Raw genomic sequence first — 228,747 nt, forward strand, 5'->3', positions numbered from 1 at the left:
GCTGCGTCCCTACGCCCGACTGATCGCCTCGACCGGTGACAGCGTCACCACCTACGGCGCCCCCTGGAACATGAACTAGTTCCATTGGCGAACACACAGAGCAGCCCCCGGAGAAATCCGGGGGCTGTTCTGCTTTCGGTCGTCTACGTCCGGTCCGCGCTCGTGGTTTCGGCGGTGTCCGGGCTGGGCCCCGTTCCCGGACCCTTCGTCTGCGGTTCCTCGCTGTTCGCCTGTGCCAACAGGTTGCGGATCTCGGTGAGCAGCGACAGCTCGGTGTCCTGCGCCTGCTCGACCTGCCCGCGCTCGCGCAGCTTCTTGTAGGGCAGCACGATGAGGAAGTACACGACGGCGGCGACCAGGACGAAGTTGATGATCGCCGAGATCAGGATGTTCAGGTCGATCGCCTGTCCACCGCCGATACTGATGCGCAGGATGCCGTAATTCGATTCCCCGCCGGCCCCGATGCGGTTGATCAGCGGCTCGATGATGCTCTGGGTGAACTTGGTGACCAGGCCGGTGAACGCGGTGCCGATGACTACAGCGACCGACAGATCGACGATGTTGCCACGGGCGAGAAAGTCTTTGAAGCCTTTCAACATGTACATACTCCTTCCATTGCGCGGTGTGGCTGATGGGGCGCAACGTTAGTCCCCTGGTCGACGGCCCGACGGCAGCTCAGCGAAACGTCAGCGTGACTGCTCGGGTAAGGGCGGCGCCGGCCACCTCGTTGGCGGCGCGTGCGGGCAACGCGACCAGGACGACCCGGTCGCCGGCAGCCGCCGGACCGGACGCTTCGGGGGAGACCAGGACGACAACGGCCTCGGTGGCGATCACCTGGGGTCGGGCCGCCTCGCCGTCGTCACCGGCGCCGCCCGCGAGCACGTCGACGACGTCCCCGGACCGGATCAGATCCAGGAGCGCGGTGTCGGACAGGTGCAGCGGAACGAGCCGGGCGTCCGGACCTGCCGTGGCCTCCGCCGCCCGTGGCCCGAGCAGCCGGACGTCGGTGAGCACCTCGCCACGGCGGGCGGGCCCGGCCAGGCTCGCGCCGAGAACGTCGGCCGTATCGACGCGCGCCCCCTCGGGCGCCAGTTCGGCCGGCAGCTGCGCCGTGTCGACGTCGTCCGCGGTCAGCGCCGTGCCGGGGGAGAGGTCGCGGGCCGCTACGACGACCTCGACGCGGTCACCCCGCGGATCGGAGCGCACGGCTGCCGCAGCGGCGAGGGCGACCAGCGCCGCGGCGACGATGCGGCGCGCCAACACGGTTCTGGTCCAGTCGGGCCGCAATTCGGCCAGTCGAGCGGCCGCGGACGGCGCCAGAGATTCCCCCACCCGCCCACGTTAGGCAGACCGAGGGCGCGTTCGCGCGCGGCCGGGGACGCGGCCTGTGGATAACTGCGCGCCGTCAGCTCGAGGCTGCGGCGGGTGCGGTGCTCTTGGTGCTGGAACCGGAAGAGTCGCCAGACGAGCCGGAGGACGAGGCGGACGACGATTTCTCGGACGAACTCGACGAATCGGAGCCGCCCGAGCTCTCGGAGCTCTTCGACGTGCCGTTGTTCGAGCTCTTCCCCGATTCGCGGCTGTCGGTGCGGTAGAAGCCACTGCCCTTGAACACCACGCCGACCTTGCCGAAGAGCTTGCGCAAGCGGCCGTTGCACTGCGGGCATTCGGTCAGCGCATCATCGCTGAACGCCTGCTGGGCATCGAAGCGGTTGTCGCATTCGGTGCACGCATAAGAATAGGTAGGCACGAGAACCTCCGAGGTCGTCAAACTAATTAGCACTCTACCGAGTCAAGTGCCAAAACCGCCAAGTCGGGACAGTCATTCCCCCAACCGGACCAAGCCACGCCCCGGGGTCAACGCGTGCGTCATGGCGACATCGTGCGGCTCCGCGGGCAGGTGCTCGACCAGTTCATCATCGCGCACCACCCCGACCAACAGTGCATCCGGTGCCGCGAGCGGCAGTGACCGGTCGTAGTAGCCGGCGCCGCGCCCGAGCCGTCGCCCCATGCGGTCCACCGCCAGCGCGGGCACCAGAACAGTCGCTGCCTCGGCGATCGCCTCCGCCGCCAGCCACGGAGCGGGTGGTTCGAGCAGTTCATAGCGGGCCTCGACCAGCGAGCCGGGCACGTATTCGCCCCACTGCAGGGCCGTCGGTACGCCAGAGGCGTCGTGACCGGCGACCGGAAGCAGGACCCGCGCGCCGATCTCGCGCAGCGTGTCGAGTACCGCCGGGGATCCGGGCTCCGAGCCGACCGGAACGTACGCGCACACCGTATGGCCGGCGGCGACGACGCCCGGGAGGTGCCCGCACAGCGCCACGGCGTCGCGTTCGCGCTGGGAATGCGACAACTTGCGGCGGGCGGACAGCACCGCAGCCCGCACGTCGGCTTTCCTCGAGTTACCCACGACGTCCACCATGTCACCCGCTCCTTCGCCGGTCTTGGCTCTATCGGAGGTTGAACCAGCGCGAACCGGTTAATCTCTGAGGCGATGACACCGCCCGAAGTTCCCATCCCGCGCACCGCGATCGTTCCCGCCGCAGGGCTGGGCACGCGATTCCTGCCCGCCACGAAGACGGTGCCGAAAGAGTTGCTGCCGGTCGTCGACACACCAGGTATCGAGCTCGTCGCCGCCGAGGCGGCCGAGGCCGGTGCCGAACGGTTGATCATCATCACCTCCGAGGGCAAGGACGGTGTGGTCGCACACTTCGTCGAAGACCTCCTCCTCGAGGGCACGCTGGAGGCCCGCGGCAAGCAGACAATGCTGGAGAAGGTGCGTCGAGCGCCGGCCCTGATCAAGGTGGAGTCGGTCGTGCAGAGCGAACCGCTCGGCCTCGGCCACGCCGTCAGCTGTGTGGAACCGGCGCTGTCCGACGACGAGGACGCCGTCGCGGTGCTGCTGCCCGACGATCTGGTGCTGCCCACCGGTGTGCTCGAGACGATGTCGAAGGTGCGGGCCAAGCGCGGGGGTTCGGTGCTGTGCGCGATCGAGGTCGCTCCCGAGAAGATCAGCGCCTACGGCGTGTTCGACGTGGAGACCGTGCCCGACGCGGCCAATCCGAACGTCCTGCGGGTGCGCGGGATGGTGGAGAAGCCGAAGGCCGAGGACGCGCCGTCACCGTACGCGGCCGCCGGTCGGTACGTGCTGGACCGGGCGATCTTCGACGCGCTGCGCCGGGTGCAGCGGGGCGCGGGCAACGAGATCCAGCTGACCGACGCGATCGCCCTGCTGATCGACGAGGGGCATCCGGTCCACGTCGTCGTCCACCGGGGCACCCGACACGACCTGGGAAATCCGGGCGGCTACCTCAAGGCTGCGGTTGACTTTGCGTTGGAACGCGACGACTACGGGCCCGAACTGCGGGAGTGGTTGGTCGAGCGATTGGGCCTGACAGAGGAATAGTGCTGCGCGACAGGCCCAGAAGACAGAGAGGCGTGTTGTGCGGTCGGTTGAGGAGCAGCAGGCCCGGGTAGCCGCCGCCGCGGTGGCACCGCGGCCGGTGCGCGTCGCCATCGCCGAGGCGCAGGGATTGATGTGCGCCGAGGAAGTGGTCACGGAACGGCCCATGCCCGGTTTCGACCAGGCGGCCATCGACGGCTATGCGGTCCGCAGTGTCGACGTGCTGGGGGTCGGCAGCCGCGACGGCGAGGACCAGGACGGTCGGGACATCAGTCTGCCGGTCATGGCGACCATCGAGGCGGGCGCGCGGACCCCGAGCCGGTTGCAGCCCCGCCAGGCGGCGCGCGTGCACACCGGTGCCCCGATGCCCACGCTGGCCGACGCTGTGCTGCCGCTGCGGTGGACCGACGGCGGCGCGGGCCGGGTCCGGGTGCTGCGCGGCGTCCGCTCCGGCGCATACGTGCGGCGCACCGGTGACGACGTCCAGCCCGGTGACGTCGCTGTGCGGGCCGGCACGATCATCGGTCCCGCGCAGGTGGGACTACTGGCGGCGGTCGGCCGCGAACGGGTGCTCGTCCATCCGCGGCCGCGGCTGTCGGTGCTGTCGGTCGGCGGGGAGCTGGTCGACATCTCACGGACGCCCGGCAACGGCCAGGTCTACGACGTCAACTCCTATGCGCTGGCCGCCGCCGCCCGCGACGCCGGTGCCGAGGTGAACCGGGTGGGCATCGTCGACGCCGATCCCGAGAAGCTCCGCGAGGTGGTCGAGGGGCAGCTGAACCGCGCCGAGATCGTCGTGATCGCCGGCGCCGTGGGCGGTGTCGCGGCCGAATCGGTGCGCAAGGTCCTGGCCGGGCTGGGGGAGATGGAGGTGGCGCGGATCGCCATGCACCCCGGGTCGGTCCAGGGTTTCGGTCAGCTCGGCCGCGACGGCGTCCCCGTCTTCCTGCTGCCGGCCAACCCGGTGAGCGCACTGGTGGTGTTCGAGGTGATGGTCCGGCCGTTGATCCGGCTCTCGCTCGGCAAGCGTGCCCCGATGCGCCGGATGGTGCCCGCCCGGGCGTTGTCGCCCATCACGTCGGTGGTGGGCCGCAAGGGTTATCTGCGCGGTCAGCTCATGCGCGATCAGGACACCGGGGAGTACCTCGTGCAGGCGCTGGGCGGCGCCCCGGGTGGGTCGTCTCACCTGCTGGCCACCCTCGCCGAGGCCAACTGTCTGGTGATCGTGCCGAGCGAGGTCGAGGAGGTCCGCACCGGCGAAACCGTCGACGTCGCATTCCTCGCGCAGCGCGGCTGATTCTCGAACCGAGGTGATGGTGCTGCGATCCAATCCTGCCCACCCCGGATGGCCTACCCCGGCCGGACCGGTGCGCGTCGCAGGCGGCGTGGTCCGGTTGCGCCCGGTGCGGCTGCGGGACGCCGCCGCGTGGAGCCGGATCCGGCTGGCCGACCGCGCCCACCTCGAGCCGTGGGAACCGGTCACAGGCCTGGATTGGCAACTGCGGCACGCGATGTCGTCATGGCCGGCGGTGTGTTCGGGTCTGCGGTCGGAGGCCCGCAAAGGGCGGATGCTGCCCTACGTGATCGAACTCGACGGCGAGTTCGCCGGCCAGCTCACGATCGGGAACGTCACGCACGGCGCGCTGCGGTCGGCGTGGATCGGCTACTGGGTGGCCAGCGATCTGATCGGTGGGGGCGTCGCGACCGCGGCGCTCGCCCTCGGCGTCGACCACTGCTTCGGCGCAGTGAGCCTGCACCGCGTCGAGGCCACCGTACGACCCGAGAACGCCGCCAGTCGTCGGGTTCTGGAGAAGGTCGGTTTCCGTGAAGAGGGTCTGCTCAAGCGCTACCTCGAGGTGGACGGTGCGTGGCGCGATCACCTGCTGGTGGCCGTGACTGTCGAGGAGATGGGGACGTCCGCGGTCGCGGCGCTGGTGCGCGCGGGTCGCGCGGCATGGGTCTAGCCGGCCCGGAACCGCGACGCCGGAATGTGACACGTGTGACGGATGTTACTGGCGGTGCTTGTATGCAGTTAATTACAGGTGTGTAATTGTCCCCGGCGCGTCGTCCCCAGATGCGCTGGTCACCGGACCTAGCCTGAAGGGGAAAGGAGCAGGCTCCATGCCAAGCATCCCCCAATCTCTCCTCTGGATCTCGCTCGTAGTGCTGTGGCTCTTCGTGCTGGTCCCGATGCTGATCAGCAAGCGGGACGCCGTTCGCCGCACGAGCGACGTCGCGCTGTCGACCCGAGTGCTGAACTCCGGCTCGGGCGCGCGCCTGCTCCGTCGCACGCGGCCGGCCGCCGGCCACCATTCGGACCCCGATTGGCAGCCCTCCGTCGACGAGCACGAGGACGAAGGCGAGCCGGAGTTCGAGTCTGAGACCGAGCGCGAGGCCGCCCCTCGGCGCACCGTGGTGCTCGCGGCGGCCGCGCCGGAGCACGCCGAGCCCGACTATCTTGACGTCGATGTCGTCGAGGAGGACTCCGGCGCCCTGCCGATCGGTATCTCCGCCGCCGCTGAGCCCCCCGTGGAGCCGGTCGCCGCGGCACCGGAACCCGAGGACCTCGAAGCCGTCGAGGACGTCGAGGACGTCGAGGACGTCGAGGACGAACCCGTCGACGCGGACGAACCCGTCGCCGAATCCGACGGCACCGAAGACGAGTACGAGTACGTGCCGGATTCGTCGGGTCTCGAATCCTCCACCGACGACAGCGATTCCAGCATCGCCGACTCGGTCAGTGCGGCCCGCCGGCGTCGGAACGAGTCGAAGACGGCTGCCGCGGTGAGCGCCCGCAAATACCAGTTCCGCAAGCGGATGGTGACCTCCATGGCGGTCGCCCTTCTGGTCACCGGCGTGGCCGCCTACCTGGTCGCTCCGTGGGCGTGGTGGCTGTGCGCGACGGTCGGTGTGGTCACTGCCCTCTACCTCGGCTATCTGCGCCGCCAGACGCGCATCGAGGAGCAGGTGCGGCGTCGTCGTGCCCAGCGGGTGCGGCGGTCACGGCTGGGCGTGGAAAACACCGCGGACTCCGACCTCGACGTCGTCCCGGCCCGACTGCGTCGCCCGGGCGCCGCGGTGCTCGAGATCGACGACGAGGATCCGGCGTTCGAGCACCTCGACGAGGTCGCGTTCGCCCGCCGTTACGACCTGCCCAGAGCCGCCGGGCAGTAGCCGGTTTCGACCGGTGCGATGAGGCTGGTAGCCTTTCGTACCGGTATCAGGGGCTATAGCGCAGTTGGTAGCGCGTCTCGTTCGCATCGAGAAGGTCAGGGGTTCGATTCCCCTTAGCTCCACTCTGATTCAGCAGGTCGTAGGCCTCAACCCGCGTCACTCGGCGCGTTTGAGCACTGCCAGCACCGTCATCAACAGGATCTTGATGTCCAGGGCCAGCGACCAGTTCTCGATGTAGTAGTTGTCCCACTCCGCGCGGTCGGCGATCGAGGTCTGGCCGCGCAGACCGTTGACCTGAGCCCAGCCGGTGACACCGGCCTTGACGCGATGGCGCTCGCCGTAGCGGCGGATCTGGATCTCGAACAGCTCGACGAACTCCGGCCGCTCCGGCCGCGGCCCGACCAGGCTCATATCGCCCTTCACGACGTTGATGAACTGTGGCAGCTCGTCCATCGACGTCGCACGCATGATCTTGCCGATCTTCGTTCGGCGGTCGACACCCTCCACGCCGCCGGGCGCGGATCCGGAGCCCAACTGGAACGCCGCGTCCGAGGCGCGCGGCTCCCGCATCGTGCGGAATTTCAGGCAGTCGAACACCTGCCCGTCCCGGCCCACCCGCTCCTGCTTGAAGAAGATCGGCCCCGGCGAGCTCAGCCGGACCAGCAGCATCAGCGTCAGGAACAGCGGTGAGATCACGACCAGGCCGATGGTGGCCAGCATCCGGTCCAGGATGTGCTTGACGGCGAACTGCCATCCGCGCGGGTTGGCGGTGGGCAGCGCCAGCAGCGGCAGCCCACCGATGTGTTCGACCCGCACCTTCTCGCCGACGGCGTCGAACATCCGCGGCACCACCCAGACCCGCAGACCGTGCTGATGCGCGACGCGGATGACGCGGGTGAGCAGCTGATCCTGCGTACGGGAGAAGGCGATGATCAGTGCCTCGGCACCGGTGGCCGCGATCGCGGACTCGACGTCTTCGGGCGTGCCGACCAGGGGGAGGGCCTTGACGTCGTCGCCACCGGTCCACGGCTCCTCCAACGACACCAATCCGACCGGCGCCAGCCCGTACTGGGGGGACGTCCTGAGCCGCTCCGCGACCTGATGCGCGACGCGGCCGTTGCCGACGATCAGGGTGGGTGAGACGAGTTCGCTGTTGGCGGTGACGCGCAGCCGGCGCTGGATGTAGGCGTGGATCAGCCGGCCGACCGGCATGAGCAGCGCGGCGCAGATCCAGATCTTCGACATCAGCGCGCCGGGCTTACCGGTCACGTCGTTGAAGACCAGCACCGCGAGGACGGTCATCGACGCGAGCGCCACGGTCGTCTCCACCGGACCGATCTCGTCCATGACGCTGCGGTCGAGCGTGCGGCGGTAGGCGGAGCGCAGCGCGAGCATGGCGAGGGCCAGCGGGACGAACAGCGCCACCATCCAGAACGGGGCGAGCACCTCTTGCGTCCTGTGCGCCCACCACAAGCCGAGTGCCAGGCCGAGCGACGCGCTGATCGCGTCGACCGCCACGGTGATGATTGTGTTGAGCGGGTTGGTGCGCACGAGCGCGGCGAACGATTTCGGCTTCCGGGGGGCCTGCGGGTCCCTGGGACGTGGAGGCTTCACCTCGGCCGAGATTGCCTCTGTCGACGCCATCGACCGCTCAACCTTTCCCTCGCCTCGCTCGGACAATACGTGTCCGTGGTCGCCCCCACCGCTGGAACGACGGACCTGGTCGACCGGATGAGCAAAGAATTTCAAGATCATTTCGCATTCTGGCCGGGTGCGGGTCGTCTACCGCGTCGCCCCGAAGACCTTCGCCCGCGCCAGCGCGGCGAAATCCTCGAGTAGTTGGATCTGTGGCCCGGTCCACGGACGCGGGTGGTCGTCCCAGATGCAGAGCGTGCCAACGATATTTCCATCGTCGTCAGTTAAGAGCACGCCGGCGTAGGCCAGCACCTCACCGGAGGTGACCACCGGATGCTTCGCGAGCAGGGGGTGGGCCGTCGTGTCTTCCACAATGAGCGGTCGACCGGCGACTACGGCGAACTTGCACACCGACAACTGGATGGGCCGCGAGCGGACGAAGTCCGCGTCGGTGACGCTGCATCCGGCGAGAAGCTGAGTGTCCTTGTCCACGAGGGAGATCGCTGCGTAGCGGGTGCCGAGCGCCTCGGCGGTCAGTTTGGCGACGCGGTCGAGTGCCTGCCCTTGCTCGCCGGTCATCAAGCCGGTTCCGTGCAGGGCCTCCAGGCGCGTGGCATCGCTCAGCCACAGGTCCATCAGGGAGTCGAGGAGTTCCTGATTCTCCGAGAGCTGGCTCGCCAGTCGGCGCACCGTCGGGTCGTCGATACCCGGTCCGGCGGCCGTCTCGATCAGCGCGCGGTTGATCTGTGCGACGGTCGATTCGGCAGTCTCGTCGACCCCGCCCCCGTCCCCGCCCGGACCGTCCCCGGGCTGCGACATCGAGTCACTCACGCCGTCAGGTTAGTGGTTCGATCCGGCCGCGGGCGGCTAACCGGGATCAGCCCTCGAGAAACCACCTTCTAGCAGGTGCGGGGTGGGATTCGTGCTGTTACTCTTCGACCGGGTTTGAACGTCAACTGTCCGGGATATTCCGTCCCGCACGCTATAGAGATAGGGGAAGGCCGATGGCCGATCACGCCGAAGCCCTCGTCCGCAGGGCAACGAAGTTGGGCTTCGCGGGACTGGGCGCGCTCGCAGTCGCCGGCGCCGCTGTGGCCTTCGGGTCGGGGATCGCCGGTGCCGACGTCTCGGACGTCGAAGCCGACCCCTTCGCCCCGTTCGCCGGCCCGGTGGCCGAAGAGGGCATTCGCGTCGCGGATCCCGGGGTCGTCAACGCCGGACCGTCGGAGGTTCGCGCGGCCAACATCAACGCGCCGCTGGCGCCCGCCGGTGGCGAGTCGAAGGACTCGATCCGCGCGGTGCCCGGCATCACGGGCGGCATCGGTACGTACCTGGACTTCGGTCCGTTCGGTGGCCCCGGTTCCCCGATCTGGGACTGGTAACCACCTGAACCGCTGACACACGGATCGCGTCCGGTTCCCACCGCAACTCAGCAGCGGTCGGAACCGGGCGCTTTTCGTATGTCCCTGCCGGCGTGTGGGAACACGCCGGCGAAAACGATGTAGCCTCGGGTCGTGGCCGGTTCGACCGCCGTCCGCGCAGCCGAACTCGCGGGCCTGGATTTCTTCGCCGGCTGCCCCATCGAATCGTTGGGGCCGTTGGCGTCTCACCTGCGGCCGCTGACCGCCGCGCCGGGTGAGGTCCTGATGCGCCAGGGCGAGGCGGCGGTGTCGTTCCTGCTGATCGGGTCCGGGAGCGCGACGGTCACCCATCTCGCCCCCGACGGCACTCCCACCGTGGTGGAGGTGCACGAGGGGATGATCGTCGGCGAGATCGCATTGATGCGCGACACCCCACGCACCGCGACCGTCGTCGCCATGGGGGCGCTGACCGGATGGGTCGGGGCGCACGAGGCGTTCGCGACGATGCTCGACGTGCCGGAGATGATGGCGCGGCTCGTACGGTTGGCGCGGCAGCGACTGGCGGCGTTCCTCACCCCCATCCCGGTGCGGGTCGCCGACGGGACCGAACTGTTTCTGCGGCCGGTGCTGCCCGGTGACAACGAACGGACGATCAACGGTCCGGTCGAGTTCTCGAGCGAAACGCTCTACCGCCGTTTCCAGTCCGCCCGTCGGCCGACGCCGCGGCTGATGGCGTATCTGTTCGAGGTCGATTACGCGGACCACTTCGTGTGGGTGATGACCGACGGCATCGACGGTCCGGTGGTCGCCGACGCCCGCTTCGTGCGCGACGAGCACGATCCGACGACCGCCGAGGTGGCGTTCATGGTTGGCGACGACTATCAGGGCCGCGGACTCGGCACCTTCCTGCTCAACGCGCTCATCGTCGCCGCGAGAGATGACGGAGTGCGACGGTTCACCGCTCGCGTGCTCACCGACAACGTCGCCATGCGCAGGATCCTCGACAAACTGGGCGCCCACTGGGTGTTCGACGACCTGGGCGTCGTCACCACCGTCGTGGACGTGCCGGCCGAAGCACCGCTGCCGCGCGGTCTGACCGCGCAGATCCGCGATACGGCCCGCCAGGTCATCCGGGCCGTCGGCTGATGGGACGACCTCCGCTCAGCAAGGACACCCGGCTGTGTATCTCGCTGGCCGGGCGGCCCAGCAACATCGGCACCCGCTTCCACAACCATCTCTACGAGTCGCTGGGACTCGACTTCATCTACAAGGCGTTCACCACCACCGACATCGCGGCGGCGATCGGTGGCGTACGGGCGCTGGGGATCCGGGGCTGTTCGGTGTCGATGCCGTTCAAGCAGGACGTCATCCAGCTCGTCGACGAGGTGGAGCCCTCGGCTCGGGCCATTGACGCGGTGAACACGATCGTCAACGACGACGGACGCCTGATCGCCTCCAACACCGACTATCTCGCGGTGCAGCGGCTGATCGACGAACACCGACTCGACACGTCGCGTCCGGTGATCATCCGGGGTAGTGGCGGAATGGCGGCAGCGGTCGGAGCGGCGTTCCGAGACCACGGATTCAGCGACGGGACGATCGTGGCCCGTAACCGCGACACCGGTGTGCGGTTGGCCGGCCGACTCGATTACACGTATACCTCCGACGTCCGGCCGCGCGAGGGTGCCGTCCTCGTCAACGTCACGCCGATCGGCATGGCGGGCGGGCCGGGGGAGGACGACCGTGCGTTCGACGAGGCCGCAATCTCGTGTGCGCACACGGTCTTCGACGTCGTGGCCATGCCCGCCGAGACGCCTGTCGTCGTCGCGGCCCGCGCCGCCGGTGTTCCGGTCATCACCGGCGCAGAGGTCATCGCGCTGCAAGCCGCCGAACAATTCGAGCGCTACACCGGCGTGCGGCCCACGCCCGACCAGATCGCCGAGGCCTCGCGGATCTCTAGGGCGTGATGACGGTCTGCTCGTCGATGGTCGACGTCGCGTCGAGCAGCGGACCGATCTGGTCCTCGGTACCGTCGGCCGTCAACTGCAGCAGGTACCCCCCGCCCTCGGCCGGGATGAAGACCGTCTTCTGCGCGATCATCCGTTTGACGCCGTCGCGGGTGTACGCGCCGCCGAACTGGTAGGCGTCGAATCCGCTGAGCTCGCTTTCCCTCCCATCGCCCAGGTACTCGAAGCCGGGCAGGGTGGTCAGCTCGGCGGGTGCCGCCGCGAAGATTCCGGCTGGGTCGACGTTGCCGGTGAGCTTGAACATGAACGTGCTGATCATGGGCGGATCCTGCGCCATCGACGGATCAGCGAAAAGCACGGCGCTGTAGGCCCCTTCGGGCGCCTTCGGGCCGGCGTCCTCCCAGCCGGGCAGCTGCGGCAGATCGACCTTCGGCGAGCCGGGTGCACCGGGTGCAACAGGGGTCTGCTCGACGTTGTTCTCGCGGAGGTACTCGGCGATCGTCTGCTGCGGCGCCGCCGCGGGTGAGGTCTCCGTCGGGCCCGCGGGCGAGGAGGGTGCACTGCTCGACGTCGCTTCGCTCGAGGTCGTCTCCTGCTCGGCCACCGCATCGCCCGACGTGTCCGAGCTGCATCCGGCGAGTGCGATGCCCATCGCGGCGGCGAGGGCGACGGTGCCCGTCCGCAGGGGGGTGGTCATGGATCTGCCGTTGATCATGCCCGGACGATACCGGCGTTGTGTCATCATCGGCAGGTGCGCCACATCGCGGCTGTCGGAGTCGCCGCGACAGTCCTCGCGGCGTGCGGGGCGCCTTCGGACGAATCGGCGCCCGAGACCCCGTCGTCGGCCGCTGCGCCGACAGGTGACATCGACCCCACCCGCATCGATCGCGCCCGCTACGCACTGCCGCCCGGGTACGAGGTCACCGGCGTGAGTGGACGCGTCACGCCCGTGGCGCAGTGGGGTTTCGGACCCGAGTGGCGGGCGGAGCCGGACCGCTGCGCCGCGCTGTCGGATCCGGCGGTGGATCCCGCGACGCTGCGCGGCTGGTCGGCCTCCGGTGCGGGCGGAATCGTCTATGCGGTCGCGGCCACCGGCGCCTCCGGTATCGATCCGGCGAGGGTCGGTGAGTGCGCGACGTGGCAGATCTCGGCGGGCCCGAGCACCGGTACGGCTCGTCTCGTGGCGGCCCCGGCCGTCGCAGGCGCGCAGACCGTCGCGATGGCGGCCGAATCGCTGACCGTCGTCGAGGGCGGCACCGAAACCCGTTCGGAGGCAACGACGGCGATGGCGGCGCAGGACGGCCGTCTGGTGTACGTCACCGTCGTCACCGATCCGGGGTCGCCCAACCCCGTACTCGACGGCCGGTTCGCCGCCGAACTGCTCGCCGAAACGGTCACCGCGCTACGGAAGTGAGCGCCCGACGGCGGGTACATTGGCCGCGATGGACGCCCCGAAGTCCCTGACGGCCGTGGCCTGCGTGGCTCTCCTGTCCACCGCGTGCGGCTCCGACAGCCAGACACCCACCGCCGAAACGGCTCCCGACATCGCGAGGATCGCCGAGGTCAGAGCGCAGTTCGGTCCGCAATTCCAATACCGCGACATCGCGCCGACGGGCATCGACCCGAAGCTGCTTGCGCCGCAACCGATGCCGGAGGGCGTGAACTTCACGCCGCCGGAATGCGCGCAAGCCGCCCGCGGACTGCTGCCCGAGGCCGGTCTCAAAGGCAACATGGCCGCCGCGTCCGCCGAGGGTGAGGGCAACCGGTTCATCGCGATCGCCGTGGAGACCTCCGAACCACTCGCCCTCGACGAGGTCGATCCGGCGTGCAAGAAGATCGAGTTCGCCGGGCCGCAGGTGCGTGGGCTGGTCGAAACCGTCGAGGCCCCGGCGATCGACGGCGCGCGGACGTCGGCGACCCACCGCGTGGTGCAGACGGTGGTCGGTGGCGTCCCCCGCACAGGTGAGCTCTACAACTACGTGGCCAGCTTCGACAACTACCTGGTGATCGTGACGGCCAATCCGCTCGTGATCCCCGGGCAGCGCGTCGTTCCGGTGAACACGCAGCGCGCCCGCGATCTGCTCAGCGAAGCGGTTACCGACGTCCGGGGCTGATCCCGCTTCAGCGCACCCCGTGCGGCCGGAACTGGATGCTGATCCGCGCACCCGTCGGCCTGGCCGTCTTCGGAATCGCGTGCTCCCATGTGCGTTGGCACGATCCGCCCATCACGAGCAGATCCCCGTGGTGGTGCTGGATACGCAGCGACGGCCCACCGCCGCGGGGCCGCAGCGCGAAGACCCGGGTGGCGCCGAGCCCGACGATCGCGACCATCGTGTCCTCGGTGCTGCTGCGGCCGATGTTGTCCCCGTGCCAGGCCACGCTGTCGTTGCCGTCGCGGTAGAGGCACAGCCCCGCCGTGGTGAACGGTTCGCCGAGTTCTCCGCCGTACGCGTCGTTGAGCCGTCGGCGCATCTGTTTCAGGCGCGGATGAGGTGCGGCGTCCTCGACGAGGTTGTGGAAGCTCAGCAGCCGGGGCACGTCGAGCACCCGCTCGTACATCTGGCGCCGTTCGGCGCGCCACGGGATGCAGGCCCGCAGTTCGTCGAAGAGGCTGTCGGCGTCGGTCAGCCAGCCCGAGCGGACGTCGAGCCATGCGCCGTTACCGAGATGGCGGCGCTCTGCATGCTCGAAAAGCGAGCCCTGAAGAGCCTGCTCCATGCCGCCGAGTGTATCGCACACCCGTTCGATCGGTTCAGAGGCGGACGGCCCCGGGGCCCTGTCCGGCGAGTACGTCGTCCGGGTTCGTCAGGACGCAGGTCTTGAGGCTCAGGCAGCCGCAACCGATGCAGCCGGCGAGGTTGTCGCGCAGGCGTTGCAGGTGCAGGATCCGCTCGTCGAGGTCGGCGCGCCAGCCTGCCGACAGTTTCGCCCAGTCCTTACTCGTCGGCACCCGGTCCGACGGCAGGGTGGCGAGCGCGTCCCTGATCCGGGCCAGAGGGATGCCGAGCCGTTGCGACATGCGGATGAACGCGACGCGGCGCAACGTCTCCCGGGCGTAGCGGCGCTGGTTGCCCGATGTGCGGCGGCTGCTGATCAGGCCTTCACGTTCGTAGAAGTGCAGTGCCGACACCGCGACGCCACTGCGTACCGCCATTTCGCTCGGGGTCAGCTCACGGCCCTCCATGACCTCAACGATACTTCAGGTATCTGTCGGAGCTCTCCGGCGCGCCGCGATGGCGTTACGGTGATCGGATGGCCGACATCGTGCTGGGCTCGAACTCCGAGGTGGGCACCCTGCGTGTCGTCATCCTGCACCGGCCCGGCGCCGAACTGCAGCGACTGACGCCGCGCAACAACGATGCGTTGCTGTTCGACGGACTGCCCTGGGTGGCGAAGGCACAGGAGGAACACGACCTGTTCGCCGACGTGCTGCGATCGCGTGGTGTCGAGGTTCTGCTGCTGGCCGATCTGCTGCGGGAGGCGCTGGCCAGTGGCGCGGCGAGGATGCAGGGCATCGCGGCGGCCGTCGATCCGCGTCGGCTCGGATTGCCTCTGGCGCAGGAACTCTCGGCGTATCTGCGCACGCTCGACCCGCACCAGCTGGCGCACGTGCTGATGGCCGGTATGACGTTCAACGAGTTGCCGTTCGGTGAGCGTGAACTGTCGCTGGTCCGTCGGATGCATCACGGCGGTGACTTCGTCATCGACCCGCTGCCCAATCTGCTGTTCACCAGGGACTCGTCGTTCTGGATCGGGCCGCGGGTGGCGATCACCTCGCTGGCGTTGCCGGCAAGGGTGCGCGAGACGTCGCTGACCGATCTGATCTACGCGCACCATCCCCGGTTCCTCGGGGTGCGGCGCGCCTACGAGTCGCGCTCCGCGCCGGTCGAAGGCGGTGACGTGCTGCTGCTCGCACCCGGTGTGGTGGCTGTCGGGGTAGGGGAGCGCACCACGCCCGCGGGTGCGGAAGCCTTGGCGCGCAGCCTGTTCGACGACGACCTCGCGCATACGGTGCTCGCGGTGCCGATCGCGCAGGAGCGGGCGCAGATGCACCTGGACACGGTATGCACGATGGTCGACACCGACGCGGTCGTGATGTATCCGAACATCGTCGACTCGCTGTCGGCGTTCACCATTCACCGCACCGCCGGCGGGGTGAAGATCGACCGGGCCGCACCGTTCGTCGACGCCGCCGCGGACGCGATGGGTATCGGCAAGCTGCGCGTGATCGACACGGGCCTCGATCCGGTCACCGCCGAACGGGAGCAGTGGGACGACGGCAACAACACCCTCGCCGTCGCCCCCGGTGTCGTCGTCGCCTACGAACGCAATGTCGAAACCAATGCGCGACTAGGTGATTCGGGCATCGAGGTGCTCCCGATCCCGGCCTCGGAGCTCGGCACGGGGCGGGGCGGACCGCGCTGCATGTCGTGCCCGGCGGCGCGGGATCCGCTCTGAGCGTGCGCGAAACAGCATTCCCGGCTATCAAGCCGGGTGCTTGACCGCCCTCTGTGCTGTCTCGCGTAGGGCCCACGCTTCGCGGACCCGCCGCAGGATGTCGTGCGGTCGGTCCTCATTGATGACGCGGACATGCAGCCAGTCCCGCCGTCTCAGCAGCGTCAGCCGTCGGTGATCCCACACGTATCGCCCGCGATCGTCCTGATGCTGCTTGCCGTCGTATTCGACGGCGATCTTCACGTCCTCCCAGCCCATGTCCAGGAAGGCGAAGGGATCGCCGTAATCGTCCGCTACAGGGATCTGGGTTGCCGGCCGCGGAAAACCCGCGTCGATGAGCAACAGGCGCAACCACGTCTCTTTCGGAGACTGGGCGCCCGCGTCCATCAGATCGAGCGCCTCCCTGCAGCGGCGGGCACCACGGGCGCCACTGTAGCGGCCGGCGACGACAGCCACATGTGCGGCCGCCAGGCCCGTCGCCCGTGCGAGCGCATCGAGGTGGGCGACGGCTTCCCCCCGCGGGAGAAACCGCCCGAGGTCGTAGGCGGTGCGCTGGATCGATGCGACCGGCAGGCCGTTGATCTCGACGACCTCGTCATAGGCGAAGCGGTCGTTGCGCGCGATGATCCCCTGCGGTGGGCGGTTGTTGCGCCATATCAACTCGACGGGTGAATTCGCATCCACCCACTCGGCACCGTGCAGCGCCGCGGCCGCTCTGCCGGTGATCACACCACGACGCTTCGACCACAACCACGCGCCGACGGTGTTCGCGTACAGCGACGGCTCTGCGATCGCCGGTTGGTACACGTTCGGAAACAGCGCCCGGTACGCCGTCAGCAGGCGTGCCCGCGTGATCGTGCCGCGAGCCAGTTCTTCGCTACCCACAAATACGGTGCCCATGGGCTGATGATGGTCACGGCGTCCGACAGCACCGCGAGACAGTAAGCAGGGTTGCCAACAGGCGGGCTTGGTGACCGGGAATGCTGTTTCGCGAAAAGCGCTACCGCCAACTCGGCAGCCAGATCTGAAGATTCCAGGTCGACTGCGAGATCGGGATGCCGGTCAGGATCGGGAACAGCCAGGCGAAATTCGTGATCACCAGCGCCACATAGCCCGCCACGACCATCAAGCCCAGGGTTCGCCGTTCGGCGTTCTGCCGGGGCGCGTGCAGGATGTCGCCGAGGATGAGCGCGATGGTCAGCACCAGGAACGGCGCCATGACGACGGCGTAGAAGAAGTACATCTGGCGGTCGATGTCGACGAACCACGGCAGGAAGCCCGCGCAGTATCCGGTCAGCACCACCGCGTAGCGCCAGTCGCGCTTCACGAACGTCCGCCACATCGCCCAGCCGAGGACGGGCACGGCGAGGAACCACATCGCCGGCGTCCCCACCAGCATCACGGCCTTGACGCACGACTGCGCACCGCAGCCCGGCACGTCCTGGTTGTCGATCGCGTAGAGCACCGGCCGCAGCGACATCGGCCAGGCCCACGGCTTGGACTCCCACGGGTGGTGATTGCCTGCCGCGTTGGTCAGCCCGGAATGGAAGCGGAACGCGGCGTAGGTGTAGTGCCACAGCGAGCGCAGCGCATCGGGTACCGGCCAGGCGCTGTCCTCGCCGATCGAACGGCCGACCTCGTGGCGGTCCACCCCGGTCTCGGAGGCGAACCACGGCGCGTACGACGCCAGGTACACCGCGACCGGGATGAGCCCCAGCGCGTAGACCGCCGGCCCCAGATCGCGACGCAGCACGCCCCGCCACGGGCGCGGCACCCGGTACTGGCGGCGCGCGGCGACGTCGAGGGCCAGGGTCATCGCGCCGAAGAACACGACGAAGTAGAGGCCCGACCACTTGGTCGCGCAGGCCAGCCCCAGCAGGACGCCCGCGCCGAAGCGCCACCACCGCACGCCGAGGCGCGGACCCCAGGGCGTCTCGGCGATCCGGCCCTCCAGAAGGGCGACGTGCATGCGGGCGCGGACGTCGTCGCGGTCGACCATCAGAGCGCCGAACGCGGCCACCACGAAGACGGCCAGGAAGCCGTCGAGCAGCGCGGTCCGCGAGGACACGAATGCGACGCCGTCGGCGATCAGGAGCAGCCCGGCGATCGCGCCCACCGCCGTCGACCTGGTGATCCGGCGGGCGATCCGCGCGACGAGCACGACCAGCACCACCCCGCACACCGCGCCGGAGAACCGCCAGCCCAGACCGTTGTAACCGAACAGCGCCTCGCCGATCGCGATCATCTGCTTGCCGACGGGCGGATGCACCACCAGGCCGTATCCGGGGTTGTCCTCGACGCCGCTGTTGTGCAGCAGCTGCCAGGCCTGCGGCGCGTAGTGCTTCTCGTCGAACACCGGTGTCCCGGCATCGGTGGGCGAGCCCAGATTGATGAACCGGGTGATCGCCGCCAGCGCCGCGATCACCGCGGTCATCGCCCAACCCTGCAACCGGTCGAGTGGACCGAAGTCGGCGACGGGCACCAGCGGGGCCGGGCTGATGACGGGGACCGCGCGCGGAGCTTCGGTGGCGGGGGCGGTCACGCCAACAGATCGTAGGCTGTGTCCATGTCCTTCCCCCGGTCGCTCCGCTCCTGCCCGCCGAATTGACTGTCGGTCGACTGCTGCTCGGCGCCACCCCGCTGGGTTTGCCCACGGACGCGTCGGCGCGGCTGATCGCCGCCCTCGGCCGCGCCGACATCGTCGCCGCCGAGGACACCCGGCGGGTGCGCCAGCTGGCGCAGTCGCTCGATGTGCGCCCGACCGGCAAGGTGATGAGCCTGTTCGACCAGAACGAGGCGACGCGGGTGCCTGCGCTGGTCGACGCCGTCCGGTCCGGGGCGACGGTGCTGGTGGTCAGCGATGCCGGGATGCCGCTGATCAACGACCCCGGCTACCGCCTGGTGTCGGCGTGCATCGAGGCCGGTCTGCCCGTCAGCTGCCTGCCCGGTCCGTCGGCGGTGACGACGGCGCTGGCGGTGTCGGGTCTGCCGTCGGACCGGTTCTGCTTCGAGGGCTTCCCGCCGCGCAAGCCGGGCGCGCGGACGGCGTGGCTGCAGATGCTCGCCGCCGAGCAGCGCACGTGCGTGTTCTTCGAATCCCCGCGACGGCTGCCCGAGACCCTGCGCGCCGCGGTGACCGTCCTGGGGCCCGATCGGCGTGCGGCGGTGTGCCGCGAACTGACCAAGACCCACGAGGAGATCCGGCGCGGGTCGCTGGCCGAGCTCGCGGACTGGGCGGCCGACGGGGTGCTCGGCGAGATCACCGTGGTGCTGGCGGGTGCTGTGCCGGTCGCCGACGTGGACACCCTCGTCGAGGAGGTCAACGCCCGCGTCGCCGCGGGGGTGCGCGTCAAGGACGCCTGCGCCGAGGTGATCGCCGCCCATCCTGGCGCCCCGTCGCGGCGGGAGCTCTATGACGCCGTGCTGCGTTCACGGGAGTGAACGGCGCCGACGATCGCGGCCGCCTTGTGCAGGCATTCGTCCCATTCGCGATCGGGATCCGAGTCGGCGGTGATGCCACCGCCGACGCCGAGGATCGCCGAGCCGTCGGCACCGAACTCCACCGTGCGGATCGCGACGTTCAGTTCGCACCCCGCCGACGGTGATGCCAGTCCTACTGTGCCGCAATAGATTCCGCGTCGTGACTGTTCCCATTCGGGCAGTAGCGTCCTGGCTCGCGACTTGGGGGTACCGGTGACCGACGCGGGTGGGAAGGTCGCGTCGAGCACCTCGGCCATCGGGAGATCGGTGCGGACGCGGGCGGCGACCGTCGACACCAGATGCCACACCCCGGGGGCGGGACATACCGCGAGGAGTTCGGGCACCGTCACCGACCCGGTGGCCGCGATCCGGCCCAGATCGTTGCGGACCAGGTCGACGATCATGATGTTCTCGGCGACGTCCTTGACGGAGGCGAGGAGGTCGGACGGGTCGGCGCAGCGGGGGAGTGTGCCTTTGATCGGGCTGGAGGTCACGGCCGTACCGCGGCGGCGCAGGAAGAGCTCCGGCGACAGCGACGCCACCGCACCCCACCCACCGGCCAGATAGGCGGCGCGGGCCGGCCGTCCCCGCGACACGGTGTCGGCGAAGAAGTCCAGGCTGTGCCCGCGGAGCCGGCCCGTGAACCGTGTGCACACGCACGCCTGGTACACCTCGCCGGCGGCGATCGCGGCCAGGCAGTCGATCACGCCGCGGCGGTGGGCGTCGCGATCGGGTGGGGTCCAGTCGATGCTCCAGTCGGCGCTCGGAGGTCTCGTGACGGGATCGCGCAGCGCGGCGGCGACCCAGTCGGGCAGCGGATCGCCGGTCAGGCTCTCGTACCACCAGCAGCCGTCGAGATCGCAGCGCAGCACGCTGTCCGACCAGCCGCCCGCGGCCACCGGGATGCGCGGGCCGGCCCCGTCGGCGCCTGCGTCGGGATAGGACAGGTAGCCGAACCAGCCGCCTCCGACGCATTCGTGGCCGGCGTCTCCGGTGCCGGGCGGGACGGTGAAGACGCGGCCCGGGTCGGTGGGCACGACCTCGACCGACGGTGCGATGACGGCCAGAGAGCCGAACCAGTCGCCGAGCAGTGCGGCGGGCGGGGCGAGCGAGCGGCGCGCCGCCGCGTCCCCGACAGCGGTCAGTACGGCGGGGCCGTCGCCCAGGTCGCCGAGCCGATCGATGCGCACCGGCTCATTATCGGCTGATCCGGCTCATCGGCTGATCCGGCGGGGCACCATCACGCCCGTGAGCTTCTCCGGATTGCGCATCGCGTAGAAGTTGGTGATCTTCCCGTCGACCACCTCGAAGGTCACCACACCCTCGAGGCTGTCGCCCAGGTAGAGCACCAGGGCGGGCGCGCTGTTGTAGATCGCCGCCTCGACCCGGCCCTCGCCACCGGCCAGTCGGACGAAGCCCATGACCAGCCTGGCCACCCGATCCGCGCCGGCCACCGGTCGGCGGGCCGCACTGACCTTGCCGTCGCTGTCGGCGGTCCACACCACATCGGGTGCGAGCATCGCCATCAGCCCGTCGAGGTCACCGGTCGCGGCCGCGGTGAAGAACTGCGTGGTGATCTCCGTGGAGACCTTCGGATCGACGGGGTCGAACCGCTTGCGCCGGGACTGCACGTGCTCGCGCGCCCGGTGCGCCATCTGGCGCACCGCGGCGGCCGATCTGCCCAGTGCCGCGGCGATCTCGTCGTGTCCGAAGCCGAACACCTCGCGCAGCACGAACACCGCGCGTTCGTCGGGGCTCAGCGTCTCCAGCACCACCAGCATCGCCATCGACACCGATTCGGCGAGGACCACGTCGGCCGACGGATCCGCCTCTGTCAGAAGCGGTTCCGGTAGCCACGGGCCGACGTAGTCCTCGCGCCGCCGCGACTGCGCCCGCAGCGAGTTGAGCGCCTGGCGGGTGACGAGCTGGGCGAGGTAGGCCTTGGTGTCCTGCACCGTCGTCAAGTCGACCTCCGCCCAGCGGAGGTAGCTCTCCTGCAGCACGTCGTCGGATTCGGTTGCGCTACCGAGGATCTCGTAGGCGATCGTGAACAGCAACGGCCGCAACAGCGTGAACCGTTCGGCGTGCTCGGTCCTCACGTCGTCGGTCACGATACCGCCATCGGGATCTTCTCCTGACGCTTACCGCCCTTGAGCCAGAAGTAGGTTCCGGGTTTGCGGGCCTCCTTGCGCAGGAATGCCAGTGTGCCCTTGCAGACCTGCTCCTTGATCGTGGCCGCGACCCGTCCGCCGATGTAGAGCGGTAGGACGGAATCGTCGAACCGCGCCAACTGAATGGTGCCCGCATCGCGGCCGAGGCTGATGCACTGCCCGGTGAACGCCTGGTTGATCCGGGCCGGCTCGGCGCCCTCGATGCGGCGCAGCACGGTCTCGGCGGCCTGGGCGCCCAGCGGCAGCGCCGCCTGGCAGCTCATCCGCAGCGGCAACCCGGACGGTGCCGCGGCGTCGCCGGCGGCCACGATGCGCGGGTCGTCGACGCTGGTGAGGGTTTCGTCGGTGAGCAGCCGGCCGAGGGCGTCGGTGGTGAGTCCGCTGGCCGCGGCCAGCCCGGGGACGCGGAACCCGGCGGTCCACACCGTCACCGCGCTGGGCAGGTGCGTGCCGTCCGCGAGCTCCACTCCGTCGGCGGTGACGCGGGCGACCGCGGCCCCCTCGACGATGTCGACGGCCAGTCTGGCCATGACCTTGCACACCGACCGCCGTCCGCCCGCGCTGAGCGTCGCGCCCAGCACGTCGGTCACCAGCGTGACGCGCCGGCCGGCCTCGGCGAATTCGGTCGCGGCCTCGATCCCGGTCAGGCCGCCGCCGACGACGACGATCGGCGCCGACAGCGCCACATCAGCGAGGCGGGAGCGCAGGCGGTGGGCCTGTTCGAGTTCGCTGAGGGGGTAGGCGTATTCAGCCGCACCGGGGACGCCGGTGGGAACGGCGCCGGTGCTGCCGACGGCGTAGACCAGGTAGTCGTAGTCGATCGTCGCGCCGGAGGTCAGCTCGACGCGGCGGGCTGCGGCGTCGATCCGCTCGGCGCCGTCGACCACGAGCCGGACGCCCTCGCCCAGCAGGGCATCGAAGCTCTCGACGGCGTCGTCGTTGTCCGCGGCGAGCTGATGCAGCCGGATGCGCTCGACGAACTGCGGGCGGGGATTGACGAGGGCGACGTCGATGTCGGCGCGCTGCAGCCGGTTGGCGGCCAGCACGCCGGCGTAGCCGCCGCCGAGCACGACGATGCGGGTGCGGTCGTTCATGGGTACCTCCTGTGGTCAGCCGGCTCTCCGTTGAGCCGGTCTGACCTCAAGACACCGCCGAGGCCCGGCGTGTGACATGTCGCCACATAGTGTGGCGCGGATCACTACACCACGCCAAGTGCGCGCATCGCGTCCGCCACCCGGATGAAACCGGCGATGTTGGCGCCCGCGACGTAATTCCCCGGCTGGCCGTACTCGTCCGCGGTGACCAGACAGCGATTGTGGATGCGTCGCATGATCTGCTCGAGCCGCATCTCGGTGTCGGCGAACGTCCAGGAATCGCGGGAGGCGTTCTGCTGCATCTCCAGCGCGCTGGTCGCCACCCCGCCGGCGTTGGCCGCCTTACCGGGCGCGAACGTCACGCCGGCGTCGAAGAACTGCTTGATCGCATTCGGCGAGCACGGCATGTTCGCGCCCTCGGCGACGACGCGGCAGCCGTTCTTGATCAGTGCGGCGGCCTCGTCACCGTTGATCTCGTTCTGGGTGGCGCACGGGATCGCGATGTCGCACGGCACCTCCCAGACGTTGCGGCCCTCGACGGCCGACGCCCCGCCGCCGCGCAGCTCGGCGTAGTCCGACATCCGGCCGCGGCGCACCTCCTTGACCTCCTTGAGCAGGCTCAGGTCGATGCCCTTCTCGTCGACCACGTAGCCGCTGGAATCCGAACAGGCCACGACGTTTCCGCCGAGCTCGTGGATCTTCTCGATGGCGTAGATCGCGACGTTGCCCGATCCGGAGACCACCACGTCCTTGCCCTCGAACGTGTCGCCGGACGCCTTGAGGATCTCGTTGATGAAGAACACCGTGCCGTAACCGGTGGCCTCGGTACGCACCTGCGAGCCGCCCCAGGTCATCCCCTTGCCGGTGAACACCCCGGATTCGTAGCGGTTGGTGATGCGCTTGTACTGGCCGAACATGTAACCGATCTCGCGCATGCCGACGCCGGTGTCACCGGCGGGCACATCGGTGTACTCGCCGAGATGACGGTAGAGCTCGGTCATGAACGACTGGCAGAACCGCATCACCTCGTCGTCGCTGCGGCCCTTGGGGTCGAAGTCGGAACCACCCTTGCCGCCGCCGATCGGCATACCGGTCAGCGAGTTCTTGAAGATCTGCTCGAAGCCGAGGAACTTCACGATGCCGAGGTAGACCGACGGGTGGAAACGCAAGCCGCCCTTGAAGGGTCCGAGCGCGGAGTTGAACTCGACCCGGAAGCCGCGGTTGAGCTGGACCACGCCGCTGTCGTCGATCCACGGCACGCGGAAGATGATCTGGCGTTCCGGCTCGCAGAGCCGTCGGATCACTGCGGAGTCGACGTAATCGGGGTGCTTCTCGACGACCGGGCCGAGGCTGTTGAGCACCTCGAAGACGGCCTGGTGGAATTCCGCCTCACCCGGATTGCGGTGTGCGACTTCGTCGTAGATGTCCTGGAGTTTGCCGTGGAGGTCAGTCATTCGAATCCATCTGATAGCGAGGAAAGACACCCGACGGGGCGGGCAGCGCGGTGCCCGGCGCCAACCGTGTCGTGATGGTGTCGAAGGAGCGCTGGTCCTCGGGTCGGCCCAGCAGATCGAGCAGTTTCGCGGTGGAGGTCGGCATCACCGGCTGACTCAGGAGCGCCGCGATGCGCACCACCTCCAACGTCGTGTAGAGCACCGTGGCGAAACGGTCGGGATCGGTCTTGCGCAGCACCCACGGTTCCTGCGCGGAGAAGTACCGGTTCGTCGCGCCGAGCACCGACCAGATGGCCTCCAGCGCCAGATGCATCGCCTGCTGGTCGAAATGCCCACGCACCCGGTCCATCAGCGCGTCGGCGGCGTCGAGCAGTGCGGTGTCCTCGGCGGTGAACGCACCGGGCGCCGGAACGGCGCCGCCGAGGTTCTTGGCCACCATCGACAGCGACCGCTGCGCCAGATTGCCCAGCTCGTTGGCGAGGTCGGCGTTGATGCGCCCGATGATCGCCTCTTCGCTGTAGCTGCCGTCCTGGCCGAATGGCACCTCACGCAGCAGGAAGTAGCGCACGGCGTCGACACCGAAGGTGTCGACCAGGTTCACCGGGTCGATGACGTTGCCCACCGACTTGCTCATCTTCTCGCCCTTGACGTTGATGAATCCGTGCGCGAAAACCCTCCGGGGCAGCTCGATTCCGGCCGACATCAGGAACGCGGGCCAGTACACCGTGTGGAATCGGATGATGTCCTTGCCGATGACGTGCAGATCGGCGGGCCAGAACTTCTGGAAGTCCACCGACGAGACGTCGGGGAAGCCGACGCCGGTCAGGTAGTTGGTCAGCGCGTCCACCCAGACGTACATGACGTGGTCGGGGTGACCGGGCACCGGCACGCCCCAGTCGAACGTGGTGCGCGAGATCGACAGGTCCCGCAGTCCGCCGGAGACGAAGCTCACCACCTCGTTGCGGCGGACGTCGGGCCCGATGAACTCCGGGTGCGCCTCGTAGTGCGCCAGCAAGCGGTCGGTGTAGGCCGAGAGCCGGAAGAAGTAGGTCTGCTCCTCGGTCCACGTCAGCGGGGTGCCCGTCTCGATGGAGTACTTGTCGCCGTCGTCGCGGGTCTCGATCTCGTCATCGCTGTAGAAGCGTTCGTCGCGCACCGAGTACCAGCCCGAGTACGAGTCGAGGTAGATGTCGCCCGCGGCGTCCATCCGCTTCCAGATCTCGGCCGACGCCTCGAAGTGGTCGGCGTCCGAGGTGCGGATGAAGCGGTCGAAGGAGCTGTCGAGCTTGCGCTGCATCGCCTCGAACGTGTCGGAGTTGCGCAGGGCCAGGTCCGCGGTCGGGATGCCCTCGCGCTCCGCGGTCTGCGCCATCTTCAGCCCGTGCACGTCGGTGCCGGTGAGAAAGCGGACGTCGAACCCGTCGAGCCGCTTGAAGCGGGCGATCGCGTCGGTGGCCACCTTCTCGTAGGCGTGCCCGATGTGGGGTGCGCCATTGGGGTAGTCGATGGCGGTGGTGATGTAGTACGTCGGACTACTGCCTGGCTTGCTCATTTCGGACCCAACTCTATGGTGTGCTGGTGAGTCGCTCGAACCGCCCGGCCCCGCCCCCGCCCGAGCCGCTGACCCCACTGATCGACGCCCACACCCACCTCGACGCGTGCGGCGCGAGCACCGCCGAGGACGTCCGCGCCATCGTCGACCGGGCCGCGGCCGTCGGTGTGGGTGCCGTCGTGACCATCGCCGACGACCTCGACTCCGCCCGCTGGGCCACCGCGGCGGCCGACTGGGATCCGCGGGTCTACGCCGCGGTGGCGCTGCATCCGACGCGGGCGAACGCCCTGACCGACGACGCGAAAGCCGAGGTGGAACGCCTCGCCGCCCACCCCCGGGTGGTCGCGATCGGGGAGACCGGGATGGATCTGTACTGGCCCGGCCGGCTCGACGGCTGCGCCGACCCGGCCGAACAGCGCGAGGCCTTCGCCTGGCACATCGACCTGGCCAAGCGCACCGGGAAACCGCTCATGATCCACAACCGCGACGCCGATGCCGCGGTCCTCGACGTGCTCGGCGCGGAGGGTGCGCCGGAGACCGTGATCTTCCACTGTTTCTCCTCCGACGCGCAGATGGCCCGCACCTGTGTGGACGCCGGCTGGGTCCTGAGCCTGTCCGGAACGGTGAGCTTCAAGAACGCCCACGCGCTGCGCGAGGCGGCCGCCCTGATCCCGGCCGGTCAGCTCCTTGTGGAGACCGACGCGCCCTTTCTCACACCGCATCCATTTCGCGGCGCGCCGAACGAGCCGTACTGTCTGCCGTACACGGTGCGCGCGCTGGCCGAGATCGTCGGGCGGCCCGCACCGGAGCTCGCCGCCCAGACGGCGGACACCGCCCAGCGCGTCTACGGATTGGCCTGATTGGCGCCGTAAGCCGACTTTCGTTACCGTCTTGTGATCGAATACGGCTTCCGACGCGTGTTGGCCGACAAGTGACATATGCACCGATAGCCGAGAGACCTACCGCATCTTGACTGCTCTGAACCGACTGCACGAAGACCGATCGCCCGCCCTCCGCCTCCTGGTGGGCGCCCTGCTGCTCTCACTGGTGGTCGCCGGCGGTTTCGCCGTGGCCACCCACAAGACCGTGACGCTCGAGGTCGACGGCGCCCCCATGACCGTGAGCACGATGAAGTCCACGGTGATCGACGTCGTCCAGGAGAACGGTTTCGAGGTCGGCGAACGCGACGACCTGTTCCCCGCCGGTGACACCCCGGTGCATCAGGCCGACACCATCACGCTGCGGCGCAGCCGTCCGCTGGAGATCTCGACCGACGGCGCGCGCACCGAGCAGGTCTGGACCACGGCCTCCACCGTCGACGAGGCGCTGGCCCAGCTGCAGATGACCGACAAGGCGCCGGCCGCGGCGTCGCGCGGCACCCGGGTCCCGCTGGGCGGGATGGCGCTTCCGGTCGTCAGCCCCAAGACCGTGCAGATCGACGACGCCGGCGTGATCCGCACGGTGCGGCTGGCCGCCCCGAACGTCGCGGGTCTGCTCGAGGCCGCAGGTGCGCCGCTGCAGCAGCGCGACCGGGTCGTGCCCGACGCGTCGTCGCCGGTGGTGGACGGGATGCAGATCCAGGTGACGCGGATCCGGATCGACAAGCGCACCGAGCAGATGCCCCTGCTGCCGGCCAACCGCCGCATCGAGGACGTCACGATGAACATGAGCCGCCAGATCGTCGAGGATGCCGGTGCGCCCGGCGTCCAGGACGTCACCTTTGCCGTCGCCGTCGTCAACGGTGTGGAGACCGGCCGGCTGCCGATTGCCAACGCGATCATCACGCCGTCGCGGGACGGTGTCGTCCGGGTGGGTGCGAAACCGGGCACCGAGGTGCCCCCGGTGGTCAACGGCGCCACGTGGGATGCCCTGGCGCAGTGCGAGGCCGGTGGCAACTGGACCATCAACACCGGTAACGGTTACTTCGGTGGCGTCCAATTTGACCAAAACACCTGGGAGCGCCAGGGCGGTCTGAGGTATGCTGCGAGGGCGGATCTGGCTACACGAGAAGAGCAGATCGCGATTGCTGAAGTCACGCGGGCACGGCAAGGTTGGGGAGCCTGGCCCACGTGCAGTGGAAGAGTGGGGGCGTCCTGACGATTCGGCTACTCGGGCGGACCGAGATACGGCGTCTGGCGAAAGACATCGACTTTCGCCCGCGCAAGGCCTTCGGGCAGAACTTCGTGCACGATGCGAACACCGTGCGCCGGATCGTTTCGGCGTCGGGTGTCAATCGGCACGACCATGTGCTCGAGGTGGGACCCGGCCTCGGATCCTTGACGCTGGCGTTGCTCGACCGCGGCGCCCACGTCACCGCCGTGGAGATCGACCCGGTGCTGGCCCAGCAGCTGCCCACCACGGTCGCTGATCACTCGCACAGCGAGATCAACCGGCTGACGGTGCTCAACCAGGACATTCTGACGCTGATGCCGTCAGATCTGGACGCGCAGCCGACCGCGATGGTCGCCAACCTGCCGTACAACGTCGCGGTGCCCGCGCTGCTGCATCTGCTCGCCGAGTTCCCGACGATCCGCTCGGTGATGGTCATGGTGCAGGCCGAGGTCGCCGAGCGCCTGGCCGCCGAACCGGGTGGCAAGGACTACGGCGTACCGAGCGCGAAGGTGCGGTTCTACGGCAACGTGCGCCGCTACGGCATGGTCTCGCCGACGGTGTTCTGGCCGATCCCGCGCGTGTACTCGGGGCTGGTCCGGCTGGATCGCTACGAGACGACGCCGTGGCCCACCGACACGGACTTCCGCGCCAAGGTCTTCGACCTCATCGACATCGCGTTCGCGCAGCGCCGCAAGACCTCGCGCAACGCGTTCGCCGAGTGGGCGGGGTCCGGCAACGAGTCCGCACGCCGGCTGCTGGCCGCGAGCATCGACCCGGCCCGCCGGGGTGAGACGCTGAGCATCGCCGACTTCGTCCGGCTGCTCCAGCGCTCCGACGACGCCGAAGAACACATCCGGGTTCGCTGACCCTGACGGACGTCCACCGAGTTTGCGGTCGGCCGGTCCGGGACTAGCCTCGTGGGCGTGCGCGACGGCAACACCGCCTCCGAGTGGGTTCCCACCGGCTCGGTCACGGTACGGGTGCCGGGCAAGGTCAATCTCTTTCTCGGCGTCGGCGACCTGCGCGACGACGGCTACCACGATCTGACGACCGTCTTCCACGCCGTGTCTCTGCTCGACGAGATCACGGTCTCCACCGCCGACGTGCTGTCCCTCGAGCTGACCGGCGAAGGTGTCGAGGACCTTCCGGTCGACCATCGCAATCTCGCCTGGCAGGCCGCGGAGTTGCTGGCCGAGCACGTCGGCCGCGCCCCGGATGTCGCGATCTCGATCGAGAAGTCGATCCCGGTCGCCGGCGGGATGGCCGGCGGCAGCGCCGACGCAGCGGGTGTGCTCGTGGCGATGAACCACCTGTGGGAACTCGGGGTGCCCCGACGCGATCTGCACGCGATGGCCGCCGAACTGGGCAGCGACGTCCCGTTCGCGCTGCACGGCGGTACCGCCCTCGGTACCGGCCGGGGTGAGGAGCTGGCGACGGTGCTGGCCCGCAGCACCTTCCACTGGGTGCTGGCGTTCGCGTCCGAAGGGCTGTCGACGCCGAAGGTGTTCGCCGAGCTCGACCGGCTGCGCGCCACCGCCGACGGCGCCAGGGGCGCACCGCCGCGCACCGGCGCTCCGGATCCGATGCTGGCAGCGCTGGCCTCCGGCGATCCGCGGCAGCTGGCACCACTGCTGGCCAACGATCTGCAGGCCGCCGCGCTGAGCCTCTACCCGGAGCTGCGCCGGACGCTGCGGGCCGGTCTGGACGCCGGCGCGCTGGCCGCCGTGGTCTCCGGGTCCGGGCCGACGTGTGCGTTCCTGTGCTCGTCGTCGCCTGCCGCGATCGACATCGGCGCCCAGCTGGCGGGTGCCGGGGTCTGCCGTACGGTGCGCGTGGCGAGCGGTCCGGTGCAGGGGGCGCGGGTGGTCCCGGCGCCGTCCCCTTCAGCCTGAATCTGCCCCGCGGCCGGTATGTGACACAGGACTCAATTGCTGCCAAAGTTTGTCAGCTACTTAAGAGTTTTCTTAAGATGGTCGACGGTGAATGTCAGCGGTCAGTCATGCGAGCCACGGCGGGACCTTCGTCGTCTCTGCGCGGGTGCCCTCGGGTCACCCTCACCGATTCGAAACCGAACTGCTCCCCAATCGTGTACGCGCGCCTACTCGGCAGCGTCGGCTTTGCAGCGGAGCATGAGAAACCGGGCAGTGGTGCCGGTATTCAGGAGGTCCTCGTGAGCAGGTTCACCGAGAAGATGTACCGCAATGCGCGCACGGTGAACACCGGGATGGTGACCGGTGAACCGTTCGAACCCGTCCGGCACACGTGGGGCGAGGTGCACGAGCGCGCCCGCCGGATCGCCGGCGGGCTCCAAGCCGCGGGCATCGGCCTCGGCGACGCGGTCGGCGTGCTCGAGGGTCTGCCCGTCGAGATCGCCCCGACCGCCCAGGGTCTGTGGATGCGCGGCGCGAGCCTGACGATGTTGCACCAGCCCACCCCGCGCACCGACCTGATGACGTGGGCCGAGGACACCCTCAACGTCATCGGCATGATCGAGGCCAAGGCCGTCGTCGTCGGTGAACCGTTCACCGCGGCGATCCCGGTGCTGGAGGACAAGGGCATCACGGTGCTCACCGTGACCGATCTGCTGACCGCCGAGCCGATCGACCCGATCGAGGTCGGCGAGGACGATCTGGCGCTGATGCAGTTGACGTCGGGCTCCACGGGATCGCCCAAGGCCGTGCAGATCACCCACCGCAACATCTACTCCAACGCCGAGGCGATGTTCATCGGCGCCGAGTACAACGTCGACAAAGACGTCATGGTCAGCTGGCTGCCCTGCTTCCACGACATGGGCATGGTCGGCTTCCTCACCATTCCGATGTACTTCGGCGCCGAGCTGGTCAAGGTCACGCCGATGGACTTCCTGCGCGACACCCTGCTGTGGGCCAAGCTGATCGACAAGTACAAGGGCACCATGACCGCGGCGCCCAACTTCGCCTACGCGCTGCTGGCCAAGCGGCTGCGCCGCAACGCCACCCCGGGTGACTTCGATCTGTCCACCCTGCGGTTCGCGCTGTCGGGCGCCGAACCGGTCGAGCCCGCCGACGTCGAGGACCTGCTCGATGCCGGTAGGCCGTTCGGTCTGGATCCGCACGCCATCCTGCCGGCCTACGGTATGGCCGAGACGACGCTGGCAGTGTCGTTCTCGCCCTGCGGCGCCGGGTTGGAGGTCGACGAGGTCGACGCCGACCTGCTGGCCGCCTTGCGCCGGGCCGTGCCCGCCACCAAGGGCCACACCAAGCGCCTGGCCACTCTGGGCCCGCTGCTGACCGATCTCGAGGCCCGCATCATCGACGACCAGGGCAGCGTGATGCCGCCCCGCGGCGTCGGCGTGATCGAGCTGCGCGGCGAATGCGTGACGCCGGGGTACATGACGATGGGCGGCTTCGTACCGGCGCAGGACGAGCACGGCTGGTACGACACCGGCGACCTCGGCTACATCACCGAGGAGGGCCACGTCGTGGTCTGCGGCCGCGTCAAGGACGTCATCATCATGGCCGGCCGCAACATCTACCCGACCGATATCGAGCGCGCCGCGGGCCGCGTCGAAGGTGTCCGGCCGGGCTGCGCGGTGGCCGTGCGCCTGGACGCCGGACACTCCCGCGAGACGTTCGCCGTCGCGGTCGAGTCCAACAACTGGGAGGACCCGGCCGAGGTACGCCGTATCGAGCATCAGGTCGCCCACGAGGTGGTCGCCGAGGTCGACGTGCGTCCCCGCAACGTCGTCGTGCTCGGCCCCGGCAGCATCCCGAAGACCTCGTCGGGCAAGCTGCGCCGCGCCAACTCGGTCTCGCTGGTCACCTAGGCCGCCTGTCACCGGCGGCCGATACCTTGGTCGGCATGACACCGGCCATCGAAGCGATCGACCTGGTGAAGTGTTTCGGCGGCCAGACGGCTGTCGACCACGTCAGCTTCACCGTCGCCCCGGGCACCGTGCTGGGCCTCCTGGGCCCCAACGGCGCCGGGAAGACCACGACGGTCCGGATGATGACGACACTCACCGCACCCACCAGCGGCACGGCCTGCGTCGCCGGCTATGACGTGCGCACCCAACCCGACGACGTGCGCCGCAACATGGGCCTCACCGGCCAGGTCGCCACCGTCGACGAACTCCTGACCGGCCGGGAGAACATCCGCATGATCGGCGGCCTGTACGGGATCCGCCGTAAGGAACTCGCCCGGGTGGGCGACGAACTCTTGGATCGCTTCTCGATCGCCGATGCCGCCGACCGGGTGGTCAAGACCTACTCCGGCGGTATGCGGCGCCGGCTCGATCTGGCCGTCAGCCTGCTGGCCGCGCCACCGGTGCTGTTCCTCGACGAGCCCACCACCGGCCTGGACCCGCGCAGCCGCAGCGATCTGTGGGACGTGCTGCGCGGACTGGTCGAGCAGGGCACCACGTTGCTGCTGACCACGCAGTACCTCGAGGAGGCCGATCAGCTGGCCGACAACATCGTCGTCATCGACCGGGGCCGGATCATCGCCGAGGGCTCACCGCTGGAGCTCAAGCGGCAGGCGGGCAACGCCAGCCTGGTCGTCACCGTCGCGCACGGCGAGGACCTGCCCGCAGCGCGGGATCTGCTGGCCCGCGACGGGGCGGAGGTGTTCGTCGACGCCGGGGCCCGTCAGATCACTGCGGCGGCCGAGGGGCTCGACGACATGATCCGCGTCGCCGGGCGGTTACGCGACAGCGGTATCGACGTCGACGACATCGGCCTGTCGCGACCGAGCCTCGACGACGTGTTCCTGTCGCTGACCGGACACCGCACCGAGGACGAGGTCAGCGCGTGACGGCGGCCGGGCGCACCAACCTCGCGCAGCAGTCGTGGATCATGGTCAAGCGCAACATGATCCACACCAAGCGCATGCCGGAGATGCTCAGCGACGTCACCGCGCAACCCATCATGTTCGTGCTGCTGTTCGCGTTCGTGTTCGGCGCCTCGATCACCAACACCGGCGGCGCGTCCTACCGCGAGTTCCTGCTGCCGGGCATCCAGGCGCAGACCATCGTGTTCTCGGCCTTCGTGGTGGCCGCCGGCATCACCGCCGACGTGGAGAAGGGCATCATCGACCGGTTCCGCTCGCTGCCGATCTCACGGTCGTCGGTACTGATCGGGCGCAGCATCGCCAGCCTGATCCATTCGTCGCTCGGGGTGGTGGTGATGGCACTGACCGGCCTGGCCATCGGATGGCGTATCCGGGGCGGCGTCGCCGAGGCGGTGCTGGCCTTCGCGCTGATCCTGGTGTTCGGGTTCGGGATGATCTGGTTCGGCATCCTGGTCGGCTCGCTGATGCGTACCGTCGAGGCGGTCAACGGCACGATGTTCACCGTGCTGTTCCCGGTGACGTTCCTGGCCAACACCTTCGTCCCGACCGAACCGATGCCGCACTGGCTGCGCGTCATCGCCGAGTGGAACCCGGTGTCCTCACTCGCCCAGGCGATGCGCGAACTGTGGGGCAACGGCGGGCCCGCCCCACTGGACGCCCAACTGCCGCTGCATCATCCGGTGCTCGCCACCATCCTGTGGTCGGTGGTGTTGACGGCGCTCTTCGCGCCGTTCGCGCTTCGCGCCTACGCGCGCCGCACCGGCGGCTGACCGGCGTCGGGCCGGCGTCAGCCGAATTCGAGCATCGTGTACGCACCGCTGAACTTCTCGGCCGACCGCAGCCGCCAGAAGGCCGGGAACACCGTGCGGAAGAACCAGCCGCGACCCTCCGGCATCGGGAGGTCGTGGACTGCCTTCACACCCGGCACGATGTCGACCAGGCTGGCCAGCTGCGACTTCGTCAGCGCGAACGGCATCGGTGGGACGCGGTAGTGCCGCCCGGACCGCAAACCCTTCGGCGCGACCTTCTTGACGATCACCGGTGGTAGGTCGAAGAGCATGCGGCCGCCGGGAAAACTTCTGGCGCACTGCCTGATCAGCCCCATGGCGTCGTCGGGTTGCAGATACATCAGCAGCCCCTCGGCGGTGATGAGCACGCCCCCGCTGGTGTCCACCTGGTCGATCCAGCTGTAGTCCAGGGCGGACTGCGCAAGCGTGGTGATGCGGGGCGACGACGGCAGCAGTCGCTGCCGCAAAGCGATGATCGGCGCGAAATCGACGGTCAGCCAACGGAACCGGGCGCCGGGCAGCGCGTCGTCCAGGCGCCAGAAGCTGGTCTGTAGACCCTCGGCCAGGGCGACGACGGTGGCGTCGGGATGTTCGGTCAGGTAGGCGATCGAGGCCCGGTCGAACGCCAGCGAGCGCAACGCCATCTCCTGGCCCTTGCGGCGTCCGAACTTGCTGTAGTCGAAGTCGATCGCGTCGGCGAGTTGGATCGCCATCGGATCGTCGAGGATGGCGTCGGGGTGCCGGGCCTGCGCGGCTCTGCCGTTCAGCGTCAGCAGCGCCGTCTCGGAGATCTCGCTGAGGTCGCTCGCATCGGGCCGGCCCGCGGCGGTGTCGTCCATTGACGCCACGGTACCCGTGCCCTAAACCCAGGCGTGCACGGTGTTCTGGGCGGGTTCCAGGCCCTGACCGATCAGCAGTTCGGTGGCGTCGGCGGCCTGCTCGCAGATCGTCGGCACCTCGGTGCGCTCTCTGCTGCTGAACGGTTCGAGCACGAACGTCGCCGCATCCTTTCGGCCGGGTGGACGGCCCACGCCGATACGCACCCGCTGAAAATCCTTGGTGCCCAACGCCGCGGCCACCGACTTCAGCCCGTTGTGCCCGGCCACGCCGCCACCGAACTTCAGCCGGATGCGGCCGAAGTCGATGTCCAGCTCGTCATGCAGGACGACCACGTCGGCCGGCGCCACCGAGTAGAACTTCGCCAGCGGCCCGACGTGGCGGCCCGATTCGTTCATGTACGTCCGCGGTTTGGCCAGGACGACGGCCCGCCCGGCCAGCCGGCCGGTCGCGACATCGGCACCGGACTTCTTGTGCAGCTTGAAGCCCGATCCGAGGCGACCGGCCAACAGGTCGGCGACGACGAAGCCGATGTTGTGCCGGGTCTTGGCGTAGACGGGCCCGGGATTTCCCAGCCCCACCACCAGCAGCGGCTCCGCCACGGGGGTTACTCGGCCGATTCGTCGGCAGCCTCGGCGGCCTCCGCCTCGGCGGCCTCCGCAGCCTGCTCCTCGACCGAGGCGCCGCCGCCGTCGGACTCGAGCTCCTCGGAGCTCGGCGCGGCGACAACGTTGACCACCAGCAGCTCGGGATCGGAGACCAGCGTGACACCGTCGGGCAGCTCGACCTTGTCGGCGGTGATCTGGGTGCCCTCCTCGGCGCCCTCGACCGACACGACCAGCTGCTCGGGGATCGACTGCACGTCGGCCTCGATCTCGATGCTGTTGGTCTCCTGGGTGACCAGGGCGCCCGGGGTGGCGTCACCCTCGACGATGACGTTGACCTCGACGGTGACCTTCTCGCCGCGGCGCACGACCAGCAGGTCGGCGTGCTGGATGGTGCGGCGGATCGGATGGATCTCCAGCGACTTGGTCAGCGCGAGCTGCTCGTTGCCGTCGATGTCGAGCGTCAGCACGGCGTTCGTGCCGGCGTGGCGCAGCACCGCGGCGAAGGCGCGGGCGTTGAGCTCCAGGTGCTGGGGATCGGTGCCGTGGCCGTAGAGCACTGAGGGCACCTTGCCCTCGCGGCGGGCGCGGCGCGACGCGCCCTTACCGGTCTCGGTGCGGACCGCGGCGGTCAGCTTGTTCGGCGCGTTCTTGGCCATGATGTGTTGCTCCTGTATGCCGGGGATGGACACGGCAGGGGAGGACAACAGCGTGAACAGTGTTCCCGTCGATAACGGTGGCCTGGCCACCCTCGCCGTGATGCGTGGTCGAGGGTACCGCAGTCACCCGGTCCAGCGGAAATCTAGAGCGGCCACCGGGTGCCGGTGAGCTGCTCGGACAGCTCCCACAGCGCCGCGGCGGTCGTCATGTCCCGGGCCAGCGGGGTACGCCAGGCCGGGCCGGTGGACCCGCGCATCACGTACCGCGGGCCGACGAACGTGTCGCCCGGCAGATCCTCGGCCACCGCGTACAGCGTCTGTCGGGCCCCGAAGTCGGCGTCGGTGGCGAAGTACCTGCCGCCGACGGCCATCAGGGCATCTCCGAATCGCCGGCCGGACTGCCCCTGCAGGTTGGTGTGCGAATACCCCGGGTGGGCGGCCAGGGCGCGCACCGGTGACCCGGCGCCGCTGAGCCGTCGCTGCAGTTCGCTGGTGAACAGCAGGTTGGCCAGCTTCGATTGCCCGTAGGCGGGCCACGCCGAATACGGCCGGGCCTTCCAGTTCAGGTCGGAGAGGTTGATGCGCCCGAACACGTGCATGAACGACGACACCGTCACCACCCGGTCGGTGATCTTGGGCAGCAGCAGGTTGGTCAGCGCGAAGTGGCCGAGGTGGTTGGTGCCGATCTGGCTCTCGAAGCCGTCGACGGTCCGCGCGTAGGGCGTCGCCATGATGCCGGCGTTGTTCACCAGGATGTCCACTTTTTCTGTGGCCGAGGCGAATTCGCGCACCGAGGTGAGGTCCTGGAGGTCGAGCCTGCGCACCGCGACGCTGCCGCTCATGGTCGCGGCCGCCTCGTCGCCCTTGCCGGTGTTGCGCACCGCGAGCACGACGTCGGCGCCGACACGGGCGAGTTCGCGGGCGGTGACCAGGCCCAGACCGCTGTTGGCGCCGGTGATGATCACGGTGCGGCCGGAGAAGGACGGAAGGGCGGCGGCAGTCCATTCGGTCATGGCGCCACTGTAGTGCGGGCCGTGCCGGCTCCGGTCAGCCCTTGGGGGCGACGGTGAACCCGGAGATGATGGCCTCGATGTCCGCGCCGTTCTTCTCCGCCTCGTCGGCGAAGTCGGTGACGGTGAACTGGACGAGGTAGCGCTGGTTGGTCGGAGGCGCCCCGGTGGCGATCACCATCCGGCTGTAGGTCTGCATCCGTGCGCCGTTGAGGTCGTAGCTGCCCTCGATCATCGACGACGGGAATCCGCGCCAGTTCTCGTCGGAGGCGTTGAGCTCCTTGAAGTTCTGCGACAACCGGGCGTCGTCGTCTCCGTGGCTCACCGCCGCGGCCACGTCGAAATCGCCCGTCAGCTCGAACACGATGAGCATCGCGATCGGATAGGTGTCGCCCTTGGCGATCACCCGGGTTCCGGGTTCGAAGTTGGCGTTGAAATAGGGCTGCCAGCCCGGCGGCGTCGGCATCGTCACCGTGAGGTCGGTCAGCTTCTCCGGCGCCATCGGACGTCCGATGACACCCGCCTCTTCGAAGAACTGAGCGACCGGCACCGGCGCTTCGGTGCTGGTGGCCGGCGGCGGCGGCGCCGAGGTCGGAATGCTCCACACCGACTGGTAGTCGGGCGTCTTCGGTCCGCAGCCGGTCAGGCCGAGGACCGAGAGGGCGACCAGGAACGCGATCGGGGCCGCGGCGCGGCGCGCTGTCACAGGATCTCGCGCACCGCGTCGATCGGTCGGGCCAGCCGGGTGCCCTTCGGCGTGACCACGAACGGCCGCTCGATGAGGATCGGGTGTTCGGCCATCGCGTCGAGCAGTTGGTCGTCGGTCGCGTCGGCGAGATTGAGCTCCGCGTAGAGGGATTCCCGCTTGCGCACCGCGGTCCGCACGTCGATACCGGCGTCGCGGATCATCGCCTCCAGCTCCGCGCGCGAGGGCGGCGTCTTGAGGTACTGCACCACGTCGGGCTCGATGCCGTTCTCGCGCAACAGGTCCAGCGTCTTGCGCGACGTCGAGCACCGCGGGTTGTGGTAAATGGTGGACGACATCTAGGCGGATCCGTCGAAAAGGCTTGTCACCGAACCGTTGTCGAACACCGCCCGGATGGTGTTGGCCAGCAGCGGTGCGATCGACAGCACGGTCAGCTGGGGGAACTGCTTGTCCTCGCCGATCGGCAGGGTGTTGGTGACGATCACCTCGCACGCACCGGAGTCGGCGAGCCGTTCCCGCGCCGGATCCGACAGCACGCCGTGGGTCGCGGCGATGATCACGTCGCCGGCCCCGTCCTGCTTGAGCAGTTTGACCGCACCGGCGATGGTGCCGCCGGTGTCGATCATGTCGTCGGTCAGCACACAGGTCTTGCCCCGCACGTCGCCGACGACGCGGTTGGAGACCACCTCGTTGGGCTTCGACGGATCGCGGGTCTTGTGGATGAACGCCAGCGGCGTGCCGCCCAGCGCGTCCGCCCACTTCTCGGCCACGCGGACGCGGCCCGAGTCGGGGGAGACCACGACCATGTTCTCGCACGGGTAGTTCTCGGCGATGTAGCCGGTGAGGAGCTTCTGGGCGCGCATGTGGTCCACAGGCCCGTCGAAGAACCCCTGGATCTGATCGGTGTGCAGATCGACGGTGAGGATGCGGTTGGCGCCCGCGGTCTTGAGCAGATCGGCGACCAGGCGGGCTGAGATCGGCTCGCGACCGCGGTGCTTCTTGTCCTGGCGGGCGTACGGATAGAACGGCAGGATCGCCGTGATCCGCTTGGCACTGCCGCGCTTGAGCGCGTCGATCATGATGAGCTGTTCCATCAGATGCTGGTTCAGCGGCGCCGGATGCGACTGCAGCACGAACGCATCGCAGCCACGCACCGACTCGTCGAACCGCACGAAGATCTCGCCGTTGGCGAAGTCGCGCGCGGTTTGCGCGGTCACCGGAGTGTCGAGCTCCTTGGCGACCTGTTCAGCCAATTCCGGGTGCGCGCGGCCCGAGAAGAGCATCAGATTTTTGCGGTTGTCGGTCCACTCGGTGCCCACTGTGCGCCCTTGCCGGTCGGGGATCGCTGTCCGCCTAATGGTACGTAGCGATTCTGATGCTTTACCCGCGGGTAGCGCTACGGTCGCTCTGCGTCCTGCTCGGCGTAACCCGAGTTACCCAGCGCCTCCCGGGCCGCGGCCGCCGACGCCGAATCCGGCCGCTTCCGCAGCACCCAGCCCTCGATGTTGCGCTGCGGACCTGCCGACACGGCCAGCGCCCCCGGCGGCACGTCGTCGCGCACCACGGTGCCCGCACCGGTGTAGGCGCCGTCCCCGATCGTCACCGGCGCCACGAACATGGTGTCCGAACCGGTCCTGACGTGCGAGCCGATGGTGGTGCGGCTCTTGTTCTCGCCGTCGTAGTTGACGAAGACGCTCGACGCGCCGATGTTGCTGTGCTCACCGATGTCGGCGTCGCCCACGTAGGTCAGATGCGGCACCTTGGTGCCTGCGCCCACCGTCGCGTTCTTGGTCTCGACGAAGGCGCCGAGCTTGCCGTCGGTGCCGAGCCGGGTGCCCGGCCGCAGATAGGTGAAGGGTCCGACGGTGGCGCCGTCGCCGATCTCCGACGACGAACCGTGGGTGCGCACGACCGTCGCGCCGGCGCCGACGGTCACGTCGGTCAAGGTGGTGTCGGGGCCGATCTCGCTGCGCCCGCCGATGCGGGAGCGGCCCAACAGCTGCGTACCGGGCCGGATCACGGTGTCCTGGCCGATGGTCACGTCGACGTCGATCCAGGTGGTCTGCGGGTCGACGACCGTCACCCCGGCCCGCTGGTGGCGCTCGACGATCCGCCTGTTCAGCTCGGCGGCCAGCGCGGACAGCTGGACGCGGTCGTTGACGCCTGCGACCAACGCGCTGTCCGCGAGGTGGTGGGCCCCCACCGTGCGCCCGTCGGCGGTGAGGATCGCGACCGCGTCGGTGAGGTAGAGCTCGCCCTGGGCGTTGTCCGTGTCGAGCCGGGCGAGCGCCGAGCGCAGGGCCGCCGCGTCGAACGCGTACACCCCGGCGTTGACCTCGTTGATCGCCAGCTGCTCGGGGCTGCCGTCGCGCTGCTCGACGATCGCGGTGACCCGCTCCCCGTCGCGCACGATGCGGCCGTATCCGGTGGGGTCGGGCACCGTGGTGGTGAGCACCGTCGCGGCCGCATCGCCGTGTGCGGCGACGAAGTCACGCAGCGTCGCGGCGTCGAACAGCGGGACGTCGGCGACGGTGACGATCACCGTCCCGGCGAAATCGTCGGACAGGGCGTCGAGTCCGCACTGAGCGGCATGCCCCGTGCCCAGCTGCTGGTCCTGTATCGCGACGTCGACCGTTCTGCCGAGGCTGCCGGCCAACTCGTCGACCGCCGCGGTCACCCGCTCGCGTTCGGTGCCGACGATGACGACCAGCCGGTCCGGCGCGAGCTCGGCGGCGGCATGCACCGCGTGCGCCAACATGCTGCGGCCGGCCAGGGTGTGCAGCACCTTCGGTGTCTCGGAGCGCATCCGGGTGCCTGCCCCCGCGGCCAGGATGAGCACCGCCGTCTGGTCAGTTCCGGTCATCGCTGTCGTCCTCATCTAGCGCGAGCGTGCGTGTCTGCACAGGGACACGCCGCTCAGACTGTCATTTCACGCACGCTCGCGGCGGGGGAGGGGCTCCGTCGCCAGGACTCGAACCTGAACTATCTGAACCAAAATCAGAGGTGCTGCCGATTACACCACGACGGATCGATCACCCCGAGATCGTAGTCGAAGCCGATAGGCTCGCCTGATGGCAGCGCCGGAGAAGGAAGCGCGCGCACCCCGCGCGAGGATGACCGGCAGCGAGCGGCGTCAGCAACTCATCGAGATCGCCAAGTCGCTGTTCGCGCAGCGCGGCTATGAAGGCACATCCATCGAGGAGATCGCCCAGCGAGCGAACGTCTCCAAACCCGTGGTCTACGAGCACTTCGGCGGTAAGGAGGGGCTCTACGCCGTCGTCGTGGACCGCGAGATGTCGGCGCTGCTCGACGGCATCACCTCGTCGCTGACCAACAACCGCTCCCGCGTGCGGGTCGAGCGGGTGGCGCTGGCCCTGCTGACCTACGTCGAGGAGCGCACCGACGGCTTCCGGATCCTCATCCGTGACTCCCCGGCCGCGATCACCTCGGGCACGTATTCGACGCTGCTCAACGACGCCGTCAACCAGGTGTCCTCGATCCTCGCCGGCGATTTCGCGCGCCGCGGGCTCGATCCCGAACTGGCGCCGCTCTACGCGCAGGCTCTCGTCGGGTCGGTGTCGATGACCGCCCAGTGGTGGCTCGACACCCGGGAGCCGAAGAAGGAGGTGGTCGCGGCGCATCTGGTGAACCTGATGTGGAACGGGCTGACCCACCTCGAGGCCGACCCCAGGCTGCAGGACGAGGACTGACCCGGGGCGCGCCTAGACTGGACGCCATCATGACCGCATCGGGGCCCAACCATGTCCAAAACCCGATCGCGGGGCTCGTCGAACTGGCGCTACGCGATCCCTGCCTGACCGATCTCGCCGAGCGCGCCGCGCAACGGCCCGACCAGCTGACCATGGTCGGCCCGGCCAGCGCCCGGCTCCTGGTGGCCGCCGCGCTGGCGTCGACCGGACCGCTGCTGGTGGTGGCCGCCACCGGCCGCGAGGCCGACGACCTCACCGCCGAACTGCGCGGGGTGATGGGCGACGCGGTCGCCCTGTTCCCGTCGTGGGAGACGCTGCCGCACGAGCGGCTGTCCCCCGGGGTGGACACCGTCGGCGCCCGGATGATGCTGCTGCGTCGGCTGGCGCACCCCGACGACTCCCGCCTCGGTCCGCCGCTGCGCGTGGTGGTGACCACCACCCGCTCGGTGGTGCAGCCGATGGCGCCGGGGCTGGCCGCCGTGGAACCGGTGACGCTGACGGTCGGCGAGGACGCGGATTTCGACGACACCATCGCCCGGCTGGTCGAGTTGGCCTACACGCGCGTCGACATGGTGGCCAAACGCGGCGAATTCGCCGTCCGCGGCGGCATTCTCGACGTCTTCTGCCCGACCGCCGAACACCCCGTCCGCGTCGAGTTCTGGGGCGACGAGGTCTCCGAGATCCGCATGTTCGCCGTCGCCGACCAGCGGTCGATCCCGGAGATCGAGGTCAGCACGATGATCGCGGTGCCGTGCCGCGAGCTGCTGATGACCGAGGACGTCCGCGAACGCGCCGCCGCCCTCGCCGCCGACCACCCCACCAGCGAGAACACCGTGCCCGGCGCGATCCCGGACATGTTGGCCAAGCTGGCCGAGGGCATCCCGGTGGAGGGGATGGAGGCGCTGCTGCCGCTGCTCAAGCCGGTCGAGGGTCCCGGGCGACTGTCCATGCTCACCGACCACCTGCCCGACGGCGCGCCGGTGCTGGTGTGCGATCCGGAGAAGGTCCGTACGCGGGCCGGCGATCTGATCAAGACGGGCCGGGAATTCCTGGAGGCATCGTGGTCCACGGCTGCGGTCGGCGGGGACGCACCGATCGACCTGGAGCAGCTCGGCGCCTCCGGCTTCCTCGAACTGTCCGACGTCCGCGCCGGTGCGCAGGCGGGCGGACATCCGTGGTGGACGCTGAGCCAGCTCGGTAGCGACGCCGGCGACGCGGTCACCCTCGACATCCGCTCGGCGCCGTCGGCGCGCGGCCAGAGCTCGGTCGAAGAGATCTTCGCGATGCTGCGCGCGCACGTCGCCACCGGCGGTTACGGAGCCGTCGTCACCCCGGGTCAGGGCACCGCGCAGCGCGTCGTCGAACAGCTCGCCGAAGCCGACACTCCCGCAACGCTTCTCGAGCCGGGAACCGAACCGAAAGCCGGTGTGGTCGGGGTGCTGAAGGGCCCGCTGCACGACGGTCTCGTCCTACCGAGCGCTGCCCTCGTCATAATCACCGAAGCCGATCTGACCGGCAGCCGCGTCGCCGCCACCGAGGGCAAACGCCTTGCGGCCAAACGCCGCAACGTCGTCGATCCATTGGCCCTGACCGCCGGTGATCTGGTGGTGCACGATCAACACGGCATCGGCCGGTTCGTCGAGATGACCGAACGGGTCGTCGGCGGCGCCCGTCGCGAATACCTGGTGCTGGAGTACGCATCGTCGAAGCGTGGCGGCGGGTCCGACCGGCTCTACGTGCCGATGGATTCGCTCGACCAGCTGTCCCGCTATGTCGGCGGCGAGTCACCGTCGCTGTCCAAACTCGGCGGCAGCGACTGGGCGAACACGAAAACCAAAGCGCGCCGGGCGGTTCGGGAGATCGCGAGCGAACTGGTCTCGCTCTACGCCAAACGGCAGGCTGCCCCCGGACATGCGTTCGGCCCGGACACCCCGTGGCAGGCCGAGATGGAGGACGCGTTCGGCTTCACCGAGACCGTCGACCAGATGACTGCGATCACCGAGGTCAAATCCGATATGGAGAAACCGGTTCCGATGGACCGGGTGATCTGCGGTGACGTGGGCTACGGCAAGACCGAGATCGCGGTGCGGGCGGCGTTCAAGGCGGTCCAGGACGGTAAGCAGGTCGCGGTGCTGGTGCCGACGACGCTGCTGGCCGACCAGCATCTGCAGACGTTCACCGCCCGGATGGCCGGTTTCCCGGTGACGGTGAAGGGGTTGTCCCGCTTCACCGATCCCGCTGAATCCCGCGCGACGCTCGAGGGGATGAAGGAGGGTTCGGTCGACATCGTCATCGGCACCCACCGGCTGCTGCAGACCGGCGTGACGTGGAAGGACCTCGGGCTCATCGTCGTCGATGAGGAACAGCGGTTCGGCGTCGAGCACAAAGAGCACATCAAGTCGCTGCGCACGCACGTCGACGTGCTGACCATGTCCGCCACACCGATTCCCCGCACGCTCGAGATGAGCCTGGCGGGCATCCGCGAGATGTCGACGATCCTGACCCCACCCGAAGAGCGCTATCCGGTGCTGACCTACGTGGGCCCGCACGACGACAAGCAGGTCGCCGCCGCGCTGCGCCGCGAACTGCTGCGCGACGGACAGGTGTTCTACATCCACAACCGGGTGCGCACCATCGACCAGGCGGCGTCGCGGATCTCGGCCCTGGTTCCCGAGGCGCGGGTGGTGGTGGCCCACGGCCAGATGCCGGAGGAACTGCTCGAGAAGACCGTCGAGGGGTTCTGGAACCGCGAGTACGACATCCTGGTCTGTACGACGATCGTCGAGACGGGCCTGGACATCTCGAACGCCAACACGCTGATCGTCGAGCGGGCCGACACGTTCGGCCTGTCCCAGTTGCACCAGCTGCGCGGCCGCGTCGGGCGGTCTCGGGAGCGCGGCTACGCCTACTTCCTGTATCCGCCGGAGGCGCCGTTGACGGAGACGGCCTACGACCGGCTCGCCACCATCGCGCAGAACAACGAGCTCGGCGCCGGTATGGCGGTGGCGATGAAGGACCTCGAGATCCGCGGCGCAGGCAACGTGCTGGGCGCCGAGCAGTCCGGCCACGTCGCCGGCGTCGGCTTCGACCTGTACGTCCGGCTGGTCGGCGAGGCGGTGGAAGCATATCGAGCGGCCGCCGACGGGAAGACCGTCGAGACCGCGGAGGAGCCGAAGGATGTGCGGATCGACCTGCCGGTCGACGCGCATCTGCCGCCGGACTACATCGGCAGCGACCGGTTGCGGTTGGAGGCCTACCGGCGGCTTGCCGCGGCGTCAGATGATGCGGGCGTCGACGCTGTGATCGACGAGCTCGTCGACCGCTACGGTCCACTGCCGGAGCCGGCCAACCGGCTGGTCGCCGTCGCGCGGCTGCGGCTGCTGTGCCGGAAATACGGCGTCACCGAACTCGCCGCGACGTCGACGTCGACCCTGCGGGTGTCCCCGCTGGAGCTGCCGGATTCGGCCCAGATGAGGTTGAAGCGGCTCTATCCGGGGGCGAACTACCGGGCGACGACGTCGACGGTGCAGGTCCCGGTACCGCGGGCCGGATCCGGGGTCGGCGCGCCGCGCATCAGAGATCTGGAGTTGGTGCAGATGGCGGCCAATCTGCTGCTGAATCTGCACGGCGAGACGCCAGGCAGCGTGGACGTCACCGCGAAATTGACTTCAACTTCCTGAAGGCACAGGTCAGCGCGCGTTTCGGGCGGTTTCAGGGGGCGGAATCCGCAAACCGCTGATAACGCCTCGGCGCCGCGGTCCGACATACGTAGCGGGGGGTCAAACAAGGTGTTGCATCGCCGACCCGTTGCGGGTGGCGAGATCGTCGTACAGAGAGCGGTCATGCAATCCCAAACCGAACATCACACACGCCGAGATTCGGTGTCGTCGTGACGCAAGGCGAAGGAGTGACATGAAATTCAAGAAGATCGCAGCGACCACGACCATGGCCGGCGCACTCGGCCTGGGCGCGCTGGGGCTGGGCGCAGGCCTGGCGCAGGCCGATCCGGCGGCTCCGCAGCCGCCGCGGATCCCGGTGCCCGCGGTGCCGGACGTGAACATCCCCGCGGTCAACATCCCCGACGTGAACGTGCCCAGCGTCAACGTCCCTGATGTGAACGTGCCGGGGGTCAATCTGCCGGACATCGCGTTCCCCGAACTGGGTGGATACTTCAACCTGCCGGGTCAGGCCATCCCGCCCGGGCAGCTGAAGAACGCCGAGTTCATCAACGGTGTCCCGAACCCGTTCTTCGGCATCCCGCCCGGTCAGCTGAAGAAGCTGCCGACGGTGAACGGCGTCGTCAACCCGTTCTTCGAGCAGGCGCCGGGCCACTGGCAGATCCCGGACGTCGTGTACGTGCCGGTGCCCTGACCTCACCGCTGTGGTCGATGGCCGCTCTGCCTTCGGGTGGGGCGGCCATCGCCACGCCGGGCCCGCCGCGACGGTGTATTGATATAACCGAGGTCAGCGTTCGCGTCGACATCCGTGAGGGGGCAGCAAGGTGACCGTCGTTCTGGTCGACCCCCGCCGCCCCTCCCTGGTTCCCGTTGACGCGATCGACCTGCTGACCGGGGACGTGCAGTACACCGAGGAAATGCCGATCAAGGTGCCGTGGTCGCTGCCCGCGGCCCGGCCGTGTTTCACCGATGAATCCGACGACGACCGGGCGGCGGTGCTGCTGTCGTCGGATCCGGCCCACCCCGCCGTCAGGGCGCGGATCGCCGCGGGCGACCGGGTGATCTCGGCCCCGGAACCGCAGGCGGGGGAGCGGCTGGTCGACGCCGTGGCGATGATGGACAAACTGCGGACCGCCGGGCCGTGGGAGAGCGAGCAGACCCACGAGACGCTCCGGCGGTATCTGCTCGAGGAGACCTACGAGCTGTTCGATGCGGTGCGCAGCGGTGACGCCGACCTGATGCGCGAAGAACTCGGAGATGTGTTGCTGCAGGTGCTGTTTCACGCACGCATCGCCGAGGATGCGCCGCAGCACTCGTTCGGCATCGACGATGTTGCCGACTCGCTGGTGCGCAAGCTCGGCAACCGGGTGCCCGCCGTGCTCGCCGGGGAGGAGATCTCCCTGGAGGCGCAGCTCGCGCAGTGGGAGGAGCGCAAGGCGCTGGAGAAGGCCCGCCGCGGGGTGGTGTCGTCGATGGACGACGTGCCGACCGGTCAGCCCGCGCTGGCGCTCGCGCAGAAGGTGCTCGCCCGCGCCGCCCAGGCCGGACTGCCCGCCGACCTGGTACCCGCCGACCTGACCACCGTCACCGTCTCGGCCGATCGGGACGCCGAGAATGCCTTGCGTGCAACGGTTCTCGAGTTCATGGACACGGTGCGCGCGGTCGAGCTGTCGATTGCGGCCGACCGTCGCGGCACCGATGTGCCCGAGGAACTCGACGGTGCGGCGCTCAGCGAGATCACCGAAGAAGAGTGGCGCGCGCACTGGCCCGTGACGGTCGACGAGCTCGACCCCGAAGACGCCCAAATGAACAAACGGGCGGAAAACACCGAGTAGCTTCCGCCATTTCGTCGATCTCGGTCGACGCGTATGCACCGCGGGTAACCCGCCCGCAGCGTGCGCCGAGATCGACGAAATGCCGAGATCTTCTCGCACTTCTGCGCCCAAACGTTCATTTGGGCGCAAGAGGGAGGGGTCAGGAGAACAGCGTCGAACCCCAGTACGCCGACGTGTCACCCTCGCGCAGGCCCGGCGGGCACGCGAACATCGCGGTGCCCGTGTGGGTGATGTACTCGTTCATCGCATCCTTGCGCGACATCTCGGCCTGCATCGGGATGAACTGCTTGACCGGATCGCGCACGAAAGCGATGAAGAACAGCCCGGCGTCGAGATGACCGAGACCGTCGGTGCCGTCGGTGAAGTTGTAACCGCGCCGCAGGATCTCGATACCGCCGAGGTTCTGCGGTGACACCAGCCGCACATGCGCGTCCTTGTCGATCAACGGTTCGCCGCGACCGTTGACCAGGTCGAGGTTGAGCTCCTCGAACTCGTCCACCAGGCCGTTGGGGGCGCCGCTGCCCTTCTGCCGTCCGATCACCCGCTCCTGTTCCAGCAGCGTCGTGCGGTCCCAGTTCTCTATCCGCATCCGGATCCGCCGCGTCACCAGATAGCTTCCGCCGGTGAGCCATTCGGGTCCATCGCCGTCGGCCACCCAGACGAACTCGTCGATCAGGCCGGTCTCCTCGGCCTTGATGTTGGCCGTACCGTCCTTGAATCCGAACAGGTTTCGCGGCGTCGCCTGCTCGGCAGTGGTCGAACTGGTGCGCCCGAACCCGAGTTGGGTGTAGCGCACCGCCACGGTGCCGAAGCCGACCCGCGCCAGATTTCGGACCGCATGGAACGCGACCTGCGGATCGTTCGCGCAGGCCTGCACGACGATGTCCCCGCCGCAGCGGTTGGGGTCCATCGTCTCGTTCGGAAATTTCGGCAGATCGGCCAGCTGCTCGGGTTTGCGGTCGGCGACGCCGAAGCGGTCCTTACCGTCCTTGACGAAGAACGACGGCCCGAACCCGATGGTCAGCGTCAGCTGTGACGCGGGCAGTCCGAGCGCCTCGCCGGTGTCGCCCGGCGGGGCGTACGGGTTGCCGTCGATCGCGCCCTGGTCGACGGCCTCCTCGCCTCTGGTCATCCGTTCGGCCATCTCGGTCCACTGCTTGAGCAGGGCGATGACGTCGTCGCGGCGGTCGGTGGTGACGTCGAAGACGCAGAACGTCATCCGGTCCTGCTGTGCGGTGACGATCCCGGCCTGGTGTTCGCCGCGGAACTCCACCGGCGACTGCAGGCTCGCGGGCGCTGCGGTGGCCGCGGTCGCCCGGCCGGCCAGCGCACCCGCACCGGCTGCGCCGACCACCGCGGCCGTCACCCCCGCCGCGCCGAACAGCCGGCGCCGGGAGATGCCTTCGGGAGGATTACTGAGGGGCGACGACACCTTGCACCTGGCTGACTTCCTTGCTCAGCGCGTCGATCGCGCGGGACAGTTCCTGCCGCTCGGGCTCGGTGACCTTGTCGTACGACACGAAACCGTCACCCTCGCGGTACTTCTCGAGCAACGCCTCGACCTCTTCGAACCGCTGATCCACCCGCTTGCCCAGCTCGGCGTCGCGCTCGTCGAGGATCGGCCGCACCGACGCCACCGCAGTCTGCGAACCCTGCAGGTTCGCACTGAAGTCCCACAGGTCGGTGTGGCTGAAGATGTCCTCTTCGCCGGTGATCTTGCTGATCGCGATCTCGTCGAGCAGACCCTGGGCGCCGCCGGCGATCTGCGTCGAGTCGATCGTGTAGTCGGGCGCCTTGACGCCGTCGTTGAGTTCCTTGACGTCGGCGACCAGCTGATCGGCGATCGCGTTGGTGTCAGGCTGCAGCCCGCTCACCCACAGGTCCTTCTCGAGGCGGTGGAAGCCGGTCCACTTCTGGCCGGGTTCGAGGTCAGCCTCGCGCAGGTCGATGCGCGGATCCAGATCGTTCGGGAACGACTCGGCGACGGGCTCGATCCGCTCGAAGTAGGTCCGCGTCGGGCCGAACTGCGCCTTGGCGGACTCGATGTCACCGGCCTTGATCGCGGCGGTGAACGCCTCGACGGCCGGTACCAGCGCGTCGGTCTGGCTGGTCACGTAGCGCTTGTAGCTGTCGGCGGCCTCTTTGAACTTGCCCTCGGTGTCGACCTGCTTGGCCTCACCGGTGACGACGAAGTCGCCGCGGATGCCGTCACCGACCATGCCGGGCCGGCACGACGTCTCGTAGGTGCCCGGCTGGGAGAGCTGGACGACGAGCTTGCGCTGCAGTCCGGGGGAGATGTTCTCCACCTCACCCATCACCCGGTCGCCCTCGCTGTAGACGTAGAACTCGGTGACCTTGCTGCCGTTGTTGGTGACGACGAAGGTGCTCGGACCGGAGGTGGCCTCGGTGCCCGACAGCGCGCAGGCGTCGTCGGAGGCGTCGACGGTGATCTCGCCCGGTCCGCTGGCGCCGCTGTCGCCGGACTGCTCTTTGGCCTGGCAGCCGACCAGCGAAAAACCGGCGAGCAACGCGGCGGCGGCGACGCCGGCCTTGGCTCCTGGGGTGACGTTCACGTGGTGGACCTTTCAGACGGTGGGGTGGGGGTCGGATCGGGTGCGGCGGCCCGGCGGGTCGGCCGCAGATAGGCGAACAGCACCACGGCCAGATAGGCCAGCCAGCCGGCGAGCTGCAGGACGGTCGGCGTCGGCGTGATGTTGAAGATCCCCTGGATCACCTCGCCGTACCACGACGACCAGTGGAACCAGCCGGAGATGTCGAACGCGCGCGTCGTCAGACCGGGCAGCCAGCCCACGGTCTGGAGCGCGCCGATGCCGTAGGAGAGGATCCCCGCGGCCACGACGATGAGGAATACGCCCGTGTATTTGAAGAACTTGGCGAGGTCGATGCGGATGGCGCCGGCGTACATCCCGTAGGCGATGGCCGCGGCGATCAACACACCGAGGATGAGGCCGAACAACGGCCACGCGGTCTCGGCCTCGGCGTAGCCGACCATGAACAGCGCGGTCTCGACGCCTTCACGGCCGACGGCCAGGAACGCCAGCGCCGTCACCGCGTACGGTCCGGTCTCCAGCGCGCGATCCATGTTGCTGCGCAGCTCACCGGACAGTCCGGCGGCCGCGGACTTCATCCACAGCACCATCGTCGTGACGATGGCGACGGCGATCAGCGAGGCGACCCCCGCGATGGCCTCCGCACCCAGCCCGGTGATGGTGTACGCGCTGAACTGGATCGTCAGGAATACGACGACGGTCATCGCCACCGCTGCGCCGACACCGAGCCACACCCATTTCAGGGCGTCGCGCCGGTCGGATTTGACGAGGAACGCCACCAGGATCGTCACCACGATCGCGGCTTCGAGCCCTTCGCGCAGGCCGATCAGGCCGCTGCCGAAGAGTTGCGAGGTGATGTTGGGTGCGGCGACGGACATGATCGCGTCGCTCAGGACCACCGACATCGTCGACCTCGCTACCAGGGACTTTTCACTCTATGCCTCGACCGGGCAAAGCAAGGCTTGCCTACTTTAACAGCGCGGCTGACCCAACGTAACCGTTCGCCGACGGCGTGACTGACCCCGGTTCGGTGCGAACGCATGGAACTATGGGGACACGGAAGGGGTAGAGGAGTCCGGTGTCGCCGATTCGTTGGGTGCAGGGCGCCGTGGTGACGGGAGCCGCGGCCCTGCTGTTGGCCTCGAGTTGCTCATGGCAGCTGGGCATTCCCATTCCCGAAGGGGTCCCGCCCCCGGCGGGCGATCCCGTGCCGGCTGTGGACACCTACGCCTCCGGCCGCCCCGCCGACCAGTTGCACGAATGGGCACAGGAACGCGCACCCCGACTCGGTATCCCCGTCACCGCGCTGGAGGCCTACGCCTACGCCGCGCGCGTGGCCGAGGTGGAGAACCCGGAGTGCAACCTGAAATGGACCACGCTGGCCGGGATCGGCATGATCGAGAGCCATCACGGCAGGTACCGCGGCGCGATGGTCGCCTCGAACGGCGAGGTCACCCCGCCTATCCGCGGGATGCGGCTGGACGGATCGAGCGGCAACATGCGGATCGCGGACACCGACGCGGGACTGCTCGACGGCGACACCGATCTCGACCGGGCCATGGGTCCGATGCAGTTCATCCCGGAGACGTGGCGGCTGTACGGGGTGGACGCCAACGGTGACGGCAAGGTCGATCCCGACAACATCGACGACGCGGCGCTGTCCTCGGCCGGCTACCTCTGCTACACGGGCAAGAACCTGTCGACGCCCCGAGGCTGGATGAACGCGCTGCGGGCCTACAACTACTCCGAGCAGTACGCCCGCTCGGTGCGCGACTGGGCGACCGCCTACGCCGAGGGCCGCGCGCTGTGACCCGGCCTACCAACATCTAGGCTGGTGAGCCGAAAGGCCAGCCCCGCGCCGCACCCCAGGAGGAGACGCCAGTGCCCATCATCGAGCAGGTCGGAGCCCGCGAGATCCTCGACTCCCGCGGAAACCCGACGGTCGAGGTCGAGGTGGCCCTCACCGACGGCACCTTCGCGCGGGCCGCAGTGCCCTCGGGCGCGTCGACCGGTGAACACGAAGCCGTGGAGCTGCGCGACGGGGGCTCCCGCTACGGCGGCAAGGGCGTCGACAAAGCGGTGCAGGCCGTCCTCGACGAGATCGCCCCTGCGGTCATCGGGATGAGCGCCGACGACCAGCGGCTCATCGACCAGGCCCTGCTGGATCTCGACGGCACCCCCGACAAGTCGCGGTTGGGCGCCAACGCGATCCTCGGGGTGTCGCTGGCGGTGGCCAAGGGCGCCGCCGAGTCGGCCGGGCTGCCGCTGTTCCGGTACCTGGGCGGCCCCAACGCGCACATCCTGCCCGTGCCGATGATGAACATCCTCAACGGTGGCGCGCACGCCGACACCGGCGTCGACGTCCAGGAGTTCATGGTGGCGCCGATCGGTGCGCCGTCGTTCAAGGAAGCGCTGCGCTGGGGCGCCGAGGTGTACCACTCGCTGAAGTCGGTGCTCAAGAGGCAGGGCCTGTCCACCGGACTCGGCGACGAGGGCGGCTTCGCCCCCGACGTGGCGGGCACCAAGGCCGCGCTGGACCTGATCTCCACGGCCATCGAGGGTGCCGGCTTCTCGCTGGGCACCGACGTGACGCTGGCGCTGGACGTGGCCGCGACCGAATTCTTCACCGACGGCACCGGTTACAGCTTCGAGAAGGAGACCCGCACGGCCGAGCAGATGGCCGACTTCTACGCGAGCCTGCTCGACGCCTACCCGCTGGTGTCGATCGAGGATCCGCTGGACGAGGACGACTGGGACGGCTGGGTGGCGTTGACCAACCAGATCGGTGACCGGGTTCAGCTCGTCGGCGACGACCTGTTCGTCACCAACCCGGAGCGGTTGGAGGAGGGCATCGACCGGGGCGCCGCGAACGCGCTGCTGGTCAAGGTCAACCAGATCGGCACGCTGACCGAGACCCTGGACGCCGTCGCGCTCGCGCACAACAGCGGCTACCGCACGATGATGAGCCATCGCAGCGGCGAGACCGAGGACACCACGATCGCCGACCTGGCCGTCGCGGTGGGCAGTGGCCAGATCAAGACCGGTGCCCCGGCCCGCAGCGAGCGCGTCGCCAAGTACAACCAGCTGCTGCGCATCGAGGAGACCCTCGGCGACGCCGCCCGCTACGCCGGCGACCTGGCCTTCCCGCGGTTTGCCCTGGAGACCAAATAGCTCGTGCCCGAGTCGAAGCGGCCCGATCCCAAGCGTCGGTCCCCGGCCTCATCCAGACCGGGGAAGCCGGGTGCTCCCGGTGGCGCGGGGCGGGGTCGCCCGAAGACTTCGGCAAAAGCGGCGCGTGAGCCGCGGGCCATCGAGGCACGTTCGGCCAGAGACACCGAAGGCGCCGCCGCGGACGGCGAGTCCGCCGACGGCGCGGAGGCGGTATCGGTCGGGCGGTCGATCATGCTGCGGGCCGAGGAGCTCGCCGCCCGCCAGTCCGAGCAGCGGTTCGGGTCGGCTGCGCGGCGGGCGGCCATCCTGGCCGCGGTGGTGTGCGTGTTGACGCTGACGATCGCCGGGCCGGTCCGCACCTACTTCGCGCAGCGCACCGAGATGAGACAACTCAAGGAGACCGAGGAACTGCTGCGGTCACAGATCGCCGACCTCGAGGAGCAGAAGATCAAGTTGGCGGATCCGGTGTTCATCGCCGCGCAGGCCAGGGAGCGCCTGGGCTTCGTGATGCCCGGGGACATCCCGTTCGAGGTGCAATTGCCCCCGGGCGCGATCACCCCCGACGGCCCCGACGCCGCGCCGAACACCGTCCCGTCCGGAGAGCCGTGGTACACGTCGCTGTGGAAGACCATCGCCGATGACCCGCATGGTCTTTCGCCCGTCGCCCCGTTGCCGGGTCCGCCTCCGCCGCCCGCTCCGCCGCCACCAGCGTTCCCGGCGCCCGGTGGTTGAGCCCGCCGATCTCGACGCCGTCGCCCGCCAGTTGGGGCGGGAGCCCCGCGGTGTCCTCGAGATCGCCTACCGATGCCCGAACGGCGAACCCGGCGTCGTCAAGACCGCACCGCGGCTGCCCGACGGCACACCGTTCCCCACGCTGTACTACCTCACCCATCCGGCGCTGACCGCGGCGGCGAGCCGGCTGGAATCGTCGGGCCTGATGCGGGACATGACCGAGCGCCTCGCCCACGACGAAGATCTCGCGGCGGCCTACCGGCGCGCGCACGAGTCCTACCTCGCCGAGCGCGACGCGATCGAGTCGCTGGGCACCACCTTCTCCGGGGGCGGGATGCCCGACCGGGTGAAGTGCCTCCACGTCGTGATCGCCCATGCACTGGCAAAGGGGCCGGGGGTCAACCCGTTCGGTGACGAGGCTTTGGCGATACTGGCCGCCGAACCGGGGATGGCGGGGATCTTGGACCGGAAGGTGTGGACGTGAGCCGAGTCGCGGCAGTGGACTGCGGAACCAATTCGATCCGGCTGTTGATCGCGGATCTGGCCGACGGGGGACTGACCGACGTGCACCGGGAGATGCGTATCGTGCGCCTCGGGCAGGGGGTGGATGCGACGGGTGAATTCGCCCCGGACGCGTTGGCACGCACGCGTTCCGCGCTCGTCGACTATGCCCAGCTGATGCGCGACCACGGGGTGACGCAGGTGCGGATGGTGGCGACGTCGGCGGCGCGGGACGTGGCCAACCGCGACGAGTTCTTCGCGATGACCGCCGAGGTGCTCGGCGCGGTGGTGGACGGATCGGTCGCCGAGGTGATCACCGGGACCGAGGAGGCGGAGCTGTCGTTCCGCGGCGCGGTCGCCGACTTCGACTCCGGTGCAGGGCCTTTCGTGGTGGTGGATCTCGGCGGCGGATCGACCGAGGTGGTACTCGGTGGCGGCGGCACCGACGACGGTGTGGACGCCGGTTTCTCGGCCGACATCGGCTGTGTGCGGCTGACCGAACGGTGTCTGCACTCCGACCCCCCGACCGCCGACGAGGTGGACGCCGCGCGTGCGGTCATCCGCGAGGCGCTCGACGAGGCGTTGCGGGCCGTACCCGTGGCCGGCGCGAAGACGTGGGTCGGCGTGGCGGGCACCATGACGACCCTGTCGGCGCTGGCGCACAAGATGACGACCTACGACTCCGAGGCGATCCACCTCTCGCGCGTGGGATTCGATGCGGTGCTGGAGGTCTGTGACGAGCTGATCGCGATGACCCGTACGCAGCGCGCCGCCCTGGGACCCATGCACGAGGGCCGTGTCGACGTCATCGGCGGCGGTGCGCTGATCGTCACCGAACTCGCGCGCGAACTGCGGGAGCGGGCCGGGATCACCGAACTCGTGGTCAGCGAGCACGACATCCTGGACGGAATCGCGCTGTCGCTGGCCTAGAGCGTCTGATGGACGCCGGTGGTCCGGAATCGGCTGCGGTACATACTCGGTGAGACGCCCAGCGCGCGGCGGAAGGTGCGGCGCATAGTGTCGGCAGAGCCGAATCCCGCTCGGCGCGCGACGGTTCCCTGACCGAGGTCTCCGGTGGCGAGCAGCATCTTCGCGGCTTCCAGCCTGGCCTGCTCGACGAATCGGGCCGGGGTCATCCCGACCTGGTCGTGGAACATGCGCACCAGGTGGCGCTCGCTGACCGCCGCGCGGTCTGCCATCATTGCGATCGAATGGTCGGCGGCCGGATCGGCGACCACGGCGTCCAGGATCTCGCGCAGCCCCCGACTCACCGGCAGCGCCGCCTCGGTCCACACACTGAACTGCGCCTGACCGCCCGGGCGTTGCAGGAACACCACCATCCAGCGCGCCACGCGCCGGGCCACGTCCGGGCCGTAGTCGCTCTCCACCAGCGCGAGGCCCAGATCGATCCCCGCGCTGATGCCTGCGCCGGTGATGAACCGGCCGTCCTGGACGAAGAGCGAATCGGGATCGACCGTGACGCCGGGGTAGGCCCGCGCCAGATCGGCGCAATGCGCCCAGTGCGTGGTCGCGCGACGGCCGTCGAGCAGGCCGAGTGCGGCCAGCACGAACGCGCCGGTGCACACCGAGGCGACCCGGCGTGGGCGAATGGGAGTACTACGACCACTGGGTGGCGACCCTCGAGAAACTCGTCGACCGGCACGACTTGCTGACCGCGCCGGTGCTGACGGACGCGGGAAACCACGCCGTTGCGCACGACCATCCCCATGACCACTAGACCCGACCCCCAGAGGAGTCTCCGATGAGCAATCTCCCGATGAGCGGCGCCCACCCCGGTCTGGCCGTGCCGCGGCCGGACATCCGGTCGACCGCCGAAAACCTCGCCGCACCAGCCCGATTGGCCACGATCACCCTACTCGCGCTGATCGCCTACTACTTCGTGGGTTTCGACCAGGGCGCAGTGTCGGTGTTCGGCGAGGACACCCACATCCACGAGTTCCTGCACGACGCCCGTCACCTGCTGGGGTTCCCGTGCCGCTGACGACCGAGATGCCCGCCGCGGTGCGGTATCTGGTTCCCGGCGCGGTGGCCGGGCTGGTGTGCTTCGCGTTCAGCCGGGTGAAGATCGAGCCGTTGATCGGCACCGCGGTGGCATACGAGGGTGAGCGCGAACATGTCGAATCCCAGCTCGCCGGCGGTGACCACCACGCGCACGGCCACGAGTTGTTCACCCGGGCGGTCCAGGAGAACGCGGGCGCCGGGGTCGGTATCGTGGCCTTCGGCGTCATCATGAGCGTGCTGTTCGCGGTGGCCTATACCGTGATCCGTGGCGGTCGCCGTGCTACCGGGTCTGAAGTATCCGGCCAATCCGCCCACCGTCGGACTGGACGAGACTGTGCCCGAACGTAGTTCGGCGTTCCTCACGATGACGGGGCTGTCGGTGCTGGGCGCCGTGGTGGCGCTGGCGGCTGCGGTGGCATGGTCACGCCGGTGGGGCGGTCGGCGCGCCAGTGTCCTCGCGGTCGGCGGCTACGCCACGCTGATGCTCTGCGCGATGGTGGCGCTGCCCGGATTCCATGAGGTGCCCGGCCCGCTGACCGGACCCGAGGGCATGGTGCTCGACGGCTTCCCCGCGGAGGTGCTGGCCGACTTTCGCGTCTACACGCTGGTGAACCAGGCGCTGCTGTGGGCGGTGATCGGCGTCGTCTCGGCAGCGGTCACCCGTGGCGTACGGCGACCACCGGTAGCGCCGTTCTCGCCGATGCCGACAGCCGCTGTCGGCTGAGGGCGGGCCAGGCCTGTACGGCGCAGAACGGCGCGCACTGATCCTGGTCCGAGCGGGTGCCGACGTGGACGCAGCACTGGATGAGGCGCTCCTCGATCATCGTCGACATGTCCATGAACGGTTTCACCGTGATCCGTACGACCCGCTCGCCCAGGAGCCGCCGCAGCTTCCGCCGCCGACCGGGCAGCGCCGAGGACGCCAGTGTCAGCAGCGTCGACATCCCGAGATCGCAACTCTGACAGATGATCTTCCAGATGTCGCCGATCTGCGGATGAGACAGCGACGACTGTTCGGAAAGCAGGCCGAGCAGGGATTCCTGCACCGCCACCCGCAGTTGCCGGGGTAGTTCGGAATCGGCGATGCGGTTGGAGACTAGACCGAGTCGTGCCTTGAGGGTGTCGGTGCCGATCAGCGACACCAGTGAGCGCCACTGGTCGTTGTCGTCCCGGATGAGATAGCCGACCGAACAGCAGTGCGGATGTGAACACGGCAGCGCGGTCAGGTCCCGCCACGTGACGGCGCCGTCGGTCTGCGGCCCCAGGCGGGCGAGCACACCGGTGTGGGTGAGGCGGTCGAGCGGATCGATCAGCCCGCTGCGGCCCGAACCGAACTGCGGCTGGATCGTGATGCCCCCGACGAACGGGGTGTCCAGCGCGAGTTGCACCATCTGCCCGATCTCGTCGTCGTTGACCCCCAGCGCCGTGGCCATCACCAGGGTTGTGAAGATCTCCCGGGACGACAACCGGTGCAACACCTCGGCTTTCATCCGGCGCAGATCGCCGCCGCGATGATGACGGTGCGCCGCCTCGGAGATGCCGTCGTACTGCAAATACACCTCGACACGTTCGCGGTGGGTGGTCAGCAGGTCCAGCAGCCCGTCGTCGGTGGCCAGCCGGAGACCGTTGGTGTTGACCAGGATCCGGGTGATCGGCCGGGCGGTCAGCTCGGCGAGCAGTTCCGGCAGCTCGGGATGCAGAGTCGGTTCGCCGCCGCTGAGCATCACCACGTCGAGGCGGCCGTTCTCCCGGGCCAGCCGCTGGTCGACACTGGCCAGAACGTCGGCGACGGCCACCACGTTGCGCAGATCGGGCGATGAGTCGGTGAAGCACGTCGGGCAGCGCAGGTTGCACGTCTCGGCGATGTCCTGCAACAGGATGCAGGTGTGCTGCGTCTGCATCTCCGGCAGCCCGCGCAGATACGCCATCGGAACGGGATCGAAGTTGCCCGCGACGTCGGGGGTGTGGGTCTTGGTGGGTGCGGTCCACTCTTCGAGGTAGGTCAGGATCTCGGGGTCTTCGTCGTAGAGCGTGCGCACCAGACCGTGCGTGCGGCAGCCACGTTCCAGCCACACTCGGCCCTCGCGCTCGATGAGCATGCCGCTCAACCGTTCGACGTCTGCCAGGGGGCGTTCCGGCGCCTCGTCGTGGCAGCGCGGACAGAACGCGGTCACGTACCGGTGCAACCGGTCCCCGCGCAACCCCATACCGGCCGTCATGCGTTGTATATGGCGGGGTTGACGCCGGTGCAGAAGCCGACGGTGACGACCGACATCAACGCCCAGCCGATCATCAGACCGAGGCCGATTCCCTTGGCGTGCGGATTTTTCGTCGCCAGCAGTGCGCCGCCGCCGACGAAGGCGATGAGCGCCAGCATGACTGCCGCCGCGCCGAGGATCGGGTTGGCCGAACCGGTCTGCGAACCGGCCGCGATGAACGCCCCGAAACCGAGTACCGCGTTGAACACGACGTAGATCGGGGCGCCGACGAAGATCATGCCGAGGGAGATCTTGCGGGGCGGCGGCGGTGGGGGATACGGCGGTGGGTACGGCGGATACGGGGGGTACGGAGGACCGGGTCCGGTGGTCATGCGCGTGCTCCCTGGTAGCCGGTTGGTGAGCGATAGTAACCACGCCGCCGGCCGTACCACAGCCGAATGCCGAGAAGCAGCAGCGTGGGCAGCAGAACCCACTGCGGCCGCGTGAGATTCAGCCACACGGTGTCGTTGGCGCGGACGAACTCGACGATGAAGCGGAACGCGGCGTACGCGGTGATGTAGAGGACGAACAGTTCGCCGGGCCGGTGGACACGGTCCCGCAACCACAGCAGGACGACGAACGCGGTGAGCTGGAAGGCGATCTCGTAGAGGAACGACGGATGCATCGCCGCGCCGGTCAGGCAGCCCGGACACTCCGGCGTGGTGGCCGGAGCGTGCACACCCCAGGGCAGGCTGGTGGGCCGCCCCGGCGCCTCGGTGAGGTGGCAGCCGATGCGTCCGACCGCGATCCCCAGTGCGACCGCCGGTGCGAACAGATCGCCGGTCTTGCCCCGGTACCCGCCGATGCGCTTGGCGACCAGCACCCCCACATAGGCGCCCAGCAGACCGCCGATGATGCTGCGCGAACCGAACTGCCACGCCTCGGCGAGGCTCGGGTTCGCGCCGGGATCGAGATGGCGTGCCCACCCGGACAGCCGCATACCGATCGCCCCGCCGACGAGGGCACCGGCAACGGCCACGACCGACTGTTCGTTCATGGCACCGCGCCTGCGCGCCTCGAGCACGAACACGACGACCGCGGCGCACACCCCGAGACCCACGAACACCCCGTGCACCGGCACCTCGACGGGGCCGATCTGCCACGTGGGGACCATCCGCGGATCCTATCCGGCCAGGGACAGTCCCGCGGCGAGTGCGAAACCGAGGACTGCGGCCAGACCTGCTGGCTCACGAGCCTTTTCGGTGGCCTCCGGGATCATCGACCCGACGAGCATCACCAGTAGCGCACCGGCGGCGAATCCGTCGATGCCGCCCTGCAGCGCGTTGCCGGCCACCTCCTGCAAAGCGAATCCACCGACGGTGGCGGCCGCGCAGAGGGCGGCGATCACGGCCCATCCGGCGAGGATGCGTCGCCGGGGATGGCCGGCGGCGCGCATGTCGCTGGCCGATCCGACGGCCTCCGGGAGGTTCGAGACGAAGATCGCCAGGAGGAGTGCGGGGCTCACGGCGCCGCCGGTGGCGATACCGATGCCCAGGACCGCCTGCTCGGGGATTCCGTCCAAGAGCGCCCCGATGAGCAGCGGCTTACCCGATGACGCGTTCGGATCTGCGCCGCCGAACCGGTCGACGGTCCGGTCGGCGACGTAGAACGTCACCGCGCCCAGGGCCAGGCCCAGCGCGACCGGTACCGCGCCGCTGACCTTGAAGCCCTCCTCGGCGAGTTCGAAGGAGATCGACGACACCAGTGCACCCGCGCCGAAGCCGAGGACGAGACCGATCAGCCGCTGATTCCAGGCTCGCGCCGCCCCGGCGAGCGCGCCGATCACCAGGGACGACGCGGCGACGGCGCCCCACAGCAGCGCGGTGGTCACCGCTCAGGCGTGGGACGCGGTGCGGCGCTTGCGGCGCCGGGGTTTCGTCGGGTCGCGCTGCGCGGCCAGGGTGAGCGCGAGGATCACCATGATCACGCCGAGCACGAAGTGCAGCCAGCTGTCCGCGCGGTTGAGCGGGAACAGTTCGGCGATGGCGCTGTGTGCCGTCGCCATGCGGAAGATCCACACGCCGAGCAGCACGACGCCGCCGATCAGCAGGTATGCCCGCGACGCGGCATACGTTCTCGCCGAGAGCATTCCGGCCGCTCCGTAGACGAGGTGCACGACGTTGTGCAGCCCCGAGACCGCGAAGACGCCGAACAACTCGGCATCGGCATCCGAGGGGTGACCCAGCCACCGCAGCGCGTCCTGGTTGACGGTCAGCCCCGGCACGAAACCGAAGGCGCCGAGCAGGAGGAAACCCGCGCCCACGAGCAGTGCGGCGCCCTGGACGGCCATCAGCGTGGGCTTTCTCGCCATCGCCTCGCCTCCATCCGGTCGACGCTCGTCGGACCTGCGCTGACGAAATACCCGGCCGGGCCCGTCGTCAACCCGTGCGAGGGTAACCGGTCAGCCGCGCAGCACCGGGTGTAGCGCCTCGATCACCGACGGGTCCTCGATGGTCGACGGCAGCGGCTCGTCTCGGCCCTCGGCGATGCCGCGCATCGTCTTGCGCAGGATCTTGCCCGACCGGGTCTTCGGCAGCGCGGGGACGACGTCGACGGTGCGGAAGCACGCCACCGCGCCGATGTTGTCGCGAACCGCGGCGACGAGTTCCTGTTGCAGTCCGTCTTCGGACGCCCCGGATTTGAGCACCACGAACCCGCGCGGCACCTGCCCCTTGAGGTCATCCGCGACGCCGATCACCGCGCATTCGGCCACCGCCGGATGGGTGGCCAGCACCGCTTCGATGGAGCCGGCGGACATCCGGTGTCCGGCGACGTTGATGACGTCGTCGGTGCGGCCCATGACGAACAGGTAGCCGTCGCCGTCGAGATAGCCGCCGTCTCCGGTGAGGTAGTACCCGGGGAACGCGGACAGATAGGACTTGACGTAGCGGTCGTCGTCACCCCAGAGGGTGGGCAGGGTGCCGGGCGGGAGCGGCAGCTTCACGCAGATCGCGCCCTCCTCGTCCAGTCCGCACTCCGATCCGTCGGCGTTGAGGATGTGGACGTCGTAGCCGGGCATCGGCACCGTCGCCGAACCGGGTTTGACCGGTAGCGCTTCGACCCCCATCGGGTCGCCGGCGATGGCCCAGCCCGTCTCGGTCTGCCACCAGTGGTCGATCACCGGGATGCCGAGTCTTTCGGCGGCCCACTCGTAGGTGGCGGGGTCGAGTCGCTCGCCGGCCTGGAACAGGTAGCGCAGTTTCGACAGGTCGTAGTCGGCGAGCAGGCGACCCTCCGGATCCACCTTCTTGATCGCCCGGATCGCGGTCGGTGCGGTGAACAGCGCCTTCACGCCGTATTCGGCGGCCACCCGCCAGAACGCGCCGGCGTCGGGGGTGCCGACGGGTTTGCCCTCGTAGACCACGGTCGTGGCGCCGAGCAGCAGCGGCGCGTAGACGATGTAGGAATGCCCGACCACCCAGCCGACATCTGAAGCGGCCCAGTACACATCGCCCGGCGCGATGTCGTAGAGGTGGCGCATGCTCCACAGCAGGGCGACGGCGTGGCCGCCGTTGTCGCGGACGATGCCCTTGGGCTTGCCGGTGGTGCCTGAGGTGTAGAGCACGTAGAGCGGATCGGTGGCGGCCACGGGCACCGGGTCGACGGGCTCGGCCTTCGCGAGCAGTTCGGCCCAGTCGTGATCGCGGCCCGCGGTCAGCTCGCAGGGATGGTGTTCGCGCTGCAGGATCACACACGCCGCCGGGGTGTGTTCGGCCATGTCGAGCGCGGCGTCGAGCATCGGCTTGTACTCGACGGTGCGCGTGGGTTCGACACCGCAGGACGCCGAGACCACGACCGTGGGGCGGGCGTCGTCGATGCGGGCGGCCAGCTCGTGCCCGGCGAAGCCGCCGAACACCACCGAGTGCACCGCGCCGAGGCGGGCGCACGCCAACATCGCGATCAGTGCCTCGGGCACCATCGGCAGGTAGATGACGACGCGGTCGCCTTTGGCCACGCCGAGGCCGCGCAGCACGCCGGCGAAGCGCGCGGTCTGGTCGAGCAGCTCGCGGTAGGTGTATGTGCGTTTGACGCCGGTGACGGGAGAGTCGTAGATCAGGGCCGTCTGCTGGCCGCGACCGTCGTCGACGTGCCGGTCCAGCGCGTTGGCGCAGGTGTTCAGTTCACCGTCCGGGAACCAGCGGTAGAACGGCGGATTGGAGTCGTCGAGGATCGTGCTCGGCTCCCGCGTCCAGGTGACGGCTTTGGCGGCCTCGGCCCAGAAGGCGGAGGGGTCAGCGACGCTCGCATCGAAGAGGTCTCGGTAGGCACCCATGCCTGGAACGGTATACCCGTGCTGTCGGCCTCACGGCTGGAACCGGTATCCCATCCCCGCCTCGGTCAGTAGATGCACCGGATGCGACGGATCGTCTTCGAGCTTGCGGCGCAACTGCGCGAGATACACACGCAGATAATGGGTTTCCTTCGCGTAGGCGGGTCCCCACACCTCGCGCAAGAGCTCCTCGCGGCCGACGAGTTTGCCTCGGTGGCGCACCAACATCTCGAGCATGCCCCACTCGGTGGGGGTGAGGTGGACCTCCGCGCCGTTCTTGGTCACCCGCTTGGCGGCGAGGTCGACGGTGAACGACTCGGTCTCGACAACGGGTTCGTCGTCACCGGCCGCGGTGGCGCGGCGCACCGCGGCGCGCAACCGGGCCAGGAACTCGTCCATGCCGAACGGTTTCGTGACGTAGTCGTCGGCACCCGCGTCGAGTGCTTCGACCTTGTCGGCGGAGTCGGTGCGCGCCGAGAGGACGATCACCGGCGCCGTCAACCAGCCGCGCAGACCGGCCAGCACGTCGATGCCGGACATGTCGGGTAACCCGAGGTCCAGGACCACCACGTCGGGCCGGTGGTCGGCGGCCGAGCGCAGCGCGTCGGCGCCCGTCGCGGCCGTGGTGACGTCGTATCCGCGCACCGAGAGGTTGATGCGCAGGGCCCGCAGGAGCTGGGGTTCGTCGTCGATGACGAGCACACGCGTCGTCATGCGCCGTCGCCGGTCTGGGCGGCCAGCTCGATCTCGACGGTCAGCCCACCGCCGGGGGTGTCGGTGGCGGTCACCGTGCCGCCCATCGCCTCGACGAATCCGCGGGCCACCGACAGCCCGAGTCCGACGCCGCCGGCACTGTGCTGGTCGCCCAACCGCTGGAACGCGCCGAACACCCGCTCCTCGGCGCCGCGCGGAATGCCGGGCCCCTCGTCGACGATTGCGATGAGCACGCGGTCGCCGACCCGTCCCGCGGTCACCCGGATCGGTCCGTCCGGGGCGTACCGCAGCGCGTTGTCGACGAGGTTGGCGAGCACCCGCTCCAGCAGGCCCGCGTCCGCCGCGACCACGCAGTCACCGACGTCGACCTGCACCCTGTCGAGCTGCCCCGACCCGGCGACGCCCCTGCTAATTCCGAGCAGCGCCCGCTGCACCGTCTCCTCGAGGTAGACCCGGCGGAGCTCGGGCCGCACCGCACCGGCCGCCAGCCGCGAGGAGTCGAGCAGGTTGTCCACCAGCGCGGTCAGCTGGTCGACCGATTCCTCGACGGTCGCCAGCAGTTCGGCGGTGTCCTCGGCGGAGAAGTCGACGTCGTCGCTGCGCAGGCTGGAGACTGCCGCCTTGGCCCCGGCCAGTGGGGTGCGCAGATCGTGGCTGACGGCGGACAGCAGCGCGCGGCGTAGTTCGTCGGCACGGGAGATGGCCTCGGCCTGGCTGGCCTCCGCGGTGAGTTCCCGCTGCCGCACCAGACCGGCGGCCTGTCCGGCGACGGCGGCCAGCACCCGCCGGTCGTGCGCGGCCAGGGTGCGCCCCGCCAGCAGCAACCAGAACTCGTCGTCACCGACCTCGATGGCGGTGTCGGCGCTCTCGACCTCGGCGCACGGTTTCTCGCCCACCCCCGCAACGATGCCGGTGCCGGCCCGCACCAGGCTGACGGCGCGCTGTGAGTACGTCTCGCGGACGCGTTCCAACAGCATGGTGAGGTCGGCGCCGCGCAGCACCGAGCCGGCGAAGAGGGCGAGCAGTTCGGCCTCGCGGGAGGCGCGGCGGGCTTCGCGGGTCCGTTTGGTCGCGCTGTCGACGAGTGCGGCGACCGCGACGGCGACGGCCAGCAACACCACGATCGTCAGCGCGCTGTCGGGTTCGGCGATCGTGAACGTATGCCGGGGCGTGATGAGGAAGTAGTTGAGCAGCAGACCGGACAGCACCGCCGACAGCGCGGCGGGGGCCACGCCGCCCAGCAGTGCCACCAGCAGGACGCCCACGACGAACACCGCACTCTCGCCTGCAACGCCCAGTACGGGATCGAGCAACAGGACCGTCAGCGCGCAGATCGCGGCAGGGACCACGAGGGCGGCACCCCACGACAGCGCGTGTCGGTGGCGCGGGGAGCCCGCCCGGCGCCGCCTCCGGCCGGCTTCGTCGTGGGTGACCATGTGGACGTCGATGGAGCCGGACTGCTGGACGACCGTCGCGCCGATGCCCTCGTCGACCATGCGGCCCCAGCGGGAACGTCGCGACGTCCCGATGACCAGCTGGGTGGCGTTGCGTTCGCGGGCGAAGTCGAGCAAAGCGGTGGGGACGTCATCGCCGACCACGGTGTGCAGCGTCGCGCCCAGGCTGGCGGCGAGTTCGCGGACCCGGCCCATCTGCGGTGCCGCCAATCCGCTCAGGCCGTCGCCGCGCACCACGTGCACGACCAGCAGCTCGGCGCTCGACCGGGAGGCGATGCGCGATGCGCGGCGTACCAGGGTCTCCGATTCCGCGCCGCCCGTGACGGCGACGACGACGCGTTCACGCGCCTCCCAGGTGTCGGTGATCCGGTTGTCGGAGCGGTAGCGCGCCAGCGCGGCGTCGACCTGGTCGGCCAGCCAGAGCAGCGCGAGTTCCCTCAGGGCGGTGAGGTTTCCGCGCCGGAAGTAATTGCTCAGTGCGGCGTCGATACGCTCGGCGGCGTACACGTTGCCGTGAGACAGTCTGCGGCGCAACGCCTCCGGGGTGATGTCGACCAGCTCGATCTGGTCGGCGGCGCGGACGACATCGTCGGGTACCTTCTCGAGTTGTTCGATGCCGGTGATGCGGGTGACGACGTCGTTGAGGCTTTCCAGGTGTTGAACGTTGACCGTCGAGATCACGGTGATGCCCGCGGCGAGCAGCTCTTCGACGTCCTGCCAGCGTTTGGGGTGGCGGCTGCCCGGCGTGTTGGTGTGGGCGAGTTCGTCGACGAGCACCACCTCCGGGCGGCGCGCCAGCACGGCGTCGACGTCGAGTTCGGGGAAGCGGGCGCCGCGGTAGGTGACGTAGTGCGGTGGGATCACCTCGATACCGTCGAGGAGTTCGGCGGTCTTCCGGCGGCCGTGGGTCTCGACCACCGCGGCCACCAGGTCGGTGCCGCGTTCCAGCCGCCGGTGCGCTTCGCCCAGCATGGCGTAGGTCTTCCCGACGCCGGGAGCCGCGCCGAGGTAGATGCGCAGCTCCCCGCGTTTCGGCGTGCTCACCTGTTCATCATCCCTTGGTTCTGTTTTGCACCGAGATCGACACCAGGGTCGTGAAACGACGTGCGTCACCGCCCTGGTGTCGATTTCGTCATCTGCTACCGACCGTCGAGCGCCAGGTTGAGCTCGAGCACGTTGACCCGCGGCTCGCCCAGGAAGCCCAGGGTGCGGCCGTCGGTGTGTGCGGCGACGAGTGCGCGGACCTGATCGGGGTTCATCCCGCGGGCGGTGGCGACGCGGTTGACCTGGATCTCGGCGTAGGCGGGGGAGATGTGCGGGTCCAGACCGCTGCCGCTGGCCGTGACGGCATCGGTGGGCACCTGCGGATCGGTGACCACACCGCGGATCGGGACGAGGCGGCCCATGCTGTAGTCCTCGCCGGGTTCGGCGCACTGGACCCGCACGCCGTTGTAGGTGTCGAGGAACGGGCGCGGTGTGGTGGCGCAGGGCTCGTTGACGCTGACCACCCGGGTCGTGGTGGGGGTGCCGATGACCGACAGCACGGCGCCCACTCCGCCTCCGGTGCAGAACGGCCGGCGGCCGTCGGCACCGTCGAATTCGGCGACGGCACGGCTCCGTTCGCACACCGTGGTGAGCAGGCTGGTCCGTTCGGGGGTGTCGACGAGGTCTTCCGGGCCCAGGTTGGAGGCGCCGCTGGCCATGGGGTCGTAACCGTCGCCCGCCGCGGACGGTCGGCCCTGGAAGTACTGCGGCAGCGGATTGCCGTCGGGGTCGGTGTAGAGCTGGCCGATCAGGCTGCTGCCCAGAGGTTTTCCATCTGCTTCGAGGATCGAACCACCGGCTTTGTCCTGTAGACCGGGCAGTTGGGCGATCACCCAGATGAGGGCGGGGTAGGCCAGGCCGAGGACGACGGTCAGGGCCAGGAGCGCACGCAGGGCGGCGGCGTGTTGCCGGATGGCGCTGGAGATTGCAGACATTGGAGTTCTCACATTCCCGGGAGAAGGGCGACGACGAGGTCGATCAGTTTGATGCCGATGAACGGTGCGATGAGGCCGCCGAGACCGTAGACCGACAGGTTGCGGCTCAACAGCTTTGCGGCGTTGCCGGGGGTGTAGCGCACTCCGCGCAGCGCCAGCGGGATCAGCGCCACGATGACGAGCGCGTTGAAGACGACCGCGGACAGGATGGCCGACTGCGGGCTGTGCAACCGCATGACGTTGAGCAGCTCGAGGCCGGGGAACAGGCCGACGAACAACGCGGGGATGATCGCGAAGTACTTCGCGACGTCGTTGGCGATGGAGAACGTCGTCAGCGCACCGCGGGTGATCAGCAACTGCTTGCCGATCTCGACGATCTCGATGAGCTTGGTCGGATCGGAGTCGAGGTCGACCATGTTGCCGGCCTCTTTGGCCGCCGACGTGCCGCTGTTCATGGCGACGCCGACGTCGGCCTGCGCGAGGGCCGGGGCGTCGTTGGTGCCGTCGCCGGTCATCGCGATGAGCTTGCCGCCGGCCTGCTCGCGTTTGATGAGCGCCATCTTGTCCTCGGGCGTCGCCTCGGCGAGGAAGTCGTCGACACCGGCCTCGTCGGCGATCGCTTTGGCCGTCAACGGGTTGTCGCCGGTGATCATCACGGTGCGGATCCCCATGCGGCGCATCTGGTCGAAGCGTTCGCGCATCCCCGCCTTGACGACGTCCTTGAGATGGATGACGCCGAGCATCGCGGCGGCGGCGCCGTCGCGGACTTCACCGACGGCCAGCGGAGTGCCCCCGGCGGCGGAGATGGTGTGGACGAGGTCGTGGAGATCGGCGGGTACGTCGCCGCCATGGTTTCGCACCCACTCGGCCACCGACGTCGCCGCCCCTTTGCGCAGTTGCAGCCCGGGTAGGTCGACTCCGGACATGCGGGTGGTGGCGCTGAACTCGACCCACTGGGCGTCGGCGAGTTCGCCGGGCGTGCGGGCACGTGACTGCGCTCTGGCGTACACCACGATCGAGCGGCCCTCGGGGGTCTCGTCAGCCAGGCTGGACAACTGCGCGGCGTCGGCGAAGCGGTCCTGTGAGATGCCCTGCAGCGCAACAAACTCCGATGCCTGTCGATTGCCCTGGGTGATGGTGCCGGTCTTGTCCAGCAACAGGGTGTTCACGTCACCTGCGGCCTCGACCGCGCGGCCCGACATGGCCAGGACGTTGCGCTGCACCAGGCGGTCCATGCCGGCAATACCGATGGCCGACAGCAGTGCGCCGATGGTGGTCGGGATCAGGCACACCAGCAGCGAGACCATGACGATGCCGGTGATGCCGTCGCCGTCCAGTGCGAGCGTGTCGGGTACGCCGGGGTTGTTCGCCTTGGAGTAGATGGCCAGCGGTTGCAGGGTGGCCACGGCGAACACGAAGATCAGCGTGAGCGCGGCGAGCAGAATGTTGAGCGCGATCTCGTTGGGGGTCTTCTGCCGGTCGGCGCCCTCGACGAGGTCGATCATCCGGTCGATGAAGCTCTCGCCCGGCTTCTGCGTGATGCGCACGACGATGCGGTCGGAGAGCACGGTGGTGCCGCCGGTGACGGCGCAACGGTCGCCGCCGGACTCACGGATGACGGGTGCGGATTCACCGGTGATGGCCGATTCATCGACCGAGGCAATGCCTTCCACCACATCACCGTCCCCAGGGATCACCTCACCGGCTTCGACGACGACGACGTCGCCCTGGCGCAGCAGCGGTGCGGCGACCTCCTCCTCGACACCCTCGGAAGTCAGCCGGCGCGTCATGGTGGAGGTTTTGGCCTTGCGCAGGCTCTCGGCCTGGGCCTTACCGCGGCCCTCGGCGACGGCTTCGGCGAGGTTGGCGAACACGATCGTCAGCCACAGCCACACCACGATCAGCCAGCCGAACCACGTCGCATCAGCAATCGCGCACAGTGTCGTCCATACGGCGCCGATCTCGACGATGAACATCACGGGGTTGCGCCACAGGGTGCGGGGATCGAGTTTGCGCAACGCTGCGGGCAGTGATCGCAGCAGCATTTTCGGGTCGAGCAATCCGCCGCGAATGCGTTTCGGCGCAGCAGGTTCGGAGTCGATGGTCCGTGCGGCGACGGCGGTGACGGTCATGAGTGGAGTCCTTCGGCGAGCGGGCCCAGCGCGAGCATGGGCAGGAAGGTGAGGGCGACCAGGATCAGGGTGACGCCGGCGACCATGCCGACGAACTGGGGTCGGTGCGTCGGCAGGGTGCCGGCCGACGCGGGCGTCGCGGCCTGGCGGGCGAACGACGCGGCCAGGCCGAGCACCAGGATGATCGGCAGGAACCGGCCGAACAGCATGGCCAGGCCCAGGGCGGTGTTGTACCAGTCGGTGTTGACCGAGATCCCGGCGAACGCGGAGCCGTTGTTGTTGGCGGCAGAGGTGAACGCGTAGAGCACTTCGGAGAGGCCGTGGGGCCCGGTGTTGAGCATGCTCGCGCGTTGCCCCGGCAGCGCCATGGCGGCTGCGGTGCCGGTCAGCACGATCACCGGCGTGACGAGGAAATACGCAGCCGCCAGCTTGATCTCACGCGGAGTGATCTTCTTGCCGAGGTATTCCGGGGTCCGACCGACCATCAGTCCGGCGACGAACACCGTGATGATGGCGAGGATGAGCATGCCGTAGAGGCCGGAGCCGACGCCGCCGGGCGCCACCTCGCCGAGTTGCATGTTGAACATCGTGATCAGCCCGCCGAGGCTGGTGTACGAGTCGTGGAACGAGTTGACCGCGCCGGTGGAGGTCAGGGTCGTGAAATCGGCGAACACGGCGGAATCCGCTACCCCGAAACGCTGCTCGACGCCCTCCATCGCCGCGCCCGCGGCGGTGGGCACCGTGCCGTGGGCCTGCAGCTGGAACGACAGCATCAACGACACGCTGGCGGTGGCGATCACGCTCATCGCGGCGACGATCGCTAGTCCTTGATTGCGACCCTTCTTGCCGCTGCCGACCATGCGGCCGAAGGTGCGTGGCATCGAGAACGCGATGCAGGACAGCAGGAAGATCTCCACCCAGTTGGTCCACGCCGTCGGATTCTCGAACGGGTGCGCGGAATTGGCATTGAAGAAGCCACCGCCGTTGGTGCCCAGCAGTTTGATGGCCTCCTGGCCGGCGACCGGTCCGCCGGGGATGGTCTGTTGAGCGCCGGCGAGCGTGGTGACCACCTGGTCGTGCGGCGCGAAGTTCTGGATGACACCCCCGGCGACGAGGATGACGGCGCCGATGATGCTGATGGGCAGAAGGATTCGGAGGCTGCCGCGGACCAGGTCGACCCAGAAGTTGCCGAGTTCGCCGGTGGTGCGCCGGGCCAGGCCGCGGACGAAGGCCATGGCGACGGCCATGCCGACAGCGGCGGAGACGAAGTTCTGTACTGCCAGCCCGGCCATCTGGACGAGGTGGCCCTGGGTGGATTCGCCCGAGTACGCCTGCCAGTTGGTGTTGGTGACGAAGCTGACCGCGGTGTTCCACGCCAGCGCCGGAGTCATCTCGGTGGCGGGCTCGTCGAGGTGCAGGGGCAGCCGGCCCTGCACCAACTGGAGCGCGAACAGGAACAGCAGGCTGACGGCCGAGAACGCCAGGACACTGCGGGCGTAGCCGCCCCAGGTCTGCTCGGCCCGCGGGTCGGCGCCGATGACGCGGTAGAGGAGACGTTCTCCGCGCCCGTGCTTCTGGGAGGAGTAAACGCCGAACATGTAGTCGCCCAACGGAACGTGGACGGCCGCGAGCGCGACGATCAGCGAGGCGAGGAACAGGATCCCCGCGGTGGTGGTGTGCACTCAGAACCTCTCGGGGAAGAGCAGCGCGGCGAGCATGAAGACCGCGACGGCCGCAGCGAGGATCAGTCCGACGATGTTCTCGATCACAGCCGTTCGACCCACTTCTGCATCAGGCCGAGCAGCGCGAAGATCGCCACCGTCAGCGCGATGTACACGACAACAGACATTCCGTCTCCCGTTCACGGCCACCGGCTCTCGGTGGGCGTGGACCAGCATCGGCGTGGTCGACTGCAGTGGGTTCGGTCTTGACGGTTTCTTGACGGGGGCGGCCGCGACTTTTACGGGTTCTGGACGCGATGGGCGGATTGCCAGGTCGTGTGCAGCGACATGTCAGATGTTCGGGTCAGGATCTCGGCATGAACCGTTTCCGCCGCACAAGAGCGCTGCCCCGGTACGCCGTCTGTCACCGCGCGCTGCGGGGCACGCCGTTGCAGGTGCCTGCAGAGCTGCTGACGACGGCGTCGGTGGCCGACTGGGTGCGCAAACGAGGAGTGGGCGTCGACGTGTCCGGCGCCGAACAGCTGCGGCTGGCGCTCGAGGCAGGCCTGCCCGCGGCTCGGCTGGCAGCGCAGTGTCCGGATGTGTCGACGGTGGAGGCCGCGATGACGGCGGCGGTCGGACGGTTCGTCATCGGTTCGTGGACGGAGGTGATGCTGATCGCGCATCGGCCGGCCGCGACGGCACGTGTGGTGGTGGACGTGACCGAGGCGACGGGGGAGCGGTTGGCGGCATCGGTGGTGGGGATGGGGCGGCTCGACGTCGTGGGGCTGCGGTGCCGGATGCGCGGGGACGACGATGACGCGGCGGCCGCCGTGGGCGCGATGGTCGAGCAGATGGCGCGGTTGCGGCGGGCGCACGGAGTGATCATGACGCGGGCGTGCCTGTCGGGGTTCGGCCGCTGCGACGCGGACCCGGCGGCGTTGCGCGACGGGGTGCATCAGTTGCAGTTGGCGGTCGAAGACGCGTGCGCTGAGTTGCGGTATCCGCGGCCGGCGCTAGTGCTGTCGCTGGACGCGGCGGCGCTGACAGACGCGAATTAGACTCGGCGTCAGTCGATCACGGCGACCGCCTCGACTTCGACGAGCATGTCGGGCTCGGCGAGGGCGGCCACGCCGATGCCGGTGAGAGGTGGCAGGGCGGTGATGCCGAGGGTGGCCGAAGCTCGGGCGACCCCCTCGGCGAAGGCGGCCATCTTATCGGGAGACCAGTCGACGAGGTAGACGGTCAGCTTGGCGACGTCGTCGAAGGTTGCACCGGCTGCGGCCAGGGCAGCGCCGACGTTGAGGTAGCACTGCTCGACCTGCGCGGCGAGATCACCGGCACCGACCGTATCGCCTTCGGCATTGCGAGCGACTTGGCCGGCGAGGAACACGAGCTTGGAGCCCGTCGCCACCGACACCTGCTTGTAGATGTCGACGCTAGGAAGCCCCGGTGGATTGATCAGCGTGATGGTCATGTGCGCCAACCGTACGGCGGGTCTGTATCGACAGCTCCGCGTACATACCCCCTAGGGGTATAGTCGGCGGAATGAGCGAACATCACGAGCACGCCCATCACGACATGGGTGGCGGCGTCAACACGATGGCCGCGAGCGCGACGCTGCACTGTCTGACCGGGTGTGCGATCGGTGAGATCCTCGGATTGATCATCGGCACCGCGCTGGGGCTGAGCACCGTCGGGACGATCGTCCTCGCCGTGGCGCTGGCGTTCCTGTTCGGCTACTCGCTGTCGACGCTGCCGCTGCTGAAGGCGGGGCTGGCGTTCGGGTCGGCACTCAGTGTGGTGCTCGCCGCGGACACGCTGTCGATCCTGACGATGGAGATCGTCGACAACGCGGTGATGGCGGTGATCCCCGGGGCGATGGACGCGGGCTTGGTCAACGTCGTGTTCTGGGTCGGTATGTCGATCGCACTGGGCGCGGCGTTCGTCGCGGCATATCCGGTGAATCGTTATCTGCTGCAACGAGGGAAGGGGCATGCGCTGACGCATGAGTACCACCACGGCGGCGGGCACGCGGAAGGTTGGCGGCGGTGGATCCCGTCGTTGGGTACGGGTGCGCTGGCGGCCGTGATCGCGGCGTTCATGCTGGGCGGGCTGGTGGTGTCGGTTGCCGCGGAGCTGGGGGTCGGGGAGGCGCATGCATCGGCCGCGAGTGTCGGCTCGATGCACGCGTAGTTCCGCGTCGCGTGGCCCGCGGCGCTACCGCGTCAATCGGCCAGGGCGGCTATCGCAGCTTCAAGCTTGTCGGCGACTTCTCGAGCGACTGGTTGGAGTTGCGGTTCGTCGGTGACGTCTACGAGAAGTTGAGGGTTCATGGCCTCGACGATCGTGCGCTCTGGGTCATCGGGGTCGCTGCGCACCACGACGTTGCACGGCAGGAGCAGCCCGATTTGACGGTTCGCTGTAATCGCACGGTGGGCGAGTGGCGGATTGCACGCGCCGAGGATCAAATAGTTCTCCATGTCTTCGTCGAGCTTGTTCTTCAGTGTCGCTTTGACGTCGATCTCGGTGAGGACGCCGAATCCCTGTTCGGACAGGGCTTCTCGGGTGCGCTTCACGGCGTCGTCGAATGTCGCGTTCAGGCTGGTGGCTAGTGCAATGCTCACCATGACTCCTTTGTCGTGGGTTACTCAGGCCAACGCAAGAAACAGCTTTTCAAGCTCCGCTTCGGTCATGGGCTTGTCGGCGCCGGTCTGCTCACCGGTAAGGCATTCCCGCAATCCGGTGGCGACAATCTTGAAGCCGGCGCGGTCCAGGGCGCGGGAGACGGCCGCCAGCTGTGTGACGACGTCTTTGCATTCGCGCCCGTTCTCGATCATCGAGATGACACCGGCGAGTTGTCCTTGCGCCCGGCGCAGCCGGTTGAGGACTGCATCGATGGCTTCCTGGTCGCCGACCATGGCATTTCCTTTCGTTTGCGTCACCTCCAAGATTACCCGAGGGGGTATAGGTCATCTGTTGTGCGCGGAGGGGGTGACGCCGGCCCGGTTGTAGGGCAGTCGGGCCAGCAGCATTCCCATCGCGCAGGTGTTCGTCAGTGCAGCCACCGTCAGGCCGACTCCGATCGCAAAGGCGATCCACTCCAGGTGCGGAACGAACGCACTGAGCAGCACGCTGACCGCAACGATCAGCCCGGCCACCAGGCGCACCTGCCGCTCCAGATCCCAGCGTTGCGTGCCGCGATTGACGGCGAATCCGCGGGCCTCCCACGCGGTGATTCCCCCGTCCAGAATTCGGACATTCGCCATACCTGCTTGCCGCAGTGTCTGCTCGGCCTGGGTGGCGCGTTGCCCGGAGCGGCAGATCAAGACGATCTGCTGATCGAGGTGGCCGGCGATGTCACCGCCGTGTTTCCGCAGTAGGTCGAGCGGCACGCTGTCGGCGCCGTCGATGTGCAGCGTCTCGAACTCCGCCGGGGTGCGGACGTCGATGAGGCGCGGCGGATCGGCCGAGACGAGCAGTTCCTGCAGCGTGGCGGCGTCGATCGTGGTGGTCGACATGAAGGGGGATCTCCGATCGTTTGATTATCTGATACCCAGGGGGGTATCGTGACAAGACGTTAGCATACCCAGGGGGGTATCTGCGGGACACCTCGCGACGGACAGAAAGGAACGTCAATGATTCTGGAGCAGTACTACATCGAGTGTTTGTCACACGCGTCGTATCTGATCGGCGACGAAACCACCGGCCGCGCGGTGGTGGTCGATCCGCGCCGCGACATCGGCGATTACCTGGCCGATGCGCGCAGGTACGGCGTGACGATCGAAGGGGTCATCAACACCCACTTTCACGCCGACTTCGTGTCCGGTCACCTGGAACTGGTCGAGGCGACCGGCGCGTGGATCGGCTTCGGGGAGGCCGCCGAGACCGATTACCCGATCCGCCGGCTGGCCGACGGAGAACACGTGTCACTGGGCGAGGTCGACCTGGAGATCCTGTCCACCCCGGGCCACACCTGGGAATCGATCAGCGTGCTCGTTCGCGAACGTGCCGGGGCCCAGCCCACGGCCGTGCTCACCGGCGACTCGCTGTTCATCGGCGACGTCGGCCGCCCCGACTTGGTCAACATCGGCGACAGCTCGACCGGCGAACTGGCCCTGGCGATGTACCACACGATCCACGACAAGCTCATGACGCTGCCCGACAGCGTGACGGTGATGCCCGCTCATGGGGCGGGTTCGTCGTGCGGAAAGAACCTGTCGACCGAACTCACCTCCACGATCGGTGAGCAGCGGGCGAGCAATCCGTCGGTGCAACCGATGCCCGAAGAAGAGTTCGTCGCGATGCTGACCGCGGGTCAGCCCGCGGCGCCGGCGTACTTCGCCTCCGACGCTGCGATGAACAAACGCGTGCACCCCCTGCTGCAGCCCGACCGCACCGTGCCCGAGATGACCCCGCATCAGATCCGCGCCGCGCTCGACGCCGGTGTGCGGGTTGTCGATGCCCGCAGCGTGGAGGATTTCGCCGCTGGGCATCTGCGCGGGACGGTCAACGTGGGCTTCGACGGACGGTTCGCCGAAACCGGTGGCATGGTGGCCGAGGTTGGTGACCGGATCGCACTGATCACGTATCCGGGTGAGGAGCAGCAGGCGGCGTTGCGGTTGGCGCGTATCGGCTCCGACGGCGCCATCGGCTACCTCAACGTGGGCCGCGACCAACAGTTCCCCGCCGAACTCGCCGACCTGGTGCAGACTGCACCGCGCGCCACGGTCTCCGCGTTGGACGCCCTGCTGGCCGACGATGCGGTGACGCTGATCGACATCCGCAACCCCGGTGAGCGCGAGGCCGGCGTCATCCCTGCCGCGTTGCACATCCCGCTCGCTCAGTTGCGCCTGCGTATCGGCGAGGTGCCGACCGACAAGCCGATCGTCGTGCACTGCGCCGGTGGCTGGCGGTCGAGCGTGGCTGCATCATTGTTGCGCGCCAACGGCATTGGGCAGGTGTCCGATCTGCTCGGAGGCTACAACGCGTGGGTCGACGCCCACGCCGCAGCGTGAGCAACCGACAGTGTCAAAGCGCGCAACGCGCGGAACCGCCCCGCGGGCTCGCCGCGATGTTTCGGCGCCGATGGAACGGATAGGGGAGCTGTCGTGGGGATCGCGATAGGCCTGGCCCTGGGTGCGCTGATCGGCGTGCTGCTGGGTCTGCTCGGCGGTGGCGGGTCCATCTTGGCTGTGCCGGCGCTGGTCTATGGGATGGGGTTCGATGTCGAGCAGGCGATCCCCATCTCGCTGATCGTCGTCGCCGCGGCCTCGGCGGTCGGGGTGCTGCCGAAGATCCGCGCCAAGCAGGTGCGGTGGCGCATGGCCGGCATTTTCGCCGCCGCCGGGGTACCGGCCACGGTGGCCGGCAGCGCCATCAGCGCTCACCTACCCCCGTCGGTCCTGATGATCGGATTCGCGGTCGTGATGGTGGTTGCCGGCGTCCGCATGCTCGCCGATCAGGGCGCCACCGGCACGGCCTGCAAGATCGATGCCGGCCAGGTCAACTGGCGTCGGTGCGCACCCCGATCGCTCGGTGCTGGACTGCTGGTCGGGCTGCTCACCGGATTGTTCGGCGTCGGCGGCGGATTCCTCATCATCCCGGCGCTCGTGGTGGTCCTCGGGGTCGAGATGTCCACCGCCATCGGCACATCGCTACTGATCATCATCGCCAACTCCGCCGCAGGCATCGCTTCTCACCTCCACGGAATCAGCGTCGACTGGCAGGTCACCGGCGCGTTCGTCGCAGCCGCGATGGCCACCTCGCTGGTGGCCGGATACTTCGGCACCAGAACCGACACCGCCCGGCTGCAACGCTGGTTCGCCTATCTCGTCTTCACTGTCACCGCCTACGTGCTCGTCGACACTCTCCTCATCCGCTGACCCGACATCAAGGAGCAGAACATGGACGTCTCGATCATCGAAACCTCCGGACTGGGTGACCGCAGCTACCTGGTGGCACACCACGGCGTCGCCGTGGTCATCGATCCGCAACGAGACATCGACCGCGTGCTCACCCTCGCCGAAAAGGGCAAGGTTCGCATCACCCACGTGCTGGAGACGCACCTCCACAACGACTATGTGTCCGGCGGATTGGAGCTGTCACGCACCGCTGGCGCCGAATACGCCGTACCCGCAGGCGATGACGTCGACTACACCCGACGCGCTGTCGCCGACGGCGACATCATCGACGCCGGACCGATCCAACTGGAAGTGCTCCATACCCCCGGCCACACCCACCACCACGTCAGCTATGTGCTGCGCGACGATACCGGCGCAGTGCACGGCGTGTTCACCGGCGGTTCGATGCTCTACAGCACGACCGGACGTACCGACCTGATCGGGCCCGACGACACCAAGGAACTCTCGCACGCCCAATACCACTCGGTGCATAAGCTTGCCGACCGCCTGCCCCCCGACACCCCGATCTACCCGACCCACGGCTTCGGCAGTTTCTGTTCGGCCACACCGGCGTCCGGCGACTCCTCGACCATCGAAGAGCAACGCAGCACGAACCCGGCTCTGACTCAGGACGAACAAAGTTTCGTCGACGAGTTGTTGGCCGGGCTGTCGGCCTACCCCGCCTACTACGCCCACATGGGCGTCATCAACAGCGAAGGTCCCGCGCCGGTCGATCTCACGCCGCCGGCCCTCATCGACCCGGACGAGTTGCGGCGCCGGATCGCTGCCGGCGAGTGGGTCGTGGACTTGCGCAGCCGGACAGCGTTCGCCGCCGGTCACCTACCCGGCACATACGGTTTCGAGTTGTCCGGATCGTTCGTCAGCTACTTCGGCTGGCTCTACGACTGGGGTGAGCCAGTCACGATGATCGGAGACTCACCCGAACAGGTCGCCGAGGCCAAACGAGAACTGGTGCGCATCGGTGTCGATCGGCTCACCGGTGCTGCTACCGCTAGCGTTGACACACTCGGCAACGGTGATCCGCTGGCTTCCTACCCCGTCGTTGACTTCGATGATCTCGCAACAGAACTCGCCTCTGGATCGGTGGCGGTCCTCGACGTGCGCCAATCCCACGAGTACGACAAAGAGCACATCCCCGGTGCCACCAACATTGCGCTCCACGAACTGCCGGACCGCTTGGACGATGTGCCCGGAGGACCGGTGTGGGTGCACTGCGGGTCGGGCTACCGTGCCTCGATCGCGACGTCCCTTCTCGACCGCGCAGGCGTGGAGGTCGTTCTGATCGACGACGCTTTCGCCAAGGCCGGCGAGCGAGGTCTGACGACGGCTCAGTGACTCGCGGCGCCTTCGCTGGCGATAAGCGCAGCGGCTAACGTCAACGTCGTGCAGACAATCCTGGGGCCGGCCGCCGCCTCGATGACGCTGGAGCGAGACGGCCATCGACACCGCTGCGGTATTCAGCGCATCGTGACGGGGCAGAACGGCCTGACTACGCTCTGAGCTGCAACGCCCCCATAGCCCAATTGGCAGAGGCAGCGGACTTAAAATCCTCTGAACTGGGCGTTTGCTGTGTTTGCTAGCTCCGGTAGCAGTAGGAAGAAATATCTCTAGCTGCGGATACGGTGTTGGCTGCGTTGGCTGGTGTTGACTCCGAACGAAGGCACTGCGGTATCTACTGCGGTACGGCAAACGGCTCTCAGGTCGGCTGCATGGGGAGTGACGTCGCGGAAGCGGCCCTGAGGCTCCGGAAGATCGTGTGTCGGCGACTTCTTCGTCCCGAACCACGAGACCTGGGAGTTTGAGTGAGACGGTTGTGTTGGCTCGCGGGCGACGTCGCATGTGAGCGGCGTTGGTTGCGTTGGGTGCTGCTTGCCTCAGTGTGGAGTGCTGCGGACCTACTGCGGACCGGAGGACGGAGCAAGCAGACCTGAGCAGGATGGAAACGAAGGTTCAACCGCAACTCTTCGGCGACATGCCGTACTTCATTTCTCGCGGATTCAGGCTATGTGTGCTTCACTAATTGCATGGATCGATGGGACCGGGCGGCTGCGAATCGTCTTGATGTCATTGTTGAGCAGCTGCGGGAAACCCGCGTGATTGAAGTGCTTGAGTCCACAGTTGCACGAGTATGGCGAGCCAACACCGCTCGCTACGAGCCTAGTGAACTGGGTGACACGCCTCGTTCGTTGGGCGTGACGGCGGCCGAGAACATTCGCGAACTCGCACTCCGTGAGCGCTGGTCTCATATGGGCGACGGCAAACTCGATCCACGAGCGCATGTCACGGCACCGAATGATTCTCTTCTTATTGAGTCCGGCGGCGTCAGTCTTCGAGTAATGAAGGCGAAACCAATGGTCACTCTCGCGGAACCCGAATGGGCAGAATTTGAGTGGGCTGGCGAGAGTGACGTGCGGAAGGCTGCAGCCCGTAACAACCGGACACGCTACAACCCATATCAAATTGGCAGCGGGACTCTTTTCGATGGTGTCTTCCCTCCAGAAGGTGACCCGAGAGCCCTATGTGACGTCGTCTTGGTCTGGGCCGGCGGTTCATCTAACCCAGACACCGCAGGCTGGATAGGTCTACCTACGCTAAGCCATGACAACCCTTGGCTCGCAGTGCAACGTGTTTGGTGGCATCAGGCAGGCGGCGGAGGTATGCGGACCGACCGTACTCGGCCAACGGGGCCGGGTCCAGACACATTCGAACGAAGGCCGCTTCCTCAGCCGGAGATTCGCCTGAAGCCGAAGCCTAAGACGGCAGGGGAATGAGCGATTTAAGTGATGCGGTTCAGGCTGCGCGCCGACGTCGGGGTAGCGGCTCCGTCGCGACGTTCAGCGGAGCACGCCTATCCATCGCGCGTCGTATGGCTCGCATGTCCCGTGCTGAACTTGCGGCATTAGTCGACATATCTCCCACTGCTATCACGCAGCTTGAACGAGAGCAGTACCGGCCGACAACCGCCGTGGCCGCCGAACTAGCACTTCGGTTAGGGCTACCACGCGAGTTCCTGATGCGCAGTGTGGGCGATCAGTCGATACCCGCTGCGTCGGCGCATTTCCGCTCGCTTCGTGCTACGCCGGCCATCAGTCGCGATCAGGCTCTCGCGCACGCGGAACTCGCGTTAGAAGTTCTCACCGCCGTAGAGGACTTCGTTGATCTTCCGCCGCCGAGCTTGCCGTCGTTGAAGGGTTACTTCGGCGAAGTATCCCAAGCCGACATCGAACGTGCCGCAGCGGAAGCCCGGCAGATGCTAGGGATCACTGAGGGGCCGATTCCCCATGTGGTCCGACTCCTCGAAGCAAGAGGAGTCCTAGTTCTCCGCTATCCGGGAGACCAATTTGACAGGCGCGTGGACGCATTTTCGACGACCGCGACTGAGCGTCCGGTCGTGCTGCTCTCTTCGATGAAGGATGACAAAGCCCGAAGCCGATTTGATTGTGCTCACGAACTCGGGCACCTGCTGCTGCATCCAGATGCGGAACCGGGCTCGAAAGTGATTGAGAACCAAGCGCAGGACTTTGCCTCCGCGTTTCTGGCACCTGCTGATGAGGTCATCGACGACCTTCCCCGTACCCTCAACTGGGACATGCTGCATGCGGCGAAACGACGCTGGGGTATCAGTCTGCGCGCTCTCGTTTATAGGGCTCACAGTCTTGGATTGTTCTCCGAGTCTGCGTACAAGCGCGCCAATGTTGCTCTATCAAGCTGGGGGACACCTGAACCCGGCCCGCTCGGTCCTCCGGAGTCGCCGTCTCTACTTGGTGCCGCGGTTGCGCTATTGGCCGAGAACGGTACTACAAAAGAAGACCTGGCACGGCATGCCGCCGTGTCACAGCAGCAGCTTGAGCTGGTTGTTGCGGCAGCCACGGACAACCGCCCGAGTGTTCGGCCAGATTCGACACTTGCAGTCCACGACTGACGCGATTCAAGAGTTCGCTGGCCCTCGTAGACGCGAAATGAGTTCACCTGCTTCGTCTCTGACTCGCCGCGACGGATGAGCGCCCGAAACATGCTCCACAGCAGACACCAGCCGAGGGTCAACTCTAAGGGACCCGTTTGCCAGACCCCGGATTGCTAAGAGCGGCGCTATCATTCCGTCGGAATGAATCAGATCAATTAGCCGGAGAACGCAAGGCTCAGACCCAGCGGAAACTGGATTTGACAGCAGGGCCAGGGCGTTCGCGGCATAGCCCTGCATTTCTGCGTTTTGCTGATAGCTAGATTGAAGAGCTAGTGGTGTCAGCCACAAATAATCAGCCCTTGCGGCCAGCATCGATAGGCATTTTGCTGCTTCGATGCGAGCTCGTGTTGAGTTCATGCCAGCGAGACTCGTCAACATGCCCATAAGCTCGGGTTCCTGGACGAGTTGCCATGATCCAGCCAGCCGGACACCAGCAGGATATGGGCGGATCGAATCTGCTTCTACCGGCATTGCATCCCGTGCGGTCAGAAGGCTGTCGAGGCCCTCAACGACGGTATCCGTGTGTTCCGCCGGGAGCTCGATACCGGAGGTCAAAACTCGATCAATCGCGCGGGTCTTGTACTTCCTCGAGACTCTGGGGTCCAGAAGGAACGCGAGGAACGGAGCCCAGACACGGGTGATTCCCAGGCGTATGAGATCCACCGCGAGTTGAGCCGGATCCAGGCCGCCTCCCGGGAACCTGCCCTTCTGATTCGCCAATTGCAGATCAATGATCTCGGCGACCACAATATCTGCTGCCGCGTTCAATTGTTCTGGTGGAACGCGGTGGCCAGAAAGTGCGTCGCCGATTACCTCACCAGCCCCAGTGACGTTCGAAACCGTCTGACCTTCTGCCACGAACTGAACGCCCAACTTCTGACGGGCGACGTCTCGTGTGTATGTCCAGAGATCGGCATCTTCGATCCACGCGGCCCAATCGGCACCGCCTTCTGATTCGCGCCAGTCATCACCGACCTCGATACTCTGGAACGCTTTGGCGTAGGCGAGATCTACTGATTGGTCGTAGTTCTCACCGTTGAGATCCGTGCTGGCCTGCCGAACATCGCTCAAGAGTTTTCGTACCGTCTCGTCGGTTTCACCCGCAGCATTCGCCAGCGATGCGACAGTAAGCCAGCTGCGTTCCAACCGAGCGAAGTGGGCTGACCATCTCCCCGGATCGTTTGTTGGGCTACCTGCATCAATTAGACCCAAGACAGCAGACAGCGCGCGGGCAGCCTCAGGTTCTGATAGGAGATCGGCCGCAGCCCGAAGTACAGAAAGATCAGAGCTACGAACGTGACCGGGCGTTAATCTTCGGGCGATGACCTGGCGGGCATCGGCGCTAAGGGCGGCTAACGGGCCGCCTAATCTCACTCGGTCGAGTGCGAGCATCAAGTGATCGCTATGCCGCCCGTAACGCAGCAGCCTTAAGCAGTCAGCATAGTTTGTGCCAGTCTCGCTTAGTTCCGCTTCAACTAGTCTAAGAACAGCTAGATTTTGCCGCGACTCGTACACTGCTCCCGATCCGTACAATTCATTGCGAAGATTCACGTAGAATAGGTCGGAACTAGTGTTTCCGAACCTAATGGATCTGTCGCTGTAAAGCCGGCGAAACTGCGACTCCACGAAACGTTCGTACTGCTCTGCTTCTGTGCGGTGAATAATCAGTATTTCTTCGGACCGCCCATGCTGCACAATGGATCGCCAATCTATTGCGTCCTCGTTCCCCAGCTCAGACGGTGTAAATGTGTTGGGAATAGTTGACCAAATCGCATACTGAAGCGCCTCACAAATTCTGCGGATGGTGTCGCCCGAGTCAGTTGTGCTGCCTTTCCCGACGCTGAAAGCTGGAACGGCTTCTGGTCGAACCTCGGCAAGGAGTGAGTTAGCTTCACTGCTCAGCCGCGTGTCCTTTGATCCCCAATCACGCCTTCGAAGGCTTAATTGCTGCAGTAAACAGATGCGCACCAGTTTATGCGATAAATCCGCGTTTGCGGCTGTTGCATCTAGGCCGAGAGCCAGAATCTTCTCGACGGATTCGCGCTCTTCGAGCTCGGCCAGGGCAGATGCGGCGACTAAGGTCAAAGCGCAGCGTACGCCGAGGTCTAGATCTTCTTCCACCAACAACCCGAACAGATCCGTCGTCGCTGCGCGTAGCGTAGAGTCGGCGAACGTCTTTAACGCGAGTTCGGCGCCTAGGGTTTCAGAGTCTTTGTGCGAAGGTTCGGTTTCAATCTTTGCCGTCGTCGATGGCCACCGAGCTGTAGACCTGCCCAGGATAGCGGTCGCGAGAATTACGTGTGGTTGACGATCATATTCCGGAACTGGAAAGTTTGGATGAGCGGCTATATCGTGGGGCCGGAGAACCGCGGCTAGCCATTCCAGCTTCATCTGTATTCCTCGATATCGGCAAGGCGCCTGTAAGGCGACGGCGGCTGGAGAATATCGCCCAGTGAGGTCTCTTGAAAATTAGCGAAATTCATTGATTCAGTAAGAATTGAGTCCAACCATTTTCGCATGAGCAACTTGAGCTGAACAGAACCTGATGCCCCTTCAATGTAGAACCGCCGGTACGGGCGGTTGGGGGCCAGCCAGGCCTCCATCTTTGTGCAAGCTTGCGCACAATCTCTGCCGACTGGCGCCATCGCGACAGTTAGGCTGTTCTCTTGCTGGTGGCGTCGTTGCGCTTCTAATACAATTTTGTGCTCGGACTCCGGCGTCGCGAGCACGCGTTGAGTACTGTGGACAGAAATCAGCAGGTCAATCCCAGCAGCATCCTCGGCAAGTTGACCTTTATCGTGAATCGCCACCTCAGTCCGGTCGCTACTATGCTCGAGAGCGACTTCATGTCGAGCCTGATCGTATATAGTTCGATATTCGAAACCACTCGTGTCGGTCCACAATTCAGCGAAAAACAGGGCACGACGTTTCGATTTCTCGACTGAGTGTGTTGCTGCATGTGCGCGGCCCCGGAACCATTGCGCCCGCAATTGATCGATACGCCTTTTTTCGCGACATAGCCATGTAACTTGTCGCGAGGTGGCGGAAGTAGGTTTTGGCAACTGCCCATGGTCTAGATCTGGGTAGTAGATTCGATCAGCCGGCATCCCGTAGGTCACGCTGAATTCTTCTGCAACAGCATCGGCATTGCCCATGCACACAAATCGAGGAATCAAGAACGGCTTACGACCCGGATCTGCAACTGCTTCGCTTTCGACGTTATTAGTGAAGAATTTCTCAGTGGACGTGATTCTCTCTGAGAATCGGGCCAACCACTTGAATTCGCGGTAGAACCAGGTCAATAGTGGCAAAGCCATCCAATTGCCGGCGCGAGGGCTGCCGAGAAGGAACATGCCTCCAATTATCGTGCTGAACGTCTTGTGGTTGTATGTGTGTTGATTTAGATAGTTTTCGATCGCGACATGCGCCAATAACCCACCGAGACTGTGGCAGACAAAATAGATCGAGCTATAAGTTGCCGAAAGCTCTCGAATAGACTCCGCGAGACGTTCGGCTGCGACTGGAAGATTGACCTTTCGTTTCAGTGCAGCGATATGTCCCGTGTCGTACCTAAATATTGCGACGTCGATTGCTGTGCCGTCGGGAGTGCCGTTAAATATGTACTTGGGAAAGTCTAGCCATGTTCCATAGCCGTCACCGTCAAATCCATGGACAAATATAGCAAGCGTTTGTCCAGGACGGCCGGGATTCCGGTGAAGGTTCATGCCCGACTCGTCGAAATCGCATCGTGAGAACGACGACTGTGGGCAGTCGTTGTAATACACGGGCGAGCGATTTAGGACTGGGGGCATGGGCAGGCGGTATTATCGTACAAACCTAGTTCCTTTGAAGGGGATGATCGCATTCTATTGAAATGTTCAGGCGCGTCGTGCCCATTGCTTCGCGGCGCGCAATGTCGCAAGTGTGTGCCCATGCGCTAATTCTTGTCCTGATTAGACACGCTAGAACCGCACCGGGTCGCGGCGGTGATTCGGTCTGCGCGGTGGATGAAATTGACGGTCGACCGCTCCCTTTCGCGCAGGGACTGCTCGATTCGTTTACTCATCAGGAGCCTCGGCCAAGAGTGTGACTAGCTTGGCCGTTTCCACACTGACGGTCGTAACCCTCTTGATGAGGTTAACGATATAGGTCGGGTCGTTGTGCTCGTCACACCAGTCGTTGGGGTCGTTGACGATGCCGGACGCTTTGTCAGTCTTGACTTGGTAGCGATCGATAAGCCATTCAAGTGCGGTGCGCGAGCCGAGGATGTACTCGTGCGCGGTGTCGGGGATACCAGCGATGGTGATGCGGCCGTTGTACAGAATCGCTGATTTGTCGGTCTTCGAACGCCAGCGCATCTTTGCGACTCTCCATGTTTCGCGATCTTTGGGGTCGGTTCCCGATTTGAGGTTCACTTCCAGCGGATAAGGCTCTGACTGTTCGTAATTGAGATGAAGCTGCGCAAGCTTGCGGCCGATGTCGGCAACGAACTTGAAACGTTCAGCACCGTTCGGTGTAGGCACGTGCGGAAGCATCTTCTTCAAGTCAGCGGCGTAGCGGGATCGGTACGCAGGGTCGTGCAGGATGCCGTAGACGTAGTAAAAGATGTCATCTTTTTCGACCGGGGCTCGGATTGCGTCCCGGTACCACACGAGTATCTGGTCGGTGATGTTGTCGAGGCGACGGTAGCCGTGTTCATCGACGTCACCATTTTCGGATAAGTCCAGCGTTCCCTCGTCAGCCTTCTGGTACCTCCAGCGGGTGAAGAACTGAGCGGTGTCAAGCAGATGCAGATTGGGTAGCTCAGAGGTGATGAATGGCGTGAACTCGAAGTGTGATGCAGGGCCTGTAAGAACTATCCCGACATTCTTATGCCTTGGGGTGGGGAATAAGGCGGGCAGCTGATACAGCATTGCGTTCATATCCCGGTGGAAGTAGCAGTACTGCTTGGTGAACGGCCTGTACATCGCAGGTGTAACTGCGGAATCCACGTAGCGATACTCACGGTTCTTAACGAGGTCTTGTTTTGCGTTGCGGTTCCAGCTGATTCGGTCCAGACGCATATGCTGCGGGTGGGTATCGAGGAATATGTTCACCGCATCTTCAATTCGCTTCGTGGAGTCCGCGGCTAGCGTGGCGAAGTCCGTGCGGGCATCCTCATAGGTCCCGATCATCGTCTTGACTTGCGTCTCGAGTTTGCTCTTGGAGAAGTTGTAGCACCAGGCATCTCTGCCCGTTGCGAGGCCGAGGGAATAGGTGGCGAATACGCTTGGCAGACTTGAATCGTCGCCCTTCTTTCGTCCGAGCGCCGGCCATGAACCAAACGCTGAGTTGCGTTGGTTAATCCAGTCACCCTCCTCGCTAGGGACAATATCCCTCCACTCGGGACTGTCGAGAGTGCTGTCGGAGACAATCCGAAGCTTCTGCTCGCGACTGAGATACTCGCCAACATCGCGGTAGTGAATCTGGCAAGAGCCTGCGTGGGCAGGGGCCTTTACTCCTATCAGGATGGCTACGGTGTTTCGGCTGCCCCCGCCGAAGACCTTGCCGCCTTCTCTGCGTGACAGTTCTCCCGCGGTGCGTTGATTGCCGCGCAGGTTGTACACGTAGATATGGCTGTAGTCCTCAGCGAGGGTTAGGCGTATGCCGTCTGCGGTGTTGCCGTCGATCCAGCCACCGTTGGACACGAAGGCCACAACGCCGATGTCGCCAATCCTGTCTGTAGCCCAACGGAGAGCGCGGATGTAGGAGTCGTAGAGCGTCCGTTGGCTGCGCGCCGTTGAGCGCCTTGCATAGGTAGCTTCAATGCGGCGGTCCAGGGTGGGGTATCTGTTGTTGGCGTTGAGATCGTTGGCACTGGTCTGTCCGACGCTGTAGGGCGGGTTGCCAATGATGACGCCAATTGGAGTCGCTATCTCTGCGGCAATTCGTTCGTTGTTCGCCGCGAAGACCTCTGCGTCGAGTGTGTCGTCGGCTTCGTGGATCTGGAAGGTATCGGCCAAGACGATGCCGGGAAATGGCTCGTAATCATCGGCGCCGGTGGTCTTGCCGGTCAGAGCGTGATACGTAGTTTCGATGTTCACCGCGGCGATGTAATACGCGAGCAGCATGATCTCGTTGGCGTGAAGCTCTTCTGAGTACTTGCGTTTCAGATCGCCAGGAGTGATGAGCCCGGATTGCAGTAATCGGGTCAGGAAGGTGCCTGTGCCGGTGAAGCCGTCAAGGATGTGCACGCCTTCGTCCGTCAAGCCTTTTCCGAGATGGGCGCGGCTGGCGTGGTCGGCGGCTCGGAGGATGAAGTCGACTACTTCCACCGGGGTATAGACGATGCCGAGAGCATCGGACTGCTTCTTGAATGCGGTTCGGAAGAACTTTTCGTAGAGGTCGGCTATCAGGTGCTGTTTACCGTCAGCGCTGACAACCTGTTCGGCGCGTAATCGCACTGAGTCGTAGAACTTGTCGAGGCGGGCAGTCTCGGATTCGAGGCCCGTGCCGTCGAGAGCATCGACCATCGCCTGCATCACCTTGGAGACAGGGTTGTGGATGGCGAAGTCGTGGCCGGCAAACAACGCATCGAACACCGGCTTCGTGATCAGATGTTGTGACAGCATGCTGATTGCATCCGAGCGGGTAACGGAGTCATTGAGATTGTCACGCAACCCTTTTAGAAACCAATCGAACTGCTCGATGACCGCTTTATCGGCGCTCGGGTCATCGAGTATGGCGTTGATTCTTGTGATTTGGGCTTGGGCGATGTCTGCGACGTCGGTAGCCCATTGGTCCCAGTACACGCGTGTGCCGACTTTATCGACGATGCGTGTGTAGATGGCCTCCTGCCATTCCGATAGCGAGAACAGCGCCATCTGCGCTGGCACAGCTTTCGTCGGCACTTCGGTGTCGCCGTCAGTACCGTTCGCCGTCGGACCGATGTGGCCGCCAAGAAGGCGGTTGTTGCCCTGGCCGGTCTTCTTGTCGGTCTGGTTGAGCGCGATGCTGTTGATCATCGCGTCGAATCGTTCGTCGTGAGAGCGCAAAGCGTTGAGCACCTGCCACACCACTTTGAATCGCACATTGTCAGCCAGCGCGGTGGCTGGGTCGACACCCGCGGGGACTGCGACGGGCAGGATGACATAGCCGTAGTCCTTGCCGGGGGATAGCCGCATGACACGCCCGACGGATTGCACGACGTCGACTATGGAGTTGCGCGGGTGCAGGAACAGAACCGCATCGAGGGCCGGCACGTCCACGCCTTCGGATAAGCAGCGAGCGTTGGTGAGGATGCGACATTCGCCTTCAGCGACTGGCGATTTGAGCCAGGCTAGTTCGGCGTTGCGTTCCAGCGCGTTGAAAGTGCCGTCGACGTGGTGCACCTCGCAAGCGAGGTCGCGATTGGTGCCCTCGACGGGGTGCCCCTCGTTTTCCTGCTTGTTTAGGGATTCCTGGTAAGCGGTGACGACGCGGGGAAAGAGGTCGGCAATGTGCTTGGAGGTGGCGATGTCTTTAGCGAAGGCGACCGCTCTCTGCATCGGAGGCTCACCGAGGGTGAAGCTGGGAGTTCCGTCGGCGGTGGCGCCTGCGCGTTTTGCGAGCCCGTTCCAGCAACCGATGATTTTGGAGGCGTCGTCGAGGTTTGGGATCTCGCCGAAGATGGCTTGCTGCTGCTGCAGGGGTGCAGCCATGACCGATTCGTCGACGGTCAGCACGAGGACTTTGTAGTCGGTGAGCAGTCCGTGTTCGACCGCATCCCCGAAGGACAGGTGGTGAAACTCCGGGCCGTAGCGCAGCTCGTCGTCCATCGACACCAGCTCGGCGGAATGTTGGTCGGCTTTGTCTTTCACGGCGTCGCTGAAGATGCGCGGAGTGGCTGTCATGTACAGCCGCAGGTTGGCGTGCAGGTAGCCGTTGTCGTGGATGCGGACAAAGTTCGAGTCGTCTTCGCCGGCCAAGGTGACGCCGGTGGTGCGGTGGGCCTCATCGCAGATCGCGAGGTCGAAGTCGTCCAACCCCAGCGTTTGCGCGTCGGCGACAGTCGGCAGCGACTGATAGGTCGAGAACACGACGGTGAGGCCCTTAGCGCGCTTACGGTGCGCCATGGCGTCGACGAGGTTGGCGGGGCTTGTGGTGACAGGGATGGGGACGTCGTGGACGTTGAAGTCTTCGGCGTTTCGCAGCCGTCCAACTTTGGTGTCGGAGCACACGGCGAATGCGCGTATGTCGAGTGCGGTTTGGGCGGTCCACTCGCGCAGCGACTGGCTTAATAGCGAGATAGACGGGACCAGGAACAGGATGCGGGCGGTGCCACCGTTTTCGCTGGCGACGCGCTCGGCGAGCTTGAGGGCGGTGAACGTCTTGCCGGTGCCGCACGCCATGATCAGCTTGCCGCGGTCATTGCCGACCGCGTATCCGGCCAGCACTGCGCCGATCGCCTCGACCTGGTGTGGGCGCGGTTGCTTACGTTCGGCGGGGGACAGCTCGATGGTCAGGCTGTCCTGCGGCCAGGCAATGTCCCAGTCGATGGGTGATTCGGCGATGTCTGCGAGATTTATCCGCTGCACCGGGATGGCCTGATCGTCCAGGGCGTCCTCAGCGTTCTTTCCCCACTTGTCCGTCGTGGAGATGATCACGCGGTTGGTGAAGGGTTTCTTGCCTGAGGCGGTGAAAAACGAGTCGATATCTGCCTTGGCAAGAGTGTGCGTGGGCTCGTAAAACTTGCATTGGATGGCCGTGTAATTGCCTGTGTCGCGCTCGCGTGCCACCAGGTCGATACCGGTATCGGGCTTGCCCTGACGGTCCGGCCAGTCGATCCAACGCCAGACCGATTCGTACTGCTGGTTTAGCGCCGGATCGAGTTCGAAGAAGCGCACCATGAGCTGTTCAAACAAGGTGCCGCGGTCGACGTTGGTCGGCGCTCGACGGAACGCGTCGATAACGTCGTTAATCGATCCCAAACCCGCCCCCTTCGGGCAACGCCGTCGTAGATTGCCCTCTCGGGAAGAACATAGTCACAAACGCTACCGACAACATCCAACGGCGCCGCCTGACTATCCTGCGTTAGATGCGTGCCAAGGAGGGGACCTTCCGCGATCTGATGACGCAGGACCGCCAGTTTCAGGTGCCGCTGTACCAGCGGCACTATCGCTGGAAGACAGGTCAGCAAGAAGATCTGTGGCAAGACATCGCCGAACAAGACCGAGCGCTTGCGGACGGGAGCGCGGTCCCGAAGCACTTCATCGGCAGCATCGTGGCGGTCGAGAAGGATGCCGACCCGCTGCATGACTTCCGCGAGTTTCGCGTCGTCGACGGTCAGCAGCGTCTGACTACATTGTCCGTCGCGCTCGCAGCTCTGCGGAATGTCGCGGCGCTTGACGATCCTGACCAGTTCGACCGGCTCAACAAGAAATACCTAATCAACGACACCGAGCCGAAGGGGTCGCCCAGGTGGGCGCGCCTAGTGCCGGGCGACGAAGATGCTGCTCCGTACTGGACAGTGCTGACCGACCCGGCCGACGTGTCCGGCCACAGTGCGATCGTGAACGCCTACCGATTCTTCCATCGCAAGATCAGCACTCTCCGCGAAGCCGGCGAGCTTGTCCCGGAACGGCTCGCGACGACGATCGGCGATCGGTTGGCGCTCGTCTTCGTGACTGTTTCCGAAGGCGAGCGGCCCCACAAGATCTTCGAGTCGATCAACGCGACTGGTGTGGGGCTGACGCAATCTGATCTGTTGCGCAATTACCTATTCATGGCGCTGGGCCCCCGCTCGAACACGGTCTATACGCAGCACTGGCGTCCACTCGAAAAGGCGCTAGGAGTGGAGGGCCTGGAAGGGCTGGTTAGGGACGATCTTCAGTCGACGGGCGATTTCGTCAAGCAGGGCGATGTTTATCGAGCAGCCCGAAGCCGCCTCGAACCGTCAGCAGCGGATCTCGATTTCCTCGAAGAACACGTCAAGCGGCTTGCGCGAAGAGGCGCCTACTATTCGCTGTTCCTGCAACCAGCAGATCCGAACTCCACGGCATCGGATCTCGGACTTAGCAAGAAGGCGCTGAGGCACTTGGCATTCCTGCGTGGCTGGGGTGCCGGCACGACGTATCCGCTGCTGCTCCACATTTACGCCGAAGTCGATGCCGGCCGCGCCACCACCGCGCAAGCTGAGTCCTGCCTCGAAGCGATCGAGTCCTTCATCGTCAGGCGCTACGTCGTCGATGTACCGACGAACGTATTGAACCGGCTCTTCATTGCCGTGATCAACAATCTTCCCCAGGGTGAGCCGATTGACGTGGCGGTGCGTCGAGAGCTGTCACGGGACAAACGGTGGCCCGACGACGAGCGTGTCCGCGACGGGATCGCCAACGTGCACTACTACTCCAATGGGCGGGCCCACCAGCAGCGGTTGGTTCTACAGCGCCTGGAATCCCATTTACGAGCCGAGGTTGATCTCGACTTCGACTCTGCCAAGCTCTCAATCGAACATGTCATGCCGCAGACGCTCAGTGAGGGCTGGAAGAAGCACCTGGTGGATGCCGGTCACGAGCCGCGCGAGGTCTTCGAGCGGCTCGGCCACACGCTAGGAAATCTGACGCTGACGGCGTGGAACTCGAAGCTTTCGAATCAGCTGTTCGAGCGCAAGCAGGAGATTCTGCAGAATTCGGACCTTAAGCTGAACGAGCATCTCGCCGCCGCTTCCCAGTGGGGAGTCGATGAGATTCAGGCGCGTTCGCAGGTGCTCGCCGACGCTGCAATCGCGCTGTGGTCGGCCCCTGTGCCGGGGGTTGTAACGGCGCACTCTGGGTTCGACTGGACACGGGTCGACGATGCCGTTGCAGCGCTGCCGGCAGGCTCGTGGACCTCCTACGGTGACCTTGCCGAACTAGTAGGTACGGCGGCACAGCCGACGGCAAATCACATCGCACACGACCCCGCGGTGACGAACGCCTACCGTGTCCTCAGCAGCGATGGGTCCATCAGCTTCAAATTCCAGTGGCATGACCCGGCCGACACCCGAGATCCGATGGAAATGCTGATCGGCGAGGGGATCGAGTTCGACGACAACGACAAGGCCTCGCAGGCGCAACGCCTAGGTCCTCCTGAGCTCGAAGCTCTGCTCGACAACGTGCTGACCGAGGTGCAATGATCCGGCGCGCCCCCCGGACCGATCGTTGAGACATGACGTGCAAACGTCACTCGCCATCCTCGCGCAATACGTCAGGTAGGACGGGTGTCCGCGGGAGCGAGGCAGCTCATAGTCTCGGGCAGGAAGGCCGCGCACTGGCTGCACATCGGTCTCAGAACGAGTCCACACGTTCAATACTGACGAACATGCCGCGGCCGCTGGCAGCATTAGTGAAACGGGTTCCGTCCGCGCTCGCCTCGATGTTCCAACCGTTGAAATGTTCCACGGTCCCGTAAGCCAGCAGTACGTCTTGATTCGGATCTGCGCCGCCGATGTTTCCTTCGGCCCAAGCGAATGCGCCGCTAAAGTCCACGGTTGCGAGATTCCAGTGCGCTGCTCCGCCGGTGCTGGCAGGTGCCTGCGGAAAACCGTCAGCCGAGTTGCGTTCGCACGCAACAGATTCTTGGGAAATGGCACATCGAACCTGCCGAGACTGGGTGATCACGTACTGCGTTTGTGGTTGAACAGAGGGCACCGGCGCCGACGGGTGATCACGCTGCCAAAGCTCAACAGCCGGCTCGATATAGGTTTGTTTTGCCGTGATGATTGTCAGCCCATCGCCACGCACTTGGTACCGCGTTCCGTCAACGGTATTAACGGCGTCGAAGCCCCCAGGAACTTCGGTGACGTCAGTCAGGGCAATTGAGGCTCCGTCGCTAAGACGGCTTCCACGGTAGTAGTAATTAGAGCCCCGAAGGCAGACGACAAGGGTCGAATCTGAGGTAATCTGCGCGAGCTTTAGCTCATCCGCTGGTTCACAGCGGGCACCGGGGTGCTCGCGAAAGCCGCTTGCGTCCATGCCTGCTAGAGGTGGCGGTATCTCGGGAAAAGGGGTCGGTGTGACGGTCTGCGGTACGGGCTGCCGGATCGGAGCTTCAGGTGTCTCACGAGCGGGCGTATTCCAGCCGCAATTTTGCCCGCGAACCGGGAAGATATTCGGCACCGAATCAACGCGTCCTGCCACCATCTGGACGATCTGAATATCTGCTTTGAATTCGCCCTCGCCGAGGATCGTCGGCTGGTTGCTGAGGTCGAGACGCAAAGTGAGAATGCGCCCCTCGGTCGCGACAGAGGTCAAGACGTCGGGGTTCGCCGAGTCGAACTCAGACACGTCCGCGTACCAGCCTTGTCCGATGCTTGGTCGCGGGCCAGAGATCGCCACGACACCGTTCGCGTGGTGGGGCTCTATCAGGTAGTCGGTCAGGATGCTGCCGGGGGCATCCGTCGGCCCGAACTCGTTCCGAGCGACGCCCGGTTCCGGCGGAATCTGAAAGTTGAACTCGACGTCAAGCTGCAACTGATTCGGGTCGACGTGGGACAGCGTGATCTCGCGGACAAGCGCCGATCCGGGCGGATCCGCAGCTCGATCCGCTGGGTCTAATGCGCAACCCATAGTGTGTGGAAGCGCGTCCCATCGCACCGAATCTTGATCGGCTCCGAGCCCGCAGCCAGCTGTCGCCAGGCTTACTGCGAGGGTCCCAAGACCGATTACAAGCCGCTTCACCTTGCCAACCCCCGGCACTCGCCTAAGCCTCGTAACTACCGCGGGCAAGGCCCGAGGTGGACGCGTCGACGAGCGTAACAACGAAGACCTAGGAGCAGCCCCTATCGCAAGAGAAAGCGACCGAAGGTGGGCCTCTGCCGACGACCACTTCGGCGTGCATCCGGTCGGTTGTTTTGCGGGGATGTCCTAGCCCTCTGAGGACCGTCGTAATCGCCGGAATGTCGCTGTCACGTTGGGGCGCAGACGTGGCCAAGTCCGAATTTCGTCCGTCGTAACCGACGGATCATACTGGCGCAGGGGTCGTATTCATTCGGGGTGAATACGCCCTCACGCTGGTCGGCATGTAGCGCCGGGTATTGCTCTGTTCGCTTCTCACCTCTCCTGGACCAGCACGTGAGGTGCGTCCTTCATGCCTCCTGCGTTGGTCTGACCACGTCGCGGGTTTGTTGCTTTGGTGGGCCACCAGCTGGCTTCGCGTAGGAGTGTGGCGATGGCGGGCACGGTGAGGGTGCGCACGAGGAAGGTGTCGAGCAGCAGCCCGAAGCCGATGATGAGGCCGGCTTGGATCATGATGGCGACTGAGCCGACCATGAGGCCGAACATGCTGGCGGCGAATATCAGGCCAGCGGAGGTGATGACGGCTCCGGTGTTTGCCACGGTGCGCAGGACGCCGACGCGGATGTTGGTTCCGGATTCTTCGCGGAGCCGTGAGACGAGCAGCATGTTGTAGTCGGCGCCGACGGCGACGAGGATGATGAACGCCAGCAGCGGTACGGGCCAGGCGATTTCGTGGCCCAGTCCCCATTGGAAGACCACAACGCCGATGCCGAGCGAGGCGAGGTAGTTCAGCACGACGGTGCCTAGTAGGTAGAGGGGTGCCAGGAGTGCGCGCAGCAGTAGGACCAGGATGACGCCGACGATGATTATGGTGGCGATGGCCAGTTGTGCGAAGTCGGCCCATAGGAGTCGTTGGATATCGGAGTTGACGGCGGGGAAGCCGGCGACGGACACGGTGGCGTCGGCGAGTGACGTGTTGGGTCGTGCGGTGTTGGCGGTGTCGGTGATGCGGCTGGCGAGGTCCATCGCTTCAACGCTGTATGGGTCGTGGCTGCTTTCGATCATGAACCGCGCTGTTTTGCCGTCCGGTGAGAGGAATTGTTCGGCGACGTCGGTGAATTGCCGGTTCTCGAATGCGTTGGCGGGCAGGTAGAAACCGCTCGAGGAGTCGGAGTCGGCCGCTGCGCGTGAAGAGTTTTGCAGTTGGGTGGCGATCTGGCTCATGCCGGACAGCATTTCGATGTTGCTGTCGGCGAGGGTGCGGACGCCGGTGGCGAGTGCTTGGGCGCCGGAGGCCAGCTGTCCGATTCCGTCCTGCAATCGGCGGAGGTTGGTGGCGAGGTCGGCGGGGTCACCGAGGGCTCCGAATGCCTTGTCCAGCGAGGCGACTGCGTTTTGGACGTTGGCGAGGGTGCCACCGACTGTGGCATTGGTGGCGGGATCGTAGCGGTCCCCGAGGTCGGCGATCTGGGTGAAGAATCCGCTGTCGCGCAGAGTGACCAGGATCTTCACCTGGTCGCGGATTTGGGCGCATTGCGGGGTGGTGGCACACCACGGTGAGGTGTTGAGGGCGCCGACGAGTGGGTCGAGCTGGGTGATTGCGTTTTGGGCTTGGTTGGCCAGCGGTCGTAGTCCTGGGCCGGATTGGATGGCTTGGTCGACGGCGGGGGCAGTGGCGGAAAGCTGTTGCAGCAGTGGCCGGAATTGGTTGACCTGAGTTCCTGCGGATTGGGCTTGGGTGAGGATTCCGGCCAGTGGTGTGAGGGCGGTGCGCACGGTGCTGTCGAGTTGGGCGAGGCCGTCGGCGAGCTGGTCGGCGCCGCCGGTGAGTTTGGCGAGGTCGTCTTTGCGTGAGTTGCCCTCGGCGACCGCGCCGGCCATTTTGTCGCCGATCTGGCCGTTCTGCCAGGCCAGTTCTGCTTGGTCGAGGCGCTCTCCGGTGGGGCGGGTGACTCCGGAAACTTTGGTGACGCCGGGGATCTGGGAGACGCGGGAGGCCATCTCGTCGAGGTCGGCCAGTCCTTTCCCGGTCCGCATGTCGGTCGGGTTTTCCACGACGAGGAATTCGCTGATGACGACGTCTTTGCGGAAGTGGCGGTCCAGCAGGTGGTAGCCCTGGTTGCTGGCTGTGGTGTCTGGTTGTCCCTTGCGGTCGTCGTAGCTGATTTTGATGGTTGCAGCGGCTGCTGATAGGGCGAGCAGGATGACCAGGCTGACGATGAGTAGTGGCACGGGACGGCGGACCACGGCGACGGCGACGCTGTTCCAGTAGCGGCGGGTGCGGTCGGGTTTGGGTTCACCGATGCCGCGTTTGGCGGCTAGCGACAGCACGGGTGGCAGCAGGGTGACGGTGGCCAGAAATCCGAACAGCACGGCGATGGCGCACGCGGGGCCTAGGGCGGCGAAGACGCTGAGCCGCGCGAAGACCATGGCCAGGAACGCGAGTGCGACGGTGGCGGCGGAGGCGAGGATGACGCGCCCGATGCTGGCGGTGGCGTGGATGATGGCCTGATCGGCGGGTACTTGGGCGCGGCGCTGCTCGTGGTATCGGCTGATCAGGAACACGGTGTAGTCGGTTCCGGCGCCGAGCAGGATCGCCGTCATGAAGGCGACGGTGAACTGGGAGACCGGCATGCCCATCTCGCCGAGGGCGGACAGCACGCCGCGCCCGACTGCCAGGCTCAACCCGATTACCAGCAGCGGTAACAGCGCGGTGAACACCGACCGGTAGACGATCAGCAGGATCAGGGCGATCACGCCAGCGGTGGCGATTGAGATCAGCAGCAGGTCGTGCTCAGCGGAGGCGATCATGTCGCTGAAGGTCGCCGGTGGTCCCGTCACTTGCACGGTCGTGGTTGAGTCGGTGAACACCTCCGCGGCGATGTCGCGCACCGCGTTGACGGATTCTGCGGCCGTGGGGTCTCCGAGGGTGCCGGCGACGCCGACGGGCAGGTACCAGGCTTTGCGGTCGACGCTGACCGCCTGGGCTTCGGTAATCGGATCGGCCAGTAGGTCTTGCACCAGCAGGACGTGGTCGCCTTCGGTCTGCAACCGGCTCACGAGTTCGCCGTAGCGCTGCCGTGCAGTCGGAGTCAACCCATTGGGGTCTTCCATGGCGACAAACACCATGGTTTTCGAGCCTTCTTCGCCGAACGCGGCGCTCATGCGGTCAACCGTCTGCAAGGACGGCGCATCGCGAGGAATGAGGTCCACCGACTGTTGGCGCACCACGGTTTCCAGCTGGGGAAACAGCAGCGCGAGAACCACCGCGGCGCCCAGCCATACCCCGATGACCAGCGCTTTGTGCCGGAGGGTGAATCGGGCTAGCGCTGCCAACCGTTCGCTGTACTCGCGGGTGTCGGCCGGGTCGGGGGATCCGTTGGCGCGCCGACCAGAACGCGTGGCCTGGCTTGGGGAATCTGCAGTGCCGTCGGTCACTAGACCTCCACTGGTAGCGTAGCGATACTGTCGGTATCGCTACGCTACCGCATGTAGTGCACGTGGTGGCGGCCGCTATCGAGTAGGCCCGCGGCCGCGGTCACAGTAGGCAGAGGAATGGTCGAACACTCAGTTGGCTTCTGGAAGCCAAGGCCGACGCTGTTCAGTCGACGACACTGGCCTTGGATGTCGTTCAGGGTCTTGCTGTTGCTGGTCCTCGACGTTGACATCGAATGCACGGACGGCCACATCGCGTAGCGGGGCCGCGGGCCGCTACCTGTGGGGTCGGGCTTCGGTTGTGGCCGACTGGTCCGTGTTCTGCAGCAGCACGTAATTGCCGAGGCTGCCCAGGAAACCTGCGCAGTGCTGAACGAGTTCATCGGTGGTGAACTCGAGTTCTCCGTCGAGTCGGCGGCGCAAGACTTCGAATAGCCCTCCCACGCCCAAGGTCGAAGCCAAATGGGCAACCCCAACGGCGGAGTCGGCGATGTCGAGGTGGAGTCTGGCTTCGCGCAAGACGAGGTCGGTGAAACCCGCCATCAGTTCGCTGCGTAGCTCTCGGAGCAGCGGCTCGGTTGCAGATTCCACGAACAGGATCCGACCCAGCCGAGGGTCGTTGTCGATCATGCTGACCAGCCTGCGGATCGGCGCGTACGCCAGCACCTCCGGTGGCTCGCCGGCATCGGGGATCGCGTCGACTATCACCTCCTGGAAGGTGGCATAGAGCTGCTGGTAGACAGCCCGCAGGAGGGCGTCTCGGCCGGAGAAGTGCTGGTAGAAGTAGCGTGACGTGACGCCTGATTCAGCGCAGACGGCAGTCACAGTGGCGGCGGCAACACCGCGCGTGCCGATCAACTCGGTTGCGGCCTCGATGAGACGGGTGCGCCGGTTCCGGTGACGCTCCTCGGCGGACATCCCGCTATACACCCGCGCCGAAACCACGTGGATAGCTTGCCATCTAATTCTGACAAGGCTTAGAGTCAGATTGCCAGCGTGCCTTTGACGAACGGGAGAACAACATGAGCGACGATTCGTCCACACGGCCCACCACGCGGGTCGTCCCGAAGCCCCGCCGTGTTCGATTCGACATGCCTGCCGGGACCAGTCGGCAGCACTTCGTCGATGGCGACTTGGTGATGAGCCACTTTGTGTCCACCTTGTCGGCCACGTTCCCCGAAGGGGAAGACTTCTTCATCCGGTCAGTCCGCGAGTACCGGGACCACATCAGCGACGCTGACCTCAAGGAGGCGGTCAAGGGATTCATTGCACAAGAGGCCACCCACCGACACCAGCATCAGCTGCTCAACGATCGGCTCCAAGCGATGGGCTATCCCACCGAGGGGATCGATCGGCATATCAAGAAGTTGGTTGGCCGACTTGAGAAGCGTTTTTCTCCCACGATGCGCCTGGCTGTGACGGCCGCCCTGGAGCACTATACGGCGACATTCGCCGAAATCATTCTCACCAGCGACGAAGCTCAAGAACTCATCGGCTACACCGAAGTGCGGCCTATTCTGCTCTGGCACGCACTGGAAGAATGCGAGCACAAGGCCGTCGCTTTCGATGTCTATGAGACGGTCGGTGGAAGCGAACGCACCAGGGTCTGGGGGATGCGGATCGCCAGCCTCCTCTTGTTCAGCGAGTTGGTCATCCAGACCACCCGCTCTCTGGCCGGTGACCGTGCCGCCTACAACCCGGTGCGGTTGCTGCGCAGCCTTCGAGCCTTCCGGCATAACCCGCTATTCAGCTCAGCAGCAATTGAGCGCTTTCGTTCCTACACCCGCGGCGGATTTCATCCCGACGACTGGGACAGCGCAGAAATCCTCGAACGCTGGACCAAGGAACTCTTCGACGCCGATGGTGGCCAACAAGTGCGTAGCAGCGTCTAGCTCGACCAGAGCCTGTCGCGGTCTATTCGGCGTGCCGAAAGGCGTTGTGAGGGCCTCCTCTTAGTCATAGGCAGCGTTTCAATAACCTTGGTGGGGCCCACTTTTACTGGCCGCTCGACGCTGCCCGATCACGGCGGGGGCTGGAGGATGCTTCGGCCGAGGAACTCGGTGACGGCGGAGCTGAAGGCGTCGTTGTCGTCGCCGGCGATCATGTGTCCGGTACCGGATACGTCGACGGTCTCGGCGTGGGGAACCAGTTGCTGGAACTCGTCGACGGTGGCTTGGGAGACCACGTCGGACAACAGGCCCCTTACGAGAAGTGTTGGGGCGCTGACCCGTCGGGCTCCGTCGATCAGCAGGTGGCTGATCGCGTCGAATTGCTCCGTTCCCGTGGTCGATTCGTCGCGGAGGAAGTCGAAGTTGGAGTGAATGAATGCCGGGTCCCACCGCCAGATCCAGCGGCCGTCGTGACGCTGCCGTAGCACCTTGCGCAGGCCGTCGACGTTGGCCGGGCGCGAGCGATGGGGGTTGTACGCGGCGATCACCTCGGCGGCGTCGGTGAGGGTGCCAAAGCCGTCGGGATGTGCGGCCATGAACGTCACTACGCGACGAGCGCCCTGGAATTCAAGCCGCGGGGTGACGTCGACCAGGACAACCGCCGCCCACAACGCCCCGGATGTCAACAGATGCGTGCCGAGCACGGTCATGCCCCCAAGGGATGCACCTACGACGGCAGGGGCGATATCCGCGCTGAAGTGCTCACGCACGGCGAGCAGATCGGTCGCGAGTCGCTCGAGGTCGTACCTGCCGGCGGGGTCCCAGTCGCTGTCGCCGTGACCGCGGGTGTCGTAGGCGACGACTGTGTATCCGCATGCGTGGAGGCGACGCGCTGAAGTGCTCCACGCGTGCCGGTTCTGGCCGCCGCCGTGCAGGAGCAGCACGACGGGACGGGCGTCATCGTGGTCGTAGCAGTCGGCGGCCAGGGTGATCCCGTCCTGGGTTCGGACCCGATGCTGCACGGCGGAGGTCATGACAAATTCCTGGCGAGATCGGAGTCCGCCCGAAGCGTGCGACCGGCTACAAGCGCCTTCATTGTGCGTTGCCCGCGGCGTTCACGATCGTGACCGTGCCCTGGGCTACGCAGACGGCTTTGTCGCCGTTGCTGATGTCGATGCGCGCTACTCCGCTGCGCTTGCCCAGTGACACGATGTCGGTGACGGCGACACACACACCGGTGGACACGGGTCGCAGCAGGTTCAGCTTGAATTCGGTGGTGGCGACCCATGATCCGGCCGGAATGACGGGGTAGAACACGACTCCGAGACAGTGGTCGACCATCGCCGATAGACATCCGCCGTGCAGGGTGCCAAAGGGTGTGAGCAGTTCGGCGCGGGTTTCCATCTCTGCCACCAGCCGACCGGCGGCGAGTTCGGTGTGCCGAAAGTTCAGGAACGTCGACAGTCCACCGGCTGTGGTCGCCGATCTGAGCAGCTGGTCGGCGATCTGCTCATCGAAGTGCGCGAATGTCATTGCCACCACCATGCCCCTTTCTCCTGTCCGGCCATGGGTTCAATCACCGTTCGAGCCTGCGAATCGTTTGAGCATGTCGCCGAATGCGCCGAGGTCGACGGCGCGGCGGAGTGCTCGACATCGACGGCGATGAACCTGGCCGTCGCGGTGAAGCACACGACGCGTCGTCGAAGAGGGGCACGGGCTAGACCGGTGTGGTCCAAGTGATGGGCAGCGATGTGTAGCCCCGGATCGGCCCGGACCGCAGCCGCCGCGCCGATTCAAGATCGACCTCCCAGTCAGGCACCCGGTCCAACAATGCATCCAGAGCGATGCGGGCCTCCATCCGCGCCAGCGCCGCACCCAGACAGAAGTGAATGCCGCGACCGAAGGCGACCTGGTGCTCACTGGTGCGCTCGATGTCGAACACGTCCGGATCGGGGAAGGCACGCTCGTCGCGGTTGGCCGACCCGAACAACAGCAGCACCTTCTCACCTTGACGCATCGTCGTGTCGTGCAGGGTGACGTCGCGGGTCAGGGTTCGTGAAAGTCCCTGTGCAGGTGAGTCGTAACGCAGCAACTCTTCCACCGCAGGCCCCAACAGTGTTCGATCGGCGGCTAGGCGTCGGCGGGTTTGCCGATGCTGGGCCAGCACGACCGCGGAGTTCCCCAGCAGATTGGTGGTGGTCTCGTAGCCCGCGACGAGCAGCAGCGCGCAGAAGCCGAGGACTTCCTCGTCGGTCAGTCCGATCCCGTCGACTGTGGCGTTGGCCAACGCCGACATCAGGTCCTCGCGGGGGTTCTTGCGGCGGTCGGCGAGGAAGTCGGTGAAGTAGGCGTAGATCGCGGCGGCGGCGGTCAGTGCGTCGGTGGTTTGTCCGTGGTTGACGTCGACCTGGACCAGTTGGCTCGACCACAATCGGAACTGATCACGATCGGTGGCGGGAACGCCCAGCAGATCGGCGATCACCGCGGCGGGCAGGATCGCGGCGAAGTCGGTCACGAAGTCCGCCGATCCGGAACCCTCGTCGAGGCGCTCGAACAACTCCGCGGCCATCTGTGTGATGGCGCCCTGCAGCCCGGCCACCCGCCGGGGAGTGAACGCCCGGCTGACCAGGGCACGCAACTGGTCGTGGCGCGGAGGGTCCATCACGATCATCATCGGCAGGAACGAACCGATGAAGTCCGATCCCGGCGGGGTGGGGAAGATGCCGTCCACCGAGGAGTACGTGCCGTGATCCAGTGCTGCGGCCTGGACATCGGCGTGGCGGCTCAACACCCAGGTATGGGATTCCTCGGCGCGGTACACCGGAGCCGCGTCACGCAATAACCGATACGTCGGATAGGGGTCGTTGAGGATCGAGGCGTCGAACGGGTCGTAACGAATCTGCACCGAGACCACAAGACCTCCTACCACCAAAGTAACGACGGTTTAGACTGGCAGTCTAAACCGGCCGAACGGGACAGGTGGGGCAAATGCGCAAGATTCCACGTCAGATCTCTGACCGGCTTCCCGCCGCGGCGGACTTGTTCGCCGAGAAGGGGCTCAACGACTCCAAGATCGAAGACGTCGCCGCGGTGACCGGTGTGCCGAAAGCGACGCTGTACTACTACTTCGCCGGCAAAGAGGACATCCTTGCCTTCCTGCTCGAAGACCTCCTCAAGGACATCTCCGATGCCGTGACCGCGATCGTGCACACCGACGGCTCCGGTGCCGAACGCCTCGCACTTGTCATCCGCGCACAACTGCGGGCAATGGCGCAGCGGCCAGCGGTATGCCGGGCACTCATCGGCGAACTGGGACGAGCGGCCCGCATGCCTGCCATCGCCGAGATGATCAATACCGCCTACCAACAACCCGTTGAAACTCTGCTCATCGAAGGAGCCCGCGACGGATCCCTCGTCGCCCAGCCCGATGCACGATCGACGTCCATTGCGCTGTTCGGCGCGGTCACCATCAATGCACTCATGTACCTGGTCACCGAGAACCACCTCGACGAGACGGTGGTCGCCAGCACCCTCAGCGCCGTCATGTTCGACGGCCTGCGCCCGCGCACAGGAGACCAGTCATGAGCACCTACGGCCTGTCGGTTCTCGGCGCGGATTTGAAGTCACTGGCCCAGACCGCCCAGGCCGCCGACGCGGCCGGGTTCGACGCCGTATGGGCCTCGGAGTTCTACTCCCGGTCCGGATCGATCTCCATGGCCGCGATGGCCAACAGCACACAGAACTGCCGGATCGGTTCCTCCATTCTCTACGGCGTCGGCCGAAGCCCCCTGGTGCTGGCCACCGAGGCGCGTGATCTCGACGAACTCTCCAACGGACGGCTGGTACTCGGAATCGGCAACGGCACCAAACGGATGATGAGCGACTGGCACGGCGTGCCCGACACCTCCGCGCCCGCGCTGCGGATGGAAGAACTCGTGATGCTGCTGCGCCGGATCTGGAACCTGCATGAAGGGCCGATCCATCACGAGGGCCGTTTCTACAGAATGAATCTCACCCCGACCGGCGACGTGGGACCCCCCAGCCGGCCGATCCCGATCGTCACTGCCGGTGTCCGGCCCCGGATGTGCGAGGCGGCCGGGCGGGTGGCCGACGGCCTGGCCGGACATCCCCTGTTCACCACCACCTACGTCGAGGAGATCGTCCGGCCCGCTATCGCCCGGGGTGCCGCGCACACCGGCCGCGACCCCAATGACGTGGAAATCATTTCCATGGTGATGTGCGCCATCCACGACGACGCCGAGGTCGCCAGGCGCGAACTGGCGCAGCAGATTGCGTTCTACTCCTCGGTCAAATCCTACGAGACGGTACTCGATGTGAACGGATTCGCCAGCGAAGGCCGAACCATCCGGGAAGCATTCGCCCAGCGCGATTTCCCGGCGATGTTCGCCGCGGTGTCCGACGAGATGATCGACACCATGGGCGTCGCCGGGACGGCACACGAAGTCCGTGAACAACTGAGACGCTACGACGGCGTCCTCGACCACATCATGCTGTATTCACCATCGGTCGGCATCGCTGCGGAACGCGTGCAGCAAAACCTCGACAGCATCATCGGGGAATGCTCGCCCGCCTCGATGTCGCCAGGGCAGTCCGGTCCACGTTCAACCTGATCCACGCATTGCCGCCCACGTCGACCCGTCGCCGCGTCCGCGGCCGCATCAGTGGCTCTGCCGCGCCGACCCCGCCGATGATTGCGTGGCGCTGTTGACGATGTTGGCGTCGTCGGTGTCGGGGAGGTCATGGCGGACCACGCGAACCCGTCCTTGAGGTAGGCAGGCCATGTAGCCGTGGCGCATGCCGTAGAGTTCCCACGCTGTCTGTTCAGTGTCGGGATCGACATCGATGCGATGTCCGCGCGAGAAGCTCAGGTGTAGTCCTCCATCGTCGCTAGAACAGGCCTGGGTGCACACTGCGCCGGCGAGGTTCAGCAGTGGGCGTTCGTGGGTCGCGATCCTGAGGGGGTCAATGCGCACCGCCTCGATGGGGTAGGTGCCGACGGCCGGAAGGGTCAATAGCAGGGGGCAGGAGATGACGATTTCGTTGTAGTCATCGAAATCCAGAACCAGGCCGCCATGCAGCGAGAGGCGTTGTACGACAAGGTTTTCGATCCATTGGGTGTACATGGCAGTCTCTTTTCGACGCATCGTTGAGCCGTATCCCCAAAGAGTACGCTAAGTAGCGCTGCGATACCAGTAGTATCGTTATCGGTTGGCGGTGGGCCGAGCAGCGTTGGTCACGACGCGCCTGGTGGCTCGGTCAATGCGGTCGCGGGTGTCGGCGGCTGTCGCGCGGTCGCCGCTGAAGGCCACGAGGTTGGCCAACCAGATGTCGGAGATGACCCCAGCGACGTGCAGATCGGCGGGGGTGGGTTCGCCGCCCCTGAGCGTGCGGGCTAGCAGGATCTGGATCTCATCGGCCGCGCGGTCGAGTTCCGCGGCGGCGCGGGTGTCTGCGACGGCGAAGGCCCGTGTCATGGCCGTCGTCAGCCATGGGTCGCGCTGCCAGCGGTCATGCAGATGTGCGGTGAGCCGTTCGAGCCGTTCCAGCGGTGTGCCCTCACCACCCGCCCAGTCGCCGGCCGAGTCGAGTCGACGGAACTCGCGCGTCAGCGCTGCTACCAGCAAGTGGGTTTTCGCCGGGAAATAGCGGTAAAGCGTGCCGACGGCGATGCCGACCCGCTCGGCAACCGTCCGCATCTGAACCGCCTCGTAACCACCGGCCGCGGCCACGGCCAAAGCTGCATCCAGAATCGTTTCCCGGCGCCGTGCGGAGGCGCGTGAACGCGACGCGTTAGCGGCCCGCTTCTCTGCAGCGACCGAGTTCGCTTCCGAAGGCAGGGTTTTCCCGCGGCTGCGCGCCTGAGGGAAAGTCATGACGGCCCCGGGTCCAGACCGCCGCGGCGCGAGAACTGCTCCAGAAGATCGCCGAAAGCGCTGACATCGCCGTGTGCGGCGAAGTGCTCAGGGCTGACGACAATGAACACTGCACTGGCGGTGAAGCGGGCGATCCCACCCTCACCCGTGCCTGTCGCCGTGACATGCAGCGCCCGCCCTTCACGAGAGACGATGTGGGCAGTAATCCGGTGGGTCTGATGCAGCGGCACCGGCCGCAAATATTCGACCGTCAGGGTGCGGGTCACCGCCGGGGTGCCGGCGATCCACAACGTGAAGCCCAGGACGTCATCACATGCGGCGGCCACTGCCCCGCCGTGAGCCAGGCCCGGGGCCCCGATATGCCGCTCGTCGAACCTCACATCGGTGTACACCGCGTCGCCGCTGCGATGCACCACTAGCCGCAGTCCGTGAGGGTTGTCCGGGCCGCAACCCATGCAGGTCGTGGTGTGCGAGGGCAGCCGCTCCGGCGGCAACACGCTTTTGGGCACCATCACCCCCCAATACGATCGGTTTCGCTGCGCTACCGTTAGTACCACACTGCTAGACTGCCAGGACAACATCGCGTGAAAATCGACCGCCCGAGGTGAATGAGTGAGCAACAGTCAGTCAGCGCCAGTCCCTGACGATGACGTGGACCCGCGGCGCATCCGGTCACGCACCCGGCTGCTGGATGCTGCGGCAACGCTACTGAGCACCGGTGGGGTGGAAGCGGTCACTATCGATGCCGTCACCAAAGCATCCAAAGTGGCCCGAACCACGCTGTACCGCCACTTCCACAGTTCGTCGCATCTGCTCGCAGCCACGTTCGAACGCCTACTTCCGCAAGTGACCACTCCGGCACCGACCAGCGGACCCCTCCGTGAGCAGCTGATCGAATTGCTCAGCCGCCAAGCCGCACTCTTCAACGACGCACCGCTGCATGTCACGACACTCGCGTGGCTCTCATTGGGGCCCACCGGCTCCACTAACGAAGCGGATGAGCGCCACACATCCGGGGCGCTACGGGCCCGAGTCGTTGACCAGTACCGTCAACCATTTGACGCCATACTCACCAGCCCGAGAGCACAAGCCGAACTCGACGACTTCGACCGGGAACTGGCGCTCTGCCAACTCGTCGGACCACTCGCCTTCGCCCGAATGACCGGGCTTCGCACCATCACTCACAATGACTGCGCGAACATCGTCGATGACTTCCTCGCCGCCCACCGCAAGACCGATAGCGACGCCAAAGAGTCGAAGATCGCCACCAAGAAGACGGGCCGCCCCGCGCGCTTAGCTCGCTAGGCACAACGAAATCACAGCGTCCAGCCGGCTGGTCTTCGGGCCCTTTTCGCCTTCTCGCAAATCGCGTCGGCGATGGCATCGAAGGACCGTTCGTCGCCATCATCGGCGAGGCCGTGCGCGCAGATTCCATGGGCATCCGCGTGACGATTCGTGCCGGCAAAGTGAGTGCACCACCTCAGTGTTCGGACCGCCGTTTCCCGCGTTGAGAACTCTTCCCCCTACGTCCGTGAGGTGTCTCGCGGGCAACCCCTCGCATCCGCGGTCTCGCAATCCTTGGGACGCGGGGTGTCTGCGCCGCGGATCTTTATCCGGATATCGTCCGTCGTTAAGTGATCGTGCTTATTGGCAGAGGGGTCGAATTCCGAGTGGGGTGAATGCCCAAATCAGAGGTCTGTTCGAGGGCGAGTTTGTTCGCTGCGTCGCAAGCGCTGGCTGTCGGTGTCTCTTGATAAGACTGTTGCGAGCTGACTGCGTACCTGTGGTCAACAGGCAGGAGGATCCGATGTACTTCAAGGTCACGGTCACTGGTGACGCCAACCGCTATCCCACGTGGGCCTTGTACGGCGACAACCATGAGATGGTCGCCTGGGCAGGCGAAGGCTTCGAATCGCAAGCCAACGCCACCAGAGCGGCAAATGCCTTCAAGTCCGGCGGGTCCGCAGCACGGTATGAGACATTCCAGGACGTCGGCGGAAGCTGGCGGTGGCGCGCATGGCGGTCGAGTGACAAAGTTGCCGCCTCAGGTGAGTCGTTCGCCAGCTCTTACAACGCGGAGCGCGCCGCCGAGAACGTGCGGGCGAACGCGCCGTATGCGACTGGGCCCTGAGCTGCGTACATGGGTGACAATGACGATCTGAAGTTGAATCCACGGTTCCTGCGGCGAGCAGCGGAACAGGTGCGCGACTTTGAGCGGGCGTTCAGCGCCCTGCTCGAGCTGTGTCAGTTCACCGCTGGGCTTCGGGCGATGGCTGGTCCCGACCTGCCTGACGAGGTACTTGCCGGCTACGCCAGTCTGCCCGCCGTGACACCGAGATCTGATGTGTCAGACGACGAATGGGTGGCGGCGAAGGGCCGCTGCTCACGGACAGCTGGCCGTATTGCGCATCTTCCCGACATCACCGGTGTGCGGATATCCCGCCCGGGATTCGGCGGTCCGGTTAACCCGTTCGAGATGTGGATAACTGTCACCCAGCCGCACTCGCTCGTACAGCCGGACGACATCCTCGCCGCGTCCGAACACACCATCGGCATCCTTGAATCGATGGTCGACCGTGTCGATGTCACCGGCGACATCAGCATCGAGGATATGCACCCTTTGGTCTGGGGCGCGGCTCGAGGCCAATGGCGCATCGAGTTGTACCGCGAAGCGGTGTCATCCGCCGTGGGCGCTGTCATCGACCACGTCCGCCAGCTCACCGGAAGGACTGACCTCGACGACAAGGACGTTTTCACGCAGGCCTTCTCGCAGAGTCCACCCAAGGCTGGTGCTCCGCGATTGCGCTGGCTCGGAGGTAATCAAGACCAGACCGTCATATCGATGAACCGCGGCTTGTTGAGTTTCTCGACGGGCGTCCATGCTGCGATCCGAAACCCAACCACCCACGACCGGACGCAGCTATCGGCGCAGGAGGCCGCCGAGAGGCTCGCCGCTTTAAGCCTTCTGGCGACTTGGGTGGAGAAGTGCAGGCTCGACAGCGTCGACGCCACGCAGTGAACAATCACTCGCGAGAACTCAAGCGCTGGAACCGCCGCCGCGAAATCCATCTGAGGCACAGCGATACGGTCAGCGGGCTCTTTCGGCGATGTAGGCGGTCCAGTCGCGGGCAGCAAGTCTGGCCCAGTCGGCGGCGTTTTTGTCGGTGAGCCCGAGCAGTTCGGCCAGGACTGGTGCGGGCATGTCGCCGGAGAGGTGGAAGAGGGTCGCTTTGCGGTTCTCGTAGGGCTTGATCCCGATGGCGACGAGCTGGGAGCGGATGTTCTCGGTGGCGAGGTGCGCTGCAGGGTTGCCGCCGCGGAACAGCCAGCCGGTTCCGCGTGAGGCGTAGAGGCTTTTGCCGCGGTGCTCGAGGTGCTCACGGATGAGGTCGTCGAGGAGCGGCGGCATCTGGACTGGAATCTTGCTGAAGGTGACGTGCACGGCCCGGTCGTCGGTGATCGCGACCTGACTGGTGCGCATGGCGACGATGCGTGAAAGCGGCTGTGCGAACAGCAATGTGAGCAGGCCCGCAATTCGTGTATAACGGCGCACGGTCGTGTCGTGCAGCAGACGCTCTACGGCCGCCCACCGCTGCGTATCGGAGACGGTTACTGAGGGCGGTGACTGCGGGACGTCGGGGACTCGGAGTTTGGTGTTGGTGCGGGATTGGCGTAGCCAGACGATGAAGGCGTACTCATGGTTCAGCATCCTGCCGACGTGTTCTTGGTAGCGCTCCAACAGATCCTGGGTCGCGGTCGCCGCACTGGCGTCATGGCGGGCGAGGAAGCCCACGAACTCGATCGCGACGCGGATGCGCCGTCGACACGCATCGGCCATCGACTTGGTCAACCGGTCTTCACGGGCGGCCTTGCGCATTCCTCGCAGCACCTGCCAGTGCGCGAATCGGCGAATCAAGGCGGCGTCCTCGGCGGGCAGTTCGGCGACGATGTCTTCGATCCAGGGCAGCATCCGTTCGATGCGGATGTCGAACGGTTCCAGGACACCGACCGCGACGAGAAGACTGCGAAGGTAGTCGTGGGCACGATCCGAGGGCAGGGTGCGGAAGGTGTCGTGGCTGATGTCGACCGCGCCGCAAGCCATCTGCCCGAGAAGTTGGGGGCCGATGCCAGGTTTCTTGCGCAGCCACCACAGCCCTGTTTGTGGGCGTTCGGAGTTCACCAGCTCGTCGAAGACCGGCCGCAATTGGCGGTGAATCTGGCCGGTCGTCGGGTCGGCGAGCAAGTCGCTGAGGCGTTCACGCAGGAAGCATCGCGCGCACCGATTGTGCCCGTAGGGATGGTCTTCGCGCCCGCATTCGCGGCACCCGAAGATCGACTCGACACCGGCACATGACGCGCACACCACCGTCTCGCCGCGTCGCCATGCCAGCGGCCGCACGACATGGCAGCCCGGACAGGTTTCGGGGTGGTAGTGCCGCCTGCGACGGCAGCCGACACAAATGCGACACCCATGCGTCAGCCGGGTCAGGTAGTTGGTGCTTGCGCACTCCCAGCAGGCTCGTCGATTCACTCGTTGTCGCCGGGGCGGCGGATCCTGGCGCGGATCGGCCGCAGGTCGCCGATCCCGGACCCGCTGTCGTTGACTGCGGGTGCCTCGCGGATCTGTTCTTGGGCGAGCTCGAACAGATCGTTGGGGGTGCACGCCAGGATGTCGCACAGCGCCGCCAGCAGGTCGAGATTGATGCGCTGTGGAGGCTTGGTAGCGATCCGGTGAACCATCTGTCGGGAGATCTCCACGCCACGTTCGTGCAGCGGTGCGACGAGGTCGGTGGTGGCGAACATGCCGTTCTCGGCCATCAGGCGGCGCAGGTTCCACCGGAGGACGGTTCTAGTGCTCATCCTGGCTCCCTTCAGTCGTCGCGGATCCGTAGACGCGGCGCAGCGCCGCCTGCAACGTTTTGGTCTTGAAGTCGTTGGACACCGAGGTGTAAATCGCGGTGGTCGAGGCGTAAGAATGTCCGACCTGCTCGGTAACGAACCGTTCCGGGTAACCGAACTCGATCAGGTGGGTCACATAGGAGTGCCGCAGGCAGTGCAGGGTGAGGTCTTGAGGCAGACCGGCCTGCGCCCGCAAGTAGGCGAATCGCTTGTCCATTTGCTTGGTCGCCACCCGCTGCCGACGCTCAGTCAGCCACAACTCTTGACGGCTGCCGGGACTCAGAAGCGGCCGGGCTTGATCGACCCATTGGTGCAGTCCGTCGATCACCCAGTCGAACTCGGGAACGGCCAGCACCGTGCGACGCCGAGGGGCGCTGCCGCGGCTGGACTTGGCATACCGGACGTGGACGGCGCCGAACGTTCCCCACGCCGGCATCCGCGGGTTGGGACGCAGGTCGGCCACGTCGAGGTAGCACAGCTCTCGACGGCGTAACCCGAAGGCGTAGGCCGTCTTGATCATCTGCGCGTCGCGCAACGCCGCCAACGCGCCTTTGCGACCCGAACGCGCAATGATGTCCACTCGATCGGCAAGGAACGCGAACAACGTTTCCACCTCGTCGTAGGTGAACGGCCGGCGGGCGGGCTTGCCCTCGTATTCGACCAGATGCGCCGCGGTGTTGAAGTCATGGCAGACCTGCGACGGGATCCTTTCGAACCGCTGCTCGCACTGCGAGATCCAGCCATAACGGCCATCGAGTAGGTAGTCACAAAACAACCGCAGCGTCATGTGGTAGCCGCGAATTGTCGAGGGCGCCTTGCGGTTGTTTCCCGACATCAGAGCCGCCGTGAAGTCCTCGACATCGCCGGCCGTCCAATCCCACGGATGCGTCTCGGCGAACGCAGCGAACCGTCGCACGAACGCCAATCGCGATTCGATCGTGGCCTCGGCAAGCAGCCGGGACTTCTGCTGGCGTCGCCACCCCGACAGCATCGCTTCAAAGACCGCGGACGGTTCATCAAGATGGACCACGCCCGCGGCGAGAACGAGGTGCGCCGAACCTGGAACGCTCAACTGAAGGCCTCCAGACGGTCAACTCACAGTTGTCAATGTCAACGGCAAGTTACCACGATCTGGGCCGAAATCGCTCATCAGCACAAACGGGAAATGGTTCAATGGCGGCTTGGCGGCTCTCGCCCCAAGCGCCACCCGCGTGCGTCAACTTTAAGTTGATTGGCGATCTTCGCGCCCGGAGTGCAAGAGGTGTGTGGATCTGAACGGTGAACAGCGGGTTTGGAGTGGGCGGCGGTGAGTAGGAGGGCGCTGGTGCAGATGGCTGGACGAGCAAACGGGATCTGGCGGCCTACGCAGCAGCAAGTATCGAGGGGATGCCGGATCTGGGATGCCTACTGGGCGGCGCGCGAGAACAGCTCGCACCCGCAAGAAAAAGGACCTGTGAGTGCTAGGTGAGCCCGAGGTGTCGCGCCCCCGGAGAGCCGACTCGCCGCGCACGTTAATAGCAGAGTTCCGGCGGCCTATCGTTGGAGACATGGCGTCACCTTCCCCCAACGAGTCCCGACCGGTCGCCATGCAAACTGCGGCGACTGACGAACGTGTGCTTGACGCCAAGTACGCCCAGTTGGCCACTGCGTTCAACGCAGAGGTCATCAACGCCGAAAGGCGTGCGGCACGCGACACGTACATCGGCCGCCGCGAACGCTAGGCTTCGCCCTTGCCAGTTAGGAGTTAGTGCCGCCGGTCCCGTGAGGTTCGGTGGCAGTCGGACTGGGCTAACCGCATCTCTTCGACGCCACCTCGCCCGTGCTGCTCGGCGAATGTGTCTGTGGTGGTGGACTATTCCAGCACGGTTCTCCTACGTTGGCCCCATGACTGCAAGCGAGAAGATTCGGGCGCGATACCGAGCGGTAGAGGCTCAACGCAGAGCGAACGAAAAGAGGGCCCGCAACAACCGGGCCAACGTAGACGACGCCGCGTCGATTCGTGTGCTCCTGCAGAGGTTGGGCGCCGTCGATACCTGGGAGAGCACGAGGCTCGACCAAGTTGTGGGAGACATCCGGGAGGACGCGGCGAGGAGGCGGGTGAGTCATCTCGTCAATTTGCAAACCGTCATCGGCCGGATGAGGGATCGTGGTCAGACGATCGCATCAATCGCCGGCATTGCAGAAGTTGAAGTTCGCGTCCTCCAGGGCGTGCTACGCAGAGCGCGTGCGAGCGAAAGTGGAGACCAGTGTTCAACGAGATCCCGTAATGGGCGTTCTATCCCGGTGGTGAACGGTGCGAAGTCGAGCAGCCTCGTGCCAGTGGACGCTGATCGCCTGTCGCGCACGGCGATCGACGGCTCAAACTTCGATCCAAATCGATGCGTCAGATGCGACGCGGTGATGCTGGATCCTGAAGTGGCTCCTCGACGCGGACGTCCCCGCCGCTATTGTTCCGACACTTGCCGCAGGGATGCCTCAGCCGCGCGCACAGCCGCACAGCGGTACGGAGAACCCATCCGCGTTGTAGAGGTCCCTCACGCTGGCGCTGGCAGGGCAGAACCGCGCAAAAATGCCGAGATGCCTGCGCCGGACATCCGTTCCGCCTGCGATGCAGTCGAACTGGCTCTTCACAACGCCGACGCGATGAGAATTCTGTTATCCAGTGTTGCTAAACGCGCTCGACGGAAAGAACTCGACCGCGCCACCTTCGAAGCTGCCCGAGACCTCGCGAAAGCCGTTCACCCGTACCGCGACTAAAGCGTCAGAAGGCAATCCACAACACCGTGACGGAGTATGCCTCTGGGCGGGAGCCCGAGCTCATCTCGTACACCAGTCGGAGGCTGACATTGGGTGTGGGTCGAACATTCCGCTGAGCGGAGACCTCGTTGACCTCGGTGATATCGGCACTGAAGTTGGCCCTACCATCGCTCACGGCGATGAGGATGCAGGACACTCCAAGCCCCTCCAGGGGGACGAGAATCCGTCCGCCGAGAGGGCAAGGGCAAAAACGGTCATTTCGACGCTACGCCGCGGGCAATGTCTTATTTGCTTGAAATTGCAGCTAGAGCCACTGAAGTGGGAATATGTCCGGATCGAAAGTGTGCTCAACGATGGCGGACTGTCGCTGCGAGGCGGTATCTTAGGCATCATGAACCGCCTTGATCTGCAACCGGGCATTGCCCATGTGGGGATCACCGCTGCACAGTGGGCAGGCGAAGACGCCGCCGCGTTCGAAGTGGCGGGTCCGATTGCCACCGGGACGCTGTCCATCATTGACGCGGCCGCTGGCGTCGCAGACTTCACCGCAATCGCCGCCCAGGGCAGCCGCGCGAGCGCGCTTCTCACGCATATCGAAACGTTGACCACCGCTGCGGCCGCAGCAGTGGATTCCCTTGTTGCCATTGACGAGTCCAACGCCGCTGTACTTCGAGCCGTGGCTGAATGACTATGAGCGGGTCAGCTTTCGTCCTTGGAGCGATCGGCACCACGGTCGGTGTCGCGGGACTGGTTGCCGGTCTTGTCGCTGTCACCCGCGAGCAGCCGGCGCCTCCAATGCCGCCTGCGGCATCAGCAATGCCGGCAGCGATACCCCAAGAGAAGCAGGTTGCAGCGGCCACGGTGGCGTGTGCTGGCCTACGCAATTTAAAGAGCGGTGTCGGACTTGCACGGGGCGCTTTCATCGACCGAGTCGACCGTGCGAATGATTGGGCTTCACCGCAAAGCCTTGGTGTGCAGGGGTATTACTTCAGTGCGGTCGGTGCAGAGCTGGACTATCTGGATACAAGCGTAGGTCCAGAGGTGCCATTGGAGATCGTCGATGCATTCGGCGAGTTGCGACGGTCACTCTCCGCTGTGGTCGACTCAGACTTGCGACGTGAGCCCGCATCGATATCTAACGGAATGGTTGACGCGTACTCGCGCGCCCTGGACACTGCTGAATCTGCTTGCGAAGCAGTGGGAGCCGGCTGATGGGCGCGGCACCCCCCGATCGCCAGTACTCAAGTTTCATCGTGACTCCAGATGTTTGGCCAACCACTCGTGAAGCGTGCGAAGGCAAGGCCGCCGTCCAGCGTCGGCTGGCGGCAGCAACCGCTTCTGCGGTAGATGCTCACCGGGTCGCGATTCACGGATTGCAGGCCGCAGGCGTCGCGCAATCGAGAGGGTTCGAAGCAATGCATCGGGCGTACTGGCGTCTTCAAGTCGAGGCTGACAACAAGGCGGAGACTGACAGCGCCGCAGCTGATTTGATAGAAGGTGTTGCCACGATCCAACACAGCGCCGAGCGTAGGATCGACTCGATCGATGCGGAGGCTCATCACCAACTGTCCCTCGTGCCCAGCAGAAGCCCGATTGCTATCGGCATCATCACCAGCGCGGCCGCATTGGCGCGCAGGACAGCCGTCGGCGCGGCCGAGGAAATTCAAGCACTGTCAGGCCAATTTGAGCTGCGGTTTGGACCAGCACCGGAGAGCCCGCCCAGCGGCGACCCGGTGCTGTCCGACGATGCTGATCGGTCTACAGAGAAGCGATCTGACGAGTCGCCCGAGCGGCCCACTGACGAGGCTGCGGAGAGCAGTGCAACGGAGCATCGTGAGTCCGCTCCACAATTGCCAGACGCTGAGTCTTCCTCTGCCAACACGATCCCAAGGGTGAGCGCTGGACAGGCGCTCCTTCCGCCCTCGAGCTCGCGCTCTCCCTCGATGCCGAACACAGGCGGGGCTCCTGGCGCTGCGGCGGGAGGCATCGGTAGCAGCGGAGTAGGCCTCGGAAGCTCGCCATCGCTGTCGACTCCTAGCTCAGCGAGCGGGTTTGGCAGTTCGGTGTCGGGGTCGTATGGCATGAGTGCCGGAGGAATGGCGTCTCCAGGATCGGCGAGTTCGCCAACATCGACGTCGACATCTCCGGCGGCCGCACTTTCGCGACCCTTGCCTGTCGCACCACCAGCGCCTCTGGCATTAGGGGCTGGTGCGTCACCCACCGCCGCTAGCCCTGCCTCGGTCGCCGCATCGGCGGTCCCGCAGCCTCTAGCTTCGAGTGGCGCTACGCATGCACCAGTCGTGGCAGCTTCGGGTGCTGTGCCGCCGTCAGCACTGGGGTCGCTGGCGGCGCCGAATGGTCCTTACCCGCCGGTCGCAGCAGCGGCGTTGCTACCTCCGGGGCCAATGGGCCCGCCGTCGCAAGTCGCGGCCACGGTGGCACCGACGGCGGGCGCCGGTCCGCCGGTTGGCAGCCCTGCTGGTGCGATGGCACCCGTTACCGCGTCGGTCGCGACGGCGGCAATGACGACTCCGGTAGCGACGTTGCCTTCACGCGTAGCTGCCGCGGCGGCCCGCGATCTTGAGCGGCAACGTAACGAGTCCAACGACCTACAGTTCGTCAAGCAATTGGCCTGGGAACTGCTTTACGCCACAGAGTCCGGTCGCTCCTTCGCGTTGTGGGCGGTTGGCGTGATGTACTCGGCCACCGGTGAGCGTCAGGTGATAGCGCTGTCCCACCACGGAGCTGGGTATGTACCCGCCGGGATCGCTGTACCCGACGGAGTGCAGATGCTCTGGTCTGACCCCGCCGTCGGCGAGGGATTTCGTCAGCGATGGACTGGCAACCTTGATCCGGCTGCGACGCTGGTGGCCTACGCAGAGCTGAAAGCCGCAGAGCCGGCTGTCTGGCGCTTAGCTGCTGCGGCCACCACCTGGTCCGTGGTCGCGGCGCTAATGACCGCCGCGCAACGCTGGGATACCGAGTGGGCCACCTGCTCCGCGATGAACATGCCAGCCTCGATCGGGAAACGAGCCTTCGGTTCTAGCGCGAACCCTGCACACCGACTGGTGCGAGAGTTCCCAGAACTGTCCGAGCGAGTAGCGCAACTCCGTCCCCGAGGCCTCGACCGCCGCGCCGCGAGATTGATCACCGATGCGCTTGTCACCGACGCCCGCCTCGCGATCGTGAACTCAATTGGTCCCCGGATACCGTCGAACTTCGAAATGGTGTGGCCGACCGCGGCGGACGGCAGGGTCGACGCGTCGGAACGTGCACGATTCGCCGAAGCGGTTCAGCAGCAGTGGTTCAGCATTGCAATGGTTCAGCCAGGCTGGGATGAGGAGCGCTCTGAAAGCTCTGCTGCAGAATACAGGGCGCAATGGCTCATTTGCCGGATGCTTGAGGTGGTCTTGGGATGGATCGCTGACGACAGCACCGGTACAACGCCTGCGAGCCTGCCGCTAGATGACATGGTTTACGCCGCGGCTCACGCTTATCTCGATAGTCGCGGAAATAGTTGGATCACTGATCTTTTCGCTTCCGCGGAAGGGCGATCTAGGTGACGGGTGCAGATCGCCGAGATGTAGACGGAGGACCGTGGCGAGCAGAGCTCGAGCGGCAGCATGCCCATCTGGCCAACGTCGTAGATCAAGCATGTGCGTGGGCGCGGGAGTTCCACGTTCGGACTGGCGATGAGCTGTGGGGCGAAAGCTCCTCGCTGGTCAGTTATCCGTTGATTGGTTACGCCGACAGGCTGGAGCGGATCAGTACGGACCTAAAGATGCTGTGCGCGAACGCATCGCTGTGTCCTCCTCCGCCGGCATGGGATCGCTCGACGATGCGTGCGCCCTCGCTGATAGCGGTGCCTGGGCGCAACCCGAGTTGGCGATCGGCCGACTACTCGGAAGGCGGCCAGTACGTACTCATGCTTCAGTCCACTTCGCCGCACGGGCACATCGTTACCGCGCGGGAACAGTGGCGCGCCGCAATACGCCTTGCGAGTCCGAGTGTGATCGAACGCGAACTCGGGATGCCGCAGCTGGTCAAATACGCTTGGGTGGCTCGATCGTATTTCGACAGCGCTCATTCGTTGGTGCATGCGGCTTTCCGTGACAGTGTGGCGGCCACGTTCGGTCGAATGTGGGCCACCTGGTCCGACGATGACCCATCCAGCCGCGCGGCCGTGCTGGTGAGTTGGATGAAGGCGCTCACTGACTACGGATGCTCACCGGAGGAGTGTGAGGGTGTACTGCGCGACATCGAGGTGGTAGATCCCGAAGCTGTCACATATTGCCGGCAGGCGCAGAGTCTTTGGAATCCAAAGATGCCTTGAATGTGCCGGGGGGTGGCGGCATCCAACCTGATCGGATGAGTGTCGCACACGGTGGTCGTCGTGTTGATGCTTCTGCGGTTGCATGGATTTGGTAGTGCTGAACTGGCGAATCGGCACTGCCTCACTGTGTCTATTCGAGGTGACCGAACATGACGTCCCGGATGTCGGTGAGGCAAAGGCCCTGTGAGGAAGCGAAACTGGATTCATCCTCGACCCTTAGGACGGCGATTCTGAAGATCATTACGGCGCAGAACCTGTTGCGCGAGTTCGACGACGTGCTTTCCAGTGTGGAAAGAGGCGAGTCCTACGAGATCAGGGAAGAGGACGGTCGCTCCGTCGCCTTGCTGCTGCCGATTCAAGAGGAACCGCGGCACCCAACATCGCCGCCGCGGCGAGCTGCCAATCGCAGGCTCTTCACCGATATCGAAGCCTTGGCAGATCAGATGAAGCAAGACGCCATAAAGCATCTCGGCACCTGACTGTCTGTTGGACCACCAGGCTCATGACGCTTCCGCCGTGAACTCGTCGCCAGCATCGCCGACTGCGATACCGGAGTGAATTGCGGTCTCTTGTCCTTCGTCGAAGGCCGCATTTACCCCGATCTGCGTTGGCGAGGAACACGAGGGTTGCGAGGCTTGATGGGCTACTACATCTTTGTACGGCGGATAGATGGTCCACCGGAGGACGTTCCGATGGTTCCGGGCGCCGTCGTCCTCGATAGCCCATCCCAGGTTCCGCAGTGCCGGTGCGTGCCTCCGCAGAAGGCCTGTCACGTCGCGGCCGTTCTTCGGCCATTCCTTGGGGCGCCGCCAATGGTCGCCGACTGGCGTGAGCATCGCCAGCAAATCACCGCCAGATCGACTGACAATTGGCTCCTGTGTGCGGGTGCGGAGCTGCTCGATGAACGGGTCGACGGACAGGCTGTCCTCAGAGAGCTGATCCGCACGTGACATGTAGCGGCGTAAGCCATCTGTCGCGAACAACTCGTCTACGGCCGCCAGCGTGCGACTGAAGTCCGCCATCCGTGGCGGCTCGTCAACCGAGATGGTCTCTAGTCGCTGGTGAACAGCGGCAGCGACGTCGAGTAACCCACCCAGAATCGCTGGTAGGGCCGTTTCCCAACGTTGTCGCATCGTGGACTCCGGTTGTCGCGTATGCCTTTCGATTCGTCGCAGTTCCACTGTTGCTAGCCGCTCTGCAAGGTCTGGGCGCACTGCGCCAACATCGATTCCGTTGACGATCACGCATCGGCGGAACTTCAGGACAGCCAAATCGGCATCCGTGTACAGGGCGCGTTTTACGTTGCCGTCGCCTGTCGCAGCGCGGCACAACGAGTCCGACAGCCAAGGCGGGATCGCGGACAAGTTGTCCAGAGCAACTACCCACGACCCAGAGGCGGCGGTCACCCACGAGTCGGTGTCGCGTGGCGCCTGGCGAAGGGGAACCGGAGAGGGGTCAATGAGGTCGACCAGCATCCGGGTGGTTGTGCTCTTGGCGCTGCCTTGTTCGGCGAAGAGCGCCAGCACCGGATGCGGGACGTCGCACTGGACCAGTGCCGCGACGAGAACAGCAAGAAGAACTGGTCGATCTTCAACGGCGACATTGACGAAGTCCCAGAGCCCCGTTAAATCACCATCGGAGCAGGGTGCCGGCATCGCTCCCGTTAGCTTGCTTCGGAGAAACCGCACCGGTGCGGTGGTAACCATCGACCACCTTCCATCGCGGATCCTAATTACTTGGGCGTCTGGACTTCCGGTGTCGATGTAGATCGTTCCGTCATGGTCACCGACGCGTAGGTTCAGTTTCTCCGCCGTCTGGGTGGCTGCGAGTCCCTCCAGAATCAGCGTGGCATCGGTCAGCGCTTGCCCTCCGGCTACCGAGCCGGTATCGGTGAAGTAGCGTGCGGCGAGATCGGCGCGGAGCCCTGCCCGGCCGCCGCGGAGGAGCATCGCGAGGTGCGGCCGATTGCGCTCGGCCCCGAAGGGCTCACCATCCTCGGACACTCCGAGGAGATAGCGCTCCTGCGCCATCCCGACCAAGCGTGCTGCTACCGACTTCTTGTCTGTTTCTCCGTTGGCACTCATGGGTTTTCTTGCCTGTGGTGCTTCTGCAGGCGGGTATGACGGGTTATTCTCATGAGGAACTTCCGTGTTGAGCGATCGGCTGGTTCGAACGAAGACCTCGGCTAGTCCCCGAGGTCTTTCTCGTGTGCGGGTCTCACGCTGCGTCGCCGCCTCCACGCCGGGTGGCCTTCTCCCGCTCCGAAATCCAGCGCAGTACCTCGTCCCGCCGATAGACGACTCGACGTCCCAGAGTGAAACTCGCCGGCCCGATGTTTGAATGCCGCCAGTACCTCAGTGTTCCAACCGGAACTCCCGTTATGTCCGAGACTTCCTTCGCTCCTAGCAGTTCCATCAGGTTCCTCCTCAGCCAATGTCGGTTCGACTCAGCCAACAGTGACTGGTGCCCTCGTGCTCTGTCCACGACCTCAGCCACATTTGCTTAAAATACGTTCTCGCTTTGATGAATCGGTCGTCGCGAGGTTTCTTGGACGGTGAAGGAATCTAACTTCGGTGCGACGGAGCGGATAGTCAGAACGGATTACTGCGGTACGGTTGGGCTATGATCACCCGGAACGAACGGGCGGGGATTGACGACCGCTGGCACAAGCGTGTCAAAGCCCAGGATGGCGCCATGCACACGGAGCGATCCGCGGTCTACGGCAAGGTCTCGCGATGGCGCGTCAGATGGGTCGACAGCACAGGTGCTGAACGCACCAAGAGTTTCCAGCGCAAGCCGGATGCGCAGGCATACCTCAACGGCCTGACCGCTGATCTCCAGCGCGGCGAGTATGTCGATCCGCGGAAGAGTGCGGAGACATTTGGCTCGGTGGCCGAGCAGTGGTTCGCTACCAAACAACACCGTAAGCCGAAAACCGTTGCAGGATATCGCTCGTTGCTCGACACCGTAGTCTTGCCGAAGTGGGAAGGTGTTCCGCTGAAAAGGCTTGACTACGAGTCCTATTCGACGTGGCTGGGGTCTCTGTCGGTCGATGGTGGGCAACGCGGAGCCGGTTTATCGGCAAGTCGAATCACCCAAGCGCATCAGCTGGTAGGTGCTGTCCTCAAGTACGCCCAACGGACTGGCAAGGTGGCGAAGAACGTCGCGTTGGAAATCAAGCGGGACGAGGATCTTCCCGAGCAAGTCGAGCGTGAGCGGCGCTACCTGAGCCATGCTGAGCTGTTGATGCTGGCCAAGGCCGCCGATCGGTTCGAGACGCTGACGCTGGTGCTGGGGTACTGCGGGCTTAGATTCGGCGAAGCCGTTGCGTTGAGACGCCGGCATGTGGGGGATCGGGTGCTGACGGTTCGCTCGTCCGCAACGGCGGTCACCGGCAAGGGCATCGTGGAGTCGACGACCAAGACGAAGCGGGATCGCCACGTGCCAGTGCCCGAACCCGTCTGGAAGAAACTCAAGGCCGAGCTGCCCGCCGACCCGAACGCGCTGGTCTTCCCCAGCCGCAAGGGCGGGTTCCTGCCACTCGGCGAATACCGCTGGGCATTCGACAACGCGTGCGAGGACGTCGGCGTCGAGGGGCTGGTACCGCACGGCCTGAGGCACACCACGGCGTCACTGGCGATCAGCGCAGGCGCTAACGTCAAGGTCGTGCAGAGACTCCTGGGGCACGCAACGGCGGCCATGACGCTCGATCGTTACGGCCACCTGCTAAACGACGATTTGAGCGGCGTGGCGGATGCGCTGGGCAAGGCCATCGAGGGTACTGCGGTATCACTGCGGTACTCAGGACGTGAGCGGACGGCTGAAACGGCCTCAACTATGCTCTGAGCTGCAGCGCCCCCATAGCCCAATTGGCAGAGGCAGCGGACTTAAAATCCGCCAAGTGTCGGTTCGAGTCCGACTGGGGGCACACCGGATGACCACGAGCGGGGTGCGCCCGCGTCACACCGCAGCCCGCCGCCAACTGCAGCCCGGCACTCGGCGATCTACAACGATCACACCATCGCAGTGATGAACAGCAGGACCGCGAGGACCACCAGGATCAATCCCACCAAGACCAGAAAGGCGCCCATCGACGCCTGCCGCTGCCCCTTGTCGGCGTCAGATCTGGTGGCGCTTCTGACCGAGGTCTTCATGGTCGCGAACAGTTCCGGCAACCTGATGCGCGACACCCCCCGACGGGTGGCGGTCGGGTCACGCATTGGCTCGTCGGGCACCGTTCCGACACCGGTGCCGTAGAGCACCAGACCCGCCACGACGGAAACACCCGCCAGCACCAGCAGCAACACACCCAGTCCCACCATCACGAGCCTCCCGTCGCACCGTGTGGTCCTGGGCATACCCACAAGCTCGTCGTCTAACTCGCACCACACGCAGCCCGGACCGTAGATACTGAGGCACACGGGGACGGCGACGCGAAAAGGGTGGCAGATGAACAGGTTTGACGGCAAAGGCGTACTCGTCACCGGGGCGGCGTCCGGCATCGGCGAGGCGACGGTGCAGCGCCTCCTCGACGAGGGCGCTCATGTCGTGGGCGTGGACCTCGTCGAGACCGACCGCACCGCCGAGCGATACGCCTACCGCCGCGCCGACATCCTCGACCCATCCGCCATCAGTGACGCTGTTGCTGCCGTGGTCGCCGCGGCCGGGCGGCTCGACGGTGTGGTCCACTCGGCCGGGGTGGCCGGGGGCGGGCCGATCCATCTGCTGCCCGACGGCGAATGGGACCGCGTGATCGACGTCAACCTCAGAGGCACCTTCGTCGTCAATCGCGCCGCACTGAGCCAGATGCTCCTGCAGGACCGCGTCGACGGTGAACGCGGTGCGATCGTCAACCTGTCGAGCATCGAGGGGCTCGAGGGCACCGCAGGCGGCAGCTCGTACAACGCGTCGAAAGGCGGCGTCGTGCTGCTCACCAAGAACGCCGCCATCGACTACGGACCGAGCGGCATCCGGGTCAACGCCATCTGCCCCGGCTTCATCGAGACGCCGCTGTTCGACTCGGTGGTCGGCATGCCGGGCATGGAGGGACCGCGCGAAGGGCTCCGCTACGAACACAAGCTCCGGCGATTCGGTCGGGCGGCAGAGGTTGCTGCCGTCGCCGCCTTCCTGATCTCGGCGGACGCCAGCTTCGTCAGCGGGCAGGCGCTGGCCGTCGACGGCGGCTACCTGGCCGGACGCGATCACCACGTCACCGATCTGATCGGTCTGGGCGGGCCGTAAACTCCGCAGATGCGGGTCTCTCGACGGATCGCACATTTCAACAGGCGGGTCACCAATCCGGCGGCGCGTGCGATCACGCCGTGGCTTCCGTTCCTCGGGACCCTGGAGCATGTCGGGCGGAAGTCGGGGAAGCCATATCGGACGCCCCTGCTGGTGTTCGAGACCCAGGATGGCTACGCCGTCCTCATCGGCTACGGCCCGCAGACGGACTGGTTGAAGAACGTCCAGGCCGGCGGATCCGCGGTGCTTCGCAAGCGGGGACGGGCGGTTGCGCTCGTCAACCCACGGATCATGAGCAAGGCCGAGGCCGCAGCCTTCGTCGTACCGCGTTCTCGGCCCCTCTACCGAGCGTTCCCGTACAACGAGGCCGCCGTGCTGCTGACGAATGCGGACTCTGTGGGCTGACCTCTCTACCGCACCGGACCCAGAGCCCAGGAACGCAGGCCCTCACTTCAACGGATGCTGAGCCGACGTTGCCTCCGCACTGAGATCCGCGCGGACGATCCGGTGGGTCGGCGGGTCGGGGAGCACCGTCCGGCGGCTGATCGTCAGGTCGGACCCGACATGGACGAGCTCTCCCGGTTCCATCAGCTGCCATCGCTCGTCGTCCATGGGTTCGCTGGCGAACACCACCGACGCCGCGTCATCCAGGGACCCGCTCCCCGCTCGAATCCGCTTGGTGCGCAGGTCGAATGGTCGTGACCGCGCGCCGGTGCGGTCGAGCACGTACAGCTCGTGGGTCTCGGGATACCGCAGAGCCCACAGGTCAGTGGCCGACGCCAGCAGGATGTTGAGCGCATAGATGGGCACGTTGGTGCTCAACCAGCGCAGGGCATCCACCAACCCCGCTTCGACCGCGCCGTCGCCCGCCCGTATCGATGCCGTGATCAACGCGAACACCCGCTCGGAATCGGTGTCGCCTCGCACCATGTCCGCCGCGCCGAGCTCGGCCAGCCGGGTGTCGAGCGCGTCGAGGCCTTCCACGATGCCGTTGTGGGCGAAGATCCTCCCGTCCTGCAGGAACGGGTGCGTGTTCATCTCCTGGGCCGCGCCGGTGGTCGCGTACCGGACATGCGCGACGAACGTCGTGCCCGTCATCTCGCGGGCCTCGGTCGCGAAGGCGCGATCGTGCCAGGCCGCTATCGGCTGCTTGCGCACCACCGGCACCCCGTCTGCGTCGAACGCCCCGAGTCCGGTGCCGTCGGGGTTGCGGTGGCTCTGCTCGGAGAGGCTGTCGGGCGCGTCGAGAAGCCAGAACGTCGCGGGCACCGGACGGCCGGCATGGAGCCCGAACAGACGGCACATCAGGCCACTCCCTCGCTCATGGCTTCTGTCTACTTCGTGCAGCGTTCTTCTGTGGCGGTGGGCTACGCGTTGGGGCGGCGAGCTTCGGTGATCTTGCGGGCGACGGTGACGACCTTTTCGTTGGTTTCTTGCGACAATCTGCGGAGTGAGTCGAACGCGTCGAAGGCGTCGACGTCGAAGCGTTCCATGATGATGCCCTTGGCCTGGCCGATGATGTCCCGACTGGCCAGGGCGTCGTCGAAGTTCGCCTCGGCAGTCGCCCCCATGAGCGCGACTGAGGCGTGTTGCGCCAAGAGCTCACCGGTGAGCAGCGAATCGTTGTCGGAGAAGGCCCCGACTTCGTCGCCGTAGATGTTGAGTGCTCCCAGGTTCTGCCTGACAACGAACAGCTGAAACGACATCAGGCTGCGGGTACCGAGTTCGGCCGCCGCTGCGCAGAATCTCGGCCACCGCGACTCCGTCGTCATATCGTCGATGTGGACGGTGCGGTGCTCGCGGAGCGACGTGAGAGAGGGCCCCTCGTTCATCTCGGACTGTAGAGCGTCGAGCTTGGCCACGAGCGGATCGCTGGGAACGCGCGGCTCCACCGCACGGCCGCTGATCAGAGAGATACCGGCCCACTTGGCGCCCGGCACCAGCTTCACGGCACCCTCGACGATCGACTCGAGGGTCGACTCTGTATCCGATTTACCCTGCATCTCGACCGCGAGCGCGCCCAAGCGCTGCGCCAGGTCGGTCGGAGCATCCCCTGCCACAATCCTGACAGTAGGCGAACACCCTACGTGCCGTCAGATGACGGGTCGGCGCCAGGCTGCGCGGCCAGGCCCCGCCGACGCCCGATGGCCTTGGCGGCCTCGATCAACAGGAAGATGACGACGGCGAGCACAAACGTCACCGTCCACCCGTTCAGCGTCAACGGGGCCGATTGGAACCAGGCATTCATGAACGGGGCGTAGACGAACAGGCCCTGCAGGACCAGCAGGGCCGCCGTCATCCGCCAGATCCAGGGATTCCCGCGGAGTACCGCGGGCCGAAGGCTCGACGAGCTGATGAAACGGCAGTTCAAGAGGTATGCCACCTGGCCCAGGACCAACATGTTGACCGCAGCGGTCTGAGAGATGTTCTGCGGCTGGCCATCTGCGCGTGCCAGGAAGTAGACCGCCAACGTCGCGCCGGCGACGAGCACCGATACCAGCCCGATCATCGCGAGGTCCGCCGGCCCGACCAGTGACCGGTCGTGCGGCCGCGGTGGCCGCGACATCAGGCCGTCCTCGGCCTTCTCGAAGACCAGCGCCAACGACAGCGTCACCGCACTGATCATGTTCACCCACAGGATCTGCACCGGTTGCAGCGGCAGGGCGAAGCCGAACAGAATCGCCACGAGAATTACCAGCGACTGAGATCCGTTGGCGGGCAACAGGAAGAGCACCGATTTGCGGATGTTGTCGTAGATCCGTCGGCCTTCTTCGACAGCACGCTCGATGGTGGCGAAATCGTCATCGGCCAACACGATGCCCGCGGCTTCCTTCGTCGCCTCGGTGCCTTTGATACCCATCGCGATGCCGATGTCCGCCCGGGTCAGCGCCGGCGCATCGTTGACACCGTCCCCGGTCATGGCGACGACCTTGCCCTCGGCCTGCAGCGCGCTGACGATGCGCAGTTTGTGCTCGGGGCTGGTCCGTGCGTAGATGTCGACATCACCTGCCACCTCGCGCAGCCGTGGCTGGCTCATCGCCTGCAGGTCGGCGCCGGTGAGCACGGGCGGGTCCGGCGCATCGACGATGCCCATCTCGCGAGCGATGGCGCGCGCCGTGCCGGCATGGTCGCCGGTGATCATCTTCACCCGGATCCCCGCACTGTGGCACCGCGTGATGGCGTCGACGGCTTCGGGCCGCGGCGGGTCGACGATGCCCACGACGCCGAGGAACTCCAGACCGTCGACGTCGTCGAGCCGGATCGCGTCCTGGTCCGCGGCGTCGTCTCCCAACGGCTTCCGGGCGGCGGCCAGAACCCGCAGCCCCTGGTCGCTGAGTTCGTCGATGCGCCGATCCCAGAACTCGCGGTCCAGCAGTTCCTGCCGCCCCTGGCACCTCTGGGTGGTGGCGCGGTCGAGCAGGCGATCCGGAGCACCCTTGACGTGCAGGAGGTGGCTGCCGTCGGGCGAGATATTTCTGGTGGCCATGAACTTGTAGGCGGATTCGAACGGCATCTCGGCCAGCCGCGGATAGCTGCCGTCATCGACGCCGGCCTTGGCCGCCAGCGTGCGCAACGCGCCTTCGGTGGGCTCACCGACGATGCGCCACGTGCCGTCCACGGAGGTGAGCCGGGCGTTGTTGCACACCGCCATGGTGATGACGACCGCCTGCAGGTCAGGGTGTTCATCGAGGGCGACGGCCACCCCGTCGAGTTCGAGCGTCCCGTCGGGGCGATAGCCCGTTCCACTGACGGTGAAGTCATGGGTGCAGGTCAGCACCGACCGCGCCGTCATCTCGTTCTTCGTCAGCGTGCCGGTCTTGTCGGAACAGATGACGTTCACCGAGCCGAGCGCCTCGACGGCCGGCAGCTTTCGGGTGATGGCATCGCGGCGGGCCATCTGCTGTACCCCCAGCGCCAACGTCACGGTGACCACCGCCGGCAGTCCCTCGGGCACCCCCGCGACTGCGAATCCGATCGCCGCCGAAATCAGCTCTTCGATCGAGAACTCATGGATGAGGCGTCCCACCAACAGCATCACCGCGGCCATGCCGAGGATCACCACCGACAGCTGCTTGCCGAACCGGTCGAGTTGGCGCGTCAGAGGTGTCTGGATGCCCTGGACGTCGGTGATCATCTTCTGGATGCGACCGATTTCCGTGGCCGATCCGGTGGCCGTCACCACGCCGACTGCATTGCCCGCGGCGACGATCGTGCCCGAATAGACCATCGATGTGCGGTCGCCCAGCCCGGCGTCGTACTCGACGTGGGTGGTGTTCTTGGTTGCCGGTACCGACTCGCCAGTCAGCGCCGATTCTTCGACCTGCAGGTTGGTCACCTCGAGAAGCCGCATATCGGCGGGGATTCGGTCGCCCGAGCCGATCCGCACCACGTCGCCCGGCACGATGGATTCCGAGTCGACGTTGACCCATTCGCCGTCGCGGCGGACCTGGGCGCTGACGGAGAGCATGTTGCGGATGCTGTCGAGGGCCCGTTCAGCCTTGCCTTCCTGCAGGTATCCCACGACGGCATTGATGACGGCGGCGGCGACGATCACCGCGAAGTCCACCCAGTCGCCGAGGATCGCTTTGAGCACGCCCGCCGCGATGAGGATGTAGATCAGCGTGTTGTTGAACTGAGACAGGAAGCGCACGGCGGCCGAACGGTGCCGGGGCTGCGGCAGCCGGTTGGGGCCTTCGGCGGCGAGTCGCGCGGCCGCGTCGGCGTTGGTGAGGCCCGCCGGGGAGGTCTGCAGCGCGTCGAGGATCTCGGCCCGACTGCGGGCATGGGCCAGGCTCGCGAATTCCCCGCGTTCGGTGTCCACCTGTGGTTGTGGACGGTGCATGTCTATGACTCTGCAGTGGCCGAAGGGAAGCGCGCAACCCTGCCGGTTCGTAGCGGGATCGAGAAATGACCAAACTGGTTGCAGGAAAACGGGTTTGATGTGATTTACGTGGTGGTGGTGACCGGCGCGGCACGAGTGGCTTCGGCCGCCGCCTTCCTGATTTCGGTGGATGCGAGCTTCATCAGCGGACAGGCGCTGGCGGAGGTCGCGCAGCTGTTGGGTCTGGGCGGGCCCTACCGCAGCGCCCTGCTGCTTGGCCCTGAGCGGTCGAGCAAACGTAGCGCGCGCCAGAAAATATTTGTCTGCAAGAGAAAATTACAATCGGATGGATCTTTGGCAAATCAAGGTTCTCAGTGGTTGCCGTCTGAGTGCTCTCAGGCTTCCCGACGCGGTGTCCAAACGCCCGCGTCGAACCCCTGGCCGCTACTAGCGTGTGACATCCCACCCGGGGCCAGATGGGAGAACACATATGCGCAACCGTCGGCCAGGACACGTTCTGACCGCCGCCGTCACGGCGCTCCTGCTCGGACTGCTCGCCGCAATCGTCGCGGCGCCGCATGCCCAGGCCGAAGGCGAAACCTACGTCATCGCCACCGACACCACCTTCGCCCCGTTCGAATTCCAGGACGCACAGGGCAACTTCGTCGGCATCGACATGGACCTGATCCGCGCGATCGCCGAGGATCAGAAGTTCAACGTCGACATCAAACCGCTCGGATTCGATGCGGCACTGCAGGCCGTGCAGGCCAATCAGGTCGACGGCGTCATCGCCGGCATGTCCATCACCGACGAACGCAAGAAGATCTTCGACTTTTCGGAACCGTACTTCGAGTCCGGCATCCAGATGGCCGTGCTCGAGAACGACGACACCATCAAGTCTTACGAGGACCTCCGCGGCAAACGCGTATCGGTCAAGAACGGCACCCAGGGCGCAGATTTCGCCAACTCGATCAAAGACCAGTACGGGTTCGAGGTCGTCTCGTTCGCCGATTCGTCCACAATGTTCGACGAGGTGAAGACCGGTAACTCGGTCGCCGTTTTCGAGGACTATCCGGTGCTGCTCTACGGCATCGCCCAGGGAAACGGTTTCAAGACCGTCACACCGAAGGAGGACCCGACCGGCTACGGGTTCGCCGTGAACAAGGGCCAGAATGGCGAGTTGCTGCAGAAGTTCAACACCGGTTTGAACAACCTCAAGCAGTCCGGCCGCTACGACGACATCATCAATACCTACCTCGGCGAGGAAGCCACCGCATCTGACGACTCGTTCTTCGGCCTGATCAAGAGCACGTCCCCGCTCCTGCTCGAGGGCCTGAAGATGACCATCATCCTCAGCGTCGTCTCCATCGCCGTCGCACTGGTGCTCGGGACGATATTCGGTCTGATGCGCGTATCGCGGTCGATCTGGCTACGGGCCGTCGGCACCACCTTCGTCGACATCTTCCGTGGCACACCGCTTCTCGTGCAGGCCTTTTTCATCTACTTCGGCATCCCGTCGGCACTCGGCTTCCAGATGTCGGCGCTGACCGCAGGCATCATCACGCTGTCTCTGAATGCCGGCGCCTACATGACCGAGATCGTGCGCGGGGGCATCCTGTCGGTGGACAAGGGGCAGATGGAGGCCGCGCGCAGCCTGGGTATCGGTTATCTACCGACGATGCGCAAAGTGATTCTGCCGCAGGCGATCCGCACGATGATCCCCTCGTACATCAACCAGTTCGTGATCACTTTGAAGGACACCTCGATCCTGTCGGTCATCGGTATCGCCGAACTCACGCAGACCGGACGGATCATCATCGCGGGCAACTACAAGTCGTTCGAGATGTGGCTGATCATCGGCGTCATCTATTTCGTCGTGATCATGGCGTTGACCAAGCTGTCCGACCAGGTGGAGAAGAGGATCGTGAAATGAGCCGGCTGATTCCCGAAGCGGCTGCCGCCGAACCGAAGGACAAGGTCAAGATCCGCATCGAAGGGCTGAAGAAGTCGTTCGGCGAGCTCGTGGTCCTCGACGGTATCGACGCCACGATCAAACACGGTGAAGTCGTCTGCGTGATCGGGCCGTCAGGTTCGGGCAAATCGACGTTCCTGCGCTGCCTCAACAAGCTCGAGGACATCACGGACGGCACGGTCATCATCGACGACTTCGACCTCTCCGATTCCAAGATCAACCTTGACGAGGTGCGACAGCACATCGGCATGGTGTTCCAGCACTTCAACCTCTTCCCGCACATGACGGTCATCGAGAACGTCACGCTCGCACCGCTTCTCACCAAGAAGATGAATAAGGCGGCGGCCGAGAAGAGGGCCCTCGAGTTGCTGGATCAGGTGGGCCTGGCGGAGAAGGCGCACGTGAAGCCCGCCACTCTGTCCGGCGGTCAGAAGCAGCGCGTCGCCATCGCCCGATCCCTCGCCATGAATCCGTCGATCATGCTGTTCGACGAGGCGACCAGCGCCCTGGATCCCGAGATGGTCGGGGACGTGCTCCAGGTCCTGCGCGACCTCGCCGCCGGCGGTATGACGATGGTGGTGGTCACCCACGAAATGGGGTTCGCGCGCGAAGTGGCGTCCCGGGTGCTTTTCATGGCCGATGGGAAGATCGTCGAGGACGACACCCCTGCGGAGGTATTCGACAACCCGAAACATCCACGGCTGCAGGACTTCTTGTCGAAGGTGCTATAGGGCCGGCGATCCGCGCCTGACTGTGGATAACTCGAACTCGTGTCGGTGGATTCGGCTAGAATCGAATGTATGTTCGATGCGGCGTTCGCGGGGATGGGCGACTCCGCGTTGGTCGCTGCGATCGAGCAGGCCGCGGTGGAGGAGGCGCGGGCGGGGGCGCGCAAGCTGGCGGCACTCGCGCAGTTGGTGCACCAGACGGTGACCTACGACGAGGAGTGCGACGACTGGCAACTCGACTCGTGGGCGACCACCGCCGCCGAGGTCGGGGCGGTGCTCACTGTCGGACAGCGCAAAGCCTCGGCGCAGATGCGGATCGCGGTCGCGCTGCGGGATCGGCTGCCCAAGGTCGCGGCGCTGTGCCTGCAGGGCCGGTTGAGTGCCCGGATGATCTCCACGATCACCTGGCGTACCCGTTTGATCATCGACACCGACATCCTCGCCGTCATCGACGCCGCGCTCGCCGCGAAAGCCCAACGGTGGGCACCGCTGTCAGATGAACGGCTGGTCACCGCGATCGACGCTCTGATCCACCGCCACGACCCCGACGCGGTCACCCGAGCCAAAGAGAGCATCAAGAAACGTGACGTTCATGTCGGGGCCCATGACGACCCCGATGAACTGACCAGCATCTGGGGTCAGATCCTCGGCTTTGACGCCGCGGTGCTGGAGAAGCGGATCACCGCCCTGCTGACCGGGATCTGTCCCGATGACCCGCGCGACCTCGGCGAGCGGCGCAGCTGCGCCATGGGCGCGATCATCCACGGCCAAGCCCAGCTGCCGTGCCGGTGCGGTAACCCCGACTGCGTTGCGACCGCGCCGACCAATTCGAATGTCGTGATCTCGGTCATCGCCGACCCCGCCGCACTCGAGGCCGCGCAGAGGCTGATCGCCGCTGAAGATGACGAGCAGCAGGAGGCATACGCCCGCCGACAAGCCCAACCCTCCGCCGAGCCGGAAGCTGGGGTCGAGCCGGAACGTGAAGCCGAGTCGGAGGGTGAAGCGCAGGCGGGTCCCTCGAATCCCGCTCGCTGCCCGCAGGATGCCGGCACCGCGTTACTGCCCGGTGCGGTAGGGGTTCCGGTTCCCGCGTTGGCCGAAGCGATCCGCGGTGGGGCGGTCATCAAACCGCTGTGGCGGCCCGGACCCGATCCCGAACCGCACTACCAGCCCTCCGCCAAGCTGGCCGCATTCGTCCGCGCCCGCGACCTGTTCTGCCGCTTCCCCGGCTGCGAGGTCCCCGCCGCACGCTGCGACATCGATCACGTCCTGCCCTGGCCCTACGGACCCACCCACCCGTCGAACCTGCACTGCAAATGCCGCACCCACCACCTGGCCAAAACCTTCGGCGACGGCTGGCACGACGAACAAACCTCCGACGGCACCGTCACCTGGACCACCCCGCTGGGTAAGCGCTACACCACCACGCCCGCCAGCCGAATGTTCTTCCCCACATGGGATGTCACCACCGCCGACCTACCCCCGCTGGCGAAGCCGCCGCCGGATCCCCACCGGAAAGCCAAGATGCCGAAACGACGACGCACCCGCGCCGCCGACACCGCCGCACGCATCACCGCCGAACGCGAACACAACGCCGCCCAACGACGAGCCGCCGCAGCCGCCGCCGCTCACGCCGCCAGAGTGCGAGCCGCCCGGCCGGACCACCCACCACCCGAACCGCAACCCCATCCCGACTACGGCGACGACCCACCACCCTTCTGAGAGGGGCGTCTGCAGCTGGCTAGTTCCCGAAGGTCCTGGTGGTGTTGTTCCACTGGACCCATGCACGCGAGAAGTAGCTGGAGTCGACCACACCGTTGGTGACCCGGTAGTAGCCGTCATAGACGGTGTAGATCTGGATGCCGGTCTGCTGGGTGCCGGCGCCGTTGCTGTTGCCGGTCCAACTGAAGGTGTGCTGGTTGCCGGCGTTGATGGTGACCGACCCCCGGCTGAGGGTGTACCAGGGGCTTCCCGTGCCGTTGTTGGACGTGTTCAGCGAGCCGCTGAGATTGTCTCCGTCAGGGTCGGTCGTGGTCGCCGTCGCAGTGCAGGTGCCGAATCCACACGCCGGATTGTTCGTGCTGATCGTCGGATTGGCGTTGATCGCGTAGATCGGGACCTTGACCACGGTGGTGGCGGTGCCGCCGAAGCCGTCGGAGACGGTGGCCGTGAACGCGTCCTCCCAGGCGGCCAAGGCGACGTTGTTGTAGGTGCTGCCGGCGGCGCCGATCCTGGCGACCGCATGGCGCTGCGCGGTCGTGAGGTTGCTGGTGTAGGTGAACGTGCCGTCGGGGGCGAAGGTGACGGTGGCGCCCCTCGCGGAGGTCGTATTGCTCCAGACGGGGGCATCACCGTCCGCGTCGAAGTACGTCAGCTTCCCGGTGCTGGTCTGAGTGGTGCCGTTCAGCGTGCCGACCGTCGGAGGTGTCGTCAACGTCAGGGTCGGATTGGTGGTGTCGGTCTTCGGTTTCACCGCCATGCGGAGGGTCACCGAACGACCGTTGGCGTCGGTGGCGATGACGGTCACCACGTCGTCGTTGTCCAACACACGACCCACATTGGAGGTGTACGTGAACGCCCCGGTAGTCGGGTTGAACGATGTGACAGTGCCCTTCGTCGTGCCTCCGACGAGTGTGTAGCTGGTGAACGCTCCCGGCTTGTTGGTCGAGGTCGGCACTGTCCCGGTGACCACGTAGGGCGTCGAGGTGTTGACGTTGGCCGGGTTGATCGAGGTGGTGTTCGGCACCGTGATGGTGACGATCGTGTTGCCGTGATGGCGGTCGTTGATCCGCACCTGGAAGGTCTGGTTGGCGCCGGCCGTCGCACTCGACACGTAGGTGAAGTCGCCGGTCGTCTCGTTGAGGGTGACGATGCCGCCGTTGGCGGCGCCGTTCTTGGTGTAGGCCGAGTTGCCGTTCAGGCCGTTGACCGACGAATCGACCAGGTAGAACCTCAAGGGGTCGCCGTCGGAATCGGTGGCGGTGATCCTGCCCTTCACCGTGCCCGCTGCGTCCGTGTTCTGGCCCGTGACACCGGTGTAGACCGGGGCGGCGTTCGTCCCGTTGATGATCTCGATGCCCACGCGGATGTCGTAGGGGACGCCGTTGGCGGAGTACGCCTTCACGGTCACCCAGTCGAACCGCTCTTCCGGGTCTTCCGAAGTGCTGCGGTGGAAGAAGGCAGCGTCTTGACGCTTGGGATCCCACAATGCCGGTGGCGTGTAGGTGAAACCGCCTCCCACGGTGTTGATGGTCACCAACGCATTGCCCTCGGTCGTATACGTCCGGCCGAGTGTGCCGTCGGCACGGAACACGATTGAGCCGCCGTCGGGATCGACCGCATGGAACGTGCCTGCCGCGTACATGCCCAAGCCGTTGGTGTAGTGCCAGCTGTCGTACGTCGTCCATGTGGTGAACGTCGTCAGGGCGGCCATCTCCTGGAACCGCTTGTACATGGCGACCAGGGCGATGTAGGTCACGATCGTGAACGGATTCACCTGGGCTTCGCTCCAGGTGGGCAGCGTGATGTTCCAGGCCCTTTCGGGTTCGTCGAACGCGCCGCCGTCGCCGATCCCGAGTACTGCCCCGGCCTGGGCGGCCACGACCTTGGCCTGGAGGCTGCCGAAGTCGCTGAGGTCGGAGACGGTGGCATTAGCCCCGGTGGTCGCCTTGATGACATGGATCGCCCACTGGGCCGGGTCGTAGATGCCGTTGAGCATGTCTTGGAGAACCGTGGCCGTGCCGACCACCGCAGCACCCATGATCTTGTACGGCGAGATGATGTCGAGCGTGCCCGCCCCGTCGGCGATCTTGAACGGTGGCACCACCCGGTTCAGGAAGTCGCCCATCGCGTTGAGTCCGTCGGTGAACGTCGAGTTCGGGATAGCCGGGATGAAGAAGGCCCCCACCATGGTGATGAGGTCCGGTAGCCACCGAGCGGGACTGCCGAAGGGCGCCGTCGCGACGATGTTGTCGAGCTGATTGTTGGCGGCGTCGAGGCTCTGATCGGTTTGGTAATTGGTGATGTCGACGAAATTGCGCGGCGGCCCCGGCCAGCCGTCCAGGCGCATCACCGCCCGGGCCACCACGTTCTGGAACAGCACCTCGTCCTCTGTGAGCGCGGCGGTGGCCGCGAAAGCGGCCGGTGCTGTCGTGTTGAGCGTCGACTGCGTCTCGAAAGCGGTGTCCATCATCTGGGCCGCAGCCGCCGAAGCGGTGTCCATCGTCTCGGCCGCTGTTTCGGCAGCGGTCTTCATCGATGTGGTCTTCGTCGACGTGGTCCCCGTCGGGGAGGTGGTCCTCATCGATGTGGTCTTCGTCGACGTCGTGGTGTCTTCGGCCGGAACCGCACGGCCGGCGCCCGTCGGCTGCGCGGACGGCGCGGATGCGACCGGTGACGGTGTGCCGGGGGCCGGCGCGTCGTCAGCCGGTTCGTCCTGCGGGGCTCGTTGCTTCAGCGTCCGTGAATTCTCGACGCGGGCGTCGTCCTCGGCGCGTGTCCTGGAGGCGGCCGTCGTGGCGCTCTGGTCGGAGCCCGCGGACCCGGACCGCGTGTTCGACGTCCGCGAGTTGTCCTCGGGAGTGCTGTCTGCGGTGCGTGTGCTGCGCGTGACGCCGCCGGCCTTGCCGCCGTCGTCGGAGCCCGCTGCGCCGGTGCTGGAGGACGGACCCGTCGACGGCGATGAGTCGTCGGTGCTGGCCGACGCAACACCCTGGCTACACGCGATCGCCGCGGCGAGGCCGCCGCCGACCACACCTGCGCGCAACCAGCGCGCGGCTTCCGTCGTCTGGAAGGTGGAGGGCTTGCGGTGGCGGCCTCGAGTACGACGAGGCTTCCGTGGGCTGGGGGCGGCCACTGTTGCTCCCTTGCTCTCGACTCCACCGAGCTGCTCGCGCAGCCCTGTCCACTCACCCGACGTGAGGCAGATCACGGACATTAACACGTGCGTTAATTGATACAGGCAATTCGCAGGTCCTCGTGTCAGCGGCCCGCGTGAACCTCTGGTCTAGCGTGGCCGGCATGACACTTCGGCGCGTGGCGGTCATCGGCGCCGGCATGTCCGGCGCGGCCTGTGCACAGGTGCTGCGGGAGCGCGGAATCGCTGTGGAAATGTTCGAGCGCGGCCGGGCACCCGGCGGCCGGATGGCCTCGCCGACCCTGCACGAGCGCCGCGTCGATTTGGGCGCCGCCTACTTCACCGTCAAAGATCAGGCCTTCGCCGCGGTGGTCGACGACTGGGTGAGCCGCCGCCTGGCGCACCCATGGACCGACACCTTCGACGTCGTGTCGCCCGACGGCCGGGAGGCCACGACCGGACCGGTGCGCTTCGCCACCCCGGGTGGACTGCGTTCTCTCATAACGGATCTGCTGCCCGGCGATGGCCGGTTCGCCACGCCGGTCGACTCGCTGGACGCCTTCAGTCACGACGCCGTAATCCTGGCCATGCCCGATCCGCAGGCCGCCCGTCTGGCGCCCGGGGCGTTCGACTGGGTCGACTACGAACCTGTCATCGCCGTCGCCGCAGGGTGGCCCGAACGATGCTGGCAGTTGCGCGACGCCGCGTTCGTCAACGACGACCCCGACGTCTCATTCGTCGCCGACGACGGCTCGCGGCGGGGCGATGACGCGCCGGTGCTCGTCGCCCACACCACCGCGTCCCGTGCCCGCCGGCATCTCGACCGTCCCGAGGACTCGGTGTCGCCGGTCCTGGCCGCCGTGCGCCGACTGCTCGGCGTGTCGGCGGAACCGGTGTGGACGCACGCCCACCGATGGACGTTCGCGAAGCCGGCCGGCACCCACGGTGACGCCGCGTTCGGACTCCTGACCGATCAGCGACCCGTGGGTGTCTGCGGCGACGCGTGGTGCCCGTCGGGCGCACCGCGCGTCGAATCGGCGTGGTTGTCGGGCCGGCGGCTCGGCGCCGCGGTCGCCGACGTGCTGTCCTGAGCGGCCGTCATCGCCCATCTGATCCCGCCGACCAGAATCCGGCCGGACAACCGCACCGCCGTCGCCTCGAGCGGCGGCAGGTAGGGCAGCCGCAACGGCAACCGCGCCCACGCGGGCAGCATCGCCACCGACGTTGCGGCCAGCACCCCGTACGGCGCGCGGGCCGGCAGTGGCAGCGGCGGCGTCAACAGCAGGAAACGCGCGGCGTCGCGCGCAGCGGCCGTTCCGCGCAGTTCAGGCCGGAACGCCTCGATCCGCTCCCGCAGTTCGGCTTCGGTGCGTGGCGGGTTCTCGACACCCAGAGCCGTTGCGACACGGGCGGTGTCGGCGACGTATCCGTCGCGGCCGCGCTGGTCGAGCGGACGTGCGCCGTAGAGCGAATGGGCCAGCAGGAAGCTGTCGATCTCGGCGATGTGCACCCACTCGAGCAGATGGGGGTCGGAGGCGTGGTACGGCGTACCGTCCGGACCGACACCGTGGACGCGGCGGTGGATGCCGCGCACCTTGTCCACGGCGCGCTGCGCGTCGGTCGCCGTGCCGAACGTCGTGACGGCGAGGAACGTGCTGGTGCGCTGCAGGCGTCCCCACGGGTCTCCGCGGTAGTCGGAGTGTTGGGCGACGCCGGCCATCGCGAGCGGATGCAGCGACTGCAGCAGCAGCGCGCGCAGTCCGCCGACGAACATGGACGCGTCGCCGTGCACGCGGCGGATCGGGCGGTCCTCGGCGAACCATCGCGGGCCCGGCGTTCCGTGGATTCGGGCCCGGTTGTCGGGTCCGTCGGGTCCGGCCACCATCCCGAACAGCGCGCGGCCCAGGCCGCCCCTGATCGCACCGAGTTCGCGCTGCAGCACCATGACTCGACGGTACGTGCCCGCGAGGTCAGAGGCCCGGTGTCAGCATGCCGGCGATCGCGCTGCGCGGTACGGTCACCGTCGCCGTCGTCCCGTAAGCGGGCACCAGGCCGTTGCGATCGATGAAGAAGACGACCGCGTCGTCGGTGATCGCGAAGCTCTGATAGTTCGCCGGGTCGAGGCCGAGCGCCGGATCGATCGTCACCGGCTGTCCGGCCTCGTCGCTCAGTTGCTTCTGGGCGATCGGCATGATCACCTCGAGCGGCTTGGTGCCCGGCCGGAACAGGCCGTCGAACGTGACCGGCGCCCGGGTGCCCATGTCGTAGGTGAAGGATTTGTACCAGGCCGCCGGATGCGCTGCGCCGCGCAGCATTTGATCGACCTCGATGACGACGGACTGCGTGCCGGTCGCCGCGTCGCCGGAGATGTACCGGGTGCCGGTGGCCGAGAAGTCCTCCGGGGGCAGGGGATTGTCGAGACCACCGAGCGGTCCGGAGTCGGCCTCGAAGTCGTCGACCGCCCGGGTCAGGTAGTCGACGACCGCCTGCTCCTGCGGGTAGTCCGCGGGGAACACCCCGTCGACGCTGTGTGACGGGCCGGCCCAGCCGAACTGGCAGTTGCCGGCGTCGTCGCGCGTCGCGCACAACCCGCGCGGATCGTGGAGCGGGGCGGCGGCGGCGACGCCGGGCAGGCCGACGGAGGCACCGCCGATGATCGCGGCGACGAGGGCGGTGCGGGCGGTGAACCTCATGGTGAGACCTCTCTGTCGTGACCTCCGCTCCAGGGCGGAGGTGTTGAGGTCAGCGTGCGGTCGAGGCCTTGGTGGATTCTTGTCGGCTCCTTGGCGTCCGTGCCCACGGCCACGTCATCAGCGCCCACGCGAGGATCACGACCGCGATCTCGATCAGCAGGTACGCCGGCCAGGGCCCCAGTAGATCGAGCACCGACGCGGTGGGCGGTTTGGCATTGAGGTAGCCGTAGTTCGTCCCGGCGATCGCGTTGAACGCCAGTGTGAAGGCCACCCAACCCAGGGTCACGACGACTGCGAACCGCCAGTCGTTCCACCCCGGGCGCCGTCCGCGGCCCCAGGTGAGATAGATCGCCGACCACACCACGAACACGTGCAGGACGAAGAACGTGAGGAACAGATGGCTCGGGAAGTCCGGCGCCCCTTCCTGCGGCGTACCGATGTCCGGGGTGAGCAACGCCTGCGAGCTCAACAGCAGCCCCCAGAAGTAGGTGAGGACGAACGCGCGGTGCCGGCCCGACCACAGGGCGTAGGCGGCCGTGAGTTCGGCGATGTCGCACAGCTGCAGGGGGATCGACGTACTGAGATCCGGCCGGATCAGTTTGTAGTACAGCGCCGTGGCGAACGCGGCGAGGATCAGGAGTGCGAAGACCCGACTCATTCGGCGGGCCTGCTCCTCGGTCTGCCGCCGGCCGCGCCACACCAGCAGTGCCGCACCGACGGCGAACACGGTGAGCACCACCAGATGTGACGGTCCGTAGGCGACGAACTCGCGGTGCGCTGCGAACACCTCGATCACCTCGACCACCTCCGTCCTGCCGGTCCATGATCCCAGCGCGGCACACTGATGTCGTGCGCGCCATGCTGTTCGACGAGTTCGGCGGACCACTGGAGATCCGGTCCGTCCCCGACCCGCGGCCCCCGGCCGATGGTGTGGTCGTCGCGGTGCACGCCACCGGTCTGTGCCGCAGCGACTGGCACGGGTGGGCGGGCCACGACGACGGCATCGCGGTGCCCCACGTTCCCGGCCACGAATTCGTCGGCGTCGTGGCCGCGGTCGGCGCCGATGTGACGCGATGGGCGGTGGGCGACCGCGTCACCACCCCGTTCGTCTGCGGATGCGGTGGGTGCGAATGGTGCGTCGCGGGCGAGGCGCAGGTCTGCCCCGATCAGACCCAGCCGGGGTTCACCCACTGGGGATCCTTCGCCGAGTTCGTGTCCCTGCACGCCGCCGATGCCAACCTCGTCGCGGTGCCCGCCACCGTCGACGACGCCGCCGCGGCGGGTCTGGGCTGCCGGTTCGCCACCGCCTACCGCGCTCTCACCGACCGCGCCCGCATTCGCCCCGGCGAGTGGCTGACCGTCGTCGGAGCCGGTGGCGTCGGGCTCAGCGCCGTCCAGATCGGTGCGGCGCTCGGCGCCAGGGTGATCGCCGTCGACCGCGAGCCCGCCGCACTGGCGCTGGCCGGACGGTTGGGCGCCGAGCACACCGTGACAGCCGACGGCAGCGGACGGGACGTGGCCGACCAGATTCACGAACTGACCGGCGGCGGCAGCCACGTCGCGGTGGACGCCGTCGGGGCGCCGGCCACCTGCGCCGAGGCCATCCACAGCCTGCGACGCCAGGGACGGCACCTCCAGGTCGGCCTGCTGCCGAATGTCGCCGGGCATCCGCGGGTGCCGATGGATCGGGTGATCGCCTGGGAGCTGGACATCTTGGGCAGCCACGGGATGGCCAGCGCCGATTATCCCGGGATGCTCGCGCTGATCGAGGCCGGCGTGCTGCGGCCGCAGGAACTCGTGGAACGCATCGTCGGGCTCAGCGAGGGTGCCGGCCTTTTGGCGACGCTGGCGGACGCCCCGCTCTCCGGCGTCACCCTGATCGATCCGCGGCGAATGTGAGTTCCGGTAAGCCAACTTATGAACAGTTGCCGGAAAGTGTCTTCCGGAACACGCTGATGCCCTAGCTTGAGGCCGACCAGCGAATCGGACCTTGGGAGATGTGGTGGCGCAACTGTCGGCGTGGATGGGTGCGGGCGTGCTCGCGGCGGGTGTCTCGGCGGCCCTGATCGCAGGGGCGGACACCGCGAGCGCGGACACCGGATCTGACACTTCGAGTTCCGGGGTCAGCTCCAAGTCGTCACGTGCTGAGTCGTCGGATGCCAAGTCATCCGACTCTTCGGAGCGCACCGCGGGGATCACCCGGGGCGGCTCCGAACCGGCGCGGACGACTTCGGGCACCCGGAGCGCGGAAACCCGGGCCGAGGCCGAGGAAGCCCCGTCGGCGGGGGTGGAGCGCGCCGCGCGCGCCCAGGCCCGAACCGCGCAGCGGGAGAACGACGGGGAATCCGCTTCCGCGACAACGACGTTGTCGGCGCGGCAGGTGCCGCTCGCAGACGCCGCCCAGCCCGCGACATCGACCGCGCGGCCGCAGCCCCTCCTCGACGCGGTCCAATCCCTGGTGTTCGACGTCATCGGCGTCGCCGTCACCGCGGTCGCGGGTCCGCCGATCGCGGCGCCCGGCACCGACGTCACCGTGCGCAGTTCCACCCTGGAGATCACCACTGGCCGCACCGTGCCGGCCGACTGGTATTACCCGGCCGGTGACGAGGTCCCGCAGCGGCTCATCTACCTGCAGCACGGCTTCCTCGGCGTCGGCGCGATGTACAGCTTCACCGCGTCCTACCTCGCCGACAGCACCCGCAGCGTCGTGGTCGTGCCCACCCTGTCGTCGAATCGCTACCGGCAGGACGGGTTCTGGCTGGGCGACGATCAGGTGTACCAGGCCACCGCGAACCTCCTGCTGGGCGACCGCGACGCGTTGACCGCCAGCGCGGTCGCCGCGGGCTTCGCCGAGAAGTACGGCGCCGAGGCCGCGCTCCCGGAGCAGTTCATGATCGTCGGTCATTCCCTCGGCGCGGGCGTGGCCGCCGGTGCGGCGGGCTACTACGCAGAGGCCATCCGCGCGAGCGGGGCCCGCAACCAACTGGCCGGACTGGTGCTGCTCGACGGCGCACCGCCGGCCAACGTCCTCCCCGACGGGCTGGACAAACTGGAACTGCTGGACACCTACATCCCCGTCTTCGAACTCGGTGCACCCAAACAGGCGCGCCGGGTCGACGCCGCGTTGGTCGAGCACCGGCCGGGCTACTTCAACGGTGTGATCCTCGACGGCGGGCAGCACCTCGACGCCATGCAGGGTGGGACGCCGGCCATCCAGTTCATCTCGTACCTGTACCAGGGCTTCCCGACCGAACAGAACAAAGCGGCTGCCCAGACCATCATCGCCGGATGGGCGAATGACATCTTCGCGGGACGGATCAATCCGGAGACCGGGCGGTGCGACGGTGCAGCCTGCGCCGGCGTCTACGGCCTGCCGGGGGAGGCGTTCGAGCTCGACACGTCGGCGGGACCGGCCAGCGGGGTGGCGATCGGACTACCCGTCATCGCGACGCCGAGGTTCCAACCGGCCGCGGCCGATGCCGTCACGCCGCCCACCGCAGCCCGAATGGTGCGGCTCCAGGGCTGATCCCCGGCGCGCCAGACCGGCGATCCGGCAGCACCGGAGGATGATACGGATGTGACTGCTGATGCATCTGTGATCAACGAGTCTCCTGCTGCCGAGCCGGCTGAGCCGGTCGCTACTGCTCCGCGCCAGACGCGGTCGGTGCCGAAGCCGCCGATCACCCGTAAGCACGTCGACGACGCGGGTCGCATCGCGGTCGCCGCGATCGCCGGTTCCGCGCGGGCGATTGCCGCGTCGGCCCGCGGCGGCGGACGCGCGGTGGCGCAGCTCCGCGGCACGATCCGCGCGGTCCCGCCGACGATGCGGGCCCTGTCCTTCTTCGGCGTCGCGGCCATGCTCGGCATCGTCGGCTCGATCGGCCTGACCGGTACCGCAGCGCTGATCTGCTCGGTGGTGGTGATCCCGGTGTGCTGCATCGCCGTCGGCGTCCTCGGGCACCGGTGGTACAGCGGACCCGGCCCCGACCGGACGCAGACGCAGCGGCCGAGCACACTTGCGCCCGAGGCCGACCTGTCGCAGTCGGTCGCCTACATCGACAAGAAGCTGACGTTGGCACTCAACACCTTCGGGTCCGAGCGTCATCAGCAGGGCGTGATCGCGCTCTTCCAGGCCAAAACCGCCGCCGAACTCGCCCTCGGCACCGACGGCACCGCCGACATCAGCGTCGCCGAGCCGGAGGACTACCGCATCCGGCCGCGCATCCAGCCGGGGAGCGCGTCCCTGGCCGCGTCATGACCGGCCGGACACTCGCCGGTCAGGTCGCCCTCATCGAGGACGACTACACGTTGATCATCAACAGAGGCGGCGAGGCGGGAGTGGTGCCCGGCATGGTATTCGCCGTGTATTCCGTTGCCGCACAAGTAGTCACGGATCCGGAATCGGGGCGCGAACTGGGCCGGATCAACCGGGAGAAACTCCGGGTCCGGGTGTTCGACGTGCAGCCCCTGTTCTCCCGCGCGCACACGTTCGTCCGAACCGACGACTTCCACGGGCTGCTCGGGCTGTCGTTCGGCACGGAACCGTACGACGGCACCGTAGGCGACGTCGTCACCGTGGATGTGGGCGACGCCGTCGAACTGGTGAGCGCCGAAACCCGAACGCTTCTCGCCGGCTGGCCGGACCGCTGAGCGGCTCCGTCCTCCGCTGGGTGGCGGCAGTGCTCCTCGCCGGCGTGGGGGTGGTCGCCGGTTGGTTGGCGGTGACAGGGATCCTCGCCCTGCCGTTGATCGAAGCGGTTCTCTTCGCGCTCGGCGGTCTGCTGGCGCTGTTGCTGCTGTGGGGCGTGGTGCGGTCCCGAGCGTTCCTGGTGCGCGCACTGTTGATCGGCGGACTGGTCGGTACCGCCGGATCACTCCTCCTCGTGCTCCTGCTGGTGGTCCCCTGAGCGGCGCGCCTACTTCTTGAAGGCGTCCTTGACCTTTTCGCCGGCGTCCTTCAGGTTCGACTTCGCCTGATCACCCTTGCCTTCGTTCTCGGTGCTCTTGTCGCCTGTGAGCTTCCCGAGGCCCTCTTTCGCCTTGCCCCCGAGCTCTTCGATCTTGTTGTTCGCCTTGTCGGTTCCGCTCACGATGACTCCTCACGACTTCTCGGTCGGCCCTCGCGGCCGCCGGAAGCTGGATACCGCACGCCGTCCATCCGCAAACTGTGGATCTCCTGACGGCGCGCGGCACCGATGCTCGAGCTATCCCATCAGCCAGTCGTTCGGGCTGAACAACTCGCAGTGCACCCGGTCTGCCGGCACACCCCGCGCGCTCAGCTGGTCGCGCACCGCCCGCACGAATCCGTCGTTGCCACAGAGGTAGACGTCGGCGTCGTCGGGCAGCAGCGCCTGGTCGAGCGCGACCCGGCCGGGGTGCACCCCCGCGCGGTCACCGGTCAAGCCGTCCTCGTACCAGGTGTCGAGCGTCGCGTTCGGCAGGGCTGCGACCAGTTCCTGCTGACGCTCCCGCAGGGCATGGTCACGGTCCCCGCGGTCGGCGTGCAGCACCCGCACCTCGGCATCGGGTCGCTCGGCGGCCAGATGCTCGAGGATTCCGATCATCGGCGTGATGCCGATGCCGGCCGAGATCAGCACCACCGGGCGGCCATCCGCATTCGGTGCCGGCAGATCGCCGAACGGCAGGGTGACGTCGAGCAGGTCACCGACCCGTACGTTCTCCCGGATCCAGGTGGACACTTCGCCGGCAGGCGCGTCCCCGACGGCGGCGACGGGTTTGACGGCGAACGTCAACAATTCCGCACCCGGCGGGTTGACCAGGCTGTACTGCCGCAGCTGCCGGGCGCCGTCGGGTAGCGTTACGCCGACCGAGACATACTGCGCGGGAACGGAATCGACGGCGTCGACGCCGTCGAGCCGCACGGACAGCAGGACCACACCCGACGGATCGTCGGTCCTGGCCGCCACCCTGGCGCGCCGGAAGACGTCGCCCTCGGCCACCCCCGCGCTCGCGTAGAGCTCACGTTCGAGGGCGATCAAGGTATCGGCCATGATCCAGAACACCCGGTCCCACGCGGCCGCGACCGGCGCGGTCACGGTCTCCGCGCCGAGCACCGCGACGATCGCCGCGAAGAGGTTGTCGTGGACGATCGGATACTGGTCGGCGGTGATGCCCAGCGACGCGTGCTTGTGCCCGATCCGGGACAACAACTCCGAGGGATGCGGCAGCGCCGGATCGACCAGGTGGGTGGCGAACGTCGCGATCGACGCGGCCAGCGCCCGCTGTTGCGCCCCCTGGGCCTGGTTGCCGCGGTTGAACAGATTGCGGAGCAGCTCCGGATGGCTGCCGAACATCGTCTCGTAGAACGCCGTGGTGATCTCGTCGATGTGCGCGCCCACCAGGGGCAGCGTGGCCTTGATGACCTCGGCGTGTTCAGGCTCGAGTTCGTCGCGGACCGCGGGCGGGCCTTGCTCGATGAGGGTCACAGTGGATTCCTTTCTCCGGTGAGCTGCAGGATCACGGGCAGGCTTGGGCTGCCCGCGAGGTCGGTGACGGTGTGCCGGTCCAGTTCGCGGTAGAAGGCCTCCTTGGCCTCCGCGAGCGCCCGGCGGAGTCGGCATGCGGCGATCAGTGGGCACGGGTCGTCGCCGCCGCATTCGATGACCTCTCGGTCACCCTCGAGCCGGCGAACCAGCCAGCCGACGGATGCGGTGCGGCCGGCGTCGGTCAACTCGAGTCCGCCGACGCGGCCGCGGCGCGCATTGACCATCCCGAGTTCCACCAGCCGCGAGACCGCCTTGGCGATGTGGTGCTCGGACGCACCGGCCCCCGCGGCGATGGTGCGGGTGGTGATGCGGCGGTCGGTGGACTCGCCGGAGGCGAGCAGCATCATCGCCCGGAGTCCCAGGTCGGTGAACCGCGTCAGTTGCATGTCTTCGACGGTATGTAAACAAGTACCGCTGATGCGACTTTTACGGCTGTGGGGTCAAACACCCCGTGACGTGCGGTTTTTTGACCTGCGGTGATGTCAGGAGCCGGCGGCCAGGCGCGTCAGCACGGCCAGATGATCGTCGACCGTCGACAGTCCGGCGCCCATTGTGTTGACCGAAACGTGGGACGCGCCGGCCTGGGCCCAGGCGTCGATCTCGCGGCGCACGGCGTCGTCGTCGCCGGACCACTTCACCTGGCCCTCCATGCCGATCTCGGCCGGATCGCGACCGGCCGCGGCGGCGCCCTCGGCGACCAGGGCCAGCGCGTGGTCGAGTTTCCGGCCGGGCCGCGTCATCGGGAACCAGCCGTCGGCGATCCGGCCGGCGCGTCGGAATCCCGGCGCCGAGGCGGTGCCGAGCCAGACCGGAATCGGCCGCTGGATCGGCAGCGGAGCCAGCCCTGCTCCGGTCACCCGGTGGAACTTTCCGGCGAAGGACACGGTCTGTTCGGTCCACAGCCGGCGCAGCAGCGCGATCTGCTCCTCGGAGCGCTTACCGCGATCGGTGAAATTCTCGCCGAGCGCTTCGTACTCGACGGGGTTCCAACCGACCCCGACGCCCAGGCGCAGCCGACCATCGCTGAGCAGGTCGACCTCGGCGGCCTGTTTGGCGACCAGGGTGCTTTGCCGTTGCGGCAGGATGATGACTCCGGTGACGAGCTCGACGGTCCGGGTGACGGCGGCCAGATAACCGAACATCACGAACGGCTCGTGGAATGTGGTGTGCACGTCGTAGGGGCCGGCCCAGCCGGTGTGCACCGCCGGATCCGCCCCGACGACGTGGTCGTAAGCCAGGATGTGCCGATAGCCGAGCGCCTCGACGGCTTCGCCGTAGGCGCGGACCGCGCCGGCATCACCGCCGAGATCGGTCTGGGGAAACACCACGCCAATGCGCATCCTGGCTCCTGTCCGGGTATCACGACGCGCAGTTCAGCGCCACCGTGATGGTGCGTTTGAACACCACCGGGACGAGTCTGCTGTCGTCGTCATCGCGGCCCTGCACCAGGGTCAGCCGCCGCTGCTCGACCGGGTCGCCGATGTCGGTGACGATGCATTCGCTCAACGGTGCGCTGCCCACGCGGGTGACCCGCACGTCGAACCCGGTGGCCTCGAGCTGGTCGATCGTCGCGGCGGCGCCCTGGGCGTTTGCCGGAGTCGCGGCCACCAGCGCGCACGTGCCGACTGCAGCGGCCCCCGCCAGCACGAGCATCACGCCGCCACACAGCGACAGAGCTGATTTTGATGCGGTGTTCTCCATGTCAGTTCCCTTCTCGGTGAGCCACTCCGGAGGAGTTGCTGTTGATTCCTGACACCGATCATGTCGATGGGGCGGACCGCGCACTTGGAGGTTGCGTGGAGATCGCGTGGAGATCCGCGCGCGGGGACTACCGTGAGGGGAATCGACGGTCGTCGGGGTACCGGTTACCTATGCTGTGGCGCGGGACATCGTCCGGAGGGGGAGTGGATGGCACCGAGAAGGAGTTGGGGCGCAGCGCTGGCCGCGCTGATGACCGTCGTGGCCGTCAGCGCCTGCGGTTCTGAGCCGGCCGACGAGCAGTCGATGTCGTCGGATGCGTCCACGACCTTGCCGCCGGTGGTCACCCAGACGGCGGTGCCTCCGTCACAACAGGTGGCGCAGACCTACACGATCCAGGACTTCATCCGGGACAACGGCTTGACCGAGACCGCGATGCACCCGGGTGACCCCGGTGCGCCGACGGTCAACATGCCGTTGCCCCCCGGGTGGGTGGGTGCGGGCCCCGACACGCCCCAATGGGCTTGGAGCGCAATGTATCTCAACGATCCAGCGCTGCTTGCCGATCCGCCCAACATCATCACGATCATCTCGAAACTCACCGGACCCGGAGATCTGACACGGGCCCTGCTGTACGCACCGGGGGAGCTGAAGGCCAAGCGAGAATACCGCGGCGCCAACGGCACCCCGCTGCGCGTCAGCGGCTTTGACGGTGTGCAGATGGAGGGCACCTTTCTCCGCGAGCAGGACAACGTCCGCCGCGCCATCCAGCAGACCACGGTGCTGTTCCCGGCACCGGACGGCGTGTTCGTGATGCAGATGAACGCCGACGGCTCCGAGGCGCAGATTCCGGCCCTCGAAGAGGCGATGCGGCTGGTCAACACCCAGACCGTCATCACCCCCTGACCCACAACGACAAGCACTTAAGGAGCTCGCCCCGACATGACCGCTGATCCACGTGCCGACATCGTCGCCCACCAGTACGAGCAGTACCGGTACCCGGAGCCGATCCAGGATCTGGAGACGTGGACCGAGACGAGCTGGCAGTGGTTCGATCCGAGCCACGCGCACCGGGTGCTCTGGCCCGACCAGGAATACAAGCACGACGTCGACATCCTCATCGCCGGCTGTGGCACCAACCAGGCGGCGGTCTTCGCCTACAACAACCGCGACGCCAAGGTGCTCGCCGTCGACGTGAGCCAGCCGTCGCTGGACCACCAGCAGTACCTCAAGGACAAGCACGGCCTGTCGAATCTGGAACTGCGCCTACTGCCCATCGAGGAGTTGCCGTCGCTGGGACAGCAGTTCGATCTGGTGGTGTCCACCGGCGTGCTGCACCACATGGCCGATCCGCTCCAGGGCATGCGGGCGCTGGCCGAGTGCGTGCGCCCCGACGGCGCGATCGGCATCATGCTGTACGCCAAGTACGGCCGCCTGGGCGTGGAGATCATGCAGTCGGTGTGCCGCGACCTGGATCTCGGCCAGAACGAGCCGTCGGTGCGCAAGGTGCGCCAGGCGCTCGACCTGCTGCCGGCCGACCACCCCGTGCGCAGCTACATGCGCATCGCTCCGGACCTGAAGTACGACGCCGGTCTGGTCGACACGTTCCTGCACGGGCGCGACCGCAACTACACCGTCGATGACTGCCTGGCGCTGGTGGCCGATGCCGGTCTGGTGTTCCAGGACTGGTTCCTGCGCACGCCGTACTACATGCATGAGATGCACTCGCCGGACAATGAGATGACCCAGGCGGTGCACGCGCTGCCGCGCGAGAAGCACTGGTCGGTGATGGAGCGCCTGCAGACCGCCAACGGCTGCCACTTCTTCATCGCGTGCCGGCCGGAACGGCCGAAGAGCAGCTACACGATCGACTTCTCGAAGCTGGAGTCGCTCGATTACGTGCCGAGCTGGCGGATCGGGGCCGGAACGGCCGGTGACGAGGTCTTCACGAACAGTGCCCGGTTCAAGGTGACGCCGGTGCAGGCGGCCATTGCCCGAAATGTGGACGGCGAGTCGACGATCCGACAGATCGCCGCCGCCGCGGTCAAGGGTTCGGCGATGCACGAGGCGGAGAAGAAGGCGGAGAAGACGGCACGCAAACTATTCGAGGCGCTGTGGCGCCTCGACGGCGTGGCGGTGGCCCTGCCCTGAGCGACGCTGCCCTGAGCCGCCACCTCGTGGACAACACGCTGGCCTATATCGATCAGGCGTCGTTTCTGGGGCTGCGCGCCCTCGGCCGGGGTCCGTCGATCCAGTTCACCTGGTTCTACGACCGCCCGGTCGACATCGACGCGTTGCGCCGGTTCCAGCGCAACCTCGGCCACGGGCTGCTCGGCAGGCTGATCGAACGGTCGCCACTGCCGTTCGGCCGCCACCGGTGGGTGGCGTCGCGCGGTCCCGCCGATCTGGACATCGCCGCGGCGGACCGCACCCGCGAAGAGGTGTGGGCCTGGCTCGACGAGCGGGCCGGGCGGCCGGTGGACCCGGAGTCGGGCCCAGCCTGGCACCTGGGGGTGCAGCCGCTGAGCGACGGCGGCGCGGCGGTCACCCTCGTCGTCTCCCACACCACCGGGGACGCCCTGGCGATCTGTACGGCGATCATCGCCGCGGTCAACGATCTGCAGAACGACCTCGGCTACCCGCCGCCGGCATCGCGCAGCCGCCGGTCGGCCCGGGCCGAGGACGCCCGGCGGGTGGTCCGTGCGATACCCGACATCGTCAGGGCGGTCGGCGCGACGGTCCGCGTGGCGCGCAGTTCCCGGGACGACCTGTCGGCATCGATGGCGTCACCCCGGCCCGCCGTCACGGGCGCGGAGGACCGCGCCGTGGTGGTGCCGTCGGTGCTGTGCGTGGCCGACGTCGAGCGATGGGACGAGCGCGCCGCCGCGCTCGGGGGGACGAGCAACACCCTGTACGGGGCATTCGCCGCCCGGATCGGGCTGCTGATGGGCCGGCACGACGCGGACGACCGGGTGACGCTGTCGTTCCCGGTCAGCGAACGGGTCCCCGGCGACACCCGGGGTAACGCGCTGACCGAGGCCCGGGTGCGGGCAGATCCGCAGCGGGTGACGACCGACCTCACCGGGCTGCGGGCCGATCTGAAACGGGAACTGGTGGCGCTGCGCGAGCAGCCCAATCCGTTGCTGGCGCCGCTGCCGCTGACGCCGCTGACCCCGCGGTTCCTGGTGCGCAGACTCGAGGGGATGGTCACCGAGCGGGGCGCGCCGATCGGCTGCTCCAACATCGGCGACCTCGACGCCGCGGTGAGCCGGCCAGACGGCGCCGCAGCGTCCGCAGTGACGTACCGCATCGTCGAACCCGGCATCACCTCCACGATCCTCGACCGCTCCGGCGGGTTGCTCTTCCTCGGCGGATGCCGTGTCGGCGGACGGCTCACGGCGTCGGTGTCGGCGTGGCAGCCCGGCGGCCCGAACACCAAGGACTGGTTGCACTCGGTGGTGGTGCGGGCGCTGGCCGACATGGGCATCGTCGCGACCGTCGAACTCTGAGGCCACAGTCTCCGCAAGGTCTCATAACGACGCGGTCAAGGGCGGCGCTGCGCGCGCGGGCCGGCGTCGCGCCGCTGTTAGCGTCCCGACGTCTACTGACTTGGGATGGGGTGGATCAGCGGTGACGCAACGATTCGGTGGCTGGAGCTGGACGCGTGCGGTCGGGGCGCTCGTGCTCGCGGCGCTCACGACCGCACTGATGGTGGTCGACCACGCGCCGACCGCCTCGGCGTACTCGCGTGAGGGGCTGCCCGTCGAGGTGCTCGAGGTGCCGTCCCCGTCGATGGGACGCAACATCCGCGTGCAATTCCAGAACGGCGGACCGCATTCGGTCTACCTGCTCGACGGGCTGCGGGCCCAGGAGGACGTCAACGGCTGGGACATCAACACCGCGGCCTTCGAGTGGTTCCACGACTCCGGCATCTCGGTGGTGATGCCCGTCGGCGGCCAGTCGAGCTTCTACGCCGACTGGTATCAGCCGGCCAAGAACTCGGGCGGCGAGGTGACCTACAAATGGGAGACCTTCCTGACCAAGGAGCTGCCCGGCTGGCTGGCCGCCAACCGTGGACAGATGCCGACCGGCAACGCGGTGGTCGGGGTGTCGATGTCGGGCAGCGCGGCGCTCAACCTGGCCACCTGGTACCCGCAACAGTTCATCTTCGCGAGCTCACTGTCCGGCTACCTCAACCCGTCCGGCGGGCTGTGGCCGACACTGATCGGCTTCGCGATGCGCGACGCCGGCGGCTTCAACCCCACCAATATGTGGGGCCCGACCAGCGACGTCGCCTGGACGCGCAACGACCCCACCGTCAACGTCAGCAGGCTCGTGGCCAACGGAACGGCGCTGTGGATCTACTGCGGCGGCGGCGCGATGTCCGATCTGGACACCAGCCACGACTTCGGCGGCAACTTCAGCGCGCAGTACCTCGAGAACATCACCGTCTCCTCGAACAAGGACTTCCAGCAGAAGTATCTGGCGGCCGGTGGTCGCAACGCGGTGTTCAACTTCCCGCCCAAGGGGACCCACAGCTGGGCGTACTGGGGATCGCAGCTGCAGGCGATGAAGGGCGACATGCTGCGGGTGCTCATGCCGCCGCCGCCACCTCCGCCGCCGCCGGCCCTGCCGCCGGGCGTCCCGGTCGCCCCGCCCGCACCGGGCCTGCCTGTCCCGGCGGCGCTGCCCGCGGCGCTGCCCGCCGCACTGCCCGCGCGCTGAGGCGCCCTCCCCGGTGGCGGCGACGCGGCCGTGGGCCGGCGATCCCGTGTGGCTCGCCGACGTCCTGCGCGACGAGGGGCTGGCGCCGGTCGAGTATCCGGGGTGGCGCGGCCGCGGTCACGGCGACTTCCGGGACATCCGCGGGGTGATGGTCCACCACACCGGCTCCGACCGGGCCACGGCGACGTCGATCGCCGTCGGCAGACCCGACCTGCCCGGCCCCCTGTCGCAGCTGCACATCGCCAGGGACGGGACGGTGACCGTCGTCGCGGCCGGGGTGGCCTGGCACGCCGGCGTCGGCAGGTATCCATGGCTGCCGACCAACATGGGCAACTGGCACACCATCGGCATCGAATGCGCCAACAGCGGAACCAGCCCCACCGCCGCGCACCGGCAGAACTGGCCCGACGCCCAATACGTCGCGCTGGTGCGGTCGTGCGCGGCGATCAACCGGCGGCTCGGCCACGGCGCCGACCGGACCATCGGCCACAAGGAGTACGCGGGCCGGGCGCAGGGCAAATGGGATCCGGGCGCGATCGACATGGACATTCTGCGCACCGACGTGCAGGCGCGCATCGGCATCGGCACGGTCGCCGATCCGCCCCTCGCGCCGCGACCCCGCGTGCCGGTCGGCCGGTACGCCGACGTCCTGCTGTTCCGGGGAGCCGAGGGTCCGCAGGTCGCCGAACTGCAGCGGCGACTCAAATTCGCCTACGCCGAATACGCGGGCCACCTCGACCTCGACGGCCGCTTCGGCCCCCAGACCGAGGCCGCGGTCCGCGAGTTCCAACGGCGCACCGCGGGCCTTGAGGTGGACGGCGTCGTCGGCCCGGCGACCGCCGAGGCGCTCCGGCTGCGGTTGGTGCCCAGCGAAGCCGGGTGACACGGTCGCTTCGGTCCTGCGCGCTTTGCCGCGCGCCGACTGCGCTGAACGGATAGCGCCACCGAGAATTTGCTGACGGTTATTGTGATCTGCGGCTCAATGTCACCGGATAAAGGTAAGAATCCGAGGGATTCGAGACCGGGCGGTTTGATCATGAGCTCTTCGCTGGCCAGTGAAAACACCTCGTCAACACGGCCCTATGGCTTGCTGCAATTCGGTCACAATTCGATAACGAAGAATTTCCTAAGCGGGCTCTGAGAATCTGCGCTCCGCAGAGTCCCGGCCGCCCAAAACGTGGGATCGGTAGGGGATTTCGCGTCGCTACACTCGGTGGGGATCGCGCCACCTGAGGTGCGAATACGACTCACATCGAGAGCCAGGCGCCCATGACGCCGGCGGAGGTCCCAACACCATGGCAAATATCTTGACCCGTACTTTCTCGCGCCTGAAAACCACCGAGCAGGCCCCGGCGCCCACCGGTGTGCACGCCGTCGACCCCGAGGTCACCATTTCCAGCGTCGCGGCACTGCCTCGCGGACCCGTCGGCGACGTCGCCGTCGACGGACTGTCCGGCGTGGTCGTGACGGCCAACTCCGGCAACAAGTCGATCTCGGTGCTCGACGCCGACACGCTGGCGGTCCGCGGTGTCGTCAAGGTCGACGGCGACCCGGTGCTGGTCACCGTCGCCGACGACCGCGCGTACGTCGCGGTCACGTCCCACGACTACGACGCCGTGGTGGTGGTCAACACCAACAACGGCGAGATCGTGCACACCTACCCGCTGGCGTTCAGCGCCACCGCGCTGATCGCCAGCGCCGACGGCAAGCGTGTGTTCGTCGGCCGCACCGGCGAGGAGAGCGTGGACGTCGCGGTCATCGACACCACCGCCGAACGCGTCGGCGTCTTCGGCGTCCCCTACCGTCCGGGAACCAGCATCGACGCCCTGGCCATCGATCACGGCGGAGACCATCTCTACGTCGCCGTCACCGGGCTGGCAGGCAGCGCACTGCTCACCGTCGAGACCTCCACCGGTCGCTCCGTGCGACGGCTGCGCCTGCCCTCGCCGATCCGCGATCTGGCGCTGGGCCGAGAGGGACTGGCCTACGTGCTGCGGTCGGACCGCCGCGTCGGCGGCGCGATCGACGTCATCGATCTCGCGGCCAACGCCGTTACCTTCTCGGCGGCCGTCGGCGGCGCACCCACCCAGCTGGCGATGAGCCCCGACGGCACCCGCGCCTACGTGGTCGACTACGACCGCGTCGCGGTGTTCGACACGTTGAGCACAGAGATCGTCGACGAGATCAGCGGCCCGGGACAGCCGTCCGCTGTCGCCGTGCGCGGTGACGGCCGTCGGGTGTACGTCGCCGACTACGACGGCGCCATCACCGCGCTGCAGGTCCCGGTCACCGCGACGCCGATGACGTACTCGCACTTCGTCGCCACCGACCCGATCATCGGCCGCCAGGTGCGCGAGCTGGAGCCCGCGGTCTGATCAGCGCTCACTCCGGCCGGCGCCACTGATAGCGCGTCTTCGGCCGGCCCGCCCCGCCGTAGTCGGTCAGCCGGGTCACGGTGCCGTCGTCGGCGAGGCGTTCGAGATAGCGCCACGCCGTCACCCGGGACACCCCGACGAGCCGGGCCGCCGCGTCGGCGGTCAGGCCTTCGGGCGTATCCCGCACCGCCCGGGCGATCCCGTCGTTGGTGGCCGGCGCAGCGCCCTTCGGGGCGGCCGCGCGGTCGGTGCCCACCCGCAGTTCGGCCAGCGCCCGGTCCACCTCGGCCTGGCTGGCCGCGTCCGTGCCGGACGGCAGCGCCTCGCGGTAGCGGCGGTAACGCTCGAGCCGGTCCCGGAACGCGGCGAAGGTGAACGGTTTGAGTAGATACGCCAACGCGCCGTGCGACACTGCCGCCCGCACCATCTCCAGATCGCGCTCCGAGGTGATCGCGATGATGTCCGGAGCCGGCCGCAGCCCAGACAGCGCTGAGGCCAAAGCGATTCCGTTGGTATCGGGGAGTCCGATGTCGAGCAGCACCAGATCGACCGGGCGGTCGGAGGCCGTCGCCTCGGATGCGGCGCGCATCGCGTCGCGGGCGGTGTGCACCACCGCGGCCGCGGTGAAGCCGGGCAGCCGGGACAGATACGTCCGGTGCGCCTCCGCGATCAGCGGCTCGTCCTCGACGATCAGCACGGTGATCACTGCGCCACCTCCGGCACGGTCACGGTGATGACCGACCCGTAGGTGCGTTCGGCGGTGATCGTGCCGTGGTGACGCCGCACCACCTGGGCGATCAGGGCGAGGCCGAGCCCCTGGTGGGCCGTCGCGCCGCCGTGGTTCTTCGTCGAGTACCCGCGCTCCATGGCCTTCTCGAACGTCACCGGGTCCATCCCCGGACCGCTGTCGGCCACACGGATCACCAGACAGTCCGTCTCCAGGGCGACGGTCACCTCGACCCACGGGTCGTCGCGGTCGCACGCGTCCATGGCGTTGTCGACGAGGTTGCCCAGCACCGTCACCAATTCCTGCGCCGACAGTGCGTCGGTGTGCGACGGCAGCCGGGTGTCCTCGGTGACGGTCAGCGCGATGCCCCGCTCGGCGGCCTGGGCCGTCTTGCCCAGCAGCAGCGCCACCAGCGCCGGTTCGGCCACCGCGCCCGACAGCCGGTCGACGAGTCGCTGCGAGAGCTCCAGATCATGCGTCGCGAACCGGACGGCCTCGTCGGGACGGCCCATCTCGACCATCGTCACCACCGTGTGCAGCTTGTTGGCCGATTCGTGCGCCTGGGCCCGCAGCGAGTCGGTCAGCACCTTGAGCGACGTGAGTTCGCCCAGCGCACTTTGTAATTCGGTGCGGTCTCGGATGGTCACCACCTCCGAATTCGAGCCCGCGACCCGTGACCGGTTGACCACCAACACCCGGTCCTCGGTGACATGCACCTCGTCGCGAACGCCCGGATCGGCAGACCGCAGGAACTCAGGTAGATCGGCGGCGCCGACGGGGCCGGGCGGCAGGGCGAGCAGGCGGCGGGCCTCGTCGTTGACCAACGGCACCCGATCGCGGTCGAGCACGATCAGCCCCTCGGACACCGAGTGCAGGATCGCGTCGTGATGTTCGTACATCACCTGCAACTCGTCGGGCCGCAGCCCGTGGGTCTGCCGGAGCAGGCGCCGGCCGATCAGCCATATGCCCAGCGCCGAAATCGCCAGGGCGGCAACGATAACCACCGCGATGGTGGGCAGCTGCGCGCGCCAGCGCTGCGCGAGCGTCTGCTGGGTGATGCCTGCCGACACCAGCCCGACGATGCGCCCGGATACGTCGCGCACCGGCGCCACGGCGCGGATGGACGGACCTAGGGTGCCGGTGTAGACCTCGCTGAACGTCTCACCCCGCAGCGCCGGGGCGGTGGTGCCGAGATAGCGGCCGCCGATCTGGGCGGGGTCGGTGTGGGTGAAGCGAATCCCGTTGGGCGCCATGATCGTGATGAACGCAATCCCCGTTTGCCCGCGCACGGCCTCGGTGACCGGTTGCAGGGCGTCGGTGGCCCGACCGGAGACGATGGCCTGTGCGGTGGACGGCGAATCGGCGAGCGCGGTCGCGATGCCGATCACCTGCTGACGGGCCGCGTCGTCACCGTCGCGCCGGGCGTCGAGGATCGCGAGCACGCTGCCCGCGGCCACGATCACGACGATCACTGCGATCTGCAACATGATCGCCTGGGTCGCGAGTGGCCACGGCCGGCGAGTCGACGGGCTGCGATCGGGTCCCATGGGCAATCAGGCGCTCCTGGCGTCCATGCTGATCCTTCCCACTGAACGAAATGCACTAAAGCGTGACCTGGCTCACGTCCTCGCCGAACCTACTTGCAGACCACATTCGATGTCGACCGGAGGATTCCCGTGACCGTCACCCTCGACCGCCCCGACGTGCCCGACCCACCCGCGCGTCCGCGGCGCGACCGCACCCACTGGCTCTACATCGCCGTCATCGTGGCGGTCGTCGCGGGTGTGGCGGTCGGCATCCTCGCCCCCGAGGTCGGTAAGAGCGTCGGCGTGCTCGGCACCATGTTCGTCGACCTGATCAAGATGATGATCGCGCCGGTGATCTTCTGCACGATCGTGTTGGGCATCGGGTCGGTGCGCAAAGCCGCCACCGTCGGCAAGGTCGGCGGGCTGGCCTTCGTGTACTTCCTGGCGATGTCGACCTTCGCGTTGGCCATCGGACTGCTCGTCGGCAACATCCTGCACCCGGGCACCGGCATGAACCTGTCGGAGAGCGCCACGGGCAAGGGCGCCGAACTGGCCGAGAAAGCTCATGAGGCAGGCGGTCTCATGGACTTCGTGCAGGGCATCATCCCGGACACGATGCTCTCCTCGCTGACCGCCGGCAGCGTCCTGCAGGCGCTGTTCGTGGCGCTGCTCGTCGGGTTCGCACTGCAGGCCATGGGGCGCAGCGGTGAGCCGATCCTGCGGGGGATCGAACACCTGCAGAAGCTGGTGTTCAAGGTGCTCGTCATGATCCTGTGGCTGGCGCCCATCGGCGCGTTCGGCGCCATCGCCAACGTCGTCGGCCAGACCGGCTGGGCTGCGGTCACCCAACTGCTCGCCCTGATGCTCGGCTTCTATCTCACCTGCGTGGTCTTCGTCTTCGGAATTCTCGGCACCCTGATGCGGGTCGTCGCCGGTGTCTCGATCTTCAAACTGGTGCGCTACCTGGCCCGCGAGTACCTGCTCATCGTGTCCACCTCGTCGTCGGAGTCCGCGCTGCCCCGACTCATCGCCAAGATGGAACACCTCGGCGTGGACCGCAGCACCGTCGGCGTGGTGGTGCCGACGGGCTACTCGTTCAACCTCGACGGCACCGCCATCTATCTGACGATGGCATCGCTGTTCATCGCCGGCGCCCTCGGCGACCCGCTGTCGCTGACCGAACAGATCGGGCTGCTGGTGTTCATGATCGTCGCCTCCAAGGGTGCGGCCGGGGTGACCGGAGCGGGGCTGGCCACCCTGGCGGCCGGCCTGCAGAGCCACCGCCCGGATCTGCTCGACGGGGTCGGGCTGATCGTCGGCATCGACCGGTTCATGTCCGAAGCCCGTGCGCTGACCAACTTCTCGGGCAACGCCGTGGCGACCATCCTGGTCGGATCCTGGACTCGGACCATCGACAAGGAGCGGGTGGACGCGGTGCTGCGCGGCGATGATCCGTTCGACGAGCTGACCATGGTCGACGACCACACCCCGGATTCGCGCTCCGAGGCGCCGGCGCAGGCGAAAGTTCCTGCCCCAGCGTAGGTGCGCGCAGCGGGACGGCCCGGCCGAGGAGAGCGGCCGGGTCGTTTCCGTGTCAGATCAGCTGCAGTTGACCGTCACCGACACCGACCGTGCGATGACCGGGAAGGTGAACTGGTTGAACTCTTCGGGCAGTCCCAACCGGTACATCGGCGACCATTGGTTGACGCCCTGCGAGTTGCGCACGTTGGTCACGACGCATTCACTCAGCGGCGCGCTACCGACGCGATCGATGTTGACGCTGTAGCCCTCGTTGCGCAGTTGGTTGATGACGTCCTGCGCCGATCGCTGATCGGCCGACGCCAACCCGGCCGGAGCGGCCAGCGCTGCCCCGAGTCCGCCGACCGCAGCGGCGATCTTCATACCCACGCCCATGACCGACCTCCATGCTCCGTTTGCGATTCTCCTCCTTGATCAGCGCAAACGGAAGAGGATTACTTCCCGGGCCGGTCTCAGCGCTGCGCGCGCTGGTACGCCGTGACAACCGCGGCGCCGCCCAACCCGATGTTGTGCTGCAGGGCGGCGGTGACGTTGTCGACCTGCCGCTTGTCGGCGGTGCCGCGCAGCTGCCACGTCAGCTCCGCGCACTGCGCCAGACCGGTCGCCCCGAGGGGATGGCCCTTGGAGATCAGACCGCCCGACGGATTGACCACCCAGCGACCGCCGTAGGTGGTCTGCTCGTCGTCGATCAGCTTGGGCGCCTCGCCCTCGCCGCACAGGCCCAGCGCCTCGTAGAGCAGCAACTCGTTGGCCGAAAAGCAGTCGTGCAGCTCGATCACCTGGAAGTCCTCCGGACCCAGTCCCGACTGCGTGTAGACCTGTTGCGCCGCTTGCACATTCATGTCGTAGCCGATGAGGTTGCGGGCGCTGCCGTCGAAGGTGCTCTCGAAATCGGTGGTCATCGCCTGACCGACGATCTCGACGGCCTGTTCGACCAGACCGTGGCGGTCGACGAACTCCTCACTGGCCAGGATCGCCGCACCCGAACCGTCGGAGGTGGGGGAACACTGCAGCTTGGTCAGCGGATCGGAGATCATCCGGGCGCCCAGGATGTCGTCGAGGGTGTACTCCTCCTGGAACTGCGCGTACGGGTTGTTCACCGAATGCTTGTGGTTCTTGTGGCCGATCTTGGCGAAATGTTCGGCGGTGGTGCCGTACTTCTTCATGTGCTCGCGACCCGCCGCGCCGAACATCCACGGCGCCACGGGGAACTGCATCTCGTCGATCTCGTTGAGCGCCAAGATGTGTCGCTTCATCGGGGATTCGCGGTCATCGGCCCCGCCGCCCAGCGAACCCGGCTGCATCTTCTCGAAACCCAGCGCGATGGTGCAGTCGGCCAACCCGCCGCGGATCGTCTGGGCGGCCAGGAACAACGCCGTCGACCCCGTCGAACAGTTGTTGTTGACGTTGACCACCGGGATACCCGTCATCCCGAGTTCGTAGAGCGCCCGGTTGCCCGACGTCGAGTCCCCGGTGCAGTAGCCGACGAAGCCCTGCTGCACCTCCGAGTAGTCGATGCCGGCGTCTTCGAGCGCCTTGGTGCCGGACTCCTTGGCCATCTGGGGGTAATCCCACCCCTCGCGGCGACCGGGCTTCTCGAACTTGGTCATCCCGACCCCGACGACGAATACCTTCTTCGGCATGGCTTGATCCCTTCGCATCCGGCGAGAAGTGGTGTAGACCACAATAGAACGTGTTCCAGTTTTGAGGCGAGGAGGGCGGCGTGGCGCTGCGGGTCGTGCAATGGGCAACCGGCGGAGTGGGCGTCGCCGCGATCAAGGGGGTGCTCGAACACCCGGACCTCGAACTGGTCGGGTGCTGGGTGCACTCGTCGGCCAAAGCGGGCCGCGACGTGGGTGAGCTCGTGGGGGTGAGTCCCATCGGCGTCGCCGCCACCGACGACGTCGACGCGATCCTGGCCCTGGACGCCGACGCGGTGATCTACGCCCCGTTGCTGCCGAACCCCGCCGAGGTGGCGGCGCTGCTGCGCTCCGGCAAGAACGTGGTCACCCCGGTCGGCTGGTTCTATCCCAGGGAGAAGGAAGCCGCGCCGCTGCGGGAGGCGGCCCTCGAAGGGGGCGCGACGCTGCACGGCACCGGTATCGCACCGGGCGGGATCAGCGAGAAGTTCCCGCTGCTGCTGTCGGTGATGGCCACCGGCGTCACCTTCGTCCGTGCCGAGGAGTACTCGGATCTGCGCACCTACGACGCGCCCGACGTCGTCCGCCACGTGATGGGGTTCGGCGACACCCCGGACAAGGCGTTGAGCGGGCCGATGCAGAAACTGCTCGACGGTGGTTTCATCCAGGCGGTCCGGATGGTCGTCGACGCGGTCGGGTTCAACGCCGATCCGAAGATCCGGTCGTCGCAGGAGATCGCCGTCGCCACCGCCCCGATCGATTCGCCGATCGGCGCGATCGAACCGGGGCAGGTCGCCGGACGGCGGTTCCACTGGGAGGCCGTGGTCGGCAACGAGGTCGTGGTGCGGGTGACGGTGAACTGGCTGATGGGTCAGGAGAACCTGGATCCGCCGTGGTCGTTCGGGCCCGCGGGCGAGCGCTACGAGATGGAGGTCCGGGGCAATCCCGATTTCAACCTGGTGGTCAAAGGTTTTCAGCCCGACAGCGTCGAGGAGGGGCTGGAGAGCAACAACGGTGTGGTCGCGACGGCCGCGCACTGCGTCAACTCCGTGCCTGCGGTGTGCGCCGCGTCGCCGGGGATCGCCACCTACTTCGATCTCCCGATGTTCAGCGGAAAGGCCGCACCCCGGCTGCGGTAGCCCGGCCGGCCGTCGGGCACACTGCGGCGTGTGACGAAGCGAGCACTGGTGCTGGCCGGCGGCGGCATCGCGGGTATCGCCTGGGAGACCGGCGTCCTGCGGGGCATCGCCGACGAATCCCCGGCTGCGGCCGAGGCGCTGCTGAACGCCGACGTGATCGTCGGGACCTCGGCGGGGTCGACGGTGGCCGGGCAACTCGGCAGCGGCCTGGGTATCGACGCGCTGTTCGACCGGCAGCTGGCCGTGGAGTCGGCCGAGATCGACTCGGGCGTCAGCATCGAGGCCATCTCGGAGCTGTTCATCACGGCGATGTCCGCGCCGGACCTCGGTGTGGCGGAGAAACTGCAACGCATCGGCCAGATCGCCCTGACCACCCCGACCGTCACCGAAGAGGTGCGCCGCGCGGTGATCGCCGCCCGTCTGCCGGTGCACGACTGGCCGCAGCGCGACCTGCGGATCACCGCGATCGACACCGCCACCGGCGAACTCGTGGTGTTCGACCGTTCCTCGGGGGTGTCGATCGTCGACGCGGTTGCCGCCAGCTGTGCGGTGCCCGGGGTGTGGCCGCCCGTCACGATCGGTGCGCGCCGACTGATGGACGGCGGCGTCGGCAGCACCGTCAACATGGCGGTGGCCGCCGACTGCGACGCCGTGGTCGCGCTGGTGCCGTCGGGCCGGAACTCGCCGTCTCCCTTCGGCAGTGGCGCCGTCGCCGAGGTCGACACGTTCCCCGCGCCGACGCTGGGCATCTTCGCCGACGACGAGGCGCTGGCCGCGTTCGGAACCAACCCACTCGATCCGGCGTGCCGGGTGCCGTCGGCGACCGCCGGGCGCGCACAGGGCCGCAGGGTGGCCGCGGAGGTGGCGAGCTTCCTGGGCTGATCAGGAACCCAGCGCGACGGGTTGCTCGAAGTCGTCGAGTGCGCGGGTGGCCAGCTGCCTACCCACCTCGATGACCTCGGCCGCGCGATGGAAGTCCAGGCTTCGGCACACCGACCGCGGGACCTCGATCAGCAGATCCGGCGGGTAGGCCGCGAGCGTGTGACGGGCCAGGGCCGCCTGGGCGATGTCGATGGTGCGGTTCATCACCTCGAAGCTGCCGAGTTTCGGTATGGCGGATTCGAGGACCTCCTCGCCGTCCTCGTCGTCGACTGCGGTGCCCAGTCGCCCCAGCACTGCCCGCGCCGACTTGGTGTCCAGGAGCGCAGAAGTGCTGCGCAGCAATCGGTTCAGCCATTCGGCGGTGGCGGCGCTCTCGTCGTCATGGGACTCGTCCTGCGGTTCGGCGCGACCGCCGGACTCGCTGCCGCCGAGGCTGACGGCGAGGGTCAGATCGGCGTTCACCGCCGAGACCGGGGCCATCGGCAGTGGATCGAGGATGCCGCCATCGGCCAGCAACCGGCCATCCAGCACGTGCGGCGAGATGACGCCCGGGATGGCGATCGACGCGCGGATGGCCGCGTCCACCGGACCGTGTTGCAGCCATACGGATTTGCCCGCGATCAGATCCGTGGTGACCGCGGTGTAGGGGATCGGCAGATCCTCGATGCTGACCTCGCCGAGGATGTCGCGGACCGCGTCGAGGATCTTGCCGGCGCGCAGCACCCCGGCGGCGGTGATCGACGGGTCGAGCAGGCGCAGCACCGCCCGTTGCGTCAGCGACCGCGCCCACTCCGCGTACTCGTCGAGCTTGTCGGCCGCTTGTAACCCGCCGACGAGCGCGCCCATCGACGAGCCGGAGATACCGGCGATCTCGTAGCCGCGTGTCCGGAGCACGTCGATGACCCCGATGTGCGCATAACCACGGGCGCCACCGCTGCCGAGCACCAGGGCGACGCGCTTGCTCATGGCGTTATTGTGCGCCATTCCGCGCAGCGTGAATCAAACCCGCGAGGTTCAGCCGCACAGCTCCGCGGCGGCCGCCTCGACCGCCACGATGACCGCGGACTGGCGGCCGGGCGCCAGCTTCGACCATGGGCTGCCGAACGTGGCCGGACCCGCCGACTCCGTCGCCTGCAGCTCCGCCAGGTACGACTCGACCTTGGCCGTCTGATCTCCGGGTTTCCCGGTCATCCACTGCCTTGCGGCGTTGCAGGCCTGGAAGTACTCGTCCTCGGTGGATTCGGCGGGGGCGCCGACGGCCGTCGTCACCCCGCCCGGCGACACCTCGACTCGGCCCGGCGCGGCGGACCGGGTCTCCTCCTGGGACGTCTCCGGAGTGGCGGCCTGCGACGAGGACGGCTCGGCGGCCTCCTCGGAACCGGAGCTGCAACCGGACAGAGCCAGGCCGCCGGCGAGCGCTGCGGTGACGAGGGTGAGGCCGATGTGGTGCCTGCGCATGCCGCCAATCTATGCAACACTGGCGGCCATGACGGAGCGGACCGTGGTTGCGGAGTGTTGTCGGGCCTGACGCCCACCCCTCTTGACCTGTTCGTCCCATCCTCGTTCCCTCCCGGAGTTCCGTGATGACTCTCGCCCTGCCTCCTGCCGTGTCCGCACCCACCCGTCTGCGCCTGCCCGATCTGCTCTTCGAGACCGACCGCAGCGCCGACGACGTGCTCAGCGGCCGCTACGACCATCTGCTGCCACCCGCTGGCATCCCCCGCGACGACCGCTGGTACACCCGGTTGCGGGGCGACGACGAACTCGACGTGTGGCTGATCAGCTGGGTGCCCGAGAAGTCGACCGAACTGCACGACCACGGCGGCTCCCTCGGCGCGCTGACCGTGCTGTCCGGCGCGCTGGCCGAAACCCGTTGGGACGGCGAGGGGCTGCGCCGCCGGGTGCTGTCGGCGGGGGATCAGGCCGCGTTCCCGCTGGGCTGGGTGCACGACGTGGTGTGGGCGCCCGAGTCGATCACGGTGGCCGGTCCCACACTCAGCGTGCACGCCTACTCGCCACCGCTGACCGCGATGTCCTACTACGAGGTCGCTGCACCGGACCGGTTGCGGCGCAAGCGAACCGAACTGACCGACTCGCCGGAGGGATGACATGACGACCAGCCGCATCGACCGGGTGCTCGCAGCCGCCCGGGACAAGCTGCAGCGCATGCCCGCCGCCGACGTACCCGCCGCGGTCGCCGACGGCGCACTGCTCGTCGACATCCGGCCCGCGGCCCAGCGCACCCGCGAGGGCGAGGTGGCCGCCGCGCTCGTCATCGAACGCAACGTGCTCGAATGGCGCTGCGATCCGACCAGCGACGCCCGGTTGCCGCAGGCGGTCGACGACGACGTGTTCTGGGTGGTGCTGTGCTCGGAGGGGTACACCTCGAGCCTGGCCGCGGCCGCGCTACAGGAGTTGGGGCTGCACCGCGCCACCGACGTCATCGGCGGCTACCAGGCGTTGCAGGGCGAAGGCGTTCTGGCGCAGCTGAACTAGCCGTTCTCGCCCGAGTGCATCATCGGCCGCAGCCGGGCGGTCTTGTCCGGCGTCCACCCGGGTGGCTGCAGGACGGCGGCCCACGCATCGACGACGTTGGCGACGTAGACGTGCCCGTGACCGTCCGGGACGTTCACCGCCACCGCCATATCCGCGGACACCTGCAGGAACGTCACCACCGGGATCCACTTCATCCGCGCGGTGCGGTCATAGCCGGGCGGTTCCTTCAACCAGTCCGGCCGGGAGAACAGCAGATCGGGGTTCCACCACGCGATCGGATCGGAGGCGTGCTGCAGGTACACCACCCGCGGTGTCTCCCAGGGCTGTTCAGGCCTGTCGAGGTCTTCGGGCTGCGCGACGAAGCGGACACTCTCCCCGTTGTCGTAGATCGGCAGCCATTCCGGTGACCCCGGATCGCGGTTGTGGGTCAGCTGCGCCCAGATCTCGTTGTTGAACGTCGGTCCGGAGAACAGGGCGCCGTCGGTGCGCGCGACGAGGTTGTTCAGCGCCAGGAACGGCGCCTCGCCGCCGAACGAGCCCAGGCTCTCCCCGAACACCACCAGCCGGGGGCGGTCGGCCTCGGGCAGTTCGCGGACGAGGGCGTCGACGGCTTCGAACAGTGCCTGTCCGGCTTGACGCGCGTTCTCCTTGTCGACGAGGAACGACAGCCAACTCGGCAGGAACGAATACTGCATGGACACGATCGCGGTGTCGCCGTTGAACATGTACTCCAGCGCGGAGGCCTCCGCGTCGTTGATCCAGCCGGTGCCCGTCGTCGTCGCGACCGCGACCACCGCACGGTCCAGCCCGCCGGTGCGCAGCAGTTCACGGGCCGCCAGCTCGGCGGTCGCGCGGATGCCGTCGGCCGAGTTCAGCCCCGCGTACGCGCGGATCGGCTCGATGGCGGGCGCGCCGTTGAACTCCTCGAGGTCCGCGACAGTGGGTCCGTTCGCCACGAAGACGCGCCCCTGATGGCCCAGCGACTCCCAGCTCACCAGGGACTCCGGCCCGCCGGAGCGCAACACCGAGGTGGGGGCTGCGTTGTCCGGATCGGTCTCGTCGTTGACGGCGGCGAAGGTCTTGTTGATGGTGCTCATCGCGAACCGCACGACGACACCGTTGAGCAGTGCGATCGTCAGTGCAAGCACCAGCGCCACCGCCACGACCGCGGAAACCCTTGGCGGAGCGACTTTCTCGAGCTGTCGCACGAGGAATCGGACGAGTTTGCCTACCAGCTGGCCGATCTCGACGAGTGCGAACAGCACCACGATCGACAGCACCGCCGTCAGCGGGTGGTCCCAGAACGCCAGCCGCGCAACGCCCATGAAATCGCGCACCTGGTCCTGCCAGACGTGGAAGTACACGATCATCAGGACCTGGCCGACGACTCCGACCACGATCAGCGCGAGCCAGGCGAACTTCGGGGCGCGCGGCGTGTGCTCCCGGGAGAGCATGAACCGGAACAGCCATACGCCGAAGACGCCGAGCCCGTAACCGATTGCGCCGGCGCCACCGCTGACCAGCGCCTGGAACAGCGGGCCGCGCGGTAGCAGCGACGGCGTCATCGACAGCCAGATGAACACCAGGCCGGTCGCGGTGCCGAAGAACGTGTAATGGCGCAACCACCAGGCCCGCGGGGCGGGTGGTTGCTCGGCCGTCTCCTGCGGGGGTGTCTTGTCGAGGACCTCCGCGGTGTCGCTCACGCCAGCACTTTAGCGATGCGTGAAGTTGGCGGGGCGTTTCTCGCTGAACGCCGCCATACCTTCCTTCTGGTCGTCGGTGGCGAACGCCGAATGGAAGAGCCTGCGCTCGTAGAGCAGACCCTCGGTGAGGCTGGACTCGTACGCCCGGTTCACCGCTTCCTTGGCCATCCGCGCCGCGTTGCGCGACATGCCGGCGATCGCGGCGGCGGTCTCGTTGGCCTCGTCGAGCAGCCGGTCTGCGGGCACCACCCGTGAGACCAGACCGCTGCGGTCGGCCTCCGCGGCATCGATGGTGCGTCCGGTCAGGATCAGGTCCATCGCCTTGGCCTTGCCGATCGCGCGGGTCAGCCGCTGCGAGCCGCCCATGCCCGGCAGCACGCCCAGCTTGATCTCGGGCTGGCCGAATTTGGCGGTGTCGGCGGCGATCAGTAGATCGCACATCATCGCCAGCTCGCAGCCGCCGCCGAGGGCGTAGCCGGCGACCGCGGCGATGGTGGGGGTGCGGGTGGCGGCGAACTTCGCCCAGGGCGCGAAGAAGTCGGCGGTGAAGACGTCGGCGAACGACAGGCTCGCCATCTCCTTGATGTCGGCGCCCGCGGCGAACGCCTTCTCGCTACCGGTGACGATGATCGCGCCGATGTCGGGATCGTCGTCGAATTCCGCTGCCGCCGTGGTGACCTCGTGCATCACCTGGCTGTTGAGGGCGTTCAGCGCTTTGGGCCGGTTCAGTGTGATGGTGCCGACCCGGCCGTCGCGGGTGACGAGGATGGTCTCGTAGGCGGTCATGGTCACTCCTTGTGGGGGAAGGTGAGATCGGGGTCGGCGGGCTGGAAATAGGCGTCGACGTCGTCGGTGGTGACCTCGGCGATCGAGGCGGGCGACCACTTCGGATTGCGGTCCTTGTCGACGAGCTGGGCGCGGATGCCCTCGACGAAGTCGTGTGAGCGCAGCGACGCACACGAGACGCGATACTCGTCGCGGAGCACGTCTTCCAGTGTGTCGAGCCGGGCGGCCCGGCGGACCGATTCGAGCGCCACGGCCAACGCAACGGGGGAGCGGGTCTCGATCAGGTCGGCGGCACCGGCGGCCGCGTCTGCGCCGTGCGCCCGCAGCGCCGCGACGATGTCGGCGATCGTGTCCTTCGCGTAGCACTCGTCGATCCAGTCGCGTTCTGCCAGCAGGGGGCTCGCGGGCGGTTCCTGCGCGTGGGCGGCCAGCGCGGCGTCGACGCCGTCGGCGATGACCGCGGCCGTGAAGGCCTCGAGCGCGTCGTGCGGGACGAAGTGGTCGGCGAATCCCATCGCGATGGCGTCGGCGCCGGAGAACGGTGCGCCGGTCAGCGCCGCGTGGTAGCCGAGCAGACCGGGCGCGCGGGACAACAGATAGGTGCCGCCGACGTCGGGGATGAAGCCGATGCCGACCTCGGGCATGCCCATCTTCGTGGTGTCGGTGACCACGCGGACGTCGCCGTGTGCGCTGACGCCGACGCCGCCGCCCATCACGATGCCGTCCATCAGTGCGACATAGGGTTTGGGATAGCGGCCGATGTAGGAGTTGAGCTGGTACTCCTCGAACCAGAATCGACGCGCGTCGGCGCCGTCGGCCTTGGCGCTGTGGTAGAGCGCGATCACGTCGCCCCCGGCGCACAGACCGCGCTCGCCGGCGCCGCGGAGCAGCACGGTGTGCACCGCGTCGTCATGCGCCCAGCGGTCGAGGGCTTCGCCGAGGATGGTGACCATGCCGTGGGTCAGTGAGTTGATCGCCTTGGGCCGGTTGAGGGTCAGCAGACCCACACCGTTCTCCACTGTTACTAGGACGTCCTCGTTTTCTGCCACGAATGCAATCTAGATCGTGACCCCGCCGACGTGTGCGACGGGTAAGGTTTCGCACGATAGGGCTGGGAAGTTCCTGTGAAAAAAGTTTCGGTTCCGGGAACCTGACCGGCACGACGCTCGTTGAGCGAGTGTTCGACAGTTTCGGACCACTATCGGACCATTACTTGAGAGGACCCCACGGTGCGCGAGAGCAGCAACCCGGTATTCCGCTCCCTGCCGAAGACGCAGGGCGGCTATGCCACATTCGGGACCGGAGCCGCAGGCTACGGCGCCCAGCAGGTGCAGGCCGACCCGTACGCGGCGCCTTACGCCCAGCATCCCGAGCAGACCGGCGTCGCCCGGCCGATGACGATCGACGACGTCGTCACCAAGACCGGCGTCACGCTGGCAGTGCTGTCGGCCGTCGCCGTCGTCTCCTACTACTTGGTCAGCGGGAACCTCGGGCTCGCCACCCCGTTCGCTCTCGTCGGCGGACTCGGCGGCCTGGCGCTGGTGCTGATCGCCACGTTCGGCCGTAAGCAGGACAACCCGGCCATCGTGCTCGCGTACGCCGCACTCGAAGGTCTGTTCCTCGGCGCGGTGTCGTTCATCATCGCCAACGTGGTGTCCTTCGGCGGTGTGGGCATGATCGCCCAGGCGATCGTCGGAACCATGGGTGTGTTCTTCGGCATGCTCGTCGTCTACAAGACCGGCGCGATCCGCGTGACGCCGAAGTTCACCCGGATGATCGTCGCCGGCATGTTCGGCGTGCTGGCCCTGGTGCTGCTCAACCTGGTCCTCGGCCTGTTCGGTGTCGGCGGTGGTGCCGGCCTGGGCCTGCGCGACGGCGGCGGTCTGGCGATCGTCTTCTCGCTGGTCTGCATCGCGCTCGCGGCGTTCAGCTTCCTGATCGACTTCGACTCGGCCGACCAGATGGTCCGCGCCGGCGCGCCGGAGAAGGCGGCCTGGGGCGTCGCACTCGGCCTGACCGTCACCCTGGTCTGGCTGTACATCGAGATCCTGCGCCTGCTGAGTTACTTCAACAACGACTAGTTGCTCTGCGAGGGAAGCCCGGCACCGGTGGTGCCGGGCTTTCTGTTGTGTGGGGGACGTTGAGTTTGTTCACAGATCGCGATTCGTCCACAGATCGCGCTCTGTAGACAATCTCGACGGGTGAGGACGTCGGCGTCAGGGCCGAACCTTCGAGCATGCTCGACAAGCCCTTCATCGGTACGGAGGCAGTGGCCGCCGGCGTGATCCGGAAGCACCAGCTCCGATCGCAGTACGTGGCGCTGCACCCGAACGTGTACGTGCACCCCGACATCGTGCTCACTCTCCGCGCACGGGCAATCGCAGCCTGGCTCTGGTCGCAGCGACGCGGCGTCATCGCGGGCGCGACCGCCTCCGCGCTGCACGGCGCGAAGTGGGTCGACGACACCGAGCCCGTCGAACTGATCGTGTCGTGCGGGAGACCACCTGCCGGCCTACGCACCTCCGCGATGACGCTGCACGGCGCCGAACGGGTCCACATCGGCGGGTTGCCCGTCACCACGATCGAGCGCACTGCGTTCGACCTGGGCCGGCGTGGTGGGCTCGACACAGCAGTGGCCCGCCTGGACGCACTCGCCGCCGCGACGGGATTCGAGGCGGTGAACGTCTTCCAGGTCGCGCGGTGTCATCCGCACTCACGCGGTCTCCGTCAGCTGGAGTCGGCGCTCGGCCTGATGGATGCCGGGGCGGAGTCGCCCAGGGAGACGTGGTTGCGTCTCCTGCTGATGCGCGCCGGCTACCCGCGACCGCGTACTCAGATCCCCGTCCGCAGCCCCGACGGACGGCGCAGGTACTACCTCGACCTGGGCTGGGAGGACATCAACGTCGCCGTCGAATACGAGGGCGACCACCACCGCACGTCCAAGGAGCTCTTCGCCTACGAGATCCGGCGTCTGGAAGACCTTGCCGCCGCCCAGTGGCAGGTCGTCCGCGTCGCCGCACGCAGCGGCGACGCCGACATCCTGGACCGAGTTCGGCGTGCGTGGCGGCTACGAGGGTGTTGAGTTTGCATCCAGATCGCGATATCGCCGCGGGCGACGATCTGTGTGCAAAGTCAACGCAGAGGGGGAGCGGGGAGCTAGGACAGGCGCTCGATGATCATCGCCATACCCTGGCCGCCGCCGACGCACATGGTCTCGAGGCCGAACTGCTTGTCGCGGGTCTGCAGGTTGTTCAGCAGCGTGGCCGTGATGCGGGCGCCCGTCATGCCGAAGGGGTGACCGAGCGCGATCGCCCCGCCCGACACATTGAGTCGGTCCTCGTCCATCCCCAGCTCGCGCGCCGAACCGAGCACCTGGACGGCGAACGCCTCGTTGATCTCGTAGAGGTCGATGTCGCCGATGCTCATCCCGGCGTTGGCCAGCGCCTTCTTCGACGCCTCGATCGGACCGAGGCCCATGATCTCCGGCGACAGCCCGGACACGCCGGTCGCCACGATGCGCGCCAACGGTGTCAGGCCCAGCTCCTTGGCGCGGGTGTCGCTCATGATGACCACCGCGGCGGCGCCGTCGTTGAGCGGGCACGCATTACCGGCAGTCACCGTGCCGTTCGGCCGGAAGACCGGCTTGAGCTGGCTGATCTTCTCGTAGGTCGTCCCCGCGCGCGGGCCGTCGTCCTTGCTCACGACCGTCCCGTCGGGCAGCGTCACCGGCGAGATCTCCCGCTCGAAGAAGCCGCTGTTGATGGCCTCCTCCGCGCGGTTCTGCGAGCGCACACCCCAGTGGTCCTGGTCCTCGCGGCTGACACCGGTGAACAGCGCGACGTTCTCGGCGGTCTGACCCATCGCGATGTAGAGGTCCGGCAGCACGCCGTCCTCGCGCGGGTCGTGCCACTCGTCGGCACCGGCGGCGCCCTGGGTGGACCGTTCCATCGCCTCGGCGAACGTCGGGTTCTTGGTGTCGGGCCAGCCGTCGGCGTTGCCCTTCGCGTAGCGCGACACGGTCTCGACGCCCGCGGAGATGAATGCGTGGCCCTCGCCGGCCTTGATCGCGTGGAACGCCATCCGCGAAGTCTGCAGCGACGACGAGCAGTACCGGTTGACGGTGGTGCCGGGCATGAAGTCGTAGCCCAGCTGTACGGCGACCGCGCGGCCGATGTTGAAACCGGACTCACCCGCGGGCTGACCGCAGCCCATGATCAGGTCGTCGATGTCGCGCGGGTCGAGCGAGGGCACCTTGTCCAGGGCGGCGCGCACCATCTGCGCGGCGAGGTCGTCGGGCCGCATGTCGACCAGCGACCCCTTGTTGGCGCGGCCGATCGGCGAACGCGCGGTCGAGACGATGACGGCTTCAGGCATGACGGCTCCTCGGTTGCGGCTGAGGAAAACCTAGCTTGCGGACGCGACGACCGGTGCGGGGACCCCGGTGGTACGCCGCCACAGTCGGGTCACGCCGCCCACCTTGGCCAGCAGCGTGCTGACGTCGGCGGCGCGCGTGCGCAGCGCCCGGTCGGGCGGACCATCGACATGGCACTCACCGAGCGCCTCGCACAGGGCGGGCAGCAGCTGGCTGGCCGCCAGCGCGTACCCGGCCGCCGACGGGTGGAACATGTCGTCGGAGAACAGCACGTCGGGCTGCTTGTAGAACTCGGGTGCCAGCAGATCGGAGAACGGCACAGGCACCCCGCCCTCGGCGCGTACGGCCGACGCCTGCGCCCGCGCCAGCCGCAGACCCAGGGCGCGGGTGACGGTGCGCAGCGGCTGCGGGATCGCGGTGATCACTCCGAAATCCGGACACGTGCCCACGACGACGACCGCGCCGCTCGAGCGCAGCCGGGCGACGGCCTTGCCGAGCCGGCGGGCCGACTGCGGGATGCCGTTGAGGGCGGTGATGTCGTTGGCGCCGATCATGATCACCGCGGCGTCCGGTGGCGGGCCGGCGACGAACATCGCGTCGATCTGGCCGGACAACCCCTTCGAGGTGGCGCCGACGATCGCCTTGGTGCTGAGCCGGATTCGCTTACCCGACTGTTCGGCCAGTCCGCGGGCCATCAGGACGCCGGGCACCTCCTCGGCGTCCCGGCAGCCGTACCCGGTCGCGGTGGAGTCCCCGAAAACCATCAGGTGCAGGTCGAACGGATCGCCACGCTGCCAGCGCTGCACCGGACCGCCGCCGGGGGAGTAGACGCCGTCGGCCCGGGGCGGGATGTCCCAGGCCTTCGGGATGGTCTGACGGGCCTGATCGGCTTGCCCGCTCAGCAGGTTGCGCGCCCCGATGTAGGCGGTACCGGTCGAGGCGACGGTGGCCGCCGTGGCGAGGGCGATGGTTCCTCGGCGACGTGCGCGAATTCCCACACGGCGAGTTTAAGTCGGGGATCGGCGGCTTACGGCGCGCCACGGCAACGATGGCGATCACAGTGCGGTATCGAACCCACCACCTATTTTGTTTAGAAGGGTGTGATACCGGTTACATGTGCGAAGCTAAGTTACGGAGACTGGCTGAGTAGCTGAGCACCCGGCACTACAACGGCGTAGAAGGTGATGGCAATGACTGCACCGAGCAAGGTACCCAGCTCCGGCCATGCGGCCCTACGGGCGACTCGGGCCAAGGCGCGACGGTTCCCGGTCAGTGACGGGGCGCCCGTCGAGATCATCGAGGACGGGCCCAGTGTGGCCGCCCGGGTCATGGCGCTCGCGGCGACGCTCACCATCAAGCCGACCCTGACCATCGGCAGCCTCGCGCCGAAGATGCCCTGGCCGTGGGGTGCGGTCGATTTCGTCTGCCGTGTCATGCGCCCGGTGCCCGGCACCATCAAGGCCACCATCTCGCTGCCCAACTGCAACGCACAGATCGTCCGCGCTCCCGGTGTGCTGCCCGCCGACGGCAAGCGCAGCGTGATCCTCTACGCCCACGGCGGCGCGTTCCTGACCTGCGGGGCCAACTCGCACGGCCGGCTCATCACGGCGTTGTCCAAGTTCGCCGACAGCCCGGTCCTGGTCGTCAACTACCGGATGATCCCGAAGAACTCCGTGGGTCAGGCCATCGACGACTGTTACGACGGCTACCAGTGGCTGCGCGACCAGGGCTACGAGCCCGACCAGATCGTGCTGGCCGGCGACTCCGCGGGCGGATACCTGTCCCTGGCGCTGGCAGAGCGGCTGCACGACGACCCGGTGCCCGAGACGCCGGCCGCCGTCGTCACCATGTCGCCGCTGTTCGAACTGGACAACGAGGCCCGCGCCGGCCATCCCAACGTGCGCAGCGACGCCATGTTCCCCGCCCGTGCGTTCCACGCGCTCGTCGAGCTGATCGAGGAAGCCGCCAAACGCAACATCGTCGACGGCCGCCCCGAAGAGGTGTACGAGCCGCTCGACCACATCGAACCGGGACTGCCGCGCACGCTGATCCACGTGTCGGGCTCCGAGGTCCTGATCAGCGACGCCCGCAAGGCGGCCAGGCTGCTTGCCGCCGCCGGGGTGCCGGTGGAGGTGCGGGTGTGGCCCGGACAGATGCACGTCTTCCAGCTGGGAGCGCCGATCGTCTCGGAGGCGCAGCGGTCGCTCAAGCAGATCGGCGAGTACATCCGAGAGGCCACCTGGTGACCTTGTACAGCGCCTGACACGATGGTGTCATGCGTATCGCGCGGCACATCAGTGAGCTCATCGGCAACACCCCTCTGGTAAGGCTGAATTCCGTTGTCCCGGAAGGCGCCGGGACCGTGGCGGCCAAGATCGAGTACCTCAACCCCGGGGGCAGCTCCAAGGACCGCATCGCGATCAAGATGATCGACGCTGCCGAGGCCAGCGGTGAGCTCAAGCCCGGTGGCACCATCGTCGAACCGACCTCCGGCAACACCGGCGTCGGGCTGGCCCTGGTGGCGCTGCAGCGCGGATACAAGTGCATCTTCGTCTGCCCCGACAAGGTCGGCGAGGACAAGCGAAATGTGTTGCGCGCGTATGGCGCCGAGGTGGTGGTGTGCCCGACGGCCGTCGCGCCGGACGATCCGGACAGCTATTACAGCGTGTCCAACCGGCTGACCGCGGAGATCGAGGGCGCCTGGAAGCCCGACCAGTACTCCAACCAGATGGGTCCCGAATCCCATTACGAGACCACCGGCCCGGAGATCTGGGCGGACACCGACGGCAAGGTGACGCATTTCGTCGCGGGCGTCGGCACCGGCGGGACGATCACCGGGGCGGGCCGCTACCTCAAGGAGGTGTCCGGCGGGAAGGTCCAGGTCATCGGCGCCGATCCGGAGGGGTCGGTGTACTCCGGCGGGACCGGGCGGCCGTATCTGGTCGAAGGTGTGGGCGAGGACTTCTGGCCGACGGCGTACGACCCGTCGGTCCCCGACGAGATCATCGCGGTCTCCGACGCCGACTCGTTCGACATGACCCGCCGGCTGGCGCGCGAGGAGGCCCTGCTGGTCGGTGGATCGTGTGGGATGGCGACGGTCGCGGCCATCGAGGTCGCCCGGAAGGCCGGGCCCGACGCGCTGGTCGTGGTGCTACTGCCGGACGGCGGCCGCGGCTACCTGTCGAAGATCTTCAACGACGACTGGATGTCGTCCTACGGCTTCCTGCGCAACAAGCTCGACGGGTCGATCGAACAGTCGACGGTCGGTGACGTGTTGCGCCGCAAATCCGGATCGCTGCCGGATCTGGTGCACACCCATCCGTCCGAGACGATCCGCGACGCCATCGGCATCCTGCGGGAGTACGGCGTCTCGCAGATGCCGGTCGTCGGCGCCGAACCGCCGGTGATGGCCGGTGAGGTCGCCGGCAGCGTCTCCGAGCGGGAGCTGCTCTCGGCGGTGTTCGAGGGCCGGGCCAAACTCGCCGACGCCGTCGCCGACCACATGAGCCCCTCCATGCCCCTGATCGGTGCGGGCGAACTGGTCAGCACCGCCGCGAAGTCGTTGGCCGAATGCGACGCGCTGATGGTGGTCGAGGAGGGCAAACCGGTCGGCGTGCTGACCCGGCACGACCTGCTCGGGTTCCTCTCGGACGGCCGTACGCGGCGCTGACGGCCGTGTCCGGTGCGGATAAACCGCCCCGGTGACTTCCGCGCGGGTAAATTCATAGCGCTTCGCTCTGCGATCGTTCGCACGACACAGTTGGAAGGTGCCATGACCGAGCAACCGCCCGGACCGCCCGGAAACTACCCGCCGCCGCCTCCCGGGGGTTACCCACCGCCGCCGCCTCCCGGTGGCTATCCGCCGCCGCCCGCGGGCGGATACCCACCGCCGCCGCCTCCCGGGGGTTATCCGCCTCCGCCCACCGGCTACTACCCACCCCCGCAGTCGTTCGGTGGTGGCTACCCGCCGCCCGGCGCGGGATATCCGCAGATGGGCGGGCCCGGTGGCCAATTCAGCATCGGCGACGGGCTGTCCTGGGCCTGGAACAAGTTCTCCAAGAACGCGCTTGCGCTGATCGTGGCGACCCTGGCGGTCGGCGCCGTGCTGGCGGTGCTCGTCGGCGTGATCTACGCCGTCGCCATCGGCGTCTCCCCGGAAGCGACGTCGGTGTACGAGAACTACGACGGCGGCGCCTCCTACGACTTCTACGCCGAGCTCAGCGGCGCGGGCATCCTCGTGATGCTCGTCGGCTACCTCGTGCTGCTGGTGGTGTCCGGAGCGCTACTGGCCGGCTACTACCGCGGGCTGCTCGACATCGCCGACGGTCAGCGGGTGTCGATCGGATCGTTCTTCAAGCCGCGCAACGTCGGCAGTGTCGTCATCGCCAGCTTCCTCACCGGCATCATCACCGGAATCGGCTATGCGCTCTGCTACGTGCCCGGGCTCATCGCGTCGATCTTCTTGCTGTTCACCACCGTCGCGGTGGTCGACCGCGGACTGTCCCCGGTCGAAGCCATCAAACAGAGCTTCACGGTCGCGAAGGCCCAGTTCGTGCCGGTGTTGCTGACGTGGCTGCTCGCGATGATCGCCATCTTCGTCGGCTCGTTCCTGTGCGGTATCGGCCTGCTGGTCGGCGCACCGGTGGCCGGCCTGCTGGTGGTTTCGTCCTACCGTCGCCTCACCGGAGGTCCGCTGGCGCCGGCGACCCCGTAGCCGGAGGAGTTCGCGATGACCTACGACGGGTATCCGCCGCCGGCGCAGGTCCTGCCGCCGGACGCGTACGTCTCGTGGTTCACCCGGGTGCCGGCCGCACTGGTGGACGGCGCGATCCCGTTCGTCCTCATTGGCATCGGATACGGCGTCGCGATCGGCACCGGGGACTCGGTCTGCATCGAGGCCGAGACCGGGGTGGGCGCGGCCTGCGATAGCGCCATCTCCGGGCCGGGGGTGGCCGTGTTCACGCTGATGTGGCTGTCAGCGATGGGCTTCTGGGTCTGGAACCTCGGCTACCGGCAGGGCCGGACCGGGCAGAGTATCGGAAAATCGGTCATGAAGTTCGAGGTGCTCAGCGACAAGACCTGGCAGCCGATCGGTTTCGGGCTGTCCATCGTCCGGCAGCTCGCGCACTTCGTCGACCAGGTGCTCTGCTACATCGGCTACCTGTTCCCGCTGTGGGACTCCAAGCGCCAGACGCTGGCCGACAAGATCATGAACACCGTCTGCGTCCCCGTCGATTCGCCATACTTGCCGCAGCAACAAGTTCAGCGCTACTACTAGCGCCGGTCATCGGAAGGCGCTGACACCCGTGAGCGCCTCTCCGATGACCATCTGATGCACCTCGGAGGTGCCCTCGTAGGTCAGCACCGACTCGAGGTTGTTGGCGTGCCGCAGCACCGGATACTCCAGCGTGATCCCGTTGGCGCCCAGCAATGTTCGGCACTGCCGCGCGATCTTGATGGCTTCGCGGACGTTGTTGAGCTTGCCGAAGCTGACCTGGTCGGGCCGGATCCGGCCCTCGTCCTTGAGCCGGCCCAGATGCAGCGCCAGCAATTGCGCCTTGCCGAGTTCGACCGCCATATCGGCGAGTTTGGCCTGCGTCAGCTGATAGGCCGCGAGCGGTTTGTCGAACACCTCGCGGCTGCCCACGTAGTCGATCGTCGTCTCCAGGCAGTCCCTGGCCGCGCCGACGCTGCCGAACACGATGCCGAACCGCGCCTCGGACAGACACGCCAGCGGACCGGAGAGCCCCCGCGCCTGCGGGAGCTGCGCGTCGGCCGGCAGCCGCACGTCGTCGAGCACCAACTCGGAGGTGTTCGATGCGCGCAGCGACAGTTTGTGCTTCATCTCCCGCCCGGAGAACCCCTCGGTCCCGGCCGGGACGACGAAGCCGAGAATGCCCTCCTCGGCCCGGGCCCAGACGACGGCGACGTCGGCGACCGATCCGTTGGTGATCCACATCTTGGCGCCGTTGAGGATCCAGTCGGAGCCGTCGCGGCGGGCGGTGGTGCGCATGCCGGCGGGGTTGGAACCGAAATCCGGCTCGGTGAGGCCGAAGCAGCCGATGAGGTCGCCGGTCGCCATCCCGGGCAGCCACTGTTCGCGTTGCTCCTCGCTGCCGTGGTGGTGGATCGCGAACATCGCCAGCGACCCCTGCACCGACACCATGCTGCGCAGGCCGCTGTCGACGGCCTCGAGCTCCTGGCAGACGATGCCGTAGGACGTGGCCGACGATCCGCCGCAGCCGTAGCCCTCCAGGTGCATGCCGAGCAGGCCGAGCTTGCCGAACTCGGTGGCGAGCTCGCGTACCGGCACCTCTCCGGCCTCGAACCACTCGGCGACGTACGGGCGTAGGCGTTGCTCACCGAAGCGGCGGACGGTCTCCCGCAGTTCCCGGTCCTCGGGGGTCAGCATCGTGTCGGTGTCCAGCAGATCGTCGACGGCTCTGGTCATGAATCCATGTCTACACCGGGCTTCGCTAGGCTCGACAGTGTTATGAGTCAACAGCGCACGGGCCACGGGCTGGCCACCAAAGCGATCCATGCCGGCTTCGCTCCCGATCCGCAGACCGGCGCCGTCAACATCCCGATCTACGCCAGTTCGACGTTCGCGCAGGACGGCGTCGGCGGGCTGCGTGGCGGCTTCGAATACGCCCGTACCGGCAACCCGACCCGCGCCTCGCTGGAGTCCGCGCTGGCCGCCGTCGAGGAGGCCGGCTACGGGCGGGCGTTCGCCTCGGGAATGGCCGCCACCGACTGCGCGCTGCGCGCGGTGCTGCGCCCGGGCGACCACCTGGTCATCCCCGACGACGCCTACGGCGGTACGTTCCGGTTGATCGACAAGGTGTTCACCCACTGGGGCATCAGCCACACCGCGGTGTCGCTGTCCGATCTGGACGCCGTGCGCGCCGCCATCACGCCGGCCACCCGGATGATCTGGGTCGAAACGCCGACCAACCCGCTGCTGTCGATCGCCGACATCGCCGGGATCTCTGAGATCGCGCGGGCGTCGAACGTGAAGGTGTTGGTGGACAACACGTTTGCTTCGCCCGCCCTGCAGCAGCCGCTCACTCTCGGTGCCGACATCGTGTTGCACTCGACCACGAAGTACATCGGCGGCCACTCCGACGTCGTCGGCGGCGCCTTGCTGACCAACGACCAGGAACTCGATACGGCATTCGCGTTCCTGCAGAACGGATCCGGCGGTGTCCCAAGCCCGTTCGATGCGTATCTGACGCTGCGCGGACTCAAGACGCTGGTACTGCGCATGCAGCGGCACAGCGAGAACGCGGCGAAGATCGCCGAATTCCTCGACGAGCACCCCGCGGTCACGTCAGTGCTCTATCCGGGTCTGCCCAGCCATCCGGGCCACCAGGTCGCCGCGCGGCAGATGAGTGGTTTCGGGGGAATGGTGTCGGTGCGGATGGCGGGCGGTGCTCGGGCGGCGCGCGACTTCTGTTCGCGCACAGGGATTTTCATCCTCGCCGAATCGCTCGGTGGGGTCGAGTCGCTGATCGAGCACCCCGGCGCGATGACGCATGCGTCCACCGCGGGGTCTCAACTCGAGGTGCCCGATGATCTGGTGCGTCTGTCGGTGGGGATCGAGGACGCCGCCGACCTGCTGTCCGACGTCGAGCAGGCGCTAGCCTAACGCCGGCCGGACCGCCGCCGCCGTCACCGCAAGGTTGATCCGCGCGGTCATCGCGGCGGGGTCCGCGCGGGACTCGTCCACCCAGCTGCCCAGTGCGATCTCCCCGGCCCGGCCGTGCACCCAGCGCCAGCCGCGGTCGTTGAGACTCAGCAGTGCGCCGAGCCCGTCGGCCGCGTGCAGCAGAGTGATGATCGCGGCGGTCGTCGGCGTCGGCGGCCGCCGGTCGAAGAGGGCGGACAGCAACAGACTGCGCGCGTTTGCGGCCCGGTCCCGGTTGATGAGCGGCCACGCCTGCGGCCTGCCGCCGGGTGGACCGGCGCGCCCGATCTGGTGGGTGCGTTCGAGGTGGCCGAGTACCGCGTCCTCGGTGTGTCTGCGGAGCCTGCCGACGGCGGTGCGCGGAGCCAGCGGGCGCTGCTGCAGCAGATTCAGCGCCGGCGCCAGGACGGGGTCGGGCGAACCGTGCACGGACAGGGCCACCAGCCGGCCCGCCCGGACCGGATCACCGTCGACCGCGGGCCGGATCAGGCAGCCGTGTGCCAGGTCGAGCAGCACCGCGGCCGCCAGCACCCGCCCACGGCGCGACGGGTCCAGGCCGGGTTGCGCGGAGGCGTTGTCGAGCAGCAGCAGGAGCAGGTCTTCGGCGATCCGCGCCATCGATGGGGGAGCCGCCTAGGAGTGGTAGGGCTCCGCGCTGACCAGCGTGACCTTGACGGTGCTGCCGCTGGGCACCGTGTAGGTGCGGGTCTCGCCGACCTTCGCGTCGAGCAGGGCGCCGCCGAGCGGCGAGTTCGGCGAGTACACCTCGAGTTTGCCGTCGTTGACGGCCTGCTCGCGGGTGCCGATCAGGAACGTCTCGGTGTCGGACTCGTCGCCGTCGTAGTAGACCTTGACCACCGAACCGGGCAGCGCGACGCCGGACTGCTTGGGCGCCTCGCCGACCTTCGCGTTGTTGAGCAGCTCCTGCAGCTGGCGGATGCGGGCCTCTTCCTGACCCTGCTGCTCACGCGCGGCGTGGTAGCCGCCGTTCTCGCGCAGGTCGCCCTCTTCGCGGCGGTCGTTGATCTCGGCGGCGATGACGGGCCGGTTGGCGATGAGCTGGTCCATCTCCGCCTTGAGCCGGTCGTAGGACTCCTGGGTCAGCCAGGTGACCTGGGTATCGGTCATGTCGTCGCGCTCCTGTCTGTGTGAAATTGCGGACGTCTACATCCGCTGCGAAGCCGGTGCGGGGCTGGCCGGGGTCTTGCCGAGTGCATCGCCGCGTCGTCAGCACGTCACAGGTGCGCAAATGCAGCAATACACGGCCCCAGCCGGAACCGTGTACCGATCGATCGTACCACCGGCAGCGCACCGGAATTTCAGAAATTCGCAGTTCGGCGTTTGTTGCGCGGGTCCCGTCGGCCGGCTTCGTCAGGGGGTGACGAGATAGGGCGGGACGTCGGTTCCGCAGCCGTAGACGTCGCCGATCACCGGCGGGCTGCTGGACCGGACGATCGTCTTCACCTGCACCGTGGCCTGCGACGACGGCGCCACCAGGAGTTCGCGCCGCCCGGTTTCGCTGCCGTCCTTGGATCGCGCCCGGACGATGCACACCACCGGCCGCGACGGATCCTCGCGGGTGACGCTGAGGGTGACCTCGACGGTCCGGTCGTCGATGAGCCGGTAGGCGCCCAGCTCGCCCTCCACGTCCTGGGCGCCCAGTCGCGCGAAGCCGATGGCCGCGATCACCACCCCGGCCACGACGACGAGTGCGGTCAGCCCGATCGCCGTCAGTCGCCGGGCGCGTCGCGACATCGGCCGACGCCCGTAGCGGGCTTCTGGACGTTCGATCATGGGTTTGGGGTGCCCGTCGGTCGGGGGGTGCAGGGGGAACTGGAACTATAGAACGCAAAGCCGGCCTGGCTGGTTGCGACCTCGACGACGAGGCCAGACGCGGACCGCCCCCGGGCATACCTCCGAGGGCGCACGAGTTAGATGGAATGAGATGAGTGAACTGCGGTTGATGGCGGTGCATGCGCACCCTGACGACGAATCCAGCAAGGGTGCCGCGACGATGGCGCGGTACGCCGATCAGGGTGCGCGCGTGATGGTGGTGACGCTGACCGGCGGCGAGCGCGGGGACATCCTCAATCCCGCGATGGACATCCCCGAGGTGCACGGACGGATGGCCGAGATCCGGCGCGACGAGATGGCCCGGGCCGCGGAGATCCTCGGCGTCGAGCACCGCTGGCTGGGTTTCGTCGACTCCGGCCTGCCCGAAGGTGATCCGCTACCCCCGCTGCCCGAGGGCTGCTTCGCGCTCGTCCCGCTCGAGGGGCCGACCGAGGCGCTGGTGCGCGTCATCCGGGAATTCAAGCCCCACGTGATGACGACCTATGACGAGACCGGCGGCTATCCGCATCCTGACCACATCCGCTGCCATCAGGTGTCGCTCGCGGCGTACGAGGCGGCCGGCGACCATCGGCTGTTCCCGGACGCCGGAACACCGTGGAACGTGTCGAAGCTCTACTACAACCACGGCTTCCTGCGCGAACGTATGCAGCTGCTGCAGGACGAGTTCGCCAGGCGCGGCATGACGGGCCCGTTCGCGAAATGGCTGGAGAACTGGGATCCGGAGCTCGACGTCAACGCCCGGCGCGTCACCACCCGAGTCGAGTGCGCGAAGTACTTCCACCAGCGTGACGACGCGCTGCGCGCCCACGCCACCCAGATTGACCCCAACAGCTTTTTCTTCGCCACGCCGATGGAGTGGCAGCAGGAGCTGTGGCCGACCGAGGAGTTCGAGCTGGCCCGCTCGCGTGTGCCCGTGACGCTGCCGGAAGACGATCTCTTCGCCGGTATCGAGGTCGACCGATGACCCACACCCTGCTGCTGGCCACCGAACTGCTCGGCCAGGCACCCCGCGATACCGGACCGGACTTCGGCAAGGCCAGCCCGTTCGGGCTGCTGGTCGTCGTCGCCCTCCTGGTGGCGGTCTTCCTGCTGGTGTGGTCGATGAACCGCCACCTCAAGCGGCTGCCGGAATCGTTCGACCCCGAACACCCCGAACCCGACCAGGCCGTCGACGACGGCACCGTCGACCTCGGGGTCGACACCCCGCCGGGCACCGCGGCGCCGAAGCACAAGACGGAGCCCCCCGGTTAACCGCCTCGGCGATGCCACCAGCCCCTACCTGCGTCAGCACGCGGACAACCCGGTGCACTGGCGGGAATGGAACGCTGCTGCGCTCGCCGAGGCCGCGGACCGCGACGTGCCGATCCTGCTGTCGATCGGCTACGCGGCATGCCACTGGTGCCATGTGATGGCCCACGAGTCGTTCGCCGACGACGAGGTCGCTGCCGTGATGAACGCCGGCTTCGTCTGCATCAAGGTCGACCGAGAGGAACGTCCCGACCTCGACGCGGTGTACATGAACGCCACCGTCGCGATGACCGGCCAGGGCGGCTGGCCGATGACCTGCTTTCTCACCCCCGATGGCCGGCCCTTCTTCTGCGGCACCTACTACCCGAAGCCGAACTTCCTGGAGCTGTTGGCGGCCGTCACACAGACGTGGCGCGAGCGACGCGCCGAGGTGGAGGAGGCCTCCGACCAGGTCGCCGGCGAGCTGACGTCCATGGCGGCCGGGCTGCCCGGCGGCGGACCGCCGGTGGCGCCGGAACTGTGCGACGCGGCGGTGGCGGCGGTGCTCGCCGACGAGGACCGCACCCACGGCGGCTTGGGCGGCGCGCCGAAGTTCCCGCCGTCGGCGCTGCTCGAAGCGCTGCTGCGGCACCACGAGCGCACCGGTGCGGCCGACGCGCTGGCCGCCGTCGAACGCACCGGCGCCGCGATGGCCCGCGGGGGCATCTACGACCAGCTGGCAGGCGGCTTCGCCCGCTACAGCGTGGACGCCGGATGGGTGGTCCCGCACTTCGAGAAGATGCTCTACGACAACGCCCTGCTGCTGCGGGCCTACGCGCACTGGGCCCGGCGCACCGGCGATCCGCTGGCGCGCCGCGTCACCGCCGAGACCGCGGACTTCCTCATCCGCGACCTCGGCGCCGACGGGATGTTCGCCTCGTCACTGGACGCCGACACCGACGGCGTCGAGGGCCTCACCTACGTGTGGACGCCCGCCCAGCTGCGGGACGTGCTCGGTCCCGACGACGGCCGCTGGGCCGGCGAACTCTTCACCGTCACCGAGGCCGGCACGTTCGAACACGGCGCGTCGGTGCTGCAGCTTCGTGTCGATCCCGACGATGCGGCGCGCTTCGCGCGGGTACGCGCCGCGCTACTGGCCGCCCGCGCGGCCCGCCCGCAGCCCGGCCGCGACGATAAGGTCGTCACCGCCTGGAACGGGTTCGCGATCACCGCGCTCGTCGAGGCCGCCGTCGCGCTGGACCGCCCCGATCTGCTCGACGCGGCCGTCCGCTGCGGAGACGCCCTGATCCGGCTGCACCTCGTCGACGGCCGGCTGCGCCGCGCCGGCCTCGGCGGACGGGTGGGCCCGAGCGCCGCGATCCTCGACGATCACGCCGCACTGGCCACCGGGCTGCTCACCCTGTTCCAGGCGACCGGTGACGGCCGCTGGCTGACCGCCGGGCTCGGTCTGATCGACACCGCCCTGGACCACTTCACCGATCCGGCGCGACCCGGCCACTGGTTCGACACCGCCGACGACGCCGAGGCGCTGATGGTCCGGCCTGCTGACCCGTTCGACGGCGCCACCCCGTCGGGGGCGTCGAGCATCGCCGAAGCACTGCAGCTCGCCGCCCACCTGGCACCCACCGAGCGCTACACCGTGGCGGCCGACGCGACCCTGGCGAGTGCGACGCCGATCCTGGCCCGCGCCGCCCGCTCCGGCGGCCACTGGCTGGCCGTCGCGGAGGCGGCGGTGCGCGGACCGATCCAGATCGCGGTGGCCTGCGACCCCGCCGCGTCGGACCTGCTGCACGCTGCGCGGGTCCTCGCGCCCGGCGGGGCGGTCGTCGTCGGCGGAGCCGTGGACTCGTCGGAACTGCTGGCCGGCCGGGACCGCGTCGACGGCGCCGACGCCGCCTACGTGTGCCGCGGACGGGTGTGCGATCTGCCGGTGACCACTGCTCGGGATCTGGCCGCCGCGCTCGCCGCGGGCCGTGTAGCGTCCCGGCAATGACCGTCGATTCCAGGGCCATCGTCGAGCGTTATCTGAACACCGTGTGCACCGGCAGCGCCGCGGACGTCGCCGCGCTCTACGCCGAGGACGCCACGCTGGAGGATCCGGTCGGTGGGGGCGAGGTGCACATCGGCCGTGAGGCGATCGCCGGTTTCTACGCCAACACCGAGAACGTCGAGGTGACCACCGAACTGCTCGAATTCCGCTCCGGCGGTAACGAGGCGGCGTTCGTCTTCGCGATCACCGTCGAGATGGGCGGGGCGAAGATGCGCATCCAGCCGATCGAGGTGATGACGTTCAACGGTGAGGGTCAGATCGCGTCGATGAAGGCCTACTGGGGTCCGGAAAACATCACGCAGTTGTAGCCCCGAGTCGCTACGCTCCTGCCCGCCGGCAGCTCTAGCTCAGCCGGAGAACACCGCGAACCACATCGCGATGTAATGGCAGATCGCCGCGACCGCCGTGCAGGCGTGGAAGAACTCGTGGTGGCCGAAGGTCGTCGGCCACGGATTCGGCCACTTGAGGCCGTAGAGCACACCGCCGATGCTGTACAGCGCGCCGCCGACGATCAGCAGCACCACCGCGGCCACGCCGGCGCCGTCCATGATCGGGCCGATGAACCACGCGGCCACCCAACCGAGCAGCAGGTACAGCGGCACCCCGACCCAGGCGGGCGCGGACGGCCAGAACATCTTGAGCAACACCCCGGCGATCGCCCCGGACCACACGATCCACAGCAGCACCGCACCCTCGTCCGACGACAACGCCAGCGCCGCGAACGGCGTGTAGCTGCCGGCGATGAACACGAAGATCATCGAGTGGTCGGCCCGCTTCATCCACTTGCGGGCCGTCGGGGAGCGCCAGTTCACCCGGTGATAGGTGCCGCTGACGGTGAACATCGCCACAATGGTCAGCGTGTAGATGAGCGTCGCGATCCCGGCGCGCGTGGACTGTTCGGCCCACGACACCGACACCAGGGTCGCGCCACAGATGACCGCGACGACCGCCGAATAGACGTGAATCCAGCCCCGGGCACGCGGTTTGCCGAGGAAGTTCGCGACGCCTTCGGCGACAGCCTCCGGGAAGTCCTCGGGTTCGCCCTTGGTCGAGCGTGCGTCGCCGGCCTCAATCGGAGCGGACGGGGTCGTCATCTCACCTCACGAACTCGTCGGGGGCACTCGAGCGCCACAGTAGTCTGAACAGCGATGGACATCATCCCGCCGCGACTCAAAGAGCCTGCGTACCGGCTCTACGAGATGCGGTTGCGCCAGGAGCTGGCGCGGTCCAAATCGCAACTGCCACGCCATATTGCCGTTCTGTGCGACGGCAACCGCCGTTGGGCCCGTGATGAAGGCCACGACGACGTCACCTACGGCTACCGCGCCGGCGCCGCGAAGATCGCCGAGATGCTGCGCTGGTGCCAGGCCGCGGGCATCGAGATGGCGACCGTCTACCTGCTCTCGACGGAGAACCTGCAGCGCGACGCGTCCGAGCTCGCCGAGCTGATCGACATCATCACCGAGGTGGTCGAGGAGATCTGCGCCCCGGTGAACCACTGGAGCGTGCGCACCGTCGGCGACCTCGAACTGCTCGGGGAGGAGCCGGCGCGGCGGCTGCGCGACGCCGTCGACTCCACGCAGACCGACACGGCCGCCGGGCAGTTCCACGTCAACGTGGCCGTCGCCTACGGCGGCCGCCGGGAGATCGTCGACGCCGTGCGCGCGCTGCTCGGCAAATGCCTGGCCGACGGCGCCACCGGCGAACAGCTGATCGAGGCCGTCACCGCCGAGGCGATCTCGGAGAACCTCTACACCTCCGGCCAACCCGACCCCGATCTGGTGATCCGCACGTCCGGCGAGCAGCGGCTGTCCGGATTCCTGCTGTGGCAGAGCGCGTATTCGGAGATGTGGTTCACCGACGCCTACTGGCCGGCGTTCCGCCGGGTCGACTTCCTGCGGGCGCTGCGCGACTACACCGCGCGCCACCGCCGCTTCGGCAGGTGAGCGGCGGCCCGCCGTCATGCCACACTTGAGCCATGACGGCGCTGTCGGCCGTGGTCTTCGCGCTGAGCTGGTGGCTCGGGCTGTATCTGCTTGCCCGTGACCCCCGCAAACCGGTGCTGGTACTGGCCGCGGTCGGATTGACGAGTTTCGCCGCCGTGGTCGCGCTGGACGCGGTGCGGCTGGCCGGCGGTGCCGACGTCCTCGGCCGCATCGAGATCTATCTGGTGGCGGTGCCGGGAATCGCGTGGTTCGCCGTCCTGCTCGAGCTGTCCCGCGCCGACGACGCCGGTGGCTGGCGCGGCCGCGCCGGGGAGCTCGCGGCGACCGCGATGGTGGCCGCCGGGTCGTTCGCGGGCGCTGCGCTGGCCGGCAGTGTGGAGGGTCCGGTGCGGCCGGGGCACTGGCTGATGTTCGCGGTGGTGTCGGTGTCGTCGCTCGGGGCGATGGTGCGCGCGGTGCGCCGCGGGGTGCGGCCGGTGCCGGTGGTCGGGTTCGTCATCATCGCAACGCTGTTCTTCGCGCTCGGCAATGCCATCCTGGTCATCCCGCTCGGCCTGGTGCCGAGCTGGCTGGCGCTGGCGTCGACGGGGTTCGACGTCGCGCTGCTGGGTGTGGCGGTCGCGATCTGGGACGCCTTCGACGAGGGGCAGGCGCTGCGGGCCCACATGCGCCGGTCGTTCGTCGCGACGTCGGCGGTGGCGGTGCTGTTCGGCGGGCAGGTGCTGATCGGGATGGCCGTCACCGGATCGACGACAGCCGGATCAACGACCGTGGGGCCGCACACCGCGTTGGTGGTGCTGTTGTTCACCAGCCTGGCGCTCGCGATCGCCATCAACGTGTTGGCCGACCCGCTGGCCGGTCTGCTCGACCGGCTCGCGTTCTCGCGGTCACCGGATCTGCGCGCCGACCGCGCCGCGTTGCGCACCACTCAGACGGCGCTGCCGCTGCGATCGGTCAACCCGCTCGACGACGTCGATGACGAGACGTTCACCCGGCTCACCCGCCGCGCGCTCGGCCACTACGGCGATCTGTCGAAACTGGTGGCCAGTCCGCTCACGGCGCTGCCGATCATCGACGCACGGCTGGCCGCCCGCGGCGCACCGGATCAACCCCTGGAGCGGGCCAACGAACTGCGGGCGCTGCTGGCCGATCGCATCGCGGCGCTGAAACCGCGGGATGCCGGCGACTTCGGCACCACCGAACAGTGGCGCCACTACAACTCGCTGTACTTCCCGTACGTCGCCGGGGTGCGGGCGTATGCGCAGAACGCGACGCCGGCCGGGCTGGACCCGGTGGCGAGGCGGGCCTGGCAGTGGTTGGTCACCGAGGTGCCGCAGCGGTCGCTGCACAACTGGCAGACGGCCGCCGCGCGGGTGATCGCCGCGGATCTGCGCAGCGATCCGGTCGCCGTCCACCACTGATCGCAGCGCTCTGACCTGCGGCCGGCAGTTCTTGGCAGCATTGTGCGTCGATCTGGCAGCGGCTGTTGAGCAATGTGACGGACATGGCCGCCGTCATCACCCGCCCACTGTCCGATTCGTCCGACTCGCTGCTGCGCTTCGCGATGCGCGCCGATGCCACGGTGTGCGCCGGGGTCGGTCTGCTGGTCGCGATGACCGCCGATCCACTCGCCCGGCTGACCGGTGTGTCGGCCACCGCCGCATGGCTCGGTGGCGCCGCGCTGGTCGCCTACGGCGCCGTGCTCTACGTGCTGGCCGCCGTCAGCCGCCTCCGCCGCATCGGCGTCGCGCTCGTCGTCGCCAACACGGCCTTCGCCGTAGGCGCGACGGTGGGCGTGACCGGCGGCGCGGTGCCGCTCACTTCGGTCGGTGCCGTGCTGGTGCTGGCGTTCGCCGCCGTCACCGCCGCGCTGGCATGGCTGCAATACCTCGGGGTGCGCCGTCTGGCGTGACTCCCTGCCGCCGGTGCGGGGCGCCGTCCGTTCGAGGTTCAGCGTGCGCCCCGCATCCGGCCCCCCCGGATGTCAGAGCAGTTCCCCCCACCAGAGGAGACAAGATGATCACCACCGAATTCACCCGCACCGACTCGCTGCTGCGGCTGGCGATGCGCGCCGACGCCGTCCTCACCGGGCTGGCCGGCCTCGCCGTCCTGCCGATCGCCGGATGGGTCGCCGAAATCTCCGGCACCACGACGGCGATCGAATACTCGCTCGCCGCGTTCTTCATCGGCTACGGCGTCGTGGTGTTCGGGCTCGCGGCGCTGCCGTCGGTACGGCGAGCGGGTCTCGCGGTGATCGCCGCGAACCTGCTGTACTCGTTGGCCGCGGTGGCCGTCGTCGTCTCCGATGTGTGGACGATGACCGTCACGGGCGTCGTGATCACGTTGGCCACCGGCGTCTACACCGCGGGGTTTGCTGCGCTGCAGTACCGCGGTGTGCGGCGCATCTAGAGCTTCCGCAGTCGCAACCGGTTGATCGCGTGGTCGGCGTCCTTGCGCAGCACCAGCGTCGCCCGCGGCCGGGTCGGCAGGATGTTCTCGATCAGGTTGGGCCGGTTGATCGAATGCCAGATGTCGCGGGCGGCGAAGACGGCCGCCTCGTCGGTCAGCGTGGCGTAGTGATGGAAGTGCGATGCGGGATCCGCGAACGCCGTCGAGCGCATCGTCAAGAAGCGCGAGATGTACCAGCCCTCGATGTCCTCCAGTCGGGCGTCGACGTAGACCGAGAAGTCGAACAGGTCCGACACCATCAGCGCGGGTCCGGTCTGCAACACGTTGAGTCCCTCGAGGATGAGGATGTCCGGATGCCGGATCACCTGCTCCTCGCCCGGGATGATGTCGTAGAGCAGATGTGAGTACACCGGAGCGCACGCGATACCGGCCCCCGACTTGACGGCCGTGACGAACCTCATCAACGCCCTGCGGTCGTAGGACTCCGGAAAACCCTTGCGGTGCATCAGGTTTCGACGGGCCAGCTCGGCGTTGGGGTAGAGGAACCCGTCGGTGGTGACCAGATCGACGCGGGCGTGGTTGCCCCAGCGGGCCAGCAGCGCCTGCAGCACGCGGGCGGTGGTCGATTTGCCGACCGCGACGCTGCCCGCCACGCCGATGATGAACGGCACCGGCCGGTCGGGGTTCTGCTGCGGTTCGCCGAGGAACTCCGCGGTCGCGGCGAACAGCCGCTGGCGCGCCGCGACCTGCAGATGGATCAGCCGGGCCAGCGGGAGGTAGACCTCCTCGACTTCGAGCAGGTCGATCTTCTCGCCGAGGCCGCGGAGCTTGACCAGCTCCTCCTCGGTGAGTTTGAGCGGCGTCGACATGCGAAGCGCACGCCACTGGGTGCGATCGAACTCGACGTAGGGGCTCGGTTCGCTCAGCCGCGCCATGTGTTCAGTCTTGCAGTTAGCGTGGTGGGCCATGGACGTAGGTACTGATTCAGACACTCTCATCCGCGAGTACCTGCTGCTCGGTCTGCGCTTCGATCGGGTCGAGGACGGTTACGTCGACTCCTTCACCGGGGACCCCGCGTTGCGCGGTGTGGTCGCCGACGAACCGGCCCCGGATCCGGCCGATCTCGCCCGTCAGGCCGAACGGCTCCTGGCCGCCGTCCCGGACGTGCCCCGCACCGACGGTTTCGACGACGTGCGTGCGGACTATCTGTCGGCGCACCTGCGCGCGCTGGCGCTGGCGGGCCGCAAGTTCGCCGGCGAGCAGGTCGGGTTCGTCGACGAGGTCGAGGCCTACTTCGACGTCCGCATCCGCAAGGGCGACCCGGAGACCTACCGGCAGGCCCACCGCGCACTCGACGAGGCGCTCGGCGGCACCGGTTCGCTGGCCGACCGGGTGCAGGCCCACCGCACCGCCGACGAGATCCCGCCGGCGCGGCTCGAGGAGTGCATCCACGCCTTTTCGAGCGCGCTGCGCGACCGGGTGCGGGCGACGTATCCGCTGCCCGATCGCGAGACCATCACCTACGAGGTGGTCACCGACAAACCGTGGTCGGGCTTCAACTACTACCTCGGCGACTACCGGTCGACGGTCGCCGTCAACGCCGACCTCAAACAGCAGATGGCCAACCTGCCGCGGCTGGTGGCCCACGAGTCCTATCCCGGCCACCACACCGAGCACTGCCGGAAGGAAGCCGGGCTGGTGGCGGGCAAGGGTCAGGTCGAGCAGACGATCTTCCTGGTCAACACGCCACAGTGCCTGATGGCCGAGGGGCTCGCCGACCTCGCGCTCTACGCGGTCGTGGGGCAGGGCTGGGGGAGTTGGGCCGAGGAGATCTACGCCGACCTGGGACTGCGGTTCGACGGGGCCCGCGCCGAGGCGGTGTCCGCGGCGACCGCCGCGCTGGCCGACGTGCGCCAGGATGCCGCGCTGATGCTGCACGACGAGGGCCGCGACGTCGACGAGGTCGTCGAGTTCCTCAAGCGCTGGCTGCTGGTCGACGACCGCCGGGCGCGCCAGTCGCTGCGGTTCCTGTCTTCGCCGCTGTGGCGGGCCTACACCAGCACCTACGTCGAGGGCTACCGGCTGTTGCGTGGCTGGCTGGACGACCGACCGGACGGGGTGACGCTGACGGAGCGGTTCGGCCGGCTGTTGGACGAGCCGCTGATTCCGTCGTCGCTGCGCGCGGCCTGAGTCTGTGGCACCGCGGTGACCGTCGCGGCGCGCCCGCGACTACCCTGAACCCCATGACTGCAGACTCCGTGACCGCCTCGGCCGCTGCACCGGGCGCCGAGTACGCCGAGACCGCGAGCGCCGCCTACCGGGCCGCGCTGCAGGTCATCGAGTCCGTCGAACCGCGCATCGCCGCCGCGACGCGCCAAGAGCTCGCCGACCAGCGGGCGTCGCTCAAGCTGATCGCCAGCGAGAACTACGCCTCACCCGCCGTCCTGCTGACGATGGGTTCGTGGTTCTCCGACAAGTACGCCGAGGGCACGATCGGCCACCGCTTCTACGCGGCCTGCCAGAACGTCGACACGGTCGAGAGCCTGGCCGCCGAACACGCCCGCGAACTGTTCGGCGCTCCCTACGCCTACGCGCAGCCGCACTCCGGCATCGACGCCAATCTCGTCGCGTTCTGGGCGATCCTGGCCACCCGCATAGAAGGCCCAGGGCTAGCGGCGCTCAATGCCAAGCACGTCAACGACCTGTCCGAACAGGACTGGGAGGGGTTGCGCAACAAGCTCGGCAACCAGCGTCTGCTGGGCATGTCGCTGGACACCGGCGGCCACCTCACACACGGGTTCCGACCGAACATCTCCGGCAAGATGTTCCACCAGCGCAGCTACGGCACCGACCCGGAGTCCGGTCTGATCGACTACGACGCCGTCGCCGCCGCGGCCCGCGAATTCAAACCGTTGATCCTGGTCGCGGGCTACTCGGCCTATCCGCGGCGGGTGAACTTCGCCAAGATGCGCGAGATCGCCGACGACGTCGGCGCCACGCTGCTCGTGGACATGGCGCACTTCGCCGGTCTGGTCGCGGGCAAGGTCTTCACCGGTGACGAGGATCCGGTGCCGCACGCCCACGTCACCACGACGACGACGCACAAGTCGCTGCGCGGGCCTCGCGGCGGGCTGGTGCTCGCCCAGCCCGAATACGCCGACGCCGTCGACAAGGGCTGCCCGATGGTGCTGGGCGGACCGCTGTCTCATGTGATGGCCGCCAAGGCCGTCGCGCTGGCCGAGGCGCGCCAACCCGCGTTCCAGACCTACGCGCAGCGCGTCGCCGACAACGCCAAATCGCTCGCCGAGGGTTTCCTCAAGCGCGGCGCCCGCCTGGTCACCGGCGGCACCGACAACCACATCGTGCTGCTCGACGTGACGAGTTTCGGCCTCACCGGGCGGCAGGCCGAGTCCGCGCTGCTCGACGCCGGCGTGGTCACCAACCGCAACTCGATCCCCAACGATCCGAACGGTGCCTGGTACACCAGCGGCATCCGCTTCGGCACGCCCGCGCTGACCACCCGCGGCTTCGGTGCCGCCGAATTCGACCGGGTTGCCGAGCTGGTCGTCGACGTGCTGAACAACACCACGCCCAATCCGACTGGCCCGGCCGGGTTCTCCAAGGCCAAGTACACGTTGGCCGACGGCACCGCCGACCGGATCCACGCCGCGTCCGCCGAGATGCTCGACGCCAACCCGCTCTACCCCGGGCTGTCGTTGTAGCTGCGGCACGCCCCGGGGAATTTTACGATCCCCACAGAATTGGGTTACTGTAACTGCATGGCACAGAAACCTGTTCCTAACGCGTTCACCCTCGAGCTCGAGCCCGTCGTCATGGCCGAGTTGCGTCGCCACTACGACTCCGAGGACCTCTGGTACGCGCACGATTACGTGCCGTTCGACCAGGGCGAGAACTTCGCGTTCCTCGGTGGGCGCGACTGGGATCCCTCGGATGTCACGCTGCCCAAGCACGTCACCGACGCGCTGGAGATCCTGCTGATCACCAAGGACAACCTCGCCGGCTATCACCGCGAGCTCGTCGAGCACTTCATCCTCGAGGAGAAGTGGGGTCGCTGGCTCGGCCGCTGGACCGCCGAGGAGCACCTGCACGCCGTCGCGCTGCGCAACTACCTCGTCGTCACCCGCGAGATCGACCCGGCCGCCAACGAGGACGTCCGCGTCGAGCACGTGATGAAGGGTTACCGCGCCGACACCTACTCCCAGATCGAGACGCTGGTGTTCATGGCGTTCTTCGAGCGCGCGCACGCGGTGTTCTGCCGCAACCTCGAGGCGCAGATCGACGACCCGGTCCTCAAGGCGCTCATGGGCCGTATCGCCCGCGACGAGGAGCGCCACGAGGAGTTCTTCGCGAACCTGGTGGCGCACTGCCTCGGCGTCGACCGCGACGAGACCGTGGCCGCCATCGCGGCCCGCGCGGGCGCCTTGGACGTGGTGGGCGGCGACATCGACGCCTACGCCGACAAGCTCGCGAACGTGGCCGAACACGGCATCTTCGACCGGGCCCAGCTGAACACCGTCATCGCCGACCGGATCGCGGCCTGGGGACTGGCCGACGAGCCTGCGGTGCAGGAGTTCACGAAGGCGTAACGCGCTGTTGCGCAACTCCGGCGCGCCTGCACAGCGCGCGACGCGCGGCGGGAGTAGCGTCGGCTCCGATGGCTAGCGAATTGCTCTGCTGTCCGGGCGGCACCCGATCGTTGCTCTTACGAGGGAGCCGGCCCCGGCTCCGTGCCGCAGCGTCCGCCGACAGGTTCGCGGGGGACCCGCGGATTTCAGGAGCGTTCCGTGACTGATTCTCCTCTTCGGACCTACGTGCTCGATACCTCCGTGTTGCTCTCAGATCCCTGGGCATGCACGCGGTTCGCCGAACACGACGTGGTCGTGCCGCTGGTGGTCATCAGTGAGTTGGAGGCCAAACGGCACCACCACGAGCTGGGCTGGTTCGCCCGGCAGGCGTTGCGCTTCTTCGACGACATGCGGCTCGAGCACAGCCGGCTCGATCAGCCCATTCCCGTTGGGGCGCAAGGCGGCACGCTGCACGTCGAGCTGAACCACAGCGATCCGTCGGTGCTGCCCGCCGGATTCCGCACCGACAGCAACGACTCCCGCATCCTCACCGTCGCAGCCAATCTCGCCGCCGAGGGTAAACACGTCACGCTGGTCAGCAAGGACATCCCGCTCCGCGTCAAGGCCGGCGCCGTCGGGCTCGCGGCCGACGAATACCACGCCCAGGACGTCGTGGTGTCCGGCTGGACCGGTATGGACGAGATCGACGTGACGGCCGACGAGGTGGACGCGCTGTTCGCCGAGGGTGAGATCGATCTGGCCGAGGCGCGAGATCTGCCGTGCCACACCGGTGTTCGGCTGCTCGGCGGCAACTCCCATGCGCTCGGGCGGGTCAACGCCGCCAAGCGTGTCCAGCTGGTGCGCGGCGATCGGGAGGTGTTCGGCCTCCGGGGAAGGTCCGCCGAACAGCGCGTCGCCCTCGATCTGCTGCTCGACGAGTCCGTCGGGATCGTATCTCTCGGCGGTAAGGCCGGCACCGGGAAATCCGCGCTCGCGCTGTGCGCCGGGCTCGAGGCCGTCCTCGAGCGGCGCACCCAGCGCAAGGTCGTGGTGTTCCGGCCGCTCTACGCCGTCGGCGGCCAGGAACTCGGCTACCTGCCGGGCAGTGAGAGCGAGAAGATGGGCCCGTGGGCCCAGGCCGTGTTCGACACGCTCGAGGGGCTGGCCAGCCCGGCGGTGCTGGAGGAGGTGCTCAGCCGGGGAATGCTCGAAGTCCTTCCGCTGACCCACATCCGTGGCCGGTCGCTGCACGACTCGTTCGTGATCGTCGACGAGGCGCAGTCGCTCGAGCGCAACGTGCTGCTGACGGTGCTGTCCCGGTTGGGCGCCGGATCGCGGGTGGTGCTCACCCACGACGTCGCCCAGCGCGACAACCTGCGCGTCGGCCGACACGACGGTGTCGCCGCGGTCATCGAGAAGCTGAAGGGTCACCCACTGTTCGCGCACGTCACGCTGCAGCGCAGCGAACGGTCGCCGATCGCCGCCCTGGTCACCGAGATGCTCGAGGAGTTCAGCCCCGGCGCGCTGCCGTGACGAACCCGGGGGTGTGACTGCGCCCCATCCGGGTATCGCTCTGGTCATGACTCGTGTGGTGATCACCGGAGCAAGCGGCAACGTCGGCACCGCGTTGCTGAAACGACTGGCGGACGCCGGCGGCTACGACGTCGTCGGCGTCACCCGGCGGCGACCCCCGTCCAGCGGTATCTACCAGACCGCCCAATGGCATCAGCTCGACCTCGCCGACGCCAACGCCGAAGCCCAGCTGGAACTCGTGTTCCGTGACGCCGATGCCGTGGTGCACCTGGCGTGGGGGTTCCAGCCGACGCGCAACATCAGCTACCTGGAGGCCGTCGGGGTGGGCGGCACCCGGGCGGTGCTCAACGCCGCGGATGCCGCCGGGGTAGGCCAACTGATCCACATGTCGTCGGTCGGTACCTACGCGGCGGGCCGGTACGGGCAGTACGTCGACGAGACGTGGTCCACCGCGGGTATCGACACCTCGCCCTACAGCAGGCACAAATCGGCGGCCGAATCGCTGCTCGACGCCTACGAGGCCGGCAGCGGCGACGTGACGATCACCCGGATGCGGCCGGGCTTCATCGTGCAGCGCAGCGCCGCAGGCGGTTTCCGGCGCTACGCGCTGCCCGCCTTCGTCGAGCCGCGGTGGCTCCGATTCCTGCCGGTGCTGCCGCTCGACCGGGAACTGGTGATCCCCATCATCCACGCCGACGACGTGGCCGACGCCTTCGCCCGCGCACTCGAGCGCGGCGCCGGCGGCCCGTTCAACCTCATGGCCGAGCCGCCGGTGCGTCGCAACGAGGTCGCCAAGCAGCTCGGCGCGATGCCGCTGCACGTGCCGTCGTCGCTGCTGCGACCCGCGGTCGCACTGTCTTGGCGGGCGCGGCTGCAACCGATCGACGAGGGCTGGCTGGACATGTCGTTCAGCGTGCCGCTGCTGGACACCACGCGGGCGCGCGAAGTGCTCGACTGGACGCCGCAGTACACCTCGGCCGAAGCGCTCGCCGACATGGGCCAGGGCTTCAAGCACTGCGCCGACACCGAGAGCCCGGTGCTGTCCTACCGCGGTCCGCTGACCAGCATGCTGCGGGATCTGACGGCCGGTCCGATCACCGACCGCCACATCCCGTGATCAGTCGCCGTCCTGCACCCGCGCCATCGCCAGCACGTCGAGCCGCTTGTCGAGTTCTTCCTCGGACAGCTTGTCGCCGATCAGGCCGCGGTCGATGACCGTCTGCCGGATCGTCTTCTTGTCCTTGAGCGCTTCCTTGGCGACCTTGGCCGCCTCCTCGTAGCCGATCGCCGAGTTCAGCGGCGTGACAATGGACGGCGACGACTCGGCCAGCTCGCGCAGCCGGTCCTCGTTGGCGACGAGCCCGTCGATGCACTTGCCGGCGAACAGCCGCGACACGTTGGCCAGCAGCGTGAACGATTCGAGCACGTTGCGCGCCATCATCGGGATGTAGACGTTCAGCTCGAACGCCCCGGACAACCCGCCGACGGCGACTGCGGCGTCGTTGCCGATGACCTGGGCGGCGACCTGCGTAACCGCCTCGGGCAGAACGGGATTCACCTTGCCCGGCATGATCGAGCTGCCCGGCTGCAGATCCGGCAACTGGATCTCGCCGAGGCCGGTCAGCGGACCTGAGCCCATCCAGCGGATGTCGTTGGCGATCTTGGTCAGCGAGACGGCGATGGTCTTCAGCGCGCCGGACGCCTCGACGAGTCCGTCGCGGGCGGCCTGGGCCTCGAAGTGGTCGACCGCGGGACGCAGCTCCTCGACACCGGTCTCGTTCCTGAGCACCTCGACGACCTTGTCGCCGAAGCCTTCCGGCGCGTTCAGGCCGGTGCCGACCGCGGTACCGCCGATCGCGAGCTCACCGAGCCTTGGAAGGCACCCGCGCACCCTCTCTATGCCGGCCTCGATCTGCCGGGCGTACCCACCGAATTCCTGACCGAGGGTCACCGGCACCGCGTCCATCAGGTGGGTGCGGCCGGACTTGACGGTGGTGCGCCACTGCCGGGCCTTCCCGGCCAGCGACTCGTGCAGCACCTCGAGCGCCGGAATGAGATGGCGCACAGCGGCTTCGGTGGCCGCGATGTGGGTGGCCGTCGGGAAGGTGTCGTTGCTGCTCTGCGACATGTTGACGTCGTCGTTGGGGTGCACCGTCACGCCGTTGCGGGCGGCGATCGACGCGATCACCTCGTTGGCGTTCATGTTCGAGCTGGTACCCGAACCGGTCTGGAACACGTCGATCGGGAACTGGTCGTCGTGCTTACCGTCGGCGATCTCGGCGGCCGCGGCGATGATCGCGTCGGCCTTCTCGCCGTCGAGCAGTCCGAGGTCCTTGTTCACCTGTGCGCAAGCGCCTTTGAGCAGACCCATCGCGCGGATCTGCGTACGCTCCAGCGGCCGGAACGAGATGGGGAAGTTCTCGACTGCCCGCTGGGTCTGGGCGCGCCACAGCGCGTCCTTGGGCACCCGGACCTCGCCCATGGTGTCGTGCTCGATGCGATATTCGACGTCGTTGTCGGACATGTAGCTCCCTGAGGGTGTCGTGGGGGGATCGGGTTACGGCAGGGGATAGGCGGCGGTGCTGTCGCCGGTGAAGTTCACGGCCGAGTACTCGTTGAGTTTCGACAGCCGGTGATACGCCTCGATCATCCGGACCGTGCCGGACTTCGACCGCATCACGATCGACTGGGTGGTGCATCCGCCGCCGAAGAAGCGCACGCCCTTGAGCAGGTCGCCGTCGGTGACGCCGGTGGCGCAGAAGAACACGTTCTCGCCGGCCACCAGGTCTTTGGTGGTGAGGACCTTGTCGAGGTCGTAGCCGCGGTCGATGGCGCGCTGACGCTCCTCGTCGTCGGTGGGCGCCAGCGTGGCCTGGATCTCGCCGCCCATGCAGCGGATCGCGGCGGCGGCGATGATGCCCTCCGGGGTGCCGCCGATGCCGACGAGCAGATCGGTGCCCGATTCGGGCCGGCAGGCCGAGATCGCGCCGGCGACGTCGCCGTCGGAGATCAGCCGGATGCGGGCGCCGGCGGCGCGCACGTCGGCCATCAGCTTCGCGTGGCGGGGCCGGTCGAGGATGCAGACGGTGACGTCGGAGACCGACGCTTTGCGCACCTTGGCGATGCGCTGGATGTTGGCCGCGATCGGCGAGGTGATGTCGATGAAGTCCGCGACGTCGGGTCCGCCGGCGATCTTGTTCATGTAGAACACCGCCGACGGGTCGAACATGGCGCCCCGCTCGGCGACCGCGAGCACCGAGATCGCGTTCGGCATGCCCTTGCTCATCAGCGTGGTGCCGTCGACCGGGTCGACGGCGAAGTCGCAGTCGGGTCCGTCGCCGTTGCCGACCTCTTCGCCGTTGTAGAGCATCGGCGCGTTGTCCTTCTCGCCCTCGCCGATCACCACGACGCCGCGCATGGACACCGAGTTCACCAGTTCGCGCATGGCGTCGACGGCCGCACCGTCGCCGCCCTCCTTGTCGCCGCGGCCGACCCAGCGGCCCGCGGCCATGGCGCCGGCCTCGGTGACGCGGACGAGTTCGAGCGCGAGGTTACGGTCGGGGGCTTCACGGCGGCGCGATGAGCCGCTTGCGCGAAGAGCATCGGAGTCAGCTGGCATGGGGTGATTGTCCCAGAACCCGTCCACCGTCCGGGACCTGGGATACTGGCTGATATGAGCACGCCCCCGGAGCCCGCCCCCCGCGAGCCGGAAGTGACCGGTCCCGCCTACCCGGAGGCCAAGCCGCGGGTGCTGCAGGACGGTCGCGACATGTTCTGGTCGATGGCCCCGCTGGTGGTCGTGTGCATCCTGTTCGCGGGGTTGCTGGGCATGTGTTCGTTCCAGGGCACGCGCACCGATGCCGGCCCCGCGCCCTCGTTCGACGCGCCCGCCGCGCTGCAGGACGACGCCGATGCGCTGCCGGTGGTGATCCGGGTGCCGGCACTGCCGGAGGGCTGGGCCTCCAACTCCGGCGGCCGCCAGGGCATCGAGGCCGGCCGCACCGATCCGGCCACCGGAGCCCAGACGCGCGCGGCGGTGTCCCGCGTCGGCTACCTCACGCCGAGCGGTCAGTACCTGAGCCTCTCGCAGAGCAACGCCGACGAGGAGCGCCTGGTGGGTTCCATCAGCCCCGGCCTGGCGCCGTCCGGGACCGAGGACGTCGACGGCGTGACCTGGGTGGTCTACCGAGGCGGGGAGGGTGAGGAACCGGTGTGGACGACGCGGCTGCCCGGGGCCGCCCAGGTTGCCATCACCGGCGCGGGCAGCGCCGACGAGTACCGCACGCTCGCCGCCGCCGTCCAGACACAGCAGCCACTGGAGAAGCGGTGACCGCGCGAGCCCCGGAGGCAGACCTCACGGGCTGGACGGTCGAACCCTTCACCGCCGCCGGCTACACCCACGACGTCTACCGCAAGGGTGACGGCCCCGGCGTGGTGCTGATCCCGGAGATGCCGGGTCTGCACCCGCACGTGCTGGCGCTGGGCAACCACCTCGTCGACAGCGGTTTCACCGTTGCGGCGCCGTCACTGTTCGGCACGCCGCTCAAGCCCGCGATGAGTCCGGGCGCGCTGCCGGTCCTGGTGAAGGGGTGCGTCGCCAAGGAGTTCGCCGCCTTCGCCACCAACGCCGACCGGCCCGTCGCGCACTATCTGCGCGCGCTGGCCCGCGACCTCAACGCGCGCACCCCCGGCCCCGGGGTCGGGGTGATCGGGCAGTGCTTCACCGGCGGGTTCGCCCTCGCCGCCGCCGTCGACGCGAGCGTCCTCGCCCCGGTCCTCAGCCAGCCGTCGGTGCCGCTGCCCCTGACCCCCGCCCAGAAACGCGACCCCGGGCTGTCCGAAGCCGAGTTGCAGGTCATCGAGCGACGTGCGGCCGAGGAGGGCCTGTGTGCGCTCGGGTTGCGGTTCAGCGAGGACTGGATGTCCCCGGCCGAACGGTTCACCACGCTCAAGAAGCGCCTGGGCGACGCCTTCGAGGTCATCGAGATCGACTCCGCGAAGGGCAATCCGGCCGGCATCTCCTCGGCTGCGCATTCGGTGCTCACCGACCAGGTCCGCGAGGTGGACGGACACCCCGCCTACGAGGCGCGCAAGCGGGTCGTCGAATTCCTCACCGAGCGGCTGGTTTCGCCGGGCCGCGCCTGAGCCGGTCGGTCAGCCACCGCCACCACCGCGGCGGGGACGGTGCGTCGTCCTCCGGCGGGCGCAGCGGAACACCCTTGTAGACCGCCAGATACACGCTGATCGTCGTCACCACGATGATCATCAGCACCGGGCCGAGCACGATGCCCCAGAAGCCGAACATCGCGATTCCCGAGAACACCGCCAACAGCATCAGCGCCGGATCCAGCCGCGCCTCCTTGGGCACCAGGAAGGGCCGCAGCACATTGTCGATGTTGGTGACGACGAGCAGATTGAACGCCACGACGAACACGCCGCCGATGACGTTGCCGAACAACGCCATTCCGATGCCGAACGGAATCGTGACGACACCGCTGCCGAGGGGGATCACCGACAAAGCGCTGAGCACGATGGCGAAGAAGAAGAACCCCTCGTGGAATCCGGCGAGGTAGATCGACACCGCACCCGCGATGCCCTGGCACAGCGCGATCACGAACTGACCTTTCACCGTTCCGCGGACCATCGCGCCGGTCTTGTCCAGGTACAGGTCGGTGATCTGTTCGCCGAGTGGGTTGAGCTGTCGGATGAGGGTGCGGATCTTCTCGCGGTTCACCAGCAGCGAGATGAAGACATACAGGAAGATCACCGCCGAGGCGAGAGCGCCGAGCACGCCGCCGAGCGCGCCCTCCAGGACGCCGAGCAGCCACTCGCCGACGCGCTGCGAGACCGTGACGACGCCGTCGCGCAGGGTGTCCGGGGTGAGGTGGATGTCGAGGAAGGGGACGCGGGCGAGCAGTTCGTTGCCGAGTTCCAGACCGCGGTCGCCCAGCGAGCTGATGTCGGTGGTGGCCATCCACTGGCTGACGGTGTCGATCATCTGGGTGATCTGCGCGATCGCGAGGACCACGACGATGCTGACCGGCACGATCACGGTCAGCAGCGCCGCGAGGACGGTCAGGGTGGCCGCCAACCCCGTGCCCAGCCGGCCGCGCAGCCGTCCATAGAACGGGGTGAACAGGTACGCGGCCACCGCCGCGACGACGACGAGGATGAAGAAGCCGCGCAGGAAGTACGCACCGAATGCCACGGCCAGGGCGGTGGCGATCGCCAGCGCCCGCTTCTGTGTGGGAGTGAAGCCGGCCGTTGCGTCGTGGTGCGGACCGTCAGCCACTGCCGGCGCCGACCGCCCCGCTCTGCTGGCCCGCGCGCTGCTGCGCGACGAACCGTGTGGCCATCCGGCCCATCAACCCCGGCGCCAGTCGCGCGAACAGCCACGCGCCGTGCGCGCTGCGCGGCCGAACCAGGATGGCCTTGTTCTGCTCGACCGCGCGCAGCGTGTCGGCGGCCAGCCGGTCGGCGTCGTAGGCCTTTGCCATCCCCTTCGCGCCGAGGTAGTAGTTGCGGCCGACGAAGCCGCCGATGGCGCCCTTGTCCAGGATCGGCGTCTCGACCGCACCCGGGCACACCGCCAGCACCCCGACCCCGTGGGCGGCGGCCTCCGAACGCAGCGCCTGCGACAGGCCGACGACGGCGTGCTTGGTCATCACGTAGCTGGTCACCAGACCGGCTGCGGTCAGGCCGGCCATCGAGGCGGTGTTGACGATGTGGCCGCACCCCTGGCGGATCATCTGCGGATAGGCCGCGGCGACGCCGTGCACCACACCGCGGATGTTGATGTCGATGATCGCGTTCCACTGGTCGAGGGTGAGCAGTTCGGTGTCCCCGCCCCACGAGATGCCGGCGTTGTTGAACATCAGGTCCAGCCGGCCGGAGCGGTCGACGACGTCGTCGACCGCGTGTTGCACCGCGGCGGCGTCGGTGACATCGAGACGTGCTGCGCGCGCTCCGATTCCGCGCGCGGTCGCCTCAGCGGCTGCTGCGTCGACGTCGGTGCACAACACCTCGGCGCCCGCGGCGGCCAGCGCCCGGCACAGTGCGGCGCCGATTCCGGATCCGGCGCCGGTGACGATGGCCTGCTTACCGGCGAAGCTCATGCCTCGGCCAGTTTCATCACGTGGCCGAGGATGTCGGGATAGCGCTTGAGGTGCGCGCCGCCGTTGAGGTCCAGCACCTCCCCGGTCATCCACGACGCGCCGGGGGAACACAGGAACGCCACCGCCGCCGCAACGTCTTCCGGTTGCCCGGCGCGCCCCAGCGGGGTGTTCTCCAGATACTCCTCGACCACGCCGGGCACGCTCGCCGCCGGATCGGTCAGCGGGGTGTGGACGAAGCCGGGCGCGACGGCGTTGACCCGGATACCGCGCGGCGCCATCTCCAGCGCGGCGACCTGGGTCAGCATCGACAGACCGGCCTTCGCCGCGCAGTAGGCGCTCATCCCGGACGCGGCCTGGCGGCCGTTGAGCGACGAGATCTGCACCAGCGCACCGCCTTCGCGCAACAGCCGGCCGGCGTGCTTGGCGACGACGAAGCCGCCGGTGAGGCAGACGTCGATCACCTCGCGGAACTGCTCGACCGGCATGTCGGTGATCATGCCGACATTGCTGAACCCGGCGCAGTTCACCACGGCGTCGAGTGGTCCGACGTCATCGAAGAGGCGCTGCACCGAGGCGTCGTCGGTGACGTCGGCGTAGGCGGCGGTGTGCGGTTCGCCCAGGTCGGCGGCGCGTTCGCGGGCGCCGTCGGCATTGCGGTCGGCCAGGACGATGCGGAATCCGTCGGCGGCCAGCGTCCGGGCGGTGGCCCAGCCGATCCCCGAGGCGGCGCCGATCACGACGGCGGTGCGGTTGGTGCTCATATGCCTCCAAACTGGAACGTGTTGCAGGCATCCTCGCGCATGGGCGGCGTGCGCACCATCAGATCCGACGGACACAGCGGAAGCCGACGTGGCTCATCCCCGTATCGACGGGTTGCCCGCGGCGGGCCGCCGGACGGTACCGACGACAGTACGAGTCCGCGCACAGGAACGATCCCCCTTTGACGACCCGGCGCGGTACCCGGAACTGCGGCTGCGCCGGGTCGTAACTGTCCTCGGCGCAGCACGCCGACCGGGTGTCGGCATAGAAGTCCGTGGACCACTCCCAGACGTTGCCGGCCATGTCGAACAGGCCGTACCCGTTGGGCGGGAAGCTGCCGACCGGGGCGGTGCGGCCGTAGCCCGGCTCGGGACGCCACGGGAAGTCGCCGTGCCAGTAGTTGGCCAGCTTGCGGCCCGGCGGTTCGGGGTCGTCGCCCCACGTGAACGCCGCCGCGGAGAGTCCGCCGCGGGCGGCGGTCTCCCATTGCGCCTCAGTCGGCAATTCCAGACCTGCCCATACCGCGTAAGCCTCGGCGTCGTCGTAGGCGACGTGGACGACGGGGTGCTCGGCGCGCCTGTCGATCGACGAGTTCGGGCCGACGGGGTGGCGCCACGAGGCGCCGGGCGTCCACGTCCACCACTGGCTGAGGTGGCGTAGATCGACGGGTCCGCTGGTCCGGCGGAACACCATCGAGCCCGGCTGCAGGTTCTGGGGCGGCGCGTCCGGATAGTCGGCCGGGTTCAAGGGGCGCTCCGCAACGGTGACATAGCCGGTAGCCGATACGAATTCGGCGAACTGGGCAGCGGTTACGGCGTGCCGCTGGATCAGGAATCCGTCGACGGCGACCTCGTGGGCCGGCGCCTCCTCCGGGTAGTGCCGGTCCGAGCCGAGGGTGGTCGTCTGGGTGGGGATCTCGACGAGATCGTCAGTCACCGAACACCGTCGTCCAGTCGTGGCGCATGCTGATCACTGTCCAGTTCCGCGCGGCTGCGTGCTCGAGCGCACGTTCCGCACCTGCGCTGTAGGCGAATTCGCGCTCACCGTCATCGTGGTTCACCAGCAGGCGCAGACCGCGGCAGTACTGCAGCATCTCGTCGTCGCCGTTCGAGTTTCCGACCGCGATCAGCGGGCGCCGCCCGATGCGGCTCCAGATCTGCACCGGCTTCTCGGGTCCGTCGTCGAACACATCGAGTGTCGGCTGGATCAGCAGATCCCCGGACTCGCTGAACTTCAGGCCCTGCGCGCTACCGATCACGCGCTCGGCCGGGATGCCGTAGATCGCCTGCGCGATCGGTCGGATGAAGTCCCGGCCGCCGCCGGAGACGATGTAGCACGTGAACTCGTTGGCTTCCAGATACCGCAACAGCTCCACCATCGGCGCGTACGTGCAGTGGCGGTACGGCCGGGCCAGCGTGGGGTGATCGGCCCCGGCGAAGAATTCGGAGACGTGTGCGGCGTACTCCTCCACGGTCAGCGACATGTGTAGCGAGAGGCCGGCCTGCGCAAGCAGTTTCAGATCGCTGTCGTCGCCCTGATAGTGCTTGGTGATGGCGCCGCCGAACCACTGAAGATCATGCACCGCGGCGGCGCGATACGGCTGTCGAGCGCCCAGATCGGGGTCCTCGGCGGCTTTGGCCGCCAGCCGGCGCACGAGGAAATCCAGCTGGATGTACGCCGGCTTCTCGCACCACAGGGTGCCGTCGTTGTCGAAGACGGCCACCCGCTCCTCGGGTGCGATGTCGTTTCCGGCCCACTGCACGAAGTCGACGATCGCGGACCTCGTCGAGGTGCCCTGCCACGAGTCGAGCATTCAGTCCGACGCCAGGAATTTCTCGAGCTTCTCGACGATCTGGTCGATGCTGAAGCTGGCCGGCGGATGCCGCGGCGGGAACTCCTTGAACGTCTCCAGAAACGCAGCCGCCCCCGCGGTCGCATAGAAGGCGAAGTAGTCGCGCCGCAGAAACCACTCGTAATACGTGTTGGACGTGATGTCGGCGTACTCGAACGGATCGGTGCGCAGATTGAACAGCTTCGGCACACGCAGTTCGGTGAAGGGTTCGGCCCAGATCCGCAGGGTGCCCTGGCACCGTTGCTCGGCGAACACGATCTTCCAGTTCTCGAAGCGCATCGCCACCAACTGCGCATCGTCGTTGAAGTAGAAGAACAGGCGTCGCGGGCTCTGCTCGACCTCACCGGTCAGGTAGGGCAGCAGATTGAACCCGTCGATGTGCACCTTGTATTCGGTGTCGCCGTCCGCACCGGCGCTGTGCCCCTTCTTCAGCTTGTCGCTGATGTCGGGATCACCCGCCGCGGCCAGCAGGGTCGGCAGCCAATCGTGGTGCTGGACGATCTCGTTGGACACGACGCCCGCTGCGATCTTGCCCGGCCACCGGATCAACTCCGGGACGCGGTAGGCGCCCTCCCAGTTGGTGTTCTTCTCGCTGCGGAACGGCGTGGTGCCGGCGTCCGGCCACGAATTGCGGTGTGGGCCGTTGTCGGTCGAGTAGATGACGATCGTGTCGTCGGCGATGCCGAGCTCGTCGAGGACGTCGAGGACGGTGCCCACGTTGCGGTCGTGGTCGATCATCGCGTCGTGGTACTCGGACTGCCACAGTCCGGCCTGGCCACGGCTCTCGGGCTTGACGTGGGTGTAGAGGTGCATGTGGGTGAAGTTGCACCACACGAAGAACGGGTTGCCCTCTGCGTGCTGGCGTTTGATGTAGTCCACGGTGCGGTCGGCGATGTCGTCGTCGATCGTCTCCATGCGCTTGGCGGTCAGCGGGCCGGTGTCCTCGATGGTCTGCTTTCCGACCGGCCCGAACTTCGGGTCGTCAGGCTCTGCCGAGACCTCGGCGGTGGCCTTGCAGTTCATCACCCCGCGCGGCAGCGCCTTCTGGTACAGGAGTGGGAACTGGTCCTTGTGCGGATAGTCGTACTGCTCTGGTTCCTCTTCGGCGTTGAGGTGGTACAGGTTGCCGTAGAACTCGTCGAAGCCGTGCACGGTCGGCAGGTGCTTGTTGAGGTCGCCGAAGTGGTTCTTGCCGAACTGTCCGGTGGCGTAGCCCAGCGGTTTGAGTAGTTCGGCGATGGTGGGATCCTCGGCGGACCAACCGATGTCGACACCGGGCACACCGACCTTGCTCATCCCGGTGCGATAGACACTCTGCCCGCTGATGAACGCCGCACGGCCGGCCGTGCAGCTCTGTTCGCCGTAGGAATCGGTGAAGCGCATGCCCTCGGCGGCGATGCGGTCGATGTTCGGGGTGCGGTAGCCCATCAGGCCGTCGCTGTAACAGGACAGGTTGGTGATGCCGATGTCGTCGCCCCAGATGACGAGGATGTTCGGTTTTCCGTCGGGCATGTCGCCTCCCTGGAAAAAGCAGATCGTGTGTCGATGGTAGGACTGCGGCATCCGTCAGGGTGCCGATTGCCCGGATCGCGGAGAACCCACCGCCACGCGCGTGTCTGGCCGCCGCACGGTGCCGACGGGCGCAGAATCTAGAGCCATGCTGGCCGTCGATCTGATCACCCGTGTCGGACTGGCGACCCTGCTGGGCGTGATCATCGGACTCGAGCGGCAGTGGCGGGCCCGCATGGCCGGACTGCAGACCATGGCGCTGGTCAGCATGGGTTCGGCGCTGTTTTTCATACTGGGCGCGTTCAGTTTCCCGGGCACCGACCCGACCCGCGTCGCGGCCCAGATCGTCTCCGGCATCGGCTTTCTCGGCGCCGGCGTCATTCTGAAACACGGGCTGTCGGTGGTCGGACTCAACACCGCGGCCACGCTGTGGGCCACGGCCGCGGTCGGCGCGCTCGCGGGCGCCTGGATGTGGCGCGAAGCCATCGCCGGTGCGGCAATCGTGGTGTTCGGCAACCTGTTCCTGCAGCCGTTGGCCCGCCGGATGGATCTGCGTAGCGGACGGAGCGCCGCCGAGGCGGCTTTCGCCTACACCGTCGAGGTGGTCGGGCCCCGGGATGCGGGCGAGCACCTCCGTGCGCTCCTCAGGACGGCTCTGCACGAGGCGGGGCTGAAGGTGACGGCCATGAGTTCGTCAGTCCGCATCGCCGCCGACGAGATGCTGGTCCGCGCCGACGTCGCCGCAGGCTCCGATGTGGGGACCGAGCTCGAGACGGCGGTGAGCACCGTGGCGACCGATGTTCAGGTCACCTCGGCGCGGTGGAGTGAGACGGGTGTGGACGCGACGGCGTGATCAGCGCAGCGCCTTCATCTTCTCGTACAGCTCGACGTAGTAGGGCAGGCACTGCGCCATCGCCTGCTCGGTGGTGAACAGCGGCCGGTAGTCGAGGTCGCGCTCGGCCTTGGCGATCGAGAAGTAGTTGTCCAGGGTGATGCGTTCGATCGCCAGCGGTTCCAGCGGCGGCTTGGGCAGACCGAAGCGGAAGTGCAGCCGCTGCCACAGCGTCATGATCGCGAGCACCATCCGCCCGGAGATCCGTACCGTCGGCAGCTTCTCCCCGCATGCCTCGATGACCGGTCGGCTGAACTCGAACATGTTGACCGGGTCGCCGTCGTTGATGAAGTACGCCTGACCGGGGGCCGTCCCACCCGGCACGAGGTGCTGCGCGGCGAGGATGAAGCCGTGCACCAGGTTGTGCACGTAGGAGTTGTCGAGCTTGACGTCTTTGCTGCCGACGAGGACTTTGACGTGTCCGGCCTGCACGCTTTCGAAGACCTTGCGGAACATCGTCTGATCACCGCGGCCCCAGATGCCGCTCGGCCGGATCGAGCACGTCAACATGTTTTCGACGCCGTTCTCGCCGAGGACGAACTTCTCCGCCACAACTTTCGTCTCGGTGTAGAGGTCGTTGAAGCGGTCGGTGTAGGGCAACGTCTCGTCGCCGGCGACGATGCGCTGTCCGCCCATCACGACGCTGTTGGACGCGGTGTAGACGAACCGTTGGACGCCGGCCGCGCGGGCGGCGCGCACCAGGTTCTGAGTACCGCCCACGTTGACGGCGAAGCTGCGCTGCCGGTACTCCTCGGTGACCGACGCCCCGCCCATCAGGTCGATGATCGCGGCGGTGTGGAACACGGTGTCCACCCCGGCCACCGCTTCGGCCACCGTCTCCGCATCACAGATGTCGCCCTCGAGCGTCTCGAGGTTCGGATGGGCCGGCAGCGGCGAGGGGGCGCGGTCGAACGACCGCACGTGGTGGCCCCGCTCCAGCAGTTCGGTGACCAGGTTGGCCCCGACGAAGCCGGAGCCGCCGGTCACCAGGACCCGGCCCAGTTCGGTCGTCAACGATGCGTCACCCATGCGGTGACTATAACTGAAACGTGTTCCAGTTTTGAAGAGTCACGCTGGAAGGCGTGGGGTCGTCAGTCGCCGTCGGCGTCGTTCGCCCCGAGCGCGTCCTCGATCCGCTTACGCGCACCAGCTAAGTGCGCTTCGCAGCATTTGGCCAGCGCTTCGCCTCTTTCCCAGAGGGTCAGCGACGCGTCGAGGTCGAGACCGCCCTGCTCGAGCTGCTGCACGACGGCAACCAATTCGTCGCGTGCCTCCTCGTACCCCATCTCACTAATGGGCTTCATCGACTCCCTCACTTACCGCCGTGATCGCGCCGTCGGCCACCCGGATCCGCAGCCGCGCGCCCGCCGGGGCGTCGGCCGTCGCGCGCAGCACGTGCGCCCCGTCGTCGTCTGTCATCGCCTGCACCACCGCGTAGCCGCGCGCCAGCGTGGCGGCCGGACCCAGTGTGGTCAGCCGCGCCGACAGATGGCCGACGCGTTCGGACTCGACGGCCACCAGCCGGGTGACGTCGCGGCGGGCGGCGGCCCGGGCGCGGTCCACCTCGGCGGCGCGGGCCTCCAGGCTCTGCAGCGGCTGGGCCAGCACCGGCCGGCTGCGCAGCTGAGTCAGGTGGTGCTGTTCGCGGCCCACCCAGTTGCGCAGGGCGCGGGCGCTACGGCGGCGCAGATCGGCGACCAGCGCCTGCTCGCCCGCGGCGTCGGGCACGATCCGCTTGGCCGCGTCGGTCGGGGTGGCCGCGCGCAGATCGGCGACCAGATCCGACAGCGGGTTGTCCGGTTCGTGGCCGATGGCGCTGACCACCGGGGTCGTGCAGGCGGCGATCTCCCGGCACAGCGTCTCGTCGGAGAACGGCAGCAGATCCTCCACGCTGCCGCCGCCGCGGGCCAGCACGATCACGTCGACGTCGTCGTCGCGATCCAGCCCGCGCAGCGCCTCCACGATCTGGGGGACGGCGTTGGGGCCCTGCACCACGGTGTTGCGCACGGCGAACCGGACCGCGGGCCAGCGGTTGGTCGCGACCGTCACCACGTCGTGTTCGGCGGCCGAGGCCCGGCCGGTGATCAAGCCGACGGTGCGCGGCAGGAACGGGATCGGTCGTTTGAGCCGGGGGTCGAACAGACCTTCGGCGTCCAACAGCCGGCGCAGCCGCTCGATGCGGGCCAGCAGCTCACCGATGCCGACGGCGCGGATCTCGCTGATGCGCAGGCTGAAGGACCCGTTGCGGGTGTAGAACTGCGGTTTGCCCAGCACGATCACCTGGGTGCCCTCGGTCAGCGCGACGGGGGCGTTGGCGACGAGGTCGCGCGGGCAGCTGACCGACAGTGACATGTCGGCGGCCGGATCGCGCAGCACCATCCACGCCGTGGTCTGGCGCAACTTCAGTTCGGTGAGCTGACCCTCGATCCACACCATGCCGAGGCGGTCGATGTACTTGGCGACCCGGGTTGCCACGGCGCGGACCGGCCAGGGATTGTCGGCCGACTTTCCCTGTTCGTCCGTCACGTCGCGCGGCCGCGGGTCACTTGGCGTTGGCGCGGGTGATCCGGTTGGCCAGCAGGGTCTGGAACGGCGCGCGGGCCCGGGTGGCGCCCTCGTAGGCGAGCAGCGACTCCAGATCGGCCACCGACAGCGAGGGCAGCCGGGCCCGGAGCTGGGCCAGGGTCAGGGATTCGTAATCGAGTTCGGTCGCGATGCCGGGGGTGGCGTCACCGGCCGGGGCCTGCTCGGGTTCGGACTCCTGGGTGACGGATGTCTCGGGTTCGCCGGTCGAATACAGCGCGAAGCGGCCCTCGGTGCGGCGTTCGCCGTCGGAGCTCGGTTCGGACGCCTCGTCGTCGTCGAACGTCGCCCATTCGGGCTGCTCGTCCTTGGGCGGGAACAGGTTGTCCAGCGCCTCATCGCCCCTGTTCACCAGGTCGGCGATGTTCTGCTGCAGATGGATGACGATGCTGGCCACCTGGCTGGCCACCGTCATCGGATACATCAGGATGGTCTGCGGCAGCTTGCGGGTTTCCTCGACCGCGGTGACGGTGACGCCGACCAGCAGACGAACCCCATAGGGTGCGGTAGCCATGCGCACAGCCTACGGCTGGGCTTTCACCCGTGACGGTCAGTACCCTGGTGTCATGCCGTCGACGATCAATATGGGGATTCCGGGCGCGTCCAGCTCGGTGACGGCCGGCGTCTCCGGTAAGCGCGTCCTGCTCGCCGAGCCGCGCGGATACTGCGCCGGCGTCGATCGCGCCGTCGAGACCGTGGAGCGTGCGCTCGAGAAGCACGGCGCCCCCGTGTACGTCCGCCACGAGATCGTGCACAACCGCTACGTCGTGGAGACCCTGGCCAAGGCCGGCGCCGTCTTCGTCGAGCAGACCGACGAAGTGCCCGAGGGCGCCATCGTGGTGTTCTCCGCCCACGGCGTCGCACCGACGGTGCACGTCGAGGCCGCCGCCCGGAACCTCAGGACCATCGACGCGACGTGCCCGTTGGTGACCAAGGTGCACAACGAGGCCAAGCGGTTCGCCCGCGACGACTACGACATCCTGCTCGTCGGCCACGAAGGTCACGAGGAGGTCGTCGGGACCGCCGGCGAGGCGCCCGATCACGTGCAGGTCGTCGACAATCCCGATGCGGTCGACAAGGTGACCGTGCGCGATCCCAACAAGGTGATCTGGCTGTCGCAGACCACGCTGTCGGTCGACGAGACGATGGAGACGGTGCGCCGGCTGCGGGAGAAGTTCCCGACGCTGCAGGATCCGCCCAGCGACGACATCTGCTACGCCACCCAGAACCGCCAGGTCGCCGTCAAGGCGATGGCGCCGGAGTGCGAGCTGGTCATCGTCGTCGGATCCAAGAACTCGTCGAACTCCGTGCGGCTGGTCGAGGTCGCGCTCGGCGCCGGTTCGGATGCCGCGCATCTGGTCGACTACGCCGACGACATCGATCCGGCCTGGCTGGACGGCGTCACCACGGTCGGCGTCACGTCCGGCGCGTCGGTGCCCGAGGTGCTGGTGCGCGGTGTGCTCGAGCGGCTCGCCGACCTGGGCTACGACACCGTGCAACCGGTCACGACCGCCAACGAGACGCTGGTGTTCGCCCTTCCGCGGGAGATCCGTCCCGCGCGCAGCAGCGCACCCGTCACGTAGCGCTCAGACGTCGTATTCCCAGTCGTCCGGATCCCAGCTGCGGCGGCTCCGGGACCGGCTCGGGTACTCGGTGCGCTCCGCACCGTCCTCATCGCCGCCCCGGTACCGCACGCGCGACACCGGATGGTGACTCGAGCTCCCCGATCCGTTCGTGCCGTTCGACGACAGCGGATCGAAATCGTCGTAATCGCGGTAACGCCGACGACGCTCCGGCCGCTCGTAGGTGGAGCGACGGTCCAGCGGCGGCAGATCCTCGCGGCTCGGCCGCTCCCGGCTGCGCCGTTCGCGCGGCTGACCGTCCCGGGTGCGGCGAGTCTCGCGCTCGCGCTGATCGCGCGACCGGCGGCGCGGCGGGGGAGCGTCGTCCGCCGACCGGGCCGGCCGCGGGCGACGGGGCCGGTCCACGACCGGTTCGATGATCTCGGTGTCGGCCGGACGAGCGTGCCGCGACCGCGACGGGGTGCCCGTGCGCTTGGTCGGCTTGCGGGCGGCGCTGCGATCGCGGTCGGCGCGAGTCCGCTCGGCCGCCGGGCGGGCGCGCCGGGGCCGGTCGGCGGCCGCGGCGCGTCTGCGTCGGGGTTGCTCGGTCTCGTCGTCGTCGTCTTCGTCGGTGCTGGGCGCACGTTTGGCCGTGGCGGCGGTGAACGCGGCGCTGAGCGCCGTCAGCAGCCCGGGTCCGGCCTTGCGGGGCTTCTCCGTCGCCGGTGCGGCGGCGGCCGCGTGCGCCGAGCGGCCGAGGTACCAGCGGGCGGCGCCGAGCAGCAGGACCAGCGCCGACGTGAAGAACATCAGCGGGAAGCGCTCGATCAACGGATAACCGCAGTTGATCGCCAGATCTTTGAGGCCGTGGATCTCGGAGCTGTGGAACAGGAAGTAGGCGCCGGGCACGGCGAAGAACAGCAGCAGCGGCGGCTGGATGACGGCGGTGAACACGCCGGACTGCCGCACGGCCAGCACGGCGAGCACGCATCCGAACCCGAAGCACACGGCGAAGACGGACCCGAGTTCCCGGTTGCCGGAGCCTGCGTCATACGCGAAGCCGATGGCGGTGAAGGTGATCGCCAGTAGCACTGCACCCCACCACGGCACTCCCGGGAAATCGGGGTGCGCGGAGCGGTGATCGGCCGGCACTGCCGACCGTGCGCGCGGTCCAGACACAGGTAGACCGTACCGGCTCGGCACAGGTGCGCGCCGCCAGCGCGCGCCGGGGCGGTCGCCGCCTCTGGCAGACTGTGGAATCCGTGGGCCTCAACCTGGGAATCGTCGGACTGCCGAACGTGGGCAAATCGACTCTGTTCAACGCGCTGACGCGCAACAACGTGCTGGCAGCGAACTATCCGTTCGCGACGATCGAGCCCAATGAAGGTGTGGTCGCGCTGCCCGATCCGCGGCTCGATGAGCTGGCGAGGATGTTCGGGTCCGAGAAGATCGTGCCGGCGCCGGTGACGTTCGTCGACATCGCCGGAATCGTGAAGGGCGCCTCGGAGGGTGCCGGGCTGGGCAACAAGTTCCTGGCCAACATCCGTGAATGCGATGCGATCTGTCAGGTCGTGCGGGTGTTCGCCGACGACGATGTGGTGCACGTGGACGGCAAGGTCGATCCGCGGTCGGACATCGAGGTGATCGAGACCGAGCTGATCCTGGCCGATATGCAGACCCTCGAGCGCGCGATCCCGCGGCTGGAGAAAGAGGCCCGCACGCACAAGGACCGCCGACCCACTCTGGAGGCGGCGGTCGCTGCGCAGGACATCCTCAACGGCGGCAAGACCCTGTTCGCCGCGGGCACGGACGTCAGCCTGCTCCGTGAGCTCAACCTGATGACGACCAAACCGTTCCTGTACGTGTTCAACGCCGACGAGTCGGTACTGACCGACGATGCCCGCAAGGCCGAACTGCGCGAGCTGGTCGCACCCGCGGACGCAGTGTTCCTGGACGCGAAGATCGAGGCGGAGCTGCAGGAACTCGACGAGGAGTCGGCGGCGGAGCTGTTGGAGTCGATCGGTCAGACCGAACGCGGGCTGGACGCGTTGGCGCGGGCCGGCTTCCACACGCTGAAGCTGCAGACGTATCTGACGGCGGGGCCGAAGGAGGCGCGCGCCTGGACGATTCACCAGGGCGACACCGCGCCCAAGGCCGCCGGGGTCATCCACACCGACTTCGAAAAGGGCTTCATCAAGGCCGAGGTCGTGTCCTTCGACGATCTGGTCGAAGCCGGATCGATGGCCGCCGCGAAGGCTGCGGGCAAGGTCCGCATCGAGGGCAAGGACTACGTCATGGCCGATGGCGACGTGGTCGAGTTCCGGTTCAACGTATAGCTGTATCGCAATGTCGGGCTGACAGCCTCACGACGCATATATATCCATGGCGGCGCTGTCAGCCCGACATTGCGGCCATGTACCCAAGTAAGTTTGCAACCTGCACTTCCAGGTGAACGATCGCCTGAATCATTGCGGAGAGTCCCGAGCTGCAGAGGACATGTCCCGATGGGGTGCTGCGCCCTCGTGTGCGCAACTCCATTCGCCGGTACACCGCGACCGGCTGACGAAAGGACATGACGATGGCCGACAAGGACGCCAAGAACCTCAAGCAGGTGCTCGACAAGATCGCCGGCATGGATGAACCCGCGCGCGCTGTCATGCAACGCATGCACGACGTGATCGTCGGTGCCGCACCGGAGCTCAAGCCGCGCATCTGGTACGGAATGCCCGGTTACGCCAAGTCCGCGAGCAGTCCCGTCCTCGTCTTCTTCCGGAACGACGAGCGCATGAGCCTCGGTGTCTCCGAGAAGGCCACGCTCAAACCCGCGGGTGGGAGGGACGGGCTGCTCATGCCTGCGGCCTGGTACTTCGACCGACTCGACGATGCCACCGAGCAACGTGTTGCCGAGATCGTCCGCGGCGCCCTCGAATGATGCTGGCGGAGCGCTGAGCGGTCGGGTTAGCGTGAACGGGTCAATTGCAAATAGCGGCCACCGCAACCCGAGCGTGCCCACCCCGTGACCCGGGCGCGACGGCGGCCCAGCAGGCTCATCGCATGGCGGAAGTGGTCTACCTCGTCGCGTCGGTGCTCTGGATCGTCGTGGTCCTCGGCGCGGCCGGTTTCGCCGGCTGGTTCGCCCTCAAGGTGCGCGCCCGACGCCGACGGGTGAACCGGATCCTCGCCGTGGTGCGCGTGCCCGTCGCGCTGGTGCTCGCCACCGCGACCAGGCGGCGCTGAGTTTCGCCGCACCGCCGGCGCGGGTATCTGCTGAGCACCCGACGAAGGAGGCCCCGCGGTGAGCGGCAGCAAGAAGGCGAAGAACAAGATCGACCAGCTCAGCGGTAAGGGTAAGGAGCTTCTCGGCCGGGCGACCGGCGACCGGGTGCTCGAGGACGAGGGCCGCGGCGATCAGTCGATCGCCCACCTCAAGGGCGCGGGCGAGAAGATCAAGGACGCGTTCCGGCGCTGATCAGTCGGCGAGCACGCCGATCTCCGCACCCAGCCGGTACCCGGGCGCCAGCGGAAGGTCGTCGCCGCTCCAGAACTTGCCGGGGTCGAACCAGTTGTCCTGCTTCTCGGTCGCGAGCAACCCCATCTCCTCATACGTGATCGCGACGGTCTCCGCGCAGTACGCCGTCTGCAACCCTGCCGCCCGGATCCGTTCCTTGCGGCGTTCGGCCGACTCGCGCACCTTCCGGTGGACATACGGGATGCCGCGGGTGAAGTCGCTGACCGTTGGCAGCCGGCCGCGCAGCCACCGGCCGGTCAGCCGGGCGGTACTGGGGAATGGTGTGCCGTCCATGCGGGCGATCACCCGCAGCATCCGGTCCTCCTGTTGGCGGGTGACCGACGGCTCGAGCTGACGCAGCCAGCACCGCTGCCCGTAACTGGTCATCCACCGCTCGACCACCTGGCGGGCATCGTTGAGTTGCACGCCGCGATGGTTGGTGCCGGTCCACAGGTCGGCCAGCTTGTCGCCGAGCTCGGCATGCCAGATCAGGGGCGGCAGATCATCGACGGCGACGGTCATCCCGACGTGGTTGACCGGCGCGTTGGTCAGGGTCTGGATCGCGCGATCCGGCCCGGAGGCGCCGCGGAACAACCACACGTCGCCGGTCCGCGTCTCCTCGAGGGCTCTCGTCAGCGACACCGTGTTGACATTCACCTGCGCAGCGTAGGCACACTCTGATGATGCGCAATGTGTGGAAGTGGGTCGGGTTGGCCGGTGTCGCCGGAGTCGTCACCGGCGGGGCGCTGGTCGCGCGCGATCAACGGCGGCGCAAGGCCTACACGGCCGACGACATCCGGGCGCGGCTGCATCAGCGCCTCGACCAGGCGAACTCGGCCGAGGCCTAGCCGGTCACCGCGAAAAGGCGGTAGCTCCCGGAGAAGCCCTTGAGGTCGGCGTCGCGACCCTCGTCGACGGTGATGCCGTCACATCGGGCGACCGCATCGCGCACCGACTCGCTGACGAGGATCTCACCGCCGTCGGCTTGGGCGGCCACCCGCGCCGCCAGCGCCACATTGCGCCCGAACAGGTCTTCGCCGCGACGCACCGACTTGCCGGTGTGAATTCCGATTCGGACCCGAATACCGTTGGGCCGCTTGCGGAGTGCGTGCTGTAGCTGCTGGGCGCAGCGCACCGCCTGCTCCGGCGCGGCGAATGCGATCATGAAGCCGTCGCCCTGACTCTTGATGACGTGCCCGTCGTTGTCCTCGACGATCCGCTGCACCATGCGGGCGTGCCTGCCGATGAGCCGCGCCCAGGCCCGGTCGCCGATGCGATTGTTCAGCGCCGTCGAATCCTCGATGTCGGAGAACATGATCGCGACCCGACCGTCCGGGGCGAGCCGCGCGAGGTCCGGGCGTTCCACCTCGAACCAGTCGGTCAGATCCTCGATCGACGACCGCAGCGCGCCGCCGAAACCCTTCTCCCGCACCAGGTTGGCGGTCTGCCACAGATTCTTCACCGCCTCGCGACCGCCGGTGACCAGCATGTTTCGGGCGTCGACGCGGCCGCGCAGTTCGTCGGCCTCCTGCCGGGCCCGCGTCCACAGCACCCACAGCACTGCCAATCCCACCGCCTCGGCGAGCGCGACGGCGGCGAGGGCGTAGACGGCGATGTCGGATCCGGTCACCGCCCAAGTATCGGCGTCGTGCGTTCGCCGTGGGCGCGCCCCTGGCAAGATCGCGGCGAAAGCTGACCCGTCGGCCGCTATCGGGCGGGGGCCGAGTGGCCGACCATGGCGGAATGCACGCACAGATCGTCCTGTTCGACGGCTTCGACCCGCTCGACGTCATCGCTCCCTACGAGGTCCTGGTCGCGGGCAGCGACGCTCTGGAAGGCGAACTCGAGGTGACCCTGGTATCGGCCGAGGGGCCCCGCGAGGTCGTCAGCGGATCGCGTGGCCTGACCCTGCGCGCCACCGCCGACCTCGACCCCACCCGGCCCGGTTTCGTCATCGTGCCCGGCGCGGTCGGCCCGCTCGATGGCGATCCCGACGACGGGGTGGACACCATTCCCGTGCTGCTGGCCCGGTTCGGCGAGACCGCCGCGGTACCGCTGCTCCAGAAGGCGCTCGACAACCCGGACATCACGGTGGCGACGGTCTGCGGCGGTTCGCTCGCGCTGGCCATGGCCGGTCTCATCGACGGACGCCCCGCCAACACCCACCATCTGGGCGTGGACGTCCTGGAGGCCACCGGCGCTGTTCCGGTGCGGGCCCGCGTCGTCGACGACGGCGACCTGGTCAGCTCGGGCGGCGTCACCTCCGGTCTTGATCTGGCCCTGCATCTGCTCGACCGGACCTACGGGCCGCGGATTGCGCTGGCGGTCGAGGACATGTTCGCCTTCGAGCGCCGCGGCACCGTGTGGTCGGAGCGCGGCCGGCTGCCGAATACGGTGTGAGCGTGGGCATCACCGGCGACTGGGACGTCCGCATCAAGACACCTGTGGGATCACTGCGCGTCGACTACCACTTCGCCGACGAGAACGATGTGCTGGCCGGTCACGCGTGTGGCAGCTCGGAGACGGTGCCGCTGCGCGACATCGAGGTTTCCGACGACGCCGGCGTACAGCGGGTGCGTTGGCGCCAGACCGTCACGAAACCCATGCGGCTGCACCTCGAGTTCGACGTCGAGGTGAGTGGCGACCGGCTCACCGGACATTCACGCGCCGGCCGGTTACCGCGGTCTGCGGTGACAGGCGTGCGCCGTACCCCCGAGCAGAAGGAGACCGAATGAACCCCGAGTGGGGCTTTCCTGATTCCGACATCTGCGTCGCGGCAGAGCGATTGGCGTTCGAGGTGGCACCGACGGTCATCGCCAACCACTGCGTCCGCAGCTACCTCTTCGCCCGTGAGCTCGCCGCCGCCGACGGGCTGCGCAGCGGCGTCGACTACGACGACGAACTCGTCTTCCTCGCCTGCCTGCTGCACGACCTCGGCATCACCGAACACGGTGGGGGAGATCAGCGCTTCGAGGTCGACGGCGCCGACGCCGCAGCGCGGTTCCTCCGCGAACACGGACTGGCCGACGACCGCATCCGTACGGTGTGGCAGTCGATCGCGCTGCACTCCAGTGTCGGGTTGGCACACCGGTTCGGCCCCGAACAGGCGCTGTCGTTCGCCGGGATCAGCCTGGACGTCGACGGTATGGCGCGGGGCCGCCTGCCGGAGGGCTTCGCCGACCGGGTGCACGCGGCGTGGCCGCGCCACGACCTGGGCTACGCGCTGGCCGAGCTCATCGCCGCCGGCGCCGCGGCCAATCCGATGAAGGCGCCGCCGTTCACGTTGCCCGCCCTCCTGCACGAGGTGTTCAACGGATCGTCGTTCACGTTTCTGGAGCTGGTGAAGAACTCACCTTGGGGCGACCGGGTTCCGGTCACACCCCGGTCGACGAACCCGGCCGCACGATCATCAGAACCGTGACGACCACCCACAGGAGGTTGAACACACCGGTCGTCATGGCCAGGGTGGTGACGGTGGCGCCGTCGAGCGCGGCCCGCTGAGCGGGCAGTATCGCGGCGATGAGGACGACGACGGCGACCGCGGTCAGAGCGATCGACACCAGCACCCACGCGTCGGTGAGGACGCCCATCGACACTGCGGTGGCGAACCCCAGGACGGGCACCGCGAGTCCCACCGCGGCGTACGCCCGGCAGATCCGGTGCAGCACTGCCGCGGCCGCCGGCGCGCTCGCGTCCGGTCCGTGCAGCGCCCGGGCATAGCGCGGGAACATGCTGGCGGCCACCGCGATCGGTCCGACGGCCAGGATCGCGGCGATGACGTGGGCGCTGAGCAGGATGGCGGACATGATCGTCGACGTTAGGACACGCCGGTGCGTATCGCCTCGGCCGAATCCGCCACGCTGCGACGGGATCTGGCCAACCTCACCATCCCTCGGTCAGCACCCGGTCCAGGGTGTCGACGTAGAAGTCGGCGCTCTCGATGTCGATGCACAGCGGCGGCTTGGTCTTGAGGATGTTCGAATGGTCGCCGGTGGGCTGGATGATCACGCCGTAGTCGAGCATGCGCTCGCAGATCGCGGCTGTCTCCGCGCTCGCCGGTTCGAGCGTCTCCCGGTCCAGCACCATTTCCACCCCGAGGTACAGCCCGACGCCGTGCACGGTGCCGACGATCGGATGCCGCTCGCCGAGCGCCTCGAGCCGGCTCTTGAGGTGGCTGCCGACGCGGACGGCGTTGTCCTGCAGGTTTTCCGCGGCCAGGACGTCGAGCACCGTCAGCCCGATCGCGCAGGACAGCGGGCTGCCGCCGGTCGACGAGAAGAAGTAGCCCTGTGAGCGGAACGCCTCGGCGACGGCCCTGCTGGTGATCACCGCGCCGAGCGGGTAGCCGTTGCCGGTCGACTTGGCCACCGAGACGATGTCCGGAACCACCCCTTGCTGCTGGAAACCCCAGAACCAGTCGCCGAGTCGGCCGAAGCCCACCTGCACCTCATCGGCGATCGCGTAGCCACCCGCGTCTCGCACGGCACCGTAGACCTGCTCGAGGTAGCCGTCGGGCAGCGCCATCCCACCGGCGTTGCCGTACACCGATTCACAGATGAACCCCGCCGCCGGCCGCCCGTCGGCCGCCAACTGCCGGATCTGCTCGACCGCCTCAACCGCGTACCGGCCGACCTCGTCGCCGCGGTACTTCCCGCGGAAGCTGTTGGGGGACTCCACGGTGTGCACCCAGTCCGGGCGGGTCGCCAGCGCATTCGGATTGTCCGCGGTGGATGTGGATACCGCGTCCGTGCCGTAGGTCCAGCCGTGGTACGCCTCGCGCATCGCCACCACGTCGCGGCGACCCGTCGCGGCCAGCGCCAGCCGGATCGCGAGATCGCTTGCCTCCGAACCGGAGTTGACCAGAAAGACGGTGTCGAGAGACTCCGGCAGCAGGGCGGCGAGCCGCTCGCTGTACTCGACGACTGCGCTGTAGTTGAACCGCGAGTTGGTGTTCAGCCGGCGCAGTTGCCGATTCGCGGCGTCGGCGATCCGCGGATGCGCGTGTCCGAGCACCGTCACGTTGTTGACCATGTCGAGATAGCAGCGACCCGCCGTCGACATCAGATGGTGCCGCCAGCCGCGCTCGATCTGCGGCGGCCTGCGGTAGTAGTGCTCCTGCACCGGTGCAAAGCTGCGGTCGCGCCGGGACATGAGATCCGCAGCGGCAGTGACTGACTCGGTACCAGGCAATCCGAACAGCGGTGCGGGATCGCGGACCTGTGCCAGCCAGCCCGCCGCGATCTCCGGCCGAACCAGTCGTGGGGTGTGTGGTGCGCCGACGTCGCGCACGGCCACCTCCGTCCACTGTCCGGCGGGGCTTTCCGCCAGTGCGTCTCCGGCACGCACACTGCCCGTGGCCACCGACCGGACGCCGGTGAGCGTCATCTCGTGCCGGCGACCCTGCAGTGTCATTCCGTCGGCACCTCGGTCGACGACCTCCCCGTCCCAGGGTGCGACCAGCGGCACCGGCTGCGCCGTCCACAGGCCGACTCCGGTGGGTACCACCTCGGCGCTGCGCTGGTTCAGCGGAGGCGCCAGATCCAGGCGCGGCTCGGCGAATCGGGTGACCACCACCTGCGCACCGGCCTGCCGCGCCAACCGGTCGATGAGATCGCCGGGCAGCCACCCGCCGGGCTCGAACGCCCGGTCGTAGACCTCGGAGGTGACCGAAAGATCAAGCACGGCAACTGAATCCGGCGAAACCATGGGTGCGGTCACGGCCACCGGAGCAGTCGACCGGGGCACGCCCAACTCCGCCCGGATGGCATCCGTCATCACCTCGGCGGGCACACTGAGCGCCTGCTCGAACATCCGTTGCTCACCGTCGGACTGCGCGGTGAGGTAGGCGTTGTCGGGCTCCAGCGCGGCCTGCTGCGCACCGCTGACGATGAGCACTGCGGTGCGCAACACCACCAGCGGCCACAGCGCCTCGATCTCCGGGTCGGTCAGCGGGCGGACGGCGTGGAACGCCGCCACCGCGGGAAGGACCGATTCGGGTTCGGTGCCGGGATGGCCCAGCACCGACGAGGCGGCGATCGCCAGTTCAGACACCGCCCAGGTCCGGGTGAGGTCGCCGAAGTCGATCACCCCGTCGGGGCGCATGCTGCCGTCGGCGGCCCGGCTGACCACCACGTTGGCGTCGGTGACGTCGAGATGCACGGCCTGCTGCGGCAATTCGCCGGCCACGCGTTCGATGCGGGTCCACGCGTCCCGGGCGGCGTCGCGCAGTCTGGCCTGCTGCACCGGATCGTCGACGTGCTCGGCCAGCGCGGTCACCACCTCGTGCCCGTAACGCAGATCCCACTGCAGCGCCCGGTCCAGGCCGTCGTGTGCGAAGTCCCGGAGCGCCCGGCTGACGCGTCCGGCGACGTCGCCGAGCGCGGCGACCGCCGACGGCGACAGATGCTCGCAGTCGACCAGGGCGCCCCCGGGCAGATAGCGCAGCAGGCGGACGTAGGCGGTCCCGCCGGAGGGGCCGAAGAAGCCGTCGACCCGCGTGCACGCCCGGCCGTCGGTGTTCGGCAGCGGCACCGCGACGCGCAAGGCCGGTTCGGCCTCGGCGATCAGTTCGGCGGCGGCGTCCTGCGCGGCGATCTCGACTTCGTTGAACGCGGGGTTGGCGATCTTGAGCACGCCCGCGATCACGCCGCCGGCGGTGATCAGGAAGTTCTGATCCTGTTGGCTACCCAGCGATTTCGCCGTCGCGGTCAGGCCGTACGCGGAGGCGGCGAGAGCCTCGGCGGCCGCCTCATCGACCTGCGGGGCGGGTAGCTCGAGATTCTCGAAGAAGTTGAAGCCGACGGTGCGGCGACCGGCACTCACCGACTGACGAAGTCGACGACGACCTCGGTGAAGGCGTCGTTGTCGTCGCCGGCAGCGGTGTGTCCGGCCTCCGACAACTCGACGAACTCCGCCCGCGGCACCTTCTCCAGGAAGTCTCTGACCCCCTCCTCGCTCACCACGTCGGAGAGTTTCCCACGGATCAGCAGGATCGGGATGGTGAGGTCGATCGCGATCTGTTCGAGCTTCTCGACCCGCACGAACGGATCGTCGCCTGGCGCGGTGAGAAACGCCGGATCCCAGTGCCAGTACCAGCGTCCGTCGCGCTGCCGCAGGTTCTTCTTCAGGCCCTCGGGGCTGCGCGGTTTGGGACGGTGCGGCAGGTATTCGGCGACCGCGTCGGCGGCCTGTTCGAGGGAGTCGAAGCCGTGCACATGGTTGAACATGAAGTCGCGGATCCGCGCGCTGCCGTCCTTCTCGTAGCGCGGCACCACGTCGACCAGTACCAGTTGGGTGACCTGCTGCGGCCCGGCCTTCCCGGCGACCAGGATGCCGGTCAGACCACCCATGCTGGCGCCGATCAACGCGACCGGCCGCCCGATCTGGTCGAGCACCGCGAGCGTGTCCTCGCAGAGCATGTCCACCGAGTAGTTGGCGTCGGGGGAGCGGTCGCTGTCGCCGTGGCCCCGGCTGTCGAGTGCCACCACGTGCAGACCTGCGTCGCCCAGAATCTGACCGGTCTTCTTCCAGGAGTGCCGATTCTGCCCGCCGCCGTGCAGCATCAGGACCGTGGGCCGGTCGGCCCCCGGACCGGAGCCGGCGGCGTCACGGTTCCATTCATCGGCGACGAGAGTGAGCCCCTCGGCACCGCGGAATTCGACGACGCGTGGCTCACTGTGGGCGGACTTCGGCGCACTCACGGACGTTCCTCTCGATCACCCCGACCCCTCACGTTACCGAGGCGACAATTCCGGTCCCGAGAGACGGTCCACGTCCCTAAACTCTGCGCTCGTGCATCCGCCATCGCTGACCGACGACGAGCGCGAACGCATCATCGACGCTGCGTACGACTGCATCGCCGAACCGCACACCGGTCCGGTGCCGATCGCGGCGATCCTGGCCCGCGCCGAGGTCTCGACGCGGGCGTTCTACCGACACTTCACCTCCAAGGACGAGCTGTTCCTGCAGATGCTGCGTCAGGAGTGCGCCGCGCTCAACGGCCGTCTCGACCAGATCCTGGACAAGGGGGAGGAGCCGCTGCGTCAGCTCGAGGCGTGGATCGCTGAGATGCTCACGCTGGCGCACGATGCGCGGCTGCGGCAGCACATGCGGGTGATCGACTCCGACGAAGTGCGGGCGGCGAAGGGGTACCGCGAGGTGCGGGAGAGCACACATTCGGAACGCGAGCGGTCGCTGGTGCAGATCCTGTCCCGCGGCAGGAGTGACGGCAGCTTTCCCCTGAGCGATCCTGAACTGGACGCCGTCGCGATCAGCGCACTGGTGAGCCGGATGATGAGCGCCACCCCGCCGACCCGCGCCGCGCTGGTGCAGCGCACGCTCGCCCAGGTCCTCGATTTCGCGCTGCGGGCCGTCGGCGGTCAGCGCGCGGACACGGCGGGGCGATGAGTTCGGCGGTCGCATCGAGTCTGTCCCTGGACACACCCCATGGACAGGAGCACCGAGATGCCGTCGATCACCCCGTCGTTGTGGTTCGACCACGACCTGGAGGAGGCTGCCGCCTTCTACACCTCGATCTTCCCGAACTCCACCGTCGAGGAGTTCGTGCGCTACACCGACGCGGGCCCCGGTACGCCCGGCGAGGTCCTGTCGGCCACCTTCGTCCTCGACGGCACCCGCTTCATCGGCATCAACGGCGGTCCGCAGTTCCCGTTCACCGAGGCCGTCTCGTTCACCGTGCCCTGTCGGGATCAGGACGAGGTCGACCACTACTGGAGCCGCCTGCGCGACGGCGGCGCGGAGTCGCAGTGCGGCTGGCTCAAGGACCGATTCGGCCTCAGCTGGCAGATCGTCCCGGACCGACTGAAGGAACTGCTGGCCGACCCCGACCCGGCGCGGGCCGCCGCGGCGACCACGGCGATGCTCGGGATGCGCAAGATCGTCATCGCCGACCTGGAGGCGGCCGTCGCCGCCGTGTGAGCGTGCGCCGGGTGCTGACCGGCTCGTCGGGTAGGCCACGTAACGTTTCGATCGACACCGCCTGACGACGTGGTCCGCATGCAGGAGAGGAGCGCCATGGCCCCCGACGATTCCGCTGCCAGTGACGGCGTCGCCGTCGGCGAATCGACGGCGCCGGGTCATGACGACACCCACCTCGACGATCTGGACGACGACGACCGCGATCCCGCCCGGGTGCGGCGGCGCCGGCTGATCATCGGGGCGGTGGTCCTGGTGCTGGCGCTGGCCGGGACGACGGGCTGGCTGGGCTACCGCATGTACGAGACGCAGCAGGCGGAGAAGGAGCGTCAGCTGTACCTCGACGTCGGCAAACAGGCCGCGCAGAATCTGACGACCATCGACTGGCAGCAGGCCGAGGCCGACGTCCAGCGGGTCCTCGACGTAGCCACCGGCACCTTCTACGACGACTTCGAGCGGCGGGCGAAGCCGTTCATCGAGGTCGTCAAGGAAGCCCAGTCCAAATCGGTCGGCACCCTGCGGGAGTCGGGCGTGGAATCGGTGTCCGACAACGGAGCCCGGGTGCTGGTCGCGATCACCGTTCAGTCGTCGAACGCCGGCGCCCCCGACCAGGCGCCCAAAGCGTGGCGGATGCGATTGACACTCCAACGCGTCGACGACACTGCGAAGGTGTCCAACGTGGAGTTCGTGCAGTGAGCGAGAAGCCCGAGGCGCCGGCCGAAGAGACCGCCGAGGCGCCGGCCGAAGAGACCGCTCCCGAGACCCCGACGCCCAGGCGCTCGCCGAAGCAGATCCTCGCGCGCGCCGCATTGCCGACGCTGGTGGTGCTGCTCGTCGCGGCCTGCGGATTCTTCCTGTGGCAGAACTTCACCGCGAGCCGGGACGCCACGGCCCGAACGGAGTCGGTGCAGGCGGCCCGCGAGATCACCGTGTCGATGCTGACCTATCAGCCCGACACCATCGACGAGGAGCTGTCGGCCGCGCGTGAACGGCTCAGCGGCGCCTGGAAAGACCAGTACGGCTCGATGGTCGACACGGTGATCGCCCCGGAGGCCAAGGCGCAGGGCATCTCCGCGGCCGCCGAGGTCGCGGCGTCGGCGTCGGTGTCCGCCGAACCCGACCACGCTGTGGTCCTGCTGTTCGTCAACCAGACGGTCGCCGTGGGCACCGCCGCCCCGACCGTCACCCCGTCGAGTGTGCGGGTCACGCTCGACAAGATCGACGATCAGTGGACGATCTCGGAATTTCAGCCGGTATGACCGAACCACGGTGGCTCGACGTCAACACCCCCGCCGTGCAACTGCGGGCGCTGGTCTGGGGACCGGAGGACCCACACGCCCCGATCGCGCTGTGCCTGCACGGCTTCCCCGACACCGCCTACGGCTGGCGCAAGGTGGCACCGATGCTGGTCGATGCCGGCTGGCGGGTCGTGGCGCCGTTCATGCGCGGCTATGTGCCGTCCTCCCTGGCCAACGACGGCAGCTACCACGTCGGTGCCCTGATGGACGACGCGCTGCGCGTCCTACAGGCCGCCGGGCCGACCGGCCGCGACGTGCTCATCGGTCATGACTGGGGCGCGATCGCCGGCGCCGGGCTGGCGGCCATGCCGGACAGCCCGTTCGACAAGACCGTGATCATGTCGGTACCCCCGGCGGCGGCGTTCCGTCCGCTCGGCCGGGTACCCGGCACTCTGCGGCTGACCGCGAGACTGCCGCGCCAACTGATGCGCAGCTGGTACATCATGTACTTCCAGCTGCCCTGGCTGCCGGACCGATCGGCGTCGTGGGTGGTGCCCCGGCTGTGGCGACAATGGTCGCCCGGCTACCCCGCCGCCGAGGATCTGCGGCATGTCGATGCGGCGATCGGCGCGGAACCGCGCTGGCGTGCCGCACTCGGCTACTACCGCGCGACCGTCCGCAACTCCCGGCCACCCGAGCGCTACCGCGAACTGCATCAGCACTGGCTGTCCGCCCCGATGTTGCCCACGCTGTACCTGCACGGCCTCGACGACGGTTGTGCCAGCGCGGATTTCATGCGCTGGGTGCAGCCGATCCTGCCGGACGGCAGCGCGTCCGCCGCCGTCGAGAACGCGGGTCACTTCCTGCAACTCGAACAGCCCGAGGTCGTCGGTAGGCACATCCTCGACTTCATCGGTCCCGCCCGCTGACCCGCCCGGTCCCATGACGGTGCGCCGGCTCGCGGCGGTCGACGCCCAGACCTACTGGCTGTCGGCGAAGGTGCCCAGCGATCAGTTCCTGACGTACGCCTTCGCCGGTGCGCCCGACGATCTGTCCGGCGCGGTCGACGCGGTGCTGCGACGGGCCGCGTCCTGCGCCGATCTGACTCTGCGGGTGCAGGAGCGCCGCGCGGGCTATCCGGTGTGGGCGTCGGCCGCCGTCGACGAACGCCACGCGGTGGTGCACCGCCTCGACGGTGCGGACTGGACCGACTGCCTGACCGCGGTCGAAGCGCTGGCCGACGAGCAACTCGACGCGCGGCAGGCCACCTGGCAGGTGCACCTGTTCCCGTCGATCAGCGGTGTGCCGGGAGTCGACGATGTGGGGACGGTGGCGGTCGTGCAGATGGCGCACGCGCTGGCCGACGGGGTGCGGGGTGCGGCACTGGCGGCGTGGATGTTCGGGCGCGACGATCCGGTGCCCGTCGTGCCGTCACCGCCGCGGTGGGAATCGGCCGTGCTGCCGTGGCGGGCGATCCGCGCGGCGCGTACGCATCGGCAACTGGTGCGGGATGTGGCGGCCGCGCGCGTTGCGCCACAGGGGGAGTCGTTTCCCCTACTGCGCAGCAACGCCCGCCCCGACGGGGCGCGCAGTCTGCGGACCCTCGTGCGACACCGCTCCGGCGTGTCCGGGCCCACCGTCACCGTCGGTGTCCTGACCGCGATCGGGGAGGCGCTGGCCGCCCACCTGGGGGAGCTCGGGGACGATACGAGCCGCCTGGGCGCCGAGGTGCCGATGGCCAAGGGGGGCCAGCGGCCGGCGCACAACCACTTCGGCAACATGAGCGTCGGTCTGTTCCCGGGGCTGCCACCGGCGGAGCGGGCGCGGCGCATCGCGGCGGTGCTCGCCGACCGCAGGCGCCGCGCTGCCCATCCCGCGATGATCGCGGACCGGGCGGCGTCCGCGGCGACCCCGGCGCGGCTGCTGCGATGGGGCGTCGCGCAGTTCGACCCGGATGTCCGCGCAGCACAGGCGATCGGTAACACCGTGGTGTCGTCGGTGCACCGCGGCCCCGCCGATCTGCGGTTCGGCGGGGCACCCGTGGTGCTGACCACCGACTCGATGCCGCTGTCGCCGATGATGGGACTGACGCACGGCGTGCACGGCATCGGCGACACCGTGACCGTCAGCGTCCACGCCGCACAATCGGCGATCGGCGACGTCGACGCCTACACCGAACGCCTCGCCGAGGCGCTCGACCGGCAGTGGTAGCCCCCACGGGGGTGTCCGACGGCTTAACAGATGTTCTAGATTCTGTTGCATGACTGCCTACGATGTCGGCGTTCTCATCCTGCGTGTGGTGCTCGGCCTGACCATGGCCGCCCACGGCTACAACAAGTTCTTCGGCGGGGGCCGTATCCCCGGCACCGCCGGCTGGTTCGACAGCATCGGCATGAAGCCCGGCATGTTCCACGCCCGGGTCGCCGCCACCACCGAGATGGCCGCCGGGATCGGACTGGCCGTCGGTCTGCTGACCCCGGTGCCCGCCGCGGGTTTCGTCGCACTCATGCTCGTGGCCGCGTGGACCGTGCACCGCGCCAACGGTTTCTTCATCGTCAAGGAGGGCTGGGAGTACAACCTGATCCTGGCCGCCGCTGCGGTGGCCGTCCCAGCGATCGGGCCCGGCAAGCTCAGCCTCGACTACGCCCTGTTCCACGGCTCCGGGGTGTGGGATCTGGTGCAGGGCTGGTGGGGACTGGTGATCGCGCTGGTCCTCGGCCTGGCCGGCGGCATCGGCCAGCTGGTGATCTTCTACCGCCCGCCGGCCAAGACGGGCTGAAACCGGGTAACCCGTTCCGTCAAACTAGAACGCGTTCTAGTCTTGGGGCATGGGATTTCTCAAGCCCGACATGCCCGTCGTCGACTTCGCCGAGTGGAGTAAGGGCACCCGCTCGGAGAAGATCCGGCCGATGGCCCATCACTGGGCCGAGGTCGGTTTCGGCACGCCCGTGGTGATGCACCTGTTCTACGTGGTGAAGATCCTGCTCTACATCCTCGGCGGCTGGTTGTTCGCGCTGGCCACCTCCGGTGTCGACCGCTTCACCAACGTCGCGCAGTGGTGGACCGAACCGATCGTGTTCCAGAAGGTCGTGCTGTACACGATGCTGTTCGAGGTCGTCGGCCTCGGCTGTGGGTTCGGCCCGCTGAATAACCGGTTCTTCCCGCCGATGGGGTCGATCCTGTACTGGCTGAGGCCCGGCACCATCCGGCTGCCACCGTGGCCGGGCCGGGTGCCGCTGACCAAGGGCGACACCCGCACCCCGCTGGACGCCGCGCTCTACGGCGCGCTGCTCGTCGTGCTGTTGATCGCGTTGTTCTCCGACGGCACCGGACCGGTGCCCGCGCTCGGCACGACCATTGGTGTGCTGCCCATGTGGCAGATCTGGACGATCCTCGGACTGCTCGCGGTGCTGGGACTGCGCGACAAGGTGATCTTCCTGGCCGCACGCGGTGAGGTCTACGGCTCGTTCACCGTCGCGTTCCTGTTCGTCGGCTACGGCGTCGACATGATCCTGGCCGCCAAACTCGTCTGCGTCGCGATCTGGATGGGTGCGGCGACGTCGAAGCTCAACAAGCACTTCCCGTTCGTGATCTCGACGATGATGTCGAACAACCCACTGATCCGGACGAAGTCGCTGAAGCGCAGGTTCTTCGAGAAGTTCCCCGACGACCTGCGGCCGGGCCGGGTCTCGCGGGTCATCGCCCACTTCAGCACCGCGATCGAGATGCTCGTACCGCTGGTGCTGCTGTTCAGCCACGGCGGTTGGCCGACGGCGATCGCCGCGTTCGTCATGCTGGTCTTCCACTTCGGCATCCTGTCGGCGATCCCGATGGGCGTGCCGCTGGAGTGGAACGTCTTCATGATGTTCTGCGTGGTGACGCTGTTCGTCGGTCACGCCGACGTCGGTCTGTCCCAGCTGAGCACACCGCTGCCGGTGGTGCTGTTCGCCGTCCTGGCGATCACCGTGGCGCTGGGAAACCTGTTCCCGCGCAAGATCTCCTTCCTGCCGGGGATGCGGTACTACGCCGGCAACTGGGACACCACGTGGTGGTGCATCAAGCCGTCGGCCAACGAGAAGATCGAGCGCGGACTCGTCGCCATCGCCAGCATGCCGGCCTCCCAGCTCGAGAAGGTGTACGGCAGCCCCGAACAGGCGATGATCTACCTGTACAAGGGATATGCGTTCCGCGGCTTCAACTCTCACGGCAAAGCGCTGTTGACGCTGGTGCACAACGCCCTGGCCGGACGCAACCAGGACGACTACGTCATCACCGAAGGCGAACGGTTGTGCAGTACCGCGGTCGGCTGGAACTTCGGCGACGGCCACATGCACAACGAGCAGTTGATCGCCGCAATGCAGAAGCGCTGTCATTTCGAACCCGGCGAGGTGCGCGTCATCCTCCTCGACGCCCAGCCGATCCACCGGCAGCGTCAGGAGTACCGGCTCGTCGACGCCGCCACGGGCGAGTTCGAACGCGGCTACGTCAACGTATCCGACATGGTGACCGGCCAGCCGTGGAGCGACGACATCCCGGTCCAGGTGACGTGGCGGCGGGACAGCGCTACCCCATCCAGTCGGGGGTGATCCGCAAGCTCCTCACCCCATCCAGTCGGGGGTGATCCGCAAGCTCCTCACCCCATCACGTCCCGGACCTTGACCGTCTCCAACCCCTGCAGCAACAGCGCACGCGCGGTGTCGAGGTGTTTGCGCCAGTGCGCCTCGGCGGCCGCGCCGTCGCCGGAGCGCATCAGCTGCAGCAGCCGGCGATAGGACCGCATCAGCTTGTCGTAGTCCGACTTCGACGGGGGATTGCTCTCGCTCATCGCGAACGCCGTGTGCCGCACCGTGATCTCGTGCAGCATCCCGGCGATGATGTTGAGCGTCGCATTGCCCGACAGCTCGACCATCCGGCGGTGGAACTCACCCGTCGTCTCGGCGAGCCGACCCGTGTCCCAGCCGTCCGGCACATCCTCGGCCAGCGTGCGTTCCAGTTCGTCGTAGGCGGCGGTGTTGCCCGATTCGGTGAGCAACCGCACCGCCATCGGCTCGATGCCGGAGCGGGCCGTCATGACGTCGGCGATGGTCGCGCCCGACAGCTCGAGCAGCAGCCCGGCTGGGCGCGCGACGATCTCCGGTCCCGGAACCCGCACCCGGGCGCCGGTACGCGATCCACGGCGCACCTCCACGAGCCGTTCGGACTCCAGCACCCGCACGGCCTCGCGCAGCGTGGGCCGGCTGACGCCGAAATGCGCCATCAGTTCGGCTTCATTGGGGAGGAAGTCGCCCTCTTTGAGCTGTCCGTCGACGACCATGCGGCGCAAGGTGCCCGCCACCAACTCGGCCGTCTTCGGAGAGCGGACGGCGGCGGTCGCGGCGCTCACCCCGATCATCGGGGCCAGCGGTGTCGTTCGAGCCACCTGGCCTCCCTATCCGCTGCCAGCCGACGGCCGGCTGTACAACTCAGTAAACCATCTGACCGAGGGAACGAGCGTGACGCGCGTCCACCAACCAGCTGGTTGACCTAGTAAACCTTGTCCTCTACCGTCGTGTCGAACCCGCCTGTTTGTTGGAACTTCGAAGGAGAAGTGTCATGGCTGATGCCGTCATCGTCGAGGCCGTGCGGTCGCCCGTCGGCAAGCGCAACGGAGCGCTGTCGGGAGTACACCCCGCCGAGCTCTCCGCCCAGGTCCTCAACGGATTGGTCGAGCGCGCAGGCGTGGATCCCGCGCTGGTCGACGACGTCATCTGGGGCTGTGTCATGCAGGCCGGTGAGCAGGCCCTCGACATCGCCCGCACCGCGGTGCTCTCCGCCGGCTGGCCCGAGACGGTGCCCGGCGTGACGGTCGACCGCCAGTGCGGGTCGAGCCAGCAGTCGCTGCACTTCGCCGTCGCCGGTGTGGTGGCCGGCCACTACGACGTCGTCGTGGCCGGCGGTGTCGAGTCGATGTCGCGCACCCCGATGGGCTCCTCGCTGGCCAACGGCGGCAACCCCTACGGCGAGTCGTTCAAGGCCCGCTACGACAAGACCCCGAACCAGGGTGTGGGCGCCGAGATGATCGCCGAGCAGTGGGGTCTGAGCCGCACCGAGCTCGACGAGTTCTCGCTGCGATCCCATGAGAAGGCCGCTGCCGCACAGGATTCCGGCGCCTTCGCCGACCAGATCGTCGGCATCAAGACCAAGGACGCCGACGGCAACGACACCGTCGTCCTCGAGGATGGCGGTATCCGCCGCGGTGGCACCGTCGAGTCGATGGCCAAGATCAAGCCGGCTTTCAAGGAGGACGGCGTGATCCACGCCGGCAACTCCAGCCAGATCTCCGACGGATCGGCTGCGTTGCTGCTCATGTCGGCCGAGAAGGCCAAGGAGCTGGGCCTCAAGCCGCTGGCGAAGGTGCACACCGCGGTGTTGGCCGGCGCCGATCCGGTGATCATGCTGACCGCGCCGATCCCGGCCACGCAGAAGGCGCTCAAGAAGTCCGGCCTGAGCCTGGACCAGATCGGTGCGTTCGAGGTCAACGAGGCGTTCGCCCCGGTCCCGATGGCGTGGCTCAAGGACATCGGCGCCGACGAGAAGGTGCTCAACCCCAACGGCGGAGCCATCGCACTCGGCCATCCGCTCGGCGGCTCGGGTGCGCGCATCCTGACCACGCTGCTCTACCACATGCGGGACAACAACATTCAGTACGGCTTGCAGACCATGTGCGAGGGTGGCGGCCAGGCCAACGCGACGATCCTGGAACTCCTGTGACCGAGGCCGCGACCCCTGTGCCCGGCGCTCTCGTCGAACGCCGGGGCAACGTCATGATCATCACGATCAACCGGCCCGAGGCCCGCAACGCGATCAACGCGTCGGTGTCCATCGGGGTCGGCGACGCCCTCGAGGAAGCGCAGCAGGACCCGGAGGTCCGGGCGGTCATCCTGACCGGTGCCGGCGACAAATCCTTCTGCGCCGGAGCCGATCTCAAGGCGATCTCCCGCGGCGAGAACCTCTTTCACCCCGAGCATTCGGAGTGGGGTTTCGCCGGCTACGTACGCCACTTCATCGACAAGCCGACCATCGCCGCGGTCAACGGCACCGCGCTGGGCGGCGGTACCGAACTCGCGCTCGCCAGCGATCTGGTGGTCGCCGAGGAACGTGCGAAATTCGGCCTGCCCGAGGTCAAGCGGGGCCTGATCGCCGGTGCCGGTGGGGTGTTCCGCGTCGTGCAGCAGTTGCCGCAGAAGGTCGCCCTGGAGCTGATCTACACCGG

223 protein-coding genes, 3 tRNA genes and 3 pseudogenes (1 of these 229 only partly in view) are annotated in these 228,747 nt (G+C 67.5%); 116 read left to right on the forward strand and 113 right to left on the reverse strand.

The features are described 5' to 3' along the window. A pseudogene (locus tag A5757_RS23190) lies at positions 1-79 on the forward strand (MspA family porin); the annotation flags it as partial. Positions 80-143: 64 nt separating this feature from the next. Here A5757_RS23190 and mscL read toward each other — a convergent pair. The 4 genes from mscL to A5757_RS14715 form a co-directional block, all read right to left on the reverse strand. Continuing rightward, the gene (gene mscL / locus A5757_RS14705) at positions 144-599 is read right to left on the reverse strand and encodes a large-conductance mechanosensitive channel protein MscL (RefSeq protein WP_066835872.1); all 456 of its coding nucleotides are present in this window, start codon (positions 597-599) and stop codon (positions 144-146) included. 76 nt (positions 600-675) lie between these two features. Next, positions 676-1,332 (reverse strand): SAF domain-containing protein, encoded by a 657-nt coding sequence (locus A5757_RS14710; protein ID WP_066835399.1) that lies wholly within the window; start codon positions 1,330-1,332, stop codon positions 676-678. Positions 1,333-1,405: 73 nt separating this feature from the next. Continuing rightward, positions 1,406-1,750, reverse strand: coding sequence for an FmdB family zinc ribbon protein (locus tag A5757_RS22820; protein WP_082929478.1), 345 nt, complete (start codon positions 1,748-1,750; stop codon positions 1,406-1,408). 72 nt (positions 1,751-1,822) lie between these two features. After that, positions 1,823-2,422 carry a 5-formyltetrahydrofolate cyclo-ligase gene (locus A5757_RS14715; RefSeq protein ID WP_156618411.1) on the reverse strand — a complete coding sequence of 200 codons (600 nt, stop codon included), beginning with the start codon at positions 2,420-2,422 and terminating at the stop codon, positions 1,823-1,825. Positions 2,423-2,494: 72 nt separating this feature from the next. On the opposite strand from A5757_RS14715, the gene A5757_RS14720 reads away from it, so the two are divergent. The 5 genes from A5757_RS14720 (at position 2,495) to A5757_RS14740 (ending at position 6,699) form a co-directional block, all read left to right on the forward strand. Beyond that, positions 2,495-3,406: a UTP--glucose-1-phosphate uridylyltransferase gene (locus A5757_RS14720; protein WP_066835400.1), complete on the forward strand. Its 912-nt coding sequence runs from the start codon at positions 2,495-2,497 to the stop codon at positions 3,404-3,406. Between the two features lie 37 nt (positions 3,407-3,443). Beyond that, the gene (gene glp, locus A5757_RS14725) at positions 3,444-4,700 is read left to right on the forward strand and encodes a gephyrin-like molybdotransferase Glp (RefSeq protein WP_066835402.1); all 1,257 of its coding nucleotides are present in this window, start codon (positions 3,444-3,446) and stop codon (positions 4,698-4,700) included. A gap of 16 nt (positions 4,701-4,716) precedes the next feature. After that, a complete protein-coding gene (locus A5757_RS14730; protein WP_156618412.1) occupies positions 4,717-5,367 on the forward strand; it encodes a GNAT family N-acetyltransferase in 651 nt (216 codons plus the stop codon). 157 nt (positions 5,368-5,524) lie between these two features. Next, the gene (glpR, locus tag A5757_RS14735; RefSeq protein ID WP_066835406.1) at positions 5,525-6,577 is read left to right on the forward strand and encodes a gephyrin-like molybdotransferase receptor GlpR; all 1,053 of its coding nucleotides are present in this window, start codon (positions 5,525-5,527) and stop codon (positions 6,575-6,577) included. A 49-nt stretch (positions 6,578-6,626) separates the two neighbouring features. Beyond that, positions 6,627-6,699 (forward strand) — tRNA-Ala (locus tag A5757_RS14740). Positions 6,700-6,733: 34 nt separating this feature from the next. Here A5757_RS14740 and A5757_RS14745 read toward each other — a convergent pair. Together A5757_RS14745 and A5757_RS14750 are read right to left on the reverse strand one after the other, a co-directional pair. Continuing rightward, positions 6,734-8,221, reverse strand: a complete 1,488-nt coding sequence (locus A5757_RS14745) for a sugar transferase (RefSeq protein WP_066835408.1) — start codon at positions 8,219-8,221, stop codon at positions 6,734-6,736. Between the two features lie 138 nt (positions 8,222-8,359). Further along, complete coding sequence (locus A5757_RS14750; protein ID WP_156618414.1) at positions 8,360-9,043, reverse strand: GAF domain-containing protein; 684 nt, start codon at positions 9,041-9,043, stop codon at positions 8,360-8,362. A gap of 173 nt (positions 9,044-9,216) precedes the next feature. Between A5757_RS14750 and A5757_RS14755 the strand changes: the two genes are divergently transcribed. The 3 genes from A5757_RS14755 to A5757_RS14765 all read left to right on the forward strand — a co-directional run bounded on the left by A5757_RS14755 (position 9,217) and on the right by A5757_RS14765 (position 11,540). Continuing rightward, positions 9,217-9,594, forward strand: coding sequence for a hypothetical protein (locus A5757_RS14755; protein WP_066835412.1), 378 nt, complete (start codon positions 9,217-9,219; stop codon positions 9,592-9,594). Between the two features lie 132 nt (positions 9,595-9,726). Then, on the forward strand, positions 9,727-10,719 hold the full coding sequence (locus A5757_RS14760) for a GNAT family N-acetyltransferase (protein ID WP_066835414.1): 993 nt from the start codon (positions 9,727-9,729) through the stop codon (positions 10,717-10,719). After that, entirely contained in the window at positions 10,719-11,540 is an 822-nt protein-coding gene (locus A5757_RS14765) for a shikimate 5-dehydrogenase (protein WP_066835416.1), read from the forward strand. Before A5757_RS14760 ends, A5757_RS14765 begins: the two co-directional genes overlap by 1 nt. Here the strand turns inward: A5757_RS14765 and A5757_RS14770 are convergent. Then, positions 11,530-12,237 carry an LpqN/LpqT family lipoprotein gene (locus A5757_RS14770; RefSeq protein WP_066835876.1) on the reverse strand — a complete coding sequence of 236 codons (708 nt, stop codon included), beginning with the start codon at positions 12,235-12,237 and terminating at the stop codon, positions 11,530-11,532. The genes A5757_RS14765 and A5757_RS14770 overlap by 11 nt on opposite strands. Before the next feature lie 54 nt (positions 12,238-12,291). Here A5757_RS14770 and A5757_RS14775 point away from each other — a divergent pair, with 54 nt between their 5' ends. Together A5757_RS14775 and A5757_RS14780 are read left to right on the forward strand one after the other, a co-directional pair. Then, the gene (locus tag A5757_RS14775) at positions 12,292-12,954 is read left to right on the forward strand and encodes a DUF5642 family protein (protein ID WP_066835418.1); all 663 of its coding nucleotides are present in this window, start codon (positions 12,292-12,294) and stop codon (positions 12,952-12,954) included. A 28-nt stretch (positions 12,955-12,982) separates the two neighbouring features. Further along, positions 12,983-13,654, forward strand: coding sequence for a DUF5642 family protein (locus A5757_RS14780; protein WP_066835420.1), 672 nt, complete (start codon positions 12,983-12,985; stop codon positions 13,652-13,654). A gap of 7 nt (positions 13,655-13,661) precedes the next feature. Here A5757_RS14780 and A5757_RS14785 read toward each other — a convergent pair whose 3' ends face one another. Beyond that, positions 13,662-14,258 (reverse strand): alpha-ketoglutarate-dependent dioxygenase AlkB, encoded by a 597-nt coding sequence (locus A5757_RS14785; RefSeq protein ID WP_066835422.1) that lies wholly within the window; start codon positions 14,256-14,258, stop codon positions 13,662-13,664. Between the two features lie 34 nt (positions 14,259-14,292). Continuing rightward, the gene (soxR, locus tag A5757_RS14790; RefSeq protein ID WP_066835424.1) at positions 14,293-14,724 is read right to left on the reverse strand and encodes a redox-sensitive transcriptional activator SoxR; all 432 of its coding nucleotides are present in this window, start codon (positions 14,722-14,724) and stop codon (positions 14,293-14,295) included. A 68-nt stretch (positions 14,725-14,792) separates the two neighbouring features. Between soxR and arcA the strand changes: the two genes are divergently transcribed. Continuing rightward, positions 14,793-15,998 (forward strand): arginine deiminase, encoded by a 1,206-nt coding sequence (gene arcA, locus A5757_RS14795; RefSeq protein ID WP_066835425.1) that lies wholly within the window; start codon positions 14,793-14,795, stop codon positions 15,996-15,998. Positions 15,999-16,025: 27 nt separating this feature from the next. Here the strand turns inward: arcA and A5757_RS14800 are convergent, their stop codons facing one another. Both A5757_RS14800 and A5757_RS14805 read right to left on the reverse strand, forming a co-directional pair. Then, positions 16,026-16,895: a hypothetical protein gene (locus A5757_RS14800; RefSeq protein WP_066835426.1), complete on the reverse strand. Its 870-nt coding sequence runs from the start codon at positions 16,893-16,895 to the stop codon at positions 16,026-16,028. A 100-nt stretch (positions 16,896-16,995) separates the two neighbouring features. Continuing rightward, on the reverse strand, positions 16,996-18,537 hold the full coding sequence (locus A5757_RS14805; protein WP_066835427.1) for a dolichyl-phosphate-mannose--protein mannosyltransferase: 1,542 nt from the start codon (positions 18,535-18,537) through the stop codon (positions 16,996-16,998). Positions 18,538-18,599: 62 nt separating this feature from the next. On the opposite strand from A5757_RS14805, the gene rsmI reads away from it, so the two are divergent. Continuing rightward, positions 18,600-19,436: a 16S rRNA (cytidine(1402)-2'-O)-methyltransferase gene (rsmI, locus tag A5757_RS14810; RefSeq protein WP_066835429.1), complete on the forward strand. Its 837-nt coding sequence runs from the start codon at positions 18,600-18,602 to the stop codon at positions 19,434-19,436. Here the strand turns inward: rsmI and A5757_RS14815 are convergent. The 5 genes from A5757_RS14815 to metG form a co-directional block, all read right to left on the reverse strand. After that, on the reverse strand, positions 19,406-20,665 hold the full coding sequence (locus A5757_RS14815; protein ID WP_066835431.1) for an aminodeoxychorismate synthase component I: 1,260 nt from the start codon (positions 20,663-20,665) through the stop codon (positions 19,406-19,408). The genes rsmI and A5757_RS14815 overlap by 31 nt on opposite strands. A 24-nt stretch (positions 20,666-20,689) precedes the next feature. Next, positions 20,690-21,586 (reverse strand): RNA polymerase sigma-70 factor, encoded by an 897-nt coding sequence (locus tag A5757_RS14820; RefSeq protein ID WP_066835433.1) that lies wholly within the window; start codon positions 21,584-21,586, stop codon positions 20,690-20,692. Then, positions 21,583-22,740: an NAD(P)/FAD-dependent oxidoreductase gene (locus A5757_RS14825; RefSeq protein ID WP_066835435.1), complete on the reverse strand. Its 1,158-nt coding sequence runs from the start codon at positions 22,738-22,740 to the stop codon at positions 21,583-21,585. Before A5757_RS14825 ends, A5757_RS14820 begins: the two co-directional genes overlap by 4 nt. Positions 22,741-22,844: 104 nt before the next feature. Continuing rightward, positions 22,845-24,194 carry an NADP-specific glutamate dehydrogenase gene (gdhA, locus tag A5757_RS14830; RefSeq protein WP_066835437.1) on the reverse strand — a complete coding sequence of 450 codons (1,350 nt, stop codon included), beginning with the start codon at positions 24,192-24,194 and terminating at the stop codon, positions 22,845-22,847. Continuing rightward, positions 24,187-25,746, reverse strand: a complete 1,560-nt coding sequence (gene metG / locus A5757_RS14835; protein WP_066835439.1) for a methionine--tRNA ligase — start codon at positions 25,744-25,746, stop codon at positions 24,187-24,189. The genes gdhA and metG overlap by 8 nt, the downstream gene beginning before the upstream one ends. Before the next feature lie 26 nt (positions 25,747-25,772). Between metG and A5757_RS14840 the strand changes: the two genes are divergently transcribed. From A5757_RS14840 to A5757_RS14870, 7 genes are all read left to right on the forward strand, one after another. Then, on the forward strand, positions 25,773-26,606 hold the full coding sequence (locus tag A5757_RS14840) for a TatD family hydrolase (protein WP_369815953.1): 834 nt from the start codon (positions 25,773-25,775) through the stop codon (positions 26,604-26,606). Positions 26,607-26,715: 109 nt separating this feature from the next. Further along, positions 26,716-27,843 carry a resuscitation-promoting factor gene (locus A5757_RS14845; RefSeq protein ID WP_066835443.1) on the forward strand — a complete coding sequence of 376 codons (1,128 nt, stop codon included), beginning with the start codon at positions 26,716-26,718 and terminating at the stop codon, positions 27,841-27,843. Then, complete coding sequence (gene rsmA / locus A5757_RS14850; protein ID WP_066835879.1) at positions 27,840-28,724, forward strand: 16S rRNA (adenine(1518)-N(6)/adenine(1519)-N(6))-dimethyltransferase RsmA; 885 nt, start codon at positions 27,840-27,842, stop codon at positions 28,722-28,724. The genes A5757_RS14845 and rsmA overlap by 4 nt, the downstream gene beginning before the upstream one ends. Before the next feature lie 51 nt (positions 28,725-28,775). Continuing rightward, entirely contained in the window at positions 28,776-29,750 is a 975-nt protein-coding gene (locus tag A5757_RS14855) for a 4-(cytidine 5'-diphospho)-2-C-methyl-D-erythritol kinase (protein WP_197497348.1), read from the forward strand. Positions 29,751-30,028: 278 nt separating this feature from the next. After that, positions 30,029-31,663 (forward strand): fatty acyl-AMP ligase, encoded by a 1,635-nt coding sequence (locus A5757_RS14860; RefSeq protein WP_066835881.1) that lies wholly within the window; start codon positions 30,029-30,031, stop codon positions 31,661-31,663. Positions 31,664-31,698: 35 nt separating this feature from the next. Beyond that, positions 31,699-32,649 carry an ATP-binding cassette domain-containing protein gene (locus A5757_RS14865; protein ID WP_066835445.1) on the forward strand — a complete coding sequence of 317 codons (951 nt, stop codon included), beginning with the start codon at positions 31,699-31,701 and terminating at the stop codon, positions 32,647-32,649. Further along, on the forward strand, positions 32,646-33,455 hold the full coding sequence (locus A5757_RS14870; protein WP_066835447.1) for an ABC transporter permease: 810 nt from the start codon (positions 32,646-32,648) through the stop codon (positions 33,453-33,455). Before A5757_RS14865 ends, A5757_RS14870 begins: the two co-directional genes overlap by 4 nt. 17 nt (positions 33,456-33,472) lie before the next feature. On the opposite strand, the gene A5757_RS14875 is transcribed toward A5757_RS14870, so the two are convergent. The 9 genes from A5757_RS14875 to A5757_RS14915 form a co-directional block, all read right to left on the reverse strand. Further along, positions 33,473-34,312: a class I SAM-dependent methyltransferase gene (locus A5757_RS14875; RefSeq protein ID WP_066835449.1), complete on the reverse strand. Its 840-nt coding sequence runs from the start codon at positions 34,310-34,312 to the stop codon at positions 33,473-33,475. A 21-nt stretch (positions 34,313-34,333) separates the two neighbouring features. Continuing rightward, entirely contained in the window at positions 34,334-34,912 is a 579-nt protein-coding gene (gene pth / locus A5757_RS14880) for an aminoacyl-tRNA hydrolase (protein WP_066835451.1), read from the reverse strand. Between the two features lie 5 nt (positions 34,913-34,917). Next, positions 34,918-35,574 carry a 50S ribosomal protein L25/general stress protein Ctc gene (locus A5757_RS14885; RefSeq protein ID WP_066835882.1) on the reverse strand — a complete coding sequence of 219 codons (657 nt, stop codon included), beginning with the start codon at positions 35,572-35,574 and terminating at the stop codon, positions 34,918-34,920. 143 nt (positions 35,575-35,717) lie between these two features. Further along, a complete protein-coding gene (locus A5757_RS14890; protein WP_066835453.1) occupies positions 35,718-36,587 on the reverse strand; it encodes an oxidoreductase in 870 nt (289 codons plus the stop codon). 34 nt (positions 36,588-36,621) lie between these two features. After that, positions 36,622-37,290: an LpqN/LpqT family lipoprotein gene (locus tag A5757_RS14895; RefSeq protein ID WP_066835454.1), complete on the reverse strand. Its 669-nt coding sequence runs from the start codon at positions 37,288-37,290 to the stop codon at positions 36,622-36,624. Next, a complete protein-coding gene (gene arsC, locus A5757_RS14900) occupies positions 37,287-37,628 on the reverse strand; it encodes an arsenate reductase (glutaredoxin) (RefSeq protein WP_066835455.1) in 342 nt (113 codons plus the stop codon). The genes A5757_RS14895 and arsC overlap by 4 nt, the downstream gene beginning before the upstream one ends. Then, a complete protein-coding gene (locus tag A5757_RS14905; protein ID WP_066835456.1) occupies positions 37,629-38,609 on the reverse strand; it encodes a ribose-phosphate diphosphokinase in 981 nt (326 codons plus the stop codon). It abuts the gene before it with no gap. A gap of 77 nt (positions 38,610-38,686) precedes the next feature. Further along, positions 38,687-40,153 (reverse strand): bifunctional UDP-N-acetylglucosamine diphosphorylase/glucosamine-1-phosphate N-acetyltransferase GlmU, encoded by a 1,467-nt coding sequence (gene glmU / locus A5757_RS14910; RefSeq protein ID WP_066835458.1) that lies wholly within the window; start codon positions 40,151-40,153, stop codon positions 38,687-38,689. Positions 40,154-40,246: 93 nt separating this feature from the next. After that, positions 40,247-40,318, reverse strand: a tRNA-Gln gene (locus tag A5757_RS14915). 85 nt (positions 40,319-40,403) lie between these two features. Between A5757_RS14915 and A5757_RS14920 the strand changes: the two genes are divergently transcribed. The 4 genes from A5757_RS14920 to A5757_RS14935 all read left to right on the forward strand — a co-directional run bounded on the left by A5757_RS14920 (position 40,404) and on the right by A5757_RS14935 (position 46,512). Continuing rightward, positions 40,404-41,000, forward strand: coding sequence for a TetR/AcrR family transcriptional regulator (locus tag A5757_RS14920; RefSeq protein ID WP_197497358.1), 597 nt, complete (start codon positions 40,404-40,406; stop codon positions 40,998-41,000). 29 nt (positions 41,001-41,029) lie between these two features. Next, a complete protein-coding gene (gene mfd, locus A5757_RS14925) occupies positions 41,030-44,680 on the forward strand; it encodes a transcription-repair coupling factor (RefSeq protein ID WP_066835462.1) in 3,651 nt (1,216 codons plus the stop codon). Between the two features lie 232 nt (positions 44,681-44,912). Then, positions 44,913-45,371 carry a hypothetical protein gene (locus A5757_RS14930; protein ID WP_066835464.1) on the forward strand — a complete coding sequence of 153 codons (459 nt, stop codon included), beginning with the start codon at positions 44,913-44,915 and terminating at the stop codon, positions 45,369-45,371. A gap of 130 nt (positions 45,372-45,501) precedes the next feature. Then, the gene (locus A5757_RS14935; protein ID WP_066835469.1) at positions 45,502-46,512 is read left to right on the forward strand and encodes a nucleoside triphosphate pyrophosphohydrolase; all 1,011 of its coding nucleotides are present in this window, start codon (positions 45,502-45,504) and stop codon (positions 46,510-46,512) included. A 139-nt stretch (positions 46,513-46,651) separates the two neighbouring features. Here the strand turns inward: A5757_RS14935 and efeB are convergent, their stop codons facing one another. Genes efeB through efeU form a run of 3 tightly spaced genes read right to left on the reverse strand, consistent with a single transcriptional unit; the run spans position 46,652 to position 49,987 of the window. Then, the gene (efeB, locus tag A5757_RS14940; RefSeq protein ID WP_066835470.1) at positions 46,652-47,944 is read right to left on the reverse strand and encodes an iron uptake transporter deferrochelatase/peroxidase subunit; all 1,293 of its coding nucleotides are present in this window, start codon (positions 47,942-47,944) and stop codon (positions 46,652-46,654) included. After that, entirely contained in the window at positions 47,925-49,085 is a 1,161-nt protein-coding gene (gene efeO, locus A5757_RS14945; RefSeq protein ID WP_066835471.1) for an iron uptake system protein EfeO, read from the reverse strand. The genes efeB and efeO overlap by 20 nt, the downstream gene beginning before the upstream one ends. After that, positions 49,082-49,987 carry an iron uptake transporter permease EfeU gene (gene efeU, locus A5757_RS14950; RefSeq protein ID WP_066835472.1) on the reverse strand — a complete coding sequence of 302 codons (906 nt, stop codon included), beginning with the start codon at positions 49,985-49,987 and terminating at the stop codon, positions 49,082-49,084. Before efeU ends, efeO begins: the two co-directional genes overlap by 4 nt. Before the next feature lie 173 nt (positions 49,988-50,160). Between efeU and A5757_RS14955 the strand changes: the two genes are divergently transcribed. The 5 genes from A5757_RS14955 to A5757_RS14975 all read left to right on the forward strand — a co-directional run bounded on the left by A5757_RS14955 (position 50,161) and on the right by A5757_RS14975 (position 54,416). Then, complete coding sequence (locus A5757_RS14955; RefSeq protein ID WP_066835473.1) at positions 50,161-50,892, forward strand: lytic transglycosylase domain-containing protein; 732 nt, start codon at positions 50,161-50,163, stop codon at positions 50,890-50,892. A gap of 71 nt (positions 50,893-50,963) precedes the next feature. Continuing rightward, on the forward strand, positions 50,964-52,253 hold the full coding sequence (eno, locus tag A5757_RS14960; RefSeq protein ID WP_066835474.1) for a phosphopyruvate hydratase: 1,290 nt from the start codon (positions 50,964-50,966) through the stop codon (positions 52,251-52,253). A 3-nt stretch (positions 52,254-52,256) separates the two neighbouring features. Then, positions 52,257-52,985, forward strand: coding sequence for a septum formation initiator family protein (locus A5757_RS14965; RefSeq protein ID WP_066835475.1), 729 nt, complete (start codon positions 52,257-52,259; stop codon positions 52,983-52,985). Further along, entirely contained in the window at positions 52,978-53,469 is a 492-nt protein-coding gene (locus A5757_RS14970) for a DUF501 domain-containing protein (protein WP_066835476.1), read from the forward strand. Before A5757_RS14965 ends, A5757_RS14970 begins: the two co-directional genes overlap by 8 nt. Continuing rightward, positions 53,466-54,416 carry a Ppx/GppA phosphatase family protein gene (locus tag A5757_RS14975; protein ID WP_066835883.1) on the forward strand — a complete coding sequence of 317 codons (951 nt, stop codon included), beginning with the start codon at positions 53,466-53,468 and terminating at the stop codon, positions 54,414-54,416. Before A5757_RS14970 ends, A5757_RS14975 begins: the two co-directional genes overlap by 4 nt. Here the strand turns inward: A5757_RS14975 and A5757_RS14980 are convergent. Continuing rightward, positions 54,413-55,093, reverse strand: a pseudogene (locus tag A5757_RS14980) (GlxA family transcriptional regulator); the annotation flags it as partial. The gene A5757_RS14975 and the pseudogene A5757_RS14980 overlap by 4 nt on opposite strands. Here A5757_RS14980 and A5757_RS14985 point away from each other — a divergent pair. From A5757_RS14985 to A5757_RS22825, 3 genes and pseudogenes are all read left to right on the forward strand, one after another. After that, complete coding sequence (locus tag A5757_RS14985; protein ID WP_231984017.1) at positions 55,087-55,224, forward strand: hypothetical protein; 138 nt, start codon at positions 55,087-55,089, stop codon at positions 55,222-55,224. The pseudogene A5757_RS14980 and the gene A5757_RS14985 sit on opposite strands and share 7 nt — an antisense overlap. 24 nt (positions 55,225-55,248) lie before the next feature. Then, a complete protein-coding gene (locus A5757_RS14990) occupies positions 55,249-55,488 on the forward strand; it encodes a CbtB-domain containing protein (protein ID WP_369815954.1) in 240 nt (79 codons plus the stop codon). 8 nt (positions 55,489-55,496) lie between these two features. Continuing rightward, positions 55,497-56,232: pseudogene (locus tag A5757_RS22825) on the forward strand (CbtA family protein). Here A5757_RS22825 and A5757_RS15005 read toward each other — a convergent pair. The 12 genes from A5757_RS15005 to A5757_RS23690 all read right to left on the reverse strand — a co-directional run bounded on the left by A5757_RS15005 (position 56,165) and on the right by A5757_RS23690 (position 70,099). After that, positions 56,165-57,727, reverse strand: coding sequence for a radical SAM protein (locus A5757_RS15005; protein ID WP_066835479.1), 1,563 nt, complete (start codon positions 57,725-57,727; stop codon positions 56,165-56,167). The pseudogene A5757_RS22825 and the gene A5757_RS15005 overlap by 68 nt on opposite strands. Beyond that, positions 57,724-58,098 carry a hypothetical protein gene (locus tag A5757_RS15010; RefSeq protein WP_066835481.1) on the reverse strand — a complete coding sequence of 125 codons (375 nt, stop codon included), beginning with the start codon at positions 58,096-58,098 and terminating at the stop codon, positions 57,724-57,726. Before A5757_RS15010 ends, A5757_RS15005 begins: the two co-directional genes overlap by 4 nt. Further along, positions 58,095-58,880, reverse strand: a complete 786-nt coding sequence (locus A5757_RS15015) for a prolipoprotein diacylglyceryl transferase (RefSeq protein ID WP_066835482.1) — start codon at positions 58,878-58,880, stop codon at positions 58,095-58,097. Before A5757_RS15015 ends, A5757_RS15010 begins: the two co-directional genes overlap by 4 nt. 9 nt (positions 58,881-58,889) lie before the next feature. Beyond that, positions 58,890-59,597 carry a ZIP family metal transporter gene (locus A5757_RS15020; protein WP_066835483.1) on the reverse strand — a complete coding sequence of 236 codons (708 nt, stop codon included), beginning with the start codon at positions 59,595-59,597 and terminating at the stop codon, positions 58,890-58,892. Positions 59,598-59,600: 3 nt separating this feature from the next. Continuing rightward, on the reverse strand, positions 59,601-60,077 hold the full coding sequence (locus A5757_RS15025; protein WP_066835484.1) for a DUF4383 domain-containing protein: 477 nt from the start codon (positions 60,075-60,077) through the stop codon (positions 59,601-59,603). Between the two features lie 90 nt (positions 60,078-60,167). Next, positions 60,168-62,039: a propionyl-CoA synthetase gene (locus A5757_RS15030; RefSeq protein WP_066835485.1), complete on the reverse strand. Its 1,872-nt coding sequence runs from the start codon at positions 62,037-62,039 to the stop codon at positions 60,168-60,170. 30 nt (positions 62,040-62,069) lie between these two features. Continuing rightward, positions 62,070-62,750: a response regulator gene (locus tag A5757_RS15035; RefSeq protein ID WP_066835487.1), complete on the reverse strand. Its 681-nt coding sequence runs from the start codon at positions 62,748-62,750 to the stop codon at positions 62,070-62,072. Further along, entirely contained in the window at positions 62,747-65,248 is a 2,502-nt protein-coding gene (locus tag A5757_RS15040) for a sensor histidine kinase KdpD (RefSeq protein WP_066835490.1), read from the reverse strand. The genes A5757_RS15035 and A5757_RS15040 overlap by 4 nt, the downstream gene beginning before the upstream one ends. Positions 65,249-65,343: 95 nt before the next feature. Then, positions 65,344-66,183, reverse strand: a complete 840-nt coding sequence (locus A5757_RS15045) for a potassium-transporting ATPase subunit C (protein ID WP_066835492.1) — start codon at positions 66,181-66,183, stop codon at positions 65,344-65,346. Between the two features lie 8 nt (positions 66,184-66,191). Then, the gene (gene kdpB / locus A5757_RS15050; protein WP_066835494.1) at positions 66,192-68,315 is read right to left on the reverse strand and encodes a potassium-transporting ATPase subunit KdpB; all 2,124 of its coding nucleotides are present in this window, start codon (positions 68,313-68,315) and stop codon (positions 66,192-66,194) included. Further along, the gene (gene kdpA / locus A5757_RS15055; protein WP_066835495.1) at positions 68,312-69,997 is read right to left on the reverse strand and encodes a potassium-transporting ATPase subunit KdpA; all 1,686 of its coding nucleotides are present in this window, start codon (positions 69,995-69,997) and stop codon (positions 68,312-68,314) included. The genes kdpB and kdpA overlap by 4 nt, the downstream gene beginning before the upstream one ends. Then, positions 69,998-70,099: a potassium-transporting ATPase subunit F gene (locus A5757_RS23690; protein ID WP_231983995.1), complete on the reverse strand. Its 102-nt coding sequence runs from the start codon at positions 70,097-70,099 to the stop codon at positions 69,998-70,000. A gap of 254 nt (positions 70,100-70,353) precedes the next feature. On the opposite strand from A5757_RS23690, the gene A5757_RS15065 reads away from it, so the two are divergent. After that, on the forward strand, positions 70,354-71,037 hold the full coding sequence (locus tag A5757_RS15065; RefSeq protein ID WP_066835496.1) for a decarboxylase: 684 nt from the start codon (positions 70,354-70,356) through the stop codon (positions 71,035-71,037). An 8-nt stretch (positions 71,038-71,045) separates the two neighbouring features. Here the strand turns inward: A5757_RS15065 and A5757_RS15070 are convergent, their stop codons facing one another. Next, positions 71,046-71,453 (reverse strand): RidA family protein, encoded by a 408-nt coding sequence (locus tag A5757_RS15070; RefSeq protein ID WP_066835497.1) that lies wholly within the window; start codon positions 71,451-71,453, stop codon positions 71,046-71,048. Between the two features lie 71 nt (positions 71,454-71,524). Between A5757_RS15070 and A5757_RS15075 the strand changes: the two genes are divergently transcribed. Continuing rightward, positions 71,525-72,172, forward strand: coding sequence for a DUF4396 domain-containing protein (locus A5757_RS15075; protein ID WP_231983996.1), 648 nt, complete (start codon positions 71,525-71,527; stop codon positions 72,170-72,172). Positions 72,173-72,204: 32 nt separating this feature from the next. On the opposite strand, the gene A5757_RS15080 is transcribed toward A5757_RS15075, so the two are convergent. The 3 genes from A5757_RS15080 to A5757_RS15090 are packed head-to-tail and all read right to left on the reverse strand — an operon-like array spanning position 72,205 to position 73,497. Next, positions 72,205-72,603 (reverse strand): DUF302 domain-containing protein, encoded by a 399-nt coding sequence (locus tag A5757_RS15080; protein ID WP_066835886.1) that lies wholly within the window; start codon positions 72,601-72,603, stop codon positions 72,205-72,207. Between the two features lie 24 nt (positions 72,604-72,627). Further along, a complete protein-coding gene (locus A5757_RS15085; RefSeq protein ID WP_066835498.1) occupies positions 72,628-72,897 on the reverse strand; it encodes a metal-sensitive transcriptional regulator in 270 nt (89 codons plus the stop codon). Positions 72,898-72,948: 51 nt separating this feature from the next. Next, positions 72,949-73,497 carry a rhodanese-like domain-containing protein gene (locus tag A5757_RS15090; protein WP_066835500.1) on the reverse strand — a complete coding sequence of 183 codons (549 nt, stop codon included), beginning with the start codon at positions 73,495-73,497 and terminating at the stop codon, positions 72,949-72,951. Between the two features lie 117 nt (positions 73,498-73,614). On the opposite strand from A5757_RS15090, the gene A5757_RS15095 reads away from it, so the two are divergent. From A5757_RS15095 to A5757_RS15110, 4 genes are all read left to right on the forward strand, one after another. Beyond that, a complete protein-coding gene (locus A5757_RS15095; protein WP_066835502.1) occupies positions 73,615-74,994 on the forward strand; it encodes a rhodanese-like domain-containing protein in 1,380 nt (459 codons plus the stop codon). A gap of 93 nt (positions 74,995-75,087) precedes the next feature. Beyond that, on the forward strand, positions 75,088-75,861 hold the full coding sequence (locus A5757_RS15100; protein WP_066835504.1) for a sulfite exporter TauE/SafE family protein: 774 nt from the start codon (positions 75,088-75,090) through the stop codon (positions 75,859-75,861). A 21-nt stretch (positions 75,862-75,882) separates the two neighbouring features. Next, positions 75,883-77,235, forward strand: coding sequence for a rhodanese-like domain-containing protein (locus tag A5757_RS15105; protein ID WP_066835505.1), 1,353 nt, complete (start codon positions 75,883-75,885; stop codon positions 77,233-77,235). Positions 77,236-78,667: 1,432 nt separating this feature from the next. After that, on the forward strand, positions 78,668-79,822 hold the full coding sequence (locus tag A5757_RS15110) for an ImmA/IrrE family metallo-endopeptidase (RefSeq protein ID WP_066835506.1): 1,155 nt from the start codon (positions 78,668-78,670) through the stop codon (positions 79,820-79,822). Positions 79,823-79,828: 6 nt separating this feature from the next. On the opposite strand, the gene A5757_RS23200 is transcribed toward A5757_RS15110, so the two are convergent. The 3 genes from A5757_RS23200 to A5757_RS15120 form a co-directional block, all read right to left on the reverse strand. Next, on the reverse strand, positions 79,829-82,255 hold the full coding sequence (locus A5757_RS23200; RefSeq protein ID WP_156618422.1) for a hypothetical protein: 2,427 nt from the start codon (positions 82,253-82,255) through the stop codon (positions 79,829-79,831). Then, complete coding sequence (locus A5757_RS23205; protein WP_231983997.1) at positions 82,252-83,589, reverse strand: triacylglycerol lipase; 1,338 nt, start codon at positions 83,587-83,589, stop codon at positions 82,252-82,254. The genes A5757_RS23200 and A5757_RS23205 overlap by 4 nt, the downstream gene beginning before the upstream one ends. A gap of 333 nt (positions 83,590-83,922) precedes the next feature. Beyond that, positions 83,923-88,812, reverse strand: a complete 4,890-nt coding sequence (locus A5757_RS15120; protein WP_066835508.1) for a DEAD/DEAH box helicase — start codon at positions 88,810-88,812, stop codon at positions 83,923-83,925. Positions 88,813-88,919: 107 nt separating this feature from the next. Here A5757_RS15120 and A5757_RS15125 point away from each other — a divergent pair, with 107 nt between their 5' ends. Next, positions 88,920-90,998 (forward strand): DUF262 domain-containing protein, encoded by a 2,079-nt coding sequence (locus A5757_RS15125; protein ID WP_066835518.1) that lies wholly within the window; start codon positions 88,920-88,922, stop codon positions 90,996-90,998. Positions 90,999-91,149: 151 nt separating this feature from the next. Here A5757_RS15125 and A5757_RS23210 read toward each other — a convergent pair whose 3' ends face one another. The 3 genes from A5757_RS23210 to A5757_RS15140 form a co-directional block, all read right to left on the reverse strand. Beyond that, the gene (locus A5757_RS23210) at positions 91,150-92,541 is read right to left on the reverse strand and encodes a hypothetical protein (protein WP_197497352.1); all 1,392 of its coding nucleotides are present in this window, start codon (positions 92,539-92,541) and stop codon (positions 91,150-91,152) included. Positions 92,542-92,913: 372 nt separating this feature from the next. Continuing rightward, complete coding sequence (locus A5757_RS15135; RefSeq protein ID WP_030133881.1) at positions 92,914-96,036, reverse strand: RND family transporter; 3,123 nt, start codon at positions 96,034-96,036, stop codon at positions 92,914-92,916. Positions 96,037-96,309: 273 nt separating this feature from the next. Then, positions 96,310-96,951: a TetR/AcrR family transcriptional regulator gene (locus tag A5757_RS15140; protein WP_011777634.1), complete on the reverse strand. Its 642-nt coding sequence runs from the start codon at positions 96,949-96,951 to the stop codon at positions 96,310-96,312. Positions 96,952-97,055: 104 nt separating this feature from the next. Between A5757_RS15140 and A5757_RS15145 the strand changes: the two genes are divergently transcribed. Continuing rightward, positions 97,056-97,925: a metal-dependent hydrolase gene (locus A5757_RS15145; RefSeq protein ID WP_013470992.1), complete on the forward strand. Its 870-nt coding sequence runs from the start codon at positions 97,056-97,058 to the stop codon at positions 97,923-97,925. Between the two features lie 128 nt (positions 97,926-98,053). On the opposite strand, the gene A5757_RS15150 is transcribed toward A5757_RS15145, so the two are convergent. From A5757_RS15150 to A5757_RS15160, 3 genes are all read right to left on the reverse strand, one after another. Continuing rightward, complete coding sequence (locus A5757_RS15150) at positions 98,054-98,956, reverse strand: alpha/beta fold hydrolase (RefSeq protein WP_013470993.1); 903 nt, start codon at positions 98,954-98,956, stop codon at positions 98,054-98,056. A gap of 58 nt (positions 98,957-99,014) precedes the next feature. After that, on the reverse strand, positions 99,015-99,455 hold the full coding sequence (locus A5757_RS15155; RefSeq protein WP_030133884.1) for a PaaI family thioesterase: 441 nt from the start codon (positions 99,453-99,455) through the stop codon (positions 99,015-99,017). Between the two features lie 184 nt (positions 99,456-99,639). Further along, the gene (locus tag A5757_RS15160) at positions 99,640-100,836 is read right to left on the reverse strand and encodes a cytochrome P450 (protein WP_032698085.1); all 1,197 of its coding nucleotides are present in this window, start codon (positions 100,834-100,836) and stop codon (positions 99,640-99,642) included. Between the two features lie 74 nt (positions 100,837-100,910). On the opposite strand from A5757_RS15160, the gene A5757_RS15165 reads away from it, so the two are divergent. Continuing rightward, positions 100,911-101,507, forward strand: a complete 597-nt coding sequence (locus A5757_RS15165; protein ID WP_013470996.1) for a TetR/AcrR family transcriptional regulator — start codon at positions 100,911-100,913, stop codon at positions 101,505-101,507. After that, positions 101,504-102,553 (forward strand): LLM class flavin-dependent oxidoreductase, encoded by a 1,050-nt coding sequence (locus tag A5757_RS15170; protein WP_013470997.1) that lies wholly within the window; start codon positions 101,504-101,506, stop codon positions 102,551-102,553. Before A5757_RS15165 ends, A5757_RS15170 begins: the two co-directional genes overlap by 4 nt. Positions 102,554-102,601: 48 nt before the next feature. On the opposite strand, the gene A5757_RS15175 is transcribed toward A5757_RS15170, so the two are convergent. From A5757_RS15175 to A5757_RS15185, 3 genes are all read right to left on the reverse strand, one after another. Further along, the gene (locus A5757_RS15175) at positions 102,602-103,066 is read right to left on the reverse strand and encodes a DUF6188 family protein (protein ID WP_013470998.1); all 465 of its coding nucleotides are present in this window, start codon (positions 103,064-103,066) and stop codon (positions 102,602-102,604) included. A gap of 78 nt (positions 103,067-103,144) precedes the next feature. Further along, positions 103,145-103,816, reverse strand: coding sequence for a TetR family transcriptional regulator (locus tag A5757_RS15180; protein ID WP_030133888.1), 672 nt, complete (start codon positions 103,814-103,816; stop codon positions 103,145-103,147). Beyond that, positions 103,813-104,328 (reverse strand): PaaI family thioesterase, encoded by a 516-nt coding sequence (locus A5757_RS15185; RefSeq protein ID WP_013471000.1) that lies wholly within the window; start codon positions 104,326-104,328, stop codon positions 103,813-103,815. The genes A5757_RS15180 and A5757_RS15185 overlap by 4 nt, the downstream gene beginning before the upstream one ends. Before the next feature lie 100 nt (positions 104,329-104,428). Between A5757_RS15185 and A5757_RS15190 the strand changes: the two genes are divergently transcribed. From A5757_RS15190 to A5757_RS15200, 3 genes are all read left to right on the forward strand, one after another. Then, positions 104,429-105,121, forward strand: coding sequence for a TetR/AcrR family transcriptional regulator (locus tag A5757_RS15190; protein WP_013471001.1), 693 nt, complete (start codon positions 104,429-104,431; stop codon positions 105,119-105,121). A gap of 502 nt (positions 105,122-105,623) precedes the next feature. After that, on the forward strand, positions 105,624-105,947 hold the full coding sequence (locus A5757_RS15195) for a DUF1508 domain-containing protein (RefSeq protein WP_030133890.1): 324 nt from the start codon (positions 105,624-105,626) through the stop codon (positions 105,945-105,947). Positions 105,948-105,956: 9 nt separating this feature from the next. After that, entirely contained in the window at positions 105,957-106,835 is an 879-nt protein-coding gene (locus tag A5757_RS15200) for a TIGR02391 family protein (protein ID WP_050597092.1), read from the forward strand. Between the two features lie 69 nt (positions 106,836-106,904). Here A5757_RS15200 and A5757_RS15205 read toward each other — a convergent pair whose 3' ends face one another. The 3 genes from A5757_RS15205 to A5757_RS15215 form a co-directional block, all read right to left on the reverse strand. After that, positions 106,905-108,059, reverse strand: a complete 1,155-nt coding sequence (locus A5757_RS15205) for a hypothetical protein (RefSeq protein WP_231983998.1) — start codon at positions 108,057-108,059, stop codon at positions 106,905-106,907. A 284-nt stretch (positions 108,060-108,343) separates the two neighbouring features. After that, positions 108,344-108,676, reverse strand: a complete 333-nt coding sequence (locus A5757_RS15210) for a helix-turn-helix transcriptional regulator (RefSeq protein ID WP_030133893.1) — start codon at positions 108,674-108,676, stop codon at positions 108,344-108,346. Continuing rightward, positions 108,666-109,706, reverse strand: coding sequence for a tyrosine-type recombinase/integrase (locus tag A5757_RS15215; protein ID WP_066835522.1), 1,041 nt, complete (start codon positions 109,704-109,706; stop codon positions 108,666-108,668). Before A5757_RS15215 ends, A5757_RS15210 begins: the two co-directional genes overlap by 11 nt. A 556-nt stretch (positions 109,707-110,262) precedes the next feature. Between A5757_RS15215 and A5757_RS15220 the strand changes: the two genes are divergently transcribed. Next, positions 110,263-110,436 (forward strand): hypothetical protein, encoded by a 174-nt coding sequence (locus A5757_RS15220; protein WP_231984000.1) that lies wholly within the window; start codon positions 110,263-110,265, stop codon positions 110,434-110,436. Between the two features lie 1,328 nt (positions 110,437-111,764). Beyond that, positions 111,765-112,160 carry a hypothetical protein gene (locus tag A5757_RS15230; RefSeq protein ID WP_231984001.1) on the forward strand — a complete coding sequence of 132 codons (396 nt, stop codon included), beginning with the start codon at positions 111,765-111,767 and terminating at the stop codon, positions 112,158-112,160. Between the two features lie 553 nt (positions 112,161-112,713). Here A5757_RS15230 and A5757_RS23695 read toward each other — a convergent pair. Further along, on the reverse strand, positions 112,714-113,031 hold the full coding sequence (locus A5757_RS23695) for a hypothetical protein (protein WP_231984002.1): 318 nt from the start codon (positions 113,029-113,031) through the stop codon (positions 112,714-112,716). 927 nt (positions 113,032-113,958) lie between these two features. Here A5757_RS23695 and A5757_RS23700 point away from each other — a divergent pair. The 3 genes from A5757_RS23700 (at position 113,959) to A5757_RS15235 (ending at position 116,284) form a co-directional block, all read left to right on the forward strand. Then, positions 113,959-115,035, forward strand: coding sequence for a hypothetical protein (locus tag A5757_RS23700; protein ID WP_231984003.1), 1,077 nt, complete (start codon positions 113,959-113,961; stop codon positions 115,033-115,035). Positions 115,036-115,481: 446 nt separating this feature from the next. Further along, the gene (locus A5757_RS23705) at positions 115,482-115,805 is read left to right on the forward strand and encodes a hypothetical protein (protein WP_156618427.1); all 324 of its coding nucleotides are present in this window, start codon (positions 115,482-115,484) and stop codon (positions 115,803-115,805) included. A 149-nt stretch (positions 115,806-115,954) separates the two neighbouring features. Continuing rightward, positions 115,955-116,284, forward strand: coding sequence for a hypothetical protein (locus A5757_RS15235; protein ID WP_066835526.1), 330 nt, complete (start codon positions 115,955-115,957; stop codon positions 116,282-116,284). Between the two features lie 21 nt (positions 116,285-116,305). On the opposite strand, the gene A5757_RS15240 is transcribed toward A5757_RS15235, so the two are convergent. Both A5757_RS15240 and A5757_RS22850 read right to left on the reverse strand, forming a co-directional pair. Beyond that, positions 116,306-117,889: an ATP-binding protein gene (locus A5757_RS15240; RefSeq protein WP_066835528.1), complete on the reverse strand. Its 1,584-nt coding sequence runs from the start codon at positions 117,887-117,889 to the stop codon at positions 116,306-116,308. A 133-nt stretch (positions 117,890-118,022) separates the two neighbouring features. Continuing rightward, complete coding sequence (locus tag A5757_RS22850; RefSeq protein WP_082929483.1) at positions 118,023-118,220, reverse strand: AlpA family transcriptional regulator; 198 nt, start codon at positions 118,218-118,220, stop codon at positions 118,023-118,025. Positions 118,221-118,427: 207 nt separating this feature from the next. On the opposite strand from A5757_RS22850, the gene A5757_RS15245 reads away from it, so the two are divergent. Both A5757_RS15245 and A5757_RS15250 read left to right on the forward strand, forming a co-directional pair. Next, a complete protein-coding gene (locus A5757_RS15245; protein WP_066835530.1) occupies positions 118,428-119,651 on the forward strand; it encodes a site-specific integrase in 1,224 nt (407 codons plus the stop codon). 8 nt (positions 119,652-119,659) lie between these two features. Next, a tRNA-Leu gene (locus tag A5757_RS15250) sits at positions 119,660-119,733 on the forward strand. Between the two features lie 85 nt (positions 119,734-119,818). Here the strand turns inward: A5757_RS15250 and A5757_RS15255 are convergent. Next, entirely contained in the window at positions 119,819-120,112 is a 294-nt protein-coding gene (locus A5757_RS15255; protein WP_231984004.1) for a hypothetical protein, read from the reverse strand. Between the two features lie 142 nt (positions 120,113-120,254). Here A5757_RS15255 and A5757_RS15260 point away from each other — a divergent pair, with 142 nt between their 5' ends. Both A5757_RS15260 and A5757_RS15265 read left to right on the forward strand, forming a co-directional pair. Then, positions 120,255-121,046: an SDR family NAD(P)-dependent oxidoreductase gene (locus A5757_RS15260; RefSeq protein WP_066835532.1), complete on the forward strand. Its 792-nt coding sequence runs from the start codon at positions 120,255-120,257 to the stop codon at positions 121,044-121,046. A 9-nt stretch (positions 121,047-121,055) separates the two neighbouring features. Then, positions 121,056-121,451 carry a nitroreductase family deazaflavin-dependent oxidoreductase gene (locus A5757_RS15265; protein ID WP_066835533.1) on the forward strand — a complete coding sequence of 132 codons (396 nt, stop codon included), beginning with the start codon at positions 121,056-121,058 and terminating at the stop codon, positions 121,449-121,451. A 42-nt stretch (positions 121,452-121,493) separates the two neighbouring features. Here the strand turns inward: A5757_RS15265 and A5757_RS15270 are convergent, their stop codons facing one another. From A5757_RS15270 to A5757_RS15280, 3 genes are all read right to left on the reverse strand, one after another. Next, on the reverse strand, positions 121,494-122,351 hold the full coding sequence (locus A5757_RS15270; RefSeq protein ID WP_066835535.1) for a class II glutamine amidotransferase: 858 nt from the start codon (positions 122,349-122,351) through the stop codon (positions 121,494-121,496). Between the two features lie 62 nt (positions 122,352-122,413). After that, positions 122,414-123,106, reverse strand: coding sequence for a GAF and ANTAR domain-containing protein (locus A5757_RS15275; protein ID WP_231984005.1), 693 nt, complete (start codon positions 123,104-123,106; stop codon positions 122,414-122,416). 23 nt (positions 123,107-123,129) lie between these two features. Then, positions 123,130-125,889, reverse strand: coding sequence for an HAD-IC family P-type ATPase (locus A5757_RS15280; protein ID WP_066835537.1), 2,760 nt, complete (start codon positions 125,887-125,889; stop codon positions 123,130-123,132). A gap of 469 nt (positions 125,890-126,358) precedes the next feature. Here A5757_RS15280 and A5757_RS15285 point away from each other — a divergent pair, with 469 nt between their 5' ends. The 3 genes from A5757_RS15285 (at position 126,359) to A5757_RS15295 (ending at position 130,290) form a co-directional block, all read left to right on the forward strand. Further along, positions 126,359-127,801: an amino acid ABC transporter substrate-binding protein/permease gene (locus A5757_RS15285; protein ID WP_066835539.1), complete on the forward strand. Its 1,443-nt coding sequence runs from the start codon at positions 126,359-126,361 to the stop codon at positions 127,799-127,801. Then, entirely contained in the window at positions 127,798-128,571 is a 774-nt protein-coding gene (locus A5757_RS15290) for an amino acid ABC transporter ATP-binding protein (protein WP_066835541.1), read from the forward strand. Before A5757_RS15285 ends, A5757_RS15290 begins: the two co-directional genes overlap by 4 nt. Before the next feature lie 69 nt (positions 128,572-128,640). Continuing rightward, the gene (locus A5757_RS15295; RefSeq protein ID WP_066835550.1) at positions 128,641-130,290 is read left to right on the forward strand and encodes an HNH endonuclease signature motif containing protein; all 1,650 of its coding nucleotides are present in this window, start codon (positions 128,641-128,643) and stop codon (positions 130,288-130,290) included. 19 nt (positions 130,291-130,309) lie between these two features. Here A5757_RS15295 and A5757_RS15300 read toward each other — a convergent pair whose 3' ends face one another. Beyond that, positions 130,310-133,423, reverse strand: coding sequence for a hypothetical protein (locus tag A5757_RS15300; protein ID WP_066835557.1), 3,114 nt, complete (start codon positions 133,421-133,423; stop codon positions 130,310-130,312). Positions 133,424-133,587: 164 nt separating this feature from the next. On the opposite strand from A5757_RS15300, the gene A5757_RS15305 reads away from it, so the two are divergent. Next, positions 133,588-134,514 (forward strand): NAD(P)/FAD-dependent oxidoreductase, encoded by a 927-nt coding sequence (locus tag A5757_RS15305; RefSeq protein ID WP_066835559.1) that lies wholly within the window; start codon positions 133,588-133,590, stop codon positions 134,512-134,514. Here A5757_RS15305 and A5757_RS15310 read toward each other — a convergent pair. The 3 genes from A5757_RS15310 to A5757_RS15320 are packed head-to-tail and all read right to left on the reverse strand — an operon-like array spanning position 134,397 to position 136,912. After that, complete coding sequence (locus tag A5757_RS15310) at positions 134,397-135,368, reverse strand: oxygenase MpaB family protein (protein WP_197497353.1); 972 nt, start codon at positions 135,366-135,368, stop codon at positions 134,397-134,399. The two genes, A5757_RS15305 and A5757_RS15310, sit on opposite strands and share 118 nt — an antisense overlap. Before the next feature lie 25 nt (positions 135,369-135,393). After that, positions 135,394-136,116: an esterase gene (locus tag A5757_RS15315; RefSeq protein ID WP_066835561.1), complete on the reverse strand. Its 723-nt coding sequence runs from the start codon at positions 136,114-136,116 to the stop codon at positions 135,394-135,396. A 49-nt stretch (positions 136,117-136,165) separates the two neighbouring features. Further along, complete coding sequence (locus tag A5757_RS15320; protein WP_066835892.1) at positions 136,166-136,912, reverse strand: TIGR02206 family membrane protein; 747 nt, start codon at positions 136,910-136,912, stop codon at positions 136,166-136,168. 62 nt (positions 136,913-136,974) lie between these two features. Here A5757_RS15320 and A5757_RS15325 point away from each other — a divergent pair, with 62 nt between their 5' ends. The 5 genes from A5757_RS15325 to A5757_RS15345 all read left to right on the forward strand — a co-directional run bounded on the left by A5757_RS15325 (position 136,975) and on the right by A5757_RS15345 (position 141,023). Next, on the forward strand, positions 136,975-138,015 hold the full coding sequence (locus A5757_RS15325; protein ID WP_231984015.1) for a zinc-dependent alcohol dehydrogenase family protein: 1,041 nt from the start codon (positions 136,975-136,977) through the stop codon (positions 138,013-138,015). 103 nt (positions 138,016-138,118) lie between these two features. Beyond that, complete coding sequence (locus A5757_RS15330) at positions 138,119-139,642, forward strand: hypothetical protein (protein WP_066835895.1); 1,524 nt, start codon at positions 138,119-138,121, stop codon at positions 139,640-139,642. 138 nt (positions 139,643-139,780) lie between these two features. Further along, positions 139,781-140,374, forward strand: coding sequence for a hypothetical protein (locus A5757_RS15335; protein WP_231984006.1), 594 nt, complete (start codon positions 139,781-139,783; stop codon positions 140,372-140,374). After that, positions 140,371-140,766, forward strand: a complete 396-nt coding sequence (locus tag A5757_RS15340) for a hypothetical protein (protein ID WP_066835565.1) — start codon at positions 140,371-140,373, stop codon at positions 140,764-140,766. The genes A5757_RS15335 and A5757_RS15340 overlap by 4 nt, the downstream gene beginning before the upstream one ends. A 20-nt stretch (positions 140,767-140,786) precedes the next feature. Continuing rightward, positions 140,787-141,023 carry a hypothetical protein gene (locus tag A5757_RS15345; protein ID WP_156618429.1) on the forward strand — a complete coding sequence of 79 codons (237 nt, stop codon included), beginning with the start codon at positions 140,787-140,789 and terminating at the stop codon, positions 141,021-141,023. A gap of 9 nt (positions 141,024-141,032) precedes the next feature. Here A5757_RS15345 and A5757_RS15350 read toward each other — a convergent pair whose 3' ends face one another. The 5 genes from A5757_RS15350 to A5757_RS15370 all read right to left on the reverse strand — a co-directional run bounded on the left by A5757_RS15350 (position 141,033) and on the right by A5757_RS15370 (position 144,323). Next, positions 141,033-141,206 carry a CsbD family protein gene (locus A5757_RS15350; protein ID WP_066835569.1) on the reverse strand — a complete coding sequence of 58 codons (174 nt, stop codon included), beginning with the start codon at positions 141,204-141,206 and terminating at the stop codon, positions 141,033-141,035. 114 nt (positions 141,207-141,320) lie between these two features. Next, on the reverse strand, positions 141,321-142,562 hold the full coding sequence (locus A5757_RS15355; RefSeq protein ID WP_066835571.1) for a globin domain-containing protein: 1,242 nt from the start codon (positions 142,560-142,562) through the stop codon (positions 141,321-141,323). Further along, positions 142,559-143,008, reverse strand: coding sequence for an Rrf2 family transcriptional regulator (locus tag A5757_RS15360; RefSeq protein ID WP_066835573.1), 450 nt, complete (start codon positions 143,006-143,008; stop codon positions 142,559-142,561). The genes A5757_RS15355 and A5757_RS15360 overlap by 4 nt, the downstream gene beginning before the upstream one ends. 96 nt (positions 143,009-143,104) lie before the next feature. Beyond that, a complete protein-coding gene (locus A5757_RS15365; protein WP_066835575.1) occupies positions 143,105-143,962 on the reverse strand; it encodes an LLM class F420-dependent oxidoreductase in 858 nt (285 codons plus the stop codon). 19 nt (positions 143,963-143,981) lie between these two features. Further along, positions 143,982-144,323, reverse strand: a complete 342-nt coding sequence (locus A5757_RS15370; RefSeq protein WP_066835577.1) for a hypothetical protein — start codon at positions 144,321-144,323, stop codon at positions 143,982-143,984. Positions 144,324-144,530: 207 nt separating this feature from the next. On the opposite strand from A5757_RS15370, the gene A5757_RS15375 reads away from it, so the two are divergent. The 6 genes from A5757_RS15375 to A5757_RS15400 all read left to right on the forward strand — a co-directional run bounded on the left by A5757_RS15375 (position 144,531) and on the right by A5757_RS15400 (position 151,420). Further along, positions 144,531-145,226, forward strand: coding sequence for an LpqN/LpqT family lipoprotein (locus A5757_RS15375; protein ID WP_066835579.1), 696 nt, complete (start codon positions 144,531-144,533; stop codon positions 145,224-145,226). Positions 145,227-145,262: 36 nt separating this feature from the next. Then, positions 145,263-146,471, forward strand: coding sequence for a bifunctional 2-polyprenyl-6-hydroxyphenol methylase/3-demethylubiquinol 3-O-methyltransferase UbiG (locus tag A5757_RS15380; RefSeq protein WP_066835581.1), 1,209 nt, complete (start codon positions 145,263-145,265; stop codon positions 146,469-146,471). A 26-nt stretch (positions 146,472-146,497) separates the two neighbouring features. Further along, complete coding sequence (locus A5757_RS15385; RefSeq protein WP_231984007.1) at positions 146,498-147,829, forward strand: hypothetical protein; 1,332 nt, start codon at positions 146,498-146,500, stop codon at positions 147,827-147,829. A gap of 121 nt (positions 147,830-147,950) precedes the next feature. After that, the gene (locus tag A5757_RS15390; RefSeq protein ID WP_066835583.1) at positions 147,951-149,045 is read left to right on the forward strand and encodes an esterase family protein; all 1,095 of its coding nucleotides are present in this window, start codon (positions 147,951-147,953) and stop codon (positions 149,043-149,045) included. Between the two features lie 13 nt (positions 149,046-149,058). Beyond that, a complete protein-coding gene (locus A5757_RS15395; RefSeq protein ID WP_066835585.1) occupies positions 149,059-149,928 on the forward strand; it encodes a peptidoglycan-binding domain-containing protein in 870 nt (289 codons plus the stop codon). Positions 149,929-150,352: 424 nt separating this feature from the next. Beyond that, positions 150,353-151,420: a YncE family protein gene (locus A5757_RS15400; RefSeq protein WP_231984008.1), complete on the forward strand. Its 1,068-nt coding sequence runs from the start codon at positions 150,353-150,355 to the stop codon at positions 151,418-151,420. 7 nt (positions 151,421-151,427) lie between these two features. Here A5757_RS15400 and A5757_RS15405 read toward each other — a convergent pair whose 3' ends face one another. Beyond that, positions 151,428-152,126: a response regulator gene (locus A5757_RS15405; RefSeq protein WP_066835589.1), complete on the reverse strand. Its 699-nt coding sequence runs from the start codon at positions 152,124-152,126 to the stop codon at positions 151,428-151,430. Next, a complete protein-coding gene (locus tag A5757_RS15410; RefSeq protein ID WP_066835590.1) occupies positions 152,123-153,694 on the reverse strand; it encodes a sensor histidine kinase in 1,572 nt (523 codons plus the stop codon). Before A5757_RS15410 ends, A5757_RS15405 begins: the two co-directional genes overlap by 4 nt. A 129-nt stretch (positions 153,695-153,823) precedes the next feature. Here A5757_RS15410 and A5757_RS15415 point away from each other — a divergent pair, with 129 nt between their 5' ends. Next, positions 153,824-155,215, forward strand: a complete 1,392-nt coding sequence (locus tag A5757_RS15415) for a cation:dicarboxylate symporter family transporter (RefSeq protein WP_066835591.1) — start codon at positions 153,824-153,826, stop codon at positions 155,213-155,215. Between the two features lie 57 nt (positions 155,216-155,272). On the opposite strand, the gene A5757_RS15420 is transcribed toward A5757_RS15415, so the two are convergent. Together A5757_RS15420 and A5757_RS15425 are read right to left on the reverse strand one after the other, a co-directional pair. Then, a complete protein-coding gene (locus A5757_RS15420; RefSeq protein ID WP_066835592.1) occupies positions 155,273-155,587 on the reverse strand; it encodes a hypothetical protein in 315 nt (104 codons plus the stop codon). 77 nt (positions 155,588-155,664) lie between these two features. Then, positions 155,665-156,855 (reverse strand): lipid-transfer protein, encoded by a 1,191-nt coding sequence (locus A5757_RS15425; RefSeq protein ID WP_066835593.1) that lies wholly within the window; start codon positions 156,853-156,855, stop codon positions 155,665-155,667. Positions 156,856-156,935: 80 nt separating this feature from the next. Here A5757_RS15425 and A5757_RS15430 point away from each other — a divergent pair, with 80 nt between their 5' ends. Both A5757_RS15430 and A5757_RS15435 read left to right on the forward strand, forming a co-directional pair. Then, complete coding sequence (locus A5757_RS15430; RefSeq protein ID WP_066835595.1) at positions 156,936-157,991, forward strand: dihydrodipicolinate reductase; 1,056 nt, start codon at positions 156,936-156,938, stop codon at positions 157,989-157,991. Positions 157,992-158,021: 30 nt separating this feature from the next. After that, the gene (locus tag A5757_RS15435; protein WP_197497354.1) at positions 158,022-158,873 is read left to right on the forward strand and encodes a patatin-like phospholipase family protein; all 852 of its coding nucleotides are present in this window, start codon (positions 158,022-158,024) and stop codon (positions 158,871-158,873) included. On the opposite strand, the gene A5757_RS15440 is transcribed toward A5757_RS15435, so the two are convergent. Then, on the reverse strand, positions 158,874-159,839 hold the full coding sequence (locus A5757_RS15440; RefSeq protein ID WP_066835599.1) for a patatin-like phospholipase family protein: 966 nt from the start codon (positions 159,837-159,839) through the stop codon (positions 158,874-158,876). Positions 159,840-159,887: 48 nt separating this feature from the next. Further along, positions 159,888-160,331: a lipoprotein LpqV gene (lpqV, locus tag A5757_RS15445; RefSeq protein WP_066835601.1), complete on the reverse strand. Its 444-nt coding sequence runs from the start codon at positions 160,329-160,331 to the stop codon at positions 159,888-159,890. A gap of 125 nt (positions 160,332-160,456) precedes the next feature. On the opposite strand from lpqV, the gene A5757_RS15450 reads away from it, so the two are divergent. Next, positions 160,457-160,981, forward strand: coding sequence for a cysteine dioxygenase family protein (locus A5757_RS15450; RefSeq protein ID WP_066835603.1), 525 nt, complete (start codon positions 160,457-160,459; stop codon positions 160,979-160,981). A 1-nt stretch (position 160,982) separates the two neighbouring features. After that, complete coding sequence (locus A5757_RS15455; RefSeq protein ID WP_066835606.1) at positions 160,983-161,369, forward strand: rhodanese-like domain-containing protein; 387 nt, start codon at positions 160,983-160,985, stop codon at positions 161,367-161,369. On the opposite strand, the gene A5757_RS15460 is transcribed toward A5757_RS15455, so the two are convergent. Genes A5757_RS15460 through A5757_RS15470 form a run of 3 tightly spaced genes read right to left on the reverse strand, consistent with a single transcriptional unit; the run spans position 161,366 to position 164,907 of the window. Continuing rightward, positions 161,366-163,072 carry an alpha/beta-hydrolase family protein gene (locus A5757_RS15460; protein WP_066835608.1) on the reverse strand — a complete coding sequence of 569 codons (1,707 nt, stop codon included), beginning with the start codon at positions 163,070-163,072 and terminating at the stop codon, positions 161,366-161,368. The two genes, A5757_RS15455 and A5757_RS15460, sit on opposite strands and share 4 nt — an antisense overlap. A 9-nt stretch (positions 163,073-163,081) precedes the next feature. Next, positions 163,082-163,858 (reverse strand): enoyl-CoA hydratase, encoded by a 777-nt coding sequence (locus A5757_RS15465; protein ID WP_066835610.1) that lies wholly within the window; start codon positions 163,856-163,858, stop codon positions 163,082-163,084. A 2-nt stretch (positions 163,859-163,860) separates the two neighbouring features. Next, entirely contained in the window at positions 163,861-164,907 is a 1,047-nt protein-coding gene (locus tag A5757_RS15470; protein ID WP_066835612.1) for an enoyl-CoA hydratase/isomerase family protein, read from the reverse strand. A gap of 180 nt (positions 164,908-165,087) precedes the next feature. Here A5757_RS15470 and A5757_RS15475 point away from each other — a divergent pair, with 180 nt between their 5' ends. Further along, positions 165,088-165,939 carry a Bax inhibitor-1/YccA family protein gene (locus A5757_RS15475; protein ID WP_066835614.1) on the forward strand — a complete coding sequence of 284 codons (852 nt, stop codon included), beginning with the start codon at positions 165,088-165,090 and terminating at the stop codon, positions 165,937-165,939. A 155-nt stretch (positions 165,940-166,094) separates the two neighbouring features. After that, positions 166,095-166,940, forward strand: a complete 846-nt coding sequence (locus A5757_RS15480) for a hypothetical protein (RefSeq protein WP_066835616.1) — start codon at positions 166,095-166,097, stop codon at positions 166,938-166,940. A 74-nt stretch (positions 166,941-167,014) separates the two neighbouring features. Here A5757_RS15480 and A5757_RS15485 read toward each other — a convergent pair whose 3' ends face one another. Both A5757_RS15485 and A5757_RS15490 read right to left on the reverse strand, forming a co-directional pair. Beyond that, the gene (locus tag A5757_RS15485) at positions 167,015-168,232 is read right to left on the reverse strand and encodes an acetyl-CoA C-acetyltransferase (protein WP_066835618.1); all 1,218 of its coding nucleotides are present in this window, start codon (positions 168,230-168,232) and stop codon (positions 167,015-167,017) included. A 30-nt stretch (positions 168,233-168,262) separates the two neighbouring features. Further along, positions 168,263-169,228: an SGNH/GDSL hydrolase family protein gene (locus A5757_RS15490; RefSeq protein WP_066835620.1), complete on the reverse strand. Its 966-nt coding sequence runs from the start codon at positions 169,226-169,228 to the stop codon at positions 168,263-168,265. Between the two features lie 192 nt (positions 169,229-169,420). Between A5757_RS15490 and A5757_RS15495 the strand changes: the two genes are divergently transcribed. The 4 genes from A5757_RS15495 to A5757_RS15510 all read left to right on the forward strand — a co-directional run bounded on the left by A5757_RS15495 (position 169,421) and on the right by A5757_RS15510 (position 173,508). Further along, positions 169,421-170,476 (forward strand): alpha/beta hydrolase, encoded by a 1,056-nt coding sequence (locus tag A5757_RS15495; protein ID WP_066835622.1) that lies wholly within the window; start codon positions 169,421-169,423, stop codon positions 170,474-170,476. A 29-nt stretch (positions 170,477-170,505) separates the two neighbouring features. Further along, a complete protein-coding gene (locus A5757_RS15500; protein WP_066835624.1) occupies positions 170,506-171,900 on the forward strand; it encodes a cystathionine beta-synthase in 1,395 nt (464 codons plus the stop codon). A 102-nt stretch (positions 171,901-172,002) separates the two neighbouring features. Continuing rightward, positions 172,003-172,944: a hypothetical protein gene (locus A5757_RS15505; RefSeq protein ID WP_066835626.1), complete on the forward strand. Its 942-nt coding sequence runs from the start codon at positions 172,003-172,005 to the stop codon at positions 172,942-172,944. Between the two features lie 15 nt (positions 172,945-172,959). After that, positions 172,960-173,508 (forward strand): RDD family protein, encoded by a 549-nt coding sequence (locus A5757_RS15510; protein WP_066835628.1) that lies wholly within the window; start codon positions 172,960-172,962, stop codon positions 173,506-173,508. A gap of 6 nt (positions 173,509-173,514) precedes the next feature. Here the strand turns inward: A5757_RS15510 and A5757_RS15515 are convergent, their stop codons facing one another. After that, positions 173,515-174,681, reverse strand: a complete 1,167-nt coding sequence (locus A5757_RS15515) for an acyl-CoA dehydrogenase family protein (protein WP_156618430.1) — start codon at positions 174,679-174,681, stop codon at positions 173,515-173,517. 42 nt (positions 174,682-174,723) lie between these two features. Between A5757_RS15515 and A5757_RS15520 the strand changes: the two genes are divergently transcribed. Then, a complete protein-coding gene (locus tag A5757_RS15520; protein WP_066835630.1) occupies positions 174,724-175,878 on the forward strand; it encodes a cystathionine gamma-synthase in 1,155 nt (384 codons plus the stop codon). Here the strand turns inward: A5757_RS15520 and A5757_RS15525 are convergent. The 3 genes from A5757_RS15525 to A5757_RS15535 all read right to left on the reverse strand — a co-directional run bounded on the left by A5757_RS15525 (position 175,870) and on the right by A5757_RS15535 (position 177,711). Then, complete coding sequence (locus tag A5757_RS15525) at positions 175,870-176,535, reverse strand: GPP34 family phosphoprotein (protein WP_066835632.1); 666 nt, start codon at positions 176,533-176,535, stop codon at positions 175,870-175,872. The two genes, A5757_RS15520 and A5757_RS15525, sit on opposite strands and share 9 nt — an antisense overlap. 15 nt (positions 176,536-176,550) lie before the next feature. Continuing rightward, on the reverse strand, positions 176,551-177,045 hold the full coding sequence (greA, locus tag A5757_RS15530; RefSeq protein ID WP_066835634.1) for a transcription elongation factor GreA: 495 nt from the start codon (positions 177,043-177,045) through the stop codon (positions 176,551-176,553). Between the two features lie 243 nt (positions 177,046-177,288). Then, complete coding sequence (locus tag A5757_RS15535; protein WP_066835636.1) at positions 177,289-177,711, reverse strand: DUF4307 domain-containing protein; 423 nt, start codon at positions 177,709-177,711, stop codon at positions 177,289-177,291. Between the two features lie 151 nt (positions 177,712-177,862). On the opposite strand from A5757_RS15535, the gene mca reads away from it, so the two are divergent. From mca to A5757_RS15555, 4 genes are read left to right on the forward strand one after another with little or no spacing between them, the layout of a single operon-like run. Beyond that, on the forward strand, positions 177,863-178,735 hold the full coding sequence (gene mca, locus A5757_RS15540; RefSeq protein WP_066835638.1) for a mycothiol conjugate amidase Mca: 873 nt from the start codon (positions 177,863-177,865) through the stop codon (positions 178,733-178,735). After that, positions 178,732-179,022, forward strand: a complete 291-nt coding sequence (locus A5757_RS15545) for a hypothetical protein (RefSeq protein ID WP_066835640.1) — start codon at positions 178,732-178,734, stop codon at positions 179,020-179,022. The genes mca and A5757_RS15545 overlap by 4 nt, the downstream gene beginning before the upstream one ends. A gap of 28 nt (positions 179,023-179,050) precedes the next feature. Then, the gene (locus A5757_RS15550; RefSeq protein ID WP_066835642.1) at positions 179,051-181,012 is read left to right on the forward strand and encodes a thioredoxin domain-containing protein; all 1,962 of its coding nucleotides are present in this window, start codon (positions 179,051-179,053) and stop codon (positions 181,010-181,012) included. Next, positions 181,009-181,377: a nuclear transport factor 2 family protein gene (locus tag A5757_RS15555; protein WP_066835644.1), complete on the forward strand. Its 369-nt coding sequence runs from the start codon at positions 181,009-181,011 to the stop codon at positions 181,375-181,377. Before A5757_RS15550 ends, A5757_RS15555 begins: the two co-directional genes overlap by 4 nt. A gap of 39 nt (positions 181,378-181,416) precedes the next feature. Here A5757_RS15555 and A5757_RS15560 read toward each other — a convergent pair whose 3' ends face one another. Further along, entirely contained in the window at positions 181,417-182,163 is a 747-nt protein-coding gene (locus A5757_RS15560) for a hemolysin III family protein (protein ID WP_066835646.1), read from the reverse strand. A gap of 54 nt (positions 182,164-182,217) precedes the next feature. On the opposite strand from A5757_RS15560, the gene A5757_RS15565 reads away from it, so the two are divergent. From A5757_RS15565 to A5757_RS15580, 4 genes are all read left to right on the forward strand, one after another. Continuing rightward, on the forward strand, positions 182,218-183,015 hold the full coding sequence (locus A5757_RS15565) for a (2Z,6E)-farnesyl diphosphate synthase (protein WP_066835648.1): 798 nt from the start codon (positions 182,218-182,220) through the stop codon (positions 183,013-183,015). A 32-nt stretch (positions 183,016-183,047) separates the two neighbouring features. Beyond that, the gene (locus A5757_RS15570; RefSeq protein WP_066835650.1) at positions 183,048-184,436 is read left to right on the forward strand and encodes a hypothetical protein; all 1,389 of its coding nucleotides are present in this window, start codon (positions 183,048-183,050) and stop codon (positions 184,434-184,436) included. Between the two features lie 83 nt (positions 184,437-184,519). Then, positions 184,520-184,927, forward strand: a complete 408-nt coding sequence (locus tag A5757_RS15575; protein ID WP_066835652.1) for a hypothetical protein — start codon at positions 184,520-184,522, stop codon at positions 184,925-184,927. A 104-nt stretch (positions 184,928-185,031) separates the two neighbouring features. Next, entirely contained in the window at positions 185,032-185,424 is a 393-nt protein-coding gene (locus A5757_RS15580; protein WP_066835654.1) for a hypothetical protein, read from the forward strand. Here the strand turns inward: A5757_RS15580 and coaA are convergent. Continuing rightward, on the reverse strand, positions 185,421-186,359 hold the full coding sequence (gene coaA, locus A5757_RS15585; protein WP_066835656.1) for a type I pantothenate kinase: 939 nt from the start codon (positions 186,357-186,359) through the stop codon (positions 185,421-185,423). The genes A5757_RS15580 and coaA overlap by 4 nt on opposite strands. 31 nt (positions 186,360-186,390) lie before the next feature. On the opposite strand from coaA, the gene A5757_RS15590 reads away from it, so the two are divergent. The 5 genes from A5757_RS15590 to A5757_RS15610 all read left to right on the forward strand — a co-directional run bounded on the left by A5757_RS15590 (position 186,391) and on the right by A5757_RS15610 (position 192,660). After that, positions 186,391-187,614, forward strand: a complete 1,224-nt coding sequence (locus A5757_RS15590; RefSeq protein WP_066835658.1) for a DUF885 domain-containing protein — start codon at positions 186,391-186,393, stop codon at positions 187,612-187,614. A 53-nt stretch (positions 187,615-187,667) separates the two neighbouring features. After that, entirely contained in the window at positions 187,668-189,146 is a 1,479-nt protein-coding gene (locus tag A5757_RS15595; RefSeq protein ID WP_066835660.1) for a glycine hydroxymethyltransferase, read from the forward strand. Between the two features lie 57 nt (positions 189,147-189,203). Beyond that, positions 189,204-190,031 (forward strand): acyl-ACP desaturase, encoded by an 828-nt coding sequence (locus A5757_RS15600; RefSeq protein ID WP_066835662.1) that lies wholly within the window; start codon positions 189,204-189,206, stop codon positions 190,029-190,031. A gap of 198 nt (positions 190,032-190,229) precedes the next feature. Continuing rightward, the gene (locus tag A5757_RS15605; RefSeq protein WP_066835664.1) at positions 190,230-191,543 is read left to right on the forward strand and encodes a PhoH family protein; all 1,314 of its coding nucleotides are present in this window, start codon (positions 190,230-190,232) and stop codon (positions 191,541-191,543) included. A gap of 46 nt (positions 191,544-191,589) precedes the next feature. Beyond that, positions 191,590-192,660: an NAD-dependent epimerase/dehydratase family protein gene (locus A5757_RS15610; protein ID WP_066835665.1), complete on the forward strand. Its 1,071-nt coding sequence runs from the start codon at positions 191,590-191,592 to the stop codon at positions 192,658-192,660. Here A5757_RS15610 and A5757_RS15615 read toward each other — a convergent pair whose 3' ends face one another. Together A5757_RS15615 and glpX are read right to left on the reverse strand one after the other, a co-directional pair. After that, the gene (locus A5757_RS15615) at positions 192,661-194,067 is read right to left on the reverse strand and encodes a class II fumarate hydratase (protein WP_066835667.1); all 1,407 of its coding nucleotides are present in this window, start codon (positions 194,065-194,067) and stop codon (positions 192,661-192,663) included. A 33-nt stretch (positions 194,068-194,100) separates the two neighbouring features. Beyond that, entirely contained in the window at positions 194,101-195,162 is a 1,062-nt protein-coding gene (gene glpX, locus A5757_RS15620; RefSeq protein ID WP_082929498.1) for a class II fructose-bisphosphatase, read from the reverse strand. A 54-nt stretch (positions 195,163-195,216) separates the two neighbouring features. Here glpX and A5757_RS15625 point away from each other — a divergent pair, with 54 nt between their 5' ends. Continuing rightward, positions 195,217-195,873 (forward strand): DUF4245 domain-containing protein, encoded by a 657-nt coding sequence (locus A5757_RS15625; RefSeq protein WP_066835671.1) that lies wholly within the window; start codon positions 195,217-195,219, stop codon positions 195,871-195,873. Continuing rightward, entirely contained in the window at positions 195,870-196,688 is an 819-nt protein-coding gene (locus A5757_RS15630; RefSeq protein WP_066835673.1) for a dienelactone hydrolase family protein, read from the forward strand. The genes A5757_RS15625 and A5757_RS15630 overlap by 4 nt, the downstream gene beginning before the upstream one ends. On the opposite strand, the gene A5757_RS15635 is transcribed toward A5757_RS15630, so the two are convergent. Genes A5757_RS15635 through A5757_RS15660 form a run of 6 tightly spaced genes read right to left on the reverse strand, consistent with a single transcriptional unit; the run spans position 196,654 to position 202,781 of the window. After that, positions 196,654-197,835, reverse strand: a complete 1,182-nt coding sequence (locus A5757_RS15635) for an AI-2E family transporter (RefSeq protein ID WP_066835674.1) — start codon at positions 197,833-197,835, stop codon at positions 196,654-196,656. The genes A5757_RS15630 and A5757_RS15635 overlap by 35 nt on opposite strands. Next, complete coding sequence (locus A5757_RS15640; RefSeq protein WP_066835677.1) at positions 197,828-198,658, reverse strand: SDR family oxidoreductase; 831 nt, start codon at positions 198,656-198,658, stop codon at positions 197,828-197,830. Before A5757_RS15640 ends, A5757_RS15635 begins: the two co-directional genes overlap by 8 nt. After that, positions 198,655-199,419: an SDR family NAD(P)-dependent oxidoreductase gene (locus A5757_RS15645; RefSeq protein ID WP_066835679.1), complete on the reverse strand. Its 765-nt coding sequence runs from the start codon at positions 199,417-199,419 to the stop codon at positions 198,655-198,657. Before A5757_RS15645 ends, A5757_RS15640 begins: the two co-directional genes overlap by 4 nt. A gap of 58 nt (positions 199,420-199,477) precedes the next feature. Next, the gene (locus A5757_RS15650) at positions 199,478-200,353 is read right to left on the reverse strand and encodes a formylglycine-generating enzyme family protein (protein ID WP_066835681.1); all 876 of its coding nucleotides are present in this window, start codon (positions 200,351-200,353) and stop codon (positions 199,478-199,480) included. After that, complete coding sequence (locus tag A5757_RS15655) at positions 200,346-201,230, reverse strand: HAD family phosphatase (RefSeq protein WP_066835686.1); 885 nt, start codon at positions 201,228-201,230, stop codon at positions 200,346-200,348. Before A5757_RS15655 ends, A5757_RS15650 begins: the two co-directional genes overlap by 8 nt. Continuing rightward, a complete protein-coding gene (locus A5757_RS15660) occupies positions 201,231-202,781 on the reverse strand; it encodes an arylsulfatase (RefSeq protein ID WP_066835688.1) in 1,551 nt (516 codons plus the stop codon). Between the two features lie 145 nt (positions 202,782-202,926). Here A5757_RS15660 and A5757_RS15665 point away from each other — a divergent pair, with 145 nt between their 5' ends. Further along, entirely contained in the window at positions 202,927-203,631 is a 705-nt protein-coding gene (locus A5757_RS15665; RefSeq protein ID WP_066835690.1) for an MgtC/SapB family protein, read from the forward strand. Here A5757_RS15665 and A5757_RS15670 read toward each other — a convergent pair whose 3' ends face one another. The 4 genes from A5757_RS15670 to A5757_RS15685 form a co-directional block, all read right to left on the reverse strand. After that, positions 203,632-204,699, reverse strand: a complete 1,068-nt coding sequence (locus A5757_RS15670; protein ID WP_066835692.1) for an NAD-dependent epimerase/dehydratase family protein — start codon at positions 204,697-204,699, stop codon at positions 203,632-203,634. Between the two features lie 62 nt (positions 204,700-204,761). Beyond that, positions 204,762-204,974: an exodeoxyribonuclease VII small subunit gene (locus tag A5757_RS15675; RefSeq protein ID WP_066835694.1), complete on the reverse strand. Its 213-nt coding sequence runs from the start codon at positions 204,972-204,974 to the stop codon at positions 204,762-204,764. Beyond that, on the reverse strand, positions 204,961-206,196 hold the full coding sequence (xseA, locus tag A5757_RS15680; protein ID WP_066835696.1) for an exodeoxyribonuclease VII large subunit: 1,236 nt from the start codon (positions 206,194-206,196) through the stop codon (positions 204,961-204,963). Before xseA ends, A5757_RS15675 begins: the two co-directional genes overlap by 14 nt. A 16-nt stretch (positions 206,197-206,212) precedes the next feature. After that, positions 206,213-206,767 (reverse strand): lipid droplet-associated protein, encoded by a 555-nt coding sequence (locus A5757_RS15685; RefSeq protein ID WP_066835698.1) that lies wholly within the window; start codon positions 206,765-206,767, stop codon positions 206,213-206,215. Between the two features lie 52 nt (positions 206,768-206,819). Between A5757_RS15685 and A5757_RS15690 the strand changes: the two genes are divergently transcribed. After that, positions 206,820-207,836, forward strand: a complete 1,017-nt coding sequence (locus A5757_RS15690) for a 4-hydroxy-3-methylbut-2-enyl diphosphate reductase (protein ID WP_066835903.1) — start codon at positions 206,820-206,822, stop codon at positions 207,834-207,836. A gap of 3 nt (positions 207,837-207,839) precedes the next feature. Here A5757_RS15690 and A5757_RS15695 read toward each other — a convergent pair whose 3' ends face one another. Beyond that, entirely contained in the window at positions 207,840-208,994 is a 1,155-nt protein-coding gene (locus A5757_RS15695; protein ID WP_066835700.1) for a DUF6542 domain-containing protein, read from the reverse strand. Positions 208,995-209,077: 83 nt separating this feature from the next. On the opposite strand from A5757_RS15695, the gene ychF reads away from it, so the two are divergent. The 4 genes from ychF to A5757_RS15715 all read left to right on the forward strand — a co-directional run bounded on the left by ychF (position 209,078) and on the right by A5757_RS15715 (position 211,284). Beyond that, a complete protein-coding gene (gene ychF, locus A5757_RS15700; RefSeq protein WP_066835904.1) occupies positions 209,078-210,151 on the forward strand; it encodes a redox-regulated ATPase YchF in 1,074 nt (357 codons plus the stop codon). Between the two features lie 242 nt (positions 210,152-210,393). After that, complete coding sequence (locus tag A5757_RS15705) at positions 210,394-210,747, forward strand: DUF1801 domain-containing protein (protein WP_066835905.1); 354 nt, start codon at positions 210,394-210,396, stop codon at positions 210,745-210,747. Positions 210,748-210,869: 122 nt separating this feature from the next. Further along, positions 210,870-211,052 carry a hypothetical protein gene (locus A5757_RS15710; protein WP_066835702.1) on the forward strand — a complete coding sequence of 61 codons (183 nt, stop codon included), beginning with the start codon at positions 210,870-210,872 and terminating at the stop codon, positions 211,050-211,052. A gap of 58 nt (positions 211,053-211,110) precedes the next feature. After that, a complete protein-coding gene (locus A5757_RS15715) occupies positions 211,111-211,284 on the forward strand; it encodes a CsbD family protein (RefSeq protein ID WP_066835705.1) in 174 nt (57 codons plus the stop codon). Here A5757_RS15715 and A5757_RS15720 read toward each other — a convergent pair whose 3' ends face one another. Continuing rightward, complete coding sequence (locus tag A5757_RS15720) at positions 211,285-211,965, reverse strand: guanylate cyclase (RefSeq protein ID WP_082929499.1); 681 nt, start codon at positions 211,963-211,965, stop codon at positions 211,285-211,287. A 41-nt stretch (positions 211,966-212,006) separates the two neighbouring features. On the opposite strand from A5757_RS15720, the gene A5757_RS23220 reads away from it, so the two are divergent. After that, complete coding sequence (locus tag A5757_RS23220; RefSeq protein WP_156618432.1) at positions 212,007-212,171, forward strand: hypothetical protein; 165 nt, start codon at positions 212,007-212,009, stop codon at positions 212,169-212,171. On the opposite strand, the gene A5757_RS15725 is transcribed toward A5757_RS23220, so the two are convergent. Beyond that, positions 212,168-212,953, reverse strand: a complete 786-nt coding sequence (locus tag A5757_RS15725; RefSeq protein ID WP_066835709.1) for an adenylate/guanylate cyclase domain-containing protein — start codon at positions 212,951-212,953, stop codon at positions 212,168-212,170. The genes A5757_RS23220 and A5757_RS15725 overlap by 4 nt on opposite strands. Positions 212,954-213,066: 113 nt before the next feature. On the opposite strand from A5757_RS15725, the gene A5757_RS15730 reads away from it, so the two are divergent. Genes A5757_RS15730 through A5757_RS15740 form a run of 3 tightly spaced genes read left to right on the forward strand, consistent with a single transcriptional unit; the run spans position 213,067 to position 214,744 of the window. Then, a complete protein-coding gene (locus tag A5757_RS15730; protein ID WP_066835711.1) occupies positions 213,067-213,723 on the forward strand; it encodes a DJ-1/PfpI family protein in 657 nt (218 codons plus the stop codon). Positions 213,724-213,725: 2 nt separating this feature from the next. Continuing rightward, on the forward strand, positions 213,726-214,058 hold the full coding sequence (locus tag A5757_RS15735) for a hypothetical protein (protein ID WP_066835713.1): 333 nt from the start codon (positions 213,726-213,728) through the stop codon (positions 214,056-214,058). Further along, positions 214,055-214,744 (forward strand): HD domain-containing protein, encoded by a 690-nt coding sequence (locus A5757_RS15740; RefSeq protein WP_066835715.1) that lies wholly within the window; start codon positions 214,055-214,057, stop codon positions 214,742-214,744. Before A5757_RS15735 ends, A5757_RS15740 begins: the two co-directional genes overlap by 4 nt. On the opposite strand, the gene A5757_RS15745 is transcribed toward A5757_RS15740, so the two are convergent. The 3 genes from A5757_RS15745 to A5757_RS15755 form a co-directional block, all read right to left on the reverse strand. Then, positions 214,698-215,129 (reverse strand): hypothetical protein, encoded by a 432-nt coding sequence (locus tag A5757_RS15745; protein ID WP_066835717.1) that lies wholly within the window; start codon positions 215,127-215,129, stop codon positions 214,698-214,700. The two genes, A5757_RS15740 and A5757_RS15745, sit on opposite strands and share 47 nt — an antisense overlap. Before the next feature lie 76 nt (positions 215,130-215,205). Continuing rightward, complete coding sequence (locus tag A5757_RS15750; RefSeq protein WP_066835719.1) at positions 215,206-218,145, reverse strand: aminotransferase; 2,940 nt, start codon at positions 218,143-218,145, stop codon at positions 215,206-215,208. After that, positions 218,142-219,023 (reverse strand): alpha/beta fold hydrolase, encoded by an 882-nt coding sequence (locus A5757_RS15755; protein WP_066835721.1) that lies wholly within the window; start codon positions 219,021-219,023, stop codon positions 218,142-218,144. Before A5757_RS15755 ends, A5757_RS15750 begins: the two co-directional genes overlap by 4 nt. Before the next feature lie 91 nt (positions 219,024-219,114). On the opposite strand from A5757_RS15755, the gene A5757_RS15760 reads away from it, so the two are divergent. The 4 genes from A5757_RS15760 (at position 219,115) to A5757_RS15775 (ending at position 221,516) form a co-directional block, all read left to right on the forward strand. Beyond that, positions 219,115-219,729 carry a TetR/AcrR family transcriptional regulator gene (locus A5757_RS15760; protein ID WP_231984009.1) on the forward strand — a complete coding sequence of 205 codons (615 nt, stop codon included), beginning with the start codon at positions 219,115-219,117 and terminating at the stop codon, positions 219,727-219,729. Positions 219,730-219,786: 57 nt separating this feature from the next. After that, the gene (locus tag A5757_RS15765) at positions 219,787-220,260 is read left to right on the forward strand and encodes a VOC family protein (RefSeq protein WP_066835907.1); all 474 of its coding nucleotides are present in this window, start codon (positions 219,787-219,789) and stop codon (positions 220,258-220,260) included. A 96-nt stretch (positions 220,261-220,356) separates the two neighbouring features. Further along, positions 220,357-220,953: a tetratricopeptide repeat protein gene (locus A5757_RS15770; protein ID WP_156618434.1), complete on the forward strand. Its 597-nt coding sequence runs from the start codon at positions 220,357-220,359 to the stop codon at positions 220,951-220,953. Next, a complete protein-coding gene (locus tag A5757_RS15775; RefSeq protein ID WP_066835723.1) occupies positions 220,950-221,516 on the forward strand; it encodes a hypothetical protein in 567 nt (188 codons plus the stop codon). Before A5757_RS15770 ends, A5757_RS15775 begins: the two co-directional genes overlap by 4 nt. Here A5757_RS15775 and A5757_RS24030 read toward each other — a convergent pair. After that, the gene (locus tag A5757_RS24030) at positions 221,504-221,710 is read right to left on the reverse strand and encodes a hypothetical protein (RefSeq protein WP_369815957.1); all 207 of its coding nucleotides are present in this window, start codon (positions 221,708-221,710) and stop codon (positions 221,504-221,506) included. The genes A5757_RS15775 and A5757_RS24030 overlap by 13 nt on opposite strands. Between A5757_RS24030 and A5757_RS15780 the strand changes: the two genes are divergently transcribed. The 4 genes from A5757_RS15780 to A5757_RS15795 are packed head-to-tail and all read left to right on the forward strand — an operon-like array spanning position 221,612 to position 226,081. Then, the gene (locus A5757_RS15780) at positions 221,612-222,424 is read left to right on the forward strand and encodes an alpha/beta fold hydrolase (RefSeq protein WP_369815958.1); all 813 of its coding nucleotides are present in this window, start codon (positions 221,612-221,614) and stop codon (positions 222,422-222,424) included. The genes A5757_RS24030 and A5757_RS15780 overlap by 99 nt on opposite strands. Positions 222,425-222,437: 13 nt before the next feature. Next, positions 222,438-223,706, forward strand: coding sequence for a WS/DGAT domain-containing protein (locus A5757_RS15785; RefSeq protein WP_066835727.1), 1,269 nt, complete (start codon positions 222,438-222,440; stop codon positions 223,704-223,706). A gap of 49 nt (positions 223,707-223,755) precedes the next feature. Beyond that, positions 223,756-224,274 (forward strand): DoxX family protein, encoded by a 519-nt coding sequence (locus tag A5757_RS15790; protein ID WP_066835729.1) that lies wholly within the window; start codon positions 223,756-223,758, stop codon positions 224,272-224,274. 49 nt (positions 224,275-224,323) lie between these two features. Continuing rightward, complete coding sequence (locus A5757_RS15795) at positions 224,324-226,081, forward strand: DUF3556 domain-containing protein (RefSeq protein ID WP_066835731.1); 1,758 nt, start codon at positions 224,324-224,326, stop codon at positions 226,079-226,081. Between the two features lie 47 nt (positions 226,082-226,128). Here A5757_RS15795 and A5757_RS15800 read toward each other — a convergent pair whose 3' ends face one another. After that, on the reverse strand, positions 226,129-226,914 hold the full coding sequence (locus A5757_RS15800; protein WP_066835733.1) for a FadR/GntR family transcriptional regulator: 786 nt from the start codon (positions 226,912-226,914) through the stop codon (positions 226,129-226,131). A gap of 173 nt (positions 226,915-227,087) precedes the next feature. Between A5757_RS15800 and A5757_RS15805 the strand changes: the two genes are divergently transcribed. Further along, entirely contained in the window at positions 227,088-228,245 is a 1,158-nt protein-coding gene (locus A5757_RS15805; RefSeq protein WP_066835734.1) for a thiolase family protein, read from the forward strand. Further along, on the forward strand, positions 228,242-228,747 hold the 5' portion of the coding sequence (locus A5757_RS15810) for an enoyl-CoA hydratase-related protein (protein ID WP_066835736.1). It continues 307 nt past the right edge of the window; only the first 506 of its 813 coding nucleotides appear in the window; its start codon is at positions 228,242-228,244; its stop codon lies beyond the right edge, outside the window. Before A5757_RS15805 ends, A5757_RS15810 begins: the two co-directional genes overlap by 4 nt.

Origin of the sequence: Mycobacterium sp. 852013-51886_SCH5428379, assembly GCF_001665575.1 — a bacterium.
Taxonomy (GTDB): domain Bacteria; phylum Actinomycetota; class Actinomycetes; order Mycobacteriales; family Mycobacteriaceae; genus Mycobacterium.

Coding starts and splice junctions, on each gene's coding strand:
- A5757_RS14770 (WP_066835876.1), bottom strand. CDS start 12,237: ATGACCACCCCCCTGCGGACGGGCACCGTCGCCCTCGCCGCCGCGATG.
- A5757_RS15365 (WP_066835575.1), bottom strand. CDS start 143,962: ATGCGCATTGGCGTGGTGTTTCCCCAGACCGATCTCGGCGGTGATGCC.
- A5757_RS14890 (WP_066835453.1), bottom strand. CDS start 36,587: ATGACCGAATGGACTGCCGCCGCCCTTCCGTCCTTCTCCGGCCGCACC.
- A5757_RS15795 (WP_066835731.1), top strand. CDS start 224,324: ATGGGATTTCTCAAGCCCGACATGCCCGTCGTCGACTTCGCCGAGTGG.
- A5757_RS15745 (WP_066835717.1), bottom strand. CDS start 215,129: ATGTCCGCCATCCTGCTCAGCGCCCACGTCATCGCCGCGATCCTGGCC.
- A5757_RS15290 (WP_066835541.1), top strand. CDS start 127,798: ATGAGCCGGCTGATTCCCGAAGCGGCTGCCGCCGAACCGAAGGACAAG.
- A5757_RS15515 (WP_156618430.1), bottom strand. CDS start 174,681: ATGACCAGAGCCGTCGACGATCTGCTGGACACCGACACGATGCTGACC.
- A5757_RS15610 (WP_066835665.1), top strand. CDS start 191,590: ATGACTCGTGTGGTGATCACCGGAGCAAGCGGCAACGTCGGCACCGCG.
- coaA (WP_066835656.1), bottom strand. CDS start 186,359: ATGGCGCGGCTGAGCGAACCGAGCCCCTACGTCGAGTTCGATCGCACC.
- A5757_RS15045 (WP_066835492.1), bottom strand. CDS start 66,183: ATGTCTGCAATCTCCAGCGCCATCCGGCAACACGCCGCCGCCCTGCGT.
- A5757_RS15260 (WP_066835532.1), top strand. CDS start 120,255: ATGAACAGGTTTGACGGCAAAGGCGTACTCGTCACCGGGGCGGCGTCC.
- A5757_RS15325 (WP_231984015.1), top strand. CDS start 136,975: ATGCTGTTCGACGAGTTCGGCGGACCACTGGAGATCCGGTCCGTCCCC.
- kdpB (WP_066835494.1), bottom strand. CDS start 68,315: ATGACCGTCACCGCCGTCGCCGCACGGACCATCGACTCCGAACCTGCT.
- A5757_RS15420 (WP_066835592.1), bottom strand. CDS start 155,587: ATGGGCGTGGGTATGAAGATCGCCGCTGCGGTCGGCGGACTCGGGGCA.
- A5757_RS15215 (WP_066835522.1), bottom strand. CDS start 109,706: ATGCTGTCGGGGTGGCGACGCCAGCAGAAGTCCCGGCTGCTTGCCGAG.
- A5757_RS15145 (WP_013470992.1), top strand. CDS start 97,056: ATGAGCGACGATTCGTCCACACGGCCCACCACGCGGGTCGTCCCGAAG.
- A5757_RS15545 (WP_066835640.1), top strand. CDS start 178,732: ATGACCCACACCCTGCTGCTGGCCACCGAACTGCTCGGCCAGGCACCC.
- A5757_RS15645 (WP_066835679.1), bottom strand. CDS start 199,419: ATGAGCACCAACCGCACCGCCGTCGTGATCGGCGCCGCCTCGGGGATC.
- A5757_RS15285 (WP_066835539.1), top strand. CDS start 126,359: ATGCGCAACCGTCGGCCAGGACACGTTCTGACCGCCGCCGTCACGGCG.
- A5757_RS15690 (WP_066835903.1), top strand. CDS start 206,820: ATGCCGTCGACGATCAATATGGGGATTCCGGGCGCGTCCAGCTCGGTG.
- A5757_RS15575 (WP_066835652.1), top strand. CDS start 184,520: ATGGCCGCCGTCATCACCCGCCCACTGTCCGATTCGTCCGACTCGCTG.
- A5757_RS14825 (WP_066835435.1), bottom strand. CDS start 22,740: ATGAACGACCGCACCCGCATCGTCGTGCTCGGCGGCGGCTACGCCGGC.
- A5757_RS23205 (WP_231983997.1), bottom strand. CDS start 83,589: ATGAACCTTCACCGGAATCCCGGCCGTCCTGGACAAACGCTTGCTATA.
- A5757_RS15665 (WP_066835690.1), top strand. CDS start 202,927: ATGCTGGCCGTCGATCTGATCACCCGTGTCGGACTGGCGACCCTGCTG.
- A5757_RS15740 (WP_066835715.1), top strand. CDS start 214,055: ATGAACCCCGAGTGGGGCTTTCCTGATTCCGACATCTGCGTCGCGGCA.
- A5757_RS15280 (WP_066835537.1), bottom strand. CDS start 125,889: ATGCACCGTCCACAACCACAGGTGGACACCGAACGCGGGGAATTCGCG.
- A5757_RS15125 (WP_066835518.1), top strand. CDS start 88,920: ATGCGTGCCAAGGAGGGGACCTTCCGCGATCTGATGACGCAGGACCGC.
- A5757_RS15765 (WP_066835907.1), top strand. CDS start 219,787: ATGCCGTCGATCACCCCGTCGTTGTGGTTCGACCACGACCTGGAGGAG.
- A5757_RS15235 (WP_066835526.1), top strand. CDS start 115,955: ATGACGTCCCGGATGTCGGTGAGGCAAAGGCCCTGTGAGGAAGCGAAA.
- lpqV (WP_066835601.1), bottom strand. CDS start 160,331: ATGCGCAGGCACCACATCGGCCTCACCCTCGTCACCGCAGCGCTCGCC.
- A5757_RS15685 (WP_066835698.1), bottom strand. CDS start 206,767: ATGGCTACCGCACCCTATGGGGTTCGTCTGCTGGTCGGCGTCACCGTC.
- A5757_RS14920 (WP_197497358.1), top strand. CDS start 40,404: ATGACCGGCAGCGAGCGGCGTCAGCAACTCATCGAGATCGCCAAGTCG.
- A5757_RS15200 (WP_050597092.1), top strand. CDS start 105,957: ATGGGTGACAATGACGATCTGAAGTTGAATCCACGGTTCCTGCGGCGA.
- A5757_RS15360 (WP_066835573.1), bottom strand. CDS start 143,008: ATGCAACTGACGCGGTTCACCGACCTGGGACTCCGGGCGATGATGCTG.
- A5757_RS15085 (WP_066835498.1), bottom strand. CDS start 72,897: ATGGTCGGCGACCAGGAAGCCATCGATGCAGTCCTCAACCGGCTGCGC.
- A5757_RS15030 (WP_066835485.1), bottom strand. CDS start 62,039: ATGGGTGCCTACCGAGACCTCTTCGATGCGAGCGTCGCTGACCCCTCC.
- A5757_RS15410 (WP_066835590.1), bottom strand. CDS start 153,694: ATGGGACCCGATCGCAGCCCGTCGACTCGCCGGCCGTGGCCACTCGCG.
- A5757_RS23695 (WP_231984002.1), bottom strand. CDS start 113,031: ATGAGCCTCCGCATCGATCGAGTCGATCCTACGCTCGGCGCTGTGTTG.
- A5757_RS15505 (WP_066835626.1), top strand. CDS start 172,003: ATGACCGAGCAACCGCCCGGACCGCCCGGAAACTACCCGCCGCCGCCT.
- A5757_RS15625 (WP_066835671.1), top strand. CDS start 195,217: ATGAGCACGCCCCCGGAGCCCGCCCCCCGCGAGCCGGAAGTGACCGGT.
- A5757_RS23220 (WP_156618432.1), top strand. CDS start 212,007: ATGCGCAATGTGTGGAAGTGGGTCGGGTTGGCCGGTGTCGCCGGAGTC.
- A5757_RS15555 (WP_066835644.1), top strand. CDS start 181,009: ATGACCGTCGATTCCAGGGCCATCGTCGAGCGTTATCTGAACACCGTG.
- A5757_RS15310 (WP_197497353.1), bottom strand. CDS start 135,368: ATGGTGCTGCAGCGCGAACTCGGTGCGATCAGGGGCGGCCTGGGCCGC.
- glmU (WP_066835458.1), bottom strand. CDS start 40,153: ATGACCGGAACTGACCAGACGGCGGTGCTCATCCTGGCCGCGGGGGCA.
- A5757_RS15790 (WP_066835729.1), top strand. CDS start 223,756: ATGACTGCCTACGATGTCGGCGTTCTCATCCTGCGTGTGGTGCTCGGC.
- A5757_RS15670 (WP_066835692.1), bottom strand. CDS start 204,699: ATGGGTGACGCATCGTTGACGACCGAACTGGGCCGGGTCCTGGTGACC.
- A5757_RS15075 (WP_231983996.1), top strand. CDS start 71,525: ATGAGCGAACATCACGAGCACGCCCATCACGACATGGGTGGCGGCGTC.
- A5757_RS15140 (WP_011777634.1), bottom strand. CDS start 96,951: ATGTCCGCCGAGGAGCGTCACCGGAACCGGCGCACCCGTCTCATCGAG.
- greA (WP_066835634.1), bottom strand. CDS start 177,045: ATGACCGATACCCAGGTCACCTGGCTGACCCAGGAGTCCTACGACCGG.
- A5757_RS15185 (WP_013471000.1), bottom strand. CDS start 104,328: ATGGTGCCCAAAAGCGTGTTGCCGCCGGAGCGGCTGCCCTCGCACACC.
- A5757_RS15380 (WP_066835581.1), top strand. CDS start 145,263: ATGACCGCTGATCCACGTGCCGACATCGTCGCCCACCAGTACGAGCAG.
- arsC (WP_066835455.1), bottom strand. CDS start 37,628: ATGTCGTCCACCATTTACCACAACCCGCGGTGCTCGACGTCGCGCAAG.
- A5757_RS15535 (WP_066835636.1), bottom strand. CDS start 177,711: ATGATCGAACGTCCAGAAGCCCGCTACGGGCGTCGGCCGATGTCGCGA.
- A5757_RS15005 (WP_066835479.1), bottom strand. CDS start 57,727: ATGACGGCCGGTATGGGGTTGCGCGGGGACCGGTTGCACCGGTACGTG.
- A5757_RS15595 (WP_066835660.1), top strand. CDS start 187,668: ATGACTGCAGACTCCGTGACCGCCTCGGCCGCTGCACCGGGCGCCGAG.
- A5757_RS14800 (WP_066835426.1), bottom strand. CDS start 16,895: ATGGGCACCGTATTTGTGGGTAGCGAAGAACTGGCTCGCGGCACGATC.
- A5757_RS15705 (WP_066835905.1), top strand. CDS start 210,394: ATGGCCGACAAGGACGCCAAGAACCTCAAGCAGGTGCTCGACAAGATC.
- A5757_RS15265 (WP_066835533.1), top strand. CDS start 121,056: ATGCGGGTCTCTCGACGGATCGCACATTTCAACAGGCGGGTCACCAAT.
- A5757_RS15065 (WP_066835496.1), top strand. CDS start 70,354: ATGAACCGTTTCCGCCGCACAAGAGCGCTGCCCCGGTACGCCGTCTGT.
- A5757_RS15500 (WP_066835624.1), top strand. CDS start 170,506: ATGCGTATCGCGCGGCACATCAGTGAGCTCATCGGCAACACCCCTCTG.
- A5757_RS15785 (WP_066835727.1), top strand. CDS start 222,438: ATGACGGTGCGCCGGCTCGCGGCGGTCGACGCCCAGACCTACTGGCTG.
- mca (WP_066835638.1), top strand. CDS start 177,863: ATGAGTGAACTGCGGTTGATGGCGGTGCATGCGCACCCTGACGACGAA.
- A5757_RS15155 (WP_030133884.1), bottom strand. CDS start 99,455: ATGACATTCGCGCACTTCGATGAGCAGATCGCCGACCAGCTGCTCAGA.
- A5757_RS15210 (WP_030133893.1), bottom strand. CDS start 108,676: ATGAGCACTAGAACCGTCCTCCGGTGGAACCTGCGCCGCCTGATGGCC.
- A5757_RS14930 (WP_066835464.1), top strand. CDS start 44,913: ATGAAATTCAAGAAGATCGCAGCGACCACGACCATGGCCGGCGCACTC.
- A5757_RS15710 (WP_066835702.1), top strand. CDS start 210,870: ATGGCGGAAGTGGTCTACCTCGTCGCGTCGGTGCTCTGGATCGTCGTG.
- A5757_RS14885 (WP_066835882.1), bottom strand. CDS start 35,574: ATGGCCAAGAACGCGCCGAACAAGCTGACCGCCGCGGTCCGCACCGAG.
- A5757_RS23200 (WP_156618422.1), bottom strand. CDS start 82,255: ATGAAGCTGGAATGGCTAGCCGCGGTTCTCCGGCCCCACGATATAGCC.
- A5757_RS15525 (WP_066835632.1), bottom strand. CDS start 176,535: ATGGCGCGGATCGCCGAAGACCTGCTCCTGCTGCTGCTCGACAACGCC.
- A5757_RS14755 (WP_066835412.1), top strand. CDS start 9,217: ATGGCCGATCACGCCGAAGCCCTCGTCCGCAGGGCAACGAAGTTGGGC.
- efeU (WP_066835472.1), bottom strand. CDS start 49,987: ATGTCGGTGGTCCTGAGCGACGCGATCATGTCCGTCGCCGCACCCAAC.
- A5757_RS15675 (WP_066835694.1), bottom strand. CDS start 204,974: ATGAAGCCCATTAGTGAGATGGGGTACGAGGAGGCACGCGACGAATTG.
- A5757_RS15195 (WP_030133890.1), top strand. CDS start 105,624: ATGTACTTCAAGGTCACGGTCACTGGTGACGCCAACCGCTATCCCACG.
- A5757_RS15270 (WP_066835535.1), bottom strand. CDS start 122,351: ATGTGCCGTCTGTTCGGGCTCCATGCCGGCCGTCCGGTGCCCGCGACG.
- A5757_RS15170 (WP_013470997.1), top strand. CDS start 101,504: ATGAGCACCTACGGCCTGTCGGTTCTCGGCGCGGATTTGAAGTCACTG.
- A5757_RS14745 (WP_066835408.1), bottom strand. CDS start 8,221: ATGGCGTCGACAGAGGCAATCTCGGCCGAGGTGAAGCCTCCACGTCCC.
- arcA (WP_066835425.1), top strand. CDS start 14,793: ATGGCCGACATCGTGCTGGGCTCGAACTCCGAGGTGGGCACCCTGCGT.
- mfd (WP_066835462.1), top strand. CDS start 41,030: ATGACCGCATCGGGGCCCAACCATGTCCAAAACCCGATCGCGGGGCTC.
- A5757_RS15465 (WP_066835610.1), bottom strand. CDS start 163,858: ATGACCGCCTACGAGACCATCCTCGTCACCCGCGACGGCCGGGTCGGC.
- metG (WP_066835439.1), bottom strand. CDS start 25,746: ATGAGCAAGCCAGGCAGTAGTCCGACGTACTACATCACCACCGCCATC.
- A5757_RS15580 (WP_066835654.1), top strand. CDS start 185,032: ATGATCACCACCGAATTCACCCGCACCGACTCGCTGCTGCGGCTGGCG.
- A5757_RS15450 (WP_066835603.1), top strand. CDS start 160,457: ATGACTCTCGCCCTGCCTCCTGCCGTGTCCGCACCCACCCGTCTGCGC.
- A5757_RS15495 (WP_066835622.1), top strand. CDS start 169,421: ATGACTGCACCGAGCAAGGTACCCAGCTCCGGCCATGCGGCCCTACGG.
- A5757_RS15070 (WP_066835497.1), bottom strand. CDS start 71,453: ATGACCATCACGCTGATCAATCCACCGGGGCTTCCTAGCGTCGACATC.
- A5757_RS15175 (WP_013470998.1), bottom strand. CDS start 103,066: ATGTACACCCAATGGATCGAAAACCTTGTCGTACAACGCCTCTCGCTG.
- mscL (WP_066835872.1), bottom strand. CDS start 599: ATGTTGAAAGGCTTCAAAGACTTTCTCGCCCGTGGCAACATCGTCGAT.
- A5757_RS14780 (WP_066835420.1), top strand. CDS start 12,983: ATGGACGCCCCGAAGTCCCTGACGGCCGTGGCCTGCGTGGCTCTCCTG.
- A5757_RS15440 (WP_066835599.1), bottom strand. CDS start 159,839: ATGAGCAAGCGCGTCGCCCTGGTGCTCGGCAGCGGTGGCGCCCGTGGT.
- A5757_RS15805 (WP_066835734.1), top strand. CDS start 227,088: ATGGCTGATGCCGTCATCGTCGAGGCCGTGCGGTCGCCCGTCGGCAAG.
- gdhA (WP_066835437.1), bottom strand. CDS start 24,194: ATGACTGACCTCCACGGCAAACTCCAGGACATCTACGACGAAGTCGCA.
- A5757_RS15565 (WP_066835648.1), top strand. CDS start 182,218: ATGGACATCATCCCGCCGCGACTCAAAGAGCCTGCGTACCGGCTCTAC.
- A5757_RS15010 (WP_066835481.1), bottom strand. CDS start 58,098: ATGACCACCGGACCCGGTCCTCCGTACCCCCCGTATCCGCCGTACCCA.
- A5757_RS15165 (WP_013470996.1), top strand. CDS start 100,911: ATGCGCAAGATTCCACGTCAGATCTCTGACCGGCTTCCCGCCGCGGCG.
- glpX (WP_082929498.1), bottom strand. CDS start 195,162: ATGCCAGCTGACTCCGATGCTCTTCGCGCAAGCGGCTCATCGCGCCGC.
- A5757_RS15025 (WP_066835484.1), bottom strand. CDS start 60,077: ATGGCGAGAAAGCCCACGCTGATGGCCGTCCAGGGCGCCGCACTGCTC.
- A5757_RS14875 (WP_066835449.1), bottom strand. CDS start 34,312: ATGGACGACACCGCCGCGGGCCGGCCCGATGCGAGCGACCTCAGCGAG.
- A5757_RS15240 (WP_066835528.1), bottom strand. CDS start 117,889: ATGAGTGCCAACGGAGAAACAGACAAGAAGTCGGTAGCAGCACGCTTG.
- A5757_RS15615 (WP_066835667.1), bottom strand. CDS start 194,067: ATGTCCGACAACGACGTCGAATATCGCATCGAGCACGACACCATGGGC.
- A5757_RS15090 (WP_066835500.1), bottom strand. CDS start 73,497: ATGTCGACCACCACGATCGACGCCGCCACGCTGCAGGAACTGCTCGTC.
- A5757_RS15015 (WP_066835482.1), bottom strand. CDS start 58,880: ATGGTCCCCACGTGGCAGATCGGCCCCGTCGAGGTGCCGGTGCACGGG.
- A5757_RS15655 (WP_066835686.1), bottom strand. CDS start 201,230: ATGCTCGACTCGTGGCAGGGCACCTCGACGAGGTCCGCGATCGTCGAC.
- A5757_RS15315 (WP_066835561.1), bottom strand. CDS start 136,116: ATGAGGTTCACCGCCCGCACCGCCCTCGTCGCCGCGATCATCGGCGGT.
- A5757_RS14990 (WP_369815954.1), top strand. CDS start 55,249: ATGAGCAATCTCCCGATGAGCGGCGCCCACCCCGGTCTGGCCGTGCCG.
- A5757_RS15110 (WP_066835506.1), top strand. CDS start 78,668: ATGAGCGATTTAAGTGATGCGGTTCAGGCTGCGCGCCGACGTCGGGGT.
- A5757_RS15370 (WP_066835577.1), bottom strand. CDS start 144,323: ATGGAGAACACCGCATCAAAATCAGCTCTGTCGCTGTGTGGCGGCGTG.
- A5757_RS15180 (WP_030133888.1), bottom strand. CDS start 103,816: ATGACTTTCCCTCAGGCGCGCAGCCGCGGGAAAACCCTGCCTTCGGAA.
- glpR (WP_066835406.1), top strand. CDS start 5,525: ATGCCAAGCATCCCCCAATCTCTCCTCTGGATCTCGCTCGTAGTGCTG.
- A5757_RS15510 (WP_066835628.1), top strand. CDS start 172,960: ATGACCTACGACGGGTATCCGCCGCCGGCGCAGGTCCTGCCGCCGGAC.
- A5757_RS15455 (WP_066835606.1), top strand. CDS start 160,983: ATGACGACCAGCCGCATCGACCGGGTGCTCGCAGCCGCCCGGGACAAG.
- A5757_RS15730 (WP_066835711.1), top strand. CDS start 213,067: ATGCACGCACAGATCGTCCTGTTCGACGGCTTCGACCCGCTCGACGTC.
- A5757_RS15600 (WP_066835662.1), top strand. CDS start 189,204: ATGGCACAGAAACCTGTTCCTAACGCGTTCACCCTCGAGCTCGAGCCC.
- A5757_RS15095 (WP_066835502.1), top strand. CDS start 73,615: ATGATTCTGGAGCAGTACTACATCGAGTGTTTGTCACACGCGTCGTAT.
- A5757_RS15035 (WP_066835487.1), bottom strand. CDS start 62,750: ATGACGACGCGTGTGCTCGTCATCGACGACGAACCCCAGCTCCTGCGG.
- A5757_RS14730 (WP_156618412.1), top strand. CDS start 4,717: ATGGTGCTGCGATCCAATCCTGCCCACCCCGGATGGCCTACCCCGGCC.
- A5757_RS15770 (WP_156618434.1), top strand. CDS start 220,357: ATGGCCCCCGACGATTCCGCTGCCAGTGACGGCGTCGCCGTCGGCGAA.
- A5757_RS15150 (WP_013470993.1), bottom strand. CDS start 98,956: ATGACCTCCGCCGTGCAGCATCGGGTCCGAACCCAGGACGGGATCACC.
- A5757_RS14785 (WP_066835422.1), bottom strand. CDS start 14,258: ATGGAGCAGGCTCTTCAGGGCTCGCTTTTCGAGCATGCAGAGCGCCGC.
- A5757_RS15660 (WP_066835688.1), bottom strand. CDS start 202,781: ATGCCCGACGGAAAACCGAACATCCTCGTCATCTGGGGCGACGACATC.
- A5757_RS14720 (WP_066835400.1), top strand. CDS start 2,495: ATGACACCGCCCGAAGTTCCCATCCCGCGCACCGCGATCGTTCCCGCC.
- A5757_RS15480 (WP_066835616.1), top strand. CDS start 166,095: ATGCTCGACAAGCCCTTCATCGGTACGGAGGCAGTGGCCGCCGGCGTG.
- A5757_RS14865 (WP_066835445.1), top strand. CDS start 31,699: ATGACACCGGCCATCGAAGCGATCGACCTGGTGAAGTGTTTCGGCGGC.
- A5757_RS15570 (WP_066835650.1), top strand. CDS start 183,048: ATGACGGCGCTGTCGGCCGTGGTCTTCGCGCTGAGCTGGTGGCTCGGG.
- A5757_RS15425 (WP_066835593.1), bottom strand. CDS start 156,855: ATGCCGAAGAAGGTATTCGTCGTCGGGGTCGGGATGACCAAGTTCGAG.
- A5757_RS15245 (WP_066835530.1), top strand. CDS start 118,428: ATGATCACCCGGAACGAACGGGCGGGGATTGACGACCGCTGGCACAAG.
- A5757_RS14765 (WP_066835416.1), top strand. CDS start 10,719: ATGGGACGACCTCCGCTCAGCAAGGACACCCGGCTGTGTATCTCGCTG.
- A5757_RS15305 (WP_066835559.1), top strand. CDS start 133,588: ATGACACTTCGGCGCGTGGCGGTCATCGGCGCCGGCATGTCCGGCGCG.
- A5757_RS15640 (WP_066835677.1), bottom strand. CDS start 198,658: ATGAGCTTCGCCGGTAAGCAGGCCATCGTCACCGGCGCCGGATCCGGA.
- A5757_RS15520 (WP_066835630.1), top strand. CDS start 174,724: ATGAGTCAACAGCGCACGGGCCACGGGCTGGCCACCAAAGCGATCCAT.
- A5757_RS15295 (WP_066835550.1), top strand. CDS start 128,641: ATGTTCGATGCGGCGTTCGCGGGGATGGGCGACTCCGCGTTGGTCGCT.
- A5757_RS23700 (WP_231984003.1), top strand. CDS start 113,959: ATGGCACCCGTTACCGCGTCGGTCGCGACGGCGGCAATGACGACTCCG.
- A5757_RS15375 (WP_066835579.1), top strand. CDS start 144,531: ATGGCACCGAGAAGGAGTTGGGGCGCAGCGCTGGCCGCGCTGATGACC.
- A5757_RS15485 (WP_066835618.1), bottom strand. CDS start 168,232: ATGCCTGAAGCCGTCATCGTCTCGACCGCGCGTTCGCCGATCGGCCGC.
- A5757_RS15105 (WP_066835505.1), top strand. CDS start 75,883: ATGGACGTCTCGATCATCGAAACCTCCGGACTGGGTGACCGCAGCTAC.
- A5757_RS22850 (WP_082929483.1), bottom strand. CDS start 118,220: ATGGAACTGCTAGGAGCGAAGGAAGTCTCGGACATAACGGGAGTTCCG.
- A5757_RS15220 (WP_231984000.1), top strand. CDS start 110,263: ATGGCGTCACCTTCCCCCAACGAGTCCCGACCGGTCGCCATGCAAACT.
- A5757_RS15340 (WP_066835565.1), top strand. CDS start 140,371: ATGACCGGCCGGACACTCGCCGGTCAGGTCGCCCTCATCGAGGACGAC.
- A5757_RS15560 (WP_066835646.1), bottom strand. CDS start 182,163: ATGACGACCCCGTCCGCTCCGATTGAGGCCGGCGACGCACGCTCGACC.
- A5757_RS15590 (WP_066835658.1), top strand. CDS start 186,391: ATGGACGTAGGTACTGATTCAGACACTCTCATCCGCGAGTACCTGCTG.
- soxR (WP_066835424.1), bottom strand. CDS start 14,724: ATGGAGGGCCGTGAGCTGACCCCGAGCGAAATGGCGGTACGCAGTGGC.
- A5757_RS14715 (WP_156618411.1), bottom strand. CDS start 2,422: ATGGTGGACGTCGTGGGTAACTCGAGGAAAGCCGACGTGCGGGCTGCG.